Annotated in this window: 201 protein-coding genes, 3 tRNA genes and 1 pseudogene (2 of these 205 only partly in view); 74 read left to right on the top strand and 131 right to left on the bottom strand. The window is 66.9% G+C overall.

The genetic code is table 11. From position 1 onward, the window contains the following. The 4 genes in view from hemE to lnt are tightly spaced (at most 13 nt apart) and all read left to right on the top strand, a layout consistent with a single transcriptional unit that may run on beyond the window. Positions 1-113: the final stretch of a uroporphyrinogen decarboxylase gene (gene hemE, locus YM304_RS04690; RefSeq protein WP_015440496.1), read on the top strand. Its footprint begins 955 nt before the window's first position; 113 of the gene's 1,068 nt are visible here — the last part of the coding sequence; its start codon lies off the left edge, out of view; the stop codon is at positions 111-113. Positions 114-126: 13 nt separating this feature from the next. After that, the gene (locus YM304_RS04685) at positions 127-1,500 is read left to right on the top strand and encodes a protoporphyrinogen/coproporphyrinogen oxidase (protein WP_015440495.1); all 1,374 of its coding nucleotides are present in this window, start codon (positions 127-129) and stop codon (positions 1,498-1,500) included. A gap of 7 nt (positions 1,501-1,507) precedes the next feature. Then, positions 1,508-2,287, top strand: coding sequence for a class E sortase (locus tag YM304_RS21995; protein ID WP_015440494.1), 780 nt, complete (start codon positions 1,508-1,510; stop codon positions 2,285-2,287). A gap of 10 nt (positions 2,288-2,297) precedes the next feature. Then, positions 2,298-3,884: an apolipoprotein N-acyltransferase gene (lnt, locus tag YM304_RS04675; protein WP_015440493.1), complete on the top strand. Its 1,587-nt coding sequence runs from the start codon at positions 2,298-2,300 to the stop codon at positions 3,882-3,884. A 56-nt stretch (positions 3,885-3,940) separates the two neighbouring features. Here the strand turns inward: lnt and dtd are convergent, their stop codons facing one another. Next, on the bottom strand, positions 3,941-4,396 hold the full coding sequence (dtd, locus tag YM304_RS04670) for a D-aminoacyl-tRNA deacylase (protein WP_041298015.1): 456 nt from the start codon (positions 4,394-4,396) through the stop codon (positions 3,941-3,943). 49 nt (positions 4,397-4,445) lie between these two features. Here dtd and YM304_RS21990 point away from each other — a divergent pair, with 49 nt between their 5' ends. Both YM304_RS21990 and YM304_RS04660 read left to right on the top strand, forming a co-directional pair. After that, positions 4,446-5,354, top strand: coding sequence for an aldose epimerase family protein (locus YM304_RS21990; protein WP_015440491.1), 909 nt, complete (start codon positions 4,446-4,448; stop codon positions 5,352-5,354). Positions 5,355-5,452: 98 nt separating this feature from the next. Next, positions 5,453-7,414: a sigma-70 family RNA polymerase sigma factor gene (locus YM304_RS04660; protein ID WP_015440490.1), complete on the top strand. Its 1,962-nt coding sequence runs from the start codon at positions 5,453-5,455 to the stop codon at positions 7,412-7,414. A 97-nt stretch (positions 7,415-7,511) separates the two neighbouring features. On the opposite strand, the gene YM304_RS21985 is transcribed toward YM304_RS04660, so the two are convergent. Beyond that, positions 7,512-8,399 carry a transposase gene (locus YM304_RS21985; RefSeq protein WP_015440489.1) on the bottom strand — a complete coding sequence of 296 codons (888 nt, stop codon included), beginning with the start codon at positions 8,397-8,399 and terminating at the stop codon, positions 7,512-7,514. A gap of 140 nt (positions 8,400-8,539) precedes the next feature. On the opposite strand from YM304_RS21985, the gene YM304_RS04650 reads away from it, so the two are divergent. From YM304_RS04650 to YM304_RS04630, 5 genes are all read left to right on the top strand, one after another. Next, complete coding sequence (locus tag YM304_RS04650; RefSeq protein ID WP_015440488.1) at positions 8,540-9,847, top strand: glycosyltransferase family 4 protein; 1,308 nt, start codon at positions 8,540-8,542, stop codon at positions 9,845-9,847. A 13-nt stretch (positions 9,848-9,860) separates the two neighbouring features. After that, positions 9,861-10,607: a class I SAM-dependent methyltransferase gene (locus YM304_RS04645; protein WP_015440487.1), complete on the top strand. Its 747-nt coding sequence runs from the start codon at positions 9,861-9,863 to the stop codon at positions 10,605-10,607. Then, entirely contained in the window at positions 10,604-11,638 is a 1,035-nt protein-coding gene (locus YM304_RS04640) for a glycoside hydrolase family 15 protein (RefSeq protein ID WP_015440486.1), read from the top strand. The genes YM304_RS04645 and YM304_RS04640 overlap by 4 nt, the downstream gene beginning before the upstream one ends. A 113-nt stretch (positions 11,639-11,751) precedes the next feature. After that, positions 11,752-12,312, top strand: coding sequence for an RNA polymerase sigma factor (locus YM304_RS04635; protein ID WP_015440485.1), 561 nt, complete (start codon positions 11,752-11,754; stop codon positions 12,310-12,312). Next, positions 12,309-14,510 carry a hypothetical protein gene (locus tag YM304_RS04630; RefSeq protein ID WP_015440484.1) on the top strand — a complete coding sequence of 734 codons (2,202 nt, stop codon included), beginning with the start codon at positions 12,309-12,311 and terminating at the stop codon, positions 14,508-14,510. The genes YM304_RS04635 and YM304_RS04630 overlap by 4 nt, the downstream gene beginning before the upstream one ends. Here the strand turns inward: YM304_RS04630 and YM304_RS04625 are convergent. Beyond that, positions 14,503-15,201: a GNAT family N-acetyltransferase gene (locus YM304_RS04625; RefSeq protein WP_015440483.1), complete on the bottom strand. Its 699-nt coding sequence runs from the start codon at positions 15,199-15,201 to the stop codon at positions 14,503-14,505. The genes YM304_RS04630 and YM304_RS04625 overlap by 8 nt on opposite strands. A 108-nt stretch (positions 15,202-15,309) precedes the next feature. Here YM304_RS04625 and YM304_RS04620 point away from each other — a divergent pair, with 108 nt between their 5' ends. Together YM304_RS04620 and YM304_RS21980 are read left to right on the top strand one after the other, a co-directional pair. Then, a complete protein-coding gene (locus YM304_RS04620; RefSeq protein ID WP_015440482.1) occupies positions 15,310-16,113 on the top strand; it encodes a lysophospholipid acyltransferase family protein in 804 nt (267 codons plus the stop codon). After that, complete coding sequence (locus tag YM304_RS21980; protein ID WP_015440481.1) at positions 16,113-17,237, top strand: MFS transporter; 1,125 nt, start codon at positions 16,113-16,115, stop codon at positions 17,235-17,237. The genes YM304_RS04620 and YM304_RS21980 overlap by 1 nt, the downstream gene beginning before the upstream one ends. A 34-nt stretch (positions 17,238-17,271) precedes the next feature. Here YM304_RS21980 and YM304_RS04610 read toward each other — a convergent pair whose 3' ends face one another. Beyond that, entirely contained in the window at positions 17,272-18,024 is a 753-nt protein-coding gene (locus YM304_RS04610) for a hypothetical protein (protein WP_015440480.1), read from the bottom strand. Positions 18,025-18,033: 9 nt separating this feature from the next. Further along, on the bottom strand, positions 18,034-18,552 hold the full coding sequence (locus tag YM304_RS24550; protein WP_015440479.1) for a hypothetical protein: 519 nt from the start codon (positions 18,550-18,552) through the stop codon (positions 18,034-18,036). Between the two features lie 220 nt (positions 18,553-18,772). Here YM304_RS24550 and YM304_RS04600 point away from each other — a divergent pair, with 220 nt between their 5' ends. From YM304_RS04600 to YM304_RS04590, 3 genes are all read left to right on the top strand, one after another. Continuing rightward, positions 18,773-19,252 (top strand): hypothetical protein, encoded by a 480-nt coding sequence (locus YM304_RS04600; RefSeq protein ID WP_041298010.1) that lies wholly within the window; start codon positions 18,773-18,775, stop codon positions 19,250-19,252. Positions 19,253-19,370: 118 nt separating this feature from the next. Continuing rightward, a complete protein-coding gene (locus YM304_RS04595) occupies positions 19,371-20,333 on the top strand; it encodes an abortive infection family protein (RefSeq protein ID WP_162142034.1) in 963 nt (320 codons plus the stop codon). A gap of 296 nt (positions 20,334-20,629) precedes the next feature. Then, a complete protein-coding gene (locus tag YM304_RS04590; protein ID WP_041298009.1) occupies positions 20,630-21,577 on the top strand; it encodes a DUF5677 domain-containing protein in 948 nt (315 codons plus the stop codon). A gap of 228 nt (positions 21,578-21,805) precedes the next feature. Here the strand turns inward: YM304_RS04590 and YM304_RS04585 are convergent, their stop codons facing one another. After that, a complete protein-coding gene (locus YM304_RS04585; protein WP_015440475.1) occupies positions 21,806-22,075 on the bottom strand; it encodes a DUF3892 domain-containing protein in 270 nt (89 codons plus the stop codon). A gap of 641 nt (positions 22,076-22,716) precedes the next feature. Here YM304_RS04585 and YM304_RS04580 point away from each other — a divergent pair. Then, a complete protein-coding gene (locus YM304_RS04580) occupies positions 22,717-23,256 on the top strand; it encodes a helix-turn-helix domain-containing protein (protein WP_015440473.1) in 540 nt (179 codons plus the stop codon). 95 nt (positions 23,257-23,351) lie between these two features. Here the strand turns inward: YM304_RS04580 and YM304_RS04575 are convergent, their stop codons facing one another. Continuing rightward, the gene (locus YM304_RS04575; RefSeq protein WP_015440472.1) at positions 23,352-23,735 is read right to left on the bottom strand and encodes a hypothetical protein; all 384 of its coding nucleotides are present in this window, start codon (positions 23,733-23,735) and stop codon (positions 23,352-23,354) included. Between the two features lie 110 nt (positions 23,736-23,845). Here YM304_RS04575 and YM304_RS21975 point away from each other — a divergent pair, with 110 nt between their 5' ends. Continuing rightward, entirely contained in the window at positions 23,846-25,078 is a 1,233-nt protein-coding gene (locus tag YM304_RS21975) for an HNH endonuclease signature motif containing protein (protein WP_015440471.1), read from the top strand. Between the two features lie 2 nt (positions 25,079-25,080). On the opposite strand, the gene YM304_RS04565 is transcribed toward YM304_RS21975, so the two are convergent. Together YM304_RS04565 and YM304_RS04560 are read right to left on the bottom strand one after the other, a co-directional pair. After that, positions 25,081-25,719 (bottom strand): class I SAM-dependent methyltransferase, encoded by a 639-nt coding sequence (locus YM304_RS04565; RefSeq protein ID WP_015440470.1) that lies wholly within the window; start codon positions 25,717-25,719, stop codon positions 25,081-25,083. 202 nt (positions 25,720-25,921) lie between these two features. Next, entirely contained in the window at positions 25,922-26,581 is a 660-nt protein-coding gene (locus YM304_RS04560; protein WP_015440469.1) for a nitroreductase family protein, read from the bottom strand. Between the two features lie 58 nt (positions 26,582-26,639). Here YM304_RS04560 and YM304_RS04555 point away from each other — a divergent pair, with 58 nt between their 5' ends. After that, positions 26,640-27,545 (top strand): acyl-CoA thioesterase, encoded by a 906-nt coding sequence (locus YM304_RS04555; RefSeq protein WP_015440468.1) that lies wholly within the window; start codon positions 26,640-26,642, stop codon positions 27,543-27,545. Further along, entirely contained in the window at positions 27,542-28,936 is a 1,395-nt protein-coding gene (locus YM304_RS04550; protein ID WP_015440467.1) for a PQQ-dependent sugar dehydrogenase, read from the top strand. Before YM304_RS04555 ends, YM304_RS04550 begins: the two co-directional genes overlap by 4 nt. A 10-nt stretch (positions 28,937-28,946) precedes the next feature. Here the strand turns inward: YM304_RS04550 and YM304_RS04545 are convergent, their stop codons facing one another. From YM304_RS04545 to YM304_RS04530, 4 genes are read right to left on the bottom strand one after another with little or no spacing between them, the layout of a single operon-like run. Beyond that, the gene (locus tag YM304_RS04545; protein WP_015440466.1) at positions 28,947-30,389 is read right to left on the bottom strand and encodes an RNB domain-containing ribonuclease; all 1,443 of its coding nucleotides are present in this window, start codon (positions 30,387-30,389) and stop codon (positions 28,947-28,949) included. Then, on the bottom strand, positions 30,390-31,394 hold the full coding sequence (mreB, locus tag YM304_RS04540) for a rod shape-determining protein (protein WP_015440465.1): 1,005 nt from the start codon (positions 31,392-31,394) through the stop codon (positions 30,390-30,392). It abuts the gene before it with no gap. 41 nt (positions 31,395-31,435) lie between these two features. Then, positions 31,436-31,636, bottom strand: a complete 201-nt coding sequence (locus YM304_RS04535; protein WP_015440464.1) for a hypothetical protein — start codon at positions 31,634-31,636, stop codon at positions 31,436-31,438. Next, positions 31,633-32,121 (bottom strand): molybdenum cofactor biosynthesis protein MoaE, encoded by a 489-nt coding sequence (locus YM304_RS04530; protein WP_041298006.1) that lies wholly within the window; start codon positions 32,119-32,121, stop codon positions 31,633-31,635. Before YM304_RS04530 ends, YM304_RS04535 begins: the two co-directional genes overlap by 4 nt. Positions 32,122-32,247: 126 nt before the next feature. Between YM304_RS04530 and YM304_RS04525 the strand changes: the two genes are divergently transcribed. Next, positions 32,248-32,805, top strand: a complete 558-nt coding sequence (locus YM304_RS04525; RefSeq protein WP_015440462.1) for a hypothetical protein — start codon at positions 32,248-32,250, stop codon at positions 32,803-32,805. Here YM304_RS04525 and YM304_RS04520 read toward each other — a convergent pair whose 3' ends face one another. The 12 genes from YM304_RS04520 to YM304_RS25365 all read right to left on the bottom strand — a co-directional run bounded on the left by YM304_RS04520 (position 32,806) and on the right by YM304_RS25365 (position 44,627). Further along, complete coding sequence (locus YM304_RS04520) at positions 32,806-33,810, bottom strand: NAD-dependent epimerase/dehydratase family protein (RefSeq protein WP_015440461.1); 1,005 nt, start codon at positions 33,808-33,810, stop codon at positions 32,806-32,808. Positions 33,811-33,819: 9 nt separating this feature from the next. After that, entirely contained in the window at positions 33,820-34,398 is a 579-nt protein-coding gene (locus YM304_RS04515; protein ID WP_015440460.1) for a Maf family protein, read from the bottom strand. Then, on the bottom strand, positions 34,395-35,564 hold the full coding sequence (gene dusB, locus YM304_RS04510) for a tRNA dihydrouridine synthase DusB (RefSeq protein ID WP_015440459.1): 1,170 nt from the start codon (positions 35,562-35,564) through the stop codon (positions 34,395-34,397). Before dusB ends, YM304_RS04515 begins: the two co-directional genes overlap by 4 nt. A 32-nt stretch (positions 35,565-35,596) precedes the next feature. Beyond that, entirely contained in the window at positions 35,597-37,060 is a 1,464-nt protein-coding gene (locus YM304_RS25195) for a fasciclin domain-containing protein (protein ID WP_015440458.1), read from the bottom strand. A gap of 35 nt (positions 37,061-37,095) precedes the next feature. Further along, positions 37,096-38,130 (bottom strand): tRNA (adenosine(37)-N6)-threonylcarbamoyltransferase complex transferase subunit TsaD, encoded by a 1,035-nt coding sequence (tsaD, locus tag YM304_RS04500; RefSeq protein ID WP_015440457.1) that lies wholly within the window; start codon positions 38,128-38,130, stop codon positions 37,096-37,098. After that, positions 38,127-38,681: a ribosomal protein S18-alanine N-acetyltransferase gene (gene rimI / locus YM304_RS04495; protein WP_015440456.1), complete on the bottom strand. Its 555-nt coding sequence runs from the start codon at positions 38,679-38,681 to the stop codon at positions 38,127-38,129. Before rimI ends, tsaD begins: the two co-directional genes overlap by 4 nt. Continuing rightward, positions 38,678-39,373, bottom strand: a complete 696-nt coding sequence (tsaB, locus tag YM304_RS04490; protein WP_015440455.1) for a tRNA (adenosine(37)-N6)-threonylcarbamoyltransferase complex dimerization subunit type 1 TsaB — start codon at positions 39,371-39,373, stop codon at positions 38,678-38,680. Before tsaB ends, rimI begins: the two co-directional genes overlap by 4 nt. Beyond that, the gene (gene tsaE / locus YM304_RS04485) at positions 39,367-39,903 is read right to left on the bottom strand and encodes a tRNA (adenosine(37)-N6)-threonylcarbamoyltransferase complex ATPase subunit type 1 TsaE (RefSeq protein WP_015440454.1); all 537 of its coding nucleotides are present in this window, start codon (positions 39,901-39,903) and stop codon (positions 39,367-39,369) included. Before tsaE ends, tsaB begins: the two co-directional genes overlap by 7 nt. Then, complete coding sequence (gene alr / locus YM304_RS04480; protein ID WP_015440453.1) at positions 39,903-41,030, bottom strand: alanine racemase; 1,128 nt, start codon at positions 41,028-41,030, stop codon at positions 39,903-39,905. Before alr ends, tsaE begins: the two co-directional genes overlap by 1 nt. Further along, positions 41,027-42,406 carry an NAD(P)H-hydrate dehydratase gene (locus YM304_RS04475; RefSeq protein ID WP_015440452.1) on the bottom strand — a complete coding sequence of 460 codons (1,380 nt, stop codon included), beginning with the start codon at positions 42,404-42,406 and terminating at the stop codon, positions 41,027-41,029. Before YM304_RS04475 ends, alr begins: the two co-directional genes overlap by 4 nt. Before the next feature lie 15 nt (positions 42,407-42,421). After that, positions 42,422-44,152 carry a class I adenylate-forming enzyme family protein gene (locus tag YM304_RS04470; protein WP_015440451.1) on the bottom strand — a complete coding sequence of 577 codons (1,731 nt, stop codon included), beginning with the start codon at positions 44,150-44,152 and terminating at the stop codon, positions 42,422-42,424. Positions 44,153-44,471: 319 nt separating this feature from the next. Further along, positions 44,472-44,627, bottom strand: coding sequence for a hypothetical protein (locus tag YM304_RS25365; protein ID WP_197536927.1), 156 nt, complete (start codon positions 44,625-44,627; stop codon positions 44,472-44,474). A 299-nt stretch (positions 44,628-44,926) separates the two neighbouring features. On the opposite strand from YM304_RS25365, the gene YM304_RS25360 reads away from it, so the two are divergent. The 3 genes from YM304_RS25360 to YM304_RS25520 all read left to right on the top strand — a co-directional run bounded on the left by YM304_RS25360 (position 44,927) and on the right by YM304_RS25520 (position 46,752). Next, complete coding sequence (locus YM304_RS25360; RefSeq protein ID WP_197536926.1) at positions 44,927-45,160, top strand: hypothetical protein; 234 nt, start codon at positions 44,927-44,929, stop codon at positions 45,158-45,160. Between the two features lie 1,164 nt (positions 45,161-46,324). After that, complete coding sequence (locus YM304_RS25525; protein ID WP_231897626.1) at positions 46,325-46,495, top strand: hypothetical protein; 171 nt, start codon at positions 46,325-46,327, stop codon at positions 46,493-46,495. Next, the gene (locus tag YM304_RS25520; RefSeq protein WP_231897625.1) at positions 46,492-46,752 is read left to right on the top strand and encodes a hypothetical protein; all 261 of its coding nucleotides are present in this window, start codon (positions 46,492-46,494) and stop codon (positions 46,750-46,752) included. Before YM304_RS25525 ends, YM304_RS25520 begins: the two co-directional genes overlap by 4 nt. Positions 46,753-46,764: 12 nt before the next feature. Here the strand turns inward: YM304_RS25520 and YM304_RS04450 are convergent, their stop codons facing one another. Genes YM304_RS04450 through rplM form a run of 6 tightly spaced genes read right to left on the bottom strand, consistent with a single transcriptional unit; the run spans position 46,765 to position 53,484 of the window. Continuing rightward, positions 46,765-47,136: a holo-ACP synthase gene (locus tag YM304_RS04450; RefSeq protein ID WP_015440446.1), complete on the bottom strand. Its 372-nt coding sequence runs from the start codon at positions 47,134-47,136 to the stop codon at positions 46,765-46,767. Then, positions 47,133-50,519 carry an SIS domain-containing protein gene (locus YM304_RS04445; RefSeq protein ID WP_015440445.1) on the bottom strand — a complete coding sequence of 1,129 codons (3,387 nt, stop codon included), beginning with the start codon at positions 50,517-50,519 and terminating at the stop codon, positions 47,133-47,135. The genes YM304_RS04450 and YM304_RS04445 overlap by 4 nt, the downstream gene beginning before the upstream one ends. Positions 50,520-50,552: 33 nt before the next feature. Beyond that, complete coding sequence (locus YM304_RS04440) at positions 50,553-51,233, bottom strand: hypothetical protein (protein ID WP_041298004.1); 681 nt, start codon at positions 51,231-51,233, stop codon at positions 50,553-50,555. 38 nt (positions 51,234-51,271) lie between these two features. Continuing rightward, on the bottom strand, positions 51,272-52,588 hold the full coding sequence (gene glmM / locus YM304_RS04435) for a phosphoglucosamine mutase (RefSeq protein ID WP_015440443.1): 1,317 nt from the start codon (positions 52,586-52,588) through the stop codon (positions 51,272-51,274). 13 nt (positions 52,589-52,601) lie between these two features. Beyond that, complete coding sequence (gene rpsI / locus YM304_RS04430; RefSeq protein ID WP_015440442.1) at positions 52,602-52,994, bottom strand: 30S ribosomal protein S9; 393 nt, start codon at positions 52,992-52,994, stop codon at positions 52,602-52,604. Between the two features lie 43 nt (positions 52,995-53,037). Continuing rightward, the gene (rplM, locus tag YM304_RS04425; protein WP_015440441.1) at positions 53,038-53,484 is read right to left on the bottom strand and encodes a 50S ribosomal protein L13; all 447 of its coding nucleotides are present in this window, start codon (positions 53,482-53,484) and stop codon (positions 53,038-53,040) included. A gap of 317 nt (positions 53,485-53,801) precedes the next feature. On the opposite strand from rplM, the gene YM304_RS04420 reads away from it, so the two are divergent. Together YM304_RS04420 and YM304_RS04415 are read left to right on the top strand one after the other, a co-directional pair. After that, on the top strand, positions 53,802-55,826 hold the full coding sequence (locus YM304_RS04420; RefSeq protein ID WP_041298003.1) for a putative bifunctional diguanylate cyclase/phosphodiesterase: 2,025 nt from the start codon (positions 53,802-53,804) through the stop codon (positions 55,824-55,826). A 50-nt stretch (positions 55,827-55,876) separates the two neighbouring features. After that, positions 55,877-57,379 (top strand): class I adenylate-forming enzyme family protein, encoded by a 1,503-nt coding sequence (locus YM304_RS04415; RefSeq protein ID WP_070105319.1) that lies wholly within the window; start codon positions 55,877-55,879, stop codon positions 57,377-57,379. Here the strand turns inward: YM304_RS04415 and truA are convergent. From truA to YM304_RS04365, 10 genes and pseudogenes are all read right to left on the bottom strand, one after another. Beyond that, positions 57,372-58,199 carry a tRNA pseudouridine(38-40) synthase TruA gene (truA, locus tag YM304_RS04410; protein WP_051071311.1) on the bottom strand — a complete coding sequence of 276 codons (828 nt, stop codon included), beginning with the start codon at positions 58,197-58,199 and terminating at the stop codon, positions 57,372-57,374. The two genes, YM304_RS04415 and truA, sit on opposite strands and share 8 nt — an antisense overlap. A gap of 85 nt (positions 58,200-58,284) precedes the next feature. Beyond that, positions 58,285-58,650: pseudogene (gene rplQ, locus YM304_RS04405) on the bottom strand (50S ribosomal protein L17); the annotation flags it as partial. A gap of 31 nt (positions 58,651-58,681) precedes the next feature. Beyond that, the gene (locus YM304_RS04400; RefSeq protein WP_015440436.1) at positions 58,682-59,614 is read right to left on the bottom strand and encodes a DNA-directed RNA polymerase subunit alpha; all 933 of its coding nucleotides are present in this window, start codon (positions 59,612-59,614) and stop codon (positions 58,682-58,684) included. A 78-nt stretch (positions 59,615-59,692) separates the two neighbouring features. After that, positions 59,693-60,310 carry a 30S ribosomal protein S4 gene (gene rpsD / locus YM304_RS04395; RefSeq protein WP_015440435.1) on the bottom strand — a complete coding sequence of 206 codons (618 nt, stop codon included), beginning with the start codon at positions 60,308-60,310 and terminating at the stop codon, positions 59,693-59,695. Between the two features lie 23 nt (positions 60,311-60,333). Further along, complete coding sequence (gene rpsK / locus YM304_RS04390; RefSeq protein WP_015440434.1) at positions 60,334-60,729, bottom strand: 30S ribosomal protein S11; 396 nt, start codon at positions 60,727-60,729, stop codon at positions 60,334-60,336. Positions 60,730-60,731: 2 nt separating this feature from the next. Beyond that, entirely contained in the window at positions 60,732-61,112 is a 381-nt protein-coding gene (rpsM, locus tag YM304_RS04385; RefSeq protein WP_015440433.1) for a 30S ribosomal protein S13, read from the bottom strand. A 24-nt stretch (positions 61,113-61,136) separates the two neighbouring features. Beyond that, positions 61,137-61,250 carry a 50S ribosomal protein L36 gene (rpmJ, locus tag YM304_RS04380; protein ID WP_015440432.1) on the bottom strand — a complete coding sequence of 38 codons (114 nt, stop codon included), beginning with the start codon at positions 61,248-61,250 and terminating at the stop codon, positions 61,137-61,139. 9 nt (positions 61,251-61,259) lie between these two features. Beyond that, positions 61,260-61,484: a translation initiation factor IF-1 gene (gene infA / locus YM304_RS04375; protein ID WP_040493585.1), complete on the bottom strand. Its 225-nt coding sequence runs from the start codon at positions 61,482-61,484 to the stop codon at positions 61,260-61,262. A 269-nt stretch (positions 61,485-61,753) separates the two neighbouring features. Next, positions 61,754-62,599 carry an SDR family NAD(P)-dependent oxidoreductase gene (locus YM304_RS04370; RefSeq protein ID WP_015440430.1) on the bottom strand — a complete coding sequence of 282 codons (846 nt, stop codon included), beginning with the start codon at positions 62,597-62,599 and terminating at the stop codon, positions 61,754-61,756. Positions 62,600-62,648: 49 nt separating this feature from the next. Continuing rightward, positions 62,649-63,053 carry a putative quinol monooxygenase gene (locus YM304_RS04365; protein ID WP_015440429.1) on the bottom strand — a complete coding sequence of 135 codons (405 nt, stop codon included), beginning with the start codon at positions 63,051-63,053 and terminating at the stop codon, positions 62,649-62,651. A gap of 151 nt (positions 63,054-63,204) precedes the next feature. Here YM304_RS04365 and YM304_RS04360 point away from each other — a divergent pair, with 151 nt between their 5' ends. The 11 genes from YM304_RS04360 to YM304_RS04310 all read left to right on the top strand — a co-directional run bounded on the left by YM304_RS04360 (position 63,205) and on the right by YM304_RS04310 (position 76,692). Next, positions 63,205-63,651 carry a VOC family protein gene (locus YM304_RS04360; RefSeq protein ID WP_015440428.1) on the top strand — a complete coding sequence of 149 codons (447 nt, stop codon included), beginning with the start codon at positions 63,205-63,207 and terminating at the stop codon, positions 63,649-63,651. A 49-nt stretch (positions 63,652-63,700) separates the two neighbouring features. Continuing rightward, on the top strand, positions 63,701-65,032 hold the full coding sequence (locus tag YM304_RS04355; RefSeq protein ID WP_015440427.1) for a cytochrome P450: 1,332 nt from the start codon (positions 63,701-63,703) through the stop codon (positions 65,030-65,032). Further along, positions 65,029-65,700, top strand: a complete 672-nt coding sequence (locus YM304_RS04350) for a nitroreductase family protein (RefSeq protein ID WP_015440426.1) — start codon at positions 65,029-65,031, stop codon at positions 65,698-65,700. Before YM304_RS04355 ends, YM304_RS04350 begins: the two co-directional genes overlap by 4 nt. 99 nt (positions 65,701-65,799) lie before the next feature. Further along, positions 65,800-67,227, top strand: a complete 1,428-nt coding sequence (locus YM304_RS04345; protein ID WP_015440425.1) for an aromatic ring-hydroxylating oxygenase subunit alpha — start codon at positions 65,800-65,802, stop codon at positions 67,225-67,227. After that, complete coding sequence (locus YM304_RS04340; RefSeq protein ID WP_015440424.1) at positions 67,224-67,442, top strand: hypothetical protein; 219 nt, start codon at positions 67,224-67,226, stop codon at positions 67,440-67,442. The genes YM304_RS04345 and YM304_RS04340 overlap by 4 nt, the downstream gene beginning before the upstream one ends. Positions 67,443-67,565: 123 nt before the next feature. Beyond that, entirely contained in the window at positions 67,566-68,603 is a 1,038-nt protein-coding gene (locus YM304_RS04335) for a zinc-dependent alcohol dehydrogenase (RefSeq protein WP_015440423.1), read from the top strand. A gap of 199 nt (positions 68,604-68,802) precedes the next feature. Then, complete coding sequence (locus YM304_RS04330) at positions 68,803-70,302, top strand: ABC transporter substrate-binding protein (RefSeq protein WP_015440422.1); 1,500 nt, start codon at positions 68,803-68,805, stop codon at positions 70,300-70,302. Between the two features lie 227 nt (positions 70,303-70,529). After that, entirely contained in the window at positions 70,530-73,088 is a 2,559-nt protein-coding gene (locus tag YM304_RS04325) for an ABC transporter permease (RefSeq protein ID WP_015440421.1), read from the top strand. A gap of 2 nt (positions 73,089-73,090) precedes the next feature. Beyond that, on the top strand, positions 73,091-73,909 hold the full coding sequence (locus YM304_RS04320) for an ABC transporter ATP-binding protein (RefSeq protein WP_015440420.1): 819 nt from the start codon (positions 73,091-73,093) through the stop codon (positions 73,907-73,909). After that, on the top strand, positions 73,906-74,637 hold the full coding sequence (locus tag YM304_RS04315; RefSeq protein ID WP_015440419.1) for an ABC transporter ATP-binding protein: 732 nt from the start codon (positions 73,906-73,908) through the stop codon (positions 74,635-74,637). The genes YM304_RS04320 and YM304_RS04315 overlap by 4 nt, the downstream gene beginning before the upstream one ends. A 51-nt stretch (positions 74,638-74,688) precedes the next feature. Beyond that, positions 74,689-76,692 carry an ABC transporter permease gene (locus YM304_RS04310; RefSeq protein WP_015440418.1) on the top strand — a complete coding sequence of 668 codons (2,004 nt, stop codon included), beginning with the start codon at positions 74,689-74,691 and terminating at the stop codon, positions 76,690-76,692. Positions 76,693-76,702: 10 nt separating this feature from the next. On the opposite strand, the gene YM304_RS04305 is transcribed toward YM304_RS04310, so the two are convergent. Further along, on the bottom strand, positions 76,703-77,350 hold the full coding sequence (locus YM304_RS04305; RefSeq protein WP_041298000.1) for a TetR/AcrR family transcriptional regulator: 648 nt from the start codon (positions 77,348-77,350) through the stop codon (positions 76,703-76,705). A gap of 100 nt (positions 77,351-77,450) precedes the next feature. Between YM304_RS04305 and YM304_RS04300 the strand changes: the two genes are divergently transcribed. The 8 genes from YM304_RS04300 (at position 77,451) to YM304_RS04265 (ending at position 85,958) form a co-directional block, all read left to right on the top strand. Beyond that, a complete protein-coding gene (locus YM304_RS04300; protein WP_015440416.1) occupies positions 77,451-78,899 on the top strand; it encodes a hypothetical protein in 1,449 nt (482 codons plus the stop codon). Positions 78,900-79,031: 132 nt separating this feature from the next. Next, positions 79,032-79,793 carry an SDR family NAD(P)-dependent oxidoreductase gene (locus YM304_RS04295; RefSeq protein ID WP_015440415.1) on the top strand — a complete coding sequence of 254 codons (762 nt, stop codon included), beginning with the start codon at positions 79,032-79,034 and terminating at the stop codon, positions 79,791-79,793. A 14-nt stretch (positions 79,794-79,807) separates the two neighbouring features. After that, positions 79,808-80,584: a ThuA domain-containing protein gene (locus tag YM304_RS04290; RefSeq protein WP_015440414.1), complete on the top strand. Its 777-nt coding sequence runs from the start codon at positions 79,808-79,810 to the stop codon at positions 80,582-80,584. 15 nt (positions 80,585-80,599) lie between these two features. Further along, entirely contained in the window at positions 80,600-81,598 is a 999-nt protein-coding gene (locus YM304_RS04285) for a thiamine pyrophosphate-dependent dehydrogenase E1 component subunit alpha (protein WP_015440413.1), read from the top strand. After that, the gene (locus YM304_RS04280) at positions 81,595-82,656 is read left to right on the top strand and encodes an alpha-ketoacid dehydrogenase subunit beta (protein WP_015440412.1); all 1,062 of its coding nucleotides are present in this window, start codon (positions 81,595-81,597) and stop codon (positions 82,654-82,656) included. The genes YM304_RS04285 and YM304_RS04280 overlap by 4 nt, the downstream gene beginning before the upstream one ends. Positions 82,657-82,658: 2 nt before the next feature. Beyond that, positions 82,659-83,744 (top strand): NAD(+)/NADH kinase, encoded by a 1,086-nt coding sequence (locus YM304_RS04275; protein WP_015440411.1) that lies wholly within the window; start codon positions 82,659-82,661, stop codon positions 83,742-83,744. Then, entirely contained in the window at positions 83,734-85,209 is a 1,476-nt protein-coding gene (locus YM304_RS04270; protein ID WP_015440410.1) for a dihydrolipoamide acetyltransferase family protein, read from the top strand. Before YM304_RS04275 ends, YM304_RS04270 begins: the two co-directional genes overlap by 11 nt. Continuing rightward, a complete protein-coding gene (locus YM304_RS04265; protein ID WP_015440409.1) occupies positions 85,209-85,958 on the top strand; it encodes an SDR family NAD(P)-dependent oxidoreductase in 750 nt (249 codons plus the stop codon). The genes YM304_RS04270 and YM304_RS04265 overlap by 1 nt, the downstream gene beginning before the upstream one ends. Positions 85,959-85,972: 14 nt before the next feature. Here YM304_RS04265 and YM304_RS04260 read toward each other — a convergent pair whose 3' ends face one another. The 26 genes from YM304_RS04260 to YM304_RS04135 all read right to left on the bottom strand — a co-directional run bounded on the left by YM304_RS04260 (position 85,973) and on the right by YM304_RS04135 (position 102,734). Next, entirely contained in the window at positions 85,973-86,413 is a 441-nt protein-coding gene (locus YM304_RS04260) for a thiol-disulfide oxidoreductase DCC family protein (protein WP_015440408.1), read from the bottom strand. After that, on the bottom strand, positions 86,410-87,075 hold the full coding sequence (locus YM304_RS04255; RefSeq protein WP_015440407.1) for an adenylate kinase: 666 nt from the start codon (positions 87,073-87,075) through the stop codon (positions 86,410-86,412). Before YM304_RS04255 ends, YM304_RS04260 begins: the two co-directional genes overlap by 4 nt. A 19-nt stretch (positions 87,076-87,094) precedes the next feature. Next, positions 87,095-88,414 carry a preprotein translocase subunit SecY gene (secY, locus tag YM304_RS04250; RefSeq protein ID WP_015440406.1) on the bottom strand — a complete coding sequence of 440 codons (1,320 nt, stop codon included), beginning with the start codon at positions 88,412-88,414 and terminating at the stop codon, positions 87,095-87,097. A gap of 319 nt (positions 88,415-88,733) precedes the next feature. After that, the gene (gene rplO, locus YM304_RS04245) at positions 88,734-89,246 is read right to left on the bottom strand and encodes a 50S ribosomal protein L15 (RefSeq protein WP_015440405.1); all 513 of its coding nucleotides are present in this window, start codon (positions 89,244-89,246) and stop codon (positions 88,734-88,736) included. A gap of 1 nt (position 89,247) precedes the next feature. Beyond that, positions 89,248-89,433: a 50S ribosomal protein L30 gene (rpmD, locus tag YM304_RS04240; protein WP_015440404.1), complete on the bottom strand. Its 186-nt coding sequence runs from the start codon at positions 89,431-89,433 to the stop codon at positions 89,248-89,250. Beyond that, a complete protein-coding gene (gene rpsE, locus YM304_RS04235) occupies positions 89,433-90,053 on the bottom strand; it encodes a 30S ribosomal protein S5 (RefSeq protein WP_015440403.1) in 621 nt (206 codons plus the stop codon). The genes rpmD and rpsE overlap by 1 nt, the downstream gene beginning before the upstream one ends. Continuing rightward, entirely contained in the window at positions 90,053-90,421 is a 369-nt protein-coding gene (gene rplR / locus YM304_RS04230) for a 50S ribosomal protein L18 (protein ID WP_015440402.1), read from the bottom strand. Before rplR ends, rpsE begins: the two co-directional genes overlap by 1 nt. 3 nt (positions 90,422-90,424) lie before the next feature. Then, complete coding sequence (gene rplF / locus YM304_RS04225) at positions 90,425-90,967, bottom strand: 50S ribosomal protein L6 (protein ID WP_015440401.1); 543 nt, start codon at positions 90,965-90,967, stop codon at positions 90,425-90,427. 6 nt (positions 90,968-90,973) lie between these two features. Next, positions 90,974-91,375 (bottom strand): 30S ribosomal protein S8, encoded by a 402-nt coding sequence (rpsH, locus tag YM304_RS04220; protein WP_015440400.1) that lies wholly within the window; start codon positions 91,373-91,375, stop codon positions 90,974-90,976. Positions 91,376-91,385: 10 nt separating this feature from the next. Then, positions 91,386-91,571, bottom strand: coding sequence for a type Z 30S ribosomal protein S14 (locus YM304_RS04215; protein ID WP_015440399.1), 186 nt, complete (start codon positions 91,569-91,571; stop codon positions 91,386-91,388). An 11-nt stretch (positions 91,572-91,582) separates the two neighbouring features. After that, a complete protein-coding gene (rplE, locus tag YM304_RS04210; RefSeq protein WP_015440398.1) occupies positions 91,583-92,209 on the bottom strand; it encodes a 50S ribosomal protein L5 in 627 nt (208 codons plus the stop codon). Further along, complete coding sequence (gene rplX / locus YM304_RS04205; protein WP_015440397.1) at positions 92,209-92,511, bottom strand: 50S ribosomal protein L24; 303 nt, start codon at positions 92,509-92,511, stop codon at positions 92,209-92,211. The genes rplE and rplX overlap by 1 nt, the downstream gene beginning before the upstream one ends. A gap of 3 nt (positions 92,512-92,514) precedes the next feature. Beyond that, a complete protein-coding gene (gene rplN / locus YM304_RS04200) occupies positions 92,515-92,883 on the bottom strand; it encodes a 50S ribosomal protein L14 (RefSeq protein ID WP_015440396.1) in 369 nt (122 codons plus the stop codon). Between the two features lie 9 nt (positions 92,884-92,892). Continuing rightward, on the bottom strand, positions 92,893-93,171 hold the full coding sequence (gene rpsQ, locus YM304_RS04195) for a 30S ribosomal protein S17 (protein WP_015440395.1): 279 nt from the start codon (positions 93,169-93,171) through the stop codon (positions 92,893-92,895). Positions 93,172-93,173: 2 nt separating this feature from the next. Further along, positions 93,174-93,389, bottom strand: a complete 216-nt coding sequence (rpmC, locus tag YM304_RS04190; protein WP_015440394.1) for a 50S ribosomal protein L29 — start codon at positions 93,387-93,389, stop codon at positions 93,174-93,176. After that, a complete protein-coding gene (gene rplP / locus YM304_RS04185) occupies positions 93,389-93,805 on the bottom strand; it encodes a 50S ribosomal protein L16 (protein WP_015440393.1) in 417 nt (138 codons plus the stop codon). Before rplP ends, rpmC begins: the two co-directional genes overlap by 1 nt. A gap of 14 nt (positions 93,806-93,819) precedes the next feature. Continuing rightward, positions 93,820-94,710, bottom strand: coding sequence for a 30S ribosomal protein S3 (gene rpsC, locus YM304_RS04180; protein ID WP_015440392.1), 891 nt, complete (start codon positions 94,708-94,710; stop codon positions 93,820-93,822). Further along, on the bottom strand, positions 94,710-95,591 hold the full coding sequence (rplV, locus tag YM304_RS25755; protein ID WP_015440391.1) for a 50S ribosomal protein L22: 882 nt from the start codon (positions 95,589-95,591) through the stop codon (positions 94,710-94,712). The genes rpsC and rplV overlap by 1 nt, the downstream gene beginning before the upstream one ends. After that, on the bottom strand, positions 95,591-95,869 hold the full coding sequence (gene rpsS / locus YM304_RS04170; RefSeq protein ID WP_015440390.1) for a 30S ribosomal protein S19: 279 nt from the start codon (positions 95,867-95,869) through the stop codon (positions 95,591-95,593). The genes rplV and rpsS overlap by 1 nt, the downstream gene beginning before the upstream one ends. Positions 95,870-95,894: 25 nt before the next feature. Beyond that, on the bottom strand, positions 95,895-96,734 hold the full coding sequence (gene rplB / locus YM304_RS04165) for a 50S ribosomal protein L2 (protein ID WP_015440389.1): 840 nt from the start codon (positions 96,732-96,734) through the stop codon (positions 95,895-95,897). Positions 96,735-96,762: 28 nt separating this feature from the next. Next, the gene (rplW, locus tag YM304_RS04160) at positions 96,763-97,050 is read right to left on the bottom strand and encodes a 50S ribosomal protein L23 (RefSeq protein ID WP_015440388.1); all 288 of its coding nucleotides are present in this window, start codon (positions 97,048-97,050) and stop codon (positions 96,763-96,765) included. Then, the gene (gene rplD / locus YM304_RS25645; protein WP_015440387.1) at positions 97,050-98,024 is read right to left on the bottom strand and encodes a 50S ribosomal protein L4, sunset domain variant; all 975 of its coding nucleotides are present in this window, start codon (positions 98,022-98,024) and stop codon (positions 97,050-97,052) included. The genes rplW and rplD overlap by 1 nt, the downstream gene beginning before the upstream one ends. Positions 98,025-98,026: 2 nt before the next feature. Further along, positions 98,027-98,674 carry a 50S ribosomal protein L3 gene (gene rplC / locus YM304_RS04150; RefSeq protein WP_015440386.1) on the bottom strand — a complete coding sequence of 216 codons (648 nt, stop codon included), beginning with the start codon at positions 98,672-98,674 and terminating at the stop codon, positions 98,027-98,029. A gap of 429 nt (positions 98,675-99,103) precedes the next feature. After that, on the bottom strand, positions 99,104-100,225 hold the full coding sequence (locus tag YM304_RS21960) for a hypothetical protein (RefSeq protein ID WP_015440385.1): 1,122 nt from the start codon (positions 100,223-100,225) through the stop codon (positions 99,104-99,106). A gap of 55 nt (positions 100,226-100,280) precedes the next feature. Further along, positions 100,281-100,808: a hypothetical protein gene (locus tag YM304_RS04140; RefSeq protein WP_015440384.1), complete on the bottom strand. Its 528-nt coding sequence runs from the start codon at positions 100,806-100,808 to the stop codon at positions 100,281-100,283. Positions 100,809-101,171: 363 nt separating this feature from the next. Beyond that, positions 101,172-102,734 (bottom strand): fused MFS/spermidine synthase, encoded by a 1,563-nt coding sequence (locus tag YM304_RS04135; protein WP_015440382.1) that lies wholly within the window; start codon positions 102,732-102,734, stop codon positions 101,172-101,174. Between the two features lie 29 nt (positions 102,735-102,763). On the opposite strand from YM304_RS04135, the gene YM304_RS04130 reads away from it, so the two are divergent. Continuing rightward, positions 102,764-105,931 carry a bacterial transcriptional activator domain-containing protein gene (locus YM304_RS04130; protein ID WP_015440381.1) on the top strand — a complete coding sequence of 1,056 codons (3,168 nt, stop codon included), beginning with the start codon at positions 102,764-102,766 and terminating at the stop codon, positions 105,929-105,931. A 58-nt stretch (positions 105,932-105,989) separates the two neighbouring features. Here the strand turns inward: YM304_RS04130 and YM304_RS04125 are convergent, their stop codons facing one another. The 5 genes from YM304_RS04125 to fusA all read right to left on the bottom strand — a co-directional run bounded on the left by YM304_RS04125 (position 105,990) and on the right by fusA (position 111,788). Beyond that, positions 105,990-107,126, bottom strand: a complete 1,137-nt coding sequence (locus YM304_RS04125; RefSeq protein ID WP_015440380.1) for a S1C family serine protease — start codon at positions 107,124-107,126, stop codon at positions 105,990-105,992. Between the two features lie 94 nt (positions 107,127-107,220). Further along, positions 107,221-107,949, bottom strand: coding sequence for a hypothetical protein (locus YM304_RS04120; RefSeq protein ID WP_041297993.1), 729 nt, complete (start codon positions 107,947-107,949; stop codon positions 107,221-107,223). Positions 107,950-108,096: 147 nt separating this feature from the next. Next, positions 108,097-108,408 carry a 30S ribosomal protein S10 gene (rpsJ, locus tag YM304_RS04115; RefSeq protein ID WP_015440378.1) on the bottom strand — a complete coding sequence of 104 codons (312 nt, stop codon included), beginning with the start codon at positions 108,406-108,408 and terminating at the stop codon, positions 108,097-108,099. A gap of 17 nt (positions 108,409-108,425) precedes the next feature. Further along, positions 108,426-109,610: an elongation factor Tu gene (gene tuf, locus YM304_RS04110; protein ID WP_015440347.1), complete on the bottom strand. Its 1,185-nt coding sequence runs from the start codon at positions 109,608-109,610 to the stop codon at positions 108,426-108,428. A 66-nt stretch (positions 109,611-109,676) separates the two neighbouring features. After that, entirely contained in the window at positions 109,677-111,788 is a 2,112-nt protein-coding gene (fusA, locus tag YM304_RS04105; protein ID WP_015440377.1) for an elongation factor G, read from the bottom strand. Between the two features lie 221 nt (positions 111,789-112,009). Here fusA and YM304_RS21955 point away from each other — a divergent pair, with 221 nt between their 5' ends. Continuing rightward, positions 112,010-112,573 (top strand): DUF998 domain-containing protein, encoded by a 564-nt coding sequence (locus YM304_RS21955; RefSeq protein WP_015440376.1) that lies wholly within the window; start codon positions 112,010-112,012, stop codon positions 112,571-112,573. A 79-nt stretch (positions 112,574-112,652) separates the two neighbouring features. On the opposite strand, the gene YM304_RS21950 is transcribed toward YM304_RS21955, so the two are convergent. Then, positions 112,653-113,261, bottom strand: a complete 609-nt coding sequence (locus YM304_RS21950) for a DJ-1/PfpI family protein (protein ID WP_162142033.1) — start codon at positions 113,259-113,261, stop codon at positions 112,653-112,655. Between the two features lie 60 nt (positions 113,262-113,321). Beyond that, a complete protein-coding gene (locus YM304_RS04090) occupies positions 113,322-113,762 on the bottom strand; it encodes a CBS domain-containing protein (protein WP_015440374.1) in 441 nt (146 codons plus the stop codon). 138 nt (positions 113,763-113,900) lie between these two features. Here YM304_RS04090 and YM304_RS04085 point away from each other — a divergent pair, with 138 nt between their 5' ends. Then, positions 113,901-117,116 (top strand): AAA family ATPase, encoded by a 3,216-nt coding sequence (locus YM304_RS04085; RefSeq protein WP_041297991.1) that lies wholly within the window; start codon positions 113,901-113,903, stop codon positions 117,114-117,116. Positions 117,117-117,212: 96 nt separating this feature from the next. Here the strand turns inward: YM304_RS04085 and rpsG are convergent, their stop codons facing one another. The 7 genes from rpsG to YM304_RS04050 all read right to left on the bottom strand — a co-directional run bounded on the left by rpsG (position 117,213) and on the right by YM304_RS04050 (position 123,108). After that, a complete protein-coding gene (rpsG, locus tag YM304_RS04080; RefSeq protein WP_015440372.1) occupies positions 117,213-117,689 on the bottom strand; it encodes a 30S ribosomal protein S7 in 477 nt (158 codons plus the stop codon). A gap of 3 nt (positions 117,690-117,692) precedes the next feature. Further along, positions 117,693-118,064, bottom strand: a complete 372-nt coding sequence (gene rpsL / locus YM304_RS04075; protein ID WP_015440371.1) for a 30S ribosomal protein S12 — start codon at positions 118,062-118,064, stop codon at positions 117,693-117,695. A 302-nt stretch (positions 118,065-118,366) separates the two neighbouring features. Further along, positions 118,367-118,600 (bottom strand): hypothetical protein, encoded by a 234-nt coding sequence (locus tag YM304_RS04070; RefSeq protein WP_015440370.1) that lies wholly within the window; start codon positions 118,598-118,600, stop codon positions 118,367-118,369. Between the two features lie 29 nt (positions 118,601-118,629). Then, positions 118,630-119,586 carry an EAL domain-containing protein gene (locus tag YM304_RS04065; RefSeq protein ID WP_015440369.1) on the bottom strand — a complete coding sequence of 319 codons (957 nt, stop codon included), beginning with the start codon at positions 119,584-119,586 and terminating at the stop codon, positions 118,630-118,632. A gap of 103 nt (positions 119,587-119,689) precedes the next feature. Next, positions 119,690-120,838, bottom strand: coding sequence for a PP2C family protein-serine/threonine phosphatase (locus tag YM304_RS04060; RefSeq protein WP_015440368.1), 1,149 nt, complete (start codon positions 120,836-120,838; stop codon positions 119,690-119,692). Positions 120,839-121,042: 204 nt separating this feature from the next. Beyond that, complete coding sequence (locus YM304_RS04055) at positions 121,043-122,905, bottom strand: hypothetical protein (RefSeq protein ID WP_015440367.1); 1,863 nt, start codon at positions 122,903-122,905, stop codon at positions 121,043-121,045. Further along, the gene (locus YM304_RS04050) at positions 122,902-123,108 is read right to left on the bottom strand and encodes a hypothetical protein (RefSeq protein WP_041297988.1); all 207 of its coding nucleotides are present in this window, start codon (positions 123,106-123,108) and stop codon (positions 122,902-122,904) included. Before YM304_RS04050 ends, YM304_RS04055 begins: the two co-directional genes overlap by 4 nt. Positions 123,109-123,242: 134 nt before the next feature. Between YM304_RS04050 and YM304_RS04045 the strand changes: the two genes are divergently transcribed. Both YM304_RS04045 and YM304_RS25260 read left to right on the top strand, forming a co-directional pair. Then, complete coding sequence (locus YM304_RS04045) at positions 123,243-125,795, top strand: helix-turn-helix transcriptional regulator (protein ID WP_154723299.1); 2,553 nt, start codon at positions 123,243-123,245, stop codon at positions 125,793-125,795. Positions 125,796-125,867: 72 nt separating this feature from the next. Then, the gene (locus YM304_RS25260; RefSeq protein ID WP_015440364.1) at positions 125,868-126,833 is read left to right on the top strand and encodes a hypothetical protein; all 966 of its coding nucleotides are present in this window, start codon (positions 125,868-125,870) and stop codon (positions 126,831-126,833) included. A 117-nt stretch (positions 126,834-126,950) separates the two neighbouring features. On the opposite strand, the gene YM304_RS04035 is transcribed toward YM304_RS25260, so the two are convergent. Both YM304_RS04035 and rpoB read right to left on the bottom strand, forming a co-directional pair. Then, entirely contained in the window at positions 126,951-130,907 is a 3,957-nt protein-coding gene (locus YM304_RS04035; protein WP_015440363.1) for a DNA-directed RNA polymerase subunit beta', read from the bottom strand. A 116-nt stretch (positions 130,908-131,023) separates the two neighbouring features. After that, positions 131,024-134,653: a DNA-directed RNA polymerase subunit beta gene (gene rpoB, locus YM304_RS04030; RefSeq protein ID WP_015440362.1), complete on the bottom strand. Its 3,630-nt coding sequence runs from the start codon at positions 134,651-134,653 to the stop codon at positions 131,024-131,026. Positions 134,654-135,021: 368 nt separating this feature from the next. On the opposite strand from rpoB, the gene YM304_RS21945 reads away from it, so the two are divergent. After that, the gene (locus tag YM304_RS21945; RefSeq protein WP_015440361.1) at positions 135,022-136,272 is read left to right on the top strand and encodes a hypothetical protein; all 1,251 of its coding nucleotides are present in this window, start codon (positions 135,022-135,024) and stop codon (positions 136,270-136,272) included. A gap of 51 nt (positions 136,273-136,323) precedes the next feature. Here YM304_RS21945 and YM304_RS21940 read toward each other — a convergent pair whose 3' ends face one another. Further along, positions 136,324-137,370: an OmpA family protein gene (locus YM304_RS21940; protein WP_015440360.1), complete on the bottom strand. Its 1,047-nt coding sequence runs from the start codon at positions 137,368-137,370 to the stop codon at positions 136,324-136,326. On the opposite strand from YM304_RS21940, the gene YM304_RS04015 reads away from it, so the two are divergent. Further along, positions 137,360-137,971, top strand: a complete 612-nt coding sequence (locus YM304_RS04015; protein ID WP_154723298.1) for a hypothetical protein — start codon at positions 137,360-137,362, stop codon at positions 137,969-137,971. The two genes, YM304_RS21940 and YM304_RS04015, sit on opposite strands and share 11 nt — an antisense overlap. A 40-nt stretch (positions 137,972-138,011) precedes the next feature. Here YM304_RS04015 and YM304_RS21935 read toward each other — a convergent pair whose 3' ends face one another. Then, positions 138,012-138,791, bottom strand: coding sequence for an OmpA family protein (locus tag YM304_RS21935; protein ID WP_231897649.1), 780 nt, complete (start codon positions 138,789-138,791; stop codon positions 138,012-138,014). 85 nt (positions 138,792-138,876) lie between these two features. On the opposite strand from YM304_RS21935, the gene YM304_RS25505 reads away from it, so the two are divergent. Next, entirely contained in the window at positions 138,877-139,116 is a 240-nt protein-coding gene (locus tag YM304_RS25505) for a hypothetical protein (protein WP_162142000.1), read from the top strand. 293 nt (positions 139,117-139,409) lie between these two features. On the opposite strand, the gene rplL is transcribed toward YM304_RS25505, so the two are convergent. The 13 genes from rplL to YM304_RS03945 all read right to left on the bottom strand — a co-directional run bounded on the left by rplL (position 139,410) and on the right by YM304_RS03945 (position 154,873). Next, positions 139,410-139,790: a 50S ribosomal protein L7/L12 gene (gene rplL, locus YM304_RS04005; RefSeq protein ID WP_015440356.1), complete on the bottom strand. Its 381-nt coding sequence runs from the start codon at positions 139,788-139,790 to the stop codon at positions 139,410-139,412. 110 nt (positions 139,791-139,900) lie between these two features. After that, positions 139,901-140,440: a 50S ribosomal protein L10 gene (gene rplJ, locus YM304_RS04000; protein ID WP_015440355.1), complete on the bottom strand. Its 540-nt coding sequence runs from the start codon at positions 140,438-140,440 to the stop codon at positions 139,901-139,903. 507 nt (positions 140,441-140,947) lie between these two features. Beyond that, positions 140,948-144,127 (bottom strand): ATP-binding protein, encoded by a 3,180-nt coding sequence (locus tag YM304_RS03995; protein WP_015440354.1) that lies wholly within the window; start codon positions 144,125-144,127, stop codon positions 140,948-140,950. A 112-nt stretch (positions 144,128-144,239) separates the two neighbouring features. Then, positions 144,240-149,951 carry a PKD domain-containing protein gene (locus tag YM304_RS03990; protein WP_015440353.1) on the bottom strand — a complete coding sequence of 1,904 codons (5,712 nt, stop codon included), beginning with the start codon at positions 149,949-149,951 and terminating at the stop codon, positions 144,240-144,242. A 174-nt stretch (positions 149,952-150,125) separates the two neighbouring features. Further along, positions 150,126-150,824, bottom strand: coding sequence for a 50S ribosomal protein L1 (gene rplA, locus YM304_RS03985; protein ID WP_015440352.1), 699 nt, complete (start codon positions 150,822-150,824; stop codon positions 150,126-150,128). 218 nt (positions 150,825-151,042) lie between these two features. Further along, a complete protein-coding gene (rplK, locus tag YM304_RS03980) occupies positions 151,043-151,471 on the bottom strand; it encodes a 50S ribosomal protein L11 (protein WP_154723297.1) in 429 nt (142 codons plus the stop codon). A gap of 71 nt (positions 151,472-151,542) precedes the next feature. Then, positions 151,543-152,613, bottom strand: a complete 1,071-nt coding sequence (gene nusG, locus YM304_RS25750) for a transcription termination/antitermination protein NusG (protein ID WP_231897623.1) — start codon at positions 152,611-152,613, stop codon at positions 151,543-151,545. 5 nt (positions 152,614-152,618) lie between these two features. Then, the gene (gene secE / locus YM304_RS23395) at positions 152,619-152,921 is read right to left on the bottom strand and encodes a preprotein translocase subunit SecE (protein ID WP_015440349.1); all 303 of its coding nucleotides are present in this window, start codon (positions 152,919-152,921) and stop codon (positions 152,619-152,621) included. Between the two features lie 60 nt (positions 152,922-152,981). Continuing rightward, positions 152,982-153,058: transfer RNA gene (locus YM304_RS03965), tRNA-Trp, on the bottom strand. A gap of 94 nt (positions 153,059-153,152) precedes the next feature. After that, positions 153,153-153,317 carry a 50S ribosomal protein L33 gene (gene rpmG / locus YM304_RS03960; protein WP_015440348.1) on the bottom strand — a complete coding sequence of 55 codons (165 nt, stop codon included), beginning with the start codon at positions 153,315-153,317 and terminating at the stop codon, positions 153,153-153,155. Positions 153,318-153,427: 110 nt separating this feature from the next. After that, positions 153,428-154,612, bottom strand: coding sequence for an elongation factor Tu (gene tuf / locus YM304_RS03955; protein WP_015440347.1), 1,185 nt, complete (start codon positions 154,610-154,612; stop codon positions 153,428-153,430). Positions 154,613-154,656: 44 nt separating this feature from the next. After that, positions 154,657-154,733: transfer RNA gene (locus YM304_RS03950), tRNA-Met, on the bottom strand. Between the two features lie 67 nt (positions 154,734-154,800). Beyond that, positions 154,801-154,873: transfer RNA gene (locus YM304_RS03945), tRNA-Thr, on the bottom strand. 194 nt (positions 154,874-155,067) lie between these two features. Between YM304_RS03945 and YM304_RS03940 the strand changes: the two genes are divergently transcribed. Next, complete coding sequence (locus tag YM304_RS03940; protein WP_070105280.1) at positions 155,068-155,619, top strand: GNAT family N-acetyltransferase; 552 nt, start codon at positions 155,068-155,070, stop codon at positions 155,617-155,619. A gap of 55 nt (positions 155,620-155,674) precedes the next feature. Here the strand turns inward: YM304_RS03940 and YM304_RS24535 are convergent, their stop codons facing one another. Next, positions 155,675-166,354, bottom strand: a complete 10,680-nt coding sequence (locus YM304_RS24535; protein ID WP_041297987.1) for a VWD domain-containing protein — start codon at positions 166,352-166,354, stop codon at positions 155,675-155,677. A gap of 184 nt (positions 166,355-166,538) precedes the next feature. Here YM304_RS24535 and panB point away from each other — a divergent pair, with 184 nt between their 5' ends. Continuing rightward, positions 166,539-167,393 carry a 3-methyl-2-oxobutanoate hydroxymethyltransferase gene (gene panB / locus YM304_RS03930; protein WP_015440344.1) on the top strand — a complete coding sequence of 285 codons (855 nt, stop codon included), beginning with the start codon at positions 166,539-166,541 and terminating at the stop codon, positions 167,391-167,393. Between the two features lie 18 nt (positions 167,394-167,411). Here panB and YM304_RS03925 read toward each other — a convergent pair whose 3' ends face one another. Beyond that, on the bottom strand, positions 167,412-167,837 hold the full coding sequence (locus YM304_RS03925; RefSeq protein WP_015440343.1) for a DUF6941 family protein: 426 nt from the start codon (positions 167,835-167,837) through the stop codon (positions 167,412-167,414). An 88-nt stretch (positions 167,838-167,925) separates the two neighbouring features. Here YM304_RS03925 and YM304_RS03920 point away from each other — a divergent pair, with 88 nt between their 5' ends. Continuing rightward, entirely contained in the window at positions 167,926-169,143 is a 1,218-nt protein-coding gene (locus YM304_RS03920; protein WP_015440342.1) for a zinc-dependent metalloprotease, read from the top strand. A gap of 8 nt (positions 169,144-169,151) precedes the next feature. On the opposite strand, the gene YM304_RS03915 is transcribed toward YM304_RS03920, so the two are convergent. After that, a complete protein-coding gene (locus tag YM304_RS03915) occupies positions 169,152-170,459 on the bottom strand; it encodes an MFS transporter (protein WP_041297984.1) in 1,308 nt (435 codons plus the stop codon). A gap of 109 nt (positions 170,460-170,568) precedes the next feature. On the opposite strand from YM304_RS03915, the gene YM304_RS03910 reads away from it, so the two are divergent. From YM304_RS03910 to YM304_RS03900, 3 genes are all read left to right on the top strand, one after another. Next, positions 170,569-171,675 (top strand): pyridoxal-phosphate-dependent aminotransferase family protein, encoded by a 1,107-nt coding sequence (locus YM304_RS03910; protein WP_015440340.1) that lies wholly within the window; start codon positions 170,569-170,571, stop codon positions 171,673-171,675. 81 nt (positions 171,676-171,756) lie between these two features. Next, positions 171,757-172,899, top strand: coding sequence for a Na/Pi symporter (locus YM304_RS03905; protein WP_015440339.1), 1,143 nt, complete (start codon positions 171,757-171,759; stop codon positions 172,897-172,899). Positions 172,900-172,920: 21 nt separating this feature from the next. Then, positions 172,921-173,592 carry a PhoU domain-containing protein gene (locus YM304_RS03900; protein ID WP_015440338.1) on the top strand — a complete coding sequence of 224 codons (672 nt, stop codon included), beginning with the start codon at positions 172,921-172,923 and terminating at the stop codon, positions 173,590-173,592. A gap of 36 nt (positions 173,593-173,628) precedes the next feature. Here the strand turns inward: YM304_RS03900 and YM304_RS03895 are convergent, their stop codons facing one another. From YM304_RS03895 to YM304_RS25255, 9 genes are all read right to left on the bottom strand, one after another. Then, a complete protein-coding gene (locus tag YM304_RS03895) occupies positions 173,629-174,324 on the bottom strand; it encodes a response regulator transcription factor (RefSeq protein WP_015440337.1) in 696 nt (231 codons plus the stop codon). Next, positions 174,317-175,516: a sensor histidine kinase gene (locus tag YM304_RS03890; RefSeq protein ID WP_015440336.1), complete on the bottom strand. Its 1,200-nt coding sequence runs from the start codon at positions 175,514-175,516 to the stop codon at positions 174,317-174,319. The genes YM304_RS03895 and YM304_RS03890 overlap by 8 nt, the downstream gene beginning before the upstream one ends. Before the next feature lie 5 nt (positions 175,517-175,521). Further along, entirely contained in the window at positions 175,522-176,256 is a 735-nt protein-coding gene (phoU, locus tag YM304_RS03885) for a phosphate signaling complex protein PhoU (protein WP_015440335.1), read from the bottom strand. Beyond that, a complete protein-coding gene (pstB, locus tag YM304_RS03880; RefSeq protein ID WP_015440334.1) occupies positions 176,256-177,131 on the bottom strand; it encodes a phosphate ABC transporter ATP-binding protein PstB in 876 nt (291 codons plus the stop codon). The genes phoU and pstB overlap by 1 nt, the downstream gene beginning before the upstream one ends. A gap of 68 nt (positions 177,132-177,199) precedes the next feature. After that, positions 177,200-178,168 carry a phosphate ABC transporter permease PstA gene (pstA, locus tag YM304_RS03875; RefSeq protein WP_015440333.1) on the bottom strand — a complete coding sequence of 323 codons (969 nt, stop codon included), beginning with the start codon at positions 178,166-178,168 and terminating at the stop codon, positions 177,200-177,202. Between the two features lie 3 nt (positions 178,169-178,171). After that, positions 178,172-179,101, bottom strand: a complete 930-nt coding sequence (pstC, locus tag YM304_RS03870) for a phosphate ABC transporter permease subunit PstC (RefSeq protein WP_015440332.1) — start codon at positions 179,099-179,101, stop codon at positions 178,172-178,174. Between the two features lie 126 nt (positions 179,102-179,227). Beyond that, positions 179,228-181,255, bottom strand: coding sequence for a substrate-binding domain-containing protein (locus YM304_RS03865; protein WP_015440331.1), 2,028 nt, complete (start codon positions 181,253-181,255; stop codon positions 179,228-179,230). Between the two features lie 211 nt (positions 181,256-181,466). Next, the gene (gene ppk1 / locus YM304_RS03860; RefSeq protein ID WP_015440330.1) at positions 181,467-183,740 is read right to left on the bottom strand and encodes a polyphosphate kinase 1; all 2,274 of its coding nucleotides are present in this window, start codon (positions 183,738-183,740) and stop codon (positions 181,467-181,469) included. A gap of 11 nt (positions 183,741-183,751) precedes the next feature. After that, entirely contained in the window at positions 183,752-184,150 is a 399-nt protein-coding gene (locus YM304_RS25255; RefSeq protein ID WP_193788178.1) for a hypothetical protein, read from the bottom strand. A gap of 322 nt (positions 184,151-184,472) precedes the next feature. Here YM304_RS25255 and YM304_RS25500 point away from each other — a divergent pair, with 322 nt between their 5' ends. After that, the gene (locus YM304_RS25500; RefSeq protein ID WP_015440328.1) at positions 184,473-184,850 is read left to right on the top strand and encodes a WhiB family transcriptional regulator; all 378 of its coding nucleotides are present in this window, start codon (positions 184,473-184,475) and stop codon (positions 184,848-184,850) included. Between the two features lie 51 nt (positions 184,851-184,901). On the opposite strand, the gene YM304_RS03845 is transcribed toward YM304_RS25500, so the two are convergent. The 3 genes from YM304_RS03845 to YM304_RS03835 form a co-directional block, all read right to left on the bottom strand. Beyond that, positions 184,902-185,906 carry an amidohydrolase family protein gene (locus YM304_RS03845; protein ID WP_015440327.1) on the bottom strand — a complete coding sequence of 335 codons (1,005 nt, stop codon included), beginning with the start codon at positions 185,904-185,906 and terminating at the stop codon, positions 184,902-184,904. Between the two features lie 120 nt (positions 185,907-186,026). Then, positions 186,027-186,209, bottom strand: coding sequence for a twin-arginine translocase TatA/TatE family subunit (tatA, locus tag YM304_RS03840; RefSeq protein WP_015440326.1), 183 nt, complete (start codon positions 186,207-186,209; stop codon positions 186,027-186,029). A 103-nt stretch (positions 186,210-186,312) separates the two neighbouring features. After that, positions 186,313-186,612, bottom strand: a complete 300-nt coding sequence (locus YM304_RS03835) for a WhiB family transcriptional regulator (protein WP_015440325.1) — start codon at positions 186,610-186,612, stop codon at positions 186,313-186,315. A gap of 365 nt (positions 186,613-186,977) precedes the next feature. Between YM304_RS03835 and YM304_RS03830 the strand changes: the two genes are divergently transcribed. Together YM304_RS03830 and YM304_RS03825 are read left to right on the top strand one after the other, a co-directional pair. Then, the gene (locus YM304_RS03830) at positions 186,978-189,008 is read left to right on the top strand and encodes a vWA domain-containing protein (protein WP_015440324.1); all 2,031 of its coding nucleotides are present in this window, start codon (positions 186,978-186,980) and stop codon (positions 189,006-189,008) included. A gap of 100 nt (positions 189,009-189,108) precedes the next feature. Next, positions 189,109-193,404, top strand: a complete 4,296-nt coding sequence (locus YM304_RS03825; RefSeq protein WP_015440323.1) for a fibronectin type III domain-containing protein — start codon at positions 189,109-189,111, stop codon at positions 193,402-193,404. 14 nt (positions 193,405-193,418) lie between these two features. Here YM304_RS03825 and YM304_RS03820 read toward each other — a convergent pair whose 3' ends face one another. From YM304_RS03820 to YM304_RS03805, 4 genes are read right to left on the bottom strand one after another with little or no spacing between them, the layout of a single operon-like run. Beyond that, positions 193,419-194,261, bottom strand: coding sequence for a carbohydrate ABC transporter permease (locus YM304_RS03820; RefSeq protein ID WP_041298873.1), 843 nt, complete (start codon positions 194,259-194,261; stop codon positions 193,419-193,421). 32 nt (positions 194,262-194,293) lie between these two features. After that, positions 194,294-195,343 carry an ABC transporter ATP-binding protein gene (locus tag YM304_RS03815; RefSeq protein WP_015440321.1) on the bottom strand — a complete coding sequence of 350 codons (1,050 nt, stop codon included), beginning with the start codon at positions 195,341-195,343 and terminating at the stop codon, positions 194,294-194,296. Beyond that, positions 195,340-196,629, bottom strand: a complete 1,290-nt coding sequence (locus YM304_RS03810; RefSeq protein ID WP_015440320.1) for an ABC transporter substrate-binding protein — start codon at positions 196,627-196,629, stop codon at positions 195,340-195,342. The genes YM304_RS03815 and YM304_RS03810 overlap by 4 nt, the downstream gene beginning before the upstream one ends. Continuing rightward, a complete protein-coding gene (locus tag YM304_RS03805) occupies positions 196,626-197,438 on the bottom strand; it encodes a carbohydrate ABC transporter permease (RefSeq protein WP_051071307.1) in 813 nt (270 codons plus the stop codon). Before YM304_RS03805 ends, YM304_RS03810 begins: the two co-directional genes overlap by 4 nt. 228 nt (positions 197,439-197,666) lie before the next feature. Between YM304_RS03805 and YM304_RS21930 the strand changes: the two genes are divergently transcribed. Both YM304_RS21930 and YM304_RS03795 read left to right on the top strand, forming a co-directional pair. Next, positions 197,667-198,185, top strand: a complete 519-nt coding sequence (locus YM304_RS21930; RefSeq protein ID WP_162142032.1) for an adenylate/guanylate cyclase domain-containing protein — start codon at positions 197,667-197,669, stop codon at positions 198,183-198,185. Between the two features lie 25 nt (positions 198,186-198,210). Next, positions 198,211-199,122 carry a family 1 glycosylhydrolase gene (locus tag YM304_RS03795; protein ID WP_015440317.1) on the top strand — a complete coding sequence of 304 codons (912 nt, stop codon included), beginning with the start codon at positions 198,211-198,213 and terminating at the stop codon, positions 199,120-199,122. Positions 199,123-199,173: 51 nt separating this feature from the next. On the opposite strand, the gene YM304_RS25745 is transcribed toward YM304_RS03795, so the two are convergent. Together YM304_RS25745 and YM304_RS03785 are read right to left on the bottom strand one after the other, a co-directional pair. Then, on the bottom strand, positions 199,174-200,292 hold the full coding sequence (locus YM304_RS25745; RefSeq protein ID WP_407927670.1) for a ResA-like WAxxUGC motif-containing protein: 1,119 nt from the start codon (positions 200,290-200,292) through the stop codon (positions 199,174-199,176). 2 nt (positions 200,293-200,294) lie between these two features. Further along, positions 200,295-201,725, bottom strand: coding sequence for a hypothetical protein (locus YM304_RS03785; protein ID WP_015440314.1), 1,431 nt, complete (start codon positions 201,723-201,725; stop codon positions 200,295-200,297). 287 nt (positions 201,726-202,012) lie between these two features. Here YM304_RS03785 and YM304_RS03780 point away from each other — a divergent pair, with 287 nt between their 5' ends. Then, positions 202,013-204,136, top strand: coding sequence for a glycoside hydrolase family 2 protein (locus YM304_RS03780; RefSeq protein ID WP_015440313.1), 2,124 nt, complete (start codon positions 202,013-202,015; stop codon positions 204,134-204,136). 62 nt (positions 204,137-204,198) lie between these two features. Here YM304_RS03780 and YM304_RS03775 read toward each other — a convergent pair whose 3' ends face one another. The 4 genes from YM304_RS03775 to YM304_RS03760 all read right to left on the bottom strand — a co-directional run bounded on the left by YM304_RS03775 (position 204,199) and on the right by YM304_RS03760 (position 211,477). Then, positions 204,199-207,756, bottom strand: coding sequence for a right-handed parallel beta-helix repeat-containing protein (locus YM304_RS03775; RefSeq protein WP_083908198.1), 3,558 nt, complete (start codon positions 207,754-207,756; stop codon positions 204,199-204,201). Positions 207,757-207,908: 152 nt separating this feature from the next. Further along, positions 207,909-208,682: a succinate dehydrogenase/fumarate reductase iron-sulfur subunit gene (locus tag YM304_RS03770; protein WP_015440311.1), complete on the bottom strand. Its 774-nt coding sequence runs from the start codon at positions 208,680-208,682 to the stop codon at positions 207,909-207,911. Positions 208,683-208,739: 57 nt separating this feature from the next. Continuing rightward, positions 208,740-210,662, bottom strand: coding sequence for a fumarate reductase/succinate dehydrogenase flavoprotein subunit (locus YM304_RS03765; RefSeq protein WP_041297981.1), 1,923 nt, complete (start codon positions 210,660-210,662; stop codon positions 208,740-208,742). After that, positions 210,659-211,477 carry a succinate dehydrogenase cytochrome b subunit gene (locus YM304_RS03760; protein WP_083908197.1) on the bottom strand — a complete coding sequence of 273 codons (819 nt, stop codon included), beginning with the start codon at positions 211,475-211,477 and terminating at the stop codon, positions 210,659-210,661. The genes YM304_RS03765 and YM304_RS03760 overlap by 4 nt, the downstream gene beginning before the upstream one ends. Before the next feature lie 165 nt (positions 211,478-211,642). Between YM304_RS03760 and YM304_RS03755 the strand changes: the two genes are divergently transcribed. The 3 genes from YM304_RS03755 to YM304_RS03745 all read left to right on the top strand — a co-directional run bounded on the left by YM304_RS03755 (position 211,643) and on the right by YM304_RS03745 (position 215,931). Next, entirely contained in the window at positions 211,643-213,124 is a 1,482-nt protein-coding gene (locus YM304_RS03755; RefSeq protein ID WP_015440308.1) for a hypothetical protein, read from the top strand. A 260-nt stretch (positions 213,125-213,384) separates the two neighbouring features. After that, positions 213,385-215,481, top strand: a complete 2,097-nt coding sequence (locus tag YM304_RS03750) for a sodium-translocating pyrophosphatase (protein ID WP_015440307.1) — start codon at positions 213,385-213,387, stop codon at positions 215,479-215,481. Positions 215,482-215,748: 267 nt separating this feature from the next. After that, a complete protein-coding gene (locus YM304_RS03745; protein ID WP_015440306.1) occupies positions 215,749-215,931 on the top strand; it encodes a twin-arginine translocase TatA/TatE family subunit in 183 nt (60 codons plus the stop codon). A 101-nt stretch (positions 215,932-216,032) separates the two neighbouring features. Here YM304_RS03745 and YM304_RS03740 read toward each other — a convergent pair whose 3' ends face one another. The 4 genes from YM304_RS03740 to YM304_RS21915 all read right to left on the bottom strand — a co-directional run bounded on the left by YM304_RS03740 (position 216,033) and on the right by YM304_RS21915 (position 221,115). Beyond that, on the bottom strand, positions 216,033-217,262 hold the full coding sequence (locus tag YM304_RS03740) for a putative metal-binding motif-containing protein (RefSeq protein WP_154723295.1): 1,230 nt from the start codon (positions 217,260-217,262) through the stop codon (positions 216,033-216,035). 187 nt (positions 217,263-217,449) lie between these two features. Then, complete coding sequence (locus tag YM304_RS03735) at positions 217,450-218,553, bottom strand: hypothetical protein (RefSeq protein WP_015440304.1); 1,104 nt, start codon at positions 218,551-218,553, stop codon at positions 217,450-217,452. Between the two features lie 199 nt (positions 218,554-218,752). Continuing rightward, positions 218,753-219,982 (bottom strand): hypothetical protein, encoded by a 1,230-nt coding sequence (locus YM304_RS03730; RefSeq protein ID WP_015440303.1) that lies wholly within the window; start codon positions 219,980-219,982, stop codon positions 218,753-218,755. Continuing rightward, positions 219,979-221,115 carry a CHAT domain-containing protein gene (locus tag YM304_RS21915; RefSeq protein ID WP_051071305.1) on the bottom strand — a complete coding sequence of 379 codons (1,137 nt, stop codon included), beginning with the start codon at positions 221,113-221,115 and terminating at the stop codon, positions 219,979-219,981. Before YM304_RS21915 ends, YM304_RS03730 begins: the two co-directional genes overlap by 4 nt. A gap of 128 nt (positions 221,116-221,243) precedes the next feature. On the opposite strand from YM304_RS21915, the gene YM304_RS03720 reads away from it, so the two are divergent. Further along, positions 221,244-222,596: a patatin-like phospholipase domain-containing protein gene (locus tag YM304_RS03720; protein ID WP_015440301.1), complete on the top strand. Its 1,353-nt coding sequence runs from the start codon at positions 221,244-221,246 to the stop codon at positions 222,594-222,596. On the opposite strand, the gene YM304_RS03715 is transcribed toward YM304_RS03720, so the two are convergent. Then, positions 222,509-225,781 (bottom strand): BTAD domain-containing putative transcriptional regulator, encoded by a 3,273-nt coding sequence (locus YM304_RS03715; protein ID WP_015440300.1) that lies wholly within the window; start codon positions 225,779-225,781, stop codon positions 222,509-222,511. The genes YM304_RS03720 and YM304_RS03715 overlap by 88 nt on opposite strands. Before the next feature lie 26 nt (positions 225,782-225,807). Between YM304_RS03715 and YM304_RS03710 the strand changes: the two genes are divergently transcribed. Further along, the gene (locus YM304_RS03710) at positions 225,808-226,524 is read left to right on the top strand and encodes a glycerophosphodiester phosphodiesterase family protein (protein ID WP_015440299.1); all 717 of its coding nucleotides are present in this window, start codon (positions 225,808-225,810) and stop codon (positions 226,522-226,524) included. A gap of 94 nt (positions 226,525-226,618) precedes the next feature. Further along, positions 226,619-227,173: an RNA polymerase sigma factor gene (locus YM304_RS03705; protein WP_051071304.1), complete on the top strand. Its 555-nt coding sequence runs from the start codon at positions 226,619-226,621 to the stop codon at positions 227,171-227,173. Between the two features lie 113 nt (positions 227,174-227,286). Here the strand turns inward: YM304_RS03705 and YM304_RS03700 are convergent, their stop codons facing one another. Next, positions 227,287-228,096, bottom strand: a complete 810-nt coding sequence (locus YM304_RS03700; protein WP_015440297.1) for a DUF3097 family protein — start codon at positions 228,094-228,096, stop codon at positions 227,287-227,289. 90 nt (positions 228,097-228,186) lie between these two features. Continuing rightward, entirely contained in the window at positions 228,187-228,858 is a 672-nt protein-coding gene (locus YM304_RS03695) for a hypothetical protein (protein ID WP_015440296.1), read from the bottom strand. A gap of 51 nt (positions 228,859-228,909) precedes the next feature. Here YM304_RS03695 and YM304_RS03690 point away from each other — a divergent pair, with 51 nt between their 5' ends. The 3 genes from YM304_RS03690 to YM304_RS03680 form a co-directional block, all read left to right on the top strand. After that, a complete protein-coding gene (locus YM304_RS03690; protein WP_015440295.1) occupies positions 228,910-229,311 on the top strand; it encodes an SCP2 sterol-binding domain-containing protein in 402 nt (133 codons plus the stop codon). Between the two features lie 130 nt (positions 229,312-229,441). Then, positions 229,442-230,296, top strand: a complete 855-nt coding sequence (locus tag YM304_RS03685) for a DNA-formamidopyrimidine glycosylase family protein (protein WP_015440294.1) — start codon at positions 229,442-229,444, stop codon at positions 230,294-230,296. A gap of 45 nt (positions 230,297-230,341) precedes the next feature. Continuing rightward, positions 230,342-230,686 carry the 5' portion of a phosphorylase family protein gene (locus YM304_RS03680; RefSeq protein ID WP_015440293.1) on the top strand. Its footprint extends 378 nt past the window's final position, so the window shows 345 of its 723 coding nt (coding positions 1-345); its start codon is at positions 230,342-230,344; the stop codon falls past the right edge of the window.

Here is a 230,686-nt window from a genome sequence, read left to right as displayed (position 1 = left end):
ACGGATCACAGCATCCTGGCCACATCTTCAACCTGGGCCACGGCGTCAACCAGCACAGCGACCCGGGCGTGCTGCAAGCCGTCGTCGACCTCGTCCACGAGCGCACCTCCTAGCCCGCGCCCAGCCATGACCGATCAGCGAGCAGGACGCGTCGCCGTCATCGGTGGCGGCATCACCGGTGCGGCCGCTGCCTTCGAGGCCGCCTCGTCGGCCGAGTCGGTCACCCTGTTCGAAGCCGATGATCGTGTCGGCGGCAAGATGGCCTCCACACCGTTCGCCGGTGTCGCCCATGTCGATGCCGCAGCCGACGCGTTCCTCGCCCGGGTGCCCGATGCCGTCGCGTTGGCCGCCGAGGTCGGGATCGGCGACGAACTCGTCCACCCCGAGAAGGTCGGCGCCGCGGTCTGGTACGACCGCATGCACGACATCCCCGACGGTTTGGTGCTCGGCGTGCCGGGCAACCCGTTCGCGCTCGCCCGCAGCGGCCTGCTCACCTGGCGCGGCAAGGCCCGCGCCGCACTCGAACCGTTCCTGCCGCGCACCTCGCTCGCTCCCGACAGCATCGGCGCGTTCGTGCGGGCCCGCTTCGGTGACGAGGTCCACGAACGCCTCGTCGACGCGTTGGTCGGCAGCATCTACGCGGCCGACACCGACCGGTTCAGCCTCGCCGAGATCCCGCAACTCGCCGCGCTGAGTTCGCATCGGAGCTTGCTGCTCGGCGCTCGCAAGATCGCTGCGAAGAACGCCGGCACCGCGTCGGCCACGGCCGCACCGATCTTCGCCGCGCCCGCCGGTGGCATGCCCCGACTGACCGACGCCACCGTCGAGGCCGCTCGCCAACGCGGGGCCGACGTCCGCCTCGGAGCATCGGTGACCGCTGAGCCCGACGACTCTCGGTGGCGGGTGGCCGGCGACGTGTTCGACGCCGTGGTGATCGCCGCCCCGCCCCGCACGCTGGTGAGCACGCTGCCCGGCGCCGATCTGGGAGCAGCGATCGAGTCCGCGTCGGCCGACGTGGTGATGGTGACCCTGCACGTCGACGACGGCGAGTGGCCCGAACGGTTCACCGGCCGCAGCGGCTACCTGGTGCCCAAGCCAGTGCAGCGCGACGTGACCGCCGTGTCGTTCGGTTCGCAGAAGTGGGCGCACTGGACGCCGCCGTCGGGTGGGCAGGTCCTCCGCGTGTCGGTCGGGCGTGACGGCGCTCCGGTGCTGCACCTCTCCGACGACGAGATCGTCGAACGAGTGCTCGCCGACCTCGACCGCCACCTCGGCGTGGCGTTCAGCCCACTCGAAGTCCGCATCACCCGGTGGCCCGGAGCCTTCGCCCAGTACCGGCCGCACCACCGGGCACGGGTCGACGATCTGCGCAGCCATCTGCCCGACGGGATCTTCGTGGCCGGCGCCGGGTACGACGGCATCGGCATTCCGGCGTGCATCCGCAGCGGGAGAACAAATGCGGAACACGCGGTCCGCCACGCACGAACTCTGGCATCATGAGTTGCGGATGAAGGGCCTGCGCACACGCACCGAGTCGACGGAGTCCGAGGGGTCTCGTCGCCGCGCGCTCATGATCGGCGCGCCCGTTGCGGTCGTGGCGCTCGCCATCGGCGGCGTCGTGTTCGCAATGCAATCCGACGGCGACTCGATCAAGACGGCCGAGGCGTCCGATCTCACCACGACCACTGTCGCCACCACGACCACCGAGGCGTCCGCCGAGGTGTTCAGCGAGGCCGAGGTCACCACACAGCCGGCCCCGACCACCACTCCCACCACGTCCACGACCTCCACCACGTCGACGACGACCACCACCTCCACGACCGTGCCGCCGAGCACGTTGCCCGAGCAGCCCGACGTTCCGATCGCTCCGCCCGCCGATCCGCGCGGCTACGAAGACCAGATCCAACTCGGTGGCATCTCGATCCCGAAGCTCGGGGTCGACGAACCGTTGCTCGAAGGCATCCGACTCACCACGCTCGACAACGGCCCGGGCCACTGGCCCGGCACGGCGATGCCCGGCGAGGTCGGCAACGTCGTGGTCGCTGCCCACCGGACGAGCCACGGCGGCCCGTTCCGCCACATCGACACGCTGGTCGCCGGCGACGTGGTCAACTTCACGGTCGATGGCGAAGTCATCGAGTACACGGTGACCGGCACGCAGATCGTCAACCCCGACGCGATCTGGATCGTCGACCCGACCGACACGCCGACCGCGACGCTGTTCGCCTGCCATCCGCCCGGATCGGTCGCGCAGCGCATCGTCGTCAACCTCGCGCTTTCGGAGTAGAACACTGCGGGTGTCAACACCCACCGACGATGTCGAGGCCGCGCCCGAGAGCGCTCCGAGCGACGACACCGTCGTTGCTCCGCCACTCGTCGATCGGATCGCGGCGCCGGCGCTCGCGCTCGGCTCGGGTGCCCTGGTCGCGCTGTCGCTGCCGCCGTGGGGGTTCTGGCCGCTGGCCCTCGTCGGCATCGCCCTGTTCGGCCTCGTCCTCGACGGGTGCGCCACCGCCAAGCAACGCCGACGCCGCGGTTGGCTCTTCGGCGCCGGGTGGATGTACCTCGGCATGGGGTGGATGGTGCAGCTCACCCTCCCCGGCTATCTCGCCGCCGCGGCCATCTTCGCCGCCCTGCACGGTCTGGCCGCGTGGGTCGCTCCGACCGGCCGCTGGGCCTCGATCGGCCGCCCCGCCGCGCACACCCTCGTCGAAGCGCTGCGGTTCTCGTTCCCGTTCGGCGGCGTGCCGCTCGCATCGCTCGGCATCTCGCAGGTGTCGGGCCCGTTGGCCACCGTCGCCCGCGTCGGCGGCGTCATCCTGCTCAGCTGGGTCACGTTCCAGATCGGTTTCGCCGCGTCCCGCCCCGATCTCCTTCGGCGCCGATCACCGCAGGCCCTCGCCGGTGCGGTCGCGGCCGTGGCGGTCGTGCTCGTGTCGTTCGTGGCACCGACGGGATCCCCGACCGGTGAGACCCTCCGCGTTGCCGCCGTTCAGGGCGGCGGCGAGCAGGGCACGCGAGCGCTCGACGTGCCGTCGATCGAGGTGACGCAACGACACCTCGAGGCGACCGCCACGATCGAACCCGACCCCGAACTCGATCTCGTCTTCTGGCCCGAGAACACGATGGACGTCATCCGCTTCGAAGGCTCCGAGATCGCTGCGCTGGTCACCGCCGAGGCCGCCCGCCTCGACGTGCCGATCTCGGTCGGGCTGACCGAAGACGTGGTCCTCGACGACGGCAGCCGCCGCTTCACCAACGCGCAGGTGATCGTCACACCCGACGGCGAGATCACGAGCCGATACGACAAGGTCCGCCGCGTGCCCTTCGGCGAGTACGTGCCGCTCCGGGGCGTGATCGAGAAGCTCAGCTCGGCGGTCGACCAGATCGGCGATGCCGTCGCCGGCACCACGCCCGCCTACCTCGATCTTCCGGGTGGCGAACGGCTGGCGACCGTGATCTCGTGGGAGGTGTTCTTCGGTGGGCGCGCTCGCGAAGGTGTGGCGCTCGGAGCGCAGGCGATCCTGAACCCGACCAACGGTGCGAGCTACACGGGCACGATCGTGCAGACACAGCAGGTCGCATCGAGTCGATTGCGGGCGATCGAGACCGGCCGCTGGGTGGTGCAGGCAGCGCCGACCGGCTTCACGGCGTTCGTGTCACCCGACGGCGACGTGGTCGAGCGCAGCAGCCAGCGCGAGCAGACGGTGATCGTCCGCGACATCGAGTTGCGCTCGGGCAACACGTGGTACGTCTCGCTCGGCGACCGCCCGTTCATCGCCGCACTGCTCATCGCGTTCGCCGCCGCGGTCTCGATGTCGATCAAGCGGCGCTCCAGCAGCTCCGCGTCCGAGACCGAGTCCGAGCTGGTCGCCGAGGGCTGACCGTTGACGCCTTGCGTCGGCTGCTGGCTTGCGGTCGCCCGCTCGCAGCCGCTCGCTCAGGTCTCGAGCATCAGGGTGATCGGGCCGTCGTTGACCAACTCGACCTGCATCTCGGTGCGGAACCTGCCGGTGGCCACATCGGCGCCTGCGGCACGCAACTGCTCCACCACACGCTCGACCAACGGCTCGGCGTGCTCCGGGCGAGCGGCGTCGACCCAACTCGGGCGGCGCCCCTTCTCGGTGTTGCCGTACAGCGTGAACTGACTCACCACGAGCACCTGCGCGCCCACGTCGGCAGCACCGAGGTTCATCACGCCGTCGGCATCGTCGAAGATCCGCAGTCCCCAGATCTTCGCGGCGAGCTTGTCGGCCTGCGCGGTGGTGTCGTCGTGGGTCACGCCGACGAACGCACACAGGCCGTGCCCGATCGATCCGGCCAACTCGAATTCGTCGTCAGCGCTCGCGCGGCTCGTGACCGACGCCCGTTCCACTCGTTGCACCAGTGCACGCATGCCGACAGTGTGCCGCAGCTTCGGCCGCTCGTTCCCTACAGTTCCGACGATGACCGACGACGTCCTCCTGCTCACGGCCACCGACGGGGCGACGAGCGTGACCGCCGAGATCGACCTCGCGTGCGGCGGACGGGTGCGGCAGGTCACCATCGAGCGAGGCGGCGAATCGGTCGATCTGTTGGCGGCCAGCGGCGACGTCGGGCAGGCGACGGCGACGTCGTGGGGATCGTTCCCGATGGCGCCGTGGGCCGGTCGGCTCCGCCACGGACGGTTCGAGTTCGAGGGACGGACGATCAGCATCGACCTCAACCACGAAGACGGCACGACGACCGGCGGCGGCCGCGTCGATCCGCCGGTCCCGGCGCTCGACCGCTCGCCCGACCCCGGATCGTCCGCCTGGCGGCAACATGCGATCCACGGCACGACGTTCCAACGTCCGTGGTCGGTCGCCGATGTCGGCGACGACCGGTGCGCGCTGCACTGCCCCATCGACCAGGTGGGCGGTTGGCCGTTTCCTGGCACGGCGCGCCAGTCGATTCGGCTCCGGCCCGACGGCATGGAGTTCACGCTGTCGGTCGAGGCTGCGGCCGACACGTCGTTCCCAGCGGCGATCGGCTGGCACCCGTGGTTCGTGAAGCCGGAGACGCTCGACGTGTCGCCGACGGCGATGTACGTCCTCGACGAGATCGGCCTCCCGACGGGCGAACTGCGTGACCCGACACCCGGTCCGTGGGACGACTGTTTCCGCAATTCGGCTCCCGTCCGACTCGTCTACCGACGGGAGATCGCGCCCGTCGTCACCGTCACCTCCGACTGCGATCATCTCGTCGTGTACGACCGCCCGGAACACGCCACCTGCGTCGAGCCACAGTCCGGCCCGCCCGATGCTCCGAACGTCGATCCGAATGTCGTCTTCACCGGCTCACCGCTGATGCGTACGATGGGTTGGTCGTGGTGACGATTTCCTGACCACGAACTGACGAGAACTCCTCGTCGAAAACCGCGAGAACGTCATCCCCGCCTGCTCTGGACAGGTGAGGAGATGACCCATGGTCCATGACAACCACCGACACCGACGCCCAACTGGTCGCCAGCCATCTGGCCGGCGACCCGAGCGCGCTCGCTGGGATCTACGACCGATATGCCGATTCGCTGCACGACACGGCGGCGGCGATGCTCAACGACCGCCACGAGTCGGCCGATGTGCTGCAAGACGTCATCCTCATCGCTGCCGAACGACTCGGCCAGCTGCGCGATCCCGAGCGACTGAAGCCCTGGCTGTTCGCGATCCTGCGCAACGAGGTGTATCGGCGCACGAAGAAGCGGAAACGCACGATCGCGACCGACTTCTCTGGGGCGGACGACGGATACGACATGGCTGACGATCGCCACCTCGACGTCGACGAGGAAGTCATCGAAGACACCGCTGGCGAGGATCTCGCCGAACTCGTTCGCGGTGCCGCGCGCGGGCTCGACGAGCGCGACCAACTCGTGCTCGAACTCTCGGTGCGCCAGGGGCTCGAAGGTCAAGACCTGGCGGACGCGCTGGGCGTGAGCGCGAATCAGAGCTACACGCTCGTGCACCGCATGCGCGAGCGCGTCGAGCGGAGTCTGTCGGCGTTCGTCGTCGCCAAGGCCGGCCGCAAGGACTGCGACGATCTCGACAAGCTGCTCGCCAAGTGGGACGGCGAGTTCACCGTGCTCATCCGCAAGCGCGTCGCTCGACACATCGACAACTGCGAGGTCTGCGACACGCACCGCGGCAAGGTCGCACCGCTCGCCCTGTTCGCCGGCGCGCCGGTGCTCGCCGCTCCGGTCTCGCTCCGCGACCGCATTCTCGAGGCGGCCGCCGTGCAGGCAGCGGCCCCGTCCACGCCGTACGGCTTCACCGCCGACGGCGGCTTCCCGCAGGTCGTGCGCATGGGTCGCAAGGTCGCCGCGTGGGTGGCACCGACGGCCGCTGCGTCGCTCGTTCTCGTCGTCGCGTCGTTGAGCTTCTTCTGGCTCAATCAGACGGGCGAGTCCGACTCGTTGCGAGGCGCCACGATCGACACCACCACGACGCTCGCTCCCGAGACCACCACGACCGATCTGGCCGTCGCTCCGTCGTCGTCTTCGTCGTCGACCAGTTCGACGACCAGCACGACCGGGCCGACGACCACCACGACGACCGTCCCCGACACGACGACGACCACCGCCGTCACCACGACCGTTGCCCCCACCACGGTCGCTCCAGCCGTCACGCAAGCCCCGCCTCCGCCTCCTCCGCCGCCGCCGGCGACCGTTGCGCCGACGCCGACGTCACCACCCGCCACCTCACCGCCGACGACGCTCCCGCCGGCCACCACCACGACCACGACCACCACGACGACCACCACCGAACCCGCGGCTCCGGGCCAACTGAGCCTCTCGGGTGGCCTGATCAACCTGGGATCCAACTCGAACTCCGGGTCGGTCACCGTGTCGAACACCGGTGGTCAGCCGATCAGCTACACCGTCACCGGCGCCACGGCCCCCTTCACCGTGTCACCCACCTCGGGAACGCTGAGCCCCGGTGAAACCCAGCAGATCGTCGCTTCCATCGACCGGTCGGGGCTCCCCGAGGGGCAGACCCAGTTCCGCAACGTGCAGGTGTCGGGCGGTGGCCAGTCGCTCCCGCTCGACCTGCAGGCATCGGTCGAGCGTCCGCCGACGCTGTCGGCGAGCACGCCGGCCGTGTTCTCTTCGGGCCCGTTCGGCGCCGGGTGCGTGCTCTATTTCTCCGGGCTCGCCGACATCTCCGACGAGTCCCCGCCGATCAGCGCCACGTTCGCCGTGTCGGGCGGGCCGCTCGGCCAGTCGGGTTCGACCGCGTTGGCCCCGCCGACCAGCGTCGGCCCGTGGTCGGGCACGATCCAGATCGGTTACGTGTCGAGCTCGGAGGTGAACGGCACGTGGAGTTGGTCGGTCAGCGCCACCGACTCCCGTGGCAACACCTCCTCCACCGGCGGCTCCGTCAACGTCTCCGTCACCTGCTGAACCTGATTACGCAGCTCCCGGAGCGATGTAACCAACTCGCCCCAAACCTGGTTACGCAGCTCCCGGAGCGTCGTAACCAACTCGCCCCCGAACCTGGTTACGCGGCTCCCGGAGCGTCGTAACCAACTTGGCCGGAAAGCTGGCGAAGAACTCGCTCGCGAAACTGGCGGAACGACGGGTCGACAGCGAGCCGGGCTCGTCCGCGCGCTGCGGCGTTGCGCACCGTCTGACTCGAGGAGAATCCGACCACCTCCGCCACGAATGCGGCCGATGCGACACGCAATTCGAGCGCCAGCACGGCAACGAGCGATCGGGGATCGTTCCGGCAACCGCGGCGGACGGCTCGTAGCGACTCGGGCTCGATTCCGGCGCAAGCGGCAACCGCGTTGCAGACGTCGTCGATGGTCGCCGGGCGAAGCGGTGGCCGCGCTCCGCTGTACTGGGCATCGGTCGGATGGGCGCGCTGCACGAAGTCGAGGTACGCGGCGCGATCGCCCAGGAAGGGAGCGAGCAGCGCGCCGGTCGTGAGCCAGTCGGGTGTGGGTCTCGACCCGAGATACGCAGGAAGGCTGGAGTATCGGTACGACGGCAGAGCCCGCACTCCGACGATGTCGATCGGGTTGCGGTGGACATAGCGGCCCTCGACCATCAGCATGTTGGAGTCGACGATCGGCACCGCATTGAACCGACTGTCGCAGAGCGGCCCGGATCGATCCGTCGTGTCATTGAAGTACAACGCGTACTCCTTGCCGAGGAAGTACATCGCTTCGCTCAGTCGTTTCCCGACCGCCTGCAGGATCAGGTGGTAGTGGTTCGTCATGAGCGCGTAGGCGTGAACCAGGACGCCACGTTCGGCGACCATTTCTGCGAGCAGGAGTTCGAACCATCGCTGGTCGCGATCGGATACGAAGATGTCTTGTCGATCGGCGCCCCTGTTGAACACATGGAACACCTCAGAGGAGTCGAGCCCAGAACGTCGTGGCATCGCTCCATCATCCAGCCGAACCCGAAAAACCCGGCAGGCCGTGCAAAGTTGATTACATCGCTCCCGGAGCGATGTAATCAACTTGGGTGGGGGTGAGTCTCACTTACCGGTTGGTAACTGGTGGCTGTAACATCGTTCCAATGGCATCGAATGGATCGGGAAGCGTGTTGGATCCGGATGCGCCGCTGAAAATCGCCTACCTGACGTATCGCGGCAAGCCGCACGTCGGCGGCCAGGGTGTGTACACGCGGCACCTCACCAAGGCGCTCGCCGACCTCGGCCACACCGTCGAGGTCTTCGGCGGCCAGCCCTACCCCGTACTCGACGAGCGGGTCGAGCTGCACAAGTTGCCGAGCCTCGACACGTTCAACGACCACTTCCCCGGCCGGCTCCCCGGCTACTGGGAGATCAACGACCGCTACGACCTGCTCGAGATGGCGCAGTTCCTCACCGGCACCTTCCCCGAGCCACTCGCCTTCTCGGCCCGCGCCGCCAACGAGTTGAAGAAGCGCACCCACGACTTCGACCTCGTCCACGACAACCAGTGCCTGGGCAAGGGCATCTTGAAGATCGAGGAGCAGATCCCGACGATCGTCACGCTGCACCACCCGATCACCAAAGACCGCGAACTCGAGATGAGCCACGCGAAGTCGCGGTACAAGCGCTGGTCGGTGGGCCGCTGGTACTCGTTCGTCAAGATGCAGGGCAAGGTCGCGTCGAAGATGCCCCGCATCGTCGTGGTGAGTCAGAACTCGATCGACGACATCCACAAGGACATGGGGGTGAGCCGCGACCGCATGCGCCTCGTGCCCGTCGGCGTCGACCCCGATCTGTTCCGCCCGCTCGACAACGTCGAACGCAAGCCCGGCCGCCTCATCACCACCGCGTCGGCCGACGTGGCGCTCAAGGGCCTGTCGTACCTGCTCGAGGCGATGGCGAAGCTGCGCACCGAGCGTGACGTCACCCTCACCATCATCGGCAAGCCCAAGCCCGGCAAGTCGATGCGCCTCATCGAGGAGTTGGGCCTGAAGGAGCACATCGAGTTCGTGTCGGGCGTGCCCGACGAGCGAATCGTCGAGCTGTACTCCGAGGCTGAGCTGGCCGTCGTGCCGAGTCTGTACGAAGGGTTCAGCCTCCCGGCGATCGAGGCGATGTGCTCGGGAACCCCGCTCGTCGCCACCGACGGCGGCGCCCTCCCCGAAGTCACCGGCGTCGACGGCGAGACCACGCTGCGCTGCCCGGCAGGCGATGCCGACGCACTCGCTGCGGCAATCGCACGCGGGCTCGACAGCAAGGAACTGCGCGACAAGATCGGCGAAGCCGGTCGCCAGCGCGTGCTCGACCGCTGGACGTGGAAGCGCTGCGCCGAGCTCACCGTCGATCAGTACCGCGAGGTGCTGGCCATGCCCGCCAACGTCGAGAAGCTCCGCCGCAACGGCCGGCTCTGACGGGGGACGACGCATGCTCACCATTCGTTTCGATCGCCTCGGCCTGCAGCCGGGCCACCGTGTCCTCGACGTCGGCGCCGGATTCGGTCGCCACGTGTTCGAGTGCGCTCGCCGAGGTGCCGACGTGGTCGCACTCGACTACGCCGAAGACGAGGTCGTCGAGACCCGCGCCACGCTCGGCGCCATGGTCGACGCCGGCGAGATCGACATCGAACGCTTCAAGGGCGTGCTGCGCGGCGACGCCACTCGCCTGCCGTTCGACGACGATTCGTTCGACATCGTCATCACCTCCGAAGTGCTCGAACACATCCAGGACGATGTGGCGGCGATCGCCGAGATGTTCCGGGTGCTCAAGCCGGGCGGCATGTTCGCTGCCACGGTGCCGGCGTGGGGCCCGGAGAAGATCAACTGGATGCTGTCGGACGAGTACCACGCACCCAAGAGCGTCGGCGGGCACGTGCGCATCTACTCCAAGACCGAGTTGAGCGCGAAGCTGCGGTCGGCCGGCCTCGACGTGCGCGGCACCCACCGGGCGCATGCACTGCACTCGCCGTACTGGTGGCTGAAGTGCGCCGTCGGCCCGCGCAACGACGATCACCCGTTGGTGGCGAAGTACCGCAAGTTCCTCGAGTGGGACATCGTCGAGCAGCCGACGTCGACCAAGATCGCCGAGAAGGTGCTCTCCCCCGCCCTCGGCAAGAGCATCGTGTTCTACGCCCACAAGCCGGCGAGCGCGTCGGCAGACAGCGCGGCTGCATGAGCGCGATCCCCGAACTCGAGGGTGTCATCACCGCCGACGAGCTCCGCACCACCGCCGAGCACCTGGCGTCGTTGCAACTCGATACGGGCATGATCCCCTGGTTCCCCGGCGGGCACTGCGACCCGTGGAACCACGTCGAGACGGCGATGGCGCTCGACGTGGCCGGGCTGCACACCGAGGCCGAGCGGGCCTACATCTGGCTGCAAGACACCCAGCGGGCCGACGGGAGTTGGCACGCCTACTACGCCAACGACGGCTCGGTCGAGGAGTCGAAGCTCGACACCAACGTGTGCGCGTACATCGCGACGGGCGTGTGGCATCACTGGCGCAGCACGTGGGATCGTGGATTCGCCGAGAACTTGTGGCCGACGGTGATGAAGGCGCTCGACTTCGTCCTGTCGCTGCGACGCGACGACGGGCTCGCGCTGTGGGCGATCGAGGCCAACGAGCGGCCGTGGAACTACGCCCTGCTCACCGGCACGGCGAGCATTCAGCACGCCCTGCGCTGTGGCGCGCAACTGGCCGAGGCGCTCAACGAGCCGCGTCCCGATTGGGTTCGTGCCGCCGACGAGATGGCGCTCGCCGTTCGCACCAAGCCCGAGTCGTTCGAACCGAAGACGCGCTGGGCGATGGACTGGTACTACCCCGTCCTGACCGGTGCGATGACCGGCGACGACGCGAAGAAGCGCATGGCGAGTGGCTGGGACACGTTCGTGATGGAAGGTCTCGGCATTCGTTGCGTCAGTGACGAGCCGTGGGTGACCGCGTCGGAAACGGCCGAGTGCGCGCTCGCGTTCGCGGCGATGGGCGACACGTCGACGGCCACCGATCTGCTCCAGTGGACGCGCACGCACCGTCGTGACGACGGGTCGTACTGGACCGGCATCGTGTACCCGGTCGAAGGCGGCAAGCACGATGCGCCGGTCCTCTTCCCGTTCGACGAGCACACGTCGTACACGGCAGCAGCCGTGGTGCTGGCGGTCGACGCCATCACTCGCACCACGCAGGCCAGCAACCTCTTCGTCGCCTGACCGGCCGGTCTCGCTGCCGCTCCGAGTCGGCGGGAACGGGCGGGCGAGCAGACCGTCCGCGTGGGAATGTGGTCGGCGATGGAACCGATTCGCGTCGTCAGGAGTTTCCTTCTGTGACTCAGGCGACCCCGTCGAACCTCGACAGCGAGGCACCTGCCCCCGACCGGGCGGCGCGCACCCACGCCGACCTCGACGTGACGCTCGACTTCGAGGAGTTCTATCGACGACAGCACGCTCGCGTGGAACGGGCGCTGACCCTGAGCCTCGGCAGTGTGGAGACGGGTCAAGACGCCGCCGCCGAAGGGTTCGCCCGGGCGTTGGCCCGGTGGGATCGTGTCTCAGGGTTCGCCAATCCGACCGGCTGGGTCTTTCGGGTCGGTGTCAACTGGGCACGATCGCGTCGACGCCGACGACGGCGCGAGGTGTCGCCCGACGAGTTCGCCCGGCTCGCGATCGACACAGCGTCGACCGACGACGTCCACACCGATCAGGCCGTCGTCGACGCGCTCGGACGGCTGAGCTTCGAGCACCGCGTGGTGGTCGTGGCCAGGTACTACCTCGACTGGTCGGAGGCCGACCTCGCGGCGGCACTCGACATCCCGACCGGAACGGTGAAGAGCCGGACCAGCCGTGCTCTGCAACAACTCTCGACGATCTTGGAGGACGACCAGTGACCGCAGAAGCGCAATCCCCCGACCCGGTCGAGTCGCCGCTCGCGACGTTCGGCCACGACCTGCAACGGCTGGCAGCGAAGCTTCCGGCGACCGACGACGTGGTCGGTCTCGCCGATGTCGAGCGGAGGCGACGGCGCCGGCAACGCCGCACGCAGGCCGGGCTCGCCCTCGCTGCCGCAGGTGTGATCGGCATCGTCGGCGTCGGCCTCACGCTCCGTTCCGACGACACGCCCTCCGACGATTTGATCGTCACGGCCACCCCACCCGTCTCGGCCGATGCGCCGGCGACGTCCGCCACGCCGATCCAGACCACCGATCCGACGACCACCGACCCGGCGACCGCCGTCCCGGCGGATCCCGAGGTGGGGGCCGGTGAGCCGATGGGGCAGCGGGTGCTCGATCCGGTCGACGTGGCGCTGATCGACGTCGAGCCGGTCGATGTGTCGGAGTTCGTGCCGACGATCGAGTTCGAGAGTCCGCCGGGCGTGCCCGCCGATTTCGACGTCGAGGTCGTCTGGGAGTTTCTGGTCGAATGGGACGGCGGCTTCCTCCTGGGACGCTCCGAGCAGGTTCCACCCGACGGCGTGGAGCTGAGCCCGAGCGAGGCCAACGAACTGCTCGGTGAGCAACTCGTCGACGCATTGTTCGCCGACGCGACCGCAACGAGTTCGACGGCCGTCGAAACTCTGAGAGATGCCGGACACGGCGACGAGATCGACGCCATCCTCGATGAGCATCCCGACGTGCTCGAGGCGTTCTTCTCGTTCGAATGGCCGTTCGGGTTGGACGCCTACTTCTCCCCCGACGGCACCGCGTGGGAACCGTTCGAGATCGACGTGCCATCCGACCTGGGCCGCCCTGTGCAGGTCACCGCGGCCGACGGTCGGATCGCCATCCTGACCATGCCGTTTCGCAACGCGCTCCCGCTCGTGGAGCCCATGACGGTCTGGAGCACGAGCGATCTCGGCGACTGGACCGCGCAGACCGTCCCCATCAGCGACCCGTTCGCCGATGCATCGACCGGGGCACGGCAGTACGTCTCCGCCTATGTGCAGGCCGACCAACTCATCGCCGGCGACGCCGGGTGGGGCGTCGAGACCACGACCCATTTCAACATCGACGTGCAGGCGGTGGTCGAGGAGCGCTTCGGCCAGACGCTCAGCGGGTATGGCCTTCGCATCGCCGATGGCCAGGCCCGCATCGACCTCGACCAACCCGGCCAGGAGGAGCAGCAGATCGTGATCGAGTTGGCCGATCTCGGCCTCGACGGCGAGCAGGCTGCGCTCCTGGAGCGCGACAACCTGCTCGAGGTGTGGACGGGCGATTGGGGCGATGCCGATGCCACTCGCTTCGATGAGTCGCTGTACTACTACGGCGGCATGGCGGCCTTCGATGGCGGTATCGCCACGTGGACGGCCACGCAGGTCACGGTCGTCGAACCTGGCTCGGGCGCCACGTCGACGCATCGTTTCCCCGACGCCGACTACTCGGTGTCGACGGTGATCGGCCTCGGCGACCAACTCGTCGTGTACTCGAACGACGCGAACAGCCTCACGGCGTTGTACCGGCTCGACCCGCAGCAATCGACGTGGACACCGCTGACGGTCGACCGACTGCCCGAGAAAATGACGGTCGGGCACGGTTCGAGCGAGTCGGTCCTCACGCTCACCAGCCGTTCGTTGCCGCCCACGCTGGCGACGACCGAGACGTTCGAGCAGGGCGACCACCGATACACGGCGGTGTACGCCCAGCCGTACAACAGCTACGAGGTGCGACGCATCTCGACCGGCGAAATCGTCGTCGAGGAATCGGTCGACGTGCGCGAGCCGGGCTTCAGCGAGGGGCAGCTGTTCGAGTTCCGCACGATGGGAAGCGACTTCGACACGATGACCGTCGTCGACCCGACCACCGGCGATCCGATCATCGAGATGGACGCCGACGACCTCGCCGCCATGTGGGAATCGCAGACCCAGCTCGACGGCAGCCCGATCCCGGAATGGACAGCCGACGACTTCTCGCCGCGCGACACCTGGCTGATGGTTCCGTCGGCCGATGCGTGGTTGCTGCACGACCTGCCCGAGCCGGCGCTCGACGACGACGGCAACCCTCGATACGCGCACGCTCCGGTGGCGGCGGTGAGCGGCGATGTGGTGCTCGTGCAGACCGTCGACGGCTGGCTCCGATTCGAGCTCAGCTGACGGGCATTGCGAGGCGGGTGCGCTGGACTCCCTCGTCGTCGAAGTTGGCTGGGTCGAGCCAGCGTTCGAACTCGGCGCGGATCGCCGGCCATTCGGTGTCGATGATCGAGAACCATGCGGTGTCGCGGGTGCGGCCCTTGTAGACGACGGCCTGGCGAAACAGGCCTTCGTAGGAGAAACCCAACCGCTTCGCTGCGGCGCGCGAGGGTTCGTTGAGGGCGTCGCACTTCCACTCGTAGCGGCGGTAGCCGCAGTCGAATGCTCGCTGCATCATCAGGAACATCGCTTCGGTCGCGAGCGGGGTGCGTTGCATCGAGCGGCCGAAGTGGACGTAGCCGACCTCCACCGATCCCCAGGCCGGCGTGATGCGCTGGTAGCTCGCGTTGCCGACGGCGCGGCCGGTCGAGCGGTCGATGATCGCGCACATGATCATGTCGATGCTCGCTTCGATGCGTTCCGCCCACGTTCGGGTGGCGTCGAGCGATTCGAGGGGTTCGTCGGGCAGGTAGGTCCAGTCCGATCCGTCGGGAGCGGCCGAGAACTCGGACCACAGATCGGCGGCGTGATCGGCGGCGCTGAAGCGGACGACGTCGCAGTACCGACCGATCATCGGGTCGACGGTCGGTGGCCCTGACGGCAGCGGCTGGGTGACCGGCGCACCGACCGGCTGTCCGTGTTCGTTGTGCGGCATGGGGTGATCTTGGCAGTTCACCGCACGCGCCGACGGGCGAGTTCGTGCGACACCTGACCGGGTGCCAAACGGTCGGCCGGGAGTGGGTGCCGACCTACACTCGGCCTGATGAACGCGAAGCCGGTGCGGATGATCCTGTCGGTCTGGAGCTGGTTCGTCCTCGGGCTGTCGGTGCTGATCTGGCTGCCGATGGTGGCGGTCGTTCGGCTCGTGACGATGCCGTTCGACAAGGGCGCGTACGCCGCCGGCTACCTGTTCCGCAAGGTGGTCATGCCGAACAGTTGGCTCAACCCGCTGTGGAAGTTCACCACGTCCGGCGAGGCACCCGATGACATGCGCAAGCCGTACGTGGTGGTCGCCAACCACGAGAGCTTCGTCGACATGCTGCTGCTGTCGCACCTCCCGTGGGAGATGAAGTACCTGTCGAAGATCGAGATCATGAAGATCCCGTTCCTCGGTCAGTTGATGCGCCTCGCTCGTGACATCCCCCTCGTCCGCGGCGACGCGAAGTCGGGTATCGCTGCGCTCAACATCGCGAAGGAGCGGTTGCGCAACAAGACGTCGGTGTTGATCTTCCCCGAGGGAAGCCGGTCGAAGACGGGTGAGCTGCGCGAGTTCAGTGCGGGAGCGTTCAAGATCGCGATCGAGGGCGGCTACCCGATCCTGCCGTTGGCCATCCACGGGACGCGCGACTGCTTGAACAAGGGGTCGTGGATCCAGGGCCGAGCCAACGCCGAGGTGCGCGTGCTCGAGCCGGTGCCGACCGAGGGGCTCACGAAGCGCGACCTCGACGCGCTGCGTACCCAGGTTCGTGACACCATCGTCGCGGCACGCGAACAGTTGCGCACCGAGCACGGGTACGTGGCTCCCGAGCCGGCGCTGCTCGGCGACGACGTCGACGTCGCCTCGTAGTGCAGGTTCCCGTTCGGCTGCTGCAGGCAGCGCGTCTCAACGTCAAGCCGGCGGTGCTCATCGCCATGGCGTCGAGCACGGCCGTGTTCACGGCGACGCCCTTCGTGCTGGGGCCGATCTCCGACGAGTTCGACGTGTCGGTCGGCGCGGCGGGTTGGATGTCGACCGCACAACTGGCGGGCTTCGTCATCGCGTCGTGGGCTGCCGGTCGGTTCCTGCGTCCGGTTCGTTCGGTGTTCATCACGATCGGCCTCCTCGGCCTGGTGGCGAACCTCTCGTCGGCGATGGCACCGAATCTGGCGGTGATGGGCGGCACCCGACTCGTGAGTGGCGTGTCGTTGGGTCTGGCCGCGTGGTTCGGCTGGCAGGACGCATTCGGCGACACGCAGAAGACCGGCGACATGGCGGTCGTCGGTCCGTTGGTCGGCGTGATCCTCGCTCCAGGCGTGGCGATCGTGCTCGACGCCGCCGGGTTGCGATGGTTGTTCGTCGTGCTCGCGTTCGTGGCCGCGTCGCCGCTCGCGTTCGCGCATCAGATCTCGAAGGTCGATCGACTGCGTCCGCACCAGACGCGCCACGCTCCGACGCGTGCGGCGCGGGTCATCCTGGCCTCGCTCGGCATGGTCACGCTCGGCGGTTCGTCGGTGTTCGTGTTCGCCGCGGCCATCGGCACCGACCTCGTCGGTTTCTCCGCGGTGACGGTGTCGTTGGTGTTCAGTGGCAACGCGCTCGCGGCGATTCCGGCGGCTAAGTGGGTCGGCCGTCGTGGCCCGGCGGGGCTGTGGTTCGGGTGCACGGCAGCGCTCGCGTTCCTGCTGCCGACGATCCACGTCAAGCCGGTGTTCGTCTTCGCCCTCGTCGGCTGGGGATTCGCCTTCGTCATGGGCATCCCGGCGGCGTTCAACCTGTTGGCGTCACGGTCGAACTTCCCGCAGGAGCGAGCCGGCGATGCTCAGGCCGTGATGGCCGCGGGTCGCGTGTTCGGGCCGATCATGGGCGGAACGTTCATCGCCGCCGGGCAGACGACGATGATGGGTCTCGCCGCCGCGACCGTGATGACGACCGCTGCGCTGTTGCTGCTCTACGTCGACCGCACGCACGTCAAGGCGCTGATGACCGCCTGACGGTCGTGGTGGCGCGCTCGACGCGCTGTTGCGGTCACGACGTGTAGAGCTGTTGCACCGCCACCACGGCACCGCCGGTGACCTGCACGAACGTGTGGGTGTTCGTGAACTCGTAGCCAACGGGTGCGTCGGCTGCCGGGCTTTCACCGGCGAGGAGTCGGGCGTACTCGGTGGTGCTGATGTCGGCTCGATCGAAGTTGCTCAGGTCGCCGGTGATGACCGTGACCACCGCGTTGGGCGACATGGTCACCGTGGTGCTCGGTTCGAGGAGCGTGCCGAAGCCCGACACGCACTCGACCTCCGGGTGGTCGGGCACGCCGCTGCCGTCGCACGCGAACCACTGCCCGAGCTCGAAGTTCACGGCCTCCCCGTCCGACACTGCGTCTTGCGCGTAGTAGACGCCGTCGGCGAGCGGCTCCACCACCGGCGAGGTGCGGTCGTCGGTGAGCTCGAGGTCGACGGTCGGCGGGCCGTAGCCGCCCAGTTCCTCGTACCCGGTGGTCGGTGGTTCCGTGGCCGGCGGCGCGTCGGTGGGTGGAACGGTCGGCGGCAGTTCGGTGGCCGGCGGTTCGGTCGGCGGAACGGTCGTGGGGTCGTTCGCCGGCGGATCGGTCGGCGCGACCGTGGTCGCGTCGGTTGCGATGTCGGTCGACGTGGGCGCCTCGACGACGGGTGGCGACTCCACCGGTGCCGAGTCCTCTCCGCTCCCACATGCCGTGGCGATGCCACAGCTCAGCAGCACCGACAGAGCGATGCCGACCCGCTTCGACGACGAGGTGACATTCATTGTCAATAATTATTGCGGTTCGCGCGCAGAAGGTACAGCGAAATCTCTCCTACTCCGGCAGACCATGACGGCGGGCCCGCGGAGGCGCCCCGCCTTCGCGTGCGCTCGATCGCTTCGCTCTTGCCCCGCCGGACCAGTTTGAGACGGGCCGCGCTGACTCTGTGAGCGCCGGCCGTCGAGCCAGACGATCGCCGCCGCGGCAGGAAGGCCCGCCAGCCATCCCCAGATGAAGATCAACGCCGAGGTCGACGAGTCGTTCCCGGCGAACACGTACCACATGCCGATCATCGCCACCGCCAGGAGGGTCGCCACGGCTGCCACTTCGGACAGCGAGAGGCGAACAGCGGCGAGCACCGCGATGGTCGGTCCGAGACTGAACAACGCCACCGACGGACCCGAGATCAACGGGTTGGCGTCCACCCAGGCATCGCTGGTCCACGTCCACAACGAGCCAACCGCCGAACCGATGACGGCTGCGACGGCGTAGATCAACAGTCGCCCCGCATACGACTCAGCCAACCGCGACATGCAGCCATTCTTACACCTGTCAGATGATTGCCACCGCGAATGGCGCGAGAAGACCGCAGCCTTCCAAGCTGATGATGCGGGTCCATTCCGGTAGACAGCTCCACGCATAATCCCTGGTCAGAGAGTTTCTGACGAGAGTTTGTGTAACGCCGAGCGGTCTCAGCGGCGTGTCGTGCCTAGGCGTGCCTACCAGCAGACACCGAGCACGAGGAGCCTCGCAATGGTTCGAGCCCGTTCATTCGGAAGCATCCGCAAGTTGCCCAGCGGCAAGTACCAAGCCCGGTACTGGCATCTCGGCAAACAGATCGCCGCCGACCACACCTTCGCTGCGAAGACCGATGCCCGTCGTTGGCTGTCGACCGTCGAGGCCGACATCGTCCGCGGCGACTGGGTCGATCCCGACGCCGGCAAGATCACCTTCGGCGAGTACGCCAACTGGTGGATCGAGCAGAGCGCGACGACCGCTGGCTTCCGCGAACCGGTCGAGGGCGGCGTGGGCGCATGGGGGACCGCCCCCTTCGGGGCTGGCACGCGGGTCGCCCGGCAGCGCATCGCTCCGGTGGTTGACCGCCTCGACGCGTGCGGGCTCGAGGTCCGATGCGTGGACCAGACATCGGAAGGGGAACCGCGCCATCTACCGCTGCGAGGAGCGCCTTGCCACCCACTGCGATCACTTATGGTTCGCACCGTGAGGCAGTAGTCGAGGCGCTCGGCGAAATGCTCAGAATCGTCGGCGGGCATCGTCGATGCCGCTGCGCGGGTGCCAGGACCAGGAGCGCCTGAAGCCTGGTCATCGATTCGGCTACATTCGGAACCACATGGAGATACCTCGTCCCGCCCACATCGACGGACCCCATTGGGAAGCGATTCAGGCACACAAGTCCCGCATTCGAGCCCAGATCGCGAGCGACCACGGCGGCGTCATCGGCGCTTGCAAGGACCTTGTGGAATGCGTCGCAAAGGTCGTGCTCGCCGAGGCGACCTCGCCTGAGATCGCAGACTTCCCCAAGCTCGTCAAGAAGGCGTCCACCCTGCTTGGCAGTGCGACGCCGAAGAACGATGGCGAGGTGCAGGCAGCAACGCTGGCCAAGGGCCTCACCCTGCTGATCAGTGCACAGCAAACCGCCGCACAAGGCTTGAGCGAACTACGCAACGATCACGGAGCTGGTCATGGAAAGCCAACGATGCCGGTCATCGCGGATGAGGACGTCCAACTCGTGCGCTCGTACACGGAGGCATGGGTGCGCTGGGCGCTGGCCCGCCTCGAGCGTCTCCTCGCGAACTCGGTTTCAACACTGATCGCCGAGCTCACCGGGACAACGTTTCGTGCTGGCCTGCTTGCTCAGCGGCTGGAGGAGGTTGGCTTTAAACAACTCCCGGACGAAGAGTTGGAGCGGCTTGGCTTTGCCGTCGCCGAGCGAGGTGTCCGTCGGGACACCTTCGTGGTCGCAGGGGATGGAGTAGAGCCCCTTGAACACGAGGATGGGTGGCCGATTGCGTACCAGTACGGCGTGGCCAAGGGACTCCTCCTGACGTCCGACGGTGTCCTGCGGCCCATTCGACTGAGTGTGCTGGCCGCCATCGTCCCTCGTCTCGGGGCTGACCTTCAGGTCCGTCTACTGGATGAGGTGGAAACAGCTCGGATCGACCCCGCGCTCAGGCGGAACGACGAGGCCATGAATGCCACCTGGACCACGCTGGGAGAGATGTCGGCGCTCATCGACGACGGCCATCGAGCACGGTGGCAGTTGCTTGTGGATCGCTTATTCGTACCGTTCTGACACAGCATTGTGGGCCGCCCATCGCGGTGCGTCAGCGCTCCGCGAAGTGCGCGAGATTGAGCCACCGGCGTTGTTGAGTCGCGCTGCAGCCCGCGCCGCCTGTCTGCGAGGATCCTTGCATGCATCCGCTTCGCCATCGCAGGCTCAGACTCGAACGCGCAGCGCGGATCGCGCTGAGCGCCTCCAGTGCATCGATGCGGTCAGCTCGCGACCGACTGCGGAGAGGTCGCGCACGCCAAGATCTTCAAGAGACTCCGACTCAGTCACCCGACGATCTCCTACGGTTCGCTGACCGCGTGACCGAGCGCCTTCTGGAAGGAGTACCACGCCTGGCGCGTCAGCTCCGACGCGATCGTCGAACGCTCGCGATCACGCTTGAGGCTGTCTGGGGCGACGCCTTCGACCTGTACGACGCGATCGCCTACGCGTCGTATGAACAGGGTGCGCGGTGGGCAGCGGAGGCGACCGTCGATGACGCCACCCGGCCGATCGTCTGGTCAACGCTCTTAGATCTCCACGCTCGTGCGTGCTGCGTCGCAGCCGAGGTTGGCGTTCTCCAGCGAACGGGATTTCCATCGGGCGCTGAGGCTCGTCATCGGACACTGCACGAACTCGCGGTGATCGCAGCCGTCCTTCAGGACTCGGACGAAGAGATCACTCGTCGATACCGGGACTTCGAGGCCGTCGAGCACTACCAGGATGCGAAGGCGTACCAGGAACATGCCGAAGCACTTGGCAGGACGCCGTTGCCCGACGGCGAGATGGCGATACTCCTTGCGTGGCACGACGAAGTAGTCGACCGGTGGGGTGGGAAGTCGTTCGCGCGACCGCTCGGTTGGGCGGCCCCGATCTGCTCGAAATCGAACCCAGGCATTGCCGACCTTGAGGGTCTTGCCGGCGTCGCCCATCTGCGGCCCTTCTATCGGTACGGCAATCACGCCGTCCACGGCGGCCCTCGCGCAGCGGCTCTCCAACGAATCGACATCGAAGGGAAGCCGCATCGGACACCGGGCGCGACCGTCTACGCGGACTTCGCAGAGACCGGCCACGGCGCGATCATCCTGCTGCAGCAGGTCAACGCCGCACTCCTGAGCGAGTTGACACGCAGCGACGGCATCGACACAGACTCGGTCGTCGCTCTCGGCAGCCTCAACCAATTGGTCAACCAATGTGGAGATGCCTTCGGCGCCGCGGCGGACGTCGCCCGATCTCGCGGCTGGTTCTTGCACGGCCGGGACGACTGATGCCGCGATGGCTGGACCTGCGACTCGACCCCAACTGTCGTAGCGTGTCAGATGCCGGGACGTCCGGGAACGGCACCGATGCGCTCGTTCGGGTGCGCCGGTACACCGATCTGCGGGGCGACGTTTGGGGCTAGTTCAGTGCTTCGGCTCACGCAGAGGTTCCTCGACGCGATGCATCGTCGGGCGCGAGCGGTCCAGCCGGCGTGTGACAGCGACTCAGACGACTCCTTAGAAGCGAGGAAGTGCGAGCAAGTTGTCTGTCCACTTGCCGTTGGCGTAGGACCTCAAATGCTTCGGTGTTCCGTCGACGGTTCCGACCTTCGCGTCCTCCGGCATGCTCTGAACCCTGGCGTCACCGTTCTTGTCGTCGATCCAGTCGACCATGACCGCCGTTGTGGACGTGCCAGTGTTGCCGTCCAACGGATTGCGCCATTGCACGCTTGCAATGTGCTCGTGCCCGTCGCCTTCCGACATGTGGACCGCAGTGATGTACACCATTTGGCTTCTCCCCGTTCTCGTGGCACGGTGCCACGTTGGAGTCGAACGTACACACGGGGTGTGACACTGATCAGCGAGCAACCCGGTCTCGGTGACTCGATTCTGGGCGGAAGCGAATAGCAACCCTCCCGACCGATATCGCCCGCGCCCGGTCGCCCGAAGCCCTCACCCGAAATCGGCAACTACGATCGGGTGATCCCACCCATATCGTGCACTGCGCCGAGCGCGCAGCTGATCGTCGAGTTGGTACTTCACGGCCTCGTGCCTACAACGTGCCCGGAACAGCGGATACCGGCCGGACACGGCGGTCACCACCGGGCACATTGGACAGCGACGACATCCACATAACGCCTGCTCACAGCACGTCTTCGCAGGTCACGACGCCACCGACGAAATCGGCTCGCCGCAACTTCCAAGCTGATGATGTGGTTCGATGCCCCGTGCGCTCCACGGGGAAGGCCGTCCCATGCACAAGGGTCCGTCATGGCATGAGCCCGCCCGTTTGGCAACCTCTGCGAACTACCCAGGGTCGCCACCAAGCGAACTGCCCGCGTCTCGGGCGGATAACAGCGCCGCACCAAACAAACACAACAAACGTTCAACTATTGTGTTTTTAGTGTTTACCGTCATAGTCTGACGGCATGCGTGGCGTCACGAGCGACCCCGACCTCCAGCCTCGGGGCGATGAACTACTCACCACAGGCGAGGCGGCGAAACTTCTCAACTGCACGCGCCAGCACGTCGTCAACCTGTGCGACCGAGGCGATCTACCCTTCACCACCATCGGCACGCACCGCCGGATCTCCCGCGAGAACGTCGAAGCCCTCAAGACCAGGACCGATCGACTGAGTCGGGACGAGCGTCGCAGCCTGTGGCTCGCCTACGTCGTCGCGGGCACGATCGCCGCCAACCCCGACCGCACGATCGGAGACGCGCTCGGCAACCTCCACAAGATGCGTCCCAATTCTCGAGGCCAGGCCAAGAAGTGGCTCGACGAGTGGGAGCGCATCTTGAACGGCTCCGTCGATCAAATCCTGGCAGCGCTCACCGACCGTTCACTGCGCGGGCGAGAGCTCCGGCAGAACTCTCCGTTCGCGGGCGCACTCACCGACGACCAGCGCCTGACGGCTCTGGAGGCCTGGCGATCGCACGACGTCGGCAATCCGCGGGGCCGCCGATGAATGGCGAGCAGCTCGCACACGTCGTTCGGGCCGCCGCCACAGTCACCCGCTGCACACCGAACGAGTAGCTGATCGGCCGCGTAGACGGGTCACGCCTACTCGTTCGCCGTAGATGCCACTGGGAACAGGTCTTTCAGCGGGCCGGTGACGAGCTTGGAGATGTAGATCACGTCGTCGCCGACGCTCACCTTGTTGATCGACACGAACGAACTGCTCACCTCGACGTGGCGAGGGTACGTGCCGATCACGTCGTCGGGCGTCAGGTTCTCAGCCTTCTTCTGCTTCACGAGGTGCACGGCCTTGTCGGTCACCACGAGCACCCGGGGCTTGCCGAACAGCGCGCCGAGCAGGCCGCCGGCCAGCAGGATCGGATGTCGCCCGAAGCCGGCCCCGGCGTACTGCACCGTCGCCGTCTCGCCGATGAACGTGCCCTGATAGCGACCGATCATCTTCTCCACGATGTTGTCCGACATTCCCATGGCAACTCCCCCGTTCGTGATGCTCCCCGAATCATAATCCGCGACAAATTTCTCTCGAATCTCGTGACATCACCCCAACTCTGAAGCACCCCTGTCGTACACTTGTTCGTATGGATCGGAACACGATCATCGAGTGCGTGGAGGAGGCCCAGCGGTACGCGGCCGGGCCCACGCCCGAGGTGGTCGATGCGGTTCGAGCACGCCGCCGCCAACGGTCGCATGAGCTCGAGGCGGTGTGGTCGGTCATCGACCGTGGCGTCTACGTCAGCAGCGGATTCCGGTCGGCCACCGACTGGCTCGCCACCACCTCCAACGAGAGCATCGGGCAGTGCAAGACCACGATCCGTCTCGCCGTTCGCATCCAGAACATGCCAACGGTCCGCTCCGCCTTCGCCGACGGCGTGCTCGCCGAGTCAGCGCTTCGACTGCTCACCGAAGCGTGGCACGCCGACATCGCCGACGTGTTCGAACGCGACGAAGCACTGCTCCTCCGCTGGGCCGTCGAGCTCCCGCACAAAGACTTCGCCATGGTCCTCGACACGTGGCGCATGCACGCCGACCCCGACCGTGAAGAGCGCACCGCCCAAGAGCTCTACGAGAAGCGCTCACTCCACCTGTCGTCGATGCTCGACGGGCTCGGACGCCTCGACGGCACGCTCGACCCCGAAGGCCTCGCCCTCGTACGAGAAGCCATTCGAGCGCTCTCCCGCCCCGCCGAACTCGATCAGCGCACCGCCGCACAACGGCGAGCCGACGCACTCGTCGAGTTGGCCCGCATCGCCCTCACCACGGTGAACGACGACGAGTCCGAGCCGTCCAAGCGACGCAAGCGCAACCGGCCGAAGGTCATCGCCACCGTCGAGTACAGCGACCTCGCCGCCAACTCAGGCGGCGGCACGATCGACACCAACCACGACCGCATCGTGGTCCCGGCCGACACCATCCGCCGCCTGGCCTGCGACTGCGGCCTCCACCGCATGGTCACCGACCCGCTCGGCACCGTCGTCGACTACGGGCGCCAACAGCGCACCATCACCGATCAGCAATTCGACCGCCTCGTCATCCGTGACCACGGCTGCCGCTGGCCCGGATGCGGAGTCCCCGCCGCCGGCTGCGACGGCCATCACGCCGAGCACTGGGTCGACGGCGGCGAAACCCACGGCGACAATCTCGTCTTGCTGTGCTGGCACCATCACCACTTCCTGCACGAGCAGCATTGGAGTATCGAGCCCTCCGGGGCCGGCCACTTCACACTCCACGAGCCCAACGGGCAGCCGCACGCCATGCGACCGCCCCTGGTCGGCCTCGCCCTGCCGACGCAACCGACGCTTCCCGTCAGCTGACCTCAGCTGACGCGCTGCAAGATGCGCAAGCTCCCGGTCACACCGGTCTCGACGAAGCGTCCCGACTCGATCGCCGGCAGGTAGATCTGCTCGTACGGCGGCCGACCACCATCGGCCGGATCGGGAAACACGTCGTGAATCGCCAGCGTGCCACCCGGAGCGACGTGCGGCGTCCAGAGCTCGTAGTCGAGCCGAGCCGGCTCGTCACCGTGCCCACCGTCGATGAACAGGAACGACAGCGGCGTGGTCCACGCCGCACCGAGCAACGGTGACCGCCCGACCATGGCGACGACCGTGTCTTCGAGCCCGGCGTCGTGGATCGTGGCCCGGAAGAACGGCAACGTGTCCAACTTGCCGACACGCTGATCGACCACCTCGGTGTCGTGGTGCTCCCACCCGGCCTGGTTCTCCTCGGACCCACGGTGATGATCGACCGCATACAGCAGACGCCCGGTCTGCTCGGCAGCGTCACCCAACCACACGGTCGATCGCCCGCAATACGACCCGACTTCGAGCATCGGAGCATCACCCACCGCAGTCAACGCCGCGGAATGCAACGCATCCCCCTCGTCCTCAGGCATGAACCCCTTGGCAGAAAGAGCGACGGACCGACGCGCAGCCCCCAACCCAGACCGGCCCATCAACGTGCCACGCTCCGAGCCGGCGTGAGCAGCATCGGCAAGGCATACCCGGCGAAGCCGCCCGCCGCAGCCGCCGCAGGGAAAGACCGGACCTCACAGTCGAGCCGCAGGCGAGTCCGGGCGAAGCCCGGAGACATGGGGTGTGGCGACGAAGTCGCCGTGGACGGCGCAGCCGGCCGGGCGCCGGAGGCGACCACAGCGCTCACCAACGGTCCCAGTGGATGATGGTGTCGGGCTCGGGGCGCATGGCGCGCTTGAAGTCGGTGCCGATGGTGTAGGCGAGGGGGCTGAGGCAGGTCTGCTGGACTTCGTCGAACGGGATGCCGAGGATGTCGGCGACCTGCTGCTCCATCATGAGGTGCACGGTGGTCCAGGCGGTGCCGAGGCCGCGTGAGCGGGCGGCGAGCATGAAGCTCCACATGGCGGGGAGCACGTTGGCCATGCCCGATGCGGCGACGAGGCCGGGCTGACCGTCGACTCGACCGGCCGCGGTGCAGGCGATGACCAGCGCCGGCGCCTTGCCCATGTTCTCGCCGAGGTAGTCGGCCGAGCTCGCCACGCGATCCTGCTGCGCCTGTTCGGCCTCGCCGTCCTTCTTGATCGAGCCGGCGTACACACCGTCCATGCCCTTGTACATCTCGTAGCACTGGCGGTACACCTCGCCGATCGCGGCCCGCTGCTCGGGGTCGGTGACGATGACGAACTGCATGGTCATGCTGTTCGAACCCGACGGCGACTGCATGGCGACCTCGACGCATTCACGGATCACGTCCTTCTCGACCGGGCGGTCGAAATCGAGCCGTTTGCGCACCGCACGGGTCGTCGTGAGGAGCTCGTCGTTGGTCAGATCCAGTTGGGCCATGGCGAGACTCTAGATCGAGAGCGCAATTCGCCCTGCGGTCGTGGCAACATGGCGGGCAATGAGTTCCACCTCGCCCGCCCCGCCGAACATTCCGACCGCGCAAGAGAACCAGCAGGCGCTCGACGATCTGGTGACGCTGCTCGACCTCGAAGCGATCGAGGTCAACATGTTCCGCGGCGCGTCGACCGACGAAGACCGCGTGCGTGTGTTCGGCGGCCAAGTGGCCGGGCAGGCGCTCATCGCCGCCAGCCGCACCGTCGACGAACCGGGCCGCCACGTGCACTCGCTGCACGCGTACTTCCTGCGTCCGGGCGACCCGAAGCTCCCGATCCTGTACGAGGTCGACCGGATCCGTGACGGCCGAAGCTTCTCGACGCGGCGTGTGGTGGCGATCCAGCACGGGCGGGCGATCTTCAACCTGCAGGCGAGCTTCCACGACGAGGAGACCGGCGGACCCGATCACCAGATCGAGATGGACGAGGGCATGACCCCGCCGGAGCAACTGCCCGACTTCCACACGCGGATGGCGCCGTACGCGGAGCAGATCGGCGACTGGTACCACCGCCCCCGGCCCATCGACCTGCGCTACGTCGACGGCGATCCGATGGGTCGCCGCGGCGAGAGCCACACCGGTCAACACGTCTGGCTGCGGGCCAACGGTGTGCTGCCCGACGACCCGGTGCTGCAGGCCTGCGTCCTCACGTACGCGAGCGACATGACCCTGCTCGACACCACCCTGCTGCCGTTCGGGCTCTCGTACGACCACCCGGGCCTCCAGATGGCCAGCCTCGACCACGCGATGTGGTTCCACCGGCCGTTCCAGGTCGACGAATGGCTGCTCTACCAGCAGCAGGCCATCTCGACCGGCGGCGCGCGCGGCTTGGCCGGCGGCGCGATCTTCACCGCCGACGGCGCACTCGCGGTCAGCGTGGTGCAGGAGGGACTCGCGAGGTTCACCCAATGACCTGGCGGCGCGTCGCCGTGTCCCTCGTCGGGGCGCTCGTCGTCGCCTCGTGTGCGGGGAGCGACGAGTCGTCGACCCCATCGGTCGCCGACACCGAGGTGTTCACCGAGGTGTCTGCACCGCCTGTGGAAGAACCGGCCGACGAGCCGGAACCGGCCGAGCCGGAGCCCACCCAGCCCACCGAGCCAGCGGTCACGACCACGCTCGTCCCTGCGGCCGATGCCGACCTGCCGACCGCGGCGCCGTCCGAGGCCGACCCCAGTGCCCCGCCCACGACGCTGCCCGGCCCGCTCGAGGTGCCGGTCGTCGACCTGGTCGAGGTCACCTCGTTCGACGAGCCGGTGGGAGTCGCCACACGGTCGCTCGACCCACGCTTCTTCGTCGTCCAGCAGGGCGGACTCATCGTCGCTGCCGACGCCGAATCCGACACCGTCGTGCTCGACATGGCCGACATCGACGGCATCGAGGTCGGCACCGAGGGCGGCGAGCAGGGTCTGCTCGGCCTCGCCTTCCACCCCACGCTCGACCTGGCGTACATCAACTTCACCAATGGCGCCGGCACCACGATCGTCGCCGAGATGGCGCACGACCCGACCACGATCGAGTTCGACACGTCGACCTACCGCGAGGTGTTGTCCATCGAGCAACCGTTCGCCAACCACAACGGTGGCCACCTCGAGTTCGGCCCCGACGGGTACCTCTACATCGGCACCGGCGACGGCGGCTCGGCCGGCGACCCGAACCGCGCCGCGCTCGACCTGTCGAGCCGACTCGGCAAGCTGCTGCGCATCGACCCCACGCTCGGCGACGACGGCCGCGACTTCACCGTCCCGACCGACAACCCGTTCCTGGGCGCCGACGACGCCGACCCGACCATCTGGTCGTACGGCCTGCGCAACCCGTGGAAGTTCTCGTTCGACCCGCTCACCAACGAGCTCTGGATCGCCGACGTCGGACAGAACCAGTTCGAGGAGATCCACCTCGCGCCCGCGGTCGACGGCGTCGATGCCGGTCGCGGCCTGAGCTTCGGATGGAGCGCCTTCGAAGGTGACGCCCCGTTCAACGACGACCAGCCGACCGACGGGCACGTCCCACCCGTCGTCACCTACGCACACGCCGACGGCGGCTGCTCGGTGAGCGGTGGCGTCGTCGCCCGTGACGCCGCCTACGACGATCTCAACGGCTGGTACGTGTACGGCGACTTCTGCTCGGGTCAGGTCTGGGCGCTCGACACCACCTCGGTGGGCATCAGCGACAGCACCCGGGTCGGCGAACCCGTCGTGGTCGAACTCGCCAACGTGCCCGCACTCGTGGCGGTGTTCGAAGGCCCCGACGGCGACATCTACGCGGTGAGCCGCAGCGGCCCGCTGCTGCGTCTCGCGCAGCGCTGATCGCAGCGGTTCAGCCGACGCGTTCGAAGTCGATCGAGCGACTGACCGGGTCGGCCGCGACCAACTTCACCTGGATCTCGTCGCCCGGATCGACGCGTCGTGCCGTGGTACGTGCGACGACGGCCGGCTCCCGGATCTGGATGCGGACGCCACGATCGTCTTCGTCGGTGATCACGGCCTCGAAGACTTCGCCGACCTGATCCTGCAACACGATGGCCTCGGCCAGATCGATCGCCGCCCGGTCGACTCGGTTGGCTCGTGAGTCGCCACGGCGCATCGCCTCGGGCAACTCGCTGAACGCCTGCTCCACCTCGTCGGGCACCGCTCGCCCGTTGGCGATCGCCAGGGTCGCTTCGATCACGTAGCGGTCGGCCAGGCGCCGCAGTGGTGCCGTTGCGTGCACGTACGTGGCCGCCACCGCGGCATGCCACGGCTTGTCGCCCTCGATCTCGGCGTACGGCGTGTACGACGCTCCACCGCCCGCACGGCGGACCGCGAGGAGGAACGCCGACGTGCGCGGCTCGCCGCGAGGAAGCGACCGCTCGAACTCGCCGAGGCTCATCGCCTTCGGCCAGTCGAGGCCGAACGCTCGCGCCGTGTGGCGCAGCCGGCCGAGGCGACGCTCGTCGACGCCGGGCATCGTGCGGAACAACCCCGTCTCGGCTTCGAGCAGCGCGTCGGCGACCGCCATGTTGGTCGCCAGCGACATCGCCGCGTTCTGGTTCTCGGCGTCGTTGCGCGGCCGGAACCGGAGTTCGAAACCGCCACCGGGCCGTCGGACCACTTCCTGCTCCGGCCACTGGATGCGATCGGAACCGCGACGGCGCTCGTTCTCCTCGATGCGGCGCGAGAGTTCGGGGAACGCGTCGGGCAGGTCGGCGGGCGTGACCGTGGAGTAGGCGAGCTTGGCGCGGTTGCGCACCATGGCTCGCTCGACGCCGTCGAGGCGCACCGAGCCGTCACCGGCGACGCGGACCGTGAAGACCACGGCCGGTTTCGGGCCGCCCGGGAGCAAGCTGCCGGCGTCTTCGGCGATCCGTTCCGGATGCAGCCCCGCACGCCCGTCGGGCAGATACACGGTGACACCACGGCGCCAGGCTTCACGATCGATCGGGTCGCCGTGTCGGACGAACCAGCCGACGTCGGCGATCGCGTAGTGCAACACCACGTCGTCGCCGGCCATCTCGATGGCGAACGCCTGGTCGAGGTCGGTGCTGGTCGCCGGATCGAGCGTGAGGAACTCGACATCGGTCCGGTCGACGTGCTGCCACTGACCGGCAGGTTCGCCAGGCTGCACCACGTCGAACGGGCGAGCGGCCGCGACCTCGGCGGCAGCCTTGACCTCGTCGGGGTGCTCGCCCGGCACGTCGAAGTCGTCTCGCAGACGAGCAAACCCTTCGCGGAAGTCCTCGACGTCGTCGTCGGGGATGAACGTCTGCCCGGTTCGTGCCATCTACTTGCGTGCCCCCATGAACATGCCCTTCAACGCCTCGTAGTGCTCGATGACGTGACCGGCGCCGAGCACGACGGCCTCGAGCGGCACGTTCGACATGCGCACCGGCACCTGCGTTTCGCGCTCGATCCGCTCGGCGAGCCCGCGCAGCAGACCACCGCCACCGACGAGGTACATGCCGCGGACGAGGAAGTCCTGCGACAACTCGGGCGGCGCCTTCGACAGACAGCGCACCACCGACGCGACGATCGACGAGATGACGTCTTCGATCGCCATGCGCACCTCTTCGGGAGTCAACAGCACGGTCTTCGGCAAGCCGGTCATGAGGTCGCGTCCGCGGACCTCGGCCTGGTTCTCGTCTTGCGTCGGATGTGCGGAGCCGATCGCGACCTTGATCTCCTCGGCCGTGCGCTCGCCGATGGCGATGCCGTGCTCGCGTCGCACGTGGTTCTGGATCGCGGCGTCGATGTCGAACGAACCGACGCGCACCGCTTCGAGCGACACGATGCCACCCAACGAGATGACCGCGGTCTCGCTGGTGCCGCCGCCGATGTCGATGACCATGTTGCCGACCGGCTCGTCGATCGGGAGGTCGGCGCCGATCGCCGCGGCCATCGGCTGCTCGATCAGGTTGGCGTCGGCTGCGCCGGCACGCCGCGCCGCGTCGGTGACCGCACGCCGCTCGACTTCGGTGATCGCCGACGGCACACAGATGACGACCTTCGGCCGCGTGAACCGGCTGACGCCGACACGCTGGAGCAGCAGGCGGATCATCCGTTCGGTGATCTCGAAGTCGGTGATCGCGCCGCCGCGCAGCGGACGGACCGCCACGATGTAGCCGGGCGTTCGACCGATCATCTGCCACGCCTCGCGACCGGTGGCGAGCACTTCGCCGGTCTGCCGGTTGAGGGCGATGACCGACGGCTCGTTCAACACGATGCCGCGGCCCTTCATGTAGACCAGCGTGTTGGCGGTACCGAGATCGATTGCGAGGTCACGCGCCATGAGCGGACCTCATCATGTACCCGTGCGACTCGGGTTGTGCGTCAGGAACCATTCTGCTCAGTCTCGCCGGAATCTTCGTCAACGCGGCGGACCTGATCGACAGTCGGGCGACGAGCCTCCGGCGAGAGTGCATCGATCTGGCGCCGAAACGAGTCGACCGGGTCGCTCGGACCGCGAAGATTGCGCACGACGAGCAGCACGACAGCCACCACGACGATGATCCCGATGATGACGTAGATCATTCGGTCGCACCGACCGATCGGGGATCGACGGCGGTGTGCGCGTCGGTCCCCCAGTCGGAACCGTCGGCCCAGACTTCGTGCTTCCAGATCGGCGCCGACTCCTTGAGCGCGTCGATGGCGTAGCGGCCGGCTTCGAAGGCGTTGGGGCGATGCGGCGACGACACGACGGCGATGACCGACGACTCACCCAGCTCGAGCCGACCCGTCCGATGGAGCAGGACGACGCGACCGGTGTCGGGCCAGCGCTCGCGGAGCTCGGCGGTGATCCGCTCGAACACCGGGACGACCTGTTCGTCGTACGCCTCGTACGTGAGGTGCTGCACGTCGTCGCGCCCTTCGGCGTGGTCGCGGACGGTGCCGCTGAACAGCACGACGGCCCCGCACGAAGGTCGGACTGCCCACTCGTACGCAGCGGCGATCGGCAACTCGTCGGCGGTCACACCGAACCAATTGTCACCGTTTTCGGGGGGCGTCACGCCGGGCATGGTAGTCGTGGCAGCCGCCACGATTCCGTGCGCGCCGCCCAGTCCGCAGGAAATTCGTCAGACCGTTACATGGCGATGCCTCGCGCGCTGACACCGAGGCCGCCGAGGTGGGTACCATCAGCAGCCGTGGAAGACGCACCACTCCCTCCTCACGAACGCACCTGGCGTCACCCGTCCGAGCTCGGCCCGACCCCGGGGCTCGTCGAACCATCGTCGATTCGCAGCCGCGCGCTGGCCTTCTCGTCGGGCGCCATCGCCGCGGTGCTCGTCGCCGTCATGGTCGTGTCGGTCACCCCGCGCCGCACCAATTCGCCGAGTGCCGTCAGTGCCACCACGATCCCTGCCGCCAGTGTGCAGCTGCGCAGCGTCGGCCAGCCGGTCACCACGATCGACTCCGTGCGCGTCGAGCAGCGTGGCCTGTCGAACGGGCCCACCGTTGCGCTCGCCGGCGCACCGAACGCCATCTCGTCGGCGCCCACCGCGAGCCCGACCGGGTTGGCCGTCGCCTCGCAGATCCCGCACGACGACAGCCGCGTGATCATCCTCACCGACTCGTTCACCTACGACGTCGCCTGGGGCGAACTCGAGCGGCTCGTGGTGCCCGACGGCGCCATCGTCATCACGCACGAGGGCGAACTCATCGCCACGTTCGTCGACGACGACCTGCGACTGCTCGTCGACTGATCAGACGGCCTTGCGGCGTCGCCACCACCGGCGGCCCACGACCACACCCAGCGCAGCAGCCAGCACACCGAGCGCCACGCCAAGCCCGAGCGTGAGTTCCTGACGGCGCTTCGGCGAGATCATCGTCCACCACGGTGCCTCGGTCGCCTCGACGTACGCCTGCTCGTTGGTGACCGACGGCTCCCAACCCGCCCGTCGGAGCTTGCCGTTCGACACGATCCAGGGCTCCTGCGTGTACGAACCCAGCCCGGGCGGGATCGGGCCGCGCTGGAAGCGCCAGCGCAGCGAACTCACGACTTCGCCGAGTCGCTCGGGCAGCGGGAAGCGAGGCCGTTCCCCCGACAGCGCACGGACTCGTTCGCCCGCGATCCAGCCGTCGGGCGCCACGTTGAACACACCGTCGAGCCGCGAGCGCACCGCCAGGGCCACCGCCTCGGCAAGATCGTCGAGGTGGAGGAACTGACTCGGCGGGTCGGCCTGCGCGATGCGTCGCCCGAGGCCCGACACCAGAGCCGCTGCGAGGCGCGAACTGTCGCCCTCGGCCAGGGCCAGCGCCGGACGGAGCACCGAGGTCGCACGGCCGGGACGCGCTCGGCGCCACTGCTCGACGAGTTCTTCGGCCGACGCCAACTGTCGGGCGAACACGAACTCCACGTCGGGGCGGAGCACCGCGTCCTCGGTGAGGGGCTTGGGGTTGTTGGGAGCAGCGCCGTACACCAGCGCCGACGACACGAACACGACCTGATCGGCCGCGAGTTGATCGGCGGCAGCGAGCGTGGCGGCGACGAACTCGCTCGAGCTCTCACGCTGCTCGGCGCGGCTGTCGTAGTCGCTGGTGCCGAGGTCGACGACGACGTCGGCCGAATCGAGTTCGGGTGGTCCGGCGGCAGCGGGGTGCAACACGTCGTCGAGCAGCACCACCGTCACGTCGCCGTCGTCGGCGAGGATGCGGGCGACCCGGCGCCCGAGTGGGCCGCGCGCTCCCGTCAACACCGCCGTGGTCATCGCCGCACGCTACCCGTTGGCCAGCATCGCCAAGGTCTCGGCGAGCGGGAGTCCGATCACGTTGGTGACACTGCCCTCGACGCGCTCGACGAACGCTCCGGCGGCACCCTGGATGCCGTAGGCACCCGCCTTGTCGTCGGCTTCACCCGTGTCGAGATACCAGTCGATCATCACGTCGGTCAGTTCGACGAACACCACCTCGGTGGTGACGACCTGTGTGGCGAGCGTCGGCTCGCCGGCGAGGGCGGAGCGCACGCTGACCCCGGTGTGGCAGCGGTGGGCACGGCCCGAGAGCAGGCGCAGCATGCGTCGAGCGTCGGCTCGGTCGACGGGCTTCTCCAAGATCGCTCCGTCGACTTCGACGGTCGTGTCGGCGGCGATCACGATCTGACCGGGCTGCGCGACGGCCTGCGCCTTCTGGGCCGACAACCGGGCGACGTAGTCGGCAGGACACTCGCCGGGAAGCGGCGTCTCGTCGATGTCGGCAGGAACCACGGCGAAGTCGAGGCCGGCACCGGCGAGGAGTTCGCGACGTCGGGGCGAGGCCGACGCAAGGACGAGTTCGACCCCGTCGGGAAGCTCGATCATCCGCCCGACATGGCCATGGCCTGATCGTCGTCGGGCACGGTGACGTCGGTGGCGAGCGCCTCGCGCTGCTGTCCGTCGAGCCAGCCCTCCGGGATCGAGACCTTGGTCGGGCCACGGGTGTGACCGCGCTTGATGCGCTCGCCGCCTTCGACGATCGTGGTCGCCTCGCCGCAGCGTTCGATCACGTCGCCGAGGATGTCGTCGAGCTCGGCCAGCGACTTGACCATCGAGAAGCGCCGACGGAACTCCGAGCCGATCGGGTAGCCGCTCATGTACCAGCCGGTGTGCTTGCGGTAGTCACGCATGGCGTGGTCTTCGCCGAGGTGTTCGGCGAGCCCGCGAGCGTGCTCGGCCATCACGGCGACGACCTCACCGAGGGTGCGGCTCGGAGGAACCGGGCGACCGTTGAGCGCTTCGACGAGGTCGGCGAACAGCCAGGGGCGACCGAGACAGCCGCGGCCGATCACGACGCCGTCACAGTCGGTCTCGGCCATCATGCGGACCGCGTCGTGCGCTTCCCAGATGTCGCCGTTGCCGAGGACCGGAATGGTGGAGCCGAGCGAGGTCATGTGCGCTTTGAGTTCGCCGATGGCCTCCCAGCGCGCCTCGCCCGAGTAGTGCTGCTCGACCGTGCGAGCATGCATGGCGATCGAAGCGACACCTTCCTCGGCGCACACCTCGCCCGTGCGCAGGTGCGTGAGCCAGTCGTCGAACAGCCCCATGCGGAACTTGGCCGTGACCGGCACGCCGTACGGAGCGGCGTTCGACACGGCGGCTCGAAGGATCGCCCGCAGGAGTTCGGGGCGGGCGGGCACGGCCGCGCCGCCGCCTCGCCGTGTCACCTTGGCCGCCGGGCAGCCGAAGTTGATGTCGATGTGATCGACGCGACCTGCGTCGCAGAGGCGATGCACGGCCTCACCCATCATGTCGGGGTCGCTGCCGTAGATCTGCTGGCTGCGCGGGTGCTCGTCGTCGGCGAAGCTGATCATCCGGTGCGTCTTCGCGTTGGCGTGCACGACCGGCGTGGCCATGACCATCTCGTTGACGTAGACGAGACCGGGGGCGAAGTGACGACACAGCGCGCGGAACGGCGCGTTGGTGACGCCCGCCATCGGGGCGAGCACCACGGGAGCCGACAGCTCGTGTTGTCCGATCGAGAAGGTCATGGAACCTTCACGGTATCGGCATCACCCGTTGGTCAGATCTCGGGCTCGAGCACCGCGTCGAGGATGTGAACCGTCGCTGCGGTCGCCACTCGGTCGACCTCGATCAACTCGGCGACGCCGAGGCCGACCGGCGGGCCGGGGTCGACCTCCTGCGGGCCACCGAACTGCACGGCGATCGACGGCCGCGACGCGACTTCTGCCGCGCTGATGCTCTCGCCGTTGAGCACGTGCGTGCGCACAAGGTCACGCACCACGCCTTGGTTCTCGAGGTCGGGACCGTCGGGATCGCTGATGAGGTCGCTGATCGCGTCGTTGTCGGGCGCGAACACCGTGAAGGTGCGGGACGGGTCGTTGAACTCGCCGACCAGGTCGGCGGCCTGGATCATGTCGACGAACCCCGACAGATCGCTGCGCCCCGACAGGAACTCGAGGACCGATCCCGGCTCGGCGACCGGTTCGGGGATCGTCGTCGTGGTCGTCGTGGTGGTGGTCGTCGTCGTGGTCGTGGTGGTCGGGGCCGCCGTGGTGGTCGGGGCCACCGTGGTCGTCGGCGCGACCGTGGTCGTCGGCGCGGTGGTCGTCGTCTCGACAGCCGTGGTCGTCGTCTCGACGCCGGTGGTGGTGGTGTCGGACGGCAGCGTGGTGGTGGTCGTGGTGGCGGCGACCGCGTTGTTGGTGACCTCACACGACACTCGGTCGCCGATGCCGAACTCGGCGTTGGGGAAAGAATAGGTGATGATCCGCGAGGCCGTCGGGTCGCTGTCATCACCGGCCACGGCCACCGACACGCTCAAGGGCGAGGCGGCGACATCGTGCCCGCGGTCGACCTCGCACTCGGCGGTCACGCCTGCTGCAGCCACGTCGCCGGTCACCACTTCGCCCAGCTCGACCCGAGACGTCCAGGTGGCGACGTCGGCCACGGTCGCAGCGGGCTCCCACCGGAACTCGGTTCGTCCGATGGCATCGGTCTGGCGGATGGCGGGTTGACCGACGACGGCATCGGCGGGCACGACCCACTGGTAGTCGCCGGGCACGCTGTCGCCCGCGGTGACGACTGCGGTGATCGACGCCGACACCGGGTTCGCGATGGCGTCTTGTCGGATGACCACCATCGACACGGGGCCGTCGTCGTCGATGACGAGCGATCCCTCTTCACCGTCGTCGCCGCCCGAGAGCACGATCAGCAGGATGATGAGTCCGCCGATCGCGAGCAGGCCGAAGAGCAGGAGGGCCATCTGGCCGGGCTGGCGATACCACGGCAGGTCGTAGTTCGCCGCGGGTGTCGGGGCGATGGGCACCTGCGGAGGGACCGGGTCGGCGGGACCCTGCGCTGTCGGTGCAGTCGGCGGCAGGCCGGGGGCCGGAGGCGGCACCGTGGGAAAGACCTGCGTCGGCTCGGTCGGCGTGTGCTCGACCGGGTTGTTGGGCAGACCGGGGATGTCTGCCGGGCCACCTTGCGGATCGTCGGTTGGCGGCGCGAAATCGTCGTTCGACATTCCTGTAGTGTCCCACGCCCACGGCGCTCGAAACGTCAGGCTTCGAGCAAAGGAAGCCGAAGATTCGGCGTGGCGCCGACGTCGAGCGGTGTCGGCCCGTCGGAACGGAGACGGTGCCAGCCGGCGGCAGCGATCATCGCCGCGTTGTCGGTGCACATCTCGCGGCTCGGCAGGAACCCTTGGATCCCGTCGGTTTCGCACGCGCCGAGGAGTTCTTCTCGCAGGAGCGAGTTCGCGGCGACGCCGCCACCGAGCACGATGCCGGTCGCGCCCACCTGCTTCGCCGCCTTGCGGGCCTTGTGCACGAGCACGTCGACGACCGCCATCTGGAACGACGCGGCCACGTCGGCGTCACCGACATCGGGATGCTTGCGCACGTAGTTCATCACCGCGGTCTTGAGCCCCGAGAACGAGAAGTCCAGCCCGTCGTCTTTCATCGCCCGCGGGAACGGGATCGCGTCGGGGTCGCCGAGCATGGCCGCCCGGTCGATCGCCGGGCCGCCCGGGTAGCCGAGTTCGAGGAACCGGGCCACCTTGTCGAACGCTTCACCGGCCGCGTCGTCGATGGTCTGGCCGAGCAGCACGTACTGCCCGTGCCCGCGCATCTCGATCAGCATCGTGTGGCCACCCGACACGAGCATGACGACGAGTGGGAACTCGAGCGTGGGATCTTCGAGCGAGGCGGCGTACAGGTGCGCCTCCATGTGGTTGACGCCGATGAACGGCTTGTCCCACGCCAGGGCCAGCGACTTGGCCGCCGACACACCGACGAGCAGTGCACCCACGAGGCCGGGGCCGACGGTGCAGGCCACGGCGTCGATGCGCGACTCGTCGACACCACCTTCGACGATGGCCCGAGCCACGACGGGGTTGAGCACGTCGAGGTGCGCGCGTGACGCGATCTCGGGCACCACGCCACCGAACTCTGCGTGCAGGTCGATCTGCGTCGAGACGACGTTCGACACGACGTCGTTGCCGCCGAGCACGAGCGCCGCAGCGGTCTCGTCGCAGCTGGTCTCGATGCCGAGCACCAAGGTCGATTCGTCGACGACGAGGTCGTGGTCGCTCATGACGAGCCCTCCCTCACCGCGTCGAGGCGGGCGCGGTACTCGTCGGTTCCGATGTCGTGACACCACATGACGATCGCGTCCTCACTGTTCTCGTAGTAGCGCTGTCGGATGCCGGCCGGTGCGAACCCGAACTTGCGGTAGAGCGCCTGCGCCCCGGTGCTCGACACGCGGACCTCGAGCGTCCAGGCGTTGCAGCCGCGGCGGATCGCCTCGTCGGCCAACACCAACATCAGTTGCGTCGCCACCCCGGTCCGACGGGCATCGGGATGCACCGCGACGTTGGTGACGTGCGCCTCGTCGGCGGTGAACCAGAGCCCGCCGTGTCCGACGATGCGGCCGTCGAGGCGGGCGACGACGTAGTGCCGGGTGCCCGCCTTCATCTGCTCGATCTCGCTCTGGAAGACACCGGCCGACCAGGGCTTGGGGTAGGCGCTCCGCTCGATCTCGAACACGCCGGCCTTGAGGTCGCGCTTGCGCATCTTCTCGATGACGAGGCCCTCGCCGTCGGCGGGGCGGTCGTCGCGGCGCAGCATGCGCTCGATCACGCTCATCCGCGACTCGCCCTCGTCGCCCAGTTGATGACGGCGTCGGGTGCTCGGAGGTACATCGGTTCGATCTCGCGAGCGTTGACCCAGTCTTCGCGCAGCGCACGGGCGTGGGCGAGCTGCACCAGTGGTGACGCCGACGGATGGTCGTCGCCGCCCACCTCGCAGTGGTAGCCCTCGATGATCTCGTCGCGATACCGACGCGCACCGTCGCCGACGCACAACACGTCTTGATTGCGGGCCATCAGGTCGGCGACGAGCTCGTCGACGGGGCCGACCGCCGGATCGGCGATCTGCTGGATGCCGCCCGGCACCTGCCGGTACATGGCGTAGAAGACCTCGCCCTTGCGTGCGTCGATCACCGGCACCACGACCTTGTCGGCGTGACGGCTGGAGAAGGCCAGCAGGTCGAGCGAGGAGATGCCGATCATCGGGATGCGCAGCGCCTGTGCGATCGCCTTGCCCGACGCGAGGCCGACGCGCATGCCGGTGAACAGTCCCGGGCCGATGTCGACGGCGACCACGCTGATCTCGTCGAGTTCGATTCCGGCCTGCTGGCAGGTGAACTGGATCGCCGGGACGAGCGTCTCGGCGTGGCGACGGCCCTTGGTGATCTCGAAGAGTCCGATCACACCTTCGTGCCCGCCGATCGCGACGCTCACCCGCTCGGTAGCGGTTTCGATTCCGAGGATCAGCATCGATAGGGCTCCAGGTGGTCGGTCAGGCGGTCCCAGCGACCGGCCCAGGTCGGGCCGACTCCGGCGACCTCGATGCGCCGCCGCCCGTCGAGGCTCAGCAACGCGGCGTCGTCATCGTCATCGTCGTCGAGGTCTTGTTCGAGGTACACGACGAGGTGATCGCCGAACGTGTTGTCGACCACGTCGCCCCATTCGACCAGCACGATGCCGCTGAACTCGGCGAGTTCGACGAGCGCGAGGTCGGCGACCTCGGCGGTGCGTTCGAGGCGGTAGAGGTCGGCGTGGTGCAGCGTGAGCTTGCCGGCACGCGGGCCGGTCTCGATGTCGTAGCTGTGTACGAGCGTGAAGGTGGGCGAGGTGATCGGGTCGGTCACGCCGAGCGCTCGCCCGAAGCCCTGTGCGAACGCGGTCTTGCCGGCGCCCATCTCCCCCGCGAGGACGATGATGTCGCCGGGGCGCGACAGCGACGCGATGGCTGCTGCCACGGCGTGGGTGTCGGCGATCGAGGCCGATCGGAGCTCGAGGGTCATCAGTTGTCGATGCTACGGCGCGGAACTCTCGGGATGCGCTCGGAAATCCCGCACACGATCTCGTAGCCGATCGTGCCGAGTCGCCGAGCCCAGTCCTCGGCGCGGATGGTCTCGCCGCCCTGCTCGCCGATCAGCGTCACGTCGTCGCCGACGCGAACGTCGTGATCACCGCAGTCGACCATCAGTTGGTCCATGGTGACGACGCCGACGATCGGACAGCGTCGTCCGGCGATGAGGACCTCGCCGCCGACCTCCGACAGACGCCGCGGGACCCCGTCGGCATAGCCGAGCGGCACGGTGGCCACCGTGGTGTCACGGCTGAACGTGTGCTTCAACCCGTACGAGATCGCACTCCCCGACCGGACCTGTTTGACGAACGACACGCGAGACCGCAGCTCCATCGCGGGGCGCAGATCGGAGCAGAGATCGTCGAGCGCGTCGCTCGGCGCGATGCCGTACATCGCGATGCCGACGCGCACCATCGACTGGCGAGCCGCCGGGTGGGCGAGCGCGCCCGCGGAGTTGGCGATGTGCACGAGCGGAACCGGCGGGAGCTGTTCGAGCACCTTCGCGAACTTGCTCAATTGTCGATCGGTGAACTCGACCGAGGCCGGGCTCGGGTCGTCGGCGACCGCGAGGTGCGTGAACACACCGGCGAGACGGACGGCCGGCGCCCGCTGGGCGATCGCCGCGGCCATCGATGCGGCGGCATGCGGATGGGTGCCGACGCGCTGCATGCCGGTGTCGACGAGCAGGTGGACCGGCAGTCCCGACGGAGCTTCGCGCGCCAACGCTTCGAGGAACTCGCGACGGTACACCGACGGAGTGAGGCGGTATTCGATGATCGCCGACGCCAACTCCGGTGGTTGTTCGCTCAGCAGCAGGATCGGCGCATCGACCCCGGCGCGACGCAGGTCGATCCCCTCCTGTACGAGTGCGACGCAGAGCCCTTCGGCTCCCGCCTCGATCGCGGCGCGGGCCACGTCGACCGAACCATGTCCGTAGCCGTTCGCCTTGACCACGGCCCACACAGCCGAGGGAGCGACGCGTTCGCGAATGGTGCGGATGTTGTGGCGCACGGCGTCGAGATCGATCTCGGCCCAGGCCCAACGCAGATCGCCTCTCATCGGATGGCTCCGATCGCTGCGGGGATCGCGTCGACGATGTCGCTCGCGAGCAGGCCGTCGGCGGGTGTGCGATTGGCGGCATCGGCGTGCAGCCACGCCGACGCCGCTGCGGCCTTGTCGGCATCGAGACCCATCGCCAGCGCCGAACCGATCATGCCGGCGAGCACGTCGCCGCTACCGGCCGTGGCGAGGCGTTGATCGCCGTTCGTGACGAACCACACGTGCCCGCCGAGCGGGTCGGCCTCGGCCTCGGGCGGTGACGCGACGATCGTCGTCTGTCCTTTGAGCAGCAGGGTGCATCCGAGGTCGGCTGCCGCGGCGCGCACCGACGCGACCCGGTCGGCGCCGGGCGGCGAGCCCGTGAGCACGCCGAACTCGCCGTCGTGCGGAGTGAGCACCGTGGCGAGTTCTCGGTCGCGGAGCAGCGGCGCCGGGCCCTCGGCGCTCCACGCGCTCGCGAACAGGCCGTCGCCGTCGATCACCACGGGCACCGTCGCGTCGGAGATGCAGGCGCGAGTCGCCATCAGCACCTCGTCGGCGCGACCGAGTCCGGGCCCGATCACGAGCGCGCCGAATCGATGGATGTCGACGAGGGCGTCGGCGCTGAAGTCGTCGGCGGCCACATGGCGCTGGACGATCTCGGGCGGCGTCGCCACGGTGACGCCGGGGGCCGACAGCGACACCAGGCTCCCACCGGCGCGTGCTGCCGCGGTCGATGCGAGCACGGCAGCACCGGGCATCTCGGGGCTGCCACCGATCACCTTCACGGCGCCGTTCCACTTGTGCGCGTCGATCGCTCGCGTCGGCCACCACTCGGCGACGTCGTCGACCGTCACCTGGTGCTGCGACGCGCCCGACACGTCGAGGCCGATGTCGGCGACGTCGATGTGGCCGGCGAGACGTGCACCGTCTCCCAACAGCAGGCCGGGCTTGAGCGCCTGGAACGTGATGGTTCGGTCGGCGGGCAGCACGCCGGCACCGGCCTCACCGGTCAGCGCGTCGACGCCGCTGGGGATGTCGACCGCGAGCACGAGTGCATCGCCGACCTCTGGAGCGATCCACTCGCCACGAAAACCGGTGCCGTAGGCGGCGTCGATCACGAGATCACTGCGGCGCAGGACCGGTGGACGCATCGCCGCATCGATCACCCGCACCTTGACGCCACGGGCTTCGAGGCGGCGGGCCGCCACGCGCCCGTCGGCGCCGTTGTTGCCCTTGCCGACCACGACGTTGACCACCCGGCCATACGTGCCGCCGAGCAGGTCGATTGCCGCCGCGGCCACCGCACGACCCGCGCGCTCGATGAGCACGTCGAGTGGCTCGGGAGCCGATGCGTCGATCGCCGCCATCTCGACGGGGGTGACGACAGGAATCATGCCGTCAGCTTGGCATCAACCAGCGAGAGAATCACGCAGCTCGCGCTTGAGAAACTTGCCACTCGCGTTTCGTGGCAGCGGTTCGTTCAGGATCCACACGCGCTCGGGGATCTTGAACTTCGCCAGCTTCTCGCTGAGGAACTCGGTGAGACCGTCCTGGTCGAGCGTGTGCCCGTCGACCAGCACGATCGCCACGCCGACGATCTCGCCGAGGCGGTCGTCGGGAACGCCGAACACCGCGGCTTCGGCGACCGCGTCGTGCTCGTAGATCGCGGCCTCGACCTCGCTGCAGTACACGTTCTCGCCGCCGCGCAGCACCATGTCTTTCGCACGGTCGACGATGAACACGAACTGGTCGTCGTCGATCTCGGCGATGTCGCCGGTCCGGAACCAACCGTCTTGGATGGCGTCGGCGGTCGCCTCTTCACGGTTGAGGTAGCCCTTGATGACGACGGCGCCGCGCACGCACAGCTCACCGCGAGCGCCCGGGCCCGACACCTCGTTGCCGGCGTCGTCGATCAGCTTGTAGTCGAGGCACGGCACGACCCGGCCACACGACGCCGGCTTCGACACGTACAGCGAACCCGAGTTGGCGGTGACGATGCCGTGCGTTTCGGTGAGCCCGTATCCGGTGCTCGCCCCACCCTTGAGGTTCTTGTCGATCTTGTCGACGAGGTCGGGTTGCAGCGGCGCACCGCCGCCACCGAGACCGGCGAGCGTCGACGTGTCGCGCGTCTCCCAGTCGGGATGCAGCAGCATCTCGCGGCTCATGGTCGGCACGCCGGAGAAGTTGGTGACGCCTTCCCGCTCGATCAGCTCGATCGCACGCGCAGCATCCCACTTGTACATCAGGACCAGCTTGGCGCCGCTCAACGTGGCCGGGTGGAGCAGGCAGTTGTTCGCGGTGACGTGGAAGAGCGGTGTCGGCGCCATGAACGCGAGCTGCTTCGCTTCGCCGTCGGGCGTGAGGTCGGGGGCCTTCGACGGCACCCCGGCCTTGGCGGCGGCTGCGGCGCTCACCGCGGCCATGAACCCGAGGTCCATCAGGTTGTGCACCGAACCGCGGTGCGTGAGCTGCGCGCCCTTCGGGAACCCGGTGGTGCCGGAGGTGTAGAAGATGCAGGCGTCGTCGTCGGGGTCGATCGTGGCGTCGGGCAGCGTGGCCGGAGCGGCGCTCGGATCGATCACGTCGTTCCAGCGAGCTGCGTCGTCGGGCAGGTCACCGTCGTAGCGCACGCTGATCAGGTGCAGCGGCGCCCCGCCGTCGCCGTTGCGAAGGTCGTCGAGAATCGGCAGCACGCGTTCGACCCGCTCGTCGTCGGCGATGAGCACCTTGGGCCGCGAGTCGGCGAGCCCGTACTTCATCTCGTCGGAGGTCCACCACGCGTTCATCCCGACGCACGCAGCGCCGATCGACACGATCGCCCAGTACGACAGCACCCACTCGGGATAGTTGCGCATGGCCACGGCGACGCGGTCGCCCGACCCCACGCCGTGCACGTCGACGAGATGGTGCGCCAGTGCTTTGACGCGAGCGTCGGCCTCGGCATACGTGAGCCGCTCGTCTTCGAAGACGATGTAGTCCTTGTCGCCGTGCAGCGCAGCGAGTTCCCACACGAACCGCATCGACGGTGGTGCCGCATCGAACACACGGATCGGCACACCGCGCACCTCGATCTCGCTCATCGCGAACTGCGCTCCCGGAGCCGTCAGTTCATCCCACGCCGCTGCGTACTCTTCGATCATGCCGACATGATCGCAGCGATCGGGTTCGCACACCGAATCCACGTCGCTCTTCCCCGATTCGGCGAAGTTCAAACTCAAGTCTTTCTCAAGACTTTGACAAGACATGCCGATCAAGGGGCATGAGCAATCGGAGCAGGAACCGGATTGCTGGCCCTGGCGATCGACCGGGCCGGCTCAATCGAAGCCGCTGGGCCGCGATCGGTGCGGCGGTGGCCGTGTCGCTCGGCGCAGGCGGCCTGGGACTCGTCAACGCGGCAGACCAGCCGGCCTCGACGGTCAACCCCATCGTGCCGTGTCGATTGATCGACACTCGAGCAAATCAGTCGGTCGGACCGCGCACGACGCCGATCGGACCTGGGGAGACCATCGTCTTCGAGGTCTTCGGCGACAACGGCAACTGCTCCATCCCCTCGACCGCGACCGCCATCGACGTGAACATCGCGGCGATCGGCGCGACCGCGCAGTCGTACATCACGATGTATCCGGCAGATGCTGCGAGCCGTCCGACGATCTCGCAGCTGAACCCGAGCCCCGGTCAGGCCGTGAGCGGCAACAGCACCGGTGTGACGCTGTCGACCAGTGGTGAGTTCGCCATGTTCAACGCTGCCGGCACGACCAACGTCACCGTCGACGTGCTCGCGTACTACACCGAGTCGAGCGGCTCGGGTGGCGCGACGGGACCCCAGGGTCCTGCTGGACCGGTCGGTCCGGCCGGGCCGGAGGGTCCTGCTGGACCGGCGGGACCCGCAGGGCCTGCCAGCTCGCCGGGCGCCGATGGCGCACCCGGACCACAAGGTGAGCAGGGACCCGCTGGACCCGCAGGCGCTGACGGACTCGACGGCGCACCCGGACCGCAAGGCGAACAGGGCCCAGCCGGACCACAAGGTGAACAAGGCGAACAGGGACCTCAGGGCGAACAAGGACCCGCCGGACCCGCAGGCGCCAACGGACTCGACGGCGCACCCGGACCACAAGGTGAACAAGGACCCCAAGGCGAAACCGGACTGACCGGACCGACCGGACCCATGGGACCCGACGGCCTCGCCGGACCCGCAGGACCACAAGGACCACAGGGCGAACAAGGTGAACAGGGCGAACAAGGACCCGCTGGACCCGCAGGCGCCGACGGCGCACCCGGACCGCAGGGAGAACAGGGCGAACAAGGACCGCAAGGTGAACAAGGACCCCAAGGCGAAACCGGACTGACCGGACCGACCGGACCCATGGGACCCGACGGCCTCGCCGGACCCGCAGGACCACAAGGACCACAGGGCGAACAAGGTGAACAGGGCGAACAAGGACCCGCTGGACCCGCAGGCGCCGACGGCGCACCCGGACCGCAGGGAGAACAGGGCGAACAAGGACCGCAAGGTGAACAGGGACCCCAGGGCGAAACCGGACTGACCGGGCCGACCGGACCCATGGGGCCCGACGGCCTCGCCGGACCCGCAGGTCCCGTCGGACCCGCAGGACCGCAAGGACCACAGGGCGAACAGGGCGAACAGGGCCCAGCCGGACCCGCAGGCGCTGACGGCGCTGACGGCGCACCCGGACCACAGGGTGAGCAAGGACCTGCTGGGCCACAGGGCGAACAAGGACCGCAAGGCGAACAGGGACCCCAAGGTGAAACCGGACTGACCGGGCCGACCGGACCCATGGGACCCGACGGCCTCGCCGGACCCGCAGGACCCGTCGGACCCGCAGGACCCCAAGGACCACAGGGCGAACAGGGCGAACAGGGCCCAGCCGGACCCGCAGGCGCTGACGGCGCTGACGGCGCACCCGGACCACAGGGTGAGCAAGGACCTGCTGGGCCACAGGGCGAACAAGGACCGCAAGGCGAACAGGGACCCCAAGGTGAAACCGGACTGACCGGGCCGACCGGACCCATGGGACCCGACGGCCTCGCCGGACCCGCAGGACCCGTCGGACCCGCAGGACCCCAAGGACCACAGGGCGAACAGGGCGAACAGGGCCCAGCCGGACCCGCAGGCGCTGACGGCGCTGACGGCGCACCCGGACCACAGGGTGAGCAAGGGCCTGCTGGACCACAGGGAGAACAAGGCGAGACCGGCTTGACCGGGCCGACCGGACCCATGGGACCCGACGGACCCGCAGGTCCCGTCGGGCCCGCAGGACCCCAAGGACCACAGGGCGAACAAGGCGAACAGGGTGAACAAGGACCCGCTGGACCCGCAGGGGCTGACGGCGTCGACGGCGCACCCGGACCGCAAGGTGAGCAAGGGCCTGCTGGACCCGCAGGGGCTGACGGCGTCGATGGTGCGCCTGGGCCGCAGGGACCTGCTGGGCCGATGGGGCCTGCTGGGCCGGTGGGTGGCGTGAGTGGCGTCTCGTTCGAGTCAGGTACGCCGTCGAGCACCGGAAGCGGGAGCAAGACGGTCACGGCAAGCTGTCCGAGCGGGAAGCTCGCGGTTGCCGGCGGTCATCTCATCGAGATGCTGAGCGGCGGTGGCAGCGAGCCACCGTTCATCCTCGAGAGCCGGCTGACGGCACCCGACACGTGGACGATCGCCACCCGCGCCGGCGTCATCACCAGCAACTATCGAGTCACGGCCTACGCGGTCTGCATCGACGGCTGATCGTCGGAGACGTCAGCCTTCGGCGACGACGTACGCTCCGGCGGTCGTCGCCGAGTGCGTCAACGACAGGTGCCAGCGGGCAACGCCCGCCTCGGCCGCCAGGTCGAGGGCGCGCCCGACGACCATGAGCGATGGCGTACCGGACTCGGCACGTTCGACCCACACGTCGTGGAACCCGAACGCGCCGAGTCCGAGGCCGAGCGACTTCATCACGGCCTCGCGCGCCGCGAAACGTGCGGCGAGCGAGGGTGCCGGGTCGATCTGTGGCTCGGTGTACGCGAGTTCCGACTCGGTGAAGAGCCGGGTGCGCATCGACGGCGTTCGTTCGAGCGACCGGCGGAACCGGTCGATGTCGACCAGGTCGATGCCGATGCCGACGATCATCGATTCGATTCTCTCCAGTGATCGGCCGTCGCCGAGATCGGACCGATGAGCAACTCCTCGACCGAGATCGTGCCGAGGAGCGACTCGTCGAACGCCCCCTCGGTCTCGTTGACCCAGTCGACGAGACGGTCGTAGCGCGTGTCGTACCCCTGCAGCACACCGCGCATCACGTCGGCCGGAAGCGTGTCGTGGAAGGCGACGTGCAGCAGCACCAGGCCCGTGGTCTCGCCACTCTTCACCTCGGGAACGAAGATGAGCAGGCGCCCGTCACTGCGTCCGGCGGCGACCAGCACCTCTTGCTCGGACGCGACACGGTGCTTGGTGCCACGGAGGACACCGACGCCTTCGACACGGCTCGGCAGATCTCGTGAAATGCCGCCCCGGTCGATCACGTTGATCGCGTCGCCATCGATGTCGTAGCGGGTGAAACCGCGCACGCCGGCCACCGCCGGGTCGAGGTCGGCGAGCACCTTGAGCGAGCGGTAGCTGAGCACGTCACGGCCGGCACCGGCCTCCAAGACCGCCTGTACGAGCGGACGGTCGATGATGCCCTCGTCGCTGCGAGAGATGCCCACCGTCACGGTCTTCGCCTGGTGCTTGATCGTGTCGACCGGCCGGGTGAGTTCTTCGATCGCCGCGGTCAACGCGGCGACGAGGTCGTCGACGAACGACGACGGGGTGACGACCTTGCCCGACGACCGCTGGTACGACTCGAGGGGACGGTCGGACAGCAGGTCACGGAAGATGCCGCTCAACCGCACCGCCGTGGACGCTTCGAGGTGGCCGTCGAACAGATTCGATCGCAGTCCGTCGTCGAAGCGGTCGGCGGCGTGAGCGAGATCGCGACGCAACCGGCCCAGCGCGGCGTCGCCCGACAGCCCGTCGCCGACGACGCGTTCGATCTCCTCGCGGGCGTGCCGCAACGGGTGCGCGGAGGCGTCGATGGCGAGGGCTGCCTCGTAGCCGAACAGGTGGCCGACCATCGCCGACAGGACGAAGCCCAGCGTCGGGTCGACCTGCGGCACCTCGATGACGGCTGCCGCGTTGTAGCGCGTCTCGCCCTCGGTCGCGAAGACGATCGGCGTCGCCTTGTGCGCCTTGAAGATCGCCACCTCCTTCGCCACGTCGTCGGCCGTCGAGCCTTCGAGACCTGCGGCGCAGACCAGGATCAGCGGTTCGGAACTGAGGTCGATGTGCTTCTTGTCTTCGGTCGAGTCGCAGGCCATCGACTTGTAACAGAGCTCGCTGAGCTTGATCCGAACCTCTTCGGCGGCGACCTTGTTCGGCCCGTTGCCGACCACGGCCCAGTAGCGCTTCGGCGGCGCGAGGCGGCGGGCGGCGTCGGCGACGACGTCTCGGCGAGCGAGGGTCGTGCGCATCGCGTCGGGCATCGCCCGGAGCGATCCGAGGAGCTGCGTCCGGCGGCGGATGTCGCCACCGTCGTCGCCCGCTGCGGCCTCGGCGATCGCACACGAGAGCAGCGCCCCGGCGGCAACCTGGGCGTAGAACGCCTTCGTGGAGGCGACGCTCATCTCCACGTCACGACCGTCGGAGGTGAACATCACGCCGTCGGCCTTGTCGGTGAGATCGGAGCCGCGGCGGTTGACGATGCCGATGACCATGCCGCCACGACTGCGGATCAGGTCGACGGTTCGGTTGGTGTCGGTCGTCGTGCCCGATTGGCTCACCGCGATGGCGAGCGTGTCGCTCATGTCGAGCCGGAGGTGAAACCCCGAGAGTTCGGTGGCGGTGATCGCGTCGACGTCGAGGCTGCTGTCGGTCAACTCGTCGAGGATGGCCGCGGTGCTCTGCCCGGCGACCGCCGCCGTGCCCTGGCCGATGACCCGGATGCGGGTGATCGTGCCGTCGGCCAGCTTCTCGGCGATGGTCTGCGGCAACGCGCGGGCGCCGACCACGGCGCGCAGGTTGCCGTCGCCGGTCGCCGCGATCTTGCCGCGGAGCGTCTTCGCGAAACTGTCGGGCGCCTCGGAGATCTCCTTGAGGAGGAAGTGCGGGGCGTCGCCGCGGTCGATGTCGCGGGTGGTCACCTCGGCGGAGCTGACGTCGTCGTCGATGACGGGCCGCGGTGATCCGTCGTACGAGAAGCGGCTCACACCGCCGACTTCGCCGGCGAGCGAAGCGTCGAGCGCCACGATCTCGCCACCGTGTTCGCCGTCCATGCGCACGTAGCGAGAGGTCTCCTCGACCACGCCGTACGGCTCGGAGGCCACGACATAGCAGTCGTCGCCGAGACCGATGTACAGACCCTGACCGCTGCCGCGCAGTGCGAGCAGCAGGGTCGACGGGTGGTCGGCGGCCATCACGCCGATCGCCACCGAACCCTCGAACGTCGCCACGGTGCGACGGAACGCGTCGACGAGTTCGACGCCGTCGGCGAGGTGATGCGCCGTGATGGTGGGGATCACCTTGGCGTCGGTGGTGATCTGACCGGGGATCGAGAGGCTGTGTTCGATGCGGAGGTCGCCGTGGTTGTCGACGTCGCCGTTCAACGCGCCGACGACGTACGGGCAGGCGTCGCCGCCCGACCGCTCCGACTCCTCGGAGTTCAGCGGGTGCGTGTTGGGTTCGGAGATGATGCCGACGCTGGCCCAACGGGTGTGGCCGAGCAACGTCGCCTGAGCATCCGGTGACGAGACCGCTCGCCGGAACAGTTGGTCTCGGGCCAGTGCGGCACGCAACGCGGCGGTGTTGTCGCCGAGTTCGCCGATCTCGGCTGCCTTCTTGTACACGAACGACAGCACCGGCCCCTCGGGCGTGTCGGTCGCTACGACCGAGCCCGATTCGAACAGCGGGTCGTGACCCCGCTCGGCGAGCAGTGTGGCCAGTGCGTCGGGAGCGATGTCGTGGTTGCGGACGTAGAGGTGGATACCGGCGGAGTCGCGTCCGCGCACTTCGAGGCGATCGAGTGCCGAGAATGCCTGCTGCGCGACGAGGTACGCGGCGAGCGCCGACCGGTTGGCGTCACGCCCGGCGAGCGCCTCGACTTCCCTGACCGTGCGGAATCGATCGTTGCGCACCGCCCACAGCGCATCCTTCAGGTCGATCAGTTCGGCGTTGGCGGTCTCGAGCGCATCGCCGACGAGGCCGGCGTCGTTCTGGTCGAGTTCGGCCTCACGCTCGGCGGCGAACGCGTCGAGTCGGTCGAGGCGCGACGTGAGCGACGCCACGATGTCGACGAGCCCCGTGAGCGCCAACACGCCGGGCAGGCCGTGCAACGCTGCGTCGACCGTACGGACCGCGGAGGTCATCGCCGGGAGGTCGGGCTGCACCTCGAGCGCAGCGTCGAGCCCTCCGACGAGGTTCTCAGCCGAAGGGACCGGGCGGGTTGGAGGCCGACCGACGACCGCGATGATTCCACACATGGCTGTCCACGCTATCGACCTCCGCCGCCCGGCTCAGGTCAGCGGTTCACAGCCGGGAATGATCTGCTCGATGGGCAGGAACTCCTCGTGCGGAAACACCGGTCGGCTCACCCATCGATCGACGCGCTCATCGCTGAACACGCATGTCGCATCGGTCTCGCTCGTCGTGATCCACCGGGCGGGCGTCCACTCCGTGACCGATACGTCGTCGACTGCGTCACGGAGCGTCGACTCGAATCCGGCCAACGCATCGGGGTCGGCGCACAGGTCGGCGCGGCGCTCGATCGCAGCGCCCGGCATCGTCAGCGTCAGGTAGGTCGGAGCGCTGTCGGTACACGACTGGACCGGCGCGGTGGTCGGACTCGTCGGCACCTCGAAGAGCCCCGCTGCCAACGCCCGGCGTAGGAGGTCTTGGACCTGCAGTTCGTCGAACTCTCCGGTCACGAGTTCGACGTCGTCGTCCCCACGTTCTTCGGCAACGAACGTCCGGTCGCCGTAGAGGGCGAACTCGATCCGTCCGACCGGTCCGTAGAACGGCCGATGGCGCTGTTCCAAGACGATCACCGTGTCAGTGGCACCCTGCGGCCGGTCGAGGCGAGTCGGCAACGTCGTCGTCACCACCACCGTCGCGTCGGGCACCGTCGGCTCGGCGGCTTCGCCACCCGACGTGCAGGCGCCCAGCACGAGCAGACCAGCGGTCAGGAACTGCCTCATGGACATTCGACGTCCGGCGCAGGCCTCGGGTTCCCGAGTCAGGCGAATCGGTTGCGGGCGATGGCGGCGAGGTCGTCGGCGGCGGATCGGGCGTCGGACGCGGTGGCGGCTTCGACCATGACCCGGATGAGTGGCTCGGTACCACTGGCGCGCACGAGCACACGGCCCGTCTCGCCCAAGGAGTGCTCGACGCGAGCGATGTCGTCGGCGAGGAGTTCGGCGACGTCGGGCACCTTCTCACCGACCTTCACGTTGACCAACACCTGCGGCAGCGAGGTCATCGCCGCCGCGGCGATCTCGGCGAGCGGTCGACCGGTGCGCTTCACGATGTCGAGCAGCGCGATCGCGCTCAGGAGCCCGTCACCGGTCGTCGCATGGTCGGCGAAGATGATGTGACCGCTCTGCTCCCCGCCGAGCGAGTAGCCGCCGTCGGCGAGCGCTTCGAGCACGTACCGGTCGCCGACACCGGTCTCGACCACTTCGATGCCGGCCTGCTGCATGGCCAACCGGAATCCGAGGTTGGTCATGACGGTCACGACGACGGTGTCGTGCGCGAGGCGCCCACGCGCTCGGAGATCGTCGGCGCAGATCGCGATGACATGGTCGCCGTCGACCACCTCGCCGCGATGATCGACCGCGATCAGACGATCGGCATCACCGTCGAGTGCGATGCCCACGTCGGCGCCGTGCTGCAAGACGGCGGCGGCAACCGTTTCGGGGTGGGTGGCGCCGCAGTCGGCGTTGATGTTGCGACCATCGGGCTCGTCGGCGATGACGATCACACCGGCACCCGCAGCACGCAACACGTCGGCAGCGAGACCGACGGCCGCGCCGTTCGCCGTGTCGAGCACGACCTTGAGGCCCGTGAGATCGCGTCCCTCGAGCAGCGAGAGCACGTGGTCGCTGTACGCGCCGACGTCGGACGCTGCGACGACCGAACCGGCCGCGGTCGACCGCGCATCCGACGGCGATTCGAGCTCGGCTTCGATCTCGGCCTGCACGTCGTCGGGCAGCTTCGTGCCTCCCGCGGCGAACAACTTGATCCCGTTGTCGTGGAACGGATTGTGCGACGCCGAGACCACGGCGCCGATCGCACCGAGTCGCTGCGCCTCGAACGCAACCGTCGGCGTCGGAACGACGCCCAACCGGATCACGTCGAGCCCCGACTCGACGAAACCGTCGGTCAGGGCGTCGGCGAAGTCGTCGGTCGACTCACGCGTGTCGCCTCCGATCACGACGGTCGAGGCGCCATCCGCCCCCAGAACGCGAGACGCCGCACGCGCGAGGCGTGCGGCGAACTCGATCGTCAATTCTTCGTACGCGACGCCACGAACACCATCGGTGCCGAACTTCATCGCGTGGCCGAACTCAGCGCTTGGTGAATTGCGGGGCCTTACGGGCCTTCTTGAGGCCGTACTTCTTGCTCTCCTTCTTACGCGGGTCACGCGTGAGCAGGCCGGCGGCCTTGAGGTCGTTGCGGCTCTCGGGGTCGAGCTCGACCAGCGAACGGGCGATCGCCATGCGCAGTGCGCCGGCCTGGCCGCTCGCGCCGCCGCCGTGGATGCTGGCGGCGATGTCGTAGGACTCGCGGGTGTCGGTGACGACCAGCGGCTCGGCGACGACCATCTGCGACGCAGCGGTCGGGAAGTACGCCTCGAGCGACTTGCCGTTGATGGTGAACTGGCCGGTGCCCGGGCGAAGCGAGGCGCGGGCGACGGCGCGCTTGCGGCGGCCGGTGGTCTGGGTGAGTGGTGCAGTCATGTTCTTCTCGTTCTCGTCAGTCGTGTGTGGTCAGCGAGCCGGCTCAGCGGGCCTTCGCGTGATCGATGGGCATGGCCGTGGGCTTCTGCGAGCCGTGCGGGTGCTCAGACCCGGCGTAGACCTTGAGCTTCGTGAGCTGCTGACGGCCGAGCGGGCCCTTCGGCAGCATGCCGCGCACCGACTGGCGCACTGCTTCTTCGGGCTTGCGAGCGTGCAGCTTGGCGAACGACTCCGACTTGATGCCGCCCGGGTAGCCCGAGTGACGGTACTTGAACGTGCGCTCGGCCTTGCCCGAGGTCATCACGATCTTGTCGGCGTTGATGATGATGACGTGATCGCCGGTGTCGATGTGCGGCGCGTACATCGCCTTGTGCTTGCCGCGCAGGACGCGAGCGACTTCGGTGCACATGCGGCCGAGGACGAGTCCTTCGGCGTCGACGACGTGCCAGTCGCGGGTGATCTCGCTTGCTTTGGGTGAATAGGTGGCCATGATGGACCTCGTGGTTTTCTGGACCCCGCCGCGGCGGAGATCACGTTGTTTCCGACTGCCGAAGCAGCATCCACCGGCGACCGAGGTCGCCCGATGGAACCCCGCAAGGCTACGGCGACGCGGCCTCGAGCCCAACTCGCGACTCGACGGCCTCCAGATGCGTCCCTAACATTGAGCCCACCATCGCGTCCCGGCGATTTCGGCTGACGTACGTTGGAATGAGCACGCTGATGACACCCACCACCGAACCCACCGGCACTTCAGAAGAAAGTGCTCAAGCTCGGACACCTTCGCGCCGACACACCGGTGTGACGCACATGTCGGGCGTTCGCCCGGTTCCGGAGATCGATCATCTCGGAGACCCCGTCATCGCTGTCGACGCGAACGGGTTGATCCAGTACGTCAACACCACGGCCACGGCCACGATGGCGTGGAGCGAACGCGACGTGCTGGGACTCAGCGTGCTCGAACTGGTCCATCCCGACGACCTCAATCTCGCCATCGCCTCGCTCGGCACGGTCGGCGACAAGTCGGTGGGCGACCTCATCGCCGTACGCGTCCGCACGGGCACCAGCGAATGGAAGTCGCTCGAGGTCCGCGGCGCGCAACATCTCGTCGACGGCGAACCGATGACGGTGATGATCTGCCGTGACACCACCTTCCGCCACCGACTCGACCTCGACCAGGGCGAGGTCGCCGTGCTGCGCGCGGTGATGGCCAACATGCACGGCATGATCGCCATCGTCAACGCCGACGGGCGCGTGCGCTCGATCAACGGAGCGGTCACCCGCATCCTCGGCCACGACCCGGAAGTGTTGCCGGGCCAGGGCTTCCTCAGGTTCGTCCATCCCGACGACCGCGCCCAGGTGTTCGACATCGTGTCGAACCTCGGTTCGTACGACTCGGCTGCGCTCGACGCCCGATTCCTCACGGCCGGCGGCGACGACTTCGTCACCTGCGAGTTCACGGTCAACAACCTCACCGACGACCCGACACTCGGCGGTTTCGTCGTGTCGGGCCAGGTCGCCGCCGCACTCTCCGACGCACGCGAACGCGTCGACTTCCTCGCCGATCACGACAGCCGCACCGGCCTCCTGAACCGAGACGGGTTCATGAAGTCGGCACGCGAACTGATGCGAGCCGGTGGCGGTCTCGGCCTGATGGTGATCGACGTCGTGCAGTTCCGGTCGATCAACGAGCTGTACGGCGAACGCGTCGGAGACCGCGTGCTCGCCGCCGTCGCCGATCGCATCGACCTCATCCGCTGGCCCGACCTCATCACGGCACGATTCGGTGGCGACGAGTTCGTGCTCGCGGTTCGCTCGTCGAGCGATTCGGCCATCGAGATGCTGCGCGAACGCGTCCGTCGCGAAGTCGCCCAAGCCGTGCTCGTCGACGATCAAGAGATCAACATCGGCGTACGAACGGCCACTGCCTTCGAGCCCCAACCCCGCCTCGAATCGTTGCTCGCCAGCGCGAGCAACGAACTCATGCGGGTCAAGCGCAACGCCGACCCCGAAACCGGCGGCATCTCGTTCGACGCGATCAACGAACGCCGTCAGCAGCTCGATCAACTCCGAGCCGCACTCGACGCCGGCGAGATCCAGCCGTTCTTCCAGCCGATCGTGTCGGCCGACGGCACCGTCACCGCCGTCGAAGCCCTCGTCCGCTGGGTGCATCCGGTCCGCGGCGTCCTCGGTGTCGGCGAGATCTTGCCGCTCGCTCAGATGGCGGGCCTCATGGGCGCCGTCGACGATCGCGTGCTCGAACAGTCGCTCGCGTTCGCCGCGCAGCTCGACCTCGCCGGTTTCGGCTACATCGAAGTGCACGTCAACGTCGACCCCAAGGTCATCTCGCAGGCCTCGTTCGCCACGAAGTTCCTCGAGAAGTGCGCCGAGTTCGGTGCCAACTCGGCGCAGATCGTCATCGAACTCACCGAGACCGACCTGCTCGCCCCCGGCGCCACGTCGCTCAACAACATGCAAGACCTGCGTCGGGCCGGGATCCACGTCTCGATCGACGACTTCGGAACCGGGTACTCGTCGCTCTCGCACCTGCTCGAACTCCCCGTCGACGGCGTGAAGATCGACCGGCGCTTCGTGGCCGGCATCGACGTCGACCCGGCAGCGACCAACCTCACCACGGCGATCCTTGGCCTCAGCGAGAGCCTGCAGCTCGGCTGCGTCGCCGAAGGCGTCGAGCAGCCGTACCAGCTCGAGCGCCTGGCCTCACTCGGCTGCAACGCATTCCAGGGCTGGCTGTTCGCTCCGGCCGTCGCCCCCGACGAGCTCATCGAACTGCTCCCCCGCATCGACGCCGTCCCCGTCACCGCCGACGCCTGACGGCACCGTCCGCGGTCCGGCCGACCGCGTAGTCTGCACACGTGTACACGATGTGGGAACCCGTCCGCCGGGCCGAGCAGCTGTTCGGCGACCGAGAGGCGGTGGTGTGCGGAGATGTCCGCCGCACGCACGCCGAGATGGCAGACCGCGTGCGCCGAGTGGCCGGGATGCTCGAGTCGATCAGCGCCCGCGGTGACCGCGTCGCGCTCTGGTCGCTCAACTCCGACCGATTCCTCGAACTGTTCTTCGGTGTCCCCGCCGCCGGCCGGGCCATCGTGCCGCACAACACCCGCTGGGCCGAGCCGGAGCTGATCTACGCAACCGAGGACTCCGGCGCTCGCATCCTGATCTGCGACCGCGATCCCGGCGGCCTCGACCGCGTGGTCGACCGGGTCATCCGCATCGACACCGGAGAGTACGACGAGCTGATGGACGCGGCCGCTCCGCTCGAACCAGCCGACCCCGTCACCCCCGACACGATCGCCGGGCTGTTCTACACCGGCGGCACCACCGGCACGTCGAAAGGTGTCGTGCTCACGCACGGCAACCTCATGGCCAACGCCGTCCACGCACAACTCGCCCAGCCCTTCGTGCTCGACGATCGCTACCTCACGATGGCGCCGATGTTCCACGCAGCCGGCCTGTACGAGGCGCTCGTGCTGCCCTGGGTCGGCGCCGCCAACGTCATCCTGCCCGGCTTCGACCCCGAGCTCGCGCTCGACACGATCGTCTCCGAGTCGATCACCTCGCTGATCGCCGTGCCGACCATGCTCGCGGCGCTCAACGAGTCGCAGGCCGCGTCACCACGCGACGTGTCGTCGCTGTCGTGGATCTCACACGGGGCGTCGCCCGCCGCACTCGAAGTCCTGCGGCGAGCGTACGAACTGTTCGGCTGCGAACTCATCCACCTGTACGGCGCCACCGAGACCGCACCGCTCGCCACCGTGTTCCGACACGAGGAACGGTTCCTCGACACCGAACGGGGCAAGAGCTGCGGTACCGCGACGCCCGGCATCGCGATCCGGATCGAAGGCCCCGACGGAGTGCCCCTGCCGGTCGGCGAGGCAGGCGAAGTGGCCATCAAGGGGCCCAACGTCATGAAGGGCTACTGGAACAAGCCCGAGCAGACCGCCGACGTGTTGAGCGACGACGGCTGGTACCGAAGCGGCGACATCGGACGACTCGACCACGACGGCTACCTGTTCCTCGTCGACCGAGCGAAGGACATGATCGTGACCGGCGGCGAGAACGTGTACTGCACCGAGGTCGAAGACGTGCTGTACGAGCACGACGCCGTGCTCGAAGCGACCGTGTTCGGCGTGCCCGACCAACGCTGGGGCGAAGCCGTCCACGCCGTCGTCGTGCTGCGCGACGGGCACGCGCTCACCGACGCCGAGCTGATCGCTCACTGCCAGGGCAAGATCGCCGGCTACAAACTGCCGAAGTCGATCACCTTCCAGACCGAGCCGTTGCCGAAGTCGGGTCCGGGGAAGGTGCTCAAACGAGTGCTGCGCCAACCGTTCTGGGACGGCCACGACACCGCGATCAACTGACGGACCAGCCGACGGGACGGTCGGCGTCCCAGCGCACGCCGTCGTAGCCCACGTGCCACAACGTCAGGCCAGTGGGCGGTGCGACCTTGCCCGCGCTCGCACGATCGAGCGCCGCGAGCGTCGCGTCGAGCGAGTCGGGGGCGCGCTTCCCGATGCCGACCTCGACGAGCGTGCCGACGATGCTGCGCACCATCTGATGGCAGAAGCTCGACGCCGAGATCTCGAATCGCAGCAGCGGCGACGACTCGACCGGAGCGACGCCTTCGAGGCCGACACGATGCCACTCGGCACGCTGCAGGATTCGCACCATCGACTTCTCCGGGTGGCCCTCACCGACCTTCGCTCGGCGACAGAACGACGCGAAGTCGTGCTCTCCGAGCAGCGCTGCGCCGGCGGTGTTCATCGCCTCGACGTCGAGCGGCTGCGGCACGTGCCAGGTCACTCGGGCGAGCGACGGGTGCGGATCTCGGTCGTTCCACACGTCGTAGCGGTACGACCGTGACGTGGCCGAGAAGCGGGCGTCGAAGTCGTCGTCGACCCACTCGGCCGATCGCACCGAGATGGCCGGACCGCACATGCGATTGATGCTGTGCTGCACGCGCGCCGGGTCGAGTTCGGCCGGAATGCGGCCGGTGACGACCTGGCCCCAGCCGTGGACCCCTGCATCGGTGCGCCCCGCGCCGGTGAGCTCGAGGGGCACCCGCGCCACACGTTCGGCAGCGACCCGCAACTCCCCCATCACCGTGCGCACGCCATCGGACTCGGCGAACCCGCGGAAGTCGGTCCCGTCGTAGGCGACGACCAGTTTGACGTTGCGCATCTCGGGCGCAGACGCGGAAAGGCCCCCGCCGATGGCAGGGGCCTTCCGAGTCGAATTCATCGCTCCGTCGGGAGCGCTGACGTCAGACGAGCTCGATGCGCGCCATCTCGGCGTTGTCGCCGTGACGGGTGCCGAGCTTCAGGATGCGGGTGTATCCACCGTTGCGCTCCATGTAGCGGGGAGCGATGTCGTGGACCAGCTTGTAGGTCATTTCACGGTCACCGAGCTGGCTCTGGATCTGGCGGATGCGGTGAACCTGCATCGGGCCTTCTTCCTGAGCCTTCTTGGCCTTGGTGATGAGCTTCTCGGCGATCGGGCGAAGGTGCTTCGCCTTGGCCTCGGAGGTCGAGATCGCCTCGGCGGCGAAGAGCGACGCGGCGAGGTTCGCCATCATCAGCTTCTGGTGCGATGCGGAGGAACCGAATCGGCGTGAGCGGCGTGGGGTGGGCATGGTGTCAGGCTTTCTTCTTCGTGCTGCGGGCTCAGCCGCGCAGCGTCAGACCGCGCTCGTCGAGCTTGGCCTTCACTTCATCGAGGCTCTTCTGGCCGAAGTTGGTGATGTTGAGCAGGTCGTCTTCGGTCTTGGTGAGCAGTTCGCCCACGGTGTTGACCTGCGCCCGCTTGAGGCAGTTGTTCGGACGCTCGGAGAGGTCGAGGTCTTCGATCGGGAGATCGAGGTCGGGCGAGCTGACCGCGACGTCGACGATCTCGCCGAGCTCGAGGCCCTGCGGCTCGTCGGACATGGTGGCGACCAGTTCGGTCAGCGCCATGAGCGTGGCACCCGCCGAAGCGATGGCCTCGGCCGGCGTGAGCGACCCGTCGGTCTCGACCTCGATGATCAGCTTGTCGAAGTTCGTCGCCTGCTCGACACGGGTCGGCTCGACGGTGAACGACACGCGACGCACCGGGCTGAAGATCGCGTCGATCGGGATGACACCGATCGTGCGGTTGTCGTCTTCGCGCTTGCTCGACAGGTAGCCACGGCCCTGCTCGATCGTGAGATCGACGGCCAGGCGGCCCTTGGTGTTGAGCGTGGCGATGTGGAGGTCCTTGTTGAGGATCTCGACGTCGGCCGACGTCTCGATGTCACCGGCGGTGACGTCGGCAGCGCCACGGACGTCGAGGCGAGCGGTGACCGCTTCTTCCGACTCCGAGGTGACGACGACGTCCTTCAGGTTGAGGATGATGTCGGTGACGTCTTCGGCCACACCCTGGATGGTGCCGAACTCGTGCAGCGCCTCGTCGAACCGAACGGTCGTGATGGCCGCACCGGGAATCGAGGACAGGAGCGTACGACGGAGCGAGTTGCCGAGCGTGTGGCCGAAGCCGGGCTCGAGCGGACCCATCGCGAACTGCTGACGATTGTTGACTTCTTCACCGAGAGCTTCGATGGTGGGACGCTGCATGACGAGCATGTGGGCTGCCTTTCGGTGGCTTGCGAGACGAGACGAGAGAACGGACGAACCAGCGACCGAGGGTCGCTGCGGTCGGGCTTACTTGGAGTAGAGCTCGACGATGAGGGATTCGCGAACCGGAACGTCGATGTGATCGCGCTCGGGCAGGCTACGAACCGTGACTTCCTTGCCGCCATCGCCCTGTTCGAGCCAGCCCACGAGGGAGCGGTCGAGCGTGTCGATGTTGTGCTGGATCACGATCATCTTGGCAGCCTTCGGCGACAGCGAGATGACGTCACCGCGCTTGACCGTGTAGCTCGGGATGTCGAGACGCTTGCCGTTGACCAGGATCAGACCGTGGTTCACGAACTGACGCGACTGCGGGCGGGTCGATGCCCAACCAGCGCGGTACACGACGTTGTCGAGACGCTGCTCGAGCAGCTTGAGCAGGTTCTCACCCGACGGGCCGTCGAGGCGGACGGCCTCGTTGTAGATCTTCTTGAACTGACGTTCGAGCACGCCGTAGATGTACTTCGCCTTCTGCTTCTCCTGCAGCTGTGCGAGGTACTCGGAGCCGGCGTTGCGGCGACGGGTGCGGCCGTGCTGGCCGGGCGGGAAGGGGCGGCGCTCCAGCGCCTGGCGGCCCTTCTCGTTCTCGAAGATGTTGGTGGACAGGCGGCGGGAGATGCGCACCTTTGGTCCTGTGTAACGAGCCATGATTCTCTACTTCGTTCCTGCGCTCAGCCGCGCCGGCGCTTCGGCTGACGACAGCCGTTGTGGGGGATCGGGGTGACATCCTTGATCGAAACGACTTCGATCCCGGTCTGCTGAATGCTACGCACGGCGGCGTCTCGGCCGGAGCCGGGACCCTTGACCTGCACTTCGGCGCGGCGCAAGCCGTGCTCCTGTGCGGCGCGTGCGGCCTTCTCGGCAGCGAGCTGTGCAGCGAACGGGGTGCTCTTGCGGCTGCCCTTGTAACCGGCGACACCGGACGACGCCCAGGCGATGACATTGCCCTGCGGGTCGGTGATCGACACGATCGTGTTGTTGAACGAGCTCTTGATGTGGATGACGCCAGTGGTGACGTTCTTGCGGTCACGCTTACGCGGACGACGGGTCTGTGCTGGTTTTGCCATGACTACTTCCGGACGGCCTTCTTCTTGTTGGCAACCGTGCGCTTCGGGCCCTTGCGGGTGCGAGCGTTGGTGTGCGTGCGCTGACCACGAACGGGCAGGCCCTTGCGGTGACGGACACCCTGCAGGCAGCCGATCTCGATCTTGCGCTTGATGTCACCCTGGACATCACGACGCAGGTCACCTTCGATGGTGAGGTTCTCGTCGACGTAGGAACGGATCTTGTTGACCTCGTCCTCGGTCAGGTTCGAGACCTTCGTGTTGGGGTCGAGCTCGAGCTCGGCGCAGATCTTCTGCGAGGTCGGAAGACCGATCCCGAAGATGTAGGTGAGCGAGATCTCCAGCCGCTTTTCGCGGGGGATGTCGACGCCGGCAATACGTGCCATCAGTGGTTACCTGTAATTCCTTCTTCAGCCCTGGCGCTGCTTGTGACGGGGGTTCGTGCAGATCACCATGATGCGACGGTGGCGACGAATCACCTTGCAGTTGTCGCACATCGGCTTGACGCTTGGTCGTACTTTCATGGTTTCTCTCTACTTGTACCGGTAGGTGATACGGCCTCGGGTGAGGTCGTAGGGGGTCAGTTCAACCTGGACTTTGTCGCCAGGGAGGATACGGATGTAGTGCATGCGCATCTTCCCGGAAATGTGAGCCAGAACCTCATGTCCGTTGTCGAGTTCGACCTTGAACATGGCGTTTGGCAACGACTCGAGGATCTTGCCCTCGAGGACGATCGCATCTTCCTTTGGCTTTGGCAGGGGACTGCTCCTTCACCCATCTGTGCTTCACACCATTTTGGATACTTCGTGTTCACTTGCTCCGCACCTGGTGGGGTACGGTTTTCATGCCGCCAGCTTGGTGCTCAGCTGGATACGACTGACGGCATGGGTCTTCGCGATCTGTCGCCAGACCGGTCAACCATGCTAACGGTGCTGTGTGCGCGTTCCACGCGCGAATGCACGACGTCTCGCGTCACATGTGCTAGTGGCCGCGCCGGGCCTCCGCACCTTGTGCTCGGGGCGTCGACTCAGCTCTCGCCGCGACGAGCGTAGGGCGGCGGCCGGTTGCCGTGTTCGTCGCGCAGATCGAACTCTTCGCCGAGGTCCTCCACCCACTCGATCCGGCCGCTGCGCTCGAGCAGGTCGGGAGCGGTGGCGAGCGCCACGGCGGCGCGACCCACCACGAGCGGGGTCTGCAGGTGGCTCGTGTCGGTGTTGCGTTCGTCGACGTGCTCCATGATGAACTCGGTGCCGACCGAACCCGGGTACAGCGTGCAACAGCCGACGTGCTTGGGCTTCAGTTCGATCGCCATGTCGGCGCCGAGGCGGTCGAGTCCGGCCTTGCCCGCTCCGTACGACGACGAGAAGTGGTACGACTGCCCGCCGGGCGACGACACGTTGATCACGGCGCCGGGTGACTCGGGCGTCGGGTCGGCTGCGAACAGCAGATCGGCGGCGTGCCACGACGCCACGTAGTGGGCGCGCAGGCCGATGCCGACCTGGTCGTCCCAGATCGACACCGGGTGATCCCAGAATCCGCCACCCCAGGCCGGGGGGTTCGGGATCTTGTAGACGTTGTTGACGAGGATGTCGAGCTTGCCCTGCTCGGCGCGGACCTGTGCGAACAGCGCTTCGATCTGCGCGTCGTCACCATGGTCGGTCTGCACGGCGACACCGGTACCGCCGGCGGCTTCGACCATCTTCACCGTGGTGTCGATGCTCAACTCGCCGTCGCCGGTGGTGCGACCGGTGACGTAGACGGTGGCGCCCTGCTCGCCGAGGGCGATCGCGGTGCCGCGGCCGATGCCACGGCTCGATCCGGTGACGACAGCGATCTTGCCAGCGAGGGGCTTGGTTCCGGCGGTTTCAGTCATGGCGTCGAAACGTAGTTGTCGGCGCTCGCGATCTCATGACCGGGCGACGTCAGCGGAGCGCGAGCCACCAATCGGCGACCTGCGCTCGAAAGCGCTCGGTGTAGTCGGCCACGAGCCGGCTCGCCCCCTCGGGTGCATCCTGGTGTTCGGTCGGCGCGAGGTCGCTGGCGCCACCGACCGGGTCGACGTACTCGAGCGTGAACTTCTCGAGGCAGTCACCGATCTTGGGAGACGCCTCCTCGTGGTGGTCGCTGGTCTGGTGGACGATGAACGACCGGTGGTCGTCGAAGCTCAACAGTGTGTAATAGGTGCGCGGTTCGGCGCCTCGCCAGTACTCGTAGCGGCGCATCGCCGGTTCCTCCGCGTGGGTCGCCGCCCACAGTCGGCGACAGATCGCCTCCCACTCCTCTTCCTTGCCGGGCTTGATCGTGATGTGTGCGAGCAGCGTTGCCATTCCCCGACGGTTGCAGAACCGATCGGCTCACCGACGAGTCGGAGCGACGCTGTCCGCGTCGCACCGGCCGTCGCCGACCCGCGAGACTCACGCCACGGGCCCCTCGACGCCCGCACAACGTCACGAACACGACGAACAGGACGAACAGCACATGACGACGCAGGCATTCACCGTGCAGGTCACCTTCGACTGCCGCGACCCGCACCCGCTCGCCGACTGGTGGGCCGAGACCCTCGGGTGGGAGGTCGAACCGCAGGACGAAGCCTTCATCCGCTCGATGATCGAACAAGGGCACGCCACCGACGACGACACCACCACCCACCGGGGCGCCCTCGTGTGGCGCGAAGGCGCGGCGATCCGACCACCAGACCCTGCCGTCGCGGGCCAACCGCGACTCCTGTTCGCACAGGTGCCGGAAGAGAAGTCGACCAAGAATCGCGTGCACCTCGACCTGCGGACCGGGCTCGACGACGCCGCGCTCGACGCGCTCCGCGACTCCCTGGTCGAGCGTGGCGCGACGATCGTCGGCGGCGGCCGCCAGGGCCCGCACGCCTGGATCACCATGACCGACCCCGAAGGCAACGAGTTCTGCGTCTGAACGCAGTCCCAGCCCGCACCGAACCACCCGCATCAAGAGGAACACCACCGTGCAGCAGCAACCACATCCCACGATCGACGACCTGGTCGAACGCAAGCAAGAAGCGATCGCGTGTCCGTATCCCGCCTTCGCACGACTCCGAGCCGACGATCCGATCTCGTACAACGACACGCTCGGCGCCTGGGTCGTCACGCGCTACGACGACGTGACCAACATCCTCCACGACACCGAGCGGTTCTCGTCGCTGATGCCGACCGGCCCGCAGGCGGTCGGTGGCGCGCTCGCCGCCGGGATGGCCGAACTCATGAGCGATCCGGAGATGGCCGAGACGTTCGAGGTGGTCATGGGCAATCGCAGCCGGGCCGCGGTGCTGCTCAACGCCGACCCGCCCGAGCATCGCCGCCAACGCATCCTCGTCAACGCCGCCTTCCGACCGAGCAACATCAAGGCGCTCGAGGACCGCATGGTCGAGGTCGCCCACTCGCTCCTCGACGACATCGTCGGCGAGCCTGGCGAGCGAACCTCGGCCGAGATCATCCAACGGTTCTGCGTGCTGTTCCCGATGACGATCATCGCCTCGGCGCTCGGTGTCGGCGACGACGACCTCGCTCGTTTCAAGCGCTGGTCCGACGACATCGTCATGCCGGTGGGCAACCACTCCCCGTCGGTCGAGCAGGTGCGCGGCTACCTCGTGTCGAGCCGCGAGTTCGCCGACTACTTCCGAGAGAAGCTCGCCGAACGTCGCGTGGAGCCCAAAGACGACGTCATCTCCGACGTGGCCAACGCCGAGCTCGACGGCGAACAACTGTCGGAAGCCGAGATGCTCAGCATGTTGCAACAGTTCCTCGTCGCCGGCAACGAGACCACGACCAACCTCATCTCGAACATCGTGCGCCACTTCGCCGAACGACCCGAACTGCAGGAACGCATTCGTGCCGACCGCTCGCTCATTCCGGGGCTCGTCGAGGAAGCGCTGCGCTTCGAAGCACCGGTCGGTGGACTGTTCCGCCAGGCCAAGGTCGACGTCGAGGTCGGTGGCGTGTCGATCGCTGCGGGCGACCACTGCTGGTTGCTGTACGCGTCGGCCAACCGCGACGACGAGCGCTTCCCCGACCCCGATGCGATCGATCCGTGCCGGGCGAACCTCCGCGATCATCTGGCGTTCGGACACGGCGAGCACTTCTGCATCGGCGCGAGCCTCGCTCGCGCCGAAGGCCGCATCGCCACCGAGGCGGTGCTCGACCGACTCGGCGACATCGGCCTCGCCGACGGCAACACCTTCCCGTTCAACGACACGTTCGTCCTGCGCGGCATGCAGGAACTCCACATCGAGTTCGACACCCTCCCCCACCCCACCCCCGAGAGCGAGACCACACCGTGAGCGACCAGAGCGACCAGCACACCCAGAGCAATCGTCCCACGCTCGGCCTCAGCGCCGACGAAGTGCTGACCACGACCCGCAGCGTCCGCAAACGCCTCGACACCGGACGCGAGGTGCCGCGCGACGTGTTGATCGACTGCATCGAGATCGCGCACCAGTCACCGACGGGCTCGAACTCCCAACGGTGGCGCTGGATGATCGTCGACGACGCCGCCAAGCGAGCGAAGCTCGCCGAGATCTACAAGCGCAACTTCGACGCCTACGCCGGCGGCAACGAGTTCGAGCCCGGCACCCAGCAGGCGCGCGTCCACGCGTCGGCGATCCACCTCGCCGAGAACCTGCAGCACGTCCCCGTCCACGTGATCCCGGTGCTCGCCGACAAGATGGACGAAGGCACGCCGTCGTCACGACAGGCATCGCGATGGGGTGGCATCCTCCCGGCGGTGTGGAGCTTCATGCTCGCGCTGCGCGAACGCGGCCTCGGCTCCGCGTGGACCACGTTGCACCTCCAGGAGGAGCAACTTGCCGCCGAGGTGCTCGGCATCCCGTTCGAGACGCACACGCAAGCGGGCCTGTTCCCGGTCGCCTACACGATCGGCACCGACTTCAAGCTCGCCAAGCGTCCACCGGCCGAGCACTTCGTCAGCTGGAACGCCTGGGATCTCTGACGGCGACGCGCGTGTGTCCGGCACGGGCCGGCCACGCAATTTCGAGATCAGGGGTCGTCCAAGTCGTGTCAAATTGACTGCGCGATAGATAATCGGTGTATGACGGCAATCGAACCACCCCCGGAAGTTGCAGCAGCAAAATCTCCGGGCGTCACGTACCAAGACCTTCTCGACGCTGACACACACCCGGTGCCCGACGTCTTGCGTCTCGAATCGCCGCGTTACTTCGGTAGCGACGACGTCCCGATCGAGCGCTACACGTCGCGCGAATGGCACCGCAAAGAGGTCGACCACCTCTGGAAGAAGGTGTGGCAGTTCGCGTGTCGCGAGGAACACATCCCCGAAGTCGGTGACTACATCAAGTACGACATCGCCGAGTTGTCGTATCTCGTGGTGCGCACCGACGACGGCATCAAGGCCTACCCCAACGCGTGCTTGCACCGCGGTCGCCAGCTCAAGGAGTACGACGGCCACTGCTCCGAGCTGCGCTGCGCGTTCCACGGCTTCGCCTGGAAGCTGAACGGCGAACTGCAAGACATCCCGGCCGCGTGGGACTTCCCGCACGTCGACCAGCGCCCCGACGACTTCACGCTGCCCGAGTGCTCGGTCGGCACGTGGGCCGGCTTCGTCTTCATCAACCCCGACCCCGACGCAGCGCCGCTCGAAGAGCACCTCGGCGACACGATGGAGCAGTTCGAGATCTGGGATCTCGAGAACCGCTACGTCGAAGGCCACGTCTCGCGCGTCATCGAAGCCAACTGGAAGATCGCGCAGGAGGCGTTCTGCGAGGCGTACCACGTCAACGCCACGCACCCGCAGATCCTCACGTACCTCGGCGACACCAACAGCCAGGTCGACGTGTTCGAGAACTGCTCGCGTGTCATCACGCCCGGCGGCACACCGAGCCCGCTGCTCGGTGACGACACCGGCCTGTCGGAGCAGGAGATGCTTCGCAGCATGCTCGACGTCCGCGTCGACCAGGAGGCGCCGTTCGAAGTGCCCGACGGAACCACCGCTCGAGCGGTCGCCGCCGCGGCATCACGCGAGCGTTGGCGTCCGATCGTCGGCGATCGCGTCGACCAGATGAGCGACTCCGAGATGATGGACTCGATCGACTACACCGTCTTCCCCAACTTCCATCCGTGGGGAGCGTTCAACCGCATCGTCTACCGCTTCCGCCCGAACGGCGACGATCACCGTTCAGCGATCATGGAATGCTTCTTCCTCTCGCCGTTCACCGGCGAGCGACCGCCGCCGGCGGAGGAGATCAAGCTCGGCGTCGACGACATCTGGGCGTCGGCACCGGTGCTCGGCATGCTGGCCAAGGTCTTCGAACAAGACGTGTTCAACATGGCCAAGGTGCAGAAGGGGCTCGAGACCACGAGCAAGCCCGGCGCCACGTTCTCCAACTACCAGGAGTCGAAGATCCGTTGGCTGCACACGCTGCTCGGTGAGTGGATCGAGCGCGGCGAAGCCGCGGCCGCCGCGTCCGGTCAGCCCGTCGAGGTGAGCAGGGGGACCAAGTGAGCGCCGGCATCGTGCACCCGTTCACGGGTGCACTCCACGAACAAGACGGCGAGGGCAACATCCGCGTCACCCTCGACGGCAAGGTCGGCATCTTCGGGATCGACGGCCACTGGATCAGCGGCGAGTTGCGCGAATGCGACCCGCAGCTGTGCGGGTGGGTCGGCGGCCCTCAGATCGCCAATCATCGCGTCGACCCGACGCCGACCAGCGACTGAGCGCTCGGCCGCCGTCGACACACGACGGCTGCAGCGCCCACGCACAACCGACCAGCTTCCGACCGACTGCCGGTCCGAGACTCCCCTTCGTCCGGGGGGCTCTCGGATCGGCAGTATTGCGTCATGTACGCGGCACTGATCACCGGCAAGGAAACCGTCGAACTCGTCGAGTTCCCCGATCCCACTCCCCCTGACGCCGGCGTCGTCGTCGACATCGCCTTCTGCGGCATCTGCGGCACCGACATCCACGCGTACCAGTCGGGCACCCCGTACCGCCCGTCGATCTGCGGCCACGAATGGTCGGGAACCGTCAGCGCCACCGGCAAGGCGGTGCGCTCGCTCACCGAGGGCGACCGCGTGGTGGTCGCCGCGTCGCCGGCCTGCGGCCGGTGTTCGGCATGCGAGGCCGGCCTCGCCGACCGATGCGAAGCCGCCTTCCTGAGCGCGATCGGCAGCGATCCGCTCGCGCCCCCGCACGGCGGGTTCGCGCCACGCATCGCCGTCGCCGAGTCGCGCGTCGTCAAGACCGACTCGGGCCTCACCGACGAGCAGGCCGCGCAGGTCGAACCCGCCACCGTCGCGTTCCACGCCGTGCGTCAGAGCTACCTCCGCCTCGGCGACACCGCCGTCATCCAGGGCGCCGGCCCGATCGGACTCGGCACCATGCAGTGGGTCCGCGCCGCGGGAGCCGGACGTGTCATCGTGATCGAACCGAACGCCGAGCGTCGAGCACTCGCGCTGGCACTCGGAGCAACCGACGTGGTCGAACCCGGCGACGAGGCCAGCACGCTGATCAAAGAATCGACGCACGGGCTCGGCGCCGACATCGTGTACGAATGCGTCGGCCGGGCCTGGGCCATCCAGACCGCCGTCGACCTCGCTCGGCGCGGCGGCTCGATCTGCCTCATCGGCGTGCCCGACACCGACGCCACGATCAGCCCCGCCGTGTGGCTCGTGAAGGAGATCCGCATGACCGCTGCGCTCGCCTACTTCCACGAGGAGTTCGACATGGCGATGCGGATGATGGCCGACGGACGAGTGCTCGTCGAACCGCTCCACACGTCGACCGCGAGCCTCGCCGGACTCGGCGACGCGATCGCCGACCTCGCGGGTGGGGCGACACAGCAGGCGAAGGTCCTCGTCAACCCGAACTGGGCCTGACCGCACCGGCTGCATCGGGCCTTCGGAAGCGAATCCGACGCCCCGTTCAGAAAGTTGAAATTCGGGTCGCTCCGACTGCGATCGCGAATTGACCGATGAGTTAGTTTCGTGTGAATCAGGTCACGCACCAGCGGATCTGAGCGCCGGTCCGACGTGAACAGACCGGCGGACCATCACTCACCAAGGGGGACACACGTCCATGAAGACACGATCGACTCAACGATCGAAGAAGGTGCTCGCACTCGCGTTCAGCTTCGGACTCGTCGCGGCGGCATGCGGTAGCGATGACGACGGAGGCGACGGCGACGCACCACCGGCGACCGAAGCAGAGGCGCCCGCCGAAGAAGGCGAAGAGGCACCTGCCGAAGAAGGCGAAGAGGCTCCGGCCGAGGAGAGCGAAGAAGCTCCCGCCGAAGAGAGCGAAGAGGGCGAAGCGGCTCCCGCCGAGGAGCCTGCCGGAGAGATCGAAGCGCCGACCGGCGAGCCGATCCGCATCGGAGTGCAGAACCCGGAGGGCGACCCGAACGGATCGTTCCCCGAGTACTCCGCCTCCATCCAAGCGGCGGCCGACTACATCAACGCCGAACTCGGCGGCCTCGGTGGCCGTCCGATCGAGATCGAGCTCTGCAAGACCGTCATCTCGCCCGACGACTCGCAGCGTTGCGCCAACGAGCTGTCGGCATCCGGCGTCGAGCTGGCGATCTCCACGATCAACTTCTTCGGTAACCACTTCGGCATCTACCAGGGTTCCGGCATCCCGGTCGTCGTCTCGTCGGCGGTCACGCTCGGCGACTTCACGTCCGAGGGCGTGTACGCGATCGGCGCCGGTGGCGGCTGCTTGGGTGTCCACACGGGCCTCGTGCAGATCGCAACCGATGAGATCGAAGAACTCGCCGGCATCACCGTCGAGCGGGTCGGCGTGCCTTGGGCCGACACTCCTCCCGGAGTGGTCTGCTACAACGACCTCGAAGCGAAGCCGCTCGACGTCATCAACGGCACCACGCCGGGCGAGTCGGCTCGCGCCGGCGAACGCCCCGAGCTGACCTACATCGGTGTGCCGGTGGCCCCGGCCACGCCCGACGTCACGCCCCAGGCCACCGAGATCCTGGCGTTCGATCCCGACGTCATCATCTTCTCGGCGCAGGGTGCCGACTGCTGGAACTTCGTCGATGCGCTCGGTCGCCTCGGCTGGTCCAACGACGAGACCCCGCTGATCCTGTCGGGCTCGTGCACCGACTTCGACGCCATCCGTGCGGCCGGCGACCTCGTCAAGGGCATCTACGTCACCACGACGCAGAACGGCGTGCTCACCCCGCCCGAGGGCCTCGAAGGTCAGCACCTCGACAACGCCACGACGTACCAGACGAAGGCACCCGAGTACGGCATGCCCGAAGACCTCGTCTTCACCGGGTTCGGCGGCAACGGCTTCTCCACGATGATGAACATCTGGGAGATCGCTCAGACCATCGACGGTGAAGTCACCGGCCAGGCCATCTCGGATGCGTTCGCCGCAACCGACGGCAGCATGCCGGCCTTCGGCGGTTCGCCGCTCAACTGCAGCGCGGCCCCGGAGCCGTACACCGCGGTCTGCACCGCAGACATCAGCCTCAACCAGTGGGACGGCGAAAAGATGGTCAAGGTCATCGAGCAGGCCTCGGGCCTCGACCTCGTCGCCGGCACCGAACTCCGTCCGGGCTGATCCGACACCTCGTCTCGGGTGGGGCTCTCACGAGCCCCACCCGAGCTCGAACACCGCAACACCGAACACCTGCAACACCGAACACCTGCAACACCCGCAACACCTGAACAACCGAATATCTGAGACCGCGAGCCGGGGTCGATCACCGATCTGCCCCGGCTCGCTGTGTCACCACCACTGTCGGCAGCCGCTGGCGGTTCCATCACTCACTTACTTGGAGCACCTGCGTGAAGGACATCATCTTCTTCCTCATCAGCGGTCTGGGTCTGGGCGCGCTCTTCGCGATGCTCGGCGCCGGACTCGTCATTTCATACAAGGGCTCGGGCGTCATCAACTTCGCTCATGGCGCACTCGCCATGTTCGGAATGTTCACGTTCGACTCGGCATGGAATCGGGGTGAGATCTTCTTGCCCTGGGTCGACTTCCTTCCCACGCACACGGTCAACATCCCCGTGCGGATCACCCTCGACAGCGACGGTTCCGCACCGTTCGTCGTCGCCTTGGTGATCGCACTCGCGATGGCGGCACTGCTCGGCTTGGCCGTGCACTTCCTGGTCTTCCGACCGCTGCGCAACGCCGCACCGCTCGGCAAGGTCGTCGCCTCCGTCGGTCTCCTGCTCTATCTGCAGGGTGTTGCGCTGCTCAACTTCGGCAACTCCTTCCCGCAGCCACGCTCCGTCGTTCCCGACGAAGTGATCGAGAACTTCCTCGGTCTCGGCAAGCCGATCTCGCGCATCACGCTCTACGTCGTCGGTTTCTCGATCCTCTTCGGGCTCGTGCTCTGGGCCGGCTACCGATTCACCCGCTTCGGTCTCGCCACGCGAGCCGCGGCCGGCAACGAGAAGGGCGCCCTGCTCCTCGGCTACAACCCGCAGACGCTCGCTGCCGTCAACTGGGTGATCGCCTCGGTCACCGCGACTCTCGCCGTCATCATCGTCGGGCCACTCCAAGGTCAGATCACACCGATCGGCTTGTCCGCACTCATCGTGCCGGCGCTCGCCGCAGCGTTGATCGGCGGTCTCCGATCGATCCCCATCGCCATCATCGGCGGTCTCGGCCTCGGTGCGGTCCGCACCCTGCTCGACATCAAGAAGGCCACCTGGTTCGATTCGGGTCCGCTCACGTGGATCGAGAACGGCGTGAGCCAAGCGGTGCCGCTGATCGTCATCGTCCTGGTCCTCGTGGTCCGAGGCAAGAGCCTCCCGATCCGTGGCTCGGTCGAAGAGCGGCGTCTCCCGCTGGCACCCCAACCGAAGCGCATGTACGAACACGCACTGGTCTGGATCACGGTCATCACGACCCTGGCCTTCGTGTTCGAGAACGCCGGCAACCGCACCCGGTTCGCCAACGCCATCCAGAACGGTCTGATCCTCGCGATCATCCTCCTGTCGCTCGTCATCCTGACCGGCTACATCGGACAGATCTCGCTGATGCAGATGTCGTTCGCCGGCATCGCCGCATTCATCACCGCCCGCATGATGGCCGACGGAATCGGGCGAGGCTCCAACCTCACCCCGGTCAGCGGCCCCTCGCTCCCCTGGCCGATCGCCGGCCTGATCGGGGTGGTGGTCGCCATCATTGTCGGCATCATCGTCGGCTTGCCGGCGGTGCGTATCCGTGGCGTCCAACTCGCCGTGGTCACCATCGCCACCGCCGTGGCCATCCAGTCGCTCTACCTCGAGAACGAAGTCATCACGCAGCTCCGTGCCGGCATCCCGGCCTACGTCAAGGAGCCGACGTTCCTCGGTGCCGACATCGGCGCTCGAAGTGATCGAGCCCAGAACGAGAACCCACTGTTCGCGCTCTTCGGCGGCGTGGTCCTGGCACTCTGTGCGATCGGTGTCGCCAACATCCGGCGCACCGGCGTCGGGCGACGGTTCCTGGCCGTGCGAGCCAACGAGCGTGCCGCTGCGTCGGCGGGCATCAACGTGGCCCGCACGAAGCTGCTGGCCTTCGCGATGAGCGCCGGCATCGCCGGTCTCGGCGGCGTGATGCTCGGCTTCAAGCAGGTCGAAGTGTCGTCGGCGAACTTCGTCTACGGCGCCAGCCTCGCCATCCTGGCCACCGCCTACCTGGCGGGCATCACCTCGATCAACGGCGCCATCGTCGGTGGCATGTTGCTGAGCGCCGGAGCCCTGGTTCCGACGTTCTCGAACTACATGTTCCACGGCACCAACATCGACAGCTACATCGGACCCCTCACGGGTCTCGGCATCATCGTCACCGCCATCATCCACCCCGAAGGCGTGGCACCGTTCTTCGGAGAAGGCGTCAGACACGCCGGCGGCTGGCTCGTGGGTGCGATCCCCGGAGCCGAGACCATCCGGTCGAACTACCGCGGCGCCAAGGGCACGATGGTGAAGGCGTTCATGGCGGCACTCGTCATCGGCACCGCCTTCTTCGTCTACAACGCAAAGTTCATCGAGAACGTGTGGCTGTGGATCCTGTTCACGGCGTTCCTCGCCTGGGCGATGATGTTCGCCTTCTCGCTCACGCTCGGCAAGCCGTCGCCCTCGTTCGGTGAAGCCGGCGCAGCGTGGGTCGACTGGGGCAAGCGCTTCGGCCCGACCGCACTGGCGGGTTACATCGCCGGCTGGCTGATCTGGCCGCTGCGCGTCGACACCTACAGTCAGGTCTGGATGCCGTTGCTCGGCGCCGGACTCGCACTGTTCATCCGCTCCCTGTACCGCCGGATCACCGGCAAGACGCCGCCGCACGGCGCCGAGGGCGCAACACCCGACCATTCACCCGGTACCGACGAACCAGCACTCGTAGGAGCGAACTGATCATGGCACTACTCGAAGCACGCGGACTCTCCGTCAACTACGGCGGCCTGTACGCGAACAAGGACATCGACCTCGATTGCCACACCGGCAAGCTGGTCGGCCTGATCGGACCGAACGGTGCCGGCAAGACCACGTTCATCGACGCGATCACCGGCTTCACGCCGGTGTCGGAAGGAAAGGTCACGTTCGACGGGGTCGATCTCGCCGGCGTGTCACCCGATCAGCGGGCGCTCATGGGGCTCACGCGAACCTTCCAGTCGCTCGAACTGTTCGAGGACCTCAGCGTCCGCGACAACCTGATGGCGGCAGCCGAACGTCCGAAGTGGCATTCGTTCCTGACCGACATCGTCATGCCGGGCCGCAACGAGCGGCAGTTCAAGGAGCAGGTCGACTGGGCGCTCGAGATCATGGGGCTGCAGGATCGTGCCGACACGCTCCCGAGCGACCTCAGCCACGGTCAGCGCAAGCTGATCAGTGTGGCTCGGGCGTTGGCCGCGAAGCCGAAACTGGTGCTGCTCGACGAGCCCGCTGCCGGTCTCGACACGTCCGAGAGCCAACTCCTCGGCCAGCACCTTCGGGAGTTCCTCGAACACGACATGAGTCTGTTCCTGATCGACCACGACATGGGCCTCGTCCTGAACGTGTGTGACTACATCTACGTTCTCGACTTCGGCAAGATCATCGCCCACGGAACGCCTGCCGAAGTGCGCGCCGACCCGGCGGTCATCTCGGCCTACCTCGGCGAGAGCGCCGGCGAAGAACAAGCGCAGAGAGGTGCCGAGTTCGGTGCCGCCACAACCACCACGGAGGCAACGTCATGAGCGATGAGTTTCTGATCGAGATCAACAAGCTGCATGCCGGTTACGGCGGCATCCCGGTGCTGCGCGACCTCGACCTCACCGTCGGCAAGGGTGAAGTCGTCGCACTGCTCGGACCCAACGGTGCCGGCAAGACGACCACGCTGCTCACGCTCTCGGGTCTGCTCAAGCCGCTGGCCGGCACGGTGACCGTGCTCGGTGAAGAGGTCACCGGCGCCAAGCCGCACATGATCCCGCGGCGTGGACTGGCGCATGTGGCCGAAGACCGGTCGCTGTTCTTCGACCTGACCGTCGACGAGAACATCAAGCTCGGACTCACCGGCGCCAAAGCCGATCGTGCCGCAGCCCACGACCGGGCGATGGACCTCCTGCCGGCACTCAAGCCGCTGGGCTCGCGCCTCGCCGGTCTGCTCTCGGGTGGTGAGCAGCAGATGCTCGCCATCGCTCGGGCGCTCGTCTCGAACCCGAAGTGCCTGCTCGTCGACGAGATGAGTCTGGGTCTCGCACCCATCATCGTCGAGCAGTTGCTGCCGATCGTCCGCGACATCGCCGACCAGACCGGTTGCGGTGTGCTCGTGGTCGAACAGCACGTACACATGGCGCTCGAGGTGGCCGACCGCGGCTACGTCCTCAACCACGGCGAAGTCATGATGCAGGGCAGTGCCGCCGAACTCTCGGCGAACCGGAGCGTGCTCGAAGCCAGTTACCTCGGCGACGCCGCGCTCTCGTAGGCATGCCGACCAGCGTCAGGCCGCGTCTGACGCGGTCGGCGCGCTGAACCGATGAACACCTGGGCGTTCTTCGCGCTCCTCGGCATCGGCACCGGCGCGTTCTACGGTGCCCTCGCGTGCGGGGTCATCGTCGCGTACCGCGGCAGTGGCATCGTCAACTTCGCCGTCGGGGCGATGGCGATGATCCCTGCCGTGACGTACGCGGAACTGCGGTCGTCGGGCGACCTCGTGCTGCCGATCGTCCTGGTCCCCAACCGCTACTCGTTCGGTGAACCGCTCTCCGCGGCACCGGCGGTGGCGTTGGCCCTCGTCGTCGGAACTCTCGTGAGCTTGGCGATCTATCTGCTCGTCGTCCGGCCGCTGCGCGGCGCGCCGCAGGTGACGATGCTCGTCGCCACGGTCGGCTTGACGATCGCGCTCCAGGCGCTCGCCGTGAAGATCTTCGGCAGCGGCACGATTCGCACCCCCGCGCTGCTTCCCGACGGTGTGGTGTCGGTGCTCGGACGCCCGTATCCGATCGACCGACTCTGGGTGGCGGGCGTCGTCGTGGCACTCGCGCTCACCGTCCACCTCGTCATGACGCGCACGACGTTCGGGCTCGCCACTCGCGCCGCGTTCCTCAACGAGAAGGGGGCGGTGCTGCTGGGGTTCGACCCGATCCGCCTCGGCCTCTACAACTGGATCGTCGCGTCGACCGTCGGTGGCGTGATCGGCATTCTCGCCTCGTCGCTGGGCGGCGTGAACCCGCTCAACTTCAGCTTCTACGTCGTGCCCGCGCTGGGTGCAGCCCTTGCTGCGCGGCTCTCGTCGTATCGCATGGCGGTGATCGCGGGGTTGTCGATCGGCGCCTTCGAAGCGCTCGCCGTGCACATCGTGGCCCAGCAGCAGATCCCCCGCTTCTTCCACGGTGGCGTCAGTTCGCTCGTGCCGTTCGCCGTGATCATCGCTGCGGTCATGCTCGTCGGCCAGACCCTCCCCAACCGGGCGGTGCTCCTCGAGCGTCGCAACGTACCCGTCGAGCGTGTGCGCTGGAAGCCACTGCTGTGGGTGCCCACGATCGGCGCCACCGCACTCGCGCTCGCGTCGTCGGACGCAACCGTTCGCTTCGCCACGATCCAGTCGGTCTACGTGATGACGTTGCTGTTGTCGTTCGTCGTGCTCACCGGGTTCGTCGGCCAGGTGTCGCTCGCCCAACTGTCGTTCGCCGGCTTCAGTGCGTTCATGCTGTCGCGCTTCGACGAAGTGCTGCCGTTTCCGATCGGGCCGCTCGCGGCGATCGCGGTCACCACCGCGGTCGGCACCCTGGTCGGAGTGCCGGCACTGCGTGTACGTGGCATCCAGTTCGCGATCGTCACCTTCGCGGCCGCCGTCGTGTTCGACGAACTGTTCTTCCGCAGCCCGACCTTCGTCGGCCGAGGCGGGCTGGCCACCGTCGAGTCACCCTCGATCGGCGGAATCGAGCTCGGCATCGACGGCGACGGGCAGTTCCCCGATCGACGCTTCGGCTTCGTCCTGCTCGCGTTCGCAGTCGGCTGCGCGCTGTTCGTGCACGGCATCCGACGCGGCACGCTGGGTCGCCGGTTCATGGCGGTCCGGTCCAACGAGCGTGCGGCGGCGTCGTCGGGCATCGACGTGCCGCGCACCAAGGTGCTGGCCGCAGCTCTCTCGTCGTTCCTCGCGGCGATCGCGGGCGTCATGTTCGCCTACAAGTCGACGACCTTCACCGGCGCCGGCCTCGACGCGCAGGAAGGACTCGAACTCCTCGCGCTGGGCTACCTCGGCGGAATCGGGTCGATCGCCGGAGCGGTCATCGGTGGCTTCCTAGCGCCGTCAGGTGCGTTCGCCGTCGTCTTCCTCGGTGGTGGATCGACCGTCGATCAGTTCCTGCTGACCGGCATCGGGTTGATGGCGGTGGCCATCGTGTTCCCCGCCGGACTGGCTGGGGTCGGCACGGCGGTACGCCGTCGACTCGAACGGTCAGCCGCTCAGCGACGCGTCCGCCCGACGCCGCCGAGCGCGGACGCCGACGAGATCGAGTTCTTCACCACCGGTTAGCGGCGCGAGTTCAGCCCGCCGGTTCGGGAGGCGGAGAGACGAGTTCGCCACGCAGCACGCCGAGCACCGAGTCGATCGCTCGACGGTGCCGCTCGATCGACGACGAGTTGCCTTCGGTGAGGCCGACGAGGATGAGTGAAACGAACGCCCGCACCAGCGGTCGATGCTCGGGTTTGATCTCGCCCGTCTCGGTGCCGCAATCGACGAGCCGCAAGAAGAACTCCTCGCGGCGCTCGTCGGAACTGTGCAGGCGCTCGCGGATCTCGGGGTGACGCCGGATGTCGGTGCGCACGACGCCGACGAACCGAGCGAGCGTCGGATCCTGCTTGTTCATGACGTGAGCAGCTTCGAGCACGGCCTCGAGCTTGCCGATGAAGGTGTGCTCGCTCGCCTCGGCCTTCTGGAACTGCTCGTAGATCTGGCTCTGCATGTCTCGGTTGACCTCGAGATACAGATCGAGTTTCGACTCGACGTAGTGATACAGCGCACCGGTCGTGATGCCGGCGGCTGCGGCGAGGTCTTTGTTGGTGACCGGACCGAATCCGCGCTCACCGAAGAGCTTGCGGGCGCCCGCCAGGATCGCCTCGCGCGTGGCGGCTGAGTCGGTGGCCGGTGGCCGGCCTCGCCGACGGGATCCGGGTTTGTCATCTGTCGCCACGTTGAAAGTATGACGGACGACACACCCCATTACCTCAGCGGAGCAGAACAGTGTGCGAATTCTCGACGCGAATTCGGCTCGCTTGTCTACGTTGAGCGCCATGCGTGCAACAGGACGGAAGCGATTTCTCAGTGTACTGGCGATCTCATCGTTGGCGGTCGCCGCATGTGGCGGCGGAGTCAACGACGGCGACTCGACGCCCGACGACGACGCCGACACCGGTGTCGAGCAGCCCGAGGACGATCAGGAGACCGACGGCGACGACGGTGAGCAACCCGCCGGCTCGCAGTCGGTGAACGGTGCGCTCGTCAGCGTGCTCGACCTCGGCCTCGGCCTCTACGGGATCGATCGCGACACCGGCGAGAGCTTCGAACTGTCGTACGAAGCCGACTGGTTCACCGACCGCACCAACCAACCGATCGTGGTCGGCGATCGCGCCTACAGCCTCGTCTTCCGCGAGATCGAAGACCTCGACTTCGTCAACGAGACCTCGGTCGCCGAGTTCGACCTCACCACCGGCACCGGCCGAGAGATCGTCGCGTTCGGGCCGAACAGCGACGGCTCCGAGTCGCTCGAGCGGACGACGTGGAACCTCATCGGTGCGGGTGGCGACTCCATCTGGCTCCGCCGGAACAGCAGCGACGCCGACGGATCGACGACCCAGACGATCGTCCGCTACTCGATCTCGACGGGCGAACCGACCGGCGAGGTCAGCAACGACACCCTCGAGATCGCCACCGACGGTGGCGGCAGCTGCACCGCCACACCACGTCCGATCGGGGTCGGTAGCGACGGCACGCTCTACGTCGATCTGAGTGGCATCCCGGCGCGCGTCGACAGCGAGACGCTCGAACCGGTCGAGATCGTCGGCGTGTGCTTCAACGAGAACCTGTGGCTGTCGACGCTCGCCGGGTCGACCGACCTCGCCGAGTTCACCATCACCGACGACGGCAGCCCGGTTCCCGACGATCAGGCGTCGTTCTTCTACGACGACGAGCCGGTCATCTCGAGCGACAGCGTCGTGGTGTCCGACGACGCCATCTGGTGGGTGTTCAGCCGCACACCGTCGTACCTCGACGAGGCCGGCGAGCAGCGAAACGCGATCATCGGTGGCGTCGCCCGCCTCGACCTGGCCACCAGCGACGTGTCGGTCTTCCCGATCGACGACGGCATCGGCGAGTTCCTCGATCAGGAGGAGACCGGATTCACCCTGTCGGCGATGTCGCAGGTCCAGCTCCAGGTCGTCGGCGACCACCTCTGGCTGATGGACATCCGCGAAGCGCAACCGCTGCGACGCCTCGACCCGGCGACGGGCGAAGTCACCCAGTTCGAGATCCCCGCCGGAGACGGCAACGACTTCGTCGAGGCCGAACTGATCCCGACCGACCCCGAGGGCGTCTGGCTCAGCGTGTCACGCCGGGTCATCACGTCGGCCGAAGGCGAAGGACGATCCACCACCGGCATGTCGTACGTGGATCAGGTCGATCCCGACACCGGGGAGTTCGTGCGCTCGATGTTCGAAGGCGAACTGACCGGCTTCGGCAACTGATCGAGCCTGGCGGGCGGGCCTGAGCGCCGTGAGATCCCCTCCGCTGCGTAAATCGACTGCTCGGTGAATTAGCTTCGGGAGCGTTCAACACGCGACGTCGCTCGACGTCCTCGCACCAACTTGGGAGCACCAATGGATCTCGGACTCACCGGCAAGAAGGCACTGATCACCGGATCGACGAAAGGTCTCGGTCGAGCGATCGCCGAGACGTTGATCGCCGAAGGCGCCTCGGTCGCCATCTGCTCGCGCACCGAAGACGACGTCAACGCCGCGGTCGACGCCATGTCGGCCGGCGCGTCGGGCAAGGTCGTCGGTTCGGTCTGCGATGCAGCCGACCCCGAGGCCGTCCGCGCCTGGGTCGCCAGCTCGGCCGAAGCGCTCGGTGGCATCGACATCTACGTCCACAACACCTCCGGCAAGCCGGCCCGCTCCCTCGACAAGTGGCAGAACAACATGGACATCGACCTCATGTCGCTGCTCCACGGTGTCGAGGCCGCGAGCGAGTTCCTCACCGACGGCGGCGGGTCGCTGATCTCGATCGGCACGACCGCCACGATGGAGCACTTCGCCTCGGGTTCGGGCAGCTACTCGGCGTTCAAGGCCGCGGTCACCAACTGGACGCTCGGCCAGGCACAGGTGCTCGGCGCGCAGGGTGTTCGCTGCAACGTCGTGTCGCCCGGCCCGATCTTCGTCGAAGGCGGCGACTGGAACATGATCAAGGACAACATGGCCGACTTCTACGAGGCCACCGCCAAGAACCACCCGCAGAACGCACTCGGCGAGCCACAAGACGTCGCCAACGCCGTGGCGTTCCTGGCCGGTGACGCCGCGAAGCACATCAACGGTGTGAACATCACCGTCGACGGCGGCTTCGTCAAGCGCGTCAACTACTGAGCCAGGGCGTTCTCATGGCCGACCAGACCGGTTCCCGCATCGACGTCACGCTCGTCGCCGGCGGCAAGTACCACGACATCGATTTCGCTCGCCTCGAACTCCTCAAGTTGCTCGCCGAGCACGAGGAGTTCCGAGTCCGGGTGCAACCCGACTACGAAGACCACGAGGCCATCACGGCATCGTCGATCCTGGTGTCGTACACCTGCGACGTCCGCCCCTCGGAGGAGGCTCAGCACGCGATTCGCGCCTGGGTCGAAGGAGGCGGCCGATGGGTCGCACTCCACGGCACCAACGCCGCACTCCAGATGGGCGGACCCAACGGCGTCGAAGCGCCACGGTGCCAACCGGTCTGGTCAGAGACCCTCGGCAGCCAGTTCGTTGCGCACCCGCCGATCCAGCCCTATCCGGTGCAGATCAGCGCGCCCGACCACTGGCTGGTCGAAGGGATCGAGTCGTTCGACACCGACGACGAGCTCTACCTGCAAGAACACGCCGATCGCGACGCACTCGAACCGCTGCTGCACACGACGTGGACGGGTGACGCGAAGGGCTTCGCCGAGAGCGACTGGTCGCTCGAGACCGCCGGCACCGACACGCACCTGATCATGTACCTGCGGTCGCTCGGCGACGGCGCGGTGCTCTACAACACCCTCGGACACTGCCGCGGCCACTACGACATGGTCCCCGTCCTCGACTACTACCCCGCGATCGAACGCTGCTCGTGGGAACAGCCCGCCTACTACGAAATCCTCCGCCGCTCGCTCCGCTGGGCGCGCGGCGAAACCAGCTGAACTCTGGAGCACCCCTTGGAACTGAACACCGACAAACAACTCGATCTGCACCGGCGCATGGTGCGGATCCGTCTCTTCGAAGAGGCGGCCGGCCGACTCGCCGAAGGCAACCGACTTCCCGGCTTCCTCCACCTGTACGTGGGTGAAGAAGCCGTGGCTGCCGGTGTGTGCGGCAACCTCACCGACGAGGATCAGATCACGTCGACGCACCGCGGGCACGGCCACCTCGTCGCCAAGGGCGGCAAGTTCAACGAGATGATGGCCGAGCTCATGGGCAAGTCCACGGGCTACAACAAGGGCAAGGGCGGGTCGATGCACATCTGCGACCTCGACCTCGGCATGTTGGGCGCCAACGGCATCGTCGGCGCCGGCTCCCCCATCGCGGTCGGTGCCGCCATGGCCAACAAGTACAAGAAGAACGGCAATGTCGCCGTCGCGTTCTTCGGTGACGGGGCCACCAACATCGGGGCCTTCCACGAAGCCGCGAACATGGCGTGTGCACTGCACCTGCCCATCGTGTTCGCCTGCGAGAACAACGAGTACGGCGAGTTCACCCCGCGTGACAAGACCATGGCGATCACCGACATCGTCGACCGCGCGGCCGGCTACGGCATGCCGGGCGTCATCTGCGACGGCATGGACGTCGTCGCCGTCTACGAGGCCGCCGGCGAAGCGATCCAACGAGCCCGCGAAGGCGGCGGCCCGGCGCTCGTCGAAGCCAAGACCTACCGCTTCTACAACCACCACGGCGTGCAGAACCTCGGTCTGAAATACCGGACCGACGAAGAGGTCGCCGAGAAGCGCAAGCAAGACCCGATCTTCACGTTCGAAGACCGCATGATCGAGATCGGCACGATCGACCGCGCCGGCCTCGACGCGATCTGGGAAGAACTGCGTGCCGACATCGAGACCGCCATCCAGTTCGCCGAAGACAGCCCCCTGCCCACTCCCGACCAGGTACTCACCGGTGTGTACACCGGAAGCGAGACGACGATGACTGGAGCCTCCCGATGACCACGATCGAATCCGCACCCGAGATCATCGTCGACACGTCGACCACCACCGAGGGACGCATCGAATCCGACCGCAAGGTCGCCTACGTCGCGGCGTTCAACGAAGCCGTCGCCCAGCAGATGGAAGCCGACCCGAACGTGTTCTGCGCGGGCGAAGACATCGGCGCATTCGGCGGCGTGTTCCAGACCTACGCCGGACTCCAGCAGCGCTTCGGTGAAGAACGCTGCTTCGACACGCCGATCAGTGAGCAGGCGATCATCGGGCTCGGCGTCGGCGCTGCCGTGTCGGGTCTGCGCCCGATCGTCGACCTGATGTTCATGGACTTCATGTGCGTGGCCATGGACCAGATCGTCAACCAGGCGGCCAAGCTGAAGTACATGTTCGGCGGCGACGCCGTCCTGCCGATGACCATCACCCTCGCCGGTGGCGCCGGTCTGTCGGCCGCAGCGCAGCACAGCCAGAGCCTCGAAGCGATCCTGTGCCACATCCCCGGCCTCAAGGTGCTCTACCCGTCGAACCCGTACGACATGAAGGGCCTGATGACGGCCTCGATTCGTGAAGACAACCCGACGGTGATGATCAAGCACAAGCGTCTGCTCGGCATGTCGGGCCAGGTGCCCGAGCAGCCGTACTCGATCCCGCTCGGCGTCGCCAACGTCGCCCGTGCCGGCAACGACGTCACCGTCATCGCCTGGGGTCGCATGGCCAACGAGTCACTCGACGCTGCCGAACGACTCGCCGAGGAAGGCATCGACTGCGAGGTCATCGACCCACGCACGCTCCAGCCGCTCGACACCGAGACGATCGTCGCGTCGGCCAAGAAGACCAACCGGGTCATCGTGGTGCACGAAGCCGTGCGCTTCGGCGGGCTCGGCGCCGAGATCGCCGCTCAAGTCCAGGAGAACGCGTTCGACTACCTCGACGCACCGGTCGCCCGCGTGGCGGCGCCGTTCTCGCCCGTTCCCTTCAGCCCGGCGTTGGAGGAGCACTACGTCCCGGACGCGGCATCGATCGCCGACGGGATCCGGGGTGTGATGGCCCGGCCCGGCGCCGGCTGACCATGACCCGACCGACCGAGCGCGACGGGGCATCCGGCATCGTCGGTGTCATCGTCAATCCGGTTGCCGGCAAAGACATTCGTCGGCTCTCGACCGGAGCCACGCACACGCCCGACACCATGAAGATGGGTATCGTCCGGCGTGTCGTGGCTGCGGCCGCCGAGTCCGGCGCGTCGAAGCTGCTCCTCGCCGACGACCCGCACCGCTTGGCGCGTCGGGCGATCGAGCGGCTGACGTTTCCCGACCACGCCGAGGTCGAGCTGCTCTCCGATCACATCGCCGGTTCGCGTGCCGACACGATCTCGGCGGCGGTCGAGATGCGCGAGCGAGGTGCTGCGGTGGTCATCGTGCTGGGCGGCGACGGCACATGTCGCGACGCGGCAACGGGTTGGCCCGACATCCCGATGATCGCGATCTCGACTGGCACCAACAACGTCTACCCCTCGGCGATCGACGGAACCTCGGCCGGCGTCGCTGCCGGTCTCGTCGCCTCCGGGCGCATCGCGATCGATCGAGTGGCGCTGCCGAGCAAGCGCATCGTCGTCGAGGTGACCACCGATCGGTCGTCGACGGTGGTCGACGATGTCGCCCTGGTCGACCTGGCCTTGGTCGACGAGACCTTCGTCGGCGCCCGTGCGGTCAAGGAGCCCGGCACGATCAAGGCGGTCATCGCCGCGATCGGCGAGCCCGGTTCGACCGGGTTGTCGAGCATCGCCGGACGCACCCACCCGATCGACCGCAACACCCGGGGCGGTGTCTTCATCACCCTGGCCCACCACGGCGACGACAACGTCGCTCGCCGCGTGCGCGTGCCGCTCTCCCCTGGCACGTTCGACACCCTCGATCTGGCCGATGTCCGGCCGGTCGCCGACGGCGAAGCCGTCACCATGCACGGCCCCGGCGTGCTCGCCTTCGACGGTGAACGCGACGTTCCAGTCGGCGCCGACGCCACCGTGACCGCCACGATCGAGCGGACCGGACCGCGTCTGATCGACGTATCGACCACACTCATGCTCGCTGCGCACGACGAACTGTTCGATGCGCCGACCCCCTCATCCGACTCCGAAGGAGCCCACGATGTCCACTGAATTCCAGATGCCCAAACTCGGCCTGACGATGGAGGAAGGCACCATCGTCGAATGGCTCGTCGCCGACGGGTCCGAGATCACGGTCGGCCAGCCGGTGCTCGTCATCGAGACCGACAAGACCGAGACCGAGGTCGAGGCCGCAGCGACCGGTGTGCTGCACCAGACCGGTGCCCCGGGCGACACGTTCGCATGTGGCGCGTCGATCGGGCAGGTGCTGGCGCCGGGTGAAGCGCCGTCCGCTGCCGCTGCCGCTCCGGCTCCGAGCGCCGCTCCGACACCGGCGGCCGCCGAGCCCGAGGCCGCTCCCGCGGTTGCCGCGTCGCCCGCCCCCGCTGCAGCATCGGCAACCGGTTCGGGTGGCCGTCTCCTCGTGTCGCCGAATGCTCGGCGCGTCGCCGCCGAGCGAGGCATCGACGTCGCCACGGTGACCGGCACCGGACCCGACGGGCGCATCACGTCCGAAGACGTCCTCGACGTCGCCGACGGCCGCGTCGCTGCGGTGGCTACTGCTCCGGCAGCGGCACCCGCGGCCAGCCCCGCTCCGGCCGCCGTTGCGCCGGCACCGGCACCCGCAGCGGCCGGCTCCCCGGTTCCGGCGTCGATCGCCGCCCGGCAGTTGGCCGATCTGCTCGGCGTCGACCTGGCCTCCGTTCCCGCCGACCCGACCGACGGTCGAGTCACCCGCGACGGAGTCGCCGCTCATGTTCGTGGTCTGCTCAGCGGATCGGCCGCGTCGTCGACGTCCGCAGGCTCCGTCGGGGCCACCGGCGGGTCGGCCCCGGCCATGCAGGAACCGACCGAGACGATTCGTCTGTCGGGCATGCGCGGCACCATCGCCAAGCGCATGTACGCCTCGCTGCAGGAAACGGCACAGCTCACGCTGACCATGGACGCCGACATGGACGCGGTGGTCGCCGACCGCACGGCACGCAAAGACGCCGGCAACGCGCCAGGCTTCACCGACTACGTCATCGCGGCCTCCGCACGAGCGCTGCGCGACCATCCCCGAGTCAACTCACAGATCACCGAGGCCGGCGTGGCGCTCCTTCCCGAGATCCACGTCGGTCTCGCTGTTGCGCTCGACGAAGGTCTGATCGTCCCCGTCGTGAAGAACGCCGACAAGCTGTCGCTCGGCCAACTCGGCCCCGAGACGACGCGACTCGCCGAGGGCGCACGCAACGGATCGCTCGGCCCCGACGACGTCCAGGGCGGCACCTTCTCGGTCACCGCCCTCGGCATGTTCGGCGTCGACTCGTTCACCCCGGTCATCAATCCGCCGAACTCGGCGATCCTCGGCGTCGGTCGGCTGCGTGACGACGTCATCGTCGTCGACGGCGACGTTCGCACCACGAAGCGCCTCACGCTGAGCCTCACCTGGGACCACCGCGTGTTCGACGGTGCGCCCGCTGCGGAGTTCGCACAGACCATCTGCAAGTACCTCGCCGACCCGAGCTCGCTCGTCTGATGTTCGACTTCTCCGGGAAGACCGCGGTCGTCACGGGTGCGAGCCGTGGCATCGGCGAGGCCATCGTGCGCCAACTCGATGCCGGGGGTGCTCGTGTGGCGCTCGTCGCCCGGAGTGCCGACAAGCTCGAGGCGATCGCCGCCGAGCTCACCAACGACCCACTGGTGCTCGCCACCGATCTCTCCGACCCGGCGTCCGTCGAGCAGATCAGCACCGCGGTGCTCGACGCGTTCGGCGGCCTCGACATCCTCGTCAACAACGCTGCGGTCGAACGCAACGAGCCCGCGCACCGCGCCACGGCCGAAGCGATCGACGAGACGCTCTTCGTCAACCTGCGTCAGCCGTTCCTGCTGAGCAGCGCGTTCGCCAAGTCGTTGTTCGCCTCGCAAGGGGCCATCGTCAACATCTCGTCGATCGCGTCGACCGGTGCCGGTGGCACGCAAGGTGCGTACGCAGCATCCAAGGGCGGGCTGAACACACTCACGAAGAACCTCGCGAACGAATGGGCGAACAAGGGTGTGCGCGTCAATGGAGTAGCGCCCGGGCTGGTCGACACCGAGATGTGGGAGTCGACGTTCGAACGTCTCGGTGAGGACGCGGTCCGCAGCACGTTCACCAAGGGTGTGCCGATGCAGCGGTGGGGCACCGCCGACGAGATCGCCGACGTGGCGTGCTTCCTCGCGTCCGACAAGGCGAGCTACGTGACCGGACAGACCATCAAGGTCGACGGCGGTCGCACCAACCTCTGACGGCGCCCGCCGGTTCAGGCGGGGTCGCACTCGCCGTCGTGCTCGGAGCACCACGGCGACATGCCCGGCAACCGATGGCGGTTGCGGGCGATGAGTTCGTACAAGCGGTCGAGGAGCCACGGCACGCCGGGCACCTTCCAGGGCAGCAGCGGCAGCTTCGAGTTCCACGCCACGGCGGTGTAGAGGGCAACCGCTCGGGCTCCGCCCACGGCCACGCCCTCGGGCGTGACGGTCCAGGCTGCGGCGTCGGTCTGTTGCTCTGTGAGGCCGGTGAGGTCGCGTGTGCCGGCGGTCTGGCCGGCTCTGACCTCGACACGGTCGTGACGGTCGAGCTTGCGCAGCCAGCCGACCGAGCGGGTACAAAACCCGCAGTGACCGTCGAACACCAGCGTCGCGGTGCCGGGCACCGAGCTCGGGAGGCTCCCGTAGTCGGTGCGGCTCGGCGTGCTGGTCACCGGTTGTTCTCGACGGCCTTCACGAGGCGGTCGAAGACGGAGTCGGGGTGCCCGACGCCGTTGACGACGGCGAGACGGTTCGCGTCGCCGTAGTGCTTGATGAGCGGGAACGTCTGCTCTTCGTAGAGATCGAGGCGGCGGTTGACCGACTCGGGCGTGTCGTCGTCACGTTGCAGCACGTCGCCACCGCACACGTCGCAGATCCACGGTTCGGGGTCGTTGCCGCCCGACGAGGTGTAGTTGGTTCCGCAGTCTCGGCAGACGCGACGTGACGAGATGCGTTCGAGCACGATCTCGCGGGGCACGTTGAGGTCGAGGACGACGTCGATCGGGCGGCCGAGCTCGTCGGTGATCTGGTCGAGGGCGATGGCCTGCTCGATCGTGCGGGGGAATCCGTCGAGGATGTAGCCCCGCGTGTCGGCGTCGGCGGCCTTCAACCGGTCACGGACGATGCCGATCATGATGTCGTCGGACACGAGTCCGCCGGCATCCATGACCTCTTTGGCCTTGATGCCGAGCGGCGTGCCTTCGCGCACGGCTGCGCGCAGCATGTCTCCGGTGGAGATGTGCGGTACGACGAAGTGCCGACTCAGCCGCACACACTGTGTGCCTTTGCCAGCACCCTGTCGCCCGAGGATGATGAGGCGGGCGCCCGGGATCATAGGAGTCGATCTCCCGCCGCTATGAGAGGAAGCCCTCGTAGTTGCGGAGGGTCAGCTGGCTGTCGATCTGACGCATCAGCTCGAGGGCGACACCCACCGAGATGAGCACCGACGTGCCAGCGAATCCGAACGTCGAGACGTCGGCGGCGAGCAGGAGGATGTAGGGCAGGATCGCGATGATCGCGATGAACACCGCGCCCGGCAGGGTGATGCGGTTGACGGCCTTGCCGAGGTACTTCTCGGTCTGCGGTCCGGGACGGATACCGGGGATGAAGCCACCCTGGCGGCGCAGCTGGTCGGCCTGGCGAACCGGGTCGAAAGCGATCGAGTTGTAGAAGTAGGCGAACGCCACGATCATCAGGGCGAAGAGCGTGATGTAGACCACGTTCGACGGGTTGACGATGTACTCGTCGACGAGGCTGGCCACGTCGCCGCGCCATCCTTCGCCCGAGCCGAGCACGTTCGACAGGATCACCGGCAGGAGCAGGATCGAGCTGGCGAAGATGATCGGGATGATGCCGGCCTGGTTGACCTTGAGCGGGATGTAGGTGTTCTGGCCGCCCATCATGCGGCGTCCGACGACACGCTTTGCGAACTGCACCGGGATGCGTCGCTGGCCGAGTTCGACGAAGACGACGGCGACGATGATCGCCAGGGTCAAGATGATCATCGCGACGAACCAGAAGGTCTTGTTCAGTTGCAGAATGCCCCAGAAGCCGCCGGGCAGCGAGGCCACGACCGATGCGAAGATGATCATCGACATGCCGTTGCCGATGCCGCGCTGCGAGATCATCTCACCGAGCCACATCAGCACGGCGGTACCGGCGACGAGCGTGGGGATGATGAGGTAGGCACGGGGCCACAGGCCGTCGGGCAGGAGGACGACGCTGGGCACGTTGCCCGAGCCGAAGAACGCCTGGCCGTTGCCGGTGCCGAAGATGAACGTGAGGCCGGTGGCCTGCAGGGTGGCGAGGCCGATGGTGACGTAGCGGGTGTACTGCGTGATCTTGCGTTGCCCGACGGCGCCTTCCTGCTGGAGCTGTTCGAGCTTGGGGATCACCACGCCGAGGACCTGCATGATGATGCTGGCGGTGATGTACGGCATGATGCCGAGCGCGAAGATCGAGAACGACTCGAATGCGCCACCGGAGAACAGGTTCAGGAAGCCGAGTGCGCCCTGCTGGTCGGCCGAGGCACGGAGCTGCTCGATGGCGAACGGGTCGACACCGGGCACGCGAATGGCGACGCCGATGCGGTACACGGTGACCATCGCGACGACGAACAACAACTTGTTGCGAAGGTCGCTGATCTTGAACACGTTCAGCAGATTGGAAAGCATCAAAGTCCTCTGAATTCCCACGTGGTGGGGTCGAAATATGTGCTGCACTCGGTGCCGCAGACCGGCCCGAGGCTACCAGCGAGACCGGCTCGATTCCCAGCGCCGGCAGCCAGCCGGCCTGAGCAACCGGCCGGTTGTCGGAGCCGAATCGTCAACTCCGAAAACGAACGGTGGCCCGCACCAACGGTGCGGGCCACCGATCAGAATCAGATCACTGATTCGGGATCATGGTTTCGTCTCGCAAGGAAACCGGCGACGAAGTTGACTGGTCGTCAATGAGTCGCTCGGCTGACGCAGCGAGACGGAAAGCTGGCCCGAATCAGCGGTTCATGAATTGGTTGCCGGCGGAGGCCGGGCGTCCGGCCTTGCCCTCTTCCTTGAACGGAAGGGTGATCATGGTGATCGAACCGCCGGCGGCCTCGATGGCTTCCTTGGCCGACGCCGACGCGGCGTGGGCGCTGACGTTGACCTTGGTGGTGATCTCGCCACGGGCGAGGATCTTCACGAAGGCGCCCTTGCGGACGACGCCGTTGGCCACGAGTGCATCGATGTCGATGTCGCCGGAGCCGAGCTTCTCGGCCAGGTCGGACAGCGTGTGCAGGTTGACTGCCTGGTACTCGACGCGGAACGGGTTCTTGAAGCCGCGAAGCTTCGGAACACGCTGCTTGAGCGGCATCTGGCCACCTTCGAAACCGCGTGCGACGGTGTTGCGTGCGCGCTGTCCCTTGGTACCACGGCCGGCGGTCTTGCCGCCCTTGCCGCCGGTACCGCGACCGACGCGCTTGCGGCTGCGAGTTGCGCCCGCTGCGGGCTTGAGGTCATGGACCTTCATGTCAGCTCTCCTCTTCCGACACTTCGATCAGGTGCGGGACCCGGGCGATCATGCCGCGGATCTCGGGGCGATCGGGAAGTGTGTTGGTCTGGCCGATCTTGCCGATGCCGAGCGCACGGAGGGTTCCGCGGTGCTTGGGCTTCGTGCCGATCGCCGACTTGATCTGGGTGACGGTGATGTCGGCCATCACGTGGTCCCTTCGGTTGCGTCAGCAGCTGCGGCCGCTGGCTTCTTGTTGCTCTCGTTGTACGCGTCGAGCAGGCCCTTGGGCACGAACTCTTCCGGAGCGAGGCCTCGACGAGCGGCGACCAGGTCGGGACGCTGCAGCGACTTGAGGCCCTGCACGGTGGCGCGGGCGACGTTGATGTGGTTGGCCGAGCCGAGCGACTTGCAGAGCACGTCGTGCACGCCGGCCTCTTCGAGGATCACACGAGCAGCGCCACCGGCGATGACGCCGGTACCTTGCGATGCCGGCTTGATCATCACGCGTCCGCCACCGGTGCGTCCGAGGACTTCGTGGATGACGGTGCCACCGGCCATCGGCACGGTGAACAGGTTGCGGCGGGCTTCTTCGGTGCCCTTCTGGATCGCCAAGGGAACTTCCTTGGCCTTGCCGTAGCCGAGGCCGACGCGGCCGTTGCCGTCACCGATCACCACGAGTGCGGTGAAGGAGAAGCGACGACCGCCCTTGACGACCTTGGCGACACGGTTGATCGTGATGACGCGTGACTCACGCAGGCCATCGGGATCGGGTGCGCGCTCGCGGCCGCCATCGCGACCTCCACGGTTGTTGTCTCCGAATGCCATCAGAACTCCAGTCCTGCGTCACGTGCAGCAGACGCCACGGCAGCGATGCGACCGTGGTAGGCGAATCCACCTCGGTCGAACACGACCTGGGTGACACCGGCAGCCTTCGTGCGCTCGGCGACGAGCTGACCGATCTTGGTTGCGGCATCGACGGATGCGGTCGAACCCGCACCACGGATGTCGGCTTCGGTGGTCGAGGCGGCGGCGATGGTGACACCGTCGTCGTCGTTGATCACCTGCACCGAGAGGTGCTTGTTCGAACGGAACACCGCGAGGCGGGGTCGCGTGGCGGTGCCGTAGATCTTCTTGCGGACACGACGGTGACGACGGATCCGGCCACTGCGGCGGGCTTGTGCAATCTTGGTCATGAGCTACTTCTTTCCTGCCTTGCCGGCCTTGCGGATGATCCGCTCGCCGGCGTAGCGAACGCCCTTGCCCTTGTACGGCTCGGGCTTGCGCAGGCTGCGGATGTTCGCCGCCACCTGGCCAACCACTTCGTTGTCGATGCCGGTCACGATCACCGACGTCTGCTGCGGCACTTCGAAGACGATGCCTTCGGGCGCCTCGACGTCGATCGTGTGGCTGTAACCGAGGTTCATGCGGAGCTTGTTGGGGCCCTGCTGCTCGGCACGGTAACCGACGCCGTGGATCTCGAGTTCCTTGCGGAACCCTTCGGTCACGCCGCGGACCATGTTGTTGACGAGGCTGCGGGTCAAGCCGTGCATCGCCTTCGTCTTGTTCTGCTCGTCGGGACGGGTGACGGTGAGGGTGTCACCTTCCTGCGAGATGCTGATGTTGCCCGGAATGACACGCTCGAGCGTGCCCTTGGGGCCCTTGACCGACACGCGACCGTTGGCGATGTTGACATCGACTCCGGCCGGGACGGTGATGGGTGCGTTTCCGATACGAGACATCTCAGATCACCAGACGTAACAGAGGACCTCGCCGCCCACCTTGCGCTTGCGCGCTTCGCGGTCGGACATGAGGCCGTTCGAGGTGGACAGGACAGCAACGCCGAGACCGTTGAGCACACGGGGCACAGCGTTCGACTTGCGGTAGACGCGAAGACCGGGCGTCGAGATACGGCGGATGCCGGAAATCGTGCGCTCGCGCTCTTCGGAGTACTTCATCTTGATGGTGAGCACCTCACCGACGCCACGGGGCGAGGGAGCGGTCTCGAAACCTTCGATGTAGCCCTCGGCCTGGAGCACCGCAGCGAGTGCGACCTTCTGCTTGGAGGAGGGCATCTTGACCTCGTCGTGCATCGCGGTGTTCGCGTTGCGGACTCGGGTCAACATGTCGGCGATTGGATCAGTCAGCATGTGTCTCTCCTCACCAGCTCGACTTCGTCAGGCCGGGGATCTCACCGGCGTGAGCGAGCTCACGCAGGCAGATGCGGCAGAGGCCGAACTTGCGGTAGACGGAACGGGCGCGGCCGCAGCGACGGCAACGCGTGTAGGCACGAACCTTGAACTTCGGCTTCGCGTTGGCTTTGTTGATGAGTGCTTTCTTTGCCATGTCAGCTCAGTTCACTTGCTCTTCTTGCCGTACAGCGGACGCTTGCGGCGCTTCTTGCGAGGTGCGTTGGCCGCATCCTCGCCCTTCTTGAACGGGAAACCGAAGGCGTCGAGGAGGGCGTAGCCGGCCTCGTCGTTGTCGGCGGTCGTGACGATGGTGATGTCCATGCCACGCGGGTGGTCGATCGTGTCGGGGTTGATCTCGGCGAACATCGACTGCTCGTTGAGACCGAACGTGTAGTTGCCCTGACCGTCCCACGAGTGGGCCGGGAGCCCACGGAAGTCGCGGATACGGGGGATGGCAACCGACACGAGCCGGTCGAGGAACTCCCACATGCGGTCGCCGCGCAGGGTGACCTTGGCGCCGATGGCCTGGCCTTCACGCAGCTTGAAGTTCGCGATCGACTTCTTCGCCTTCGTGACGACCGGCTTCTGACCGGAGATCGCGGTGAGGTCGGAGATCGCTGCTTCCATGAGCGACGGCTGGCCGGCAGCGCGTCCCATGCCCATGTTGATGACGATCTTGTCCATCTTCGGGATCTGCATGACGTTCTCGATGCCGAGCTGATCTTTCAGCGCAGCAGCGATGTCGTCGTTGTACTTCGCCTTGAGGCGGGGGATGTCGAGGGTTTCAGCCATCAGATCTCATCTCCGGACGGGCGGGCGATGCGCACCTTGGTGCCATCGTCGTTGACCTTGTAGCCGACGCGGACCTTGTTGCCCTTGTGCACCAGCATCACGTTGCTGGCGTCGATCGGCATGTCCTTGTCGATGATGCCGCCCTGCTCGTTGGCACGGCTCGGCTTGGAGTGCTTCGAGGCGGTGTTGATCCCCTGCACGATGATCTTGTTCTTCTTCGGGTAGACGTGTTCGATCTCGCCTTGCTTACCCTTGTCTTTGCCGGTGATCACTTCGACGGTGTCACCCTTCTTGAGCTTCATGAGTCAGAGCACCTCCGGTGCGAGCGACACGATGCGCATGAACTTGCGGTCACGCAGCTCACGGCCGACAGGGCCGAAGATGCGGGTGCCGCGAGGCGTCATGTCGTCTTTGATGAGAACGGCTGCGTTCTCGTCGAAGCGGATGTAGCTGCCGTCGGGACGGCGCTTTTCCTTCTTGGTACGGACGACGACGCACTTGACGACTTCGCCCTTCTTGACGCCGGCACCTGGCATGGCGTCTTTGACGGTGGCGACGAAGACGTCACCGACCGAGGCGTAACGGCGGCGCGAGCCACCGAGCACCTTGATGCAGAGGACTTCCTTGGCGCCGCTGTTGTCGGCGACGCGAAGTCGAGATTCTTGCTGAATCATTGGTATCCCTTACTTCGCTCGCTCGAGCACATCGGTGATGCGCCAGCGCTTGAGCTTGCTGAGCGGCCGGGTCTCCATCAGGCGAACCTTGTCGCCGATGTTGACGTCGTTGGTCTCGTCATGAGCGTGCAGCTTGGTGGTCTGCAGGATCATCTTGTTGTACTTGGCGTGCGGAACGCGCGACACGACGGCCACGACGGCGGTCTTGTCCATCTTGTTCGACACGACCGTTCCTTCACGGACCTTGCGGGCCGGACGTTCGGTGGTTTCTGCGGTTTCTTCGCTCATGCTCACTGTCCTGCCTCTGCGGCAGCAATTTCCTTGCTACGGATGAGGGTGTTGATCCGGGCGATCTGCTTGCGAACCTTGCCGATCTCGGCGGTGTTCTCGAGCTGACCCGTTGCGTTGCGGAAACGCAGGTTGAGCGCTTCCTGCTTGGTGGCCTTCAACTCGTCGACGAGTTCACCCATCGACAGTTCGGCGAGGTCGTTCTTCTTGCCTGCCATCAGACGATCTCCTCACGAGTGATGATGCGAGCCTTGATCGGCAGCTTCTGAATCGCCTTGTTGAGTGCGACTCGTGCGACCTCTTCGTCGGGGAACGACAGCTCGAACAGCGTGCGACCCGGCTTGACGACGGCGACCCAGAACTCGGGGTTGCCCTTGCCGGAACCCATGCGGGTTTCAGCCGGCTTCTTGGTGACCGGCTTGTCGGGGAACACATTGATCCAGACCTTGCCGCCACGCTTGATGGCTCGGGTCATGGCGATACGGGCGGCCTCGATCTGACGGGCGGTGATCCAACCCGGCTCGAGGGCCTGGATTCCGTACTCGCCGAAGCTGAGTCCGGAACCGCCCTTGGTAAGACCGCGGGTGCGGCCACGATGGTGCTTGCGGTGTGCGACCTTGCGGGGCATCAACACGATGGGTCCGCCTTTCAGTCCTCGCCGCTGGTGGGCGGCGTTGCGTCGGTATCGCTGGCGTCGGTGCGCTTCGCGATTGCTTCTTCCTCGCTGATCAGCTTCTCCAACTCGGGATCGGCTTCCTTGACGAGCGGCTGCGTCGCGGCGGCAGGGGCCTCGGCGCCGGGGCGACCCGACGACACGACCTTGCGCGGTCCGCTGTCGGCGGTCTGACCCGAGGTCTCACCGACGGCCATGGCGGCTTCGCGAGCGATCTTGTCGTCGTTGGCCTTCTTGTACGGGGTGATGTCACCCTTGTACAGCCAGACCTTGACGCCGACACGGCCGGAGGTGGTCTTCGCCTCGCGCATGCCGTAGTCGATGTCGGCACGGAGCGTGTGCAGGGGCACACGGCCTTCGCGGTACCACTCGGTGCGGCTCATCTCGGCGCCGCCGAGACGGCCCGAGCACTGCACCTTGATGCCGAGTGCGCCGGCGCGCTGTGCGTTCTGCACGGCCCGCTTCATGGCACGACGGAACGCGATGCGGTTGACGAGCTGGTCGGCAACACCCTGCGCGATGAGCGCAGCATCGAGTTCGGGGGCCTTGATCTCGACGATGTTCAGCTGGATCTTGGGGTTGCCCGTGATCTCGGTGATCGCCTTGCGGAGCTCGTCGGCCTGTGCGCCACGACGACCGATCACGATGCCCGGACGGGCGGTGTGGACGTCGACGCGCAGCTTGTCGCGGGTGCGCTCGATCTCGATACGCGAGATGGCAGCGGATTCCAGCAGCTCCATGATGTGATCACGGATCTTCCAGTCCTCGGTGAGGTAATCCTTGTACTCACGCTCCGAGAACCACCTCGACTTCCAGTCGGTGGTGATCCCAAGTCGGAAACCGTACGGATTGATCTTCTGACCCATCAGTTCTCCTCCGCCTCGTCAGCGGCGACGTCTTCATCGTTCGCAGTTGACTCGGTGTCAGCCGCTTCTTCTTTGTTGGCGCCGGGCTTCGAGAAGCCAGCCGCTTCGGCGGATTCGACGGAGTCGAACCACACTTCGGCCTTGGTGGCCTTGTAGTACCGCGAGCCGGGCTCGTGGTAGAGCATCGACTGTGCGTTGCCCTTGATCTCGTAGCCCTCGGGCATCTCGTCGACGTCGTCGAGCGGTGCGTGCGAGCCCTCACCGTGCGGCGAGGCATCGACGGCGTTCGCTTCGCCGTCGTTGTCGGCGTCGCCGGCGGCGTACTCGGCTGCTGCGTCGTCGGTCGCTGCCTCATCGGTGACTGCCTCGTCGGCAGCGTCCTTGGCCTTCGAGCGGTCGACGCGGGCCTTGCGGCTGGCGGCCGAGCTCTGCGGGCGTCCGCTCGCACCGGCGCCACCCTGGCGCTCCTGGCGAGCCTGGACGATGCTGATGCGGTCGTCGGACATGCGAGCCACGATCACGGTGATGTGGCAGGTGCGCTTGTTGATGCGCGACGCACGGCCACGTGCACGGGGGCGGAAGCGACGAAGCGTCGGGCCCTCGTCGGCGAAGCATGCGATGACGAAGAGTTCGCTCGCATCCTGGCCGTCGTTGTTGATCGCGTTGGCGACAGCGCTGGCGAGCACCTTGCGCACATCGTGGGCGATGTGACGGTCGGTGAAGCGGAGCACTTCGTCAGCCGACGTGACGTCGAGACCGCGGATCAGGTCGAGGACCGCACGGGCCTTCGACGCTGACGAGCGGACGTACTTCGCCGTCGACTTGGTTCCGGAGCGTTCGCCTGCGACGAACGACTTCTCGTTGAGCTTTGGTCCAGTCATCAGCGCTTCGCGCCTCTCTCCATACCGGCGTGGAACTTGAAGGTTCGAGTGGGGCTGAACTCTCCGAGCTTGTGACCGACCATCGACTCGGTCACGTAGACCGGGACGTGCTTGCGGCCGTCGTGGACGGCGAGCGTGTGGCCGACCATGTCGGGGATGATGGTGGAGCGACGCGACCAGGTCTTGATGACCTTGCGCTCGCCTGCTTCGTTCTGAGCATCGATCTTCTTGAGCAGATGCTCATCGACGAACGGGCCCTTTTTGAGACTACGTGCCATGTTGAATCCTCTTCGGCAGCCGCGATTAGCGGCGGCCACCCTTTCCGGTACGACGACGACGGACGATGAGCTGCTGCGAGCTCTTCTTCTTGTTGCGAGTGCGGCTCTCGGGCTTGCCCCACGGGGACACGGCCGGACGACCACCTGATGTACGGCCTTCGCCACCACCCAGGGGGTGGTCGACCGGGTTCATCGCGACACCACGGGTCTGCGGGCGCTTGCCCTTCCAGCGGTTGCGACCGGCCTTACCGATCTTGATGAGCTCGTGCTCGGAGTTGCCGACTTCACCGACCGTTGCACGGCAGTCGATCAGCACGCGGCGCATCTCGGTCGACGGCAGACGCAGGGTTGCGTAGTCGCCTTCCTTGGCCACGAGGCGACATGCCATGCCGGCGGAGCGGCTGATCTTGCCACCGCCACCCGGACGGAGTTCGACGTTGTGCACCGTGGTACCGACGGGGATGTAACGCAGCGGAAGTGCGTTGCCCGGCTTGATGTCGGCGCCCTGGCCCGACGAGATGCGATCGCCGACGTTCAGACCCTTCGGAGCGAGGATGTAGGCCTTCTCGCCGTCGAGGTAGTGAAGCAGCGCGATGCGGCACGTGCGGTTGGGGTCGTACTCGATGGCAGCGACCTTGGCGACGACGCCGTCCTTCACGCGACGGAAGTCGATGATGCGGTACTGCTGCTTGTGCCCGCCACCACGGTGACGGGAGGTCTTGCGACCGTAGACGTTGCGGCCGCCGGTGCGTGACTTCTTGGCGAGCAGCGACTTCTCGGGCGAGCTCTTGGTGATCTCGCTGAAGTCGTGGCTCGTCTGGAAGCGACGGCCGGGGCTGGTGGGCTTGCGTGAACGAATTGCCATGATCAGTCGTATCTCTCTTCCCGCTGGCTTAGTTCTCGAACAACGGGATCTCGCCCGCTGCCAGGGTGACGATGGCCCGCTTGGTGTCGGCCTTCTTGCCGACGCGGTTGGTGCCACGGGTGCGCTTGCGCTTGCCCTGACGGTTGAGCGTGTTGACCTTGCGGACTTCGACGCCCCAGATCGACTCGACGGCGTCACGGATCTCGGGCTTGCTCGCCGAGGTGTGCACCTGGAATGTGTAGACGCCGGTCTCGATGAGCTCGTAGCTCTTCTCCGAGACGATCGGCGCAATGATGATGTCGCGAGGATCCTTCATCAGGCCTCTTCTCCTTCGCTGGCGTCGGCCTCAGCGGCTTCGGCTTCCTTCTTGAGCTGCGAGGCGGGCCGGGTGAATCCAGCGGCCTTCGCCGACTCCTCGGTGTCGAACCAGACCTCTGCAACCGTGCGGTTGTAGAACGAGGTGTCGGGCAGGTGGTAGAGCATCGAGTCGGCGTTGCCCTTGATGGGGTAGCCCTCGGGCATCGCGTCGTCGGGCAGCGGTGCGTGGCTGCCGGCGCCGTGCGGCGACGGGTCGACCGGGTCGGCCACACCGTCGTCGTCGGCGTCGCCTGCGGCGGCCAGACGCTCGGTGGCGGCGTCGATCGCTGCCTCGGCCTCGGCACGCTGACCGGCGCTCGGGCCCTCGGCGGCGGGGACCACGTCTTGGGTGAACACGACCCAGTCGCTGCAGAGGATGTCGTAGGCGTTGAGTTCGCTCGCCTTGATGACCTGCACGTTGGGCAGGTTGCGGAAGCTCAGGTAGGCAGCGTCGTCACCCGAGCCGAGGACGACCAGGATCTGACCGTCGAGGGCGAGTGCGTCGAGCGCGGCCTTCGCCGTCTTCGTCTTCGGGGTGTCGATGCCCCAGCTGTCGACGACGACGACCTTGCCTTCGGCGGCACGGTCGGAGAGCGCCGAGCGAGTGGCGAGCTTCACCATCTTCTTCGGGGTCTTCTGGTCGTACTTGCGGGGCTTGGGGCCCAGCGCCACGCCACCACCGGTGAAGTGCGGCGCACGGATCGAGCCCTGACGTGCGTTACCGGTGCCCTTCTGGGCGTACGGCTTGGCGCCGCCACCACGGACATCGGAACGGGTCTTGGTGCTCTGCGTGCCGGCACGACGTGCGGCGAGCTGTGCGGTGACGACCTGGTGCATGACCGGGACGTTCGGCTCGAGACCGAAGACGTCGTCGTCGAGCTCGACCTTGCCGGCGTCCTTGCCGGCAGCGTTCTTGAGAGTGAGTGTCGCCATGTTCAGACCTGCTTTCCGACGAGCTTGACGGCGTTGCGGATGGTGACGACACCACCGGCGGGGCCCGGAACGGCGCCCTTGATGAGCAGCACGTTGCGCTCGGCGTCGGACTCGACGACTTCGAGGTTCTGCGTGGTGACCTGCTCGTGACCCATGTGACCGGCCATGCGCATGCCCTTGAAGACACGGGCCGGGAAGGCGCACTGGCCGATGGCGCCAGGCTTGCGGTGGTTCTTGTGCGCACCGTGCGAGGCAGGGGCACCACCGAAGTTGTGACGCTTCATGACACCGGCGAAGCCCTTACCACGGCTGGTGCCGGTGACGTCGACCTTGGTGCCGCTCGGGATCTGCTCGACGGTCAGTTCCTGACCGACCTCGAGACCGTCGACCGAGTCGAGGCGAAGCTCGAGCAGGCGCTTGCCGGGGGCAACCCCCGCCTTCTCGAAGTGACCGGCCTCGGGCTGGTTCAGCTTCTTCGCTTCCTTGTTGCCATAGGTGACCTGAATGGCGGTGTAGCCATCACGCTCGTTCGTCTTGATCTGAACGATGCGCATCGGGTCGACCTTGACAACAGTCACGGGGACGACCTTGTCGTCGACCCACTTCTGTGTCATGCCGACCTTTTCGCCGACGATCGCTTGTTGTGCCATTTGGCGTTTCCTTCTCGTTGTCCAAACGCCCCGAGGAAGGGACGTTCTCCACGTAAAAGCTCCGCAGCACGAAAGATTGCGACGTGCATGCGGAGCTGAAGAACTCGGTTGTGCCGGCTGGTTCCGATCCCATTCGATGCGGGTGGCCTTGTCGGACGTCGATTGCGGTATTTCTGGTGCCTGGTGTGATCGGAATGCCTTCCGATGACGGCCATGCAATGCTATGGAGCGCGATCACCCCTTCCAACACGCGTCGTGCCGCGTGTTCACGGGGCCACGTGACTCGCGGCACACGTGAGCGGTGAGGCGGACGAGTTCTCGACCCGTCGCGGTGAGGTGCGAGCGATCGGACGCTCGCACCTCACCGACCGACACCGGCGCTGATCAGCGTGTTCGACCGCTCACCGCACGGTGTTTCATGGCTTGCACTCAGGCGTCGTGGCCTTCCATCGCGTGAGCGACGTCGTGGGCGGTGGCGGCCGATGACGCTGCTGCGTCGAGGTCGCCGGCGTCGAGGGCGGCCTGCAGTTCGACGAGCGCAGCGCGGAGGGCGGCGTTGCCGTCGTTCGCTCCGACCTCGTCGATCGCGGCGATCGCGGCGTCGACCACGGCCGACTGGGCCGGAACGTCGAGCGTGCCGGCGGCGAGCTGATCGTCGACGGCGTGCAGTGCCGAGACGTCGAGCGTCCCGAAGTCGGCGGCGGTTCCGACGTCCGCCACGTCGCCGTGGTCGCCGTGATCCGTCTCGTCGTGGTCGCCGTGATCCATGTCCTGCATGGCGAAGAGGTCGTCCGCGCTCATGCTGTTCATGTTCATCCCCTCCATGCCCGCGATCGTCGACGGATCGAACTGCGGGCCGTTCGCGATCGCCTCAGCGACCGCGTCGGCGTCATCGGCGACGAAATCGACGCAGGCGATCTTGTTGTCGATGAACTCGAACGGGTGCACGACGAAGGCGACGCCGTCTTCGCCGACGACCGCATCGTTCTCGGCCGACCAGACGGCCGAACCGTTGTCGTCGCTCATGAAGGCGAGGTGCACCTCGTTCGGCGGCACTTCGACCGTGCCGTCGACGAACTGGAAGTGGTCGCCACCGTTGTCGGAGCAGGGCTTCTCGTGCAGGTGGCTGATGTAGGCCTCGTTCGGCTTGAGGCCGGTGATCTCGGTGGTCACCGTCGTGCCGGCCGTGCTGCGAGCAATCACTGCGGTGCCGGCGACGTCGTCGTAGCCAGCCGGGCGCGTGTCGAGCAGCGTGTACTCGCCGCGGGCGAGCGCGGCGCCCTCCACCTCGTCGGCGGGGGTGACGTCGGCGCTGCCCATGTCGTGCGCGGCCATGTTCATGGCGTCATGGTCCATGTCGGTCATGGCGTCGTCGTCCATGTCGGTCATGGCGTCGTCCGCCGTCTCGTCGGCTGTGTCGGTGGTCGCGGCGGGAGCGTCCGTGGTCGCCGTGGCATCCGAGTCGTCGGAACCGCAGGCGGCGAGGACGATCGCGGTCGTGGCGGCGAGTGCGCCGAGACGGCGCGCGACGTTGGGGGTCGTGGGATTCATGTGTTGGTCTCCTGTTGGAATTCGTGGATGTGTGGTGTGATCGATGGGTTGTCGATCAGACCGGTGGTCCACGAAGCCGGAGACGAACGAGTCCGGGGCTCGACACCAGCACCGCGAGGGGCCGTGGGGTGTCGACGAGCGAGTGCGACGCACGCGGCGTAGCGGTGGGGCGGAACGCCTCGACCAGGCGCTGACCGACGGCCAGCAACTGCTTGGCCACGAGCGCGACGAGGGGCTGGAGCAGGAGGCCGACGATCACGGGCGCCGATGCCAACGAGGTCAGCGAGTCGCTCGTGATGCGCTCGGCCACTTCCATGGCGGCGAACACGACGGTCTGCAGGGCGATCAGCACCCCGACCGACGGGAGTCTGCCGGGGTCGTTGCGCAGGATGCGGAGCGCGGCGAGCCAGGCGGCGAGGCATCCCATGAGGACGACGATCGGACCGATCCACTCGACGTACGAGTGCGAGACCGAGCTGCGTCCACCGATGAAGTAGCCCAGTTCGTGAGCCGCCAGCGTTCCGGAGGCCACGAGCGCGCCCAACCCGAACGGGTCAACACGTCGCTCGGCCGGCCGGGTCACTCCCCCAACGGTACTCACCACCCCACGCGACCACATCGAGCCTGGGCAAAAATCACCCCCACGCGACCACATCGAGCCTGGCAAAAAGTCACCCCCACGCGACCACATTTGGCCTGGGCAGAAATCACCCTCACGCGACCACATTTGGCCTGGGCAGAAATCACCCCCACGCGACCACATCGAGCCTGGCCAGAAATCACCCCCACGCGACCACATCGAGCCTGGCCAGAAATCACCCCCACGCGACCACATCGAGCCTGGCCAGAAATCACCCCCACGCGACCACATCGAGCCTGGGCAGAAATCATCCTCACGCGACCACATCGAGCCTGGGCAGAAATCACCCTTGGCGGTTGGTGGTTGTCAGGAGGAGGCGGCGAGGAGTTGGTCGACGGGGGCGAAGTCGTCGGTGATGACCTCGGCGCCGGCCACGTAGTCGACGAGCGCGTCACCGGTCACGATCTCGCCGACGACGCGATCCGGGTCGGCGGTCTGCTCGGGCGTGTCGCTGGGGTCGACGTCGGCGGCGAGACGTTCGCCGAGTGCGGCGACATCGATCGGCTCGTGGCTCGCGATCAACGCCGAGTTGCCGCGGAAACCCTGCAACGGACCGGGTCCGCGCACCACGACGACGTGTTCGTACACTTCGGCGACCGTTGCTGCATACGCCTCGACGAACCGCTCTTCCGGCCCGTCGATGATGTTCGCGGCGTAGATCCCACCGGGCCGCAACACCTCGTCGACCTCCTCGATGAACTCCCGGGTCGCCAAGTGGAACGGAACGGCACGGCTGCCGAACGCGTCGCCGATCACCACGTCGACCGAATCGGTCGGAAGCTCGCGCATCGACAGACGTCCGTCGCCCACGATGATCTCGACGTCGTCGCCGCGGTCGAAGTCGATCTCGTTCTCGACCACCTCGACCAGGTCACCGTCGATCTCGAGGATGATCTGCTCGCTGCCCGGCCGCGTCGCACGGACGTAGCGAGGGATGGTGAACGCCCCGCCCCCGAGGTAGGCGATGTCGATCGGGCCGGAGGTCTCGACCTCGATCGCGTCGACGAGGCGGCGGATGTACCAGAACTCGAGCCGCTCGGGGTCGTCGAGGTCGACGTAGCTGTGTCGCAGATCGTCGAGCAGCAGCGTCCGACCCGAGTCGAGCGTCGGGTCCTCGAGCACCGAGAGGCAGTAGTACGCAGTCTGGGTCTCGCAGGGCGAGTCGATCGCGACCGCACCGAACAACGACAGCGCGGCCACGGCGGTGAGGCTGAGCATCTCGTTGACCTTGCGCACGCGCCCGACCGCCCACAGCGCGATGCCCGACGCCACCAGCACCAGGCCGACGATCACGATCAGCGTGGTGACCGCCGCCGCTGCGACGAGGACATAGCCGGTGAAGAACGTGCCGAACAGCGCACCGGCGGTCGACCAGGCCGACAGGCGCCCGACCGTGGATCCGGTCGACGCGAGGTCGAGCAACTGCAGTTTGATCACGGCCGGCGGCACGGCACTGAGCACCGTCGCCGACGGTAGGAAACCGAACGTCGTGAGGATGAGGATTCGTATGCCACCGCCGGTGCCGCTGGTGTCGCCGAGCGTCCGGACGATCGGGATCGTGGCGATGGCGAGCGCGCCGCCGAGCAGGAGCAGCGGCGGGAGGAGACGTCGGGGGTCGATGTGATCGGCGGCGACGCCCCCGGCCCAGGCACCCACGGCGATCCCGGCGAGGATCACCCCGATGATCCCGGTGAACGTCTCGAGGCTGACGCCGACGTACGGGGCGAGCAGGCGTCCAGCGAGGATCTCGAGCACGAGCACGGCAGCCGAGGTACCGGTCACCAACGCGATCGCCAGCCAACCGGGAAGCGGGTCGGCGGCGAGATCGCCGGTCTCGTCGCTCGGCGCTGACGGCTCTGCTCGGGTCATCCGCGGGAGGGTACCCAACGAAGCGGCTGGTGGGATCGGCACCGGCGACATCGACGCGCGGCCCTCCACCGCGGGACGGACTCGCTGCGGTTGCGCGAGCTACTGTCATCCGCGTGGCGGACGAGCAACGGCAGCGGGACCTGGTGCCTCGCCGACGGCTGCTCGATCGGCTCGACGACCGGTTCCGTTGCCGCCTCGTACTGATCGAGGCCGGCGCCGGGTTCGGCAAGACCACGGTGCTGCGACAGGCCGTCGCCGAGAGCCTGGCCATCGACAGCGCCCGCGAACTCGTCGTCAACTGCGCGCCCGATGGCCGTACCGGAGGCAGCGCGAGGGCGGTGGTCGCCGCGCTCGCCGCGCAGCTCGGCTGCGAGGCGACGCCGACGGCGACGGCGATCGCCGATGCAGCGATCGCGGTGTCGCCTCGCCACATGGTGCTGTGGATCGACGACGTCCACCATCTGTCCGGCAGCCTGCAGCTGATCATCGACCTCCTCGAGCAGCTCCCGACGAACGGACACCTCGTCCTCGTCGGCCGGCAGATCCCGAAGTTGCCCACGGCACGACTCGTCGTCGACGGGCAGGTCAGCCATCTCGACGAGGACGACGTCCGGTTCGACGACGATGAACGATCGGCGTTCTTCCACCTGCGTGGCGCCTCGGTCGACGTCGACACGATCTCGGCGTCGAGTGGGTGGCCGGCGCTGATGGAACTCGAACTGGCGTCTGGCCGATCGGGCGCCGCCGACTATCTGACCGAGGAGGTGCTCGTCGACACCGACGAGCGACGAATCACCGCACTCAAGCGGTTGGCCCAGGTCGACTCGATCGATGATGCCATGGTGCGCAACGTCACCGATTTCGACGGGGGTGTCGCAGAACTCGTGGCCGGACTGCCGCTCGTGCACCTCGACGAGTCGGCGGCGACACCCGACGGTGGCCAGGCGACCGTTGCCGTGCTCCACGACCTGTTGCGTGACGCGCTGCTCTCACAGACGAGCCCGGCAGAGGCCGCTGCGGCGGCGAGCGCGATCGGCAACGAACTCCTCGACCGGCACGACCACGTGGGAGCGGCGCGCAGGTTCGTCGACGCCGGCGACAGCGACGGCATCGCACTCGTCGCGCAGCGCCTGCTCGACGACCTCCACTTCGCCACGAGCGTCGACGACCGGCTCGCGGCGGTCGACATCGTCAGGCAGGAACTGGGCGACTCCCCGACAGCGCTCACGCTTCACGCCGTGACCCTGGCGATCGTCGATCCGATCAACAGCGAAGCCGCCCTGGCCGAGGCGCGATCGGCGGCCGACGCTGCCGGGCGCACCGACCTGGTCGCCTTGTGCCTCGTGCGGCTCGCCGAACTCGCATACGGACGCGGTGACGCGCTCGGCGTCGCGCAGGTCGGTGACGAGGTCGATGCGCTGAAACGTCTCGGCGAGCCCGTCGCCGCACGGCTCGGATTCCTGCTCGACGTGTGGGTTCGACGGCTCACCGGTCGGGCGCACGAGATCGTCGAACTGATCGACGATCTGATCGAGCAAGACGCACTGATCGACGACGAGATGCGCGCGGTCGCACTCTTCTACCGCACGATCAGCCTCGGGTACAACGGACATGTCCGAGAGGCACTCGCGGAGGTCGAACGCAATGCCGCCGACCTCCCCCCTGGGTTGTTCGCCGACCGACTCGGCGGCTTCGTCACGATTCAGCACTGGATGCTCGGCGAGCAGAGCGACGAGATCCTGCAGCAGGCGTCTCGTCTCGTCGACCGGATCGAGACGCGCGGCCAGGCCGACCTGTTCGTCGAAGGTGCTGCGACGACCGCGATCTTCCACGCGACGCGCGGTGAACTCACCATCGCCGAACGCTTGGTCGAGCGAGCCGAGGCCAAGGTCGAGACGCTCCCCGATCAGGCGTGGGGACGCCACACGATCTCGCAGGCTCGGGCGGTCGTCGACGTCCTGCGCGGCGACGAAGCGTCGGCAGCGACGCGACTCGATCGCACGATTCCGTCCGGCGGACCACACGACGGGCTACCGAGCCATCTCTACAACCTGACCGCAGCACTGAGCTACCTGCTCGTCCCCCGAACGCGCGACGCGTGGGAATCGACTTACACCGCGCCCGATCTCGATGTTCGGACCGAGGTGGGCCGAGCGTTGGTGGCGCTGCGCGAGGAAGGCGACGTCGCACCGGCGGCGGCACTGCCGTGGCACGAGGTGCACCGGCTCCGGCCGTGGGCCCTCGAACCACACCTGGTCGAACTCGGCGTGGCGGCGGTGGCCGGCGGCGAACGCAACGGCCTGAGCGCGCTCATCGGACTTCGTCACGATCCGCTCGCCGTGCTCGACCGTCTGACGTCGTCGGGCGACGACCGGCTCGGGAAGGCAGCGACCGAAGCCATTCGCATCACACCGCGGCGCCCGCACAGCGCGATCGATCTCGGCGTGCTCGGCCCGCTGAGCGTGGTGCGCAACGGCGTGGAGGAGGCCGACACCCCAGCGTGGCGCCGGGCTCGCGTTCGCGACCTGTTGAGCCTGCTCGTGTTCGAGCGCAAGGTGTCGCGAGCACGCGCCGCCGAAGTGCTGTGGCCCGACAAGGCGGCCAAGGCCGGTCAGAACAACCTGCGCGTCAACCTGTCGCATCTGCTCGATGCGTTCGAACCCACGCGCGTCGGGGCGTCGCCGAGCTGGTTCGTGCGCGTCGAGAGCGATTCGCTGCGGCTCGACGAATCGGAGTTCCTGCGGCTCGACGTCGACCGCTTCTCGGATCTGGTCGCAACGGCCCGCGGACTCGACACCACCGCGCCACGCCAGGCGCTCGACGCGCATCTCGCTGCGTGCGAGCTGTTCCGCGGCGAGTACCTCGTCGGGTCGTCGATCCACGATGCGGCGTACTTCGAATCGCTCCGGTTGCGCGGTGCGTTCGTCGACTCGTCGGTGCGGGCGGCCGATCTCCTGCTCTCGATCGGTGAGCATCGCGAAGCCGAACGGGTGGCGATGCGTGCGAGCGCGATCGAGCCGCTCAACGAATCGTCGCAGCGGGTGCTGGCGGCGGCACTGCTGGCACAGCGACGGGTGGGGGCGGCGAGCGAAGTGCTGCATCACCTCCTTCGCCAGCTCGGCGAGATCAAGATTCCACCGGAGCCCGAGACCGCTCGGCTGGCGGCTCGTCTCGGCATCGACCTCAGCCAGCTCTGAACCCCGCAGGCCTGAACCCCGGCAGCGCTGCGCCCTCGTCGACGGAGCCTGGCCGCGGTCAGTTGTCGGGGCGGCTGGTCAACGCGACGTCGAGTTCGACCGGTTCGCTGTCGCGGACGACGGCGACCGTGACCGAGTCGCCCGGCTGCTTGTCACGGATCGCCGCGATCAGCGCCGCTGACCCGGTGGTCGCCGAGCCGTCGACCGAAACGATCAGATCGCCGATCTCGAGTCCGACCGTCTCGGCGGGCGTCCCCGCTTCGACCGTGGTGACGATGACTCCCTGTCCCCCGTCACGGCGGTCTTCGAGGCCGACACCGAGGTACGCCTCTTCGCGGGCGATGCCTCTGGCCTCGCTGCGCAGCGCGTCGATGATGGGGAGTGCCTCGTCGACCGAGATCGCGAAGCTCACGTTCGTGGCCGTGACGATGGAGTTGTCTCGGGCGACGGCGGTGTTGACGCCCACGACCTCGCCGGCGGCGTTGACCAGTGGGCCGCCGGAGTTGCCCGACGAGATGGCGGCGTCGGTCTGGATGAGTCCGTCGAGAAACACGTTCTGTTGACCGACGCTCCGGTCGAGCGCCGACACGATGCCGAGCGTGACCGACGGGTCACCGTCGAGCCCGAGCGCCGCGCCGATCGCGACGACCTCGTCGCCGAGACGGACACTCGACGGATCGGCGAACGTGACGGGCGCGAACCCGTCGCCCGCCATGCGCAGGAGAGCCAGATCGTTGCCGACGTCCTCGGCGAGCAGGGTCACGTCGCGAGGTTCGGTCTCGCCGGTGAGACGCACCCGGATAGCCGACGCCCCGTTGACCACGTGAGAGTTGGTGAGGATCTCGCCATCGTCGGTGATGATCATGCCGGTCCCGATGCCGACACCTCCGCCCATGTCGGCCGAGATCGTGACGACCGACGGCGACAGGTACTCGGTCACCGACAACACGTCGAGGCGTCCGTCGAACCCGTCACGGGCCTCGGCGATGTCGACCGGCTGCGATGACGGCTTGGATGGCGGCCGGTCGAGCCAGTTGCCGACCTGGTTGCCGAGCAGCGCTCCGAGCAGCCCTCCGATCCAGGCGACCATGCCGATGGCCAACATGAACATCCACGTTCGCTTGCGCGACCGCTGGTGCCGGACAGCCGGAAGCACCGGAACGTCGTGTGGCGCCGGAGGTGGCAGCATCGCCATGCCCAACGTTCTATCTGCACCGGCCGCACAACGTCTCGCGCTCTGCCGACGTTGCGTGGCCGTTCACCGATCGATTCGCCGCTCCGCGAGCGCGTCAGCTGCAGGTCGCGGTGAACTCGAACGGGATCATCTCGCCGGTGCCGTCCATGGTCTCGCCCGACCCGGTGATGGTCGACCCGTCGCGCTGGTAGTCGAACTCACCGAAGAACGGCTCGTCCAGCAAGATGTCTGCACTGAACTCGGGCATCCCTTCGGGAGCCGACCCGAACCGTTCGGTCTTGCCGACCTCGACCTCGACCGACAGGTCGACCGCCTGGTCCTTGCCGCCGAACATCTGGTCGAGGAACGCCTCGTCGAAGACACCCGAGTCGAGCATCTCCTGCCGGTCGTTGACGGTGTAGTCGACCGAGGCCCAGAACGGCTGACCGTCGGCGGTCGTACCGGGGCCATCGAGATTCATGTCGTTGCCATAGACGAAGCACGTCGCATCCGCGACCGGATACGAGACGCCATCGAAGGTGATCGTGGCGTTGCCGCTGCCGTTCGCAAACCCTTCGACGGCGTCGTCGGCTGCGTCGGCGATCTCGTCGAGGCCGAGCGAGTCGAGATCGAGTTCGCCGTTCTCGTCGAATTCGATGTCGCCGAGATCGAGATCGTCGAGATCGATACCGCTGTCCTGGAGGATCTGATCGCCGATGTCGAGGTCGTCACCGCCCCCACCGAACGGCGAGTCTCCGGAACCGGCGTCGCCATCAGAGCCTCCACAGGCGGCGAGCAGGAGCGTGGTGACGGCGAGTGCAGCGGGGAGTTTGCGTGAGGTCATGTGTCGACCATAGGAAATCCGGCCGACCGCGTTCCGTGATTTTCCGACCACACCGTCGCCCCGTGGACGCGAAACGGGCGGGCCCGAAGGCCCGCCCGTCACACATGTGGTCTGCTCGTCAATCGGTGTCAGACACCGTTTGACGGGTCAGCCCTGGATCTTGATCTCGATGTCGACGCCGGCCGGCAGCTCGATGCGCTGGAGGCTGTCGATCGTCTTGTTGTTCGGGTTCACGATGTCGATGAGGCGCTTGTGCACGCGCATCTCGAAGTGTTCGCGGCTGTCCTTGTCGACGTGCGGGCCACGGATGACCGTGTAGCGGTGCTTGTCGGTGGGCAGCGGGATCGGTCCGCGCACGGTGGCGTCGGTCCGGGTGACCGTTTCGACGATCTTCTTCGTCGACTGGTCGATGATTTCGTGGTCAAACGCCTTGAGGCGGATACGGATGCTCTGTGCCATGTTCGATCAGCTCCGGGTCACTTGTGGATCTTGGTGACGCGGCCGGCGCCGACGGTACGGCCACCTTCACGAATGGCGAAACGAAGACCCTCGTCCATCGCGATCGGCTTACCCAACTCGACGGTCATCTCGACGTTGTCACCAGGCATCACCATCTCGGTACCCGACGGCAACTCGATCGTCCCGGTCACGTCCGTGGTCCGGAAGAAGAACTGCGGACGATAGTTGTTGAAGAACGGCTTGTGACGGCCACCCTCGTCCTTGGTCAAGATGTACACCTGACCATCGAAGTTCGTGTGCGGCGTGATGCTGCCGGGCTTGCACAGCACCTGACCGCGCTCCACGTCCTCTTTGTCGATACCACGAAGCAACGCACCAATGTTGTCGCCAGCCTGACCCTCATCGAGCAGCTTGCGGAACATCTCCACACCCGTACACGTCGTCTTCTGCGTGTCACGCAAACCAACGATCTCGATCTCATCACCAGTGTGAACAATGCCCTGCTCGACCTTGCCCGTCACGACCGTGCCACGACCCGTGATCGTGAACACGTCCTCGATCGGCATCAAGAACGGCTTGTCCAGATCACGCTCAGGGTTCGGAATCGACGCATCACACGCAGCCATGAGCTCCATGACCTTCTCCTGCGCATCCGCATCACCCTCGAGCGCCTTCAGCGCCGAGACATGCACGACCGGAGCATCATCACCCGGGAACTCGTACTCGGTCAGCAACTCACGAACCTCGAGCTCCACGAGCTCCAACAGTTCTTCGTCGTCGACCATGTCGGACTTGTTGAGCGCACACACGATGTACGGAACACCAACCTGACGAGCCAACAGCACGTGCTCACGCGTCTGGGGCATCGGACCATCAGTCGCAGCAACCACCAGGATCGCACCATCAACCTGCGCCGCGCCCGTGATCATGTTCTTGATGTAGTCAGCGTGACCCGGCATGTCGATGTGCGCGTAGTGACGGTTCTCCGTCTCGTACTCGATGTGCGAAATCGAGATCGTGATACCACGAGCCTTCTCCTCAGGCGCCTTGTCGATGCCCTCGAAATCGGTGAAATCCGCAAGACCACGATCAGACAACGTCTTCGAGATCGCAGCCGTGAGGGTGGTCTTGCCATGGTCGATGTGGCCCATGGTGCCGATGTTGACGTGCGGCTTGTTCCGCTCGAACTTTGCTTTGCTCATTGGATTGCTTCTCTCTTTGTCGGAATGACTTCGTGGGTTTTCAAAGAACGGGTGATCGGTCTGCGACTATTCGCCGCGGACTCGCTTGATGATCTCTTCGGCAATTGCGGCGGGCACCTGCTGGTACTCCTCGAACTGCATCGTGTACGTGGCACGCCCCTGGGTGCGCGAACGGAGGTCGGTACTGTAACCGAACATCTCCGACAGCGGGACGGTCGCGTTGACGACCTGGGTGTTGCCGCGTGCTTCCATCTGGCCGATGCGGCCACGACGGCTGCTGATGTCGCCCATGACGTCGCCCATGTAGTCCTCGGGGGTGACGACTTCGACCTTCATGATCGGTTCCATCAGCACTGGCTTGGCCATTTCGGCAGCCTTGCGGAACGCCTGCTGACCGGCGATCTTGAACGCCATCTCGGAGGAGTCGACGTCGTGTGCCGAACCGTCGACCAGGGAGACCTTGACGTCGACGGTGTTGTAGCCGGCGAGCACGCCGTTGTCCATGGCTGCTTCGAGACCCTGAGCGGTCGGGCCGATGTACTCACGCGGGATGCGGCCACCGGTGATCTTGTCTTCGAACTCGAAGCCGCCACCGGGGTTCGGGGCCATGTCGATCTTGACCACGGCGTACTGACCGGTACCACCGGACTGCTTGATGTGGCGGTACTCGACGTTGGAGACTTCCTTGGTGATCGTCTCGCGGTAGGCGACCTGCGGCTTGCCGACGGTCGCTTCGACGCTGAACTCGCGCTGCATGCGGTCGACGAGCACTTCGAGGTGCAGCTCACCCATGCCCGAGATGACCGTCTGGCCGGTCTCGTGGTCGGAGCGGATGCGGAAGGTCGGGTCCTCGTCGGACAGCGACTTGAGCGCCTTGCCGAGCTTCTCCTGGTCGGACTTCGTCTTCGGCTCGATGGCGACGTGGATGACCGGCTCGGGGAACTCCATGCGTTCGAGGACGATCGGGTCGTCCTTGTCGCAGAGCGTGTCACCGGTGGTGACGTTCTTGAAGCCGAGACCGGCGACGATGTCACCGGCCATGGCGACCTCGAGGTCTTCACGCTGGTTGGCGTGCATCAGCAGGATGCGGCCGAGGCGCTCGCGATCTTCCTTGACCGAGTTGTAGACCTCTTCGCCCTTGGCGACTTCGCCGGAGTACACGCGGAAGTAGGTGAGCTTGCCGAACGGGTCGGCAACGATCTTGAACGCCAGCGCCGCGAACGGCTCCTTGACGTCGGCCTTGCGGTAGAGGTCGACTTCTTCGCCGCCACGCATGAGCGTGCCGTGGGCCGGCGGGATGTCGAGCGGGCTCGGCAGGAAGTCGACGACGGCGTCGAGCATCGGCTGCACGCCCTTGTTCTTGAACGCCGAACCACAGAGGATCGGGACGAAGTCGAACGCGAGCGTGCCCTTGCGGATGGCGGCCTTGATGGCCTCTTCGGAGATCTCTTCACCTTCGAGGTAGGCGTCCATGAGCGCCTCGTCCTGGGTGGCGATGGTCTCCATCATCGCCTCGCGGTACTCGTTGGCCATGTCGACCATGTCTTCGGGGATGTCTTCGATCTCGTACGTCGCGCCGAGGTCCTTCTCGTCGACGTTGCGCCAGACGAGGGCCTTCATGCGGACGATGTCGACGAGGCCTTCGAAGGCCTTGACGGCTTCGGGACCACCCGCGCCGATCGGCAGCTGGATGACGAGCGGGTTGGCTTCGAGACGCTCGACGACCATGTCGACGGTGCGGTAGAAGTCGGCACCGATGCGGTCCATCTTGTTGACGAAGCACATGCGGGGCACGTTGTAGGTGTTGGCCTGACGCCACACCGTCTCGGTCTGCGGCTCGACGCCGGCGACCGAGTCGAAGACGGTGACCGCACCGTCGAGCACGCGGAGCGAGCGCTCGACTTCGATGGTGAAGTCGACGTGACCCGGCGTGTCGATGATGTTGATTCGGTGGTTGTCCCAGACGCAGGTGGTGGCAGCGGACGTGATGGTGATACCACGCTCCTGCTCCTGAGCCATGTGGTCCATGGTCGCTGCGCCGTCGTGGACTTCACCGATCTTGTAGCTCTTACCGGTGTAGTAGAGGATGCGTTCGGTCGTGGTGGTCTTACCGGCGTCGATGTGCGCCATGATCCCGATGTTCCGGGTGCGCTCCAGTGGAAACTCTCGCTTGGCCATGGGTGTACTACTTCCCTACGTCTCTTCTACTCTCAAGGGGCTACGCAACCCGGACGATCCGGGGCACGGTGTGCTGCACATTGCGCGCAAGCACGGCGTTCGAGTGTACCGCCGGAATGTCCGGCGCAAACTGCCGTGACACGTGTTTCGCGGGTTTCGCGCGACGTCGGTGCGAGTCACCGTCCGGGCACCTTCCGAGCGAGCCGAGCTAGGTTGGCGCGATGACCCGGAGCACAGCGTGGTTCGGTGTCGTCGGGCCCTGCGGATTCATCGCCGCGTGGGTGATCGGTGCCGCCGTCACCGACCGGGAGTACTCGTCGGTCGACGACGCGATCAGCCAGCTCGCCGCGGTCGGCGCCGACACCCGCCCCGTCATGACCGCCGGCATGGTCGTGTTCGGCGTCGCCGTCGCGCTGTACGCCGCGTCACTGCGTGCCACCTGGCGGTCGCCGGCATGGATCGCCGCGCTCACGACCGGGGTCGCGACGCTGTTCGTCGCGGCACTCCCCCTCGACCACTCAGACCTCGTCGACCGACTGCACGGGCTCGCCGCGGCCGTGGGTTACGTGTCGCTCGCTGCGCTGCCGCTGATCGCGGCACGGCCGTTGCTCGCTGCAGGAGAACGGGTGCTGGCCGTGGCCGGCATCGTGCTCGGTGCGATCTCGGGCATCGCACTCGCACTGAGCCTGTTCGTCGACGCGAACGGGCTGTTCCAACGGATCGGACTCACGGCGACCGACGCGTGGATCGTCGCGTCGGTGCCGGTGGTTCGACGCATGCGCTGACCGCCACGCCGCACATCGGCACATCGGCACATCGGCACATCGGCACACGATCGCGGTGTCCGACCTTCGAGCCTCGGCCTCACGGCCGGAACTGGGCCCAGCGGGCGTGATCGGCGAGCTCGTTGATCACCGGAATCGCCGCCAACGCCCCCGACGCGGTGACCACTCGCCCGGCGTCGTCGGACGCGGTGCGCGACGACCGCACGGTCGCGCCGAGCGCGGCGAGTTCGTCTTCGGCGAGCCAGTGGCCCGTCGCTTCGCGCCCCTCGAGGCGGCCGACCGACGCGAGGAGCAGGCTCCCCGTCGAGATGGCGAGGATCGCCCGAGCATCGGCGGCGGCAGTTCGCAGCCACTCTCTGATGGCGGGATCGTCGATCACCTGCTTCCAGCCGAGACCGCCGGGGACGACCAACACGTCGATCGGCGGCGCGGTCGACGGATCGAAGCCGGCAACGACCGTACGCGGCGGCTCGACCGCATGGAACTCGCCGGCGACCGCGGCGACCAGGACCGTGCGCGCCGCCAACCGGTCGGCCAGCAGCGTGACGGGTTCGTCGATCTCGGCGCTCGTGACGCCGCGGTACACGAGGACGCCGACCGTGAGCGCCGCGCCATCACGATCGACCGATCGGATCGGTTCGAGTTCCCACGGCTTGCGCAGCGGCGGGGCCTGCCGGCGGAGCCTCATCAGCGACACCATGTCAGCATCTCACCGTCTCACCGTCACCAGCACGACTCGATGGAGCTACTACTGGACGTTGCCCTGGATGTAGTCGTGCAACTGATGGTTCTCGCGCTCGAGCTCACCGAGGCGGAACTTCACCACATCACCGATCGAGATCATCCCCGCGATGTTGCCGTTGTCGTCACGCACCGGGAGATGCCTGATGCGCCGCTCGGTCATCATGGACATGAGGTGATCGATCGTGTCGGACACGGTGCAGGTGAGCACGTTGCCCGACATGCAGCTCGCCACGTCGTGACCGAGCGTCGATGCTCCGTGCGCAGCCATCGCGCGCACGATGTCGCGCTCCGACACGATGCCGTCGATCGACGCTCCGTCGACGCTCACGACCAACGCACCGAACCCGCGATCGCGCAACATGGCAACCGCGTCGGCGAGTGACGTCTCGGGTGTGATCGTCGCGACCTCGGTCCCCTTCACGGAGAGAATCGACTGAACGTTCATGGTTGGTCCCCTGTCTGCTCGTGCGTTCGTGCGGGCCCGCCGATCACACAGTACCCGACGACGAGACAGGCGTCACACGAAACCGGCAGGGTCAGCAACGCCCGACCTCCACTCGAAGCGTTGTCGTATGGTGAAGACATGGGTGCGGAGGGGCACGACGTCCGTCGTGTGCAGGGCGAACAGGTCGACGCCGCGATCACCACACGCGGCCGCACGCGTCTGACCATCGCCGGTGAGCCAGTGGCGCTGCGGCCTCGCGAGCGGTCGGTGCTCGCCGCGATCGCTGCGAGCCACCCACGCCCGGCCGACCTCGACGACGTGATCGATCGGGTCTGGGGATCGAGCGCCCCACAGCACGCTCGCAACTCGCTGCACAACCACATCGGACGCATACGTCGAACCGCGCCCGGCATCGTCAAGACCATCGACGACGGCTACGCCCTCGATGACGCGGTCGTCGTCGATCACGTCGACGGCGACGCCGGCGACACGCCGCTGGGCGATCTGGCCGACACCGAAGACGTGCGCGATCTCCGCGCACGCATCGACGGCCAGTCGGAGGCGGCCCTCGAGGCGCAGGTCCGAGCCGCGCTCGCGCACCCGACTCCCGAGTCACTCGCAACCGCCCGCCAGCTCACCGACGCGCATCCCGACCGCGAACACCTGTGGCATCTGCTCGCTGCGACCCAGTCGGCGCTCGGACACCGCCGCGATGCGCTCACCAGCATCCGATCGGCACGGCGTTCGCTCGCCGACTACGGGCTCGAGCTGGGCACCGAGCTGAAGGCGTTCGAAGCCGAGCTGCTCGCCGGGGTGTCGACCACTCCGCACACCGGCCAGCGAAGCCACGCACGCATCCACCCGCACGGCGACGATCCGTTCGTCTCCCGCGACACCGAGCTCCACGATCTCGCCGCCACGTGGGCCGCGGTCGTCGAGCGCGGGTCGCCACGTCTCGCGATCGTGCGCGGCCCGGCCGGGATCGGCAAGACCCGGCTGGTCGACGAGTTCGTTCGATCCGCCACCGCGACCGCAACCCCGGCACCGACCGTCATCGTCTCTCGCGAACGAGTCGACGACGACCGCCCGCTCGGCGCGCTGACCGACGTCGTCGGCGCCTCTCCGGCGGCGACGACCGTCGCGCCCACCGACAGCGACGTCGGCATCGAACTCCAGCGCCGCGTCGACGCCGCGGTGGCATCGATCGCGTCGACACCGACGATCTGGTGCATCGACGACCTGCAGTGGACCCCGACCGATTCGCTCCGCCTGCTGACCCACGCGATCGAGGCCGCATCGGGGCCGCTCCTCCTCGTCACCACTCACCGCTCGGGCGAGTTGTCGACGCCCGGCCTGCTCGATCGTCGAGTCGACACCACGGTGGTCGAGCTCGCCCCGATGGAGCGAGACGAAGTCGAGGACCTCATCACGGCGTGGGCGGTGCCCGCCACCGCGAGCGACGACCTCGACCTGCTCCATCGACGAACCGCCGGCCTGCCCATGTTCGCGAGCGAGATCGCACGCGTCGCGAGCCGACGCGGCGAGCGGATCGACGCGGCCTCGATTCCGACTGCGCTCACCGACTGGGTCCGCAACCGACTCGAGGAGTTCGACGACCTGACGACTCAGGTCATCCAGACCGCCGCAGCGATCGGACGCGAGTTCGATGCCGACCTCGTTGCGGCGAGCACCGGGGTCGACGTCGACGTCGTCGACACCGTGCTCGATGATCTCGTCACTCGCGGCGTGGTCGCGGGCACCGACCGACCAGGCGAACTGCGGTTCGCTCACGTCGTCGTCCGCGACGTGGTCTACGACATGTTGGGTCCCGCCCGAGCGCGGCGCCGACATGCGAGCATCGCTGCGTCGATCGCAGCCGACCCCGACTCGATGCATCCCACCGAGTGGCATGCCTCGCTGGCGTTGCACCTCCACCGCGGCGGGCGGTCGGGCGACGAGGTGCGCCGCCATGCGATCGCGGCGGGCACGGCACAACTGAGCGACGGCGCGTGGTCCGCGGCGCACCAGTCGATCCGGCTCGCACTCGACACCGATCCACCCGACGCCGAACGCGCCGAACTGCTCGCCATGCGCGGCCGAGCCGAGCTGCGACTCCAACAGTTCACCGAAGCGACAGCGAGCCTGCACGCCACCATCGACATCGCAACCCGGCTCGGTCTCGTCGAACTCCAGGGCCGGGCAACGCTCGATCTCGCCGGTCGGGCCGGCCGAGGCGCCGACACCGAAGCCAGCGACGAAGAGCGCATCGCTCTCGTCAGGTCGGCGCTCGATGCGCTCGGCCCCGACCACGACGACTCCCCCGATCTCGCCGAGCTCCGCAGCGGGCTCGAGCGGGAGTTGGCCTTCGCGCTCCTCCTCACCGGCGACGCCGACGAACGCGCTCGTCTGCTCGCTGCCTCGGTCGAGCGGATCGAGCGACTCGATCCGGTGCGGCCGCGCGCCCTCGCACTTGCGCTCCTCGGCAACCGGTACGCCCAACTCGCTCCGCAGCACCTCGAGCAGCGGCTGGCCGACATCGACCGCGTCCTGTCGTTCGACGAATCGGAAGTGGGCGTCGAGACCGTGATCGCGGCGCACATCTACCGAGCGGAGGAGGAACTCCGGGCGGGACGCGCTCGTCGAACGGTCGCCTCACTCGACGCCGCCGATCGGGCACTTCACGGCCACCACGATCCCTACCTCACCTGGGCGGCATCGGGATGGCGAGTGCTCGTCGCGGTGTACGACGGCGACATCGAACAGGCCGAACGCCTGGCCGTCGAGACGATGGCGATCGGCGGGGAGTCGGGCGGGGCCGTCGCGGCCCTCGGCGTCAACCTCACCAACATTCGCCTGCTCCAGCACCGCGCCGACGAGATGATCGATCTGATCGCCGCCGCAGTCGACTCCCATCCGGAGATCCCCGCCTACCGGGCGGTGCTCGCGCTGTGCGCCGCCGAGAGCGGCGACGATGCACTCGCCATGTCGAGCATCGACTGGTTCATCGCCACCGAGTTCGGCAACCTGCCACACGACACCACTCGTTCGCTGGCGCTCGCGACGCTGGCACACGCGGCCGCCAGCATCGGCCACCGCGATGCGGCGACGGCGTTGGCGCCGATGCTCGAGCCGTACGCCGGTCAGCACATCGTCATCAGCACGTACGGCGGGGGCGGCGCGTACTGGGGTCCGGCCAGCCATGCGCTCGGACGCCTCGCCGGGCTGCTCGGCGATGCGGTCGGCGCCCGCCGGTGGTTCGCGCGAGCTGCCGACGAAGCCGCCGACGCTCCTGCGTTCCTCGAGCGGATCCGCCGCGATGCGTCGGCGATGGCTCAGGCCGCAACGGCCAGTTGACCCTCGCAGCGCCCCGACAACGACGAACGCCCCGAGCCGAGGCCCGGGGCGTTCGTTGATTCGGATGTGTTCATCGCTCGCTGAGAGCGACCGGCATCACCAGCGGTAGTGAGCGAATGCCTTGTTGGATTCGGCCATCTTCTGGATGTCGTCGCGACGCTTCATCGCGGCGCCGAGACCGTTGGCGGCGTCCATCAGCTCGTTGGCGAGGCACAGTGCCATCGACTTCTCGCGACGGGCACGGCTGAAGTCGACGATCCAGCGGATCGACAGCGTGGTCGCACGACGAGGACGGACCTCGACCGGCACCTGGTAGGTGGCGCCACCGACACGGCGGGAGCGGACCTCGAGCGGCGGCTTGCAGTTGTCGATCGCACGCTTGACCGTGTCGATCGCCTGCTCGTCACCTTCGAGCTTGGTCTGGATGATGTCCATCGCGTCGTAGACGATCTTCTCGGCGATGGAGCGTTTGCCGTGGAGCATGACCTTGTTGATCAGCTGCGTGACGACAACGGAGTGGTGGATCGGGTCGGCGACCAGATCGCGGCGGGGAGCGGGACCTTTACGAGGCATTGGTCACTTCTCCTTCTTGGCGCCGTAGCGGCTGCGGGCTTGCTTGCGGTTCTTCACGCCGACGGCGTCGAGCGTGCCACGGATGATCTTGTAGCGAACGCCGGGAAGGTCACGAACACGGCCACCGCGGACGAGCACGATCGAGTGCTCCTGCAGGTTGTGGCCTTCGCCCGGGATGTAGGCGGTGACTTCGATACCGGAGTTGAGGCGAACACGAGCGACCTTGCGGAGCGCGGAGTTCGGCTTCTTCGGGGTGGTCGTGTAGACGCGGGTGCAGACCCCACGACGCTGGGGCGAGCCCTTGAGCGCCGGTGTCTTCGACTTGGTGACTTTCGAGCTGCGTCCCTGACGGACGAGCTGCTGAATGGTTGGCATGTACGAAACCTCGTTCGTTCAGGTCGTTCTCGGGGCCTGGGAAGCGCAGCAGTGCACGATCCGGCAGAGAAATCTGGTGAGTTGAGCGCACGGGATGTGCGCCCGCCATACAACGGCCGACTGACGGATTCCCCGTTGAAAGGACCCCGCAATGCTATGGAGTCGCCGCCGATCGCGCAACGCGTCGCGCGATCCAACGCCGACCAACCGCATCGGCGGATGCCACGGCTAAGACAGCGAAAACGGCGAGAGCCCGGGCCGAGGCCCGGGCTCTCTGCAAATGGCAGCGATGCTGCTGGCGGTCAGGCGGCGATCGGCTGCGCAACCGTCGACGTCACCGGGCGGCGGTGATCGTCGAGTTCGATGATCTCAGCGGAGAGCGCCGCAGCAGGAGTGCTGATCCGTGGGGCCATGGGCGCTGCTGCCGGAGCGGCCCACAGGGCGCTGCGACGAAGCGGTGCGAGGACCTGGCCGACGAAGGTGGCGAACACGGAGACTGCGATGATGACGGCGACACCGTTGATGATCATGTCCATGGTCAGGGTGTTCCCCGACCTCGAACATCTCAAACACTTTTAGTGAGAGAAAAAACACTTTCGGTGTTTTGGCGTTCCGACGCCTCGTCGGATTCGACTCGCGACTCCGACCATCCGGCCGTCGCGCTGACCACGACATCGTTGGTCTGCACGCAACTTCCCTGTGCCGCGTCGACGCCGAGCAGGAACACGGCAGCAAGCGACTCACGCGTGTCGACCCCGCTCGCCACGACGAGCGCGCCGAGGCGACGACCGATGGCGATCAGCTTCTCGATCTGGACTCGCTTGTCGTCGTCTTCGGCACAGCCGTCGACGATCGACGGATCGATCTTGAGGAGCGCCGGCGACACCTCGTAGAGCGACGCGCCACGGAACAGACCCACGCCTGCGCCGTCGATGGCCGAACGAACGCCGATGCGAGCGAGTGAGTCGATGCCTTCGCGAACCGTCCCGATGTCGGCGGCGGTTCCTTCCGAGATCTCCACGACCAGCCGATCGACGTTGGCGGCGAGCAGCGTCGGCGCGAGCGAATCGTGCTGCAGCCCGGCACCCGACACCTTCACCGCGAGGAACTGGCCTCTCGGCACTTCGTCGATTCGGCCGAGGGCGGCGCGGACCGCGTCGATCTGCATCGCTGCGCTGCGCGTCGCGCCACGCTCGATCTCGCTCACGGCACCCGGGCCTTCGTGACTGAACGCGACGGTGGCTTCGTAGCCGATCACCGCATTGCTCTCGAGGTGCACGATCGGCTGGAGCGTGACGAAGGCTCGCGTCGCACCGTCGTCGGGCACGTCGAGCGTCGCGCGGACGCGATCGAGCACCTTGGTGCGGACGTCGGCCGCGGTGAACGTGCCGAGCTGTGCCCCGAGCACGAGGTCGTTGAAGAACTCCTCCGACAGATCGGTGGCGAGGCGCGCCGCCACGTCGGTCGACGCGGCGGGCCTGGCCGGTGTCTCCGGCATCTCCGGCATCAGTCGTTCAATCATCCAAACCTCCCGAGTTCAGGACTCATGTTCATGTGGCGACGAACGCTGGCGTCCGTCGACGTGGTGTGGTGCGCTGCGAACAGCACACGTGGGTGCGTCGACATCACAGCACCTCGAATCCGAGGAGCGCGGTGTCGTCGGCGGCGATGAGATCGGCGTCGGCCAGACGCATCAACGCATCGAGCGTGTCGTCGATGTCGCCGTGTGCGGGTACGGCGGCGAGCAGTTCGTCGCCGTCGAGTCGCGGTGTCGCGGAGTCGAGCACGCCATCGGTGTACGCGATGACCCGGTCACCGGGCAGGAGCTCGCACTCGAACAGCGGTCGCGGCGCGTCGGGCACCATGCCGACGAGCGGTCCGGCGTGGCCGATGTACGTCGCTCGTCCGTCGCGCACGAGGATGGGCGACGGATGCCCACCGATCGCGAGGCGGAGCTGCACGCGGCTCGGTGTCTGCTCGACGTAGCCGGCGAGTCCGGTCAGGAACGTGTCGGGGCGCTCGTCGAGCACGAGGCGGTGCAGCTCGCTCAAGATCAGGCTGGGGTTGTCGACGACCGGGCTGATCGCTCGCATGGTGTTGCGGGCAACCGAACTCAGCGAGGCCGAGCCGATGCCGTGACCGCAGACGTCGCCCATGAAGAAGCCGAGCCGGCGCGGTGAGTGCTGATAGGCGCCGTAGAAGTCGCCGCCCAGCGAGGTCGACATGCCGACCGATCGGTATCGCGCGGCGAAGTTGACGATGTCGTTCTTGGGAAAGTTCTCCTGCAACAGCAGCTGCTGGAGTTCGGCCATGGCGCTGACGAGCGCTTCGCGGTCGGCGCGTTCGTCGGTAATGTCGGTGAAGATGACCACGGCGAGGCGTTCACCGTCGATGGTGATCGGAGTGGCATCGGCCGAGACCCATCGTGTGTCGTAGTCGCCGGTGCGCAAACACATCAGCGCACCGCGAACGGGCGTCCCGGTCCGGATCGCGAGCGGCCCAGGATGTTCATCGCCCGGGTATGGCGACCCGTCCGGGTGGACGGCCTGCCAGAACTCACTCTTCGACGGTCGACTCTGCAGTTCTTCGGGGGTCATACGCAGCAGCCGGCACGCGACCGCGTTGAACCAGACGAACTCGCCGGACCCTCGCTGGACGACGACACCGTCACGGAGCGAGAGGGAAACCGCTCGGACCAGTCGCTCGACCCCCTCCGGAGAGAAGTGGTCGGCGAGCACGGGAGCGTCGAGCCGAGGTGCCAACGAATTCGTCATCCCCTAGTCATCGGTCGAAATTGAGCGGATCTGAACAGGTATTTCGCACGCTGAGTGAGAGCACACCGCTGCGTGTCACGTGCCACACCTCCTGCCACAGCCCGCCGACGACCGCCATCTGGCGATGATCACGCCATCACTGTGGGTGTTCGCGGTACGGCGGGTGGCCCGGCGACGAACCGGAGCGGTTCGAAGAACGGCAGTTCAACTGACGTCGTGTGACGCCGGCCACCTGGTGAGGTCGCCTGGGGTGTCGATGCTCACCGTGGCACCGACGCCGAGCATCGCCGGATCGAACTCCACCGTGAAGGCGCCCGCGCCATCCGACACCGTGCTGCCGAGCACCTGGTCGTCGGCTCGGACGTCGAGTACCACCCGTTGGGTCTCGACGTCGCCGTCGAGGAATCCGAGTCCGATGGCTCCATGGGACGAAGCGTCGGCGACCGTCACGTCGACGATCACGTCGTAGTCGGCACCCGGCGTCACCGGGAACCACGGCCCGTCGACGAGCACGCGGGCGCCGAGCGCTGCCGAGACTCGCATCGCGCCGTCGCCGTCGTCGCCGACCGCCGTGACGCTGCCTTCGTTGTCGTCGTAGACGCCCCACGAGTCGAGACCGTCGGCGAACGAACCGTTGGGGACGAGACTCGCCCCGCTCGCGCCATCGGCCGACTCCGACTCGATGTAGCTGATCGAGTGGATGGTGACGTCGGCGGCCACGTCGAACGAGTCCTCGACGTTCACCCTCAGCATCAGCAACGCCTGGGTCACGTCGACAGGCACTTCGCCCGACAGCACCAACTGCTGGCGCGTTCCGGGCCCGGCCAGCGTCTCGACGAGCACCGGAACACCGCCGATCGGCTCACCGGCCTGGTCGACGACCCGCCCTGCGACGACACCGTCGGCCACGGTGGCCTCGAACGTCGGCCGAGCACCGGCGTAGCGATTGATCAGGTGGGTCATCGCCGAGGTCTCGGTCTCGGGGAGTCCCCGATCGGGCTGCGAGTTCCACGACTGGATGGTGACGTGGCCCGGCGTACCGCCGTGCATCAGCTCGTAGGTCGAGATGTGCTGCATCGTCTGCGCGATCCACTCGTCGTTGGTCGCCTGCCCCGAGCCGTTGTAGAGCGGACCGAACGGCACGCCTCGCGACTCCACGACCTCCTCGATGCCGCGCAGGGTCTCCGGCCAACCGGGGATGGCCCAGTTGACGTCGACGTGTTGGAACGCCGGCGGCTCACCCATCGCCGCCGTGTACGCGTCGATCCAGATCGCGAAGTCGTCGGGCGTGGTCGTCGGGCGATCCCAGAGTGCCTCGATCGAGCCGATGGCGACCTCGGGAAAGATCGCCCGCAACTCACCGGCCCAGGCGACGACCTCGTCGAGCACCCGCTCGAGTTCGTAACGACACGCACCCGGCGTGTCGAGGCGATGACCGTACGAGAACGGCTGCTCGATGGCGTACGCCGCCGGCGTGATCCCGAGGTCGCGCAAGCGGGCCGCGTTCTCGATCTCGTACGGGCCTTCGTACGACTCCATGTGATCGCACTCGGCGGGATCGGGCGGGTCGAGCGGTTCGGCCTCGATGATCAACGCGATGTCGTGTCGCTCGAGAAAGCCGGCGATCCGGATGAGTTCGGCATCGGTGAGGTAGTGGCGGATCATCCAGCTGTGGATCTTGAAGCCGTCGAGCGAGGCGAGTGCCTCCGACCACGGGGCGTCCTCGTCGAAGAGCGCGTGGAAGTCGTCGAGGCCGTCGGGCAGCGAAGCGGGAGCACCGTCGGGTCGCGGAGGCACCGGCGCGAACACGACGAACGGTTCCTTGGAGAAGTCGATCGGTTCGGGAGCGGGTGCGACGGTGGTGCTCGTCGTCGGCGACGGCTCGGTCGTCGAGGGAGATGTGTCGGTCACGCCATCGGTGTCGCCATCGCTGTCGGCGTCGGCCGTCGTGGTCGGCGGCGCGACCGACACGGTGTCGCTCGGCCCGTCGGTCGCAGTGTCGGAGCCACCGCCGCACGCGGCGAGCACCAACGCAGCGGCGAGCGCGGTGATGCCCGATCGCCTCACGAGTCGTCACCGACCATCGACTCGGATGCGCCGTCCGACGGCGACGTGGCCGGGCCGGCATCGTGGTCGTCCGGAGCGCTCGCCCTCTCGTCGGTGTCGCCGGCTGCTTCCTCATCCGGCGCAACGGCGTCCCGCACGTCATCGTCCCGCACGTCGTCGTCTTGGCTGTCGCGTTCGTACTTCAGCGGTTTGAACAGGCCCATCGCCACCTCGCATCGATCGAGAACTCTTCCACTCGGTCCAGGGTGACCGACGATGGTGGCCGCGCGCATGAGTAGTTCTTACTCACGTCGGCAAAGCCGAGCAATGATCCCCCACCGTTTCATAGGGTGTCGAGGTGACCTCTGCCCAGCCGTCGGTGCCGACAGGTGAATGGCCGCTCGTCGCACGAGCGACCGAGATCGAGCTCTGTCGAGCCAACATCGACGCCGGGCGCGGGGTCATCATCGCTGGATCTGCCGGCGTCGGCAAGACCCGCTTGGCCCGTGAGATCGCCGACGCGCTCGACGCCGAACGAAGCGTGCTGCGCGTCGCCCCGACCGGGTTGACCATCCCCCTGAGCGCGCTGTCTCCGGCCGGAACCGCCGAGGCATGTCCGGTCATCGTGCTCGACGACGCGCAACTCCTCGACGACGACGCCGCGGCGTTGGTCCACCGATTGGTCGTGCAACGCGAGATCGTGTTGGTCGCCACGCTCCGGACCGGCGAAGACGTGCCGGCCGCCGTCACCGCCATGTGGAAGGACGAGCATCTCGAACGCGTCGACCTGCGGGAGTTCGATCGAGCCGAGGTCGACGAACTGCTCGACGAAGTCCTCGACGGTCCGATCGACGCTTCGAGCCGCCGGATGCTGTGGGAGGCGACGCAGGGTTCTCCGCTGATGCTGCGTGAACTCGTTCGTTCCGCGTTGGTGGGAGGCACGCTCGTCGACGACGACGGCCTGTGGCGGCTGGTCGAGGCCCCGCGGTCGGTGCGACTCGACGAACTCGTCAGCGAACGCCTCGACGCGCTCGATCCCGCTGCTCGCCACGTGGTCGAACTCGTCGCGCTCGGCGAGCCCGTCGGCTTCACGCAATTGGTCGCCGAAGTCGGCACGGGCGCGCTCGCCGCTGCGGAGGACTCCGGTCTGATCGAGGCCATCACCGACGGCCTCCGTCGCGAGGTGCGACTGGCACATCCCATCTTCGGTGATGTGGCTCGCCGCTCGATGGGCGAAGCGCGGACCGCCGAACGCTGCCGCGAACTGCTCGGCTATCTCGAGGCCACACCGCTGCGGCGCCGGGACGACATCGTCCGCTCCGTGGCCTGGCAACTCCGTGCGGGTGGCACGGCGATCTCGGCCGACATGGTGCTGGCAGCGCGACGAGCGCTCTACGACCGACAGGAACAGCTGGCGATCGATCTCGCGCTGCGAGCGATGGACGACGAAAGCGTCGACGCGGCACTCGTCCTCGGCGTCGCCTTCACCGATCGCGGCGACCACGAGCGCGCCGATCAAGTGCTCCGTGACTTCGGCGGGGAGATCGACGACGAGCAGCGGGCGATGATCGCGGTGCAGCGCGCCGACGCCATGTTCTGGGGGCTCGGTCGTGCCGCCGAGACGCACCGGCTCCTTCGCGACGCCGAAGCCGAGCTCGCTCCCGGACCATGGCGAGACACGGTCACCGCGAGCCGAGCCGTCATCCTGTCGAACGAGGGACGCGTCGCCGAAGCCTTGAAGCTGGCCGAACCGCTCCTCGACGGCGACGACACCGGCCGAGCCTTCGTCACCGCGAGCGTGGCGGCCACCGCGTCACTGGCGCTCAGCGGTCGAGGGCGTGAAGCAAAGGATCTCGCCAGTCGGGCCTACGTCGCCTGCGACGCGCTCGGCGAGCAACTCGCCCTGCCCGATCGTGGACTGTTCGTGGTGCTCGGCACGATGGCTGCGCACGACCTGGGCGAGCTCGCCGACTCCGAGGCCGTGGCGCGGGCCGTCCACGACTTCACCGTGTCGAACGGTGACCGCGCCGGTCAGGCCTGGGGCGCGCTCACGTTGGGTCGAGCCCTCCTCACTCGCGGACGCATCTCCGAAGCGTCGCAGCGATTCGGGGAGTCGGCGGCTGCGTTCGCCTCGATCCATCAACGCGGGCCGCGCCGCTGGGCGCTCGCCGGGCTCACCATGTGCGCAGCGCTGCGGGCAGACGTGGCCGGGGCAGAGGAGGCATGGGCCGAACTGGTGGCAGTGCCCGACCACCCTGGTGCGATGATGTCGCCCGAGGTCGGGCGGGCCGAGGCCTGGGTGTCGGCCGTACGAGGCGACGTGGCGGGAGCGATCGACCGCCTGCATCAGGTGGCCGACACTGCGCTCGCCGCCGAGTCGATCGTGCTCGCAGGTGCGGCACTGCACGACGTGGTCCGCCTCGGCGGGCAGGTCGAGCCGAGCGCTTGGAACGCCGTGGCCAGCTGCCAAGGTCGGCTCGGGTTCTTGCGCGCTGCGGTCGGTGCTGCGTCGTCCGAGCGTTCGGGCGAGCAGGCGATGGAGTGCTCGCGAGGTTTCACCGAGATCGGTGCCGACCTGTTCGCCGCCGAGGCGGCACTCCTGGCCGCCGACCTGTTCGACGCCGACGGCGACACGCGCGCCGCCACCCGGGCGCGACGCTCCGCCTCCGACGCCCAGAACGCCACCGGTGAAGACTGGTTCAGCACCCTCGACCGCGGCGCTGCGCCGGTCACGATCACCGGCCGCGAGCTCGACGTGGCGACACGGGCAGCGGCCGGGATGACCAGCCGCATGATCGCCGACGAGCTCGGCATCTCGGTCCGGACCGTCGACAACCATCTGCAACGGGTCTACGAGAAGCTCGGCATCCGAGGCCGACGCGAACTCACACCGGCCCTCGCCCTCCTCTGAGCGCGTGCCGGCGCTTCCGGCTGAGTAGTTGTTACTCATGACCGCCCGTCCCGGCTCCGTCACAGTCGAAGCATGAAGCTCCGATCATCCAGCCCTCCAGCCCGACTCCGCCCGATCGCCACCGGCCTCGCACTCCTCACCGCCGGCACCTTCGTCGGCATCAGCTCGCAACAGTTCGCCGGCGCCGACGTCACGTCCGGCGACCGCCCCGTCCTCGTCCCCATCGAACCCTGCCGACTCGCCGACACCCGACCCGCACCCAACCAGGTCGGACCACGCGCCGTTCCGCTCGGCGCGGGCGACGTCCACACCGTCGACGCCCAGCAACAAGGCACACCCTGCACCGACGAAATCCCCGCCGACGCGACCGCACTCTCGCTCAACGTCACCGCGCTCGGCGCCACGGAGTTCAGCTACCTCACCATCTGGTCCGGCGGCGACCGTCCCCTCACCGCATCGCTCAATCCGGCCCCCGGACAACCACCCGTACCCAACGCCGTGACCGCCGAACTCTCCGTCGACCAGGAGTTCGAGATCTACAACAACGCCGGCACCGTCGACGTCGTCATCGACGTCAACGGCTACTACGCCGACCACAACCACGACGACCGCTACATGACCAGACCCGAACTCGATGAGCTCGTCGACGAGGCGATTCAGAGCGCTCTGACCGAAGAGCGCCGCCGACATGCGGGACGCACGATTGCGATGGGCCAAACTGCCTTCAACGCCGTTCTCGAGGATGTGTCGACGGCCGAGGGTTTCACCGTCTCGTCAGAGGTGGATACCGGATCGAGCGTCATCATTCGTGTCGTCGGACCGTTCTCACGTGCTCTCGACTGGTCCGAGCGAGCGCCGCTGATCGTCGTCTCCACGACGCAGGTCGACTCCTTCTGCTACGTCAGAGACCAAGAGTTGATGCAACCCGCGGGCACCGGCGACGGGACGTTCACTGCGATCGTGCATTGCTCGACTGTTTCGGACGGTGGCGGAAGTGGGCCGTTGGTGGAGTTCATCGTGCGGGACGTGGTCAGCTGAACGAAAACGCGGAACAGCCCGGGTGTTTCCACCCGGGCCGTTCCATTCATCTCACTCGCTCCCACCGAGGTGAAGCGTGGTCTCGCCGGGCTGGTCGCGGCCCGGGTCGACGTGACGTCAGCCGATCGGCTCGGAGGAAGCTCCGGCCGCCGCCTTGTCGCCCTGGTACGAGCCGTGCAGGCCGGCCAGGAACGCAGCGGGGTCTTCTTCGCCCTCGGAGCTGTAGTACGTCATCGGCTCGTAGTCGGGGGCCTCGATACCGAACTCGCGGTACTTCGACATGCCCGTACCGGCCGGGATCAGCTTGCCGAGGATGATGTTCTCCTTGAGACCGATGAGGTCGTCGCCACGGCCGTCGATGGCCGCCTCGGTGAGCACACGGGTGGTCTCCTGGAACGATGCAGCCGACAGCCACGACTCGGTCGCGAGCGACGCTTTCGTGATACCCATCAGCTCCGGACGGCCCTCTGCGGGACGACCCGACTCCTCGACCATGCGACGGTTGGTGTCGCGGAAGCGCTTCGAGTCGACCCGCTCGCCGGGCAGGAAGCCGGAATCGCCGGGCTCCTGCACGCCGATGCGACGCGTCATCTGACGCACGATCAGCTCGATGTGCTTGTCGTGGATCGACACACCCTGGTCTCGGTACACACGCTGGACTTCCTCCACCAAGTAGAGCTGGGTCTCGCGGATGCCCTTGATCTCCATGATCTCCTTCGGGTCGAAGGGGCCGTCGACCAGCGGATCGCCGGCCTTGACCTCTTGACCGTCGGTGACGATCGGGCGTGCGCCCAGCGGGAGGAGCGTCTCGTGCTCTTCGCCGGCGTCGTCGGTGACGACAACGGGAATGCCCTTGCCTTCGTCCTCGCGAAGGTGCAGCACGCCGGTGGCCTTGGCCAGACGGGCCGAGCCCTTCGGGGTACGAGCTTCGAAGAGTTCGACGACGCGGGGCAGACCGCCGGCGATGTCCTTACCGGCCACACCACCGGTGTGGAAGGTACGCATCGTGAGCTGGGTACCGGGCTCACCGATCGACTGTGCTGCGATGACGCCGACGGCCTCACCCAGCTCGATCATCTGACCGGTGGCCAGCGAGCGGCCGTAGCACATGGCGCACACGCCGAGTTCGGCGTCGCACGTCAGCACCGAACGAACGCGCAAGCGCTCGATGTTCGGGTCGTCGCGCAGCGCCGCCATCTCCTCGTCGCCGACGATGGTGTTGCGCGGCAGCATCGTGCGGCCGTCTTCCATCGGGTTGGCGAGTTCGGTGTCGTTGAGCAACGCACGGCCGTAGAGCTTCGTCTCGAGGTACGCACGCTTGTTGGCGGTGTCTTCGCCGACGCTCTCGATCCACACGCCGAGGGTCGAGCCGCAGTCTTCTTCGCGGACGATGAGCTCCTGGGCGACGTCGACGAGACGGCGGGTCAGGTAACCGGAGTCAGCGGTACGGAGAGCGGTGTCGACGAGGCCCTTACGAGCACCCGGCGTGGCGATGAAGTACTCGAGGGTTTCGAGACCTTCACGGAAGTTCGACTTGATCGGACGAGGGATCATGTCACCACGAGGGTTGGCCACGAGGCCACGCATGCCGGCGATCTGACGCATCTGCGTCATGTTTCCTCGGGCACCCGAGCCGACCATCATGTCGATCGGGTTGAACTGCTGGGCCTTGAACTCGGCTTCCATTGCGGCCTGCACGTCAGCGGTTGCGTCGGTCCAGATGCGGACCTCCTGCTGACGACGCTCGCCGTCGGTGATGATGCCTCGCTTGAACTGGTTCTCGACCTTCTCGGCTTGCGCCTCGTAGTCGTCGAGCATGGCCCGCTTCGCCTTCGGCGTACGGACGTCGTCGATCGAGACGGTGATGCCCGACTGGCTCGCGAACCGGTAGCAGAGGTTCTTGATGTTGTCGAGCGACTGCGCGATGACCGTCTTCGGGTAGTTGTCGGAGAGGTGCTCGACCATGACACCCATCTCCTTCTTCGTGACGAGGAAGTCGATGTGGCCGAACTTGGCCGGGTAGTCGTCGGGCAGGGCCTCTTCGAACAGCGCACGACCGGGGGTGGTCGTGAACGGAGCGTTCGCGCGCTCGCGCTCTTCGTCGCTCATCGGGTGGTCGTCGGCGACACGCGGCGGTCGGATCTCGATCGACGCGTGCAGATCGAGTTCACCTTCGTCGTAGGCCCGCAGGACTTCCCACAGGTGACGGAACACGCGGCCCGCTCCCTTGGCGTCGTCGATCGCTTCGGTGAGGTAGTAGCCACCGATGATCATGTCCTGCGACGGCACGGTGATCGGACGACCCGACGCCGGCGACAAGATGTTGTTCGCCGACAGCATCAGCACGCGGGCCTCGGCCTGAGCCTCGGCCGACAGCGGCACGTGGATGGCCATCTGGTCACCGTCGAAGTCAGCGTTGAACGCCGTGCAGACGAGCGGGTGGATCTGGAGCGCCTTGCCCTCGACCAGCACCGGTTCGAATGCCTGGATGCCGAGACGGTGCAGCGTGGGCGCACGGTTCAGCATGACCGGGTGTTCCTTGATGACGTCTTCGAGCACGTCCCAGACCTGCGGACGACGACGTTCGACCATGCGCTTCGCGGTCTTGATGTTCTGCGCGAGTTCGAGGTCGACGAGGCGCTTCATGACGAACGGCTTGAACAGCTCGAGCGCCATCAGCTTCGGCAGGCCGCACTGGTGCAGCTTGAGCGTCGGGCCGACCACGATGACCGAACGGCCCGAGTAGTCGACGCGCTTGCCGAGGAGGTTCTGACGGAAGCGACCCTGCTTGCCCTTGAGCATGTCGGACAGTGACTTGAGCGGACGGTTGCCCGGCCCGGTCACGGGGCGACCACGGCGACCGTTGTCGAACAGTGCGTCGACGGCCTCCTGCAGCATGCGCTTTTCGTTGTTGACGATGATCTCCGGCGCACCGAGGTTGAGCAGACGCTCGAGTCGGTTGTTGCGGTTGATCACACGACGGTAGAGGTCGTTGAGGTCGGAGGTGGCGAAGCGTCCACCGTCGAGCTGGACCATCGGGCGCAGTTCCGGCGGGATGACCGGAACGGCGTCGAGGATCATGGCCTTCGGGTCGTTGATGCGACGGTCGTTCTCGTCACGGCGGTTGAACGACGTGACGATCTTGAGGCGCTTGATCGCCTTCTGCTTGCGCTGGGCGCTGAGCGGCTTGCGGCCCGAATCGCCCGGGTCGATGGCTTCGCGCAGCTTGACTTCTTCTTCGTCGAAGTCGATGCGGTCGATGAGCTGCTTGATCGCTTCGGCGCCGGTGCCACCTTCGAAGTACTCGCCGTACTTGTCGCGCATCTCGCGCCACAGCAGTTCGTCTTCGATGATCTTGCGAGCGTGCAGGCTCTTGAACTCGTCCCACGTACGCGAGATGAGGTCGAGCTCCATCTCGTAGCGCTCGCGGATCGCTTCGATCTCCTTGTCGGCTTCCTTCTGGAGCTTCTTGAGATCGGCGGCCTTCGCGTCGGCCTTCTCGGCTTCGGCCACGTCGGCTTCGAGCTGCTTGAAGCGCTCGTCGAGTTCGAGGTCGAGTTCCTTCTGGACGACGTCGCGCTCTTCGAGGTACTCGGCTTCGAGGCTGGCGGTCGCTTCGTGGCGGCCTTCTTCGTCGACCCAGCTGACGAGGTGCGCCGCGAAGTAGATGACCTTCTCGAGCATCTTCGCCTTGAGTTCTTCCTTCGGCTCGATGCCGGCGAGGAGGTAGGCGAGCCACGAACGGGTACCGCGGAGGTACCAGATGTGCACGGCCGGAGCCGCGAGCTCGATGTGGCCCATGCGGTCACGGCGGACCTTGCTGCGGGTGACTTCGACACCGCAGCGCTCGCAGATGATGCCCTTGAAGCGGACGCGCTTGTACTTGCCGCAGTAGCACTCCCAGTCGCGAGTCGGTCCGAAGATCTTCTCGCAGAACAGGCCGTCCTTCTCGGGGCGCAGCGTGCGGTAGTTGATGGTTTCCGGCTTCTTCACTTCACCGTGTGACCAGTTGCGGATCTGATCCGCGGTGGCCAGCCCGATCTTGAGCTGGTCGAACATGTTGACGTCGAGCATGTTGTTGATCCCTTTTTGTTGCTCTTGCGTTCGTATTCAGTCGTTCATCGTCCCGGGGGACGGAAGGTCACTGTGCTGGGCTCGTGGTGTCGCCACCGTGAGCCCAGCGGTGAGGCTCAGTAGCGAGCGGCCCGTTCGGCTTTTTCGCGCTCGCGGCGAGCGTCGTCTTCGTCGGTGCCGCGCTCGGGGCGGGAGATGTCGATGCCGAGTTCTTCGGCAGCGCGGAACACCTCGTCGTCGAGGTCGCGCATCTCGATCTCCTGGCCGTCTTCGGTGAGGACCTCGACGTTGATGCAGAGTGCCTGCATCTCCTTCATGAGGACCTTGAACGATTCGGGCACGCCGGGCTCGGGGATGTTGTCACCCTTGACGATCGACTCGTACACCCGGACACGGCCGAGGACGTCGTCGGACTTGATGGTGAGCAGCTCCTGCAAGCAGTACGCCGCGCCGTAGGCCTCGAGGGCCCACACTTCCATCTCGCCGAAACGCTGACCACCGAACTGCGCCTTACCACCGAGCGGCTGCTGGGTGATCATCGAGTACGGGCCGGTGGAACGTGCGTGGATCTTGTCGTCGACGAGGTGCGCCAGCTTCAAGATGTACATGTAGCCACAGGTGATCGGGTTGTCGTACGGCTCGCCGGTGCGACCGTTGAACAGCGTCATCTTGCCGTTGAGGCCGACGAGGCGTTCGCCGCTCTGCGACTCCGGGTTCAACTTCTCGAGGATCTCCTGGATCGTCGGGTGGTCGAGCGACTTCTCCTTCTCGTCCCAGTTGGCGCCGTCGAACACCGGCGTCGCCACGAACGTGGCGGGCTTGGTGTTGGGCCGCGTCTTGTTCTCGGTACCGCGGACCGGATCGTCACCGATCTTGGTGCCGTCGGGGTTGGTCCAACCCCAACGAGCGCAGTAGCCGAGGTGCGATTCGAGCACCTGACCCACGTTCATTCGGGACGGAACACCGAGCGGGTTGAGGATGATGTCGACCGGCTGGCCGTCGGAGTTGTACGGCATGTCTTCGATCGGGAGGATCTTGGAGATGACGCCCTTGTTGCCGTGGCGACCGGCGAGCTTGTCGCCCACGCTGATCTTGCGCTTCTGCGCCACGTACACACGCACGAGCTGGTTGACGCCCGGGGGCAGCTCATCGCCGTCGTCACGGTTGAACACCTTGACGTCGATGACCTTGCCGACCTCGCCGTGCGGGACCTTGAGGCTGGTGTCACGGACTTCGCGAGCCTTCTCACCGAAGATGGCGCGCAGGAGGCGCTCTTCGGGGGTGAGCTCGGTTTCGCCCTTCGGCGTGACCTTGCCGACGAGGACGTCGCCCGGGCCGACTTCGGCGCCGACGCGGATGATGCCGCGGTCGTCGAGGTCGGCGAGGATGTCGTCGCTCAGGTTCGGGATGTCACGGCTGATCTCTTCGGGACCGAGCTTCGTGTCGCGAGCATCGACCTCGTGCTCCTTGATGTGGATCGACGTGAGCACGTCATCCTTCACCAGGCGCTCCGACAGGATGATCGCGTCCTCGAAGTTGTAGCCCTCCCATGGCATGAACGCCACGAGCAGGTTCTTGCCGAGCGCGAGCTCGCCTTCGTCGGTGGACGGACCGTCGGCGATGACGTCGGTCTTCTTCAGCTTGTCGCCTTCACGGACACGCGGCTTCTGGTTGATGCAGGTGTCTTGGTTGGAGCGAGTGAACTTGTTGAGCTTGTAGACGCGCTTGCCGAGTTCCTTGTACTGCACGGTGATGATGTCACCGGTGACCTCGATGACTTCACCGTCGTCTTCGGCCTGGATCAGGTCGGCAGCGTCGCGAGCGGCGCGCTTCTCGATGCCGGTACCGATGTACGGCGCTTCGGCACGCAGCAACGGCACGGCCTGGCGCTGCATGTTGGCGCCCATCAGGGCACGGTTCGCGTCGTCGTGCTCGAGGAACGGAATCAGCGCCGTGGCGACCGAGACGATCTGCTTCGGGCTGACGTCGATGAAGTCGACTTCCTCCGGCGGCACGTAGCCGATGTCGGTGGTGGCACCGAAGAAGCTCTCGGCTTCGAGCATCTTGCGAAGGTCTTCGAGGCTGGCAGCCTGCGGCGAACGACGCACGAGGGTCTTGGCGGCGACGATCGAGCCGTCGGCGGCCAGCGGCGTGTTGGCCTGGGCCACGACGTAGTTCTCTTCTTCGTCGGCGGCCATGTAGACGATCTTGCCGGTGACCTTGCCGTCTTTGACCTCACGGTACGGCGACTCGATGAAGCCGAACTCGTTGACGCGGGCGTAGGTCGACAGACCACCGATCAGACCGATGTTCGGGCCTTCCGGCGTCTCGATCGGGCACATACGGCCGTAGTGGCTGAAGTGGACGTCTCGGACTTCGAAGCCGGCACGCTCACGCGACAGACCGCCCGGACCGAGCGCCGACAGGCGACGACGGTGCGTGAGGCCCGACAGCGGGTTGACCTGGTCCATGAACTGCGACAGCTGCGAGGTTCCGAAGAACTCCTTGATCGCGGCCACGACCGGGCGGATGTTGATGAGCGTCTGCGGGGTGATCGACTCAACGTCTTGGGTGGTCATGCGCTCACGCACGACACGCTCCATACGGCTGAGGCCGATGCGGACCTGGTTCTGGATCAGTTCGCCGACGCTGCGGATGCGACGGTTGGCGAAGTGGTCCTGGTCGTCGAGGCGGTAGCCGGGCTCCTGCTTGACGAGGTGCAGCATGTAGCTGATCGATGCGAGGACCTCGCAACGCGACAGCACGTTCTGGCCTTCCTCGGGGTAGTCGAGGAGCGGCTCGCCTTCGGCGTTCTCGAGGCCACCGAGGCCGAAGAGTTCGTCGAGGCGGGCGACTTCGTCACCGAGCTTGCGGTTGAGCTTGTAGCGGCCGACGCGGGAGAGGTCGTAGCGACGGCTCTCGAAGAACGCGTTGCGGAAGTAGGCCTTGGCCGACTCGACCGTGGGCGGCTCGCCCGGGCGGGCACGCTTGTAGATCTCGACGAGCGCTTCTTCTTGCGTCGGCGCGGTCTCGCGCTCCTTCTCCCACTGGCCTTCGAGGAAGTCGAAGTGGGCGACGAAGCGATCGAGGAAGCCCGGAGCGTTCTCTTCGTCGTAGCCGAGCGCACGAAGCATCGTGAACACACCCAGACGACGCTTGCGAGCGACTCGCGTTCCGGCAGTCACGTCCTTGCCGGGCTTGTGCTCGACGTCGAACTCCATCCACTCACCGCGGTACGGGTGGATGGTGCCCTTGACGAGCTGGTGCTTGGTGAGGTTACGGAGACGGAAACGCTCACCCGGCTCGAAGATGACGCCCGGCGAGCGCACGAGCTGCGACACGACGACACGCTCGGTGCCGTTGACGATGAACGTGCCCTTGTCGGTCTGCATGGGGAAGTCGCCCATGAAGACGACCTGCTCCTTGATCTCGCCCGTGTTGCGGTTCATGAACCGCGCACGAACGAACACCGGAGCGGAGTACGTCATGTCCTTCTCTTTGCACTCCTCCACCGTGAACTTCGGCGGCGGACGCAGGTCGGGGTCGAAGGGATCGAACTCGAGCTCGAGCTGCAGGTTCTCGGAGAAGTCCTTGATGGGGCTGATGCTCCGGAAGGTCTCGGCAAGACCCTCGTCGAGGAAGTGCTGGAAGCTCTCCCTCTGGATGGCGATCAGGTCAGGGAGCTCGAGCGGCTCCTTGAGGTTGCCGAACGAATAACGTTCACGAGACACGAGACGAGTCGCCACGGATCACTCTCCAAAATTCTCGACGCCGAAGAAGGACGTCAGGGTGGGTGCTGCCAGAGGCCGTGCGCGCCGAATCAGACCATCAGATGAGGGTGAGAAAAGGAACGGCACGGCAACGTGCGAGCCTATAGGCGCTGCGCACGCGAAATCAACCAGATCTGGAGCATGCTCGACAAGATCTGACGAAGTGAGTTGTCCACAGCTCGATGAACCGGGAACCTGATTTCCGGCACAAGGTAAAGAAGCCGAGTCGATCTGTCAAGCATTCTCTCCCAGACGGCACCCAACTGCAACGTGGCCGAGCGGCCCCTGGAGCCCCGACGTGCTCGGGTCACGCGCGGTTCACGCGACGTTTCGACAATGACCCCATGCCCCGCTCATGGACCCACCCATCGACTCGTTCCGGCGACATCGCACTGCGCAGCACTGGCAGCGCCCTCGTGATCGCGGCGTCGCTCGCCCTCGCAGCGTGCGGCGGCGGGTCGTCCGAGTCGTCGACCGACGACTCGCCCGGCGCCACCGCCCCGAGTTCCGAACCCGAGTCGAGCGCTCCCACGGCGACCGAACCTCCCGCCACGGAAGCGCCGGCAACGGATCCGCCGGCCACCGATCCACCGGCAACCGATCCACCGGCTACGGATCCACCGGCCACCGACCCCGCCACGACCGACGCTCCGCCGACCACCGACTTCGTGCTCGGCGCCGACACGGTGGGCGAAGACTTCGGCGGCGGCTTTCTGACGATGGACGTGTGGCCGGGCTGGGAGGTCACCGACGGCTCGATCGAGCCCGTCACCATCTTCGACGACATCGAGTCCGAACCGTGGACGTACGACCCGGATGCCTCCGAACTGCTCGTGGAGTTGTCGTCGGGCGAGGCCGTCATGGCGGTGCTGCGCGAGCGGCGCTTCTTCGCGGTCGAGTCGTACGGGCAGTTCCGGACCGGCATGATCGACGCGTTCGGCGAGATCGCCTCGTACCAGATCGATGCTCCCACCACCTGGGCCGGCCTCGACGGCTACACCACGTCCTTCCCCTTCGGCACGGTGCGCACCGCGCAGGTCGACGATCAGTTCGTGTCGGTGCTCACGTTCGGCATCGACACCGACGAACTCTCCGAGCAGGTCGGCGCGATGATCGACAACCTGCGTTTCGATCCGTCGGTGATCGGTCCGCTGGCCCACGCCACCGAACTCGAGTTCTTCACGACCGCCGGGGGTCCGGAGTTCGCCGCCTCGATCCTCGTCCCCGCCTCGTGGCAGCAGGTCGACGGCGGTGACAGCCTCGAATTCGCCGACCCGCTGACGGGGTCGAATGCGAGCATCACGATCACCCCCTCGCAGGGTGGCGTCGACGCGATGGTCGACGTGATCGCCAGCACCGATCTGCTGGCGGCCGACCCGGTCCGCGTCGACGGCGAGGTCAACGGACTGGCCCACGCCGTCCTGTGGGACGGGGAACCGAGCGAGGCCGACACCGCGATCATCGTCGCCGACGACGGTGCGTACGGCGTGGCGATCCTCGTCGAGACGGCGACGATGCTCGTCGGTGACGAGCCGGCCGGCGGTCGGCTCATCGCACAGATCGTCGACTCGGTGTTCTACGGTCCGCACAGCTGACGCCGACGTACGTCAGCCGGCAGCGCTCGGGCGGGCCGTGGCCGAGGGTGGTCAGGCGTCGCCGAGGATGTTCTCCAAGAAGAACTGGATTCGACGATTCAACCGACGACCCTCCACCGTGCCGTTGTCGGCAATCGGCTCCGACTCACCAGCGCCAACCGTCGACAAACGATCCCCATCAACACCACGATCCACGAACCACTGCTTCACCGCATCAGCACGCTCCTGCGACAACACCAGATTGGTCGCCTCGGAACCGCGATCATCGGTGTGCCCCACGATCGTGATCGTCATCGACGGACGAATCGTCAACAACGCCAGCCCCTGGTTCAACAACCCCTCACTCTCCGACAAGATCACCGCACTGTCGGTCTGGAAGTTGATCGTGTCCTCCACCGTCACATTGCCCAGATTCGGATCGCCCGCTGCCGGGTCGACCACATAGTCGTTGAACACGTTCTCCGCACCCAACACCTCAGCCGCCAACGCTTCGATCTCCGCACCGGCCTCCACACTCGGCACCGCACCCTCCAAGAAGATCTGACCACCACGAACCACCGCACGCGACTCCGCCGCGCTGGCGTCCGACGCCGGCTCGACCGGATCGACGGTCGGTGCCGTCGTGTCGGCAGCCGGTGCCGTGGTGTCGGCAGCGGGTTCCTGGTCGGGCTCGATGACCGGGTCGGACGCGATGTCGGCCTCGGCGTCGATCGGTGACTCGTCGGCGGTGTCGGCGGTGCTCGCCGTGGCGGCAGCGTCGGCCACCGGGTCGGTGGCGCCGGGCGCTTCGGTCGCCGTGTCGGGGGCGTCGGTCGCCGTGTCGGACGGAGTTGCGGACTCGTCGTTCGTTGCGTCGGCCGCGTCGGTGCCGCTCGCCGGCGCGTCGTCGGCGCTCGGTACGTCCGAGGTCGGCACCTCCAGAGCAGCCGTCTGGTCGGCGGCGCCGTCGGTCGCTTCGCCGTCGCCCTGTCGGACGAGTGCGCCGTCGGCCACGATGTCGGCGTCAGCCGATCCGGCGTCGTCGGAGCCGCGCATGACGGCGAAGCCGACGAAGCCGAGCACACCGACGGCGACCACGGCGAGCGCCGTGACCAACATGTTGCGGCCGCCACGAGGCGCCGCGGTGGTCGCGGTCGGAGGTGTGTCGGCCGGGGGCGGTGCCGTTGCGGGCGACGCCACCTGGGCCAGTGCGACCGGAGCGGTCTGCACGACCGCCGTGTGCGGCGACGACACCGTCGGCGTCGGGGGTGGCGGCGGAACCGGCGATGGCGCGGGGGTCGGAGTCACGGCCGGTGCGGCCGAGAGCGATGAAGCCGATGGCACGGCGGCGGCCGGCGGAACGGTCACGGCTGGCGGAACGGTCACGGCTGGCGGAACGGTCACGGCTGGCGGAACGGCCGTCTGCGGAACGGTCATGGTCCCTGCCACCACCACCGGCGGTGGTGGAGACGAGGCTGACTCGGCGTCGGCCGGTGCCGGAACCGGCGCGGGTTCGAACGACGGGTGCAGCGGATTCCACGTCAGCGGAGCGGGCACCGCGACCGGCGACACCGGAGCGGTCGGCGCCGAAACTGCAGGAGTTGCGGGCGTCGTGGGCGTTGCGGCGAGTGTTTCCAGCCTCGCCGGAACGACGGGCGGAGGAGGCGGCAACGGAGTAGAGGTCGATTTGTTCACCGAGAACTATCGTCGGTACGACTGACAAACTTGAGCGACCGCATCAGATCGGTGGCTCAGGGTGGTCAGGCGTCGCCGAGAATGTTCTCCAAGAAGAACTGGATCCGACGATTCAACCGACGACCCTCCACCGTGCCGTTGTCGGCAATCGGCTCCGACTCACCAGCGCCAACCGTCGACAAACGATCCCCATCAACACCACGATCCACGAACCACTGCTTCACCGCACCAGCACGCTCCTGCGACAACACCAGATTGGTCGCCTCGGAACCGCGATCATCGGTGTGCCCCACGATCGTGATCGTCATCGACGGACGAATCGTCAACAACGCCAGCCCCTGGTTCAACAACCCCTCACTCTCCGACAAGATCACCGCACTGTCGGTCTGGAAGTTGATCGTGTCCTCCACCGTCACATTGCCCAGATTCGGATCGCCCGCTGCCGGGTCGACCACATAGTCGTTGAACACGTTCTCCGCACCCAACACCTCAGCCGCCAACGCCTCGATCTCCGCACCAGCCTCCACACTCGGCACCGCACCCTCCAAGAAGATCTGACCACCACGAACCACCGCACGCGACTCCGCTGGTTCATCGGCGTCGCCCGCGTCTCCGGCATCGTCAGCCGCCACGGGATCCTCATCGTCGGCGGGATCCTCATCGTCGGCGGGGTCCTCGTCTCCGGCCGGTTCCTCGTCCCCGGCGGGCTCGTCGCCGGCAGGTTCGTCGCCGGCGGGCTCGGCACCATCTGCGGGGTCCGTGTCTTGCGCTGCCGTGGTGGGCGTTTCGGCGGCCTCGGCGGTCGGATCGGCAGCGGCGTCGGAGGGCTCGTCGCTGTCGTCCACCGACGTCACCGGTGACGTCGACGGCGTCTCGTCGGTCGATGCGATCCGTTGCTCGCCACCGTCGTCGTCGGCGAGCAGCGTCACGATGCCGACGACCGCGAGCCCGAGCAGCGCCAGCACGCCGATCGCCGCCAACGCCCACACGAGGCGCGGTGGGCGGCCGTTCGTGGGCGACGGCGCGGTCGCTGCCGCAGTGATGGCCACGGGCTGTGGCGGCGGAGGAGGCGGTGGTGGCGGGGGTGGCGGCGGGGCGGGCGGCGGCGGCGGCGGCGTGGGAGTGCCGGTCATCGCGACGCTCCCTGGTCTCGGCCCGGCCCACCCATGACGCCACGATACGACAGCGCACCGACTCGACGAACGCGAGGCGCGTGCAGGGTTCGTCAGGCTCGGGGCGATTTTCGCGCGTCGCGTCACGGGCTGCAGTGACGCGACCGTGGCGTGTCGCGGTGCGTGGCGATCGGTTGACGAGAACCAGACGATCGGTGGCGTCGGCCGGCGGACGCTACCGGCTCCGGAACGCGACGGAGCCCGGCGGTCTCCCGCCGGGCTCCGTTCGAATTTCAGCTCATGAGAGCGCAGCGCTCGCACGACCGACGAGCGGTCGACGAACGCCGGCGATCACTTGAGTTCGACGTCTGCGCCGACCTCTTCGAGCTTGGCCTTGGCGGCCTCTGCATCTTCCTTGCTGGCCTTCTCCATGAGCGGCTTGGGGGCGCCGTCGACGAGGTCCTTGGCGTCCTTGAGGCCGACACCGAGCAGGTCCTTGACGACCTTGACGACCTGGATCTTCTGGGCGCCGGCGCCGTTGAGGATCACGTCGAACTCGCTCTGCTCTTCGCCACCACCGGCGTCGCCGCCAGCTGCGGGGGCGCCGGCTGCTGCGACGGCCACGGGGGCTGCAGCGGTGACGTCGAACTTCTCTTCGAAGGCGTCGAGGAGCTCTTTGAGCTCGATCACGGTCAGTGCGGAAATTGCGTCGAGGATTTCATCCTTGGACATGGTGTTCTCTCTTTCGATTCGTGCTGGTCATCCAGCAGTTCAGTTCTGTTGGCATCGAAACCCGGACGCCGCGCTCGTCTCGCGAGCACTCACGTGCAGGGTTTCGGGGATCAGGCAGCTTCTTCTTGCTGCTGGATGAGGGCGTTGAGGCCGTATGCGAAGTTGCGGGGCATCGCCTGGAGCAGACCGGCGGTCTTGACCAGGGGTGCTTGCAGTGCTCCGGCGAACTTCGCCAGCAACACATCGCGGGGCGGGAGATCCGCCAGGACCTTCAGATCGTCGGCCGACATGATGGTTTCACCCATGATGCCGCCCTTGACGACCAGTGCCGGTGTGGCCTTGGCCTGCTCGGTGAGCGCCTTCGCTGCGGCGGCGACGTCGCCGCTCACGAACGTGAGCGCCGTCGGGCCGACGAGGTGTTCGTGAAGCCCTTCCATTCCGGCGGCCGTGGCCGCCAGCTTGACGAGGGTGTTCTTGTACACCTTGTGTTCTGCGCCGGCTTCACGAAGCGGCTTCCGCAGGTCAGCGAACTGGCTCACGGTCAGGCCTCGGTAGTTGGTCACGAACACTGCGGATGCTGCTTCGAGCTTCGCTGTGACTTCTTCGACCACCGCCACCTTGTCGGGGCGTGGTGCGTTTCCTTCTGACATGTGCATTCCTCCTTTCGCTGCAACTCGGGGTGCTCGCATTTCCGAATGCGAACACCGTCGAGGAGCGCATCGCCGAAGCGATGTTTCTTCGAAGGCATGCACCTCGGTTGGCGGAACGATGTTCCATTAGCCACGCCGTCACTCACGTGCGGTGTGGACCAACTGTCTTCGGGCGAGAACCGTGTACTTGTCACGGAAAGGCTAGAGGCTGACGAACGAATCGCCTACTCCGGTGCGCACGTGGTGGGCCCGGCTTGACAAGACCACCGCCCTGGCTCGCCCGTCTACGAGGCCAGCGGCGGTCGGTCTGTCAGCGGCTCCGAACCGTGCCCCGAGTGGGCCACACCTCAAGAACGACAGTGAGTATGCCAGATCTGGCGAGGGCTGCGCACCTCTCGGGCTGACAATTGTTGGCGAGATCCCTGACGAATTCGCCGTCGACGTCACCGTCGAACGAGATCACCGGTGTACGGGATCACCGGTGTACGAGGCCGGCGTCGAGCAACGTCAGTGGCGATCGAGCGAACGGAGGCAATCGGCCGCTTGCTCGACATAGATCGGTGCGCGAGCACGCTCGGCCGAGGTCAACGCTCGACCGGCGAGCGCCTTCGCCCGCTCGATGTCACCGAGGAGTTCGGCGAGTCGGGCCGACGCGAGGTCGATCGGGCCCATGGTGCAGGTGCCGACGAACGCCCACAGACCCGACCATGCGTCGAGCTCGGAGGCCAGCAGTCGAGCGATGTCGACGGCGCCGATGGTCGCCGCCGCCAACGACGCCGCGTGGAGCGCGCCGTTGAAGGTGTAGTCACGATCGAGTACGGCGAAGTCGTCGGCCACGACGATGTCGAGGTGTCGACGCGCTCGCTTCGCGTCGCCGGCGTCGGCTGCGGCCAACGCCAACACGGCGTGCCACGCGCCGATCGCGTCACCGCCCTCGACGATCGACGCCACCGTGTCGAACAGGTCGCCGACGTCGGCCTGGGCGTGGCGGATCGACAGCAACTGGGCGCCGTACGCCGACATCACGAGCGACTCGGCGACTGCGTCCATGCAGTCGAGCGCCTGCGTGGCGAGTTGCTCGGCGGCACCGACGTCACCATCGGTGAGCGCGACCGACGCAGACCAGTTGGTGTACTCCCACAGCCGGGTCCGCTGCCGCATCGACGCCGTGAGGGTGGCCAGTTCCGCGAGCGTGTCTCGCATCGCCGGGTCGCCCGCCTGGACCTGGTTGGTCATCCGGAGGTGAGCTGCGCTCCAGCGTGCGTCTTCACCGTCGACCAGTTTCGAGAGTTCGGTCAGTTCTCGTTCCATCTCGATGCGTCGATCGAGGTCGGTTCGTTCGGTGAGCACGAGCACGGCGAGGCCGAGCGCATCGACCCGAGTGCCGGGGTCGCCGTGGTACGACGCGGCTCGTTCGAAGAAAGCACGACAGCGGTCGTACTCACCCGAGATCGCGTAGAGCATGACGCCTGCCGTCGCCACGACGGCGGCGGCCCGCTCGTCGGTGACCGACTCGACGGCGCGGTCCAGCAGTTCGCTCGCTTCGGCGTGCACTCCCCCGACCACCGACGTCGGGCCGAGGCGACATGCTTCGCGCATCGCTTCGGCGACGAGGTCGTCGTCGCCGAGTTCGAGTGCGTGCCGGGCTGCGCCGAGCAGGTGATCGAGGGCGGCGCCGTCGCCCAGCCGAAGTAGGAGTTGCCCGAGTCGGATCTCGAACTCGACCGTCCACCGATCGACGGCCCCCGGGCGAGCATCGGTGTCGAGGAGTTCGAGTGCTGCACGACACTTCGCGATGCCGGCTTCGTAGTCGAACCGCTCGGTGTCGACATCGACCGCGGCGAGCATCACCGACAACGCTCTCGCCGTGTCGAGCGGTGCTGCGCCGTACGCGTGATGGCTGAGCTCGTCGAGCCGGTCACGTCGAAGCGACGTGTCGGACCCGATCGCGTCGACGGCGAGATCGTGCAGTTCGATGCGCTCACCGGGTGCGAGCTCGTCGAGCACCAGACGGTGCAGCAGGTCGTGACGGAACGCCAGCCGATCGTCGCCGACGCGCTCGAGCACGTCGGCAGCGATCGCTTCGTCGACGGATGCCGCGCTGCGCAGCCCCATCGACTTCCACTCGACCACTCTGAACTGACGACCGAGGATCGCCGCCGCGCCGAGGTCTCGCTGGGTCGACGATGCGAGGCCACGCAGGGTTCGACGCAGCGACGCGAGCAGGTTGTCGGGCGTGCTCGCCGGAGGGACGAACTCGCCATCCGGTGAGGCATGCGCCGCGACGCTGAGTTCGCGGATGAAGAGCGCCGTACCGACCGACTGGCGGTGGATCCACGCCGATGCGTCAGCACACCATTCGGCCGGGCGTCCGAAACGGCCGACGTACTCTCGCACACGTTCGAGCGGCCACGGCTCGACCACGACGTGTTCGACGGCTCGGCCGACCAACTCCGCATCGACCTCACGAGACGTGACGATCATCTTCACCGGTTGCCCGTCGTGGTCGCCGGCGAGACATGCGTCGAGCATCTGCAACGTCAACGGCGTCGCCCAGTGCAGGTCCTCGAAGATCACGGTCAACGGCACCGGGGCGCAGCGCAACGCTGCGACCACGGCGTCGAGCAGCACCGAGCGATCGACTCGGCCACTCGACATCGCCCGGTCGTCGCCGCCGGCGAGCGTCGGAGCGAGCGATCGCAGCACGTCGATGTCGTCGAGCGAGCCGAACGCCGCCGGAAATCGATCGGCGAGTTGATGGAGGATCTCGGTGAAGGGTTCCAGCGGAATCGACGGCTCGGGTGAACACGCCGCCAACAGCGTCGCTCGCCCGTGCACGTCGGCGTGATCGCGGAGGTGTTCGACCAGCGTGGTCTTGCCGATGCCCGCCGGCCCGGTGACGACGACGAGCGACATCCCGTCGTCGGCGGAGCGCTCGATGCGGTCGACGTAGTCGTCCAAGCCGACGAGATGCCCGACCTCCACCGGGTCGACGTCGGCGTCCGCTGGAGGTGTCGACGAGCCGCCGAGCGTGGGGTCGTCGTCGAGGATGCGACGGGCGAGATCACGAAGCACCCGGTCGGGAGCGTGCCCCGATCGAGCGGCGCTCCGCGTCGCGTCACGGATCACGGCCAGGGCGTCGCGGCGCCTCCCCGCCAACGCAAGGGCGCGAGTGAGCAGGCGGACACCGCGTTCATCTCCGGGGTGGCGTGCCACCCACTTCTCGATGCCGTCGATCGTGTCGCCGGCGTCGTCGCCCATGATGCTGCGATCGAGGCGATCGGCCATGTCGGCGATCCACGCGTCGTCGCGGGCGACGTATGCCGCAGACCTCAGCGCGTCGGTTCGCTCACACTCGGCGAGATCGGCGTACGGCTCGGAGTCGTCGAGCGACGCTCCCCTGTTCACCGTCACCTCTGCGGCCAACCGGTACCCGGTGTCGGTGGTGACCACCACGTCGCGAGCAACCGATCGGATACGTGCGATGTGATTCTGGATCGAGTTGCGGGCGGTCTTGGGTGGCGCGTCACCCCACACCAGCGTCACGATCTCGGCGGTGTCGATCGACGCAGGCGATCGAGCGGCCAGCGCAGCGAGCACCGCCCGCTCTCGCGGCCGCAACTGGACGCGCTCGGTCCCGAAGGTCAGTTCGGTCGGACCCCACGCCGAAAGCACCCATCCGTCCACCCTCGTGACAATAGTTCCTCGCCCGTCGGTCGGCGTTGCTCGCTCGGTGACGGAGTCGACCGGGAACGCCTCCGCCGCTGGCATCGACTTCGCCGACGTCGGAGGTGGATGATCAGCCCGCCCAGGCGGCGTTGACATCGATCACCAGGTCGGTCGCTGCCCGGCTGTAGGCACACACCGTGCCGTCGGCTGCGAGCTTCACGATGCCGGAGTTGCCGACCGCGCCACCCGCCGCGTAGTTCAGCGACGATGTCAACGGCTGGTCGCCGTCACATGGGAACAGCGTGATGTAGCCCACGCCGTCCGGCCTGACCGCCGTGACGTTCAGGGCGACCGCCGACGCGTCCGCAGGAACGTCGCCACGTCCGGCGACGTCGATGGTCGTCACCGAGCCGGCGCCGAGTCGGCCGCCACCGTTGCCGACGCCATCGACGGTCTCCTGACCCGAGCGAGTCTCGAAGAACCGCGCCGGGACGAACGGGTCGAACGAGGCGTCGTCGGCGAGCCACGCGTTCACGTCGATGACCAGGTCGGTGTCGGCGAAGGTGAACACGCACAGCGAACCGGTGGCCGACAATGACACGACCGCCGAGTTGCCGACCGCTCCGCCACCGCTGTAGTTCAGGCTCGACGTGGTCGGACGGTCTTCGTCACACGGGTACAATGTCACGTAGCCCACGCCGTCGGGGCGGATGGCGGTCACGTTCAACGCGACGGCGTCGGCTCCGGCATCGACCCCGCCGCGGCCGGCGATCTGCACTTCGGTGACGCTCCCGGCGTCGAGTCGTCCGAGCTCCTGGGCTTCGCCGTCGACCGTCACCTCACCCGAGCGCGTTTCAGCGAGACGAGCCGGCGTCAACGAGGCGAACGATGGTGCCGACTTCAACCAGGCGTTGACGTCGATCACGAGATCGGTGTCGGCGAACGTGAAGATGCAGAGTTCACCCGCGTCGTTCAGCTTCACGATGCCGGAGTTGCCCGCGACCACGCCCGCCCGATAGTTGAGCGACGACGTCAGGGGTTGGTCGTCCCCACACGGGAAGAGGGTGACGTACCCGACGCCCGACGGACGGATGGCCGTGACGTTGAGCGCGACCGCGGCGGCACCGCTGCTCACGCCGCCTCGCCCGGCGATCTGCACCTTCGTGACCGAGCCGGCCTCGAGCCGACCGACCGCCTGGTGCTCGCCGTCGACGGTGACCTCGCCCGTACGTGTTTCGAACACACGAGCCGGCGTCAGCGGGAACAAGGCTGCCTCTCCGACGACCGCCGAGGTGGCGAGGATGACTTCGGTGAGGTCGCCGTGGAAGTTCCGGATGGGCGCTGCGAGCTTGACCGGGTCGAGCGACACGATCGTCGCTCGCTCCTCGTCGACACCGCCCGGGTCGAGGATGATCTCGTCCCCGACCTCGAAGTACGCGCTTCCGGAAGCGTGTGACAGGTTCTGGCGGGTCGTGAGATCGAGCCCGGTCGAGCCGGGTTCGGCGCTCGACAGGAGGTAGCCGAACGGTGCCATCGACAGCGTGTCGTCGACCACGACGTCATCGAGTTCGACGGGGACCCATCGACCACCGAGCGCCCCAGCGGGCACCGAATAGTCGGCACCGGCGGCTTCGAGGTCGGCGATGATCTGGTCGAGCGCATCGATGACCGCGTCATCGGTCGCCGCGGCGCTCGCGGCGGCCGGCGACACGACCTCGATGGCGTCGTCGGTGGTCGCTGCCTCGGCACCGATCGGAGCGAACGACTCCGCCCCGCCACCGTCAGCCTGATACATCTCGAGGTTGCCGTCGTCGGTGGGCCGAAGCGCAGGCGCATCACGGCTGGTTTCGAGTTCGGTTCCGTCGAGTTCACGCACGATCTGACGCAGCGTCGCCAGGCTGAACAGGGTCGGGATCCGCTCGACGAGTCGGCGCCTCACCCGGGCCAGCTCCTCGAGCAGTAGGGCCGACCACGGTCGATTGGGCGAGCCGAGTTCGGTGAAGATGCCACGGAAGAACGCATGTGCTTGCTGGAGTTCGCCGAGCTGTGCGGACGGACCGCCCTTGAGCGTCGACAGGTTGTCGTCGAAATAGGTGGTGACGAGTCGCTGCTGCGGCGTCATGGCGAGCATCGTCTCCTTGCCGGGGGCGTCCACGTGCGCCGACAGGAATTTGCGGCGCAGCTTCTCCCGGTCGAAGATCGTGAACGACTCGCCGTGCTGCATGCCGACCAGCGACCGCATGGCCTCGTAGACCTCGAGCCGTTTGGCCAACTCCGCAGGGTCGCCGTTCGCGCCCAGGACCTTCCCGTCCGGCTTCAGGATCGCCACGAAGTCGATGTCGCCGGTCACGTCGAGGAAGCGGTTCGTGTCGGGGTCGAAGAGCTTCACCTCGAACAGCGCCCGCCCGTTGACCGACTCCGCCTCCTTCAGCTCGATGGGCCGGTTGGGCTCGTGGCGCATCGTGCCGTTCTGGACGCCGTTGAACTCCGGATCGAAGTCGACCTTCACCCCGACCGGGTCAGCCCCGGGAATCGGCTGCCCCGTCTTCGGATCGATCGGAGGGGAGAGCGCCTTCTTGTATTCGGGCCCGAGCTTGACCCACTCTTCGACGCGAGTCTCGACACGGCTCGCGATCTGACCGCGCAGGTCGTCGTACTCGGGGGTTCCCGGGGACAGGCCCGGCCGCTTCTCGGCGAGCACGCGATCTGCATAGCGCTCAGCAGCACGCCGCTGCGCTCCGGCATCGGGGATGAACGGGATCGGCGGCTCCATGTGCACGACCTTGGAGTCGTACTTGCGTGGGTAGTCGAGAAAGTCCATGTCGATCTCGTTCACCCCCTTCGCCTTGATGCCCTGCGGCTTCGGCAGCGCGATCCCGTCCTCGATCAGCTGGATCGACTTCGGCGAACGCGAGCGGAACATGATGTTGACCGCATACTCCTTGCTGATCGCTGCGAGCATGCGGAAGTTGTCGGCGCTCAGTCCGTAGCTGTCGCGCCAGATCCGTGCGTGGGTCGTCACATCGAGTCCGGCGGGCATCACGTTGCTCTCGGGAACGGCCCGGTGTCCCTTCGATGCGATGACGTCGTCGACCTCGTCGAACGCCTTGTTGGCACGCTCGGCCCACGCCTGCTGCAACTTGGTGCGGATCGGTCCCTCGCCCGCTGCGACCGCTCGCGACACCTTCGCGACGGCACGAGCGGCGACGAGCGCTTCGAACACCATGTCGATGTTCTCGCCCGCGATCTCGGCGACCTCACCGAGGAACGCCGTCGCACCGCGCTCCCAGGCCGCCACCAGGCGCGTGATCGCGCTGTCGATCGCCTCGCCGACCATGGCGCCCAGCTGGGCCAGCGACACGTTGCGGACTGCTTCGACGCCGGCGTGCCACATCGCTTCCATTTCGGCGACGATCTCCGACACGATGGCTTGGCGGGCGGCCGAGTCGCTCTCGAGGTACGCGAACGTCGTTCCGAGCATCCATCCATACGCCGCGGCGGGAGCCTTCGCGAGTGTCCATGCGATCTGCGCGAGCGAACCGAATCCTCGAGCGGCGGTCTCGACGCCACGGACGAGCTTGCAGCCGACGTACTCCGCCGCCCAGAGGAGGTCCTCGTCGCACGTGATGAAGTTCGTCGGTTCCTGCTCCGGTTCGGGCACGCGCCCGAGCGTGACGTCGTGCTTGCGGTCGAAGCCGTCGTCGTCGATGAAGTCGATGACGAACTCGTCCATCGGCGTCCATGAAACGGCGCCGCCCTCGGCCACCTCTTTGACCGAGACGAGCGCGTTGTACTCGACGCGGAATCCGGACGACACCGTCGCCTCCATCGTCTCGGCCACAGCGACGAGGTCGATCGACGCTCCGGGAGCCAGTTCGAACGCCGTGATTCCGGTGGCGCTGGCGCCGCCCGCTCCGAAGAACCCGCCGCCGGCGTTCAGTTCGTAACTCGTGCCCTCGAATGCGGGGCCGTACGACGGTCCGATCACGAACGAGATCGTCTCGGGCTCGTCGGCGTCGTCGGTGACGTTCGTGAAGTTGCCGTTGATGCGCACCGGTGCGCCGGACCGGAAGCTCTGGCTCTCGACCACGTCGATTCGCACTTCGAGCATGACCTGGTCGACGACTTTGACCGTCTCGGTTCCTCGCCCGGTCACCGTCGCGCCCGCCGCGTTGCCCGTGACGAGCATCGACAACTCGACCTTCAGCTGTTCGTCGGCGCGGTAGCTCCAGGTGAGGGTCTTCTCCTCGTCGGGCGCGAGGTCACCGAAGTTCGACTCGTCGGGTGTCGTGCCGGGATCGTCGACGGGTGCTGCGATCTCGATGAACTGCACGAACAGGTCGTCGGTCTGCGACGTGACGATCAGCGGGCCCTTCCCCACATCGGTGATCGGCTGTTCGGTCACGTTCTTCACGGTCACGTCGACATCGACGAAGTTTTCGTCGTTCTCGTCGATGATGCCGTCATCGTTGGTGTCTTCGAGTTTCGAGGAGTCGGGGTCGGCCTCGATGGTGACCTGCAGTCCGTTGACACTCGTCTCGAACGACCCGGTCCACGGTCCTGCCGGATCGCCGAGGATGTCGTTGGCGTTCCAGACGGACCGAATCGTTGCGCGCCCAGCGGCGATGGCTCGCACGCGCACCTCGAATTCGTCGGTGTCCCCGACTTCGTACGTCTTCGGGGACAGATTCGGCGGTGTGCCGACGAACTCGAACTGAGCTGGGAGCGAGAGCAGATTGTCGACGGGGGCCGCCTGTCGCAGGTTCCCGACGCCGTCGGTGACTTCCAGATGGACCCGCACGTCGAATTCGTCGCCGATGTCGTAGCGGTTGCCGTCTTTGCCGGGACCGAACTCAGCGTCCGGATTCGACACCGTCAGCCGGAGGTCGGGAGCCGCGATGTCGATCCACTCCGACGCGGTGAGTACCTGCCCCTCCTGTGCACCGCGCATCGTGAGCGTCACGCGGTAGTTCCCCAGCGCGTCGTAGACGTGTGTGGGCTCGGAGCCTTGGACGACCGCCGAGCCGTCACCGAAGTCCCATTCGTAGGTCGTCGGCCCGTCGAATGGGATCGACGTGTTGTCCATGCGATAGCTGAGGCTGTTCCCGAGCTGATCCGGTTCGAACGACGCGCGAGGTGCCAGGTCACCTTCGACCGGGATCCAGCCGTAGCGGGTGTGCCGCTCGAGCGTGGCCCAGTACTCGTCGCAGCCATAGCCGTTGCCCGGCTCGATGCATTCGTCGACCGAGGCGCTCGCCAGCAGGAAGGTGGGGCCGGCGAGCCGATCGATGTCGACGGTGTCGATGTAGAATTCGCACCGAGCCGCGACCGGGCCGCGCACCGTCCAGAACGTGTCCTCTGTCGGCCCTCCGGCTGCGTAGGTGCTCCCCAGCTCGCCTCGGCACGAGCCCTGACGCTGCGCCGAGTAGGTGCCGACCGACCCAGACGTGCTGAAGCTTCCCGAGCACGACCGAACGTCGGTCGGGTCGTTGTCGTACAGGTACACGCACCGGACGATCGACGGGGAGTACACCTCGTAGTAGCACCCGGTCGACACGTAGCTGGCGCACGGCGCGAAGCCGATCTCGCCGGCATCGATGACGAACGACGAGTCGGATGCGAAGGTTCCCGTCGCGATGCCACCCAGCTCGCCGGGTGCGCAGCCGAGACCAGCGTTGTCGTTCTCGTCGTAGACACACGACGGAAGCGGCGACGTGGGGGCGGGGACGGCCTGGACCACCCCGGCCGGTGGAGCGGCAACCGTGACCACGAGAGTGGCGAGGAGACCGAGCACGGTGGCAATGGCCAGGCGAGCGCGCCCGTGGCGTCGTCGAGTCAACATGACGTTCGTTGTAACGAACCGCCGATAACAGCCGACCAACAAGAACGCCAACCTGACCACACAGCCCGGAGCGATGCGGCCGGGTTGGCCGAAAACGCAGAGATCCCGGCGGGTCGCTGCGCTGTGCAGCAACCGGCCGGGATCTCGAAAGATCAGGTCGTGATCAGCGTGTGATCAGTCGAGGCTCTTCTTGAGGCGCTGGATGTCGATGCGGACACCCGGGCCCATGGTGGCCGAGGTGGTCACCTTCTGGATGTAGCGGCCCTTCGCCGATGCTGGCTTGGCACGGTTGAGCTCTTCGATGACGGCGTAGAAGTTCTCGGCCAGCTTGTCGACCTCGAAGCTCGCCTTGCCGATCGGGACCTGCACGTTGCCGTAACGGTCGGTGCGGTACTCGACCTTGCCGCCCTTGAACTCTTCGACGGCCTTGCCGACGTCGGGGGTGACGGTGCCGGTCTTCGGGTTGGGCATGAGGCCACGGGGGCCGAGCTGGCGGCCGAGACGACCGACGAGCGGCATCATGTCGGGGGCTGCGATGACGAGATCGAAGTCCATCATGCCGCCTTCGACCTGCTCGAGCAGATCGTCGGAGCCGACGATGTCGGCTCCGGCTTCGCGGGCGGCGTCGGCCTGCTCACCAGCGGCGAACACGGCGACGCGGACGTCTTTGCCGGTGCCTGCGGGAAGCGCCACGGTGCCACGCACCATCTGGTCGGCCTTGCGGGGGTCGACGCCGAGACGGATGACGAGGTCGATCGACTCGTCGAACTTGGCGGTGGCCGTGTTCTTGGCGTGCGTCACGCCTTCGACGGGTGCGTAGAAGTGGTCACGATCGAACGTCTTGAGTGCGTCGTCGTATTTCTTGCCGGACATGGTGTGTCTCCCTCAGTGGTGAGTCCGCCGGTCGAGGTGTTCCCGGTCGAGACTGTGGTGGTTGAAAATGGTGTTCGGTATTCGTTGGAGGCGGAGGCCCGATCGAGTGCAAACTGCGACCGGATCTCCGTCAGCGCCGAAGGCGCTTCGGACCGTCAGGTCCGAGAAAGCAGCGACAGCGACGGAGTCGCTGTCGACGGCGAAGCCGTCGGCCGGCGTCAGCCGACTTCGATCCCCATGGAGCGAGCGGTGCCTTCGATCTGCAGCATGGCAGCTTCGATGTCGTTCGCGTTGAGATCGGGCATCTTGATCTCGGCGATCTCCTTGACCTGAGCCGGAGTGATCGAGCCAGCGACCTCGGAACCCGGGTTGTTCGCTGCCTTCTCGAGACCAGCGGCCGCGCGGATCAGCGTCGACGCCGGCGGGGTCTTGAGGATGAAGTCGAACGTGCGGTCTTCGTAGATCGTGATCTCGGTCGGGACGACCGTGCCAGCCTTGTCTTCGGTCTTGGCGTTGTACGCCTTGACGAAGTCCATGATGGCGATGCCGTGCGGTCCGAGCGCGGTACCGACGGGCGGAGCGGGGCTCGCCTTGCCGGCTTCGATCTGGATCTTGACGACCGCTGCAACCTTCTTCTTGGCCATGATGTTTCTTCTCTCGTGTTCTCGTCAGGGGGTGGGTGGATGCAGGAAAGCTGCGTGGTTCGGAGCGTGGTCGCTCAGAGCTTGGCAACCTGGCTGAAGTCCATCTCCACCAGGGTTTCACGACCGAAGATGTTGACGAGCACCTTCAGCTTCATATGGTCTGCATTGATCTCGGCGATCTCGCCGGTGAAGTCGGCGAACGGGCCTTCCTTCACGCGAACGCTCTCGCCCTCTTCGTAGTCGAGCTTCGCCTTGCGACGAGGTGCGGCTTCGACGCCTTCGGTCTTGGGCGACAGGAAGGTCTTGACTTCACGACGTGAGAGCGGCGTGGGCTTCTGGCCCTTGGCAGCCTGGCCGACGAAGCCGGTGATGCCCGGCGTGTTGCGCACGCAGTACCAGGACTCGTCGTCCATCCGGCAACGCACGAGCAGGTAGCCCGGGAAGACCTTCTTCATGACGGTCTGCTTCTTGCCGTTCTTGTACTCGTCGACTTCCTCCATGGGGATGACGATCTCGTAGATCTTGTCTTCCATGTTCATCGACTGGATGCGAGCGTTGAGGTTGGCCGTGACCTTCTTCTCGTAGCCGCTCTGCGTGTGGACCACGAACCACTTGCCGGGGCGCTTGTTCGGGTCGTCGTACGGAACTTCTTCGACGTCGTCGGCCTCTGCGTCAGCTTCTGCTGCCTGAGCGTCGTCGTCCGACGAGGCAGACTCGTCGCCGGCGCTTCCGGCGTCGCCCTCCGACTTGCTGTCATCGCTCGCGTCCGCGGTTGCGTCGTCGGTGGCCTGGTCGTCCGCGGTGGCAGCTTCGTCACTGTCGGCGTCGACGTTGGCGGTGCCGGTCGGGAGCAGGTCGGCAGCGCTGTCTTTCGACATGCTGTCGGCGGCGACGAGGTCTTCGTTGCCGTCACTGATGACGGCGTCGCCGGTCGGGAGGAGATCGCTGACCGCGTCGGCGGTGACGGCTTCGTCGCTGGCGCTGACGGTGAGGTCTTGCTCGTCGGGGACGTCGTCGACCGACGGCTCCTCGGTGAGGGCCGCGGCAGCACCTTCCATCGAGGCGGTGGAGTCGTCGACGGCGGCGCTCGCTGCTTCGAGCTGCGCTGCCAGGTCGGCGAGGCTGTTGCTGTTGTTGTCGGTCATGTCAATCAGGATTTCTGTTCGTAGAACCATTCGCCCAGAAGGCCGAACAGGTAGTCGAGACCGCCGACGAGCGCTGTGTAGATGACGACGGTGATCACGACGATGATCGAATACCGCTTGACCTCGGGGCGCTTCGGCCACGCGACCTTGCGCATTTCATCGCGAACTTCGCTGAGGTACTGACGAACACCGACCCGGTCCTGACGCTTCTTGGGCTGCTGGCGCGGGGCGCGCTGAGCCTTGCCCTCGTCGTTGAGCGCGCCCATCTTCTTCAGCTGGCGCTTCTGCTCGCGGTTCAGGTCGTCCAATGACACGATGTTGTCTGCGATTTCTCGATCGTCGATCCATGCCGAGGCATGGTTGGTTACTGGCAGGGCAGGAGGGACTCGAACCCACGACCGTCGGTTTTGGAGACCGATGCTCTAGCCAACTGAGCTACTGCCCTCTGGGAGGAGGCACCAGGGTACCAGCGCCTCCAGAGACTCACCGTCGGCCGTCGGCACACCGTGTTGTCGGTGCATGACGGCCGCAGAGGTAGATCAGCGAGTTTCTTTGTGTGTGGTGTGCTTGCGCTCGTTGCTGCAGTACTTCTGCATTTCGAGGCGCTCACGATCGTTCACCTTGGACTTCATCGTGATGTAGTTGCGCCGCTTGCAGTCGGTGCACTCGAGGGTCACCTTGACCCGCTTGTCACTCTTGGCCATGACGGCCTCGCTTTCTTACTTGCAGTTCCAACACTCGAAGTCGAATGGTGGATGACAGACAGCGGCCGGCCCGGGCGAACCCGAGCCGGCCGTTGACTGGTTCGAATTGATTACTTGTGGATCTTGGTGACGCGGCCGGCGCCGACGGTACGGCCACCTTCACGAATGGCGAAACGAAGACCCTCGTCCATCGCGATCGGCTTACCCAACTCGACGGTCATCTCGACGTTGTCACCAGGCATCACCATCTCGGTACCCGACGGCAACTCGATCGTCCCGGTCACGTCCGTGGTCCGGAAGAAGAACTGCGGACGATAGTTGTTGAAGAACGGCTTGTGACGGCCACCCTCGTCCTTGGTCAAGATGTACACCTGACCATCGAAGTTCGTGTGCGGCGTGATGCTGCCGGGCTTGCACAGCACCTGACCGCGCTCCACGTCCTCTTTGTCGATACCACGAAGCAACGCACCAATGTTGTCGCCAGCCTGACCCTCATCGAGCAGCTTGCGGAACATCTCCACACCCGTACACGTCGTCTTCTGCGTGTCACGCAAACCAACGATCTCGATCTCATCACCAGTGTGAACAATGCCCTGCTCGACCTTGCCCGTCACGACCGTGCCACGACCCGTGATCGTGAACACGTCCTCGATCGGCATCAAGAACGGCTTGTCCAGATCACGCTCAGGGTTCGGAATCGACGCATCACACGCAGCCATGAGCTCCATGACCTTCTCCTGCGCATCCGCATCACCCTCGAGCGCCTTCAGCGCCGAGACATGCACGACCGGAGCATCATCACCCGGGAACTCGTACTCGGTCAGCAACTCACGAACCTCGAGCTCCACGAGCTCCAACAGTTCTTCGTCGTCGACCATGTCGGACTTGTTGAGCGCACACACGATGTACGGAACACCAACCTGACGAGCCAACAGCACGTGCTCACGCGTCTGGGGCATCGGACCATCAGTCGCAGCAACCACCAGGATCGCACCATCAACCTGCGCCGCGCCCGTGATCATGTTCTTGATGTAGTCAGCGTGACCCGGCATGTCGATGTGCGCGTAGTGACGGTTCTCCGTCTCGTACTCGATGTGCGAAATCGAGATCGTGATACCACGAGCCTTCTCCTCAGGCGCCTTGTCGATGCCCTCGAAATCGGTGAAATCCGCAAGACCACGATCAGACAACGTCTTCGAGATCGCAGCCGTGAGCGTGGTCTTGCCATGGTCGATGTGACCCATGGTGCCGATGTTGACGTGCGGCTTGTTCCGCTCGAACTTTGCTTTGCTCATTGCTTTCCTCGCTCCTGAGGGTTCCTGTGATTGGGATCTTGATTTGGTAGCGGCGGTCGGACTTGAACCGACGACCTTCCGATTATGAGCCGGATGCTCTGACCAGCTGAGCTACGCCGCCAAACATGGTGTGGGATTGCGTGTTCGGTGATTTGACTCGTCACCGGGTCACCCCGGCCACTTGGTCGAGCCCTCTGTGAGAATCGAACTCACGACACCAGCCTTACCATGGCTGTGCTCTACCGACTGAGCTAAGAGGGCGTCACAACCGAGCGCCGAAGCACTCGATTCTGCCGTTGCTGGTTATGTGGTTTCCGCCGACTGTCCCGGGATCCGGGGCAACCTTCGGGACCGCTCCAGCGTTGCGGCCAGCCCGAGAGTGTATCGGCGAGGCGGAAACAACCACCGCGAACTTTCGCCGTTCGCGCGGTGTTTGCCCAGTAGTTTCACAGGCGATGTCCGTCGCACCCTCCGAATCGCCTCAGCCGCTGGTCAGGGTGCGCCTCGCTGTCGTCGACGACGCCGAGGCGATGCGCACGATCTACAACCACGAGGTCGAGAATCACACGACCACGCTCGACCTCGTCCCACGGACGCTCGAAGCTCAGCAGGACTGGATCGCGCAGCGCTCGGGAGCGTTCTCGGCGGTCGTGGCCCAGCTCGACGATGACGACCAAGAGCACGGCCGAGAACACGGTACGGTCGTCGGCTTCGCGTCGTTGTCGCCCTACCGCGAGCGGGCCGCGTACAGCACCACGGTCGAGAACTCGGTGTACGTGTCGCGAGCGCACGGCGGACGCGGAATCGGCCGAGCGATGATGGACCACCTGATCGAGGTCGCTCGCGATTCGGGGTTCCATTCGATGATCGCCCGGATCGAAGCGTCGGGCGAGGCCTCGCTGGCCTTGCATCGTGCGTGTGGCTTCGAGCTGGTCGGCATCGAACGCCAGGTCGGACGCAAGCATCGCAGGTGGCTCGACATGGCCGTGATGCAACTCATGCTCTGACATGCCGGCTGCGTCATCGGGTGTCAGACACCCGATGACGCAGCCGGTGGGAGCATCAGAAGTCGATCGGTTCGCCGACGCATTCCGCATCGAGCAGATTGAACGGCGACTCGTCGACGCCGCCGGCGTACGTCACGCCGTAGCCGTAGTTCGCGTCGACGGCGTTCGGGTCGTAGAAGTCGTACGTCTCGAAACCGACGATGAGGTACCCGTAGCCGGCCGGCACCGCCGACGCGAAGGCCCAGTCGTCGCCGGTCAGTTCGTCGTAGTTGGTCGGCAGGACGATGGTCGAGGCGACTTCGAGGTCGTTCGACGGATCGCCGTCGGTCACGCTGTCCTGGTCGACGTACGCCGTCAGACTCGCCCGGAACATGAACGGCATCCCTTCCGACTCGCAGTACGTGTTGTCGGGATCGGGGTTGAACACTTCCGTGGTGCCGCTCCATTCGAGACGGTCGTCGCTGTGCTCGATGTCGACATCGAGCACGTACGGCGCCGTTTCGAACCGGACGTCGAAGGTCCGGCGGTACACGGTGTCGTCGGCGCCGTCGGAGAAGGTGACCACCACTTCGACGAAGTCGGCGATCGGGTCGACGATGGAGTCGCCGGTGTAGTCGCCCGCCGGATCGAAGAACACGTAGGGCACCGCGGCCCTCGACTCCTCGTACCAGTCGATCGGTCCGAACCCGTAGTCGTCACTGCTGTAACCGACCACTTCGATCGTCGGGTCAGCGACCCCCACCGAATCGGTGATGACCCCTTGAACGGTCACGGCGAGACCGCCCGCCGTGGTGAAGTCGTGAGTGTCTGTGGTGAGCCCCGGACTCGACGTGATCGCGATGTCGAACGGGTCGGTACCCGGGAGGTCCGGGCTGATCTCGACCGACGCGGTGCCGGGCGGCAGGAACAGTTCGAGCTCGTAGTCGCCGTTCTCGTCGGTGTACACGTCGATCTCGTCGAACGTGTCGAGTTCGTTGTCGCCTGCGTCATCGGCCACGACCGACACCGTGAAGTACTCGTCGACGAACGCAGTGCCGCTGCTCGCGTACGTGACGGTGCCGTCGAGTTCGAGCGAGGTGGTCTGCGCGTCGAGCACGTCGACGGTGTTCTGGCCGGGCGTCGTGTCGACGACGACCGAGAAGCGCTCGTACGGATCGGAGTAGAAGCCGCCGAGGAGGATGACGGCGTTGACCGTCTCGGAATCGGACGCCACGGCGAAGGTGGTCTCGTAGTAGCCGAACTCATCGGGGTAGACGGCCACGTTGCGTTCACCGAGGTTGGTGCCAGGGGAACCCTCGGTGGACGACATGTACACGTCGATGTTGGTCAACCCGGTTCGAGCGACACCGCGGTACTCGATCGTGCCGCTCAGCGTGACCGTCGTGGTCAGTCGATCCCACACGAAGGTGAGCGGGTTGTCACCGTCGACGAGCGTCTGCGTCCTGACGGCCGGGATGTCTTCGGCCGACACCCAACTCGCGTTGATCCACTGGACGTCGACGGTCGTGCCGACCCGATCCCGTGGGGCCAGGATGGTTCCGGCGATGTCTCCGTTGGCCTCCGGGGTCACGCTGACCTGAGCGAAGCCGCCTCCACCGAGCCGCAACAAAGCGTCCTCGTCGAGTGGATCACCGTCGCGGCGGAGGTTGCCGGTGATGACGATCTTCGGCGGGTCGTAGTCGTCGTCATGGACGATGGCGTTGACGCCGTCGCCGATGGCCGCCGACACCTGGCGGACGAGGTCGCCCGAGTTCGGTCCGATCCGCGTGCCGTGGCCGACGACCGTCGCGTTGTCGGGCACGATGAAGAAGGTGGTGAAGTCACCGTTCGCATCGGGAGAGATCGTGTAGCTGGTCGAGAAGTTCGACTGCGCGTTTGCAGCGATCCGACTGTCGACGTGGAACTGCTGCGCAGTGGTGACTGGAACGGTGGTGCCCGAACTGCTGTCGGTCAGACGGCCGGTGACCAGCACGCCGCGCCCGCGTAGCGCCACGTCGAAGTCGAGCGCGTTGCCGCCGGCACCGAGGCTGCTGAAGATCTGTTCGGGGTCCTCGGCGGTGTACGGGCCGATGCCCGTACGAACCAGCACGCGCACCGAGTCGACCGTCGACGGCGTGAGGAGGTCGAAGCTGTACTGCCCGTCGACGACGTCGGCGACGACGAACCGACCCCAGTTGACGCCCGGATCGTTGTCGGACACGTAGAACTGCAACGGCACCGGATAGTCGCCTCCGCTGATCGTGGCGGCGCCCGACACGGTGATCGACTGGACCACCACGACCGGATCGAACGTGACGGCGTTCGGACCGGCGACGAGGCCGGTTTCGGTCTGCTCGGGCCACAGCGACGCGTCGGGACCGATGCGAGCGGTCAGCGTCGCTTCGGTCGCCCACATCGGGAGCAGCAGTTCGAAGTCGTAGGAGCCGTCGGTGTCGTCGGGATCGACGACCACGTTGATGCTCCGGTTCTGGCTCGCACCGTCGGAGGCAGCCACCACGACGGTGACGTTGCCCGACGGCGAGCCGACGCCATGCGTCATGGTGCCCGACACCTCGAGCACCGGGCGGAGCGAGATCAGTTCGACCGACACCTCGTTCGATCCGCCGACGAGCGGATCGATGGTGGCGCTCGCCGTGCCGTCGTCGGCGTCGGACACCGAGACGTCGACGTCGATGGCCACGGCGTCACGCAGCAAGGTCTCGGAGTACGCGAACGACCCGTCGACCGGATCGATGGTCACGTCGACCGAACTCGACACCGATCCCCCACCGTCACGCGACACGGAGAGGTCGATCGTCGCATCGCCGGCGATCGGCGCGCCGTTGCGGGTCGCGACACCGTCGATCTCGATGATCGGCGGGTCGTAGACCTCGGCGAAGGCCACCTCGTTGTCGCCAGGCGTGAGCCCGGTGAAGGTGCGCACGACGGGGCTCTCACCGGGAATACCGACGAGCCACGAGAGCAGGATCTCGTTGGTGTCGCTGCGCTCACTGAACGCGAGTTGGAACTCCCCGTCGACCACGTCGACGACGTCGTCGTAGGTCGCCACGACCGTGCCGTCGTTCTCGCGCAGGATGCTGCGGATGGTGGCCTGGCCCGTGAACGGGCCGTCGGCGTCGGCGAGTACGCCGGTGACGTTCACGTCGACGGGCAGCGCGGCGTCGCCGTCGAAGTCGACCACGGTGGTACCGGTTTCGATCGTCGGCACCGCGATCGTCGGGTAGTCGATCGGATCGGCGCCGATCTCGGCCACGATCGACGCCGACGTCGAGGTCTCCGGGATCTCGACGACGAACGAGTACTCGCCGTTGAACGGGTTGACGAAGACGTCACGGACGATGACGAGGGTTTCGGGGGCTCCGCTCGTTCGTGTCGCCTCGACGGTGACCACGAACCGCTTCGAGCCGCCGACGAACGCGCCGTCGGCGGTCATCACGCCGCTCACGTCGAGCCGGTGCGTGATGGCATCGGTGGAGTAGGGCACCACCGTCGGTGTTCCGTCGTCGGCGAGTCCGCTGAACGCTTGCAGCGTGCGATGCGCCCGCCATGGCCCGACGGCTGCCGACACGGTGCCGCGCACGGCGGACGGCGGCGCGACGTGGCCGACGGAGTACGTCCCGTCGCTCCCGACCGGTGCGTACACGGTGGCGAGGTCGACCAGATCGTCGTCGCCATCGAAGTACTCCACCGTCAGCGGCCGGTTGCCGGTCGCGGCGGCGGAGTCGATCTCGAGGGTGCCGGTGAAGGTCACGCCGGCCGCATCGACCGTCGGGTCGAAGGCCACGGAGGTGACCCCCGACGGCTGCACGGCCGAGCGGGTGGTCGGACGGGCGGCGACGCTGAAACCGGCGCGCGCCGTGATGTCGACTTCGTCGACGCCGATCGGCAGATCGGTGGCGAAGCTGTAGTCGCCGTTGGCGTCGGACGTCGCCGCCACGATGGTGGCGTAGCTGGCGTCGGTGGCCGCGACGTCGAAGTACGTGTTTCCGGAGATCGGCACGCCGTCGCCCGTGATGCGACCCGACACCGCGACCGACGGGCCGTCGACGACCACGTCGAACGGCACGAGATTCGTCCCGTCGACGAGCCCCGTCGGGTCGATCGTCGGGTAGTCAGCGGCGATCGATCCGGCTGCTGCCGTGACGTTCACGGTCGTGACGCCGGCCGGCAGGTCGAAGGTCGCGTCCCAGTCGCCCGAACCGTCGGGCCAGATCCCCACCGATTGACGCGGATACCCGACCGCGTCGACCCGCAGTTCGAAGCGGTTGGGAACCTGGCCGTTGACCGACGCCGATCCCGACAGCACCAGGCGCGGCGCGCTGACGACGATGTCGAGCGGCACGTCGTTGAGCCCGCCGGAAGGCGCGTCGAACACGCTGGTGACGACGTTGGACGGGTGACCGCTCGTTCCGACCAACTCGACGCTCGTCGTGGTCGACGCCACGTAGGTCTCGACCACGTAGCTGCCAGACGCGTCGGCTGCAATCGGAAGTGTCTGCGTCGACGGCGTGGCGAAGCCGGGGCGCGTCGCCCTGACGGTGACCGAGCCGACCGCGGGGTCGCCGTTGTAGCGCAACTGTCCGGCGATGCGCAGCAACGGCGGGTCGTACGAGCGTGTGAAGTCGAGTTCGTTGAGACCCGGAACCAGGTTCGGGTAGGTGGCGGTCTCGTGGTCGTGGTCGATGCCGATGCGCCACACAACGTCGAGTTCGGTCACCGCGAGCGGCAGGCCGACGACCTCGGAGTAGGCGCCGGTCGCATCGGGCACGACGGTGAGGCGAGTGCCGACCACCTTGTTCCCATCGACGTCGTCACCGACCAACTCGAGCGTGGTCGGTGTGGTCACCGGCTCGTTGCCCGATTCCAGGGTGCCGCTCAACTCGACCACCGTGGCGGTCGCTGCCGGGATGACCAGCGCGATCGGACCGACGCTGAGCTGACCGGTGAACGGCGCCTTCTGAGGCAGCGGCACGACTGCGGAGGCTGCCACGTCCGTCGAGCCGACGGCGCGAGCCACCACGTCGACGTCGTAGGGGTACGTCACCTCGCTCGGAGGGTCGCTGAGCGGGTCGGGTCCGGTCGTGCAGCGCCAGTTGCCCACCGTGTCGGTGGTCGTGACGCAGTCGACGAGGCCAGGGGCGCTGGCCTCGACTTCGACGCCGACGGCGATCGTGTCGGGGTCGTCGATGCGGACCGATCCCGACAGCACGAACTCGCAGGTGAGGATTCCAGCTTCGTTCCCCATCGCGATCTCGATGGCGAGCACTTCGATGGTGTGTTCTTCCGCCGGGCCGGAGTTGTCGCAGAACACCGAGTTCGCGGCGACGAGTCGGCGCGCCTGCTCGCGGTACGGTTCGAGGAGTTCGCTGCCGGGGCGCGGCCGGTTCGGTTGGTCGAACACGTCGGACGACACCGTGAAGGGCGAGTCGGCGGGGTCGGTGAGCCGCCACGAGTCGCTGAACTCGAAGAACTCGTCGACATGGGCTCGCGCGTCGGCGAGGGTGATCTCGTCCCAGTTCCCGATGGGCTCGGCAACGTCGCGAATGAGCAGGTCGGTCGCCGGGTCGCCGTCGGCGAGCCCGAGGAGGCCGACGATCGAAGCGTCGTCGGCGACGAAGACGTCGACGTTGAGATAGCTGTTCACCTGGATGACCACGTCGATGTCGGTCGTGGTGAACCGGTATGTGCCTGCCGTGGTGCGTCCGACGAACACGCCGGGGGACACCTCGATGTACGAACCGATCGGGAACTCGATGATGTCTCCGTCGAGGCGAACGGCGGGCGGGCGCGTGGTGACCTCGAGCTTGACACCCGCCTGCTCGACGGCCACACCGGTGACCACCGTGGCGGCGAAGAGGCTGGTACTGGATCCGAAGTCCTCATGTCGTGCCACGACGCGCGGACCGTCGGGGTCGGGGTCGACCTGCTGGGCGTACACGTATTCGCCACGCGTCTGCGCGTCGTAGCGGAGCCCGTCGAAGCTCGTCATGTGCGGGTCGCCCCAGGCGCCGCCGCCCGAGCCACCCGGGCCACCGTTTCCTCCCCCGCCGGGGCCGCCGGGGCCGCCGGGTCCACCGGGCGGTCCCGGCGGGTCGGGCGGCGGCGGCGGGGGACACGGCTCGGGCTCGGGTGGGAACCCGTCCTTGGCCTCCCAGACGACGATGATCGAGTCGCTGCCTCGGCCTGGCGCTGTGACACCGCCCGGCCCCTTCGATTCGGGGAGCGATGTCAGGCCAGGCTTGCCGCACGGCACGGGGATCGGTTCCTGTTTCCGCGGGTCGCGTTGCGTGGTGGCCATGAACACGCCCGGCTGGTCGCTCTCCGAGCCCCGGCCCGGCAGGAAGCCCGGAACCGGTTGGCTCTTGTCGGCCTCCATACGACCGGTCGGCGTCCACGCGGTGTCGTCGGCACCCTCACTCTCGATCGCGACGGTTGCCCCGCCGGGCACCTCCAGCGAGGAGTCACCCACGATGTCGATGAAGTCGTCGGTGCAGTTCAACTCGACGGTGAACTCCTGCGTTTCGAGCGGCACTGCCGTCTCCACCTCGTAGACGACGCTCGGAATGCCGTCGGACTGCTCGGGGCAGGTCATTGTCGCCTCGGCGGTGGTCGAGGCCGCAGCGAACGTTCCCGACGCCGGCGAGATCGAGACCGTGTATCCGGCGGGGACGGCCTCGCCCTCCTTGAGTGCAATCGTCCACGCCGCGTCGTCGAGGTGTTCCTGTGTGACCGTGAACGACGTCGTGGGTGTGCGCTTCGCGAGCGACACCGTCGATGGAACGACCTCGAGCTTGCGAGTGCAGTCGAGTTCGAACTTCAGTGGCTCGCTGCTCGTGTCATCGACCGAGGCGGTCCATTGTCGCTCGACCTTCTTCGACTCCGCTCCTTCGCAGTCGAGCGTGAACTCGATCGGCACGTCGTCCTTGGTCGTCTGGCCAGGCGAGTTTCCGACCACGAACCGACCCGTCGTCGGGAACGGCGTCAACGCATGCCCTTCGGTCCCCGACAACGTCTCCTCGAGCGTCCACTGTTCCTCGTCGAGGCCCGACTGCTTGAGCGTCACCGTCGCCTCCGGCTCGGCGATCGAGAGCTTGACCGGTTCCTTCTCCTCCCATTCGAGCGAGCGAGCGCACTGCACCGAGAACTCACCGATGTACGTCGGGAAACTGAGCGCTCCGCCCAACGCCTCGGACGAGCCGAGGATTCGGTACATGACCTTCTCACCATGGTCAAGGCACCGCGACTCGGTCATGTCGAATGTGGCGACGGCGCCAGACGCCGACTTCGCCACGTCGACGATGACATCGGGCTCGAGACTCGACCCGTCGACTCGAAACACGTCGAAATCAGACGTGAGTTCCCCGGGGAACAGGACGAACGGTGGCGACGCCGTCCATTTCGCCTGCAACGTCTCGTCGATCGCGACTTTCTTGTCGGCATCGACGACCTCCCCGTCGATCGACAGGGTCGGCGTGCCACCGACCTCGGGTGGGAGCACCAACGACAGTTCTCCGAGCTTGACCGCGATCTTCGGCAGCGGCAGGTTGATCTTGAGGTCGGCGAACTGTTTGAAGAAGTTTGCGAACTGCGACGTGTCGAGTCCGAGTTCGGCGATCAACTCCGCCTTGAGACTGGTCCCCGTCTTCTTCGAAGCGAGCGTGTTCGCTTCGCTCTCGAAGGCGAACACCAACTGTGGACCGATCTTCGCCGCGAACGGCGTGACTTCACCGAGGTCCTCGCGGGACAGCAGGAACCCGATGAAACTCGCAACTCGGCCACCGATGCGAACACCGGCCGCGACGTTGAGGTAGACGCCAGCCGTGAAGGAGCCGCTGATCTCCAGACCGTTCTCGACACTTCCCAGGTCGAGACCGGGTTCGAACTTCGAGTCCTTGCAGTCCGCGTCGGCACTGGGGGTGGGATCGATCGGTTGGAATCCGCCTCCGTTGGTCCACCGAACGCCCCCGAGGAAACTCGCCGACACGCCGCACACGAGCGCGACGTCGAGAGCTTTCGCCGACGGACTCACCGACAGCGTCCCCTCGACCGAAACCGAGGGATCGATGACGCCGTTCAGCACGGTGCCCAGTGGCGGTGGAATGTCGATGGTGGCCTTGCCGAGCGACTTCGAGCACGACAACCCGATGGAGCCCGACAACGCGAGCTTGCCCTTCACCCCCGCTTTCAGCGACCCTGCGAGGCCGAGCGTTGCCTGCAGACCCACGAGATCGCCATCGGGAGTGTCGATGTACAGCAGCTTTCCGTCGAGACCCAGCGATTTCTCGAACACGAGGTCGAGTCCGCCCAGGCCGACTCCGCCGGTCACACCGCACGGCCGATCCTTCTTCTCCTCGGCGTCGGCCGAACTCGGGCGGTCGAGCGACGAGGGCGCGGTCGTGCCAGACGGGCTTCCGTGCCCGGGCCCGATCGAATCGGCGAACGGTCCGGCAACGTCGGACTCGCAGCTTTCCTCGGAGACGTCGTCGGGATCGTCGGTGAGCGCGTAGCAGACGACATCGGGCCCGAGATCGACCAGCCCGCGATCGGAGAGGTCCGCGAAGTCGACGTCGAAGTTCGCTTCGGTGAAGATGTCACCCAGCGGGGTGAACTCCAGCGTCACCAGGCTGAGGCCGTTGCGTTCGATGGTGGGTGCGCCGCTGGGCTCGATGACCGTTCCCATGGCACGTTCGCTGGCGACGGTGGTTCCGACCGCTGGCGGGGTCCCGGTCAGCACATACGGAAAGTACGACGGTGCGTTCTCGTCGCCCTCGAACGTGCGGGCCTCGAACTCGGCCAGGGTGAACGGGTCGATCGAGGAGACGTCCGCGCCTGCCGGCGGAGGAATGAGCACACGGTCTGGATCGAGTCGGAGAATGTCGGCTTCGAACCGCACCGAGCTCACCCAGAAGTAGAGGTCGGTCGCCACACCGGGGACCGACACCGCGATCGCCTCGGCACCGATGGTCGATGAGCCACTGACCGTGACTTCGCCGTCCTCCAACTGCGCGTCGAAGATCCGATCGGTCTGCTCGATCTTTGCGCCGGCAGGGACCGGCCGATCGCTCGGAAGGCCATCGGGCCCGTAGTGGACGAGCCGAACGGAGGCGGTCTCGTCATCGCCCGTGAACATCACCGACGACGGCTCGAGATGCCAGCCTTCGGTGAACAGCGGTTGCAGTTGGTTCGGCACGCCGGTCGGCACGTAGCCGACGACGTCGACCGTCAGATGCGTCTCGGCCGACGAGAACAGACACACCTGACCCGCATCGTTCAGCTTCGCCACCAACTCGTTACCCACCACGACACCCGCCGCGTCGTAGTTCAACGACGACGCCAACGGCATCTCACCACACGGAAAAACGGTCACGAACCCACGACCCGACGGCACGATCGCCGTCACATTCATCACCGCAGCCGACACACCCGACCCCGGCACACCACCACGACCAACCACATCCAGGCGAACCGTCTCCCCCGCCTCGACACGACCATCACCCTCGAACAACCCATCAACCGTCTTCGCATCCGCCTGATCACGCGACTCCAACACACGCGCCGGATCCAACGACACGATCTCGCTCGACTCCGGCACGTAGCCGACGACGTCGACGGTCAGATGCGTCTCGCCGGAGGTGAAGAGGCACACCTCGCCGTCGGCGTTCAGCTTGGCGATGAGCTCGTTGCCGATGACCACGCCCGCCGCGTCGTAGTTGAGCGACGATGCCAACGGCTGATCGCCGCAGGGGAAGACGGTGACGTAGCCGCGCCCGGAGGGCACGATCGCGGTCACGTTCATCACGGCAGCCGCGACGCCGTCGGTCGGGACGCCGCCGCGACCGGCGATCTCGAGGGTGACCTTCGAGCCGGCGGTGACGCGACCGTCGCCTTCGAACAGGCCGTCGACCGTCTTCGCGTCGTCGGCATCGCGCGACTCGAACACACGTGCCGGATCGAGCGAGACGAGTGACGACGACTCGGGGACGTAGCCGACGACGTCGACCGTCAAATGCGTCTCAGCCGACGAGAACAGACACACCTGACCCGCATCGTTCAGCTTCGCCACCAACTCGTTGCCCACCACGACACCCGCCGCGTCGTAGTTCAACGACGACGCCAACGGCATCTCACCACACGGGAACACCGTCACGAACCCGCGACCCGACGGCACGATCGCCGTCACATTCATCACCGCAGCCGACACACCCGACCCCGGCACACCACCACGACCAACCACATCCAGGCGAACCGTCTCCCCCGCCTCCACACGACCATCACCCTCGAACAACCCATCAACCGTCTTCGCATCGTCGGCATCACGCGACTCCAACACACGCGCCGGATCCAACGACACGATCTCGCCGGACGCCACGAGCGACGACGGCGATGCCGAGGCGGGTTCGGGCGAGACCGGCACGTCGTCCTTCGCGAGTTCGCGAGCCCAGTCGAGAACGGATCCGCCGGACACCTCCGCGGTGGACGAGGCGACCTCGTCGGCGAGCCACGTCAGCAGCGGGTTCGCCGTCGTCGAGTCACCGGCCGGATCTGCTGCCGAGTCTGTCGGCGAGTCGGTGTCGTCGGGCTGCTCGGTGTCGTCGGCGCCGGGCACGCTGGTCTCCGCGACCGGTTCGACCGGCTCGCCGTGCCCGTCGTCGGCTGCCACCGGCACCGCGGCGGCGAGGCACAAGGCCATGCCCGTCAGCGTCGCAAGTCCGTACCGCATGCTCTTCGTCGCCATCTGTGCAGATCCTCCGTCGGCGCGCGACCCGTCTGCCGGCGCCCTCCGCGCAAGGTAACGACGGGCCGGTAACAGCTGGCTAACAGCGCTGTTCTGCCGCCACGACCGGCCGCCTCCGACCGGCGTGGCCCGGCGTGCGGCACAGCATGAGCCACCGTCGCCACCTTGTCGCTACGGTGAGTGTGTGGCCGATGAAATTGCCCCATACGGATCGAACACCAACGCCGACCCGGCGCTCAAACGCGTCCGGACCAGACACTTCCAGCAGGCGAAGGAGAACGGCATCAAGATCACCGGCCTCACGAGCTACGAGTGCCTGTCGGCGAGCGTGTTCGACGACGCCGGTATCGACTTCCTCCTCGTCGGCGACTCCGCCGGCAACACGGTGTTCGGCTACGACACGACCATTCCGGTCACCGTCGACGAGCTGATCCCGCTCACCGCGGCCGTGGTCCGCGCCGTCAACCGGGCGCTCGTCATCGCCGACATGCCGTTCGGCTCGTACGAGAACGGACCAGACCAGGCGTTGAGCACCGCGATCCGGTTCATGAAGGAAACCGGGTGCCATGCGGTCAAGTGCGAAGGAGGCGTGCGCAGCTCGAAGCAGATCAAGCGCATCGTCCGCGCCGGCATTCCGGTCATGGGCCACGTCGGGTTCACACCGCAGAGCGAGCACGGTCTCGGCGGACACATCATCCAAGGCCGTGGCGACGACGGCGCCGAGCAGCTGCTCGCCGACGCTCACGCCGTCGAAGACGCCGGCGCGTTCGCCGTGGTGCTCGAGATGGTGCCGTCGGAGGTCGCCGGCCAAGTCACCCGCGAACTCACGATTCCGACGATCAGCGTCGGCGCCGGCCCGCAGTGCGACGGCCAACTGATGGTCTGGACCGACTGGGCCGGATTCACCTCCGGCCGCATTCCGCGATTCGTCAAGCAGTACGCCGACCTCGCCGGCACGCTCAAGCAGGCTGCGCTCTCGTACCGCGAAGAGGTCGAAGCCGGGATCTACCCCGGCCCCGAACACGAGTACGGCGCCTGAGCCTCCTCGCCGACCCGGTCAGGCGGTCGGTGTCGGGCGCTGTTCGACCCGGAAGCTGATCTCGCCTGCGAACTCGTCGTCGATCTCGACGTGCAGGTCGTATTCGCCCGGCGACGGGAAGCTGATGACCGACAGCGGCACCACGATCGGAACCTGCCGACCCTCGCCAGGTTGCAGCCCGGCCGGCGGCGGGGTCTCGTGCATCGAGACCTTGACGGTGGCGACGAGCGTGGCGGTCTCGGCCGCTTTGGCCTTGATCACCATGCCGTGCGCCTCGCTCGCTTCGTGCGGCGGCAGGTAGACGAGCGCCGCCACGTGGCAGGCGAACTGGGCCGGGAAGGTGGGAGCGACGAGACGCGTCAGCCCACCCGACTGTACGAACAGCAGGCCCTCTCGGATCTGCGCGAAGTCGCAGAGGATCAGCGCATTGAGCCGGGCGGTCACCTCGCCGATCGTACCGACCGACGTCGAGGTGCGCGGTCGACGTCGAGTGCGCGGCTGGCGAACGCAACCCTGTCGGTAGCGTGGGCCCATGGCAGACGACGATGATTCGAACGTCAACCCGTTCAACCCGTTCGAGGGCATGCCGATGTTCGGCGACATCTCGAAGATGCTGGCCGGGCAAGGCCCGCTGAACTGGGACGCCGCGCGTCAGTTCGCCATCATGTCGGCCACGGGCGGCGACGCTGCCGGACTCGTCGGCTTCGGCGGAGCACAACCGACCGCCACGCCCAACATCGACCCCACGGTTCGGATCAAGTACGCCGAACTGGCCAACATCGCTCGCCTCCACGTCGCCGACGTGATGGGCATCGAGGTGCCCGACGTCGAGCCCTCGGTCGCCACCCCCGAGCAGTGGGCCGTCGAGACGCTCGAGGCGTATCGTCCGCTGTTCACCGACATGGCGACCTCGCTCGGCCCGAGCGACGACCTGCCCGACGAGGCGGCGTCCGACCCGATGGCCCAGATGATGGCCGGGCTGTCGAAGATGATGGCGCCGGCGATGCTCGGCATGGCCGTCGGTTCGATGGTCGGCAACCTCGCTCGCCGAGCGTTCGGCGTCTACGACCTGCCGATCCCGCGGGCCACCCCGGCGCTGGTGCTGGTTCCGCCGACGATCGACGCGTTCGCCGCTGAGTGGGAGATCTCCGAAGACGAGATGCGGCTGTGGGTGCTGGCGCACGAGCTCGCCGGGCTCGCGTTGTTCGCCGTGCCGCACATCGCCGAACACCTGCAAGCGCTCGTTCGAGAGCACGTCGGCGCGTTCCGTCCCGATGCGTCCGCCGTCACCGACAAGCTCACGTCGCTCGACATCGACCAGTCCGACCCGATGGCCGCGATGCAGTCGGCGTTCGGCGATCCCGAGGTGTTGCTCGGTGCGGTGCGTTCGCCCGAGCAGCTCGCGATGGAACCCGTGCTCGACGCAGCGGTGGCCACGATCATCGGCGCCATCGACTGGGTGGTCGACGCCGTGGCCGTTCGCATCATCGGCGGCAACGCGCTCCAGATCGCCGAAGCGGTTCGCCGTCGACGCTCCGAGTCGTCACCCGACGACAAGTTCGTCGAACGCCTGCTGGGTATCCGGCTCGGCGCCGAGCAGACCGCTCGCGGCAAGGCGTTCGTGCAGGGCGTGGTCGACCGCGCCGGCGAGACCGGCCTGGCCCCGCTCTTCGCCGACCCCGAAGCCATGCCGACGCCGAGCGAGATCGAAGCTCCCGGCCTCTGGCTCGCTCGCGTCAGCCCCGAATAGCCGACGGCTCAGGAGTTCGGCCGCGGCCGCCGGTCGGCCGGAGGACGCTGACCTCGAGCACGCGGCGGAGGGCGACGAGCGCGCCGTGACCGACCGCGACCCTGCGACGGGCGACGCCGACGCCGACGCTTCGGACCCGAACGTGACCGGCTGGTGCCGACACGCAGGTTGACGAGGGTTGCGGCTGCGACCACACCGACGATGAGGAATCCGATCTCGCCGGGGACCCTGATCGCCACCGCCACGAACGCCGCAGCCGCCCAGGCGAACTGGAACCGAGTCTCGAACGACGCGAATGCTCGACCCTGGTTGGCGCCGGGGGCGTCGCGTTGCACGATGCTCTCGAAGCTGAGGCGACCGATCGATGCGACGAAGTTGACGACCGCCGCCACGAGTACACCGGCGACCGGGCCGCCGAGCGCAGCGAGACCGATACCTCCGGCCGCGCTCACGACGAGCGCCGCCGACAGCATGGTCTCCTCCTGCATCCGAGCCCGCAGCCGTGGGGCGATCGCGTTGCCGATCATCGTGGCCACCGCCGACACGCCGACCGCCGCACCGAAGAGCAGCGTGCCCTTGTCTTGCGAGCGCAGCCAGAACGCGAGGTGGAAGAACGTGAAGCCGACGTTGGCTCGCAACACCGTCATCGCCAGCGAGGCGACCTGCAGGCCGCTCGAGTGCAACTGAGCGGACTCCTCCTCGCCGGCAGCGTGGTCGGCGACGACCTCCTTCGGCAGTTTCGTCGCGGACGCGAACGACAGGCCGAACAGGATGGCGCCGTAGACGAGCGCGCCGCCGGGCCCGACCGTCTTGAGCAGGATGCCGGCCGGGATCACGGCCACGGCGCCGGTGATACCGGAGAGCAGACCCAGCTTGGAGTTGGCCTCCACCAGTTCGGTCTCGGACCGAACGGTCGACGGCACGAGCGCCGACTTCGACACCACGTACGTCTTCTGCAGCACCAGCGATCCGAACACGAGCGGGAACAGCACGATGCCGTCGATGTACTGCGCCATCAGGATCAGGAGTACGAGCCGGGCGATCGCCACCGTCTGGATCACGAGTCGGCGGCCACCGGCGATCCGGTCGATGAGCGGGCCGATCAGCGGCGCGACGAACAGGAACGGCGCGAAACTGATCGCGAGGAACATCAGCACCTGGGTGCGAGCGGCATCGAGTTCGACGCTGAAGAAGAACGAATCGGCGAGCGCGACCACCATCGCCGCATCGCCCGCCATCATCAACGCGTGGGTGACCGCGAGGCGGGTGAACGGTGACATCGGCGGTTGCGACGGTGCCCCCCGTGTCGTGTTCACGGTCGAATTCTACGCACCGCACTGCGCCACACCGCGCCGCCCCGACACCGTCGCCTGGGTCGTGTCGATCGGATGGTCTGGCAGCCGACGCGGGCCGTAGGGTGACGGCATGGCGTCGACCGAGCTGGTACTGACTGATCGAATCCTGATGGGCCCGGGCCCGTGCAATCCCTACCCCGAGGCCGTGCAGGCGCTCGGGCGCCCGATGCTCGGTCACCTCGACCCCGAGTTCATCGCGCTCCTCGACGAGACCAACGAGCGGTTGCGCACCGTGTTCGGCACGTCGAACGCGCTCACGTTCCCGGTGTCGGGCACGGGCTCGGCGGGCATGGAAGCGGCGATCGTCAACTTCGTCGGCCCAGGCGACACCGTGGTCGTCGCGGTCAACGGCGTCTTCGGCGGCCGGATGGTCGACGTCGTGTCGCGGACCGGCGCGGAGGCCATCGCCGTCGAGCACGAGTGGGGGCAGCCCGTCGACATCGACCGGATGGTCGCCGCCCACCCGGCGCCGGCGATGTTCGCCATGGTGCACGCCGAGACCTCGACGGGCGTCGAGAGCGACGTTGCTGCGATGGGCGCCCGCAAGGGTGATGCGCTGTTGCTCGCCGACTGTGTCACGTCGCTGGGCGGTGTCGACCTCCAGGTCGACGGATGGGGCATCGACATCGCGTACAGCGGAACGCAGAAGTGCCTCGGTGTCGCACCCGGTCTCGCTCCGCTCACCGTGTCGGACCGGGCGATCGAGCGGATCAAGCCGACGCCGCAGTCGTGGTACCTCGACCTCAACATGATCGCCGCCTACGTCACCGGCAGCGGAGCGCGCGCCTATCACCACACCGCGCCGATCTCGATGATCATGTCGCTGCACGCCGGGCTCGGCGCCGTCCTCGCCGAAGGGCTCGACGCCGTTCGCGCCCGGCACCAGGCCGTTGGCGACGCCGTCAAGCAGGGCATGGTCGACCTCGGCTTCGAACTCTTCGCCGCCGAAGGGCATCGCCTCGCACCGCTCAGCTCGATCGTCATTCCCGAGGGTCACCTCGGTTCGATGACCGAGGCCGAGGTGCGATCACGGCTGCTCGGCGACTACGGCATCGAGATCGGCGGCGGCCTCGGACCGGTTGCCGGCAAGGTCTGGCGCATCGGCAGCATGGGCCACACCGCCCGTCAGCGCAACGTCACCACGTTGCTCGGTGCACTCGCCGACATCCTCGGGTGAACGCAGAGCATCGCCTGTCTGAACGGAGAGCATCGCCCGTCTGAACGCCGAGTGTCGCTCGGGCGGGTACATTCGTGCCCCGTGCCCGGCGACTCCTCCGAGACCCCTGCGACGTTCTCCATCCCGACACCCATCAGGTCACTGCTGGTCCTCGGGCTGATCTACACCTTCCTCGTCGGCGTGTCGTCGCTCGAGACCGGCATCAAGATCATGGGCGAAGACACCCAGGAGCGTCTGTTCTCCAGTGTCAGCAACCCGATCGCCGCCTTGTGCATCGGCATTCTCGGCACGGTGCTCGTGCAGTCGTCGTCGGCGTCGACGTCGGTGATCGTGGGTCTTGTCGCCACCGGCAACATCTCGGTCGACGACGCCGTCCCGATGATCATGGGCGCCAACATCGGTACGACGGTCACCAACACCCTGGTGTCGCTCGGTCACGTGCGACACTCCGGTGAGTTCAAGCGTGCGTTCGCCGCGGCGACCGTGCACGACTTCTTCAACGTGCTCGCCGTGGGCATCCTGCTGCCGTTCGAGATGATCACCGGGTTCATCTCCGACATCGCCATCTGGATCAGCGAACGACTCGTCGGCTCGGCCGGCAGCGAGTGGAAGAGCCCGATCAAGGCGTGGGTGAAGGAACCGGTTGGATGGATCGTCGATGCCTGGGAGGCGACCGGCATGTCGGGCAACGCCCTCGGCACGATCGTGGTCATCACCGGCCTCGTCGTGGTGCTCGCGGCGCTCACCTTCATCACGAAGAACATGCGACAACTCGTCGCCGACCGCGTCGAACGGTCGGTCAACTCGGTGCTCGGCAAGGGCAGTGGATCGGTCGCGATGCTGCTCGGGCTCGTCATCACCATCGCGGTGCAGTCGTCGAGCATCACCACGTCGATTCTGATTCCGCTCTCGGCGGCCGGTGTGCTGTCGTTGCGCAACGCGTATCCGGTCACCCTCGGAGCGAACGTCGGCACCACGATCACCGCGCTCTTGGCTGCGCTGGCCACCTCCCGGCCCGAGGCGCTCACCGTCGGACTCGTTCACACCACCTTCAACATCATCGGCATCGCGGTGCTGTACGTTCCACCGTGGTGGCGAGACGTGCCGATCCGGCTCGCCGAAGGCTTGGCCGAGATCGCTGTCAAGCGGCGAGCTCTGGCGGTTGGATATGTCATGGGAGCGTTCATCGTTCTTCCGCTCATCGGCGTCGCGGTACTCCGCTAGGTCCACAGAAAGCAGAACACCATGGTCTTGTCATTCTTCACCAAGAGCTCCGGCGGCCTCGAGCACGTCGTGTCCAAGGCGGTCGGCATGCTGGGCGACGCACGCCACTCGTTCGACCTGGCGACGCTCGCGCTGCTCACCGACACCGACGTCGCCGCCGTCGATGCCGACATCCGTGAGACCGATCAGCGCATCAACCACACCGAGCAGGAGCTCCGCTCCGAACTCGTCGTCCATGTGACCGTGCAGGGGTCGACCGACATCGGATCGGTGCTCGGCATGATCCTGCTGATCAAGAAGATCGAGCGGATCGGCGATCAGGCCAAGAACGTGCTCGACCTCGCCCAGAGCGGGGTGGATCTCGCCCACGAGCCCGACACCGCCGAGATGCTCGCGGAGCGCGGCATCATCTCGACGCTGTTCGGCGAAGCGGCCGAACTGCTCGCCGACCCCGACGATGCACGCCTCGACGACATCTCGCGCCGCGGCGGTGCGCTGCTCGACAAGCATCAAGCCAAGATCGAGGAGTACCTCCACTCCGACCGACCCGGCAGGGAGGTGGTGCCGCGGGCGATCTACTACCGATTCTTGAAGCGCATCGTCGCCAACCTCCTCGGCATCGTCCGCACGGCGAACGAGCCGCTCCCCACCGTCGACTACCTCGACGACGGCGAGACCGACACCGACGACTGAGTCGAGTCGGCCGCTACCGGCAACGGGTGACCGGGGTCAGCGTGCGTACTTGTAGCCGAGGCCGCGGATCGTGACGATGCGAACCGGGTTGGCCGGGTCGTTCTCGATCTTGCCGCGCAACCGTTTGATGTGGACGTCGAGCGTCTTGGTGTCGCCGACATAGTCGTGACCCCACACGCGATCGATCAGCGTGTCACGCGGGAGCACCCGGCCGGCGTTGGCCAGGAGGATGTGGAGCAGCTCGAACTCCTTGAGCGGCAACGTGATCTCGGTGCCGTCGACCTCCACCAGGTGCTGGCTCGGGTCGAGCTGCACGCCGTCGACCGCGAGCGAGTCGGGCGTCATCAACGCCACGCCGTCGCCCGACGGTGCACGCCGCAACACCGCGCGGATCCGGGCGGTGAGCTCGCGCATCCGATACGGCTTCGTGACGTAGTCGTCGGCACCCACCTCGAGCCCGACCACCGTGTCGATCTCGGCGCTCTTGGCCGTGACCATGATGATCGGCACCTGCGTCTTCTTGCGGAGTTGACGGCAGACCTCGATGCCGCTCAGTTTGGGCAGCATCACGTCGAGGAGCACGAGGTCGGGGTCGACCTCGTCGAACATCGACAACGCTTCGGCTCCGTCGACGGCGACCGCGACGTCGAAGCCCTCGCGTGACAGCCCGATCTGTAGCGCCTCGACGAACCCGGGCTCGTCTTCGACGACAAGAATGGTCGCTTCACTCATCGGTCATCTCCTGGTGTGTGGTCGACGTGGACTCCGTCGACTCGTTCGTGTCGGTCAGGTCGGCGGCATCGACCACGAGTGACGCCGGGAGGCGGAGCACGAACGTCGAGCCTTCGCCTTCCTGCGACGACACGACGCACTCTCCGCCATGGTTGGATGCCACGTGCCGGACGATCGACAGTCCGAGTCCGGTCCCGCCGGTCTCTCGGCTGCGCGCCCGGTCGACGCGGTAGAAACGCTCGAACACCCGGTCGAGGTCGCGGGTGGGGATGCCGACGCCTTGGTCGCTCACCATCACCTCGACCCATCGATCGTCGGCGCGGGTACGCACCTGCACGACGCCGTCGTCGTCGCTGTACTTCACCGCGTTCTCGACGAGGTTGCCGATCGCCGAGGTGAGCTGGCGCCGATCTGCACGCAGCACGATGTCGCCCTTCGCGCCGAAGGCGGTCACTTCGACGCGTTCGCCGCCGTCGGCGCCGCGGCCGCGTGCGACCGCTCCGTCGACGATGTCGCTCAGGTCGACGATGTCGTCAGCCAAGCGAGTCGACTCGATACGCGAGAGTTCGAGCAGGTCGTCGATCGTGGTGACGGCTCGGTGCGACTCTGCGACGACGCGACTCGCCACCCGGGCGACCACCTCGGGATCGGTCTCGTCTTCGAGCATCTCGGCGAGTACCGCGATCGCGCCGACCGGGGTCTTCAGCTCGTGCGAGATGTTGGCCACGAAGTCGGTGCGCATCGCGTCGATCCGCGTGCGATCCGACACGTCGTCGACGGTCACCAGCACCCAGCCATCGGCGAGCGGCTCGGCGACGAGCTCGAGCGACGCTCGAGGTGGGCCGTGCAGATCGAGCCGCTTGTCGGTCGACTGGCCGGCCGAGGCGGCGGCGATGGCACGGTCGACGTGCTCGTCGACGATCACGCCGACGTGCGTGCCGAGCATGGCGGTCGCGGCCCGATTTCGGAGTGTGGTGTCACTGGTCGGGTGGTGCAGCACGAGGGCGAGGTCGAGTCGATCGGCTGCCTCGATCGCCGCAGCGACCATTCGTCGGTGGTCGTCGGGGAGCTCGTCGTCGGCCGGATCCGGTGTGGGTGTGGGCGGGAGACGTCGTCGAGCATCGGCGAGTCGTTGGCTGACGATGCCGATGCACACGCCAGCGAGAAGCCCGACGATCGCAACGACGAACATGTCGCTCAGGTCTCGTCCAGCTCGACCTCATCCGTCAGCGCGTCGGCGTCGGCGACACCGAACCCGCTCTCGGAGTGCGAATGGTCGGGAAGCCACCCGTCGACGATGTAGCGGGTGCGCTCGGCGATGTTCACGGCGTGGTCACCGATTCGCTCGTAGAAGCGCGCCACCACGGCCAACTGCACCGCCACCTGCAGGTCGATGTGCCCTGCGGCGTGGCTCTCGAAGATCAGCTGGATGAACTGCTTGTGCAGGTCGTCGAGGTACGCGTCCATGTCGTGCAGCGCCGCGGCGCGGGCGCCGTCTGACGCGAGATACGACTCGGTGCACTCCTTGAACAGCAGTGCCGCCTGCGACCCGCACTTCTGGATGATGCCGCGCAGGCTCGCGTCGAGGTCGTGGCTGTAGATGCGACGTGCGGCTTTGCAGATGTTGACGCAGAGGTCGGCGGAGCGTTCGACGTCGGCGATGATCTTGATCGCCGAGACCAGCTCGCGCAGGTCGCTGGCGACCGGCGCCTGCAGCGCGATGATGCTGAAGCAACGCTCTTCCATCTCGAGCGACTTGGCGTCGTACTCGTCGTCGCCGAGGATCATGTACTCGGCACCTTCGAGGTCGCCGTCGAGGAGGATCTCGGTGGCGCGCGGCACCAGTTCGGTGACGCCGGCCGACAGACGTGCGATGCCGGTGCGGATCTCCGACAGTTGTTCGTGGAAGACGGTGCGAAGGTCTTGTGTCATCAGCCGAACCGCCCCGTGACGTACTGCTCGGTCCGCTTGTCGTCGGGAGACGAGAAGATCTTCTCGGTCGGGTTGACCTCGACCATCAGGCCGGTGCGCTGATCGGAGTCGGGGTTGACCTCGACGGAGAAGAACGCCGTGCGGTCGCTCGTTCGCGCTGCCTGCTGCATGTTGTGCGTCACGATCACGATCGTGTATTCGTCTTTCAGTTCCTGCATCAGGTCTTCGATGCGGGCGGTGGCGATCGGGTCGAGCGCGGAGCACGGCTCGTCCATCAGCAAGACGTCGGGCTCGACGGCGATGGCACGGGCGATGCAGAGACGCTGCTGCTGGCCACCCGACATGCCCAACGCCGAGGCGCTGAGGCGATCCTTGACCTCGTCCCACAGTGCGGCACGGCGCAGCGAGCGCTCGACCAGGTCGTCGGTGGCGGACTTGCCCTTCACCTTGCCGGCCACGCGCGGACCGTAGGCGATGTTGTCGTAGATGCTCTTGGGGAACGGGTTGGGCTTCTGGAAGACCATGCCGATCCGTCGGCGCACCTCCACTGCGTCGACTCGCGAGGCGTAGAGGTCGACGCCGTGATAGGTGAGCGATCCTTCGACGCGTGCGGAGTCGATCAGGTCGTTCATGCGGTTGAAGCACCGCAGGATGGTGGTCTTGCCACAGCCCGACGGGCCGATGAACGAGGTGATCTGGTGCTCGACGATGTCGATGTCGACGTCGCGCACGGCGAGGAAGTCGCCGTAGTAGACGTTGAGACCACGCGCTTCGAAGACGGTCGCCGGAGCGGCTGCCTCGTCGGCGGTCGAGGGTCCTTGTTTCGTTGCGACGGCCCCCGAATCGGCCAGTTCGGTCGGGTCAGCTTCGGTCATGTTGTGAATCCTGGTCTCCATGGTCCTACCTGGGTCATTGGTGGCGAACTTACTGTGGTCGGCATCGGTCATGAGCTTCTGCGGTTCTCGAAGCGGTTGCGGAGGATGATCGCAACGAGGTTCAGCAGCAACACGAACACGAGCAGCACGACGATGGCCGCAGCCGCTGCGGTCGAGAAGCCGGCGTCACGGCCGGAGTTCTGCGTCCAGGTCGTGATGAGGATCGGCATGGCCGTGAATCGCTCGTCGAGGGCCCCCAGGTCGGTGAAGCCGGGGTTTGCGGTGAGCCCACCGGAGATGGCGCCGATCAGGATGAGCGGTGCGGCCTCGCCGATCGCGCGCGACATCGAGAGCAGCGTGCCGGTCAGGATGCCGGGAGCGGCGTAGGGCAGCATCTGCGTGCGGATCATGTCCCACTGCGTGGCGCCCACACCGTAGGCACCTTCCTTGAGACCGGAGGGCACCGAACGGAACGCCTCCTGGGCGGTGATGATCACGATCGGCAACACGAGAATCGCGAGGGTCAGCCCGGCGGAGATGACCGATCGGCCGTTGGTGATGTTGTCTTTGATCCAGCCGTCGTTGACGAACAGGTACAGACCCAGCAGGCCGTACACCACCGACGGAACGCCGGCGAGGTTGCGGATGATGAGCTGGAGGAAGCTGTTGAAGCGGGTCTGCTTCGCGTACTCCTCCAGGTAGATGGCTGCGGAGATGCCGATCGGAAACGCCAGGACAGCGACGAACACGCCGATCCACAGCGAGCCATACAAGCCCTGGTGCACACCGAGTCGATCGGAATCGGAGAGCGAACGCAGCGTGCCGTTCAGGAAGCCGCCGAGGCGGGTGCCGATCTGGTCCCAGCCGTCGACGACGACGGTGGCGATCAGCAGGCCGATCACTGCGAGCGAGAAGGCGAGCGCCAGCATCAGGAGGCCCTTGAAGGCGGCGCCGGCGACGTCGACCCGCGATCCGGTGACGTTCGCCTCGATCCGCTGGCGGTCGTTGGCGCTGACGAGTGGTTGCGTGAAAGCCATGGCTCAGTACTTCTCTCGCACACGGGCAACGAAGCTGTTGCCGATGATGTTGAGGACGAGGGTGATCAGGAACAGCATGAGTCCGACGAAGTAGAGACTCTGGAAGGTGAGGCCTTCACCGACGACGCTGTCGGTGCCGCTGGCGAGCGACGCCATCGCGGCGGTCATGGTGAGGCCGCCGTCGAAGGGGCTGGAGTTGAAGATGGCGGCATCGGTCGCGCCGCCGGCGAGGAAGACGACCATCGTCTCGCCGATCGCTCGGCTCACCGCCACGATGAAGGCGGCGACGAGGCCGGAGACGGCAGCGGGCAGCACGACTCGTGTCGTGGTGGTGACCTTGCGGGCACCGAGCCCCGCGGAGGCTTCCCGAAGCTCTCGTGGCACCGACCGCATGGCGTCTTCGGAGATCGATGCGACCAGTGGGATCGAGAGGATGCCCACGCCCATGCCTGCCGCCATCAGCGAACCGCCGGCGTCACCGCCGATGCGGGCGACGACGTTGGGGGCGAGGAACGTGAGTGCGAAGAAGCCGAGGACGACCGACGGGATGCCGGCGAGGATCTCGAGCGTCGGCTTGAGGATCTTGCGCACCTTCGGCTTGGCGTACTCGGAGAGGTAGATGGCAGCACCGAGGCCGATCGGCATGGCGACGATCATGGCGACAGCGGTGACGATCAGCGACGAGACGAGCAGCGTCGGGACGTCGTAGATGCCACGCCGAGGGAACCAGCCGATCTCGCCCCACGTCTTCGCCCACTCGATCTGCGACATGAACGTCCATGCTTCGCGGAACAGGGAGAAGACGATCAGCACCGAGATGAGCACCGACACGAGCGCGGCGAGGAACGCGGCGCCCTTGATGATGATCTCGCGAGCGTGGCGACGCCCTGGGGTTTCGAGCTGCTCGATGGTGATGGGTACTGGCGAACTCACGTGGTGACCTCCGAATCGGCCATCAGGGTATGACAAAGGGGACGAACGAAGGGTGGCCCCGCCCGAAAGTTCGGGCGGGCGCCACCCCTCGGTTGTTCACGAGTCGAGACTCGTGGTGGGGTTGATTCAGATGGCTTCCGCACCGCTGCGGACTTCGGCCTTGGCCGAGTCGCTCAGTTCGACGTATCCGACTTCGGCCACGGCCTGGTCGAGACCGTCGGCGAGGTAGAAGTCGACGAACGCCTGCAGGGCTTCGGACTCGGCAGCCTTGGCGTTGTTCACGTAGATGAACAGCGGACGGCTGATCGGGTACTCACCCGACGCAATCGTCTCGGCCGTCGGGGTCACGCAACCGTCGCCACCGTCGACGTCGAGCAACGTGACGTTCTCGGCGTTCTCGGCGAAGGCGAAACCGACCCAGCCGAAGCTCGTGTCGGAACCTTCGACACCCGACAGGATGACGTTGTCGTCAGCCGACGGGTTGTAGTCGGGACGAGTGATCGCTTCCTGGCCACGCTCGTCGGCGAGGTCTTCGAGGACGATCTCGATGAAGCTGTCGAACGTGCCCGACTCTTCACCCGGACCGTAGATCTCGAGCTCGGCATCGGGGAGGTTGCCCTCGCCACCCAGCTCGGTCACCAGCGCGTTCGCGTCGCTCCAGTTGCCGAAGCCGGTCGATTCCGGGCCGACGAGGCCGTAGATCTGCTCGTAGCTCAGGCACTCGACGGCGGTGTTGTTCGCCGAGGTCAACACCGACAGACCATCGATACCGACCTGGATCTCGGTGAACTCGATGCCGGCTTCGGCGCAGGCCGCAGCTTCCTCGTCCTTGATGGCACGCGAGGCGTCCGAGATGTCGGTCTCACCTTCACAGAACAACTGGAAACCGTCACCGGTACCCGGACCATCGACCGTGATGTTCACGTCGGGAGCCTGGTCATTGAACAGTTCCTGCACACGAACCGACACCGGCTCGACCGTCGAGGAACCCGAGATCGTGATCTCGCCCGACAGGCCGCTCAGGTCGGCTGCGGCCTCTTCTTCCATGGGCTCTTCTTCCATGGCGTCTTCTTCCATGGGCTCTTCTTCCGTGGCGGCCGGAGCGTCACCGCTCCAGGCGGCGCGAACCGCAGCCTTGGCGTCGTCGGCGAGTTCGACGTAGCCGACTTCGGCGACCGCGGTGTCGAGACCGTCGGCGACGTAGAAGTCGACGAACGCCTGCAGTGCGGGCGACTCGGCAGCCTTGGCGTTGTTCACGTAGATGAACAGCGGACGGCTGATCGGGTACTCACCCGACGCAATCGTCTCGGCCGTCGGGGTCACGCAACCGTCGCCACCGTCGACGTCGAGCAGCGTGACGTTCTCGGCGTTCTCGGCGAAGGCGTAGCCGACCCAGCCGAAGCTCGTGTCGGAACTTTCGACACCCGACAGGATGACGTTGTCGTCAGCCGACGGGTTGTAGTCGGGACGGGTGATCGCTTCCTGGCCACGCTCGTCGGCGAGATCTTCGAGGACGATCTCGATGAAGCTGTCGAACGTGCCCGACTCTTCACCCGGACCGTAGATCTCGAGCTCGGCATCGGGGAGGTTGCCCTCGCCACCCAGTTCGGTGATGAGCGCGTTGGCGTCGCTCCAGTTGCCGAAGCCCGACGACTCGGGACCGACGAGGCCGTAGATCTGCTCGTAGCTGAGGCACTCGACGGCGGTGTTGTTCGCCGACGTCAACACCGACAGACCATCGATACCGACCTGGATCTCGGTGAACTCGATGCCGGCTTCGGCGCAGGCCGCAGCTTCTTCGTCCTTGATCGCACGTGAGGCGTCCGAGATGTCGGTCTCGCCTTCACAGAACAACTGGAAACCGTCACCGGTACCCGGACCGTCGACCGTGATGTTCACGTTCGGCTCGATGTCGTTGAACAGTTCCTGCACACGAACCGACACCGGCTCGACCGTCGAGGAACCCGAGATGTTGATGTCACCCGAGAGTTCGCCGGCAGCCTCCTCGGCAGGGCTCTCCTCGCCGCTCTCGGCGGGGGTCTCTTCACTGCTCTCGGCGGGGGATTCCGCCTCGGGCTCGTCGCTGCCGCCACAGGCGGCCGCGGTCAATCCGAGTGCAAGCGCACCCGCAAAAATACGGCGTTTGTTGATCACGCTGTCGAACTCCTCGTTCGTTGGGGGAAATGGTTCACGTGGCATCGACCAGCCAGCGGCCCGTCGACGTTGAGAGCGAAGCTAGGAAGCCAAGGTGAACCGAACCCTCCGTCGGGTGAACGGAAGGTGAACAACGCCCAACGCGCGAACCAACAAGGGCGTGCGGCGCTGTTGGCCGGCCGATCGGCGGCCGACGACGGACGAACTGCGTCTATTCGCTGGCGCGACGGCCGGCGGTCTGCTGTTCGACCGCCCACTCGTACATCCGGCGCTGCGGGTGCGGGTCGAACTCGTCGACCGGCCCGAGGCGCAGCCACGTGTCGTCGGGTTGCTGCTCCCAGGCGACCACGTCGTCGGCGAGCGCGAACTCGATGGCCTGGTCGAGCCAGGCGACATGGCGAGGATGCTCGATCGGCACGAGGACTTCGACGCGACGGTTGAGGTTGCGCGGCATGAGGTCGGCCGACCCGATGAGGTACAGCGCATCGGACGTGGCGTCGTCGATCCGTTCCGACGAGTCGGGTCCGACACGGTTGCCGTGTGCGAAGCGGAAGATTCGGCTGTGTTCGAGGTAGCGACCGAGCACGCTGCGGACTCGGATGTTCTCCGACATGCCGGGAACGCCGGGCCGCAGACAGCAGATGCCGCGCACGATCAGATCGATCGTGACCCCCGCCTGACTCGCCTTGTACAGCGCTTCGACCATTTCGGGATCGGCGATCGAGTTGCACTTGATCGTGATGTGGCCATCGGTGCCGAACGACGACTCGTGCTCGATGAGATCGGTCAGTTGGCGTCGTAGGTCGCGCGGTGCGACCAGCAGCGTGCGGTATTCGATGGCACGGCTGTACCCGGTGAGGTGGTTGAACAGCTGGAGCGCGTCGGCGCCGACGTCGTCGTCGCACGTGAACAGGCCGAGATCCTCGTAGATCTTGGCGGTCTTGGCGTTGTAGTTGCCGGTGCCGATGTGGCAGTAGCGGCGAAGACGGTCACCGTCGTCGCGGACCACCAGCACGACCTTGGAGTGCGTCTTGAGGCCGACCATGCCGTACACGACGTGCACGCCGGCACGTTCGAGTTGCTTGGCCCACTGGACGTTGGTCGCCTCGTCGAAGCGCGCCTTGAGTTCGACGAGCACCGCCACCTGCTTGCCGGTCTCGGCGGCACGGATGAGGCTGCGGATGACGGCGCTGTCGCCGCCGGCCCGGTACAGCGTCATCTTGATCGACTGCACCTTGGGGTCCTTGGCCGCCTGCGAGATGAACTCCTCGACGCTGCTCGAGAAGCTCTCGTACGGATGGTGGACGAGCATCGAGCGATGGCGGATCACGTCGACGATCGGCTTGTCGGATTCTTCGGCTGCGGCGAGTCGACCCGCGGTGATCGGCGCCCAGAGATCGTCTTTGAGATCGGGCCGGTCGATCGACATCAGTTCCCACAGGCAGCTCAGGTCGAGCGGCGAGCGGTGATAGGTGACATCGTCGTGGGTGAGATCGAGTTCGCGAACCAGTAGCTCGAGGATCTCGGCGCCGATGTCGTGGCTGACCTCGAGGCGCACCGCCCGGTTGAAGCGGCGACGGCGCAGCTCCATCTCGACGGCTTCGAGCAGGTCTTCGGCTTCTTCGTCCTCGACGGTGAGGTCGGCGTTGCGGCTCACCCGGAACGGCGCCCACTCTTCGACGATCATCCCGACGAACAGCAGGTCGAGTTTGGCGGCGATGAGTTGCTCGACGGGCAGGAACCGGCCGACGGCGACCTCGACCAGTCGCGGGAAGACGTTGGGCACCTTGAGCCGGGCGAAGCGCCGATCACCGGTCTCGGGGTCGGCGACGTTGACCGCCAGCGAGAGTGCGAGGTCGGAGATGTACGGGAACGGATGGCCGGGGTCGACGGCGAGCGGGGTGAGCACGGGGAAGACGCGCTCGTCGAACCACGAGTCGAGCGCGGTGATCTCGTCGGGCGTCAGGTCGTCGTAGTCGACGAGTTCGACGCCGGCCTCCGCGAGTTCGGGGACGAGATGATCGACGAACGCCGTGTCGAGACGCTCGATGAACTCCGGCATCGAGGCACCGATGTCGGCCAACTGTTTCGCCGGTGTGCGCCCGTCGGGGGTCGGCCGGTCGAGACCAGCGGCGATCGTGTCTTTGAGTGCGGCGACGCGCACCTGGAAGAACTCGTCGAGGTTCGTCGATGCGATGGCGACGAACTTCGCACGTTCGAGGAGCGGGATTCCGGGCTCGGACGCGAGCGAGAGCACGCGATCGTTGAACTGCAACCACGACAGCTCGCGGTTCAAGAACCGCTGATCGATGCCGTCGTCGGTGCCGTCGATCGGCCGCGGCAGCGGCAGGTCGGGAGACGGAGGGTCGTCGATCACCGGTTCGGGCGGAGCGTCGGCGAGCAGTTCGTGCTGATGCGGCAACACTTCGACGAGTTCGTCGTCAGCGTCGTCGGGAGCCGGCCACGACACCCGATCTCCGTCCACAGGCCGGTTCCTCAGGCAGTGTCGTCGCCGGCGTCGGCCTCGGCCGCGGGCGCAGCGTCGGCGGACTCGGCAACGTCGTCGGAGACCGGCTCGGCGACGTCGCCGGACTCGGCGGCCGGTTCGACCTCGGCAGCAGGCTCGGCGGCCGGGGCCGACGTCGGCAGCCCGAGATCCCATTCGATGGTGATGTTCTCGCGCTCGGCGTCGCGAACGATGCGCTCGCGGTTGCGGCGGAACTGCGGGTCTTCGCGCGGAAGCAGCACGAGGCGGGCCAGCACGCGAGCACGGAACTCGTCGAGCGTCTGGCGGTCACCCCAGTCGCCGTAGACCTCCCAGTGCGGAGACACCGGACCGAGGTAGACGATTCGCGCGTGCGCCTTGGGCTCAGTGGATTCCACAACATCAGACATTGTCGGCACTCTATCGACTTCGCCACGCAGACGTCAGGTGGTCGCACCAGCGTTCATCTCGACGTCACCCGCCGGCGCCGCCCATTCCGGCCGTGGTTCGAAATGACAGGCCTGGCGTTCAGATTACGGATGTGTTACAGTTGCGCAACAACAGGGCGTCGACAACGCGGTCGAAAGATCGGGCAACGTCTGAGAAACGAATGAGAAATTGGGAACCAGACGGCGTTTGAGAACGTCAGTATTGGAGACAGACCCACATGCAGCCGCTGTGTTGCTTCTCCACGAACGCAGCGGCGGGTTCCCCCCACACGAAGGATCCGCCATGATCAAGCGAAACAAGCGCAATCAGAACAAGCAGCCCGCCGCCAAGGGTCTGAGCGATGCCGCCATCGCCGAACTCAACGGTCGCCCCACCGAACTCGCCACCGCGGCCCCCGATCCCGACAGCGAGACCGCCTGGATGGCCGAGGGCAACTGTCGCCTCCACCCGCCTGCCACGTTCTTCCCGAGCGACGGCGTCGGTGTCGACAAGGCACGCAAGATCTGCCGTGACTGCCCGGTGATGTCGCGATGCCTCGACTACGCGCTCGAGGAGCGCATCGACCACGGCGTGTGGGGCGGTTGCAGCGAGCGTGAACGCCGCCGCATCCTCAAGCGCCGCCGCGACGAATCGCTCGTCGCCACCGCCGAGACCGCCTGAGTCTCCACGCCGGACGCAGCGCCGGCGCCCGCGTCCCCGATGGCGTCGAGGTCAGAGTCGGTAGACGCGCGTCGCCGTGCCGCTGAACAGTGCTTGCTGTTCCGACTCGCTGTACTGACTCGCCAAGCGCTTGAGCGCGTTCCAGAGCACGGTGTACGAGATCGCCATGCGGTCGACGGGGAAATTGCTCTCGAACATGCACCGTTCCGGACCGAAGCACTCGATCGCGTGCTCGTACCACCGACGCTGCACGGCCAAGAACTCGTCCGCGGTCGGCGGTGCCGGTGCCCGATCGAAACCGAACCCGTTGTCGGGCATGGCGAGCCCGCCCAACTTCGCCACGACGTTCGGGCACGACGCGATGTCGGCGATGTCGCGCTTCCACTCCTCGAAGTAGTCGTCGTGGCGGCCGGCGAACGAACCGACGCCGACCGGCGTACCGAAGTGATCGAGCACCATCGTCGTGTCGGGCACCGCTCGCGCGAGGTCGAGGAACTCACGGTTCTGGTAGTGGAAGTGCCAGCAGTCGTAGGTGAGTCCGCGCTGGCCCAGCGCCGCCACCCCGGCCCGGAACGCCGGGTCGTACGCCTTGCGTTCGGCATACGCGGCCGGTATCCGATGCGCCTCGGGCTCGCGCGATCGAGCCAGTGCGTCACGGATGCCTCTGAAGCGACCGCCGGCCGCCTCGGAATGGGCGTCGAGCACATCGCCCAGACGGTCGCCGAGGGTCAGGTCGGCGTGGGCGACGATGCCCGAGATCGGAGGCGCATCGGGATGCGAGATCGCGAGGGCGTCGGCCGACTCGGCGACGAACTGGGTCTCACCGACCGGGCGCAGATGTTCGGGGCCCTCCTTGCGATACGCGGCGTGGCACTCGACGAACACGGTGGCCACGACGTTGTGTCCGGCGGTCGTGTCGGAGGCCAACTCGTCGTTGAAGTAGCGGAGCCCCTTGCCGCTCGGCCAGAGGTGGTGGTGCGGGTCGACGATCTCGCGCTCGGGGTCGATGATCGGTTCGACGACCTGATCGAGCCACGCTTGCGTTCCGGGTTCCATGAGCGAACGGTAGTCGGGGCCACCCTGCTCATCGGAAGGTGGGCCAGAACGCGAAACACCCCGACCTGGCGGCCGGGGTGTCGATCGAATTGGTGATCGGCAACGCCGATGCTCAACGACTCAGGAGTCGGCGGCGGTCTTCTCGTCGTCGGAACCGTTCTTGGCTTCGTCGAGTCCGTCCTTGAACTCTTTCTGTGCCTTGCCCAGGTTCTTCGCGAGCTTGGGGACCTGCGAGCTCCCGAACAGCAACAGGACCACCACCAGGACGATCAACGCTTCGTTACCACCGAGAAATCCGATCATGTGTTCAGGCTACCTCACGGTGTGGATCGAACGTCGGCGGTTCGGGGAAGTCGTGATCGCGTCGACGACCGCACTGGGTCGAGTTCGGACGCGCCGAACGGCCTCAGGCGCCGATCGTGCTGCGTGCGACCTGCGCGCGCTGGCGACGGATCCGGCGGCGTTCACGCTCGGAGAGGCCACCCCAGATGCCGAACTTCTCACCGTTCTGCAAGGCGAACTCGAGACAGTCGTGGCGGACTTCGCAACCACGGCACACCTCTTTGGCTTCACGCGTGGACGCTCCCCGCTCGGGGAAGAACAGGTCGGGGTCGACGCCGAGACAGTTGGCGCGGTCGTGCCAATCAGGGTCCGGCTCGACGGGTGTCGCGCTGATCGTGATGCTCGATGTGGTGATGAATTGCATGGTGGACCTCCTGCCGGGATGAGCGGTCCGTTCGGTGCGAATGTGTGGGTTGTCTCGTTCGGCCGATCACCGCTGTGAATCCCTCGTTCACAAGCGGTGCTTGACGTCGTTGCGACAACCTTGTAACTACAGTGTTGTCATTCTGCCAGACGATGCCTGTGTTTCGCAAGGGCGCGATCGCAATAATCGCGCGATCCGCGCGAATCGGCGGTTCGCAATCGCGCGGACCGCGCGAGACGACCACGGCACCGTCCCGCCTCGATCCGGCCGCTGACTCGCCTCCATCCCGCCTTCATCTCTCCGGCGTCGAGCCTCCATCCGGCTCCGATCGGGGTCGGCCGCGATGCTGGAGTAGGTTCGCGTCCATGCCGTCTCGCTTCACCTACTCACGCTGGGACGGGTCGCAGACCGGGTTCGAGTTCGACGCCGACGCCGCCTTCGACGAACTCACCGACGAACTGCTCTACCACGGTGACGTCAACGCCGCCCTCCGCCGGATGATGCAGGAAGGCATGCAGGACCGCGACGGCAACCAGCTCTCCGGCCTGCGCGAACTCCTCGAACAGCTCCGCCAGGAACGACAGGAACGCCTCGCCAACAGCGACCTCGGCGGCGTGTACGACGAGATCAACGACGCGCTCGACGACATCCTCGACGAAGAACGCCACGCCATCGAGAACGCGCTGCGCGAGGCGCAGAACTCCGGCGATCAGCGTCGCGCCGAGAACGCCGAGTCAGCGGCCATGGAGCGCAACATGCGCCTCGACCTCATGCCCGACGACCTCGCCGGCAAGGTTCGCGAGCTCGACTCGTACAACTTCGAGTCGGCCGAAGCGAAGCAGCGCTTCGAGCAGCTCATGGAGCAGCTCAAAGAACAACTCATGCAACAGATGGTCGACCAGATGTCGGGGGCCATCCAGAACATGACCCCCGACGACATGGCCCGCATGAAAGACATGATGGCGTCGCTCAACGAACTCCTCGAAGCGCACCAGCGCGGCGAAGACACCTCCGAGCAGTTCAGCGACTTCATGGACGAGTTCGGCGACTTCTTCCCCGAGAACCCCGAGAACGTCGAACAACTCCTCGAGCAGATGGCCCAACGCATGGCAGCCATGCAGGCGATGATGAACTCGATGACGCCCGAGCAGCGGGCGCAGCTGCAAGAGCTCAGCGACCAGCTCATGGGCGACATGGACCTGCAGTGGCAGATGCAGCAGCTCTCGGGCAACCTCCAGCAGATGTTCCCGCAGATGCAGTGGAACCAGAGCTACGACTTCGAAGGCCAGGACCCGATGGGGTTCCAGCAGGCGATGCAGGCCATGCAGGAGCTGGGCGACATCGACCAACTCGAGAACCTGCTCCGCAACGCGTCGAGCCCGAGCGCCCTCGCCGAAGCCGACATGGACAAGGTGCGCAACCTGATGGGTGACGACGCCGCCAAGTCACTCGAGCGGCTCGCCGAACTCACCAAGCAACTCGAACAGGCCGGGCTCATCGAGAACAAGGAGGGCAAGCTCGAACTCACGCCGAAGGGCCTGCGCAAGATCGGGTCGAACGCGTTGCGCGAGCTGTTCTCGAAGATGTCGAAAGACATGGCCGGCCAGCACGAGATGAGCCAGCACGGCGTCGGCCACGAACGCACCTACGACACCAAGGCGTACGAGTACGGCGACCCGTTCCAACTCGACCTCAACCGCACGATCCGCAACGCGCTGCGCCGCTCGGCGGGCGACGGCGAGACCGGCACCCCGGTCCGCCTCTCCCCCGACGACTTCGAGATCGAGCGCACCGAACACCTCACCCGTTCGGCGACCGTGCTGATGCTCGACCTGTCGCTGTCGATGCCGATGCGTGACAACTTCCTCCCGGCCAAGAAGGTCGCCATGGCGCTGCATCACCTCATCTCGACGCAGTTCCCACGCGACTACCTCGGCATCGTCGGCTTCTCCGAGACCGCTCGAATCCTCACCGCCGAGCAACTGCCCGAGGTGTCGTGGGACTTCGTGTACGGCACCAACATGCACCACGGCTTCACGCTGGCCCGCCAACTCCTGGCACGCGAATCGGGCAACAAGCAGATCATCATGATCACCGACGGTGAACCGACCGCGCACATCACCCCCGACGGGCTGCCCTTCTTCAACTACCCGCCGGTTCGCGAGACCATCGAGGCCACGTTGCGCGAGGTCGTCCGGGCCACGAAGTCACAGATCCGCATCAACACATTCGGGCTCGGCGCCGACGGCTCGCTGCGAGCATTCATCGAACGCATGACACAGATCAACCAGGGTCGGGCGTTCTTCACCACGCCTGAGAACCTCGGCGATTACGTGCTCGTCGACTTCCTCGACGGCAAGCGCCAGATGGCACGCGCCGGTCGCCGCGCCGGCTGACCGGCGGGTCGCTCGGCGCACGTGTCGCCGGCGCACGGGCGACGTCCGAGCGGCGGTGAGCACCCTGGTACGTTCTGCAACGGACGAACACGGGGGGATCATGCGATCAGTCAACGGAACAGCAGTACGGCGGGCCACCGCCATCGGGGCCGCATTCGCGCTGCTCGGTGTGTATCAATGGGCCGGCGGCGGGCAGTTCGGGCCCACGGCCGAGTCGGTCGACCCGAACCGGCCGACACCGCGCGGCGGGCAGGTCGAGAACGAACTCGGCGATCGCCTGATCCGTGACGACGAGTTCTACCGCCAGCGTGCCTACCCGAACGACGAGGTGCCGCCCGGCGCACTCGAAGACGCGTGGGCCGAGGCAGCGCTGCTCCCGGTGGTTGCGGAGACCCGATCGCTTCCCACCGCCGACGAGGTCGTCGCCACCGACCCGTTGTCGCCCGACTCGCTGAGCGGACCCGACGCGTTCGGGCTGCCGGCAAGTGCGACGTGGAGCCAGGTCGGCACCCGTGGCATCACCGGCTACACGAACCCCTTCGACGACTTCTACAACGGCACGGTGCCGCTGTCGGGGCGCATCGTGGCGATCGCGAACCACCCGATCGATCCCAACACCGCCTACATCGGCTCGCCGAGCGGCGGGTTGTTCAAGACGACCAACGGCGGCACATCGTGGACGCCGCTGTTCGATTCCCAGACCACGCTCTCGATCAGTGCGATCGCCATCGACCCCGACGCTCCCGACACCCTCTACGTCGGCACCGGTGAGGGCTCCGGTGGCCGCTACTACGGCCAGGGCGTGTTCAAGTCGACGAACGGCGGCGCGACGTGGACGAAGCTCTCCATCGGCTCGCCAGGAACCGCACTCGACTACTGCCACGTCTCCGACGTCGTCGCGTTGCCCGGCAACGACCGAGTGATCGTCACCGTGTCGTCCGCGACGTTCGGCGGACCGGCGTCGTCGTGCCAGACCTCTGGCACGTTCGCCGCGACCGGGCTCTGGACCTCGCCCGACGGTGGGATGAACTGGTCACACACCGTCACCGACGGGGCCACCGACCTCGCGGTCGACGCCGATGACCCCACCCGCATTTACGCCGGCGACCGACAGTTCGGCGCTCTGTACTCGATCAATTCGGGCGACGACTGGAGTACGACAGGCGGTCTCCCCGGGTCGGATCGCGGGCAGGCGAAGGTCGCCGCCGGCGATGGCGACGTGGTGTACGCGGCGATCGAGAAGGCATCCGATTTCTCGCTGCTCGGCATCTACAAGTCGACCGACGGTGGCATCAACTACAGCTTGCTGTCGGCACCCGCCGACATCTGCAACTATCCACAGCTTCCCGGCGACCCACTCACGGCGCAGTGCAACTACGACTTCGACATCGCCGTCGACACATCGCCCGCCGGCGACGACATCGTGTACCTCGCCGGCATCTTCCTCGGCCGCAGCACCGACGGCGGCGTCACCTTCAGCTACTCCGGCAACGATCCGAACGAAGAGTTCGGCTCGAAGCAACTGCACGTCGACATCCAGAAGCTCTCGTTCGACGCGAGCGGCCGGCTCTGGGTCGGCACCGACGGCGGCATCCAGCGCACGAGCAACGGCACGACGTTCACCAACGTCAACGCCGACCTCAACCTCCAGCAGTTCCAGCACGGCGTCTCGACCACGCCCGACGGCACGCTGTTCGGCGGCACGCAAGACCTCGGCTCCACCCGCTACACGACCGGGCCGGGCTGGACGATGTGGCTCTCGGGCGACGGTGGTGCGGGCGCGGTAGATCCGCGAGATCCCCAGGTGGTGTACGGCACGTACATCTACGGTCAGGCGTTCAAGTCGTTCGACGGTGGCGCGAACAGCTTCCCCCTCAACGAGCCCGACTGCATGGGCGAAGGCACCTCGGCATGCCTGTTCTACGCACCGTTCGAGATGGATCCGGCGCGACCCGACACGCTCCTGACCGCGACCGACAGGGTGTACCGAACCACCGACGCCGGCGAGACGGCACCATTCCCGATCAGCGCCGCGTTCAGCAACCCGATCAGCGCCATCGCTCCGGCAGCGAGCGACGAGAACGTCATCTACGCGGGGGACATCGGCGGGGAGCTCCGGGTCACCAGCGACGCCGGTATCACCAACACGTGGCCCGTCGTCTCGTCGTCACTCCCGGCACGGTGGATCACCGACATCCTCGTCGACCCGCGCGACGCCGATCATGCGTGGGTGGCGTTCTCGGGGTTCGGATCCGGACACGTCTACGAGACCTACGATCGCGGTGGCTTCTGGTTCGACGTGTCAGGTGACCTCCCCGACGCGCCGGTCAACGCGATCGACGCCGACTTCCGTACGTCACCCGCGAACGTCTTCGTCGGCACCGACGTCGGGGTGTTCGCATCCGACGATGGCGGTGCCAACTGGGCCCGCTACGGCACCGGGTTGCCACAGATCACGACGCTCGACGTCGTCGTCAACAGTGCGCAGAACACCCTCACCGCCGGCACCTCCGGACGAGGTATGTGGACCGTGCCGATCGGCTGCAGCGTGCCGACCAACGACCTGTTCGCCAACGCGACCACGCTGACGGGCCACAGCGACAGCGACGTCGGCGACAACACGTGCGCGTCGACCGAGTTCGGCGAACCGCGACACAACCCCGATTCCGGCGACCCGCTGCCAAGCAACTCGCTCTGGTGGAACTGGACCTCGCCCGGCAACGGGACGGTCGAGATCGACACGTTCGGAAGTGCGGCCGACACCCTGCTCTCCGTGTACAGCGGCGACTCGATCGGCTCGCTGACGCAACTCGCGCACAACGACGACACCGGCTCCGAGTTACAGAGTCAGGTGGAGCTCCCCGTCACCGAGGGCACCACGTACCGCATCGCCGTCGACGGCTACGACACGTTCGACACTGGATCGGTCACCGTCAATCTCGACGCGACCGTGTCGCCATCGGCACCGCTCAACGCCACGACGACACCGGGTAACGGTGAGGTCACCGTGTCGTGGGACGCCGCGAGCGCCAACGGCTCCCCGGTCATCGCCTACGGCGTCTCGGCCAGCCCCGGCACCGGCTCGTGCGGCACCGCCGGAGACACCTCGTGCACCATCGACGGGCTGACGAACGGCACCGAGTACACGTTCTCGATCACCGCGTCCAACGCCAACGGCACGAGCAACGCCGCGACCGTGACCGGAACACCCGGCACCGAGGTGATCGTGGCGCTCGCGCCCGGTCGTGTGTACGAGACTCGTTCGGCGCCGAACGTGACCGTCGACGGGCAGCAGACCGCCGTCGGCCGCACGACGGCAGGAGAGGTCGTCGAAGTCGAGGTCGCCGGACGCGCCGGGGTCCCCAACGACGCCGACGCCGCCGTCCTCAACATCACCGCCATCCGCCCGACCACCGGCGGATTCATCACCTCGTTCCCCTGCGGCACCACCCAACCCCTCACCGCCAGCCTCAACTACGCCGCCGGCCAAGTCATCGCCAACGGCGCCATCATCAAACTCGGCACCACCGGCACCAACACCGGCAAGGTCTGCATCTACACCAGCAGCGCCATGGACCTCGTCGTCGACGTCACCGGCTACGTGCCCGACGGATCGGTGCTGGGAGCACTCGCGCCGGGTCGTGTGTACGAGACGCGGTCGGCTCCGAACGTCACGGTCGACGGGCAGCAGACCGCCGTCGGTCGCACCGCCGCCGGTGGCGTGGTGGAGGTCGAGATCGCCGGTCGCGCCGGCGTGCCGAACGGTGCTGACTCGGCGATCATCAACATCACCGCGATTCGCCCGACCACCGGTGGATTCATCACCTCGTTCCCCTGCGGCACCACCCAACCCCTCACCGCCAGCCTCAACTACGCCGCCGGCCAAGTCATCGCCAACGGCGCCATCATCAAACTCGGCACCACCGGCACCAACACCGGCAAGGTCTGCATCTACACCAGCAGCGCCATGGACCTCGTCGTCGACGTCACCGGCTACATCCCGGTGACCACCGGGTTCGGTGCGCTGAGCCCGGGCCGCATCTACGAGACTCGTTCGGCGCCGAACGTGACCGTCGACGGGCAGCAGACCGCTCTGGGCCGCACGACGGCAGGAGAGATCGTCGAAGTCGACGTCGCCGGACGCGCCGGGGTCCCCAACGACGCCAACGCCGCCGTCCTCAACATCACCGCCATCCGCCCGACCACCGGCGGATTCATCACCTCGTTCCCCTGCGGCACCACCCAACCCCTCACCGCCAGCCTCAACTACGCCGCCGGCCAAGTCATCGCCAACGGCGCCATCATCAAACTCGGCACCACCACCGGCAAGGTCTGCATCTACACCAGCAGCGCCATGGACCTCGTCGTCGACGTCACCGGCTACGTCAGCGGCTGACCGCGTGTCACCGGTCAGACCCGGTCGGCCGCCATCTGGCGCACGAAGCCACGCTGCACCAACAGCACGAGCACGGTCACCCCGAGCATCACGACGGTGACCGCTGCGCCGTAGCCGTAGCGGAGATACTCGAAGCTGTTGCGGTACGCGAACAGCGGCAGGTACGTGGTGCTGAACGGTGGTGGTCCACCCTCGGTGACGACGAGCGCCGGAACGAACGACGCCTGGAACGCGAACGCTGCGTCGCGCATCGCGAGCACCAGCAACGCCGGTGCCATCAGCGGGAGCGTCACCCGCCGGAACGTCGACACCGAACCGACGCCTTCGACGGCGGCGAGTTCGTAGAACTCCGGCCGGATCTGATTTCGCACGGCGATGGCGATGATGATGCCTTCGCCGATGGTGAACAGACTCATCAACACCACCAGCGCCTTCGCCGAGCCGGGGTCGGTGAACCACGACGGCGTGGGAGCGCCGACGCTGTCGAGAACGACGTTGAGCGGGCCGTACAACGGGTTGGCGATCCACAACCACACCAGGCCATAGGCGATGTCGGGGATGAAGGTCGGCAACAGCACGGCGGTCCGCGCTGGGCCATCACCGCGCTGACGACGATGCAGCAGCATCGCGAACGCGACGACGCCCAGCATTCGGAGCGGTACGGACACGACGACGAATGCGATCGAGTTACGCAGCGAGATGCGGAACACGTCGTCGGCGAACAACTCTCGGAACGTGTCGAGGCCGCGCCACGTCGGATCGCTCACGAGGTCCCATTCGTAGAGCGAGAGCGCCACCGTCCACATCGCCGGTACGACGACGAGGGCGACGATGCCGAGCACGAACGGGGCCGCCATCACGACCATCGAGGCGTCGATGCGACGGCGCGTCACGACGACTCCGCCGCCGACTCGAGCACGACGTGGCGAGCGACCTCTCGCGCGAGTCCGATCTCCTCGCCCGGCGTCGGGCGCTCGTTGCGGCCGGTGGTGACGGAGACCTCCATCACCTCGGTGCCGGTGCCGGTGCCGATCTCCGCTCGCACCACCGCCATGTCGTCGGCGATCTCGACCGAACGCACGCGAGCGTCGACCGCACCATCCGTTCGGGGTGACACGATCGTGAACGCGGCGGGGCGGATGCCGACGACGTCGCCATCCGCCACCTCGCCGGACACCACGAACGGTCCGACCGACCCTCCGCTCGCCACGAAGAGGTTGATGCGAGGCGTGCCGACGAGTCGGGCGACCGTGACGTTCGCCGGGCGCTCGTACAGATCGTCGGCGGTGCCGACCTGCTGCACGACGCCACCATCGACGACGGCGACTCGGTCGGCGACGGCGAACGCCTCGGCCTGATCGTGCGTGACGTGGATCGCCGTCGAACCACTGCCGACCAACGCGTCACGCAGCACACCTCGGACGTCGGCGCGATCGTGCACGTCGAGGCTGCTCAGCGGCTCGTCGAGCAAGACCACGTCCGGCGTTCTGACGAGGGCGCGAGCGAGCGCGACGCGCTGCCGTTCTCCACCCGACAGACCGCCGGGGCGACGATCGACCAGGTCGAGGCATCCGACCAGTGACGCCGCACGCTCGACGCGCTGTACCGCCTCGCCGGTCAGGCGCCGACGACGACTGATCCCGAAGCCGATGTTCTCGCCGACGCTCAGATGCGGCAGGAGCGGGCTGTGCTGGAACACCATGCCCACCCCGCGCTCCCCGGGACGCGTTGCCGTGAGGTCGACGCCACCGATCCTGACCTCGCCGGCGTCGGGGACCTCGAGCCCGGCGATGATCCGCAACAGCGTGCTCTTGCCCGTGCCGGAGCGCCCGAGGACCGCGACGATCTCACCGGCCCGGACGTCGAGGTCGAGGCCAGCGAGCACCGGGCGAACTCCCCACCGCTTGCTGACGCCGCGTACCGAGACGTCGTTGGTCACGGTTGCCCCCGGTCGAACGCGTCGCGCGTCTCGGTTCTGAGCGAGGAGATCAGCTCGGTCGCCTCGCCGCCGACGACGTCGAACACCGCCTCTTCGATCAAGACGTCCGACAGGTCTTCGATCTCGGGCCAGGTCGACAGACTCGGCAGCGGCCGGATCGACGGGATCGCGTCGAGGAAGACCTGCGACCGCGAGGGCGGCAGGTCGGGGTCGAGGAACGCCGACGACTCGGCCACCGTGATGCGTGACGGCACCGTCCGGCCGGTGCGCGCAAGTATCTCGGCACCGACCTCGCCAAGCGCGTACTCGACGAACTCCCACGCAGCGTCGTGGTTCGACGACGCTGTCGTGAGGCAGAAGGCGTCGGAGTGCAACACGTTCGCCGGCTGGCCGTTCGAAGGGATCGGGGCGACGTCCCAGGCGAAGTCGTCGATCGAACGGAACTGCGGCACCGACCGCCGTGACGACATGAACATCGCCAAGCGCCCGTTCAAGAACCGTGATTCGAGACGCTCCGACTCCATCTCCTCATCGGTCGGTATCACGCCCCGCCCGCCGCGGAGATCGATGAACTTCTGGAGTGCTCGCACGGCGGGAGCGTTGTCGAGGGTGTACCCGGTCGGCTGTGCGTCGTCGTCGAACAGTTCGCCGCCTTCCGACCAGACGAACGGCGCGAGCCGCACGATGCCCGGCTCCACCCCCAGCCCGTACTGCTCGACCGTTCCATCACCGTCGTCGTCGAGCGTCATCGCCGCGGCGACCTCGACCATCTCGGCCCACGTCCAGTCGGCGGCCGGCACGTCGAGGCCCGCGGCGGCGAACGCGTCGGCGTTGTAGTACACGGCCAGGCTCGACACGTTCTGCGGAATGCACATCTGTTCGCCGTCCCACACGAAGGCGTCTCGTGCGACCTCGTACAGACCGTCGAGGTCGAAGGTCGGCGATACGTCGGCGAACGGTCCGAGCGGCTGCAGCGCTCCCTTCGACGCGAACTGCCCGAAGAAGCGGTAGTTGACGAGGAAGAGCTCGGGTGGCGACCCGGCCGCAATCGCCGTCGAGATGCGGGTGAGGAGATCAGAACGACTCGCCGCAACGACCAGGTCGACCTCGACGTCGTCGTTCGTCGCCTCGAATGCGTCGACCAACTCGCGGTAGGCAGCAGCCTCCTCCGGCTCACCGAACACCAGGAAGCTCACCTCCCCGTCGCCACCTCCGCCACCACACGCTGCGACGAACACGGCGACGGCGACCAGCAGGCCGACCAGCCGTGGGCGACGAGTGGTCATGATTCCGCTCCACGCAACGACGCGAACAACCACCGCTGGGCGATGGCGAACACGATCACCACCGGCGCCGTGGCGACCACGCATCCGGCGAGCACCACCGAGACGTCTTCTCCGCCGACGAGTTGCAGCGAGCGCAAGCCGAGCGGCACGGTGAACTTCTCGTTCGACGTGACGAACACCAGCGGATTCAAGAAGTCGCTCCACGTCGCCGCGAACGCCAAGGTGCCGACGGCGATCGTCATCGGGCGAGCCATCGGCAGAGCGATGCCGAACCAGGCGCGCCACGGGGACACGCTCTCGAGTTCGGCGACGTCGAACACGCTCCGAGGCAGCATCGAGAAGCTCCAGGCGAAGAGCAGCACCGACAGGGCGTTCACCCCGAACAACGCGGGAGCGATCAACGGCACCATCGTGTCGAGCACGCCGAGTTCACGGTAGACGCCGAAACGCCCGATCAACAGTGCGGTCGTCGGAACGACCATGCCGATGACGGCGAGACCGATAAGGAACCGTGCGATCGAGCGCGGTGCCCGAGCGATGACGAACCCGGCCAACGACGCACACCCGACCGCCAACGGCGTGGCGATCAGGGCGACCACGACCGAATTGGTCAACTGACGAGCGAGATCGACGAGGTGAAACGCCTCGCGATAGCTGTCGAATCCGGCATCGGACGGCAGCAGTTCGGGTCGGCGCAACGGCGGCGAATCAGGTGGCCGGAGCGATCCGACGAACAACACGACAGCTGGCAGGGCCAACGCCACGGCGACGACGACGAGCGACGCCGTCCGCAGCCTCGAAGCCCCCACGGCACCCGCCGAAACCGGATGCGCGTCCGGTGTCCCGTGAACTGGCAACCGTGCTCCCCCTCGTGCTCGCGATCACGCCGACTGTAGCTCTCGCACCCGTCGGCGAGCTCACTCTCGGCGGTCGTTCGATCGTCACGTCATCGCAGGTTTTCACGAGCTGTTCAAGACATCGCCTCGATCGACCGAATAACATGAGTGACCATGCGTGTTCCTCGCACCTTCATCTTCGTGGACCTTTCCGGATTCACGAATTACACGGCTGCCTTCGGCGACGACGCGGCCGGGCGGGTGTTGAGCGCGTTTCGCACGATCGTCCGGTCGGTTGCATCCGAACGCGGCGTCCGTATCGCCAAGTGGCTGGGTGACGGCTGCATGTGCGTCGCCGTCAACCAGCGCGACGCACTCGAGTTCGTGCTCGACCTCGAACAGCGGGCCGCCGACGTGTGCAGCCCACTCACCGTCCGTGCCGGTCTTGCCACCGGTCACGCGCTGCTCTTCGAAGGCGACGACTACATCGGCTCCGCCGTCAACATGGCCGCTCGTCTCTGCGACCACGCCAAGGGCGTCGAAGTCCTGATGCCGACCATGCACATCGAACGCCTGCCCGAAGGCGTGAGCGCTGAGCCGTACGGCGAAGTCGAGTTGCGTGGATTCCCGGGGCCGATCAACGTGGTCGAGCTCACCGGCGTCCCGCAGCCCGTCGATTCCGACGCAAGCGACCTGTGGACCCGCACGCCGTTCATCTGAACGCCCGTCCAGTCTCGTAGTTCTCATGTCGTTCCGCCGCGGTGCCGCACTCCCCGTCTCGACGACGCTCGGTTTCGCCGAGTCGTCCGATCTCGGCCCCACCGCGGGCAACGGGTTCTACAAACGCTGGCCCGACGACCTCGCACTGCTCGCCGATCTCGGCGTCGCCGATCTCCGGTTGACGTTCGACTGGGCTCGGCTCCAGCCCAAGCCTGGTGAGTTCGCCGGCGACTGGGTCGAGCGGTACGAGAACCTGTTCGCCGCGGCCGATGCCATCGGCATCTCGGTGTGGGGTGCCATGTACGACAGTGGCGTGCCGAAGTGGTTCGCCAACGAAGGCGGCATCGACGACGACGAGGCGCTCACCCGCTGGTGGCCTCGGTGGATCGAGCGTGTCGCCGACACCTTCGGCGCTCACGTCGACGGCTGGATCCCGTTCGCGGTGCTGCCGGACTCGCTCCCCGATCAGGTGTGGATCGACACGTGGCGCGTGCTCGGTGCCGGCGAACCGCCGGTCGTGGCCTCGCTCGCCGCCGCCGACGGATACAGCTTCGCCGGGCGTCGCAACGGCGAATTCGACGTGCTCGGCGTGGCGCTTCCGACGCATCTGGCCGATGACCTCGCCGTGACCGACGACGATCTCCGACTGGCCGCCGAACACTGGGAACAGACGCTCAACGACGCTGCCGCCGCCGCGCCCGACGAGCCGATCATGATCAGTTCGTTCACCCCCGCTCACATCGATCCCGACGTGAGCGGCCGGATGATGGAACGCCTCGTCGGGGCGATCGACGCAGCGATCGGCGATGGCATCGACGTCACGACGTGCCTGGTCGAACCAGCGATCGCCGGACCCGACGCTCCCTCGGCCCTCGTCGGCTCCGACCGCACGGCGCTGCCCGCGGCCGACGCCTTCCTCATCGCCCCCGGCGACTGAACCGACCGACCGGCCGCGGCGGCCCGACCACCGCGTCGGGGAGTCGTCCGGTCAGAGGGTCTTCGGGTAGTAGGCGCCCACGTCGGTGGTGAGCACATCGGAGGTGAAATCGGAGTCGAACGGCCAGTCGGCCTCTTCGCCCTTCACCGGCATCTGGACGAACTGTCCGTACTTGCCGCCGACGCGTTCGCGACCAAGCAGCGACCACGCCTGACGCTTGTACGTCCAGTTGTCGGGCTGCAGCCGATGGCAGGCGTTGAAGTGAGCGATCGCCGCGTCGCGCTCGCCCTCCTGCCACAGTTGATTGGCCAACTCGAAGTGTGCCGCTCCCTCCGACTGACCGGTGCTGCGCGGCTGCGACGCCGCGATCACCTGCGACGGCGTCATGACGTACTGGCTGTCGGCGCCGTTGGCGACCCAGTCGCGGATCGCGTCACCGTAGGCCGCCCGGTCCTGGCCGGAGCCGAGGATGTCCCACTGACCGGCGCCGCCCTCGGGAGCTGCCGGTGCGTTGGGGGCCGACGAGAGTTCGGGCCAGCCCTCGAGCATGTCGTCGGGCATCGAGAGTCGTCCTTCGGGCCAACCCGGTTCGGGTGGACGCACGATGATGCCGTTCTCGTCGATCCAGACGACGTTGGGAATGTTGACGACGCCGAACAGCGCGTCCATCTTGTGCGTCGGGTCGAGCAGCGACGGGTGCTCGGGCGATGCGGCTTCGATCAGCGACCGAGAGGCGTCGGGGCCACTCAGTTCGAGCGAGACGGTGACGACCTCGAAGCCGTCGGCGTGGAGTTCGTCACGGAGTGCCTGCCACCCGGGCAGATCGAACGAACAACCTCAATAGGGCGCCCACGAGACGATGACGACCTTCTTGCCACGCAGCGACGACAACCGGAACTCGTTGCCGTCGATGTCGTCGAGGACGAGTTCGGGCGCTTCGGCAGTCGCGAGTGCACGGTCGCCGAGCGACTCGGGACCGATGGCCCAACGGCCGGACGTGTCGTCGTGCACGATCGCCATGCCGAGGCGTTCGGCCGTGGCAGCGAGGTCGAAGTCGCCGCCGCCGAGGGGCACGCAGACCTCGCCTTTGCAGGCGCCTTCGGGCTTGATCTCCCAGCCGGTACCGGCTGCGAACTGGTCGGCGGTCAGTTCGAGTGTGGTGGTCAGCATGATCAGACCCTTCCGCGATAGGTGGCTGATGCGCCGGACGAATCCTTGTTGAGCCGTTTGCTCAGGTGCAGTCCTTCGAGCACGAACTCGACGGCGGAGGCAACAGCGGCTTCCGACTCGTCGCCACCCGTGAGCGCCATGACCGGCTCGCGGAGCGCAGCGACATCGGTGACGAGCTTGGCGAGATCGGCGCTGGTGACGTCTTCGCCGGTGTGGGCGATCGCTCCCTCCTCGAAGGCGTCGACGACGTCGCGGGTCTGACCGGGGTCGATCGCTTCCTTGAACACGGTGAGCACGGCGCCCTTGATGAGCGTGTCGAGAATCATCCCTTCACGCCCTTCCTCGAGCGACTCGATCTCGATCTTGCCCTGCGAGCTGGCGGGCAGCGCGTCGAGGTCGTCGACGCGGGCGACGATGTCGGTCTCACCCGATCGCAGTCCTCGGCGCAGCGCATTGGCCGACAACGCCTCGTAGTTGCTGACGCTCAGACGCACCGACACACCGCTGCGCTGATTGACCTGGTTGCTCGAACGAGCCAGATGGCTGAACGTGGCGACCACGTCGGTCAGGAAGTCGGGCACGCGGACGGTGATCGGACCATCGGGCGTCTCCACATCGAGCGGCACGGCCTCCTGCTTCATGATCGCGACCTCGGTGGCGACCTCGAGCGGGTAGTGCGTGCGAATCTGCGAGCCGAAGCGGTCCTTGAGCGGGGTGATCATGCGGCCGCGGTTGGTGTAGTCCTCCGGGTTGGCCGACGCCATCAGGATGACGTCGAGCGGGAGGCGGATCTTGTAGCCGCGGATCTGAACGTCGCGCTCTTCGAGCACGTTGAGCAGGCCGACCTGGATGCGCTCGGCGAGGTCGGGAAGCTCGTTCATGGCGAAGATGCCGCGGTTGGTTCGCGGCACGAGGCCGTAGTGCAGCGTCAGTTCGTCGGAGAGGTAGCGGCCTTCGGCGACCTTGATGGGGTCGACTTCGCCGATGAGGTCGGCGATCGACGTGTCGGGGGTGGCCAGCTTCTCGCCGTAGCGGGTGTCGCGGTGCACCCACGAGATCGGGGCGTCGTCGCCGTGTTCGGCGACGAGGTCGATCGCGTGCTTCGACACTGGGTTGTACGGGTCGTCGTTGATCTCGCTGCCGGCGATGATCGGCATCCACTCGTCGAGCAGACCGGTGAGCGACCGGATCATGCGGGTCTTCGCCTGACCGCGTTCACCGAGGAAGATCACGTCGTGTCCGGCGAGCAGCGCGTTCTCGAGCTGCGGCATGACCGTGTCTTCGTAGCCTTCGACGCCGCTGAACAGGGGCTCACCTGCAACGACCTTGGCGATCGCGTGTTCGCGGATCTCCTGCTTGATGGGTCGTGACACCCATCCGGATGCGCGGAGTTCGCCCAGCGTGGACGGCCGATCAGAGTTCTCGTCTGCCATGTGTCGAACCTAGTTCACGATCACCGAACCCTCACATCGGAGCCACGCGACCACATCGAGCCCGACCACATCGAGCCTGGGCAAAAATCACCCCCACGCGACCACATCGAGCCTGGGCAAAAATCACCCCCACGCGACGACAATTGGCCTGGGCAGAAATCACCCCCACGCGACCACTTTGAGCCTGGGCAAGAATCACCCTCACGCGACGACAATTGGCCTGGGCAGAAATCATCCTCTCGGGTGGCATCTGCGGGGGTGGGGCATTGCGGCGTACGATCGGGCTGATGGAGTTGGGAGGCCGGTGGGTCGCAACCGAAGCGAACGACGACGTGCGTCGCTTCGGCATCGGTCTCGACAGCGACGACTCGTCGTGGTTGGAGGTCGAGGTGCCCGGCCACTGGCAGCAGACTCCGGAGTTCGCGAACAGCGACGGCCCGCTCATGTATCGGCACCGCTTCGAATCGGCTCCCCCGGCCGAGGGTCGCCGGCGCTGGATCACCTTCGACGGCGTCTTCTACCAGGCCGATGCGTGGCTCGACGGCGCCTACCTCGGCGACCCGGAGGGCTACTTCTTCCCGCACAGCTTCGATGTCACGCAACTCGCCAGGATCGGCGAGGAGCACGTTCTGGCCGTCGAGGTCGCGTGTTCGCCGCAACACGGCGCTCGGTCGAACATCACGGGCGTCCTCCAGTCGTCCGACGTCGTGCCCACCGGATGGAATCCTGGCGGTCTGTGGCGTTCGGTCCGGATGTACGACACCGGCCCGGTTCGCATCGATCGGCTGCGTGTGCTGTGTCGCGACGCCGACGTGCGTCGCGCCCACGTTCGCATCACGGCGCAACTCGACAGCCTCGCCCCACACGAGATCGTCGTCCGGACCCGACGCGACGGACAGGTCGTCGACGAACACACCTCAGCGGTCGCCACCGGCCGGAACGAACTCGAGTGGACGATCGACATCCGCGACCCCGATCTCTGGTGGCCGCGTGAACTCGGCGATCAGCCACTCACCGTGCTCACGGTCGAGATCGAGGTCGACGGCGAACGCAGCGACGAGCGGATGCGCCGGATCGGGCTGCGCCAGATCGAGTGGAACAACTGGATCTGCTCGGTCAACGGCGAACGCCTCTTCCTCCGTGGCACCAACCTCACTCCGATCACGGTCGGGCTCGCCGACACCACCGACGAGTTGATCGAACGCGATCTCGACCACGTCCTGGCACTCGGTCTCAACACGATCCGGGTGCGCGGACACATCAGCCGACGGTGTCTCTACGACCGCGCCGACGAGTTGGGTCTGTTGATCTTGCAGGACTTCCCGCTCGAGCGCACGCACGCTCGGTCGGTTCGCAGCCGCGCCGTCGACCAGGCAACTGCGACGGTCGACTCGCTCGGTCACCATCCATCGATCGCGTCGTGGACGGCTCACAACGAACCGACCAACGCCGACCGCAGCGCCAACGCGGGCTGGCGTGGACGGCTCCGCCGAGTGGCCGCGCAACAGCTCCCGTCGTGGAACAAGTCGGTGCTCGACCGATGGGTGAAGCGTTCGTTCGAGCGTGCCGACGACAGCCGGACCACCGTCGCCCACTCTGGCGTCCTCCCCCACCTGCCGCAGCTCGACGGCACCGACAGCCACCTCTGGTTCGGGTGGCGGCACGGCGATGCGAGCGGGCTCGCCAAGCAGGCGAAGCTGCTCCCGAGCACGGTGCGGTTCGTCAGCGAGTTCGGCTCCGACTCCGTGCCCGAGAGCACGCCGTTCATCGACGAAGCAGCGAAGGGGTCATGGCCCGACGTCGACTGGGACGCGCTCGAAGCCGACCACGGCTACCAGCGCGCCATCTTCGACGAGCTCCTGCCGCCCGACACGTTCCCGTCGTTCGACGAGTGGCGACACACCACGCAGCTGTACCAGTCGCACGTGCTCAAGGTGCAGATCGAGACGCTGCGACGGCTGAAGTACCGACCCACCGGCGGCTTCTGTTTCTCGCACCTGGCCGACGCGATGCCGGCCATTTCGTCGAGCGTGCTCGACCACGAGCGCATTCCGAAAGACGCCTACGAGACGGTGCGGCTCGCGTGCGCTCCGGTCATCGTCGTCGCTGATCAGCTCCCCGACTGGATCAATCCCGGCGATGCGTTGAGCGTCGACGTGCACCTCGTCAACGATCGACGCGTCGCCATCGACGACGCGTCGGTCTCGGCGGTGGTGTCGTGGGCGGGCGGAAGCACCACGTTCCGGTTCGGTGGTCCGGTGCAGCCCGACGAGGTCGCCAAGGTCGGCACCCTCGACATGGTCGTGCCCGACACGCTCGGCGAACTCGCGATCGAGATCGTCGCGAGCGACCCGACCGGCGCGCTGGCCCACAACCGTTACACCACCGCCGTCACCATCCCGCCCGAATGACCGACTGCGTCATCCGGTGTCAGACACCAGATGACGCACGCGGTTCCGACGAGTTGTCGGGATCAGGCGAGGTAGCCGACCACGTCGACCGTGATGTCGGCAGCGGCTGAGGTGTAGATGCACGCCTGACCGCTCGCGTCGAGCGAGGCGACGATCTCGTTGCCGCCGTTCACTCCAGGGACGTAGTTCAGCGCAGCGACCTCGGGTCGTGGCGACACACACGGGTGCACCGTCAGGAACCCCACGCTCTCCGGATTGATCGCCGTGACGTTCAAGATCGCCGCCTTCGCATCGCCCGGCACGCCGCCGCGACCGCCCACCTGCAGCGTGTACTCCGAACCCGCGGAGCGCTTGCCCTCCTTCTCCGACATGTCGTCGACGGTCTCGCCGTTCGCTCTGGTGTCGAGGATGCGAGCGGGAGACACCGAGTTCAGCGCCGTGCCGTTCGGGATGTAGCCGGTCACGTCGACCGTGAGGTTCATTTCGGTCGACACGAACAGACAGATGTCGCCGTTCGCATCGACCTGCGCGATCAGTTCGTTGCCCCGGTTGACGCCAGCGACGACGTTGAGCGACGACGCGTTCGGCGCGGTGGGGAGGCACGGGTGCGCCGTGACGTACCCGTTGCCCGAGGCGCCGATCGATGTGACGTTCACGATGACGGCGGCGGCGTCGGCGGGGACACCACCTCGACCAGCCACGCTCAACTGTTCGAACGCGCCCGCAGGAACCCGACCACGGCCGGCGGCGCGGCCGTCGACGGTCGTTGCTCCGATTCGAGTGTCGAGCAAACGGGCAGGCGTCAACGGCATCCCCCGACCCTCGCCGGGCATGAACGCGACGACGTCGACCGTGAGATGTACGGAACTCGAGGTGTAGAAACACGCCGCGCCGTTCGCGTCGAGCGGCACCGTGACCTCGTTGCCCAGGTTGACTCCAGCGGTGTAGTTGAGCGATGACGCGTTCGGCGGCGTCGGGAGGCACGGGTGAACGGTGACGAACCCGTTGCTGTCGGCGCCGATAGCCGTCACGTTGATCGTCGCGGCCTTTGCGTCGGCGGGCACACCGCCTCGTCCTGCGATCTGGACCTTGTACTCGTCGCCCGCGCCGAGTTTCCCGTCGCCGTTGAAGTCGTCGTCGACCGTCGATTTGCCAGCGCGAGTGTCGGCGAGACGTGCCGGCGACAGCGCGGCGAGCGGGGGCGGCACGTCCAGAATCGTCACGGTCGCCTCGGCATCGGAGATCGTCGTGTCAACTGGGTTGGAGAGGTTCACCGCGAACGTCTCCGACGGCTCCGCGATCGTGTCGTCCGTGATCGGGACGTCGACGGTCTTCACACCGGTTTCGCCAGCGGCCCACGACACGGTGCCGGTCGTTGCGGTGTAGTCGTCGCCCGCAGTTGCCGAACCGTCAACCGTAGCGAGGTCGACGCTGATGGGGAGGTCGACCGAGCCGGTGCGCTCCACCTCCACCGACACCACACCTGCGTTCTCGTCGACGGTCGCGTCGGCCACAGCGACCGAACTCACCGGGTCGACCTCGACGGCGCCGATGTCGATCGTGCCGATCTTGCGCGGGCCACCACGCTGGTCGGTCGCAGGTTCACCAGCGATGGCTGGATCGCCGGCGTCGACGGCCGCGGACCCGCTGAGCGGCGGAGCGACTCGAGTCTCACCGCCGAAATCGCCGACCGGGGACAGATCGGCCGTGTCGGATTCGACGTTCGACGCTCCGAGGCCGGAGCCGACGGGCACCAACGAGTTCGTTGCCGTGACGCTGCCCGGACCGTCGACGAATACCGCAGTGCCTCCGTTCTCCGTGAGGATCGTGTGATCGATGGTGACGTCGGCGGCGTACACCTCGATGCCACCGCTGCTCGCACCTGCGCCGTTGCCGGCGATGGTGGAGTGAGCGATGTCAACGGTGCCGTCGTACAGGTTGAGGGCATGGTCCCCCGCCCCGCCGTTGTCGATCAGCGTGGAACTGGCGATCGAAAGAGTCCCGAGACCTCGATCAGCGGAGACCGCCTCTTCCTCGGAGCCGGTGATCGTGACACGGTTCAGGGTCATGTCCCCCACGTACCTGAGGTACAGACCCACCTCCCCGGCATCGGCGATCTCGGTATCGGTGATGGTGACCACTCCGTCTTCGGCCCGGCGAACACGAATTCCCTCATCACCGGCCCCACTCACGGTGGCCCGTTCGATGGTGATGTCACCTGGGAGCGATGCACCGACCGAACTCTCGATGTAGTTGAGTTCGATGCCCGTGTCGTCGGGGCTGCTGACGGAGACATCCGAGATCGACACGTCGGACGCGTAACGAATCTCGATGCCGCCGTCGCGCTCGGACCCCACCGTGGCGTTCGAAATGTTGATGGCGCCGTCGTAGATGCGTCGCATTCCGACCTCACCGTTGACCTCGACCTCATCGATGCTGATGTCGGCATCGTACGCCCGATACAGGTACAAGCTGGCATACCGCTCGCCGACCACTCGAGAATCGGTGATCGACACGTCACCGTGCATGCGCCGGGCGCGAAGGTACGCCCCGTTGGTGCCGGTGAGCTCGACATTGGAGATGGTGGTGTCTCCGAAGCCGTACAGGCGGAAGGAGGTGTCATCTCCGGCGCCCGTCACGTTCGACACCGTCAGCGTGGGGCTCGTGGCAACCCCGGTGTCGGCGTACAACTGCATGTCGTTGTCGGTGTCGACGCCCGTTGCACTCGCCGTGACATCGGTGATCGTGACGGCTGCCCCTGCGACGTCTTGCAAGCTCCAGGCGTCACCGTTGTCGACGAGTTCGAGATCGGTCAGTGTCACGTCGCCCTCGACGAAGTCGTCGACATAGATCGCGTCGTTGTCGTTGCCGGTGAACGTGGAGTTGGTGACGCTGAGGTTGCCCCGAACTTCTTCGAGACCGACACCCGCGCGACCGTTGTCGTCGAACGTCGATCCGGAGATCATCACATCGCCGTAGACGTCATCTGCGTAGATGGCGCTCGAGTCGTTGCCCGTGAGCGTCGAATCCATCACGGTCAGGTCGTGGACCTGGTTCATCGCCACGCCACGACTGCCGTTTTCCGTCAGCGTCGAGTCGCTGATCGACACCGACCCCGTGACGCTCTCGAAATTCACGCCGTCGGAGGAACTCCCCGAGATGTCGACACGGGTCAGGGTGAGAGTCGGGCCGCCCCCGTTGTCCGATACCTCGATGCCGTCGTCGGGGGCCGCCTCGATCGACAGGTCGGTCACCGTGACCGAGTGGTTGTAGATGTACAACACGTCGCCGTCGTTCGACGTGAGGGTGAGGGCGTCGCGCCCCAGACCCGTGATCGTGAGATCGGTAACGATCCTGAGTTGGCCATTCGTCAGGCCGTCGAATTCGATCGTCGCCCCGGCAAGCGACGGATCGAACACGATCGTGTCGCCGTCTGCGGCAGTGTCGATCGCTTCTCGGAGCGTCAGCCCATCGGCCGGGTCGTCGGATGCGGTGTCGACGGTCAGCGTCGCGGCGCCGACAGGCCCGCCGTCTCCGACGACGAGCATGCCGCCAATGACGGTGATCGCTCCCCCGACGCGGCTCGCCTTGCGTGCGCGGTTACCTGCTGGTGTGGTCATCTGCTCATCCCTCTCCACGGCGTCACCGCCGCCCGTCAAATTTTCGACGGAGCCAGCATGCCACAGCAGCGCGGCCCGAACGTGAACTCGAGCAACGTGAGGCCTTCGACGCACTCCTCACTCAGCGAGCATCGGGCGCCGCGGAGGTGAGATCAGCGGCGGGAGAGGGCTTTGCGGTTCTTGATCTTCGACTTGAGGTAGTCGGCGTTCATCAGGGCGATCGAGTCGATCGAGATCTCCTTCGGACACGCCGAGCTGCACTCACCGTGGTTCGTGCACGAACCGAAGTACTCCTCCATCGTCTCGACCATGGCCTCGGTGCGCTTGAAGCGCTCGGCCTGGCCCTGCGGGAGCAGGTTGAGGTGTGCGATCTTGGCTGAGGTGAAGAGGCTCGCTGCACCGTTCGGGCACGCTGCCACGCAGGCGCCGCAACCGATGCACTCGGCGTTGTCCATCGCCGAGTCGGCGACCGGCTTCGGGATCGGGATGAGGTTCGCGTCGGGGGCCCCACCGGTCGGCGCGGTGATGAAGCCACCCGACTCGATGATCCGGTCGAACGGAGCCCGGTCGACCATGAGGTCCTTGATGATCGGGAACGCCGTCGCACGGAACGGTTCGATCACGATCTCGGCACCCGACTCGAACGTACGCATGTGCAGCTGACACGTGGCGGTGGCCTTCTCGGGGCCGTGCGCCTGACCGTCGATCATCAACGAGCAGGTGCCACAGATGCCCTCGCGGCAATCGTGGTCGAAGACGATCGCTTCCTTGTTCTCCTCGATGAGGCGTTCGTTCAAGATGTCGAGCATCTCGAGGAACGACGCTTCGTCGCTGATCTCGGGGATCTGGTGGGTTTCGAAACGGCCTTGCTGACCGGGTCCGTCCTGGCGCCAGACCTTGAGGGTGATGTTGGTGAGTGTGGTCACTGCTCTGCTTCTCTTCTCAGACTCTGCGTTCGATGCTCTGCTGGATTCGCCTGGGCGTCACTTGTAGCTACGGGTCGCGAACTTCACGACTTCGTACTCGAGTTGCTCACGGTTCTCGATCGGGGCCGACGGGTCGCCGCTCCATTCCCACGCCGTGACGTGAGCGAAGTCTTCGTCGTTGCGGAGTGCTTCGCCCTCTTCGGTCTGGTGTTCGGAACGGAAGTGTCCGCCGCAGCTCTCCTCACGGGTGAGTGCGTCTTTGCACATGAGCATGCCGAGTTCGAAGAAGTCGTCGACGCGCGCCGCCTTCTCGAGGGTCTGGTTGAGGCTGGTGCCGTTGCCGGTGACCTTGAGGTCCTTCTTGAACTCTTCGTGCAGTGCCGGGATCTCCGACAGTGCCTTCTCGAGGCCGGCCTCGTTGCGGTCCATGCCGCAGTAGTCCCAGATGATCTTGCCGAGTTCACGGTGGAAGTGGTCGGGACCCCGTGTGCCGTTGATGGCGAGGTAGCCGTTGTAGCGCTCGGTCGCCTCGGTTTCGGCGGCCTTGAACGCTTCGTGGCTCGTGTCGGGAACCGGCTTGTTGAGCAGGTCGGCGAGGTACGGGGCGATCGTGTACGGCAGCACGAAGTAACCGTCGGAGAGGCCCTGCATGAGCGCCGACGCACCGAGACGGTTGGCGCCGTGATCGGAGAAGTTGGCTTCACCGGCACAGAAGAGTCCGGGCACCGTGGTCTGCAACTCGTAGTCGACCCACAGGCCGCCCATCGTGTAGTGGCTCGCCGGGTAGATGCGCATCGGGCGCTCGTACGGGCTCTCGCCCGTGATGCGCTCGTACATGTCGAACAGGTTGCCGTAGCGCTCCTTGATCGTGTCGGCACCGAGCCGTTCGATCGCCGCAGCGAAGTCGAGGTACACGCCGTTCTTCAGCGGTCCGACACCGCGACCGGAGTCGACCGCACGCTTGGCGGCTCGCGACGACACGTCGCGCGGCGCCAGGTTGCCGAAGCTCGGGTAGATGCGTTCGAGGTAGTAGTCGCGCTCTTCGTCGGGAACCTCCGACGCCGGGCGGGTCTCGTCGGGGTTCTCGGGAACCCAGATGCGACCGTCGTTGCGGAGCGACTCGGACATGAGCGTGAGCTTCGACTGGAAGTCGTCGGCCTGCGGAATGCACGTGGGGTGGATCTGCGTGTAGCAGGGGTTGGCGAATCCGGCACCTCGGCGGTGCGCACGCCACGCCGCGGTGACGTTGCAGGCCATGGCGTTGGTCGACAGGTAGAAGGCGTTGCCGTAGCCACCGGTTGCGAGCACGACGGCGTGCGCCGAGTGCGAGCTGACCTCACCGGTCATGAGGTCACGGGTGACGATGCCGGCGCAACGGCCGTCGATGTTGACGACGTCGACCATCTCCATGCGGTTCCAGAGCTTGACGTTGCCGAGGCCGATCTGGCGGGCGAGCTGCTGGTAGGCACCGATCAGAAGCTGCTGGCCGGTCTGGCCGCGGGCGTAGAACGTACGGCTGACCTGTGCGCCACCGAACGAACGGTTGTCGAGCAGACCGCCGTACTCGCGGGCGAACGGCACGCCCTGGGCGACCATCTGGTCGATGATGTTGACCGACACCTCGGCGAGGCGGTGGACGTTGGCTTCACGGGCACGGAAGTCGCCGCCCTTGACCGTGTCGTAGAACAGACGGTGAACGCTGTCGCCGTCACCCTGGTAGTTCTTCGCGGCGTTGATGCCGCCCTGGGCAGCGATCGAGTGGGCACGCCGCGGCGAGTCGTGGAACGTGAACGACTCGACCTGGTAGCCGAGCTCACCGAACGTGGCGGCTGCCGATGCACCGGCGAGGCCGGTGCCCACGACGATGATCTTGAACTTGCGCTTGTTGGCCGGGTTGACCAACTTCTGATCGGCGATGTAGTTCGACCACTTGTCGGCCATCGCCCCTTCAGGGATCTTCGAATCGAGTTCGAACGTCATTCTCCGGCCTCTTCTCCGACGGGGTGTGTGACGGCAGCCGGGTCGTACTCGACCACTCCCGCCATGACTGCGACCGGGAACGAGACGTTTCCGGCCACGATGAGTGCTGCGGTGCCGATCGCGATGTTGCGACGCCACGCGTTGAACTTCGGGTTGTTCCAGCCGAGCGACTGGAACAGCGACCAGACGCCGTGGAACAGGTGGATACCCAGGGCGACGTTGCCGACGATGTAGAGGATCGCCACCGGGATACGGCTGAGCGATTCACTGATGTTGTAGTAGGCGGCGCCGACGACGTGGTCGGGGTGCACGAACCCCCACGTGAGGTCGGCGAGGTGCCAGACGATGAAGATCGACACGATCGAGCCGGTCCAGCGCATCGAACGGCTCGCGAAGTTGGCGACCTGGTAGTCACGGGCCGACTGGTACTTGACCGAGCGAGCTTCGTGGTTCATCTTCGTGAGTCCGGCGGCGGCGTGGATGTGCAGCGCGACCGCAGCGATCAGCACGATGCGCAGACCCCAGAGCACGTACGTGCGCGGGAGCAGCGGCACGGCGAGCTCACGCAGGAACTCTCCGTAGATGTCGATGTCGTAGGCACGCTCACCGTTGCCCTCGTCGATGACACCGAGGTACATCTTGAGGTTGCCGATCATGTGCGTGATGACGAAGCCGATGCCGATCAGGCCGGTCACCGCCATGACGTACTTCTTGCCGACCGCAGTTGCGTACAGGTCGAGAACGAACGGTTTCTTCTTCGCCGGTTCCTTGACGGCGGTGCCCGTCACAGGTCCTCGGCTCAACGTCTGTGCCATAGGACCTGAACCTACTCGCCCGCGTCCGGACCGCACCGAATCCGCCGCCGTCGATCCTTCATGGCGTTCGTCACGCGACGCCGCGCCGCCGGCCTGCGGACGGTCGGCGCCTGCGAGCGACGACCGGTTCACGCTTCGTTCACGGCAGTGTCGGAACGTTGCCGCATGGACCTTCGCCGTGTCACCGCCTCCGCGATCGTGTGCTGCCTCGCTGCGCTCGGTGCCGCCTGCTCGTCCGGGTCGGCGCCGGGCGTCACGATCGAGGTGACCATCTCGGGGGATGGCGTCGACCAGGCGCTGGTGTATCCGGACGGCCGGCGGGCGCCGTTCACCCCCGACCTCGAACTCGACGACCCGTACGAATACCGCGGTGAGTCGATGGTCGTCGATCTGCCGTGGACGACCACGGTGTCGGTGCTGGAGGACGGCAGCACCGAGTTCGAGGTCGCCGCGTTCAACCAGGGCGATGCAGGCGAACTCACCTGCGCTGCCGACTGGAAACAAGCCGATGGCGACGGCACGTGGGACCGCACCAATGGCTACCTGGTGTCGTGTTCGGGCGACTTCAGCTTCCGCGACGACGGCGAGGTGCGACTCGACCCGGGTGGCCGATCGGTCTCGTTCGAGGCCCGCGAAACTCGTCTCGCGGAGATCGCCGAGGCGAAACGGCTCGAACGCGAACGCATCGCACGGGTCGCCGCGGCCACCGAGGCCGCTGTCCCTCCCGGCCCGGTCGAACTCGACGGCTGGCGCATCGAGATCACGGGAGTCGACCGAGACGCTGCCGACTTCCTGGAGGCGTACTCGTCGAGGAACCGGGTCGGCGGTAGTCGCCGAGCGATCCTGACCGAGGTGACCGCCACACGGATCGCTGACGCACCCGGCCGGGCCAGCGACATCCAGATCGGAGCGATCGGTGGCTACGACCTCGTCGTCTACGACCACGACGACGACGATTGCGGCGCCCACGTTCCCGACTCGTATCTGTCGATCCACGGCCTCACGACGGAACAGCAGCAGGGCGATCAGGTCGTCTTCAACACGTGCGTGATCGTCGAGGAGGAGGATGCCGCCGAAGCGCTCGCCGTCGTCTCGGTGTTCCTCGGCGACGACGCCCCGGTCACGATGCGTCTCCCCGACAACGGGCCGACGGCGAACACGGCGCAGGCCGCCGACTCCGGCAGCACGGAGCAACTCGTCGGGACCGACCTCGTGTTCGATCTCAAGGTGGTCGGCGCATCGGTCGACGACGTCGAGCTTCTGGCCGAGCGGCTCGGCGACACGGTTCGCCCGCCGTCCGACACTCGCTCGTACGTGATGGTCGACGTCGAGGTCACCAACCTCGATCCGCAGGAGTTCGGCCCGATCGCGCCGACGTGGGGCGCCGACTGGACTCTCGTGTCGGGCGACGGCACCGAGCTCTACGACTGGACGTCGTACTGCCCCGGCGTGTTCGACGTGTTCGCCGCCGCCCCGGCTCCCGAGGGAGGCGTCGATTGGAACTTCGGCGACGACCACCTGATGGCGTTCCCCGACGAACCGAAGACGTTCGCCGCCTGTTTCGAGATCGATCCCGCCGACGCCGCAGGATCGGTCGTCCAGATCAGCGTTCCCGCCGACACCGTCACCTTGGCTAGCGGTCTCTGACGGCGACCGTCATGAGCAGCGACGTGTCGTCCGATCGCGAACCGCATGCATCGCAGTGATCGTGAACCGCGGCCTTCCCGAATCGCGAGCTCGACGATGTGACTCGCGCGGGGTCAACCGATCGTGTGACCGGTCGCTCTGATTTCATCGTAACCTCATCGACCGGCCATCATGGTCCGGTTCGACGGGGGGAAGCCCGCGAACGATGACAATCGTTGCGAACCACGCGACGACCGATCACGCCCAGGAGGCACCACCCCGTGGACGTCATTCCATATCTCGCTCTGATCTCAGCTGTCGCTGCGCTCGGACTCGCGGGTTACTACTACAAGGCCGTCGAAGCCGCGCCGCCCGGAAACGAGCGCATGGTCTTCCTGATGACCGAGATCCAGAAGGGCGCCAAGGCGTTCTTGCAGAAGGAATACCAGTGGGTCGGCGCATTCGCCGTCGTCATGGCGATCCTTCTGGCCATCGTCATCGCCCCGCTCGCGGCGGTCACCTACGTCCTCGGCGCCGTGCTCTCGGCGGGTGCTGGCTATGCCGGCATGACCGTTGCGACCATGGCAAACGCTCGCACGACCGAAGCCGCGAAGTCCGGCCCGTCGGCAGCGCTCCCCGTGGCATTCCGCGGTGGCGCCGTCATGGGCTTCTCCGTTGCGGGTCTCGCACTCGGCGGACTCATGATCACCTACCTGGTGTTCGTGACGTTCCTCGAGGTCGACGACGCGTTCGAGATCGTCACGGCCTACGGCCTCGGCGCATCGACGATCGCGCTGTTCTCCCGTGTCGGCGGCGGCATCTACACCAAGGCTGCTGACGTCGGCGCCGACCTCGTCGGCAAGGTCGAAGCCGGTATCCCCGAAGACGATCCGCGCAACCCGGCCACCATCGCCGACAACGTCGGCGACAACGTCGGCGACGTCGCCGGCATGGGTGCCGACCTGTTCGAGTCGTACGCCGGCTCGATCATCGCTCCGATCTCGCTGGTGGCATTCGCCGGTGGCCTCGTGGCCGAGAACGCCGGCGATGCCAACGTGCTCCCGCTGTTCATGTTCCCGATGCTCGTCGCGTTCATCGGCATGGTCGCCTCGATCATCGGTTCGTTCCTCGTCAAGGGTGGCGACTCGACCGACAGCCACGCGCTGAGCAAGGCACTGCACCTCGGCACCAACGTGGCGATGGGCATCACCATCGTCGGCGTCATCGGTGGCGCCTACTGGCTCTTCGGCGACGACGAGATCTTCACCAAGCCGTGGGGCCTCGCCCTCTCGGTCATCGGCGGCCTGCTCGTCGGCTGGGCACTCGGCAAGACCGCCGAGTACTACACCTCCGACGCGTTCGGTCCGGTCAAGAAGATCGCCAAGCAGTCCGAAACCGGCCCGGCCACCACGGTCCTCTCCGGTATCAGCTTCGGCATGATCTCGGTCGCCGCATCGGTCGTCCTCATCCTCGTCGGTGTCGGCGTCGCCTACTGGGGCGGCCTGCAGACGTTCAACGACGCTGAGTTCGGCGGCCTCTACGGCATCGCCGTGGCAGCCATCGGCATGCTCGCCACCACCGGTGTGGTCGTGTCGGTCGACGCCTACGGTCCGATCGCCGACAACGCCGGCGGCATCGCCGAGATGGCCGAGCTCGACCCGTCGGTGCGTGAAGTCACCGACGCCCTCGACTCGCTCGGCAACACCACCGCTGCCGTCGCCAAGGGCTTCGCTGTCGGTTCGGCTGCGCTCACCGCACTCGCGCTCTTCAAGAGCTTCGAGTTCGCCATCACCACTGCCTCCGAAGGCGAGAAGGTGCTCAACCTCGACATCGGTCAGGTCGACGTGTTCGTCGGTCTGTTCCTCGGTGCCGGTCTGCCGTTCCTCTTCGCTGCGCTCACGATCGACGCCGTCGGCCGTGCGGCCAACCAGATGATCGAGGAAGTGCGTCGTCAGTTCCGCGAGATCCCGGGCCTGCGTGAAGGCAAGGAAGGCGTCATCCCCGACTCCGCTCGTTGTGTGGCGATCTCGACCGAGGCCTCCCTCAAGGAGATGGTCATCCCCGGCGCACTCGCTGTCGTCGTTCCGCTCGTCGTCGGTTTCATCGACGTCGACACCCTCGGTGGTCTCCTCGCCGGCGCCCTGGTGACGGGCTTCGCGCTCGCCATCTTCATGGCCAACGCCGGTGGTGCCTGGGACAACGCCAAGAAGTACATCGAGGCCGGCGCTCACGGTGGCAAGGGTTCCGACCCGCACAAGGCTGCCGTTGTCGGTGACACCGTCGGTGACCCGTTCAAGGACACCAGCGGCCCGGCGATGAACATCCTGCTGAAGGTCATGACGATCGTCAGCCTGGTGTTCGCCTCCGCGTTCGTGTGATGACCTTGGTCTGATCCACACCTGATCCGCACGTCTGCCCCGCCGGACGGTTTGTCTCTGAGACAAACCGTCCGGCGGGGCGTCGTCGTTTTCGGACGTCTGTCACATTGACCTCGGCGGGGACGGAGGCGCAAGATCGTTGGCGACGAGTTCGACCTGGTCACGAGCCTGCTCCCCTCTCGCCGACGATTCAGACACCCGACCGGGGCGACACCGGGCGACTCCGACAGCCGCCAGACGTCGTGCCCGCGACGAAGGAGATACACGATGCTTGGCGGATCCGAAGGAATGGTCCTGGTGGTTGTGATCCTGCTGCTGTTCGGCGGCTCGCAGATCCCGAAGCTGGCCCGCAACCTCGGCCTGGCGCAGAAGGAACTCAAGAACGCACTGCACGGCGACGACGAGCCGGCCGACGCCTCCAGCGACGCCACCGCCGACACGAACGGCTGAGCGTCCGCCGCCGGTGCTGAGTGTGAGGCCGAACGCGAAAGTGTGAGCCCTCTGCGCCGATCTCGGCGCGGTGAGCTCACACTTCCCGACGGCTCGGTGACTCAGGTGTCGTCGTCGCCGTTGCAGTTCTGATCGACGAAGTCCCCAGCGGTCTCGGTCGCCGCCGAGTTCACGGTCGGATCGCCATCGTCGCAATCGCCTTCGAACGCATCGAACTCACTGTCGCATTCGCCGTCTCCACCGCCGAAGCCGAAGTCGTAGTCGACGTTGCCGTCGCCGTCGTTGTCGACACCGTCGTTGCACTGGCTCCCGAAGTAGTGGTCGAGGCCGAGGTTCTCGAGGTCGCCGTCCCCGTCGCTGAGCGGCTCGTTGTACGAGTCGCAGTTCTGGTCGATCCCGTCGCCGGGAACGTCGAACGCGTTCGGGTTGATCGACGGATCGGCGTCATCGCAGTCACCGAAGTTGGAGGTCAGCCCGGCCGGCGGTCCGGTGTTGGTGTCGACCTCGGTCGGGGTGCCCGCGCCCACGCCCCAGTAGTCACCATCGCCGTCGGTGTAGAGCGTCTGCAGCTGGAAGCCGTCACAGTCCTCGTCCTGGTACGTGTCGAGTACTTCGGTGCCGTCCGGGTTGATCGCCGGGTCGAAGTCGTCGCAGTCGCCGATCGGCCCGAACCCGCTCGGCGCCGTCACGGCGAGCTGGATCTGCCCGGCGTTGACGTAGATGCCACCGAAACCGTCGCCGTCGCCGTCGGGCGAGAACAGTTCCTTCTCGGGTCCGGCCGGTCCAGCGGGTCCAGCGGGACCGGCTGGGCCAGCGACCCCGCCGCCGGAGCTCGGCACGAACACACCGAGCACGTCGATGATGACGTGGCTCGTGCCGGCGTTGTTGTAGACCGTGAACTTCCCGTCGTCGGAGAGCGCGACCTGGACGCCGTTCTCGGTCACCGGTGTTCCTGCGCCAGGGACCAGATGTGCCGCGAGCGGCCGCGTCTCACCGGTGGGGTACGCCGTGTAGAAGCTCCGCGCCGACGCCGCTGCCGATGTGAGGTTGACCGACAGCGCCGTGGCGTCGTCGGGGAGTTCGCACTCACCCGACGTCCCACGTCCGTCGTACGTGTACTCCGCCGCCGGCCCGATCGGACCTTCGTACGGACCGACGTTGTTCGGCGCCGACCGGCTGTCTCCGATGCGGCACGGCGTGATCGGCACGAAGGTGCTGCCGCCGTCGCCGTCGGCTGCGCTGACGAACGTCAGCCCTCCCGCACCGGCGGTGATCGCGACGGCTGCGCCGAGTGCAGCCCACCTCGCCCTCGTCGTTCTCGTTGCAAGCATGATCGTGTCTCCCGGTTCGTCGTGCGAGGCGCTGATCGCCCCGTCACCTCTCCAGACGCCGACCGCGTCGAACTGGTTGACACGGCGCACCAGGCCGAACGCGGAAATGTGAGCCCTCCGCGCCGATCTCGGCGCGGTGAGCTCACATTTCACGGGGTGGCCTGAACGACGTCAGGACGCCGTTGGATCAGTCGTAGACGACCATCCAGTCGATGCCGACGTTCTGGTCGACGGCCAGCGGCGTGTCGTCGTCGGTGGTCTTGTGCTGAATCTGGAAGCCGGTCGCCGTCTTCTTCAACGGGTTGAAGTACGTCGCCTCGGTCGTCGTCGAGTACCCGCCGTTGTTGTTCGGCTGGATGAACAGGCTGTAGTCGGCATCGGGCAGTGGATCGGCGAACGTGACCACGACACCGGCATCACCGATGCCGAAGCCGGTCGTGCCGCGCACGATCGTGGACGAGTCCGAAGTCGCACACTCGTCACCGTCGTACATGACCACCCAATCGAGTCCGACGCTCTGGTCGACCGCGAGCGGCGTGTCGTCGTCGGTGGTCTTGTGCTGAATCTGGAAACCGGTCGCCGTCTTCTTCAACGGGTTGAAGTACGTCGCCTCGGTCGTCGTCGAATAGCCACCGGTGTTGTTCGTCTGGATCAAGAGCGTGTAGGTGGCCGTCGGCAACGGATCATCGAACGTGACGAACACACCCGCGTCGCCGATGTAGAACCCGGCGGTGCCTCGCACGATCGCCGTCGTGTCGCACGATGTGCGCTCGGCTCCGACGAAGGCTCCGAGCACGTCGATGACCACGTGACTGGTCCCGGCGTTGTTGAAGAGGGTGAACTCCCCGTCGTCGTCGAGCGTGACCGTCACTTCGTTCTCGGTCACCGTCAGCGCGCCGAGCACGAGGTGCGCGGCGAGCGGTGGCGATGCCAGATCCTCCGGATACAGCGTGTAGAAGCTGTTCGCGTCGGGCTGGATCCCGGTCACGTTCATGGTGAGTGCCTCGGCGTTCGCCGGCAGCGCGCAGTCGCCGCTGGTGCCGCGGCCGTCGAAGCTGAATTTCTGCGTGGTCGCTCCGATCCGCTCGTCGTACGGCCCGACGTTGTCGGTTCCGGGCCGAGAGTCGGCGAGGCGACATGGTGTGAGCGGGACGTAGGTGAGGCCGTCGCTCGTTGCACTCTGAGCGTTGACGAGGCCGAGTCCACCAGCCCCGATGGTGACGGCCACTGCTGCCCCGATCGCTGCCCATCGGCTTCGCAGCCGACTGGCGCTCGCGCTGTTCTTCGTCATGATGATCTGTGCCCTTCAGTCGAACGGAGCCCCATCGGCTCCGAATCAGCAACACAGACGCCGCACCTCGTCGATCGGTTGACGCGAATCACGTGAAAGCGGTACGACGCACCGTCGACCCGTCGCTCGCCGACGCGAATCGCCGGTCGGTGTCGGCTGCATGAGATGGGTTTCGAGTCAGGCCGCACAGCCTGCAAGCTCAGCCTCCCCGGCCGAACACCGTGGCGTTGACGTCGCAGGTATCGGGATACCACTCATCGTCGATGAACTCCCACGGCAGGGACGCTCCCAAGTCCCCTCCCGCCTCCTCGATGAAATACACGAGGCTGGTCGTTCCGCTGTCTGGCCCCGAGATGAACGACGTGATCCGCGGACGGAAGCCTGCCCACATCTCGGCGTAGCGATCGAAGTCATCCACGATGCGGCCGGCCTGTTCCCGATCGCATTGCGGGCCGAAGAACGTCTCGTACGCCGCAGCATCGACATCGACCAGCGAGGTGATGAACATCTCGGCTCGGCGCTGCAGTCGTTCGTCCAACGCAGCCTCGGTGTTCGGCGCCGGTTGCTCTTCGGCCGTCGGCGCCGGGGCGTCTTCGCCGACCGGCTCCTCGGCGGACGGTTCGCTCGAGGATGGTTCTTCCACGACCGGCTCCACGGCCGGCTCGGCGTCGACGACGACCGGATCGTCCGCCGACTCGACGCCCGGCTGGACGTCGTTCGCGGCATCGTCGGACGCGGCAACGACGTCGTCACCCGCGGGTTCATCACCGGGATCTCCCAGCGCATCTCGATCGGCGTCGGCACCAGCCTCGTCATCCTGTTCCGCCGGACCGCCGTCGTCTGGTGCTTCGGCCTCGTCGTCCTGTTCCGCAGGATCGCCGTCGTCGGGCGCTTCGGCCGTCGTGTCGACGTCGGGCTGCACTGCGTCTCGAACGCCGTCCGTCGCCGGCTGTGCGTCGGTGCTGTCTTCTTGCCCGCCCCGGACCAGGAAGAACACTGCGGCTGCGGCGACCGCCACGACCGGGACGAGCAGTTTCACCGCGAGCGATCCGCGGCGACGGCCCCCGGTGCCGCTCGGCACCGAAGCCGAGGTCTCTGGCGCCGGGGCGTCGATGCGATTCCTGACGACGCGGGCGCCCCCGAGCGAGGGGACCGGAACGAACGAGGCGGCCGGCAGCGTGCTCGCGCCCACCGCCGCCCCTGCGGCACCGGTCCCTCCAGCGCCGGTCCCTGCAGCGGTACCACCGGGCCCGCTTGCGACGGCGGGAAGCGGCAGCGGTGCGGCGGTGGGCGGCGTGGGCGGTTGGCCCTGGGCGCGTGCGAGGATCGTCTCGAACGGTGGCGGTGACACGACGACGCCAGCGGTGCGCTCGTCGACGGCCGCACGAATGCGGGCCATCACCGGTCGGAGCTCTTCGTCGCTTCTCATCCGAGTGCCTCGAGCAGCGAGCCGACGTTGTCGAGTGCCATTCTGATCGTCTCGTCGAGATGGCCCTGCTCCATGCCGAGTGTCGACGAGATCGTCGCCGGGTCGAGCTTCGACAACTGCGACAGCACCAGCGCTTGAGCCTCGTCCTGTGCGAGCGACTGGATCGCCCGCAGCACCTTGGTCACCTCGTCGGACGCCGAGGTCGCGGTCGGAGGAAGCTGGGCCGGGAACAACTGCTGAGCGACGTCTCGACGATCCTGTGCGATGTCGAGCACCAGCTTCCGGAGCACGGCGAGCACACCGTCCACGCCCGTCACGATCGGGCTCATCTCGGTCGTGAGGATCTCGACGAACGCCTCCTGCACGATCCCCTCGCAGACCGACACGCTGTCGATGATCGTGCTCGCGAGCCGCACCAACGACAGGTACTCCGACTCGTACAGCTGCCGCGCGATCGCTTCGATCCCGGCGACGACCGAGGTCGTGACCTCCTTGTCGTCGACCTGCTGTCCGTCGAACACGAGCATCGCGGCCCGCTCCCGACCGAACAACGCCGGCGTCTTCGCCTCCGGAATGCCGGCGAGATCGATGTTCACAACGGCGAGGTCGAACGAGGTCGCCACGTCGCGTCCGCTCGCCATCGCCTTGTAGAAGTTCGTCGCGAACGTGTGCGCCGCTGCATCCGACACGCGGTCCGACATGCCGACGACGCAGTCGGCGTGGTGCGCGATCGCCTCGGCCTGCGGCACCGAATAGCACGCGTTCAAGACGACACACCGGACGACTCCGCTGAACCCGGCGAACATCTTCGAGAGCTGATCGACCCCGACCGCCACCGACTGGCCATGCTCGTTCTCGAAGAACAGCTCAGACTGCTGATTGCCGTGACCCGAGAAGTGCACGACCGACGGCTTCTCGCCGAGCATCTTGGCGACGAGTTCGCCAGCTTCGGTGTCTCGACTCAGCACGATCCGGAGGTGCTGTCGGTGGCTTCCGAGCTGGACCGAGTTCTCGATCAGGTCGAACTCGGCATCGATCGCCAACTCGACCTTGTCGACCGGCGACGAGCCGGCGAGCAACACCGGCGCAGGGTCCGGCGGAGCGACACCTGGGTGTGCGGTTGTGTCGGTCATTCTGCAAGAAGGTAGAAGATCGGCGGTACGTTCGGGTTCATCGGCCCACACTGACGTGGCGACGACCGGTTCGGTTGACACGCGTCGATGAGCAACAATCCCCTGATGGGCAACCACTCAGGTGTGCGATGAGGCTGCTGCTCTCGGGAGGCAGCCATCGAGCGACGCTCGGATCGATCGGGGCGATCAGCTACTTCCTGTGGTCGGACGGACTCCCTGAGCACGGCGTCGGACGGCGACCAGACAAGTGGGACGACATCGACGAGATCGTGTCGGTCAGCGGCGGCTCGATCCTCAACGCCGCGCTCGCCGGAGCGACCGACACACCCGCCGAGGCCGCCGCCCGACTCGCCGAGGTCCGCAACCGGATCGGACACGACCGACTGCTTCCGCATCGCACGACCAAGCGATGCATCATCGCGCTGCTCGGCGTCGTCACACTCGCGGCGCTCGGCTGGCTGCTCCTCGCCGCTCTCGGCGTGGTCGGGCCGCAAGCGATGTCGCAGTCGCCGTGGTCCGTCGTGATCGGCATCTCGATCTTCCCACTCGGACTCAATCTCGTGCGCCGGCTCGCCGGCGCCTACCAGCGCGATGTCGTCGACGTCGTCACGCAGGGTCGGACGACACCGCTCGACAGCGTTGCGTCCACCCGACGTCACACGATCTGTGCCTCGGGTCTCGCCTCTGGGCTCCCCTATTACTTCACGGCTGGCGGGGAGCCGTTCGAGCCGGTCTACGGCACTGCCCTCGGTTCGGGCTACAGCCTCGCCGACGCGGCGAAGGCATCGACGGCGCTGCCGGGAACCGGGCACGTTCGGGCGCCGCGTGCACTGCGCCGCGAGGTGCTCGTCGACGGCGGCGTGTCGGGCAGTTTCGGCGAGCAGGTGTCGACCACGATTCGCCGACGACCGGAAGACACCTGGCGCAGCGGCGGCGAATGGTTCGCCGTCGACGCGGTACGACACATGACGAGCAACTCGAGGATCGCACAGTCGCTCCAGTCGGTGAGCATGCTCTCGCTGCTCGGGCGCTGGCTGAAGGTCAGCCTCGAAGCGACCTACGTGAACGACCTCGTCGATCTGGGCCCGGGGCAGTACGCGCGGCTCTGGTCGCCGAACGTGCTGCCGCCGGCCGCGCCCGACCCGTCACGCACCTTCCGCGACGGATCGAGCGCCGCGAAACAACCCGTCGTCGACGACTCGTTGGAGCGACGCAAACTCGCCGAACTGCAGTCCCGAGTCCGCTCGATGAGCCTCACCTCGATGAACTACGCCGTGGCCGACCTCGCGATCGTGGTCGGGTTCATCTCGACGCTCGAAGTCAGGCGAACGCTCGACCCTGCGGAGATCGCGGCAGGGCTCGAGTGGCTCGACGAGACCTTCGGAACCGGTGGTCAACTCGCGTGCGTCTGGGCCGACGTCGAGATCTCCGAACGCAATTGTCTGAATCGAGACTCGAGCGACGCTGCGGCGAGCCGGTAGCGCTCCGCCGCCGAGGCGTCGCCACGTGCGGAGGCCAGCAGCGCGAGGGCGCCGTCGATCGCTCCATCGCTGGCAGCACCGTTCCAGCTCATTCGCCCCGAGAAGGGACGCAGCAACGCCTCCAGCGCCTCGATCTCGCCTTGTTCGCCGACCGATGCGACCGCTGGCGCCGCGAGGAGAATCACCGATGTGTAGTGCACGTCGCGCACGATCCCACCGAATCGGTCGCGGGCGAGCACGTCGATGTGAGCGCGCGCCACATCGAGCTCACCACTCTCCACCGCCACCACCGATGCGACGGAGTGGAAGGGCAGATAGTCCGGCTGTCCGGCGAGCATCTCGGCGATCGCCGCCTCGAGTTCGCCGGCTCTCCCTTGCTCTCGACGAATACCGAGCAGGAGCAGCCCGTACACCGTGAGCGCCCAGGTCGCGTCGAAGCGCTCGAGCCCGATCGACAGCGCGGACTCTGCGTGCCGCTCGGCCGCTTCCAGTTCACCGCGCAGTCGCGAGTGTGCGCTCTCACTGAACGCCATACCGAAGTCGCGCGGTCGACGACCGACCTTTCCGGTGTACAGACGCATCTCGTCGATCGCCTGCTGCGCCGCCGCCGCATCACCTCTGATGACCGAACACTCGAAACGCACGAACGCCGCTTCCCAGATCAGGTCCGCGTCGTTCCCCGCGATGTCGGTCATCCGTTGGGCCGCTCCCGCCAGCAACTCGAAGTCGTCGGGATGGGCGAAGCCGAGATGGGCGTGGCCGATGACTGCCGACTCGACGAACGTGTCCCCGAGGTCGCGAGCGATGCGCCAGGCTTCGTGATACAGCGCTCGTCCGCGATCGGCCTGATTCGACGTGGAGAACAGCGGAACGCTCGCCGCGCACAGCTCGGCTCGAAGCGCCGGGGCGATCGAGAGGCTGAGCGCTTCATCGAGCAGACCGGCCACTCGCGGGTCGAGATCGCCGGCGCGGGTGGTCTGGCCGTGGCCACACATCTCGGTGACCGCCACGACGAACAGTTCGTCGTCGCCGGCCTCTCGCGCCAACTCGGCGCCGTGGAAGAGGTCGTGGAGATAGTCGGTCGACGACAGTGCGCGACCCACCGCGCCGCGCCGAACGAGCACGTGAGCACGGAGTGACACGTCGTCGAGGTCGAGTTCGTCGACCAATGACGCCGCAGTGTCGAGATGCTGGGCGGCAGTTTCCCAGTCGAAACCGACGATGAACTCCGACGCTGCTCGGATGCTCGTCCACACAGCCCGTTCGGGATCGAGCGGCGCCGCAGCGACATGGTGGCGAGCGATCTCTGCCTGGGCGGCTCGGTCGCCCTCGAGCACGAAGGCGATGTCCTCGTGGATCGCGATCCGTCGGCCTTCGCCGAGCAATTGGTAGCACGCGTCGGCGACCACCGCGTGGACGAACGATGCCGATTCGGACGCCGCGTCGACGCGGATGATGCCGGCAGCCACTGCGGCCGGGAGGTCGGCGTCGACGTTCGGCCGGAGTTGGCGGATCGTGTGCAGTTCGAAGGTCGAGCCGAGTGCGGCAGCGACCTGCAGCGTGTCGACGACCGACTTCGCCAACAGATCGAGGCGTTCGCTGACGGTGACCAGGATCGACGACGGCAACTCGTCGTCGGACGCCCGTCCTTCGACCCAGCGGTCGATCAGCAACCGCAGAAACAGCGTGTTGCCGCCCGACGCACGAATGAGATCATCGATGAACGCGTCGTCGACCGCTCGCGTGGAGCGGCTGGCCACGAGCGCCACCACATCGCTCCGCTCCACGGGCTGCAGATGCAGCGGTTCGCAACGACCGGCCGGTGCGTCGTCAGCGCGCTCCACCGGCGACTCGTCGGCGACCTGCAGGAAGTCGAAGCGGTGGTCGTCAACCGGACGCAAGCCGACCACGATGGCGAGCCGACCTCGATGGATGAGCCGAGACAGCACCTCGGCCGATCCGCTGTCGATCCAATGCGCGTCATCGACGATGATCACGGCTTGACGGCCGCGCCGTTCGACGAATCGGGTGAGGTCGTCGAAGAGTGCGTCGCGAGTCAGCGAACCCGACCGTGGGATCCCGAGTTCGGGGCAGATCCTCGCGAGTGCCGCAGCGAACTCACCCGTGGTGTCGAGCTCGCCCGATGGCGGCGGCAACTCGCACAGAGCGAGGCACAGGTGGGCGATCGTGTCGAGCGGGCGCTCCGGAGTCGCCACGACGTCGACCCGAGCCACCACGCCACCAGCGTCCACCACCAGCTCACCGAAACGGTCGAGGAGCGCCGTCTTTCCGGTGCCCGCCTCGGCGATCACCGAGATGCTTCGCCCAGGCTCGACCGCCTTCAACGTCTCGAGCTCACCGGCTCTCCCCACGAACACACCGGTGTCGGGCCTGACCCGCTTCACCGAGCCTGCCTCGAGTTCGAAGCTCTCGGCGAGCAGCGCCTGCTCGGTGGCGAGCAACCCTGGCGACGGTTCGAGGCCCAGCTGGTCACGGAGCCCGCTGACCGCAGCGGCGACCATCGAGAGCGCCTCCGATTTCCGGCCGAGCATCGCGAGCCCCGTCGCATGCGCGATGACCGCTCGCTCGCGGACCGTGCTGTCGTCGACGAGGCGGGCGGAGACTTCGACGGCCCGCTCGGGTTCGCCGAGCTCGTTACACAGCTCAGCGAGACGAACGGTCGCGAACCAGCGGAGTTCTTCGAGGCTGAGCCGTCGAGCGACCACCGCCGGAGACTCGAACTCGTCGGAGAACGGCGGGGCCGTCCAGAGTGCGAGTGCCTCCTCGTACGCCTCGACCGCTGCCCGTCGATCGAGCCCTCGCGCCGATTCGATGAGTTCGGTGAACCGCTCGACGTCGACCGAATCCGTGCGGAGTCGATAGTCGTTGCCCGCCACTTCGAGACGTTCGCCGAGACCGCCCAGTGCAGACCGAAGACGAGAGAGCGCGACGTTCAGCGCCTTGCGCGGGTGGGCCGGCAGAGCGTCGGCCCAGAGATGATCGATCAGCGCATCAGCCGAGACCCAGTCACGCCGAACAGCGAACGCGGCGACCAGCTGACGAACCTGCTTGCGACCGAGCTCGACGGGCCGACCATCGACTCGCACGACCGTCGGCCCGAAGACATCGACGACGAGACGGTTGCCATCGAGATCGCTCTCGCTCACCCCCGCTACTTGCGCCATCCGAAGAACGAGAGTAGTCAGAAGGCGTGACAGTGGATGACGCGCACCCGTTCTTCGAGTGCGCCGAGCCGCTCATGCTCGTCAGTCACGCGGGCGACACGGCGTCGGGAGCGTCGTCTGGGTCGATGACCGCATACCGTCGCGCCGCCGAGCTCGGCTTCCGGGCGTTTCAAGTCGACGTCGTGGCAGCTCCCGACGACACGCTCCTCTCGATGCATGCGGTGTTCGGCCGCAAACGCGGGTTTCTCAGCGGAACGCTCGCCGACACGCGTGAGCTCGCGGGCGCCGACGTTCCGACGCTGAGCGAACTGTTCGCCGAGTTCCCCGAGGCGCGCTGGAACATCGAACTCAAGAGCGTGCAGTGCGAAGACGCACTCGTCGCCCTGATCGAGCGATATCCGCATCGCGAGCGGTTGTGCGTGAGCGCGCCGTTCCACACTCGGGTGCTCCGCCGTCTCCGCCGGCGATTCCCCGATCTGGCCACCAACGCCTCGCTGCTCGAAGGCGCGCTCATCGGCTTCGACCTCGTCTTCTGGCGACGGCGGGCGGCGCAGGGCGTACAACTCTTCGCCCCCATCGCTCGGGGCTGGGTGATCCGCCGCAACGTGCAGCGCGGCGTCGCCGTGCACGTCTGGACGGTGAACGACGCCGCCGCCGCCCGCGCCTTTCGTGCCGCTGGGGCAACCGGCTTGGTGGTCGACGACTACGCCGCGGTCGCTCCCGCCCTGCGCGAGTCCCCCTGAACCACCAGCGCGTGCTGGGTGGAGCATCGACGCCTACACGCCTGTCCAGGCGACGGAAACTCGATGGAAACCGCCACCTCGGACAGTGGTCCCCATGCAACAGATGGGGGACACCGCAGTGGGGGCAACGATGGATCTCGGTTCGGGCGAACCGACCGACTGGCCGGCGATGGTCGAGGCGCTGTATCGCACGCAGTTCGATGCGATGTGTCGAGCCGCACGCCGTCTGGTCGACACGCAACACGCATCCGAGGAGGTCGTGCAAGAAGCGTTCGTTCGTTTCGCCATGCTCACCGTGCGACCCCGACCGGGCCGGGAACTCTCCTACCTTCGCTCGATCGTGCTCAACGAGGCCCGATCGACACTGCGCCGGCGCGTCGTCGCCCGTCGCTACTGGTACGTCAGCGTCGATGTGGCAGCCGACGACGAGACCGCCGACGCAGCGGTCCGCAGCGACGACGCGCGGACGCTCCACCGATGCCTCGGCGACCTGCCGTTGCGACAACGCCAGGTGTTCACGCTGCGCCATCTCGCCGGCTTCAGTGAACGCGAGACCGCGATCGCGTTGTCGATCAGTCCCGGTTCGGTGAAGACGCACAACAGCCGGGCGATGAGCAGCATCCGCGAGCGCCTCGCTTCCGTCGCATGACCTCGGTGATGGGCTACCGCCTGCTCACGTCGGGACGTGGCGACGGGGGAACGTCCGGCACGTCCGCCGCCGGGGCTGAGAGCGCGGGCGACTCCGCCGCGCCGCGTTGCGGTTCAGCCGGCTTCGGCGACGAAGTCGATGAGTTGCTCGACCGCACCGATCAGTTCGGGAGTGAGGTCGGCGAACGTCTTGACCTGGTTGCGCAGCTTGGGCCAGAAGCCCTCGAACTGCACCCCGAGCGCCCGGCACATGCCTTCCTTCCACGGAACGTCGGGGTCGAAGGGGATGTCGGGCCAGGCCTCGAGTCCGACGACCTTCGGCCGGATTCCGGCCCACACGTCGACGAACGGGTGCCCGGTGATGAGCACGTTCGCGTCGCGGACGGTCTCTGCGATGCGCGTCTCCTTCGAACCTGGCACGAGGTGGTCGAGCAACACCCCGAGTCGCCGCTGCTCTGACGGTTGGAAGTCGGCGACGGCCGCGGCCAGATCGTCGGCGCCGTGAAGCGGTTCGACGACGATGCCGAGCTCGCGCAGGTCGTCGCCCCACACGTGTTCGAGCAGTTCGGCGTCGTGTTTGCCTTCGACCCAGATACGGCTGGCCTTGGCGACCTTGGCACGGCCGTCGCCGGCCACCGAGCCCGACGCGGTGATGCGTTGCGTCACCGTCTTCACCTTGGGCGGGCGGACGAGCGTGACCGGCTTGCCCTCGATCAGGAAGCCGCCGGGCTTCCAACCGAAGTGGCGGACGTAGTCGTGGCGATCCTGCAGGGTCACACCTTCGGCGCTCCACCGCACGACGTCACCGGTGAAGTGACTCGATCGGTCTTCGACGAGCATGCCCATCTCCACCGTCACGTCCGGGTAGCGCGGCGCTCGTTTCTGCTGCTCGAAGTCGTCGAGCACGTCATTGCTGTATCCCATAGAAGTCGAGCGTCGAGCATGCCACGACCACCCACCCCCGCCGCGGCACACCAACCTGGTTATTTCCATCCCGGATGGTTGTAACCAGGTTCAGTCGGTGCGGGCGGGTCGGCGTTCGGCCCATCCGGTCGCGGTGAGCACCATGTCGGTGCGCGTGCCGTCGGGGAACACGAACGGGGCGCGGGCGCCTGAGTGGGCGGCGGCGATCGGGTGGGCGATCACGCCGAACGACTCGGTGAGCGACCACCGATGCCACCGGCGCGCGGGCACCTCGGCGAGTTCGATCTTCGGTTCGCCGATGATCTCGATCACGCCGTGCACCACGCCGACCTGCTCGTAGCCGTCGTCGGCACCGGCGAGGTCGTCGATCGCCGTTGGCCGCGACGTGGCGTACCACTCGAGGTCGAACGCGATCGGCGTCGGATCGCCGTACGCCCGTCCCAGGGCCTCGATCGGGTCGTCGAGCGAGGCAGCGTACGTCTCGTTGCCGACCGACCACTGCTCCATCGGTGCGTCACGAAAGTGCTCGGCCCACATCGCCTCACCCTTCAAGATGAACGGGTCGGCGCGCACCGGCACCTCGAAGTCGGTGATGTGGAGCAGGGGCCGACCGGGACGGGCCAACGCCGCCCAATACCACGACGTCACACCGACCAGCCGATGCCCCGACACGACACCCAGCGACGCGTCGTCGGTCCACGCCGCGAACACCCACTCCTCGACCGATGCATCCGCATGTCGTCCATCGGTCCACTCGGCCACGACGAGCAGGCTACGTATCCGTCGGCCCACCGATCAGGCAGACTGTGTGACGTGTCGAACGAAATCCGCTATCTGAGCCTCGACTGGATCAACGCGTTGACCGCCGAGGTCGCCGCGAGCGAGCACATGCGCGACGTGGCCGAGCACCATTCGATCGGCGTCACGCAGATCGTGAGCGACGGTCCGGAGGGGGACGTGACCTACCACCTGGTCGTCGGCGACGGGGAGGCAGCGTTCGGCGCCGGGCCTGCCGACCCCGAGCACGTCAAGATGGAGCAGTCGTGGAAGACCGCTGTCGACGTCGCCACCGGCGAACTCAACGCGCAAGAAGCGTTCATCAACGGGCACATCCGCCTGTTCGGCGACCAACAGAAGCTGCTCGACTCGCAGCCGGTGTTCGGTGCGCTCGATGCGGTGTTCGCATCGGTTCGCGACCGCACGGTCTACGAATAGCCGGCCACCCTCGACCGCTTGTTTCTTTTCGACCCGGTCCGAGGGAAACATCCGCTTGTTTCTTTTCGACCTGGTCCAGGGGAAACATCGGGACGACGGCGGGTGTGTGGCGTGGGGGTAGTTTCTCGTCATGCCGGAGATGCCGGAGATCGAAGCACACGCCGAACGACTCGCCGCCGACTACGTCGGTGAGGTGCTCACCAAGCTGCACCCGTTCAACTTCACCGCGCTCAAGACCGCCGTGCCGCCACCCGACGCCGCGTACGGCCATCCGGTCGTGTCGATCGGTCGCCGCGGCAAGTACCTGCTGATCGAGTTCGAACCGCTGACGATGGTGATCCATCTCATGCAAGGTGGTCGTCTCCTCCCCGACGAGAAGATGTCGAAGAAGCCACGCGGCGGTCAGGCACGACTCACGTTCGGCGACGACGTCCCGCCGCTCCTCCTCACCGAGCAAGGCACCGAACGGCGCGCCGGGATCTGGTGCGTTGCCGCAGGCGAACTCGACACGTCGCCGCCGATCGACAAACTCGGACCCGAGGCCGTCGGGTTGCCGGCGGAAGCACTCGCCGAGTTGTTCGCCCGACAGTCGATGCGAGTGCACGGCTTCCTCCGCGACCAGCGATCGGTCGCCGGGATCGGTCGGCGTCTCGCGAACGAGGTCTGCTGGCAGGCGCGGATCTCGCCGTTCGCCACCACGAAGAAGCTGGGCCTCGAGGGTGCGACGAAGGTCGCCGAGGCCATTGCCGTGTGCGCCGCTGAAGGGTTGGAGTACGAGCGCGGGCGGAGCGACATGAGCAAGTCGAAGGACCGCCCGAGCAACGCCCACGGCCAGACGGGTGAGCCCTGTCCACGATCCGACGAGCACGGGCCCGACGCGATCCGCGCCGTCGAGTACTCCGGTTACACGGTCAACTACTGCCCGACCTGCCAGACCAACGGCAAGATCCTCGCCGACAACACGACCAGCAAATTCCTGAAGTAGCGAGAAGTTGGTTACGACGCTCCCGGAGCCGCGTAACCTTCTCGTATGCCGATTCATCTTCGTGCCGAGCCCGGTGACTACGCCCCCAACGTCCTGTGCCCCGGCGACCCCGTCCGAGCGCAGTACATCGCCGAGACCTTCTTCGACCCCGGCTTCAAGCAGGTCAACGAAGTGCGCGGCATGCTCGGATTCACCGGCACCTTCGAAGGCAAGCCGCTGAGCGTCCAGACCACCGGCATGGGCGCGCCGTCTGCGGGCATCGTCTTCGACGAACTCGCCCAACTCGGCGCCAAACGCCTCGTGCGCGTCGGCACCTGCGGCGGCCTCGCCGACGACATGTCGATGGGCGACACCGTCATCGCACTCACCGCCGCCGCCGACGATCACGCA

This window comes from Ilumatobacter coccineus YM16-304, assembly GCF_000348785.1.
GTDB classification, from domain to species: Bacteria; Actinomycetota; Acidimicrobiia; order Acidimicrobiales; family Ilumatobacteraceae; genus Ilumatobacter_A; species Ilumatobacter_A coccineus.
Note: the sequence above shows the minus strand (reverse complement) of the source record. Positions and strands in the feature narration are given on the sequence as shown.

Excerpts from the sequence above, each read along its gene's own strand:
- YM304_RS04685 (WP_015440495.1), top strand. The coding sequence starts at position 127 with ATGACCGATCAGCGAGCAGGACGCGTCGCCGTCATCGGTGGCGGCATC.
- YM304_RS21995 (WP_015440494.1), top strand. The coding sequence starts at position 1,508 with ATGAAGGGCCTGCGCACACGCACCGAGTCGACGGAGTCCGAGGGGTCT.
- dtd (WP_041298015.1), bottom strand. The coding sequence starts at position 4,396 with ATGCGTGCACTGGTGCAACGAGTGGAACGGGCGTCGGTCACGAGCCGC.
- YM304_RS21990 (WP_015440491.1), top strand. The coding sequence starts at position 4,446 with ATGACCGACGACGTCCTCCTGCTCACGGCCACCGACGGGGCGACGAGC.
- YM304_RS04660 (WP_015440490.1), top strand. The coding sequence starts at position 5,453 with ATGACAACCACCGACACCGACGCCCAACTGGTCGCCAGCCATCTGGCC.
- YM304_RS21985 (WP_015440489.1), bottom strand. The coding sequence starts at position 8,399 with ATGCCACGACGTTCTGGGCTCGACTCCTCTGAGGTGTTCCATGTGTTC.
- YM304_RS04650 (WP_015440488.1), top strand. The coding sequence starts at position 8,540 with ATGGCATCGAATGGATCGGGAAGCGTGTTGGATCCGGATGCGCCGCTG.
- YM304_RS04645 (WP_015440487.1), top strand. The coding sequence starts at position 9,861 with ATGCTCACCATTCGTTTCGATCGCCTCGGCCTGCAGCCGGGCCACCGT.
- YM304_RS04640 (WP_015440486.1), top strand. The coding sequence starts at position 10,604 with ATGAGCGCGATCCCCGAACTCGAGGGTGTCATCACCGCCGACGAGCTC.
- YM304_RS04625 (WP_015440483.1), bottom strand. The coding sequence starts at position 15,201 with ATGCCGCACAACGAACACGGACAGCCGGTCGGTGCGCCGGTCACCCAG.
- YM304_RS04620 (WP_015440482.1), top strand. The coding sequence starts at position 15,310 with ATGAACGCGAAGCCGGTGCGGATGATCCTGTCGGTCTGGAGCTGGTTC.
- YM304_RS04610 (WP_015440480.1), bottom strand. The coding sequence starts at position 18,024 with ATGAATGTCACCTCGTCGTCGAAGCGGGTCGGCATCGCTCTGTCGGTG.
- YM304_RS24550 (WP_015440479.1), bottom strand. The coding sequence starts at position 18,552 with ATGTCGCGGTTGGCTGAGTCGTATGCGGGGCGACTGTTGATCTACGCC.
- YM304_RS04600 (WP_041298010.1), top strand. The coding sequence starts at position 18,773 with ATGGTTCGAGCCCGTTCATTCGGAAGCATCCGCAAGTTGCCCAGCGGC.
- YM304_RS04595 (WP_162142034.1), top strand. The coding sequence starts at position 19,371 with ATGGAGATACCTCGTCCCGCCCACATCGACGGACCCCATTGGGAAGCG.
- YM304_RS04585 (WP_015440475.1), bottom strand. The coding sequence starts at position 22,075 with ATGGTGTACATCACTGCGGTCCACATGTCGGAAGGCGACGGGCACGAG.
- YM304_RS04580 (WP_015440473.1), top strand. The coding sequence starts at position 22,717 with ATGCGTGGCGTCACGAGCGACCCCGACCTCCAGCCTCGGGGCGATGAA.
- YM304_RS04575 (WP_015440472.1), bottom strand. The coding sequence starts at position 23,735 with ATGGGAATGTCGGACAACATCGTGGAGAAGATGATCGGTCGCTATCAG.
- YM304_RS21975 (WP_015440471.1), top strand. The coding sequence starts at position 23,846 with ATGGATCGGAACACGATCATCGAGTGCGTGGAGGAGGCCCAGCGGTAC.
- YM304_RS04565 (WP_015440470.1), bottom strand. The coding sequence starts at position 25,719 with ATGGGCCGGTCTGGGTTGGGGGCTGCGCGTCGGTCCGTCGCTCTTTCT.
- YM304_RS04560 (WP_015440469.1), bottom strand. The coding sequence starts at position 26,581 with ATGGCCCAACTGGATCTGACCAACGACGAGCTCCTCACGACGACCCGT.
- YM304_RS04555 (WP_015440468.1), top strand. The coding sequence starts at position 26,640 with ATGAGTTCCACCTCGCCCGCCCCGCCGAACATTCCGACCGCGCAAGAG.
- YM304_RS04550 (WP_015440467.1), top strand. The coding sequence starts at position 27,542 with ATGACCTGGCGGCGCGTCGCCGTGTCCCTCGTCGGGGCGCTCGTCGTC.
- YM304_RS04545 (WP_015440466.1), bottom strand. The coding sequence starts at position 30,389 with ATGGCACGAACCGGGCAGACGTTCATCCCCGACGACGACGTCGAGGAC.
- mreB (WP_015440465.1), bottom strand. The coding sequence starts at position 31,394 with ATGGCGCGTGACCTCGCAATCGATCTCGGTACCGCCAACACGCTGGTC.
- YM304_RS04535 (WP_015440464.1), bottom strand. The coding sequence starts at position 31,636 with ATGATCTACGTCATCATCGGGATCATCGTCGTGGTGGCTGTCGTGCTG.
- YM304_RS04530 (WP_041298006.1), bottom strand. The coding sequence starts at position 32,121 with ATGCCCGGCGTGACGCCCCCCGAAAACGGTGACAATTGGTTCGGTGTG.
- YM304_RS04520 (WP_015440461.1), bottom strand. The coding sequence starts at position 33,810 with ATGACCACGGCGGTGTTGACGGGAGCGCGCGGCCCACTCGGGCGCCGG.
- YM304_RS04515 (WP_015440460.1), bottom strand. The coding sequence starts at position 34,398 with ATGATCGAGCTTCCCGACGGGGTCGAACTCGTCCTTGCGTCGGCCTCG.
- dusB (WP_015440459.1), bottom strand. The coding sequence starts at position 35,564 with ATGACCTTCTCGATCGGACAACACGAGCTGTCGGCTCCCGTGGTGCTC.
- YM304_RS25195 (WP_015440458.1), bottom strand. The coding sequence starts at position 37,060 with ATGTCGAACGACGATTTCGCGCCGCCAACCGACGATCCGCAAGGTGGC.
- tsaD (WP_015440457.1), bottom strand. The coding sequence starts at position 38,130 with ATGAGCGACCACGACCTCGTCGTCGACGAATCGACCTTGGTGCTCGGC.
- rimI (WP_015440456.1), bottom strand. The coding sequence starts at position 38,681 with ATGAGCGTGATCGAGCGCATGCTGCGCCGCGACGACCGCCCCGCCGAC.
- tsaB (WP_015440455.1), bottom strand. The coding sequence starts at position 39,373 with ATGCTGATCCTCGGAATCGAAACCGCTACCGAGCGGGTGAGCGTCGCG.
- tsaE (WP_015440454.1), bottom strand. The coding sequence starts at position 39,903 with ATGACCCTCGAGCTCCGATCGGCCTCGATCGCCGACACCCACGCCGTG.
- alr (WP_015440453.1), bottom strand. The coding sequence starts at position 41,030 with ATGAGAGGCGATCTGCGTTGGGCCTGGGCCGAGATCGATCTCGACGCC.
- YM304_RS04475 (WP_015440452.1), bottom strand. The coding sequence starts at position 42,406 with ATGATTCCTGTCGTCACCCCCGTCGAGATGGCGGCGATCGACGCATCG.
- YM304_RS04470 (WP_015440451.1), bottom strand. The coding sequence starts at position 44,152 with ATGATCGAAGAGTACGCAGCGGCGTGGGATGAACTGACGGCTCCGGGA.
- YM304_RS25360 (WP_197536926.1), top strand. The coding sequence starts at position 44,927 with ATGGCGCACCCGGACCACAAGGTGAGCAGGGACCCGCTGGACCCGCAG.
- YM304_RS04450 (WP_015440446.1), bottom strand. The coding sequence starts at position 47,136 with ATGATCGTCGGCATCGGCATCGACCTGGTCGACATCGACCGGTTCCGC.
- YM304_RS04445 (WP_015440445.1), bottom strand. The coding sequence starts at position 50,519 with ATGTGTGGAATCATCGCGGTCGTCGGTCGGCCTCCAACCCGCCCGGTC.
- YM304_RS04440 (WP_041298004.1), bottom strand. The coding sequence starts at position 51,233 with ATGAGGCAGTTCCTGACCGCTGGTCTGCTCGTGCTGGGCGCCTGCACG.
- glmM (WP_015440443.1), bottom strand. The coding sequence starts at position 52,588 with ATGAAGTTCGGCACCGATGGTGTTCGTGGCGTCGCGTACGAAGAATTG.
- rpsI (WP_015440442.1), bottom strand. The coding sequence starts at position 52,994 with ATGACTGCACCACTCACCCAGACCACCGGCCGCCGCAAGCGCGCCGTC.
- rplM (WP_015440441.1), bottom strand. The coding sequence starts at position 53,484 with ATGGCCACCTATTCACCCAAAGCAAGCGAGATCACCCGCGACTGGCAC.
- YM304_RS04420 (WP_041298003.1), top strand. The coding sequence starts at position 53,802 with ATGTCGGGCGTTCGCCCGGTTCCGGAGATCGATCATCTCGGAGACCCC.
- YM304_RS04415 (WP_070105319.1), top strand. The coding sequence starts at position 55,877 with ATGTGGGAACCCGTCCGCCGGGCCGAGCAGCTGTTCGGCGACCGAGAG.
- truA (WP_051071311.1), bottom strand. The coding sequence starts at position 58,199 with ATGCGCAACGTCAAACTGGTCGTCGCCTACGACGGGACCGACTTCCGC.
- YM304_RS04400 (WP_015440436.1), bottom strand. The coding sequence starts at position 59,614 with ATGCTCGTCATGCAGCGTCCCACCATCGAAGCTCTCGGTGAAGAAGTC.
- rpsD (WP_015440435.1), bottom strand. The coding sequence starts at position 60,310 with ATGGCTCGTTACACAGGACCAAAGGTGCGCATCTCCCGCCGCCTGTCC.
- rpsK (WP_015440434.1), bottom strand. The coding sequence starts at position 60,729 with ATGGCAAAACCAGCACAGACCCGTCGTCCGCGTAAGCGTGACCGCAAG.
- rpsM (WP_015440433.1), bottom strand. The coding sequence starts at position 61,112 with ATGGCACGTATTGCCGGCGTCGACATCCCCCGCGAAAAGCGGCTGGAG.
- rpmJ (WP_015440432.1), bottom strand. The coding sequence starts at position 61,250 with ATGAAAGTACGACCAAGCGTCAAGCCGATGTGCGACAACTGCAAGGTG.
- YM304_RS04370 (WP_015440430.1), bottom strand. The coding sequence starts at position 62,599 with ATGACTGAAACCGCCGGAACCAAGCCCCTCGCTGGCAAGATCGCTGTC.
- YM304_RS04365 (WP_015440429.1), bottom strand. The coding sequence starts at position 63,053 with ATGGCAACGCTGCTCGCACACATCACGATCAAGCCCGGCAAGGAAGAG.
- YM304_RS04360 (WP_015440428.1), top strand. The coding sequence starts at position 63,205 with ATGACGACGCAGGCATTCACCGTGCAGGTCACCTTCGACTGCCGCGAC.
- YM304_RS04345 (WP_015440425.1), top strand. The coding sequence starts at position 65,800 with ATGACGGCAATCGAACCACCCCCGGAAGTTGCAGCAGCAAAATCTCCG.
- YM304_RS04335 (WP_015440423.1), top strand. The coding sequence starts at position 67,566 with ATGTACGCGGCACTGATCACCGGCAAGGAAACCGTCGAACTCGTCGAG.
- YM304_RS04330 (WP_015440422.1), top strand. The coding sequence starts at position 68,803 with ATGAAGACACGATCGACTCAACGATCGAAGAAGGTGCTCGCACTCGCG.
- YM304_RS04320 (WP_015440420.1), top strand. The coding sequence starts at position 73,091 with ATGGCACTACTCGAAGCACGCGGACTCTCCGTCAACTACGGCGGCCTG.
- YM304_RS04315 (WP_015440419.1), top strand. The coding sequence starts at position 73,906 with ATGAGCGATGAGTTTCTGATCGAGATCAACAAGCTGCATGCCGGTTAC.
- YM304_RS04310 (WP_015440418.1), top strand. The coding sequence starts at position 74,689 with ATGAACACCTGGGCGTTCTTCGCGCTCCTCGGCATCGGCACCGGCGCG.
- YM304_RS04300 (WP_015440416.1), top strand. The coding sequence starts at position 77,451 with ATGCGTGCAACAGGACGGAAGCGATTTCTCAGTGTACTGGCGATCTCA.
- YM304_RS04295 (WP_015440415.1), top strand. The coding sequence starts at position 79,032 with ATGGATCTCGGACTCACCGGCAAGAAGGCACTGATCACCGGATCGACG.
- YM304_RS04290 (WP_015440414.1), top strand. The coding sequence starts at position 79,808 with ATGGCCGACCAGACCGGTTCCCGCATCGACGTCACGCTCGTCGCCGGC.
- YM304_RS04280 (WP_015440412.1), top strand. The coding sequence starts at position 81,595 with ATGACCACGATCGAATCCGCACCCGAGATCATCGTCGACACGTCGACC.
- YM304_RS04275 (WP_015440411.1), top strand. The coding sequence starts at position 82,659 with ATGACCCGACCGACCGAGCGCGACGGGGCATCCGGCATCGTCGGTGTC.
- YM304_RS04270 (WP_015440410.1), top strand. The coding sequence starts at position 83,734 with ATGTCCACTGAATTCCAGATGCCCAAACTCGGCCTGACGATGGAGGAA.
- YM304_RS04265 (WP_015440409.1), top strand. The coding sequence starts at position 85,209 with ATGTTCGACTTCTCCGGGAAGACCGCGGTCGTCACGGGTGCGAGCCGT.
- YM304_RS04255 (WP_015440407.1), bottom strand. The coding sequence starts at position 87,075 with ATGATCCCGGGCGCCCGCCTCATCATCCTCGGGCGACAGGGTGCTGGC.
- secY (WP_015440406.1), bottom strand. The coding sequence starts at position 88,414 with ATGCTTTCCAATCTGCTGAACGTGTTCAAGATCAGCGACCTTCGCAAC.
- rplO (WP_015440405.1), bottom strand. The coding sequence starts at position 89,246 with ATGAAGGTCCATGACCTCAAGCCCGCAGCGGGCGCAACTCGCAGCCGC.
- rpmD (WP_015440404.1), bottom strand. The coding sequence starts at position 89,433 with ATGGCCGACATCACCGTCACCCAGATCAAGTCGGCGATCGGCACGAAG.
- rpsE (WP_015440403.1), bottom strand. The coding sequence starts at position 90,053 with ATGGCATTCGGAGACAACAACCGTGGAGGTCGCGATGGCGGCCGCGAG.
- rplR (WP_015440402.1), bottom strand. The coding sequence starts at position 90,421 with ATGACCAAGATTGCACAAGCCCGCCGCAGTGGCCGGATCCGTCGTCAC.
- rplF (WP_015440401.1), bottom strand. The coding sequence starts at position 90,967 with ATGTCTCGTATCGGAAACGCACCCATCACCGTCCCGGCCGGAGTCGAT.
- rpsH (WP_015440400.1), bottom strand. The coding sequence starts at position 91,375 with ATGCTGACTGATCCAATCGCCGACATGTTGACCCGAGTCCGCAACGCG.
- YM304_RS04215 (WP_015440399.1), bottom strand. The coding sequence starts at position 91,571 with ATGGCAAAGAAAGCACTCATCAACAAAGCCAACGCGAAGCCGAAGTTC.
- rplE (WP_015440398.1), bottom strand. The coding sequence starts at position 92,209 with ATGGCTGAAACCCTCGACATCCCCCGCCTCAAGGCGAAGTACAACGAC.
- rplX (WP_015440397.1), bottom strand. The coding sequence starts at position 92,511 with ATGAAGCTCAAGAAGGGTGACACCGTCGAAGTGATCACCGGCAAAGAC.
- rplN (WP_015440396.1), bottom strand. The coding sequence starts at position 92,883 with ATGATTCAGCAAGAATCTCGACTTCGCGTCGCCGACAACAGCGGCGCC.
- rpsQ (WP_015440395.1), bottom strand. The coding sequence starts at position 93,171 with ATGAGCGAAGAAACCGCAGAAACCACCGAACGTCCGGCCCGCAAGGTC.
- rpmC (WP_015440394.1), bottom strand. The coding sequence starts at position 93,389 with ATGGCAGGCAAGAAGAACGACCTCGCCGAACTGTCGATGGGTGAACTC.
- rpsC (WP_015440392.1), bottom strand. The coding sequence starts at position 94,710 with ATGGGTCAGAAGATCAATCCGTACGGTTTCCGACTTGGGATCACCACC.
- rplV (WP_015440391.1), bottom strand. The coding sequence starts at position 95,591 with ATGACTGGACCAAAGCTCAACGAGAAGTCGTTCGTCGCAGGCGAACGC.
- rpsS (WP_015440390.1), bottom strand. The coding sequence starts at position 95,869 with ATGGCACGTAGTCTCAAAAAGGGCCCGTTCGTCGATGAGCATCTGCTC.
- rplB (WP_015440389.1), bottom strand. The coding sequence starts at position 96,734 with ATGGCAATTCGTTCACGCAAGCCCACCAGCCCCGGCCGTCGCTTCCAG.
- rplW (WP_015440388.1), bottom strand. The coding sequence starts at position 97,050 with ATGAAGGATCCTCGCGACATCATCATTGCGCCGATCGTCTCGGAGAAG.
- rplD (WP_015440387.1), bottom strand. The coding sequence starts at position 98,024 with ATGGCGACACTCACTCTCAAGAACGCTGCCGGCAAGGACGCCGGCAAG.
- rplC (WP_015440386.1), bottom strand. The coding sequence starts at position 98,674 with ATGGCACAACAAGCGATCGTCGGCGAAAAGGTCGGCATGACACAGAAG.
- YM304_RS21960 (WP_015440385.1), bottom strand. The coding sequence starts at position 100,225 with ATGAATCCCACGACCCCCAACGTCGCGCGCCGTCTCGGCGCACTCGCC.
- YM304_RS04135 (WP_015440382.1), bottom strand. The coding sequence starts at position 102,734 with ATGACCCGAGCAGAGCCGTCAGCGCCGAGCGACGAGACCGGCGATCTC.
- YM304_RS04125 (WP_015440380.1), bottom strand. The coding sequence starts at position 107,126 with ATGGCGATGCTGCCACCTCCGGCGCCACACGACGTTCCGGTGCTTCCG.
- YM304_RS04120 (WP_041297993.1), bottom strand. The coding sequence starts at position 107,949 with ATGACCTCACGCAAACTCCCCGCTGCACTCGCCGTCACCACGCTCCTG.
- rpsJ (WP_015440378.1), bottom strand. The coding sequence starts at position 108,408 with ATGGCACAGAGCATCCGTATCCGCCTCAAGGCGTTTGACCACGAAATC.
- tuf (WP_015440347.1), bottom strand. The coding sequence starts at position 109,610 with ATGAGCAAAGCAAAGTTCGAGCGGAACAAGCCGCACGTCAACATCGGC.
- fusA (WP_015440377.1), bottom strand. The coding sequence starts at position 111,788 with ATGGCCAAGCGAGAGTTTCCACTGGAGCGCACCCGGAACATCGGGATC.
- YM304_RS21955 (WP_015440376.1), top strand. The coding sequence starts at position 112,010 with ATGACCCGGAGCACAGCGTGGTTCGGTGTCGTCGGGCCCTGCGGATTC.
- YM304_RS21950 (WP_162142033.1), bottom strand. The coding sequence starts at position 113,261 with ATGAGGCTCCGCCGGCAGGCCCCGCCGCTGCGCAAGCCGTGGGAACTC.
- YM304_RS04090 (WP_015440374.1), bottom strand. The coding sequence starts at position 113,762 with ATGAACGTTCAGTCGATTCTCTCCGTGAAGGGGACCGAGGTCGCGACG.
- YM304_RS04085 (WP_041297991.1), top strand. The coding sequence starts at position 113,901 with ATGGGTGCGGAGGGGCACGACGTCCGTCGTGTGCAGGGCGAACAGGTC.
- rpsG (WP_015440372.1), bottom strand. The coding sequence starts at position 117,689 with ATGCCTCGTAAAGGTCCCGCTCCCCGCCGCGATCTGGTCGCCGACCCG.
- rpsL (WP_015440371.1), bottom strand. The coding sequence starts at position 118,064 with ATGCCAACCATTCAGCAGCTCGTCCGTCAGGGACGCAGCTCGAAAGTC.
- YM304_RS04070 (WP_015440370.1), bottom strand. The coding sequence starts at position 118,600 with ATGGACATGATCATCAACGGTGTCGCCGTCATCATCGCAGTCTCCGTG.
- YM304_RS04065 (WP_015440369.1), bottom strand. The coding sequence starts at position 119,586 with ATGATTGAACGACTGATGCCGGAGATGCCGGAGACACCGGCCAGGCCC.
- YM304_RS04060 (WP_015440368.1), bottom strand. The coding sequence starts at position 120,838 with ATGACGAATTCGTTGGCACCTCGGCTCGACGCTCCCGTGCTCGCCGAC.
- YM304_RS04050 (WP_041297988.1), bottom strand. The coding sequence starts at position 123,108 with ATGGGCCTGTTCAAACCGCTGAAGTACGAACGCGACAGCCAAGACGAC.
- YM304_RS25260 (WP_015440364.1), top strand. The coding sequence starts at position 125,868 with ATGAAGCTCCGATCATCCAGCCCTCCAGCCCGACTCCGCCCGATCGCC.
- YM304_RS04035 (WP_015440363.1), bottom strand. The coding sequence starts at position 130,907 with ATGCTCGACGTCAACATGTTCGACCAGCTCAAGATCGGGCTGGCCACC.
- YM304_RS21945 (WP_015440361.1), top strand. The coding sequence starts at position 135,022 with ATGCCCCGCTCATGGACCCACCCATCGACTCGTTCCGGCGACATCGCA.
- YM304_RS21940 (WP_015440360.1), bottom strand. The coding sequence starts at position 137,370 with ATGTTGGTCACGGCGCTCGCCGTGGTCGCCGTCGGTGTGCTCGGCTTC.
- YM304_RS25505 (WP_162142000.1), top strand. The coding sequence starts at position 138,877 with ATGCCGACGACCGCGAGCCCGAGCAGCGCCAGCACGCCGATCGCCGCC.
- rplL (WP_015440356.1), bottom strand. The coding sequence starts at position 139,790 with ATGTCCAAGGATGAAATCCTCGACGCAATTTCCGCACTGACCGTGATC.
- rplJ (WP_015440355.1), bottom strand. The coding sequence starts at position 140,440 with ATGTCAGAAGGAAACGCACCACGCCCCGACAAGGTGGCGGTGGTCGAA.
- YM304_RS03990 (WP_015440353.1), bottom strand. The coding sequence starts at position 149,951 with ATGTTGACTCGACGACGCCACGGGCGCGCTCGCCTGGCCATTGCCACC.
- rplA (WP_015440352.1), bottom strand. The coding sequence starts at position 150,824 with ATGTCCGGCAAGAAATACGACGACGCACTCAAGACGTTCGATCGTGAC.
- nusG (WP_231897623.1), bottom strand. The coding sequence starts at position 152,613 with ATGACCGACAACAACAGCAACAGCCTCGCCGACCTGGCAGCGCAGCTC.
- rpmG (WP_015440348.1), bottom strand. The coding sequence starts at position 153,317 with ATGGCCAAGAGTGACAAGCGGGTCAAGGTGACCCTCGAGTGCACCGAC.
- tuf (WP_015440347.1), bottom strand. The coding sequence starts at position 154,612 with ATGAGCAAAGCAAAGTTCGAGCGGAACAAGCCGCACGTCAACATCGGC.
- YM304_RS03940 (WP_070105280.1), top strand. The coding sequence starts at position 155,068 with ATGTCCGTCGCACCCTCCGAATCGCCTCAGCCGCTGGTCAGGGTGCGC.
- YM304_RS24535 (WP_041297987.1), bottom strand. The coding sequence starts at position 166,354 with ATGGCGACGAAGAGCATGCGGTACGGACTTGCGACGCTGACGGGCATG.
- YM304_RS03920 (WP_015440342.1), top strand. The coding sequence starts at position 167,926 with ATGGCAGACGACGATGATTCGAACGTCAACCCGTTCAACCCGTTCGAG.
- YM304_RS03910 (WP_015440340.1), top strand. The coding sequence starts at position 170,569 with ATGGCGTCGACCGAGCTGGTACTGACTGATCGAATCCTGATGGGCCCG.
- YM304_RS03900 (WP_015440338.1), top strand. The coding sequence starts at position 172,921 with ATGGTCTTGTCATTCTTCACCAAGAGCTCCGGCGGCCTCGAGCACGTC.
- YM304_RS03895 (WP_015440337.1), bottom strand. The coding sequence starts at position 174,324 with ATGAGTGAAGCGACCATTCTTGTCGTCGAAGACGAGCCCGGGTTCGTC.
- YM304_RS03890 (WP_015440336.1), bottom strand. The coding sequence starts at position 175,516 with ATGTTCGTCGTTGCGATCGTCGGGCTTCTCGCTGGCGTGTGCATCGGC.
- phoU (WP_015440335.1), bottom strand. The coding sequence starts at position 176,256 with ATGACACAAGACCTTCGCACCGTCTTCCACGAACAACTGTCGGAGATC.
- pstB (WP_015440334.1), bottom strand. The coding sequence starts at position 177,131 with ATGACCGAAGCTGACCCGACCGAACTGGCCGATTCGGGGGCCGTCGCA.
- pstA (WP_015440333.1), bottom strand. The coding sequence starts at position 178,168 with ATGGCTTTCACGCAACCACTCGTCAGCGCCAACGACCGCCAGCGGATC.
- YM304_RS25255 (WP_193788178.1), bottom strand. The coding sequence starts at position 184,150 with ATGTCTGATGTTGTGGAATCCACTGAGCCCAAGGCGCACGCGCGAATC.
- YM304_RS25500 (WP_015440328.1), top strand. The coding sequence starts at position 184,473 with ATGATCAAGCGAAACAAGCGCAATCAGAACAAGCAGCCCGCCGCCAAG.
- YM304_RS03845 (WP_015440327.1), bottom strand. The coding sequence starts at position 185,906 with ATGGAACCCGGAACGCAAGCGTGGCTCGATCAGGTCGTCGAACCGATC.
- tatA (WP_015440326.1), bottom strand. The coding sequence starts at position 186,209 with ATGATCGGATTTCTCGGTGGTAACGAAGCGTTGATCGTCCTGGTGGTG.
- YM304_RS03835 (WP_015440325.1), bottom strand. The coding sequence starts at position 186,612 with ATGCAATTCATCACCACATCGAGCATCACGATCAGCGCGACACCCGTC.
- YM304_RS03830 (WP_015440324.1), top strand. The coding sequence starts at position 186,978 with ATGCCGTCTCGCTTCACCTACTCACGCTGGGACGGGTCGCAGACCGGG.
- YM304_RS03825 (WP_015440323.1), top strand. The coding sequence starts at position 189,109 with ATGCGATCAGTCAACGGAACAGCAGTACGGCGGGCCACCGCCATCGGG.
- YM304_RS03820 (WP_041298873.1), bottom strand. The coding sequence starts at position 194,261 with ATGGCGGCCCCGTTCGTGCTCGGCATCGTCGCCCTCGTCGTCGTACCG.
- YM304_RS03810 (WP_015440320.1), bottom strand. The coding sequence starts at position 196,629 with ATGACCACTCGTCGCCCACGGCTGGTCGGCCTGCTGGTCGCCGTCGCC.
- YM304_RS03795 (WP_015440317.1), top strand. The coding sequence starts at position 198,211 with ATGTCGTTCCGCCGCGGTGCCGCACTCCCCGTCTCGACGACGCTCGGT.
- YM304_RS03785 (WP_015440314.1), bottom strand. The coding sequence starts at position 201,725 with ATGGCAGACGAGAACTCTGATCGGCCGTCCACGCTGGGCGAACTCCGC.
- YM304_RS03780 (WP_015440313.1), top strand. The coding sequence starts at position 202,013 with ATGGAGTTGGGAGGCCGGTGGGTCGCAACCGAAGCGAACGACGACGTG.
- YM304_RS03775 (WP_083908198.1), bottom strand. The coding sequence starts at position 207,756 with ATGACCACACCAGCAGGTAACCGCGCACGCAAGGCGAGCCGCGTCGGG.
- YM304_RS03765 (WP_041297981.1), bottom strand. The coding sequence starts at position 210,662 with ATGACGTTCGAACTCGATTCGAAGATCCCTGAAGGGGCGATGGCCGAC.
- YM304_RS03760 (WP_083908197.1), bottom strand. The coding sequence starts at position 211,477 with ATGGCACAGACGTTGAGCCGAGGACCTGTGACGGGCACCGCCGTCAAG.
- YM304_RS03755 (WP_015440308.1), top strand. The coding sequence starts at position 211,643 with ATGGACCTTCGCCGTGTCACCGCCTCCGCGATCGTGTGCTGCCTCGCT.
- YM304_RS03745 (WP_015440306.1), top strand. The coding sequence starts at position 215,749 with ATGCTTGGCGGATCCGAAGGAATGGTCCTGGTGGTTGTGATCCTGCTG.
- YM304_RS03740 (WP_154723295.1), bottom strand. The coding sequence starts at position 217,262 with ATGCTTGCAACGAGAACGACGAGGGCGAGGTGGGCTGCACTCGGCGCA.
- YM304_RS03735 (WP_015440304.1), bottom strand. The coding sequence starts at position 218,553 with ATGACGAAGAACAGCGCGAGCGCCAGTCGGCTGCGAAGCCGATGGGCA.
- YM304_RS03730 (WP_015440303.1), bottom strand. The coding sequence starts at position 219,982 with ATGAGAAGCGACGAAGAGCTCCGACCGGTGATGGCCCGCATTCGTGCG.
- YM304_RS21915 (WP_051071305.1), bottom strand. The coding sequence starts at position 221,115 with ATGACCGACACAACCGCACACCCAGGTGTCGCTCCGCCGGACCCTGCG.
- YM304_RS03720 (WP_015440301.1), top strand. The coding sequence starts at position 221,244 with ATGAGGCTGCTGCTCTCGGGAGGCAGCCATCGAGCGACGCTCGGATCG.
- YM304_RS03715 (WP_015440300.1), bottom strand. The coding sequence starts at position 225,781 with ATGGCGCAAGTAGCGGGGGTGAGCGAGAGCGATCTCGATGGCAACCGT.
- YM304_RS03705 (WP_051071304.1), top strand. The coding sequence starts at position 226,619 with ATGCAACAGATGGGGGACACCGCAGTGGGGGCAACGATGGATCTCGGT.
- YM304_RS03700 (WP_015440297.1), bottom strand. The coding sequence starts at position 228,096 with ATGGGATACAGCAATGACGTGCTCGACGACTTCGAGCAGCAGAAACGA.
- YM304_RS03685 (WP_015440294.1), top strand. The coding sequence starts at position 229,442 with ATGCCGGAGATGCCGGAGATCGAAGCACACGCCGAACGACTCGCCGCC.